General features: G+C 45.6%; 204 protein-coding genes, 3 tRNA genes, 2 other RNA genes and 1 riboswitch (1 of these 210 cut by a window edge). Of the genes, 92 read left to right on the top strand and 117 right to left on the bottom strand.

Translation table 11 applies throughout. From position 1 onward, the window contains the following. The 5 genes from rnpB to E2R66_RS04935 form a co-directional block, all read right to left on the bottom strand. An RNA gene (rnpB, locus tag E2R66_RS04955) (RNase P RNA component class A) lies at window positions 1-171 on the bottom strand; it reaches 213 nt to the left of the window's first position. Window positions 172-293: 122 nt separating this feature from the next. Next, on the bottom strand, window positions 294-938 hold the full coding sequence (gene msrA / locus E2R66_RS04950) for a peptide-methionine (S)-S-oxide reductase MsrA (RefSeq protein ID WP_133227264.1): 645 nt from the start codon (window positions 936-938) through the stop codon (window positions 294-296). Between the two features lie 160 nt (window positions 939-1098). Continuing rightward, complete coding sequence (locus E2R66_RS04945; RefSeq protein WP_262710288.1) at window positions 1099-1332, bottom strand: DUF3820 family protein; 234 nt, start codon at window positions 1330-1332, stop codon at window positions 1099-1101. A 389-nt stretch (window positions 1333-1721) separates the two neighbouring features. After that, complete coding sequence (locus tag E2R66_RS04940; RefSeq protein ID WP_133227262.1) at window positions 1722-2645, bottom strand: hydroxypyruvate isomerase family protein; 924 nt, start codon at window positions 2643-2645, stop codon at window positions 1722-1724. Window positions 2646-2804: 159 nt separating this feature from the next. Beyond that, window positions 2805-3401, bottom strand: coding sequence for a C40 family peptidase (locus E2R66_RS04935; RefSeq protein ID WP_133227260.1), 597 nt, complete (start codon window positions 3399-3401; stop codon window positions 2805-2807). A 189-nt stretch (window positions 3402-3590) separates the two neighbouring features. Here E2R66_RS04935 and E2R66_RS04930 point away from each other — a divergent pair, with 189 nt between their 5' ends. Genes E2R66_RS04930 through E2R66_RS04920 form a run of 3 tightly spaced genes read left to right on the top strand, consistent with a single transcriptional unit; the run spans window position 3591 to window position 5545 of the window. Next, a complete protein-coding gene (locus E2R66_RS04930; protein WP_133227258.1) occupies window positions 3591-3920 on the top strand; it encodes an L-rhamnose mutarotase in 330 nt (109 codons plus the stop codon). Window positions 3921-3922: 2 nt separating this feature from the next. After that, a complete protein-coding gene (locus E2R66_RS04925) occupies window positions 3923-4759 on the top strand; it encodes an amidohydrolase family protein (protein WP_133227256.1) in 837 nt (278 codons plus the stop codon). 6 nt (window positions 4760-4765) lie between these two features. After that, complete coding sequence (locus tag E2R66_RS04920) at window positions 4766-5545, top strand: SDR family oxidoreductase (RefSeq protein ID WP_133227254.1); 780 nt, start codon at window positions 4766-4768, stop codon at window positions 5543-5545. Window positions 5546-5646: 101 nt separating this feature from the next. Here the strand turns inward: E2R66_RS04920 and E2R66_RS04915 are convergent, their stop codons facing one another. Then, a complete protein-coding gene (locus E2R66_RS04915) occupies window positions 5647-6132 on the bottom strand; it encodes a hypothetical protein (protein WP_133227252.1) in 486 nt (161 codons plus the stop codon). A gap of 1261 nt (window positions 6133-7393) precedes the next feature. Between E2R66_RS04915 and E2R66_RS04910 the strand changes: the two genes are divergently transcribed. Then, a complete protein-coding gene (locus tag E2R66_RS04910) occupies window positions 7394-10348 on the top strand; it encodes a TonB-dependent receptor (protein WP_133227250.1) in 2955 nt (984 codons plus the stop codon). Between the two features lie 122 nt (window positions 10349-10470). Here the strand turns inward: E2R66_RS04910 and E2R66_RS04905 are convergent, their stop codons facing one another. Both E2R66_RS04905 and E2R66_RS04900 read right to left on the bottom strand, forming a co-directional pair. Further along, on the bottom strand, window positions 10471-11043 hold the full coding sequence (locus E2R66_RS04905) for a peptidylprolyl isomerase (protein WP_133227248.1): 573 nt from the start codon (window positions 11041-11043) through the stop codon (window positions 10471-10473). 331 nt (window positions 11044-11374) lie between these two features. Beyond that, window positions 11375-12007 (bottom strand): 2'-5' RNA ligase family protein, encoded by a 633-nt coding sequence (locus E2R66_RS04900; protein ID WP_133227246.1) that lies wholly within the window; start codon window positions 12005-12007, stop codon window positions 11375-11377. Window positions 12008-12076: 69 nt separating this feature from the next. Here E2R66_RS04900 and dinB point away from each other — a divergent pair, with 69 nt between their 5' ends. The 3 genes from dinB (at window position 12077) to E2R66_RS04885 (ending at window position 14770) form a co-directional block, all read left to right on the top strand. After that, a complete protein-coding gene (gene dinB, locus E2R66_RS04895) occupies window positions 12077-13261 on the top strand; it encodes a DNA polymerase IV (RefSeq protein WP_133227244.1) in 1185 nt (394 codons plus the stop codon). Between the two features lie 158 nt (window positions 13262-13419). Further along, window positions 13420-13959, top strand: a complete 540-nt coding sequence (gene cysC, locus E2R66_RS04890) for an adenylyl-sulfate kinase (protein ID WP_133227242.1) — start codon at window positions 13420-13422, stop codon at window positions 13957-13959. Then, window positions 13949-14770: a sulfotransferase gene (locus E2R66_RS04885; protein WP_133227240.1), complete on the top strand. Its 822-nt coding sequence runs from the start codon at window positions 13949-13951 to the stop codon at window positions 14768-14770. Before cysC ends, E2R66_RS04885 begins: the two co-directional genes overlap by 11 nt. Window positions 14771-14818: 48 nt before the next feature. Here the strand turns inward: E2R66_RS04885 and E2R66_RS04880 are convergent, their stop codons facing one another. The 4 genes from E2R66_RS04880 to E2R66_RS04865 form a co-directional block, all read right to left on the bottom strand. Then, a complete protein-coding gene (locus E2R66_RS04880) occupies window positions 14819-15337 on the bottom strand; it encodes a GNAT family N-acetyltransferase (RefSeq protein WP_133227238.1) in 519 nt (172 codons plus the stop codon). Between the two features lie 110 nt (window positions 15338-15447). After that, window positions 15448-16038, bottom strand: coding sequence for a hypothetical protein (locus tag E2R66_RS04875; protein ID WP_133227236.1), 591 nt, complete (start codon window positions 16036-16038; stop codon window positions 15448-15450). After that, window positions 16025-16525, bottom strand: coding sequence for an RNA polymerase sigma factor (locus tag E2R66_RS04870; protein ID WP_133227234.1), 501 nt, complete (start codon window positions 16523-16525; stop codon window positions 16025-16027). The genes E2R66_RS04875 and E2R66_RS04870 overlap by 14 nt, the downstream gene beginning before the upstream one ends. A 53-nt stretch (window positions 16526-16578) precedes the next feature. Continuing rightward, complete coding sequence (locus E2R66_RS04865; protein WP_133227232.1) at window positions 16579-17106, bottom strand: hypothetical protein; 528 nt, start codon at window positions 17104-17106, stop codon at window positions 16579-16581. Window positions 17107-17163: 57 nt separating this feature from the next. Between E2R66_RS04865 and E2R66_RS04860 the strand changes: the two genes are divergently transcribed. From E2R66_RS04860 to E2R66_RS04830, 8 genes are all read left to right on the top strand, one after another. Then, window positions 17164-18537 (top strand): dicarboxylate/amino acid:cation symporter, encoded by a 1374-nt coding sequence (locus E2R66_RS04860; protein ID WP_133227230.1) that lies wholly within the window; start codon window positions 17164-17166, stop codon window positions 18535-18537. Between the two features lie 65 nt (window positions 18538-18602). Continuing rightward, the gene (locus E2R66_RS04855; RefSeq protein ID WP_133227228.1) at window positions 18603-19103 is read left to right on the top strand and encodes a hypothetical protein; all 501 of its coding nucleotides are present in this window, start codon (window positions 18603-18605) and stop codon (window positions 19101-19103) included. A gap of 274 nt (window positions 19104-19377) precedes the next feature. Continuing rightward, window positions 19378-19686, top strand: a complete 309-nt coding sequence (gene rplU / locus E2R66_RS04850) for a 50S ribosomal protein L21 (protein ID WP_133227226.1) — start codon at window positions 19378-19380, stop codon at window positions 19684-19686. A gap of 48 nt (window positions 19687-19734) precedes the next feature. Next, a complete protein-coding gene (gene rpmA / locus E2R66_RS04845) occupies window positions 19735-20136 on the top strand; it encodes a 50S ribosomal protein L27 (protein WP_133227224.1) in 402 nt (133 codons plus the stop codon). Window positions 20137-20279: 143 nt separating this feature from the next. Beyond that, the gene (locus tag E2R66_RS29235) at window positions 20280-20597 is read left to right on the top strand and encodes a DUF6922 domain-containing protein (RefSeq protein ID WP_133227222.1); all 318 of its coding nucleotides are present in this window, start codon (window positions 20280-20282) and stop codon (window positions 20595-20597) included. Then, a complete protein-coding gene (locus tag E2R66_RS04835) occupies window positions 20552-21001 on the top strand; it encodes a nucleotidyl transferase AbiEii/AbiGii toxin family protein (RefSeq protein WP_204985864.1) in 450 nt (149 codons plus the stop codon). The genes E2R66_RS29235 and E2R66_RS04835 overlap by 46 nt, the downstream gene beginning before the upstream one ends. After that, on the top strand, window positions 20995-21183 hold the full coding sequence (locus E2R66_RS28765; protein ID WP_204985863.1) for a hypothetical protein: 189 nt from the start codon (window positions 20995-20997) through the stop codon (window positions 21181-21183). Before E2R66_RS04835 ends, E2R66_RS28765 begins: the two co-directional genes overlap by 7 nt. 160 nt (window positions 21184-21343) lie before the next feature. Further along, window positions 21344-22273 carry a sugar phosphate isomerase/epimerase family protein gene (locus E2R66_RS04830; RefSeq protein WP_133227220.1) on the top strand — a complete coding sequence of 310 codons (930 nt, stop codon included), beginning with the start codon at window positions 21344-21346 and terminating at the stop codon, window positions 22271-22273. A gap of 102 nt (window positions 22274-22375) precedes the next feature. On the opposite strand, the gene E2R66_RS04825 is transcribed toward E2R66_RS04830, so the two are convergent. From E2R66_RS04825 to E2R66_RS04795, 8 genes are all read right to left on the bottom strand, one after another. Further along, on the bottom strand, window positions 22376-22648 hold the full coding sequence (locus E2R66_RS04825) for a hypothetical protein (protein WP_133227218.1): 273 nt from the start codon (window positions 22646-22648) through the stop codon (window positions 22376-22378). A gap of 4 nt (window positions 22649-22652) precedes the next feature. Continuing rightward, window positions 22653-23156, bottom strand: coding sequence for a DUF4251 domain-containing protein (locus tag E2R66_RS04820; RefSeq protein WP_133227216.1), 504 nt, complete (start codon window positions 23154-23156; stop codon window positions 22653-22655). A gap of 10 nt (window positions 23157-23166) precedes the next feature. After that, window positions 23167-23319: a hypothetical protein gene (locus E2R66_RS28275; protein ID WP_158288335.1), complete on the bottom strand. Its 153-nt coding sequence runs from the start codon at window positions 23317-23319 to the stop codon at window positions 23167-23169. A gap of 148 nt (window positions 23320-23467) precedes the next feature. Further along, window positions 23468-25351: a molecular chaperone HtpG gene (gene htpG, locus E2R66_RS04815; protein ID WP_133227214.1), complete on the bottom strand. Its 1884-nt coding sequence runs from the start codon at window positions 25349-25351 to the stop codon at window positions 23468-23470. A 305-nt stretch (window positions 25352-25656) separates the two neighbouring features. Then, window positions 25657-27351, bottom strand: a complete 1695-nt coding sequence (locus E2R66_RS04810; protein WP_133227212.1) for a DUF262 domain-containing protein — start codon at window positions 27349-27351, stop codon at window positions 25657-25659. Between the two features lie 57 nt (window positions 27352-27408). Continuing rightward, entirely contained in the window at window positions 27409-27999 is a 591-nt protein-coding gene (locus E2R66_RS04805) for an NADPH-dependent FMN reductase (RefSeq protein WP_133227210.1), read from the bottom strand. Window positions 28000-28112: 113 nt separating this feature from the next. After that, window positions 28113-29492, bottom strand: coding sequence for a sensor histidine kinase (locus E2R66_RS04800; RefSeq protein WP_133227208.1), 1380 nt, complete (start codon window positions 29490-29492; stop codon window positions 28113-28115). Beyond that, a complete protein-coding gene (locus E2R66_RS04795; RefSeq protein WP_133227206.1) occupies window positions 29482-30840 on the bottom strand; it encodes a sigma-54-dependent transcriptional regulator in 1359 nt (452 codons plus the stop codon). The genes E2R66_RS04800 and E2R66_RS04795 overlap by 11 nt, the downstream gene beginning before the upstream one ends. 313 nt (window positions 30841-31153) lie before the next feature. Here E2R66_RS04795 and E2R66_RS04790 point away from each other — a divergent pair, with 313 nt between their 5' ends. The 12 genes from E2R66_RS04790 to E2R66_RS04735 all read left to right on the top strand — a co-directional run bounded on the left by E2R66_RS04790 (window position 31154) and on the right by E2R66_RS04735 (window position 57306). Then, on the top strand, window positions 31154-32413 hold the full coding sequence (locus E2R66_RS04790; protein ID WP_133227204.1) for an efflux RND transporter periplasmic adaptor subunit: 1260 nt from the start codon (window positions 31154-31156) through the stop codon (window positions 32411-32413). 168 nt (window positions 32414-32581) lie between these two features. Then, window positions 32582-33259, top strand: a complete 678-nt coding sequence (locus E2R66_RS04785) for an ABC transporter ATP-binding protein (RefSeq protein ID WP_133227202.1) — start codon at window positions 32582-32584, stop codon at window positions 33257-33259. Between the two features lie 247 nt (window positions 33260-33506). Beyond that, window positions 33507-35864, top strand: coding sequence for an ABC transporter permease (locus E2R66_RS04780; RefSeq protein WP_133227200.1), 2358 nt, complete (start codon window positions 33507-33509; stop codon window positions 35862-35864). Window positions 35865-35954: 90 nt separating this feature from the next. Next, window positions 35955-38384, top strand: a complete 2430-nt coding sequence (locus E2R66_RS04775) for an ABC transporter permease (protein WP_133227198.1) — start codon at window positions 35955-35957, stop codon at window positions 38382-38384. 119 nt (window positions 38385-38503) lie between these two features. Beyond that, a complete protein-coding gene (locus E2R66_RS04770; protein ID WP_133227196.1) occupies window positions 38504-40900 on the top strand; it encodes an ABC transporter permease in 2397 nt (798 codons plus the stop codon). A gap of 115 nt (window positions 40901-41015) precedes the next feature. After that, complete coding sequence (locus E2R66_RS04765; RefSeq protein WP_133227194.1) at window positions 41016-43370, top strand: ABC transporter permease; 2355 nt, start codon at window positions 41016-41018, stop codon at window positions 43368-43370. Window positions 43371-43524: 154 nt separating this feature from the next. Next, on the top strand, window positions 43525-45918 hold the full coding sequence (locus E2R66_RS04760; protein ID WP_133227192.1) for an ABC transporter permease: 2394 nt from the start codon (window positions 43525-43527) through the stop codon (window positions 45916-45918). Window positions 45919-45986: 68 nt separating this feature from the next. Then, window positions 45987-48407, top strand: a complete 2421-nt coding sequence (locus tag E2R66_RS04755) for an ABC transporter permease (protein ID WP_133227190.1) — start codon at window positions 45987-45989, stop codon at window positions 48405-48407. A gap of 122 nt (window positions 48408-48529) precedes the next feature. Next, the gene (locus tag E2R66_RS04750; RefSeq protein WP_133227188.1) at window positions 48530-50935 is read left to right on the top strand and encodes an ABC transporter permease; all 2406 of its coding nucleotides are present in this window, start codon (window positions 48530-48532) and stop codon (window positions 50933-50935) included. Window positions 50936-51202: 267 nt separating this feature from the next. Continuing rightward, on the top strand, window positions 51203-53593 hold the full coding sequence (locus E2R66_RS04745; RefSeq protein ID WP_133227186.1) for an ABC transporter permease: 2391 nt from the start codon (window positions 51203-51205) through the stop codon (window positions 53591-53593). Window positions 53594-53762: 169 nt separating this feature from the next. Further along, on the top strand, window positions 53763-54782 hold the full coding sequence (locus E2R66_RS04740) for a DUF4097 family beta strand repeat-containing protein (protein ID WP_133227184.1): 1020 nt from the start codon (window positions 53763-53765) through the stop codon (window positions 54780-54782). A 154-nt stretch (window positions 54783-54936) separates the two neighbouring features. Then, window positions 54937-57306, top strand: coding sequence for an ABC transporter permease (locus tag E2R66_RS04735; RefSeq protein WP_133227182.1), 2370 nt, complete (start codon window positions 54937-54939; stop codon window positions 57304-57306). An 87-nt stretch (window positions 57307-57393) separates the two neighbouring features. Here E2R66_RS04735 and E2R66_RS04730 read toward each other — a convergent pair whose 3' ends face one another. Next, on the bottom strand, window positions 57394-57609 hold the full coding sequence (locus tag E2R66_RS04730; RefSeq protein WP_133227180.1) for a hypothetical protein: 216 nt from the start codon (window positions 57607-57609) through the stop codon (window positions 57394-57396). Between the two features lie 232 nt (window positions 57610-57841). On the opposite strand from E2R66_RS04730, the gene E2R66_RS04725 reads away from it, so the two are divergent. The 8 genes from E2R66_RS04725 to E2R66_RS04690 all read left to right on the top strand — a co-directional run bounded on the left by E2R66_RS04725 (window position 57842) and on the right by E2R66_RS04690 (window position 73043). Beyond that, a complete protein-coding gene (locus E2R66_RS04725) occupies window positions 57842-60259 on the top strand; it encodes an ABC transporter permease (RefSeq protein WP_133227178.1) in 2418 nt (805 codons plus the stop codon). A 177-nt stretch (window positions 60260-60436) separates the two neighbouring features. Then, on the top strand, window positions 60437-62860 hold the full coding sequence (locus tag E2R66_RS04720) for an ABC transporter permease (protein WP_133227176.1): 2424 nt from the start codon (window positions 60437-60439) through the stop codon (window positions 62858-62860). Window positions 62861-63181: 321 nt separating this feature from the next. Continuing rightward, window positions 63182-65551, top strand: coding sequence for an ABC transporter permease (locus tag E2R66_RS04715; RefSeq protein ID WP_133227174.1), 2370 nt, complete (start codon window positions 63182-63184; stop codon window positions 65549-65551). A gap of 129 nt (window positions 65552-65680) precedes the next feature. Continuing rightward, window positions 65681-68155 carry an ABC transporter permease gene (locus E2R66_RS04710; protein ID WP_133227172.1) on the top strand — a complete coding sequence of 825 codons (2475 nt, stop codon included), beginning with the start codon at window positions 65681-65683 and terminating at the stop codon, window positions 68153-68155. Window positions 68156-68358: 203 nt separating this feature from the next. After that, window positions 68359-70725 (top strand): ABC transporter permease, encoded by a 2367-nt coding sequence (locus E2R66_RS04705; RefSeq protein ID WP_133227170.1) that lies wholly within the window; start codon window positions 68359-68361, stop codon window positions 70723-70725. Window positions 70726-70916: 191 nt separating this feature from the next. Beyond that, the gene (locus tag E2R66_RS04700; RefSeq protein ID WP_240049232.1) at window positions 70917-71762 is read left to right on the top strand and encodes a hypothetical protein; all 846 of its coding nucleotides are present in this window, start codon (window positions 70917-70919) and stop codon (window positions 71760-71762) included. Between the two features lie 298 nt (window positions 71763-72060). After that, window positions 72061-72531, top strand: coding sequence for a hypothetical protein (locus E2R66_RS04695; protein ID WP_133227168.1), 471 nt, complete (start codon window positions 72061-72063; stop codon window positions 72529-72531). 83 nt (window positions 72532-72614) lie between these two features. Then, entirely contained in the window at window positions 72615-73043 is a 429-nt protein-coding gene (locus tag E2R66_RS04690; protein ID WP_133227166.1) for a DUF1801 domain-containing protein, read from the top strand. 189 nt (window positions 73044-73232) lie between these two features. Here E2R66_RS04690 and E2R66_RS04685 read toward each other — a convergent pair whose 3' ends face one another. After that, window positions 73233-73709, bottom strand: coding sequence for a hypothetical protein (locus E2R66_RS04685; protein WP_133227164.1), 477 nt, complete (start codon window positions 73707-73709; stop codon window positions 73233-73235). Window positions 73710-73946: 237 nt separating this feature from the next. Here E2R66_RS04685 and E2R66_RS04680 point away from each other — a divergent pair, with 237 nt between their 5' ends. The 6 genes from E2R66_RS04680 (at window position 73947) to E2R66_RS04655 (ending at window position 79039) form a co-directional block, all read left to right on the top strand. Beyond that, window positions 73947-74375, top strand: a complete 429-nt coding sequence (locus E2R66_RS04680) for an OsmC family protein (RefSeq protein WP_133227162.1) — start codon at window positions 73947-73949, stop codon at window positions 74373-74375. A 21-nt stretch (window positions 74376-74396) separates the two neighbouring features. After that, window positions 74397-75578 (top strand): trans-sulfuration enzyme family protein, encoded by a 1182-nt coding sequence (locus tag E2R66_RS04675; protein ID WP_133227160.1) that lies wholly within the window; start codon window positions 74397-74399, stop codon window positions 75576-75578. A 7-nt stretch (window positions 75579-75585) separates the two neighbouring features. Beyond that, window positions 75586-76425, top strand: a complete 840-nt coding sequence (locus E2R66_RS04670) for a maleylpyruvate isomerase N-terminal domain-containing protein (RefSeq protein WP_133227158.1) — start codon at window positions 75586-75588, stop codon at window positions 76423-76425. Window positions 76426-76739: 314 nt separating this feature from the next. After that, a complete protein-coding gene (locus E2R66_RS04665; RefSeq protein ID WP_133227156.1) occupies window positions 76740-78107 on the top strand; it encodes an OmpA family protein in 1368 nt (455 codons plus the stop codon). A 193-nt stretch (window positions 78108-78300) separates the two neighbouring features. Beyond that, the gene (locus tag E2R66_RS04660; RefSeq protein WP_133227154.1) at window positions 78301-78480 is read left to right on the top strand and encodes a hypothetical protein; all 180 of its coding nucleotides are present in this window, start codon (window positions 78301-78303) and stop codon (window positions 78478-78480) included. A 31-nt stretch (window positions 78481-78511) separates the two neighbouring features. Next, entirely contained in the window at window positions 78512-79039 is a 528-nt protein-coding gene (locus tag E2R66_RS04655; protein ID WP_133227152.1) for a PRC-barrel domain-containing protein, read from the top strand. Between the two features lie 57 nt (window positions 79040-79096). Here the strand turns inward: E2R66_RS04655 and E2R66_RS04650 are convergent, their stop codons facing one another. Both E2R66_RS04650 and E2R66_RS29090 read right to left on the bottom strand, forming a co-directional pair. After that, window positions 79097-79420 carry a hypothetical protein gene (locus E2R66_RS04650; protein ID WP_133227150.1) on the bottom strand — a complete coding sequence of 108 codons (324 nt, stop codon included), beginning with the start codon at window positions 79418-79420 and terminating at the stop codon, window positions 79097-79099. A 5-nt stretch (window positions 79421-79425) separates the two neighbouring features. After that, the gene (locus E2R66_RS29090; RefSeq protein WP_262710286.1) at window positions 79426-79554 is read right to left on the bottom strand and encodes a hypothetical protein; all 129 of its coding nucleotides are present in this window, start codon (window positions 79552-79554) and stop codon (window positions 79426-79428) included. 211 nt (window positions 79555-79765) lie between these two features. On the opposite strand from E2R66_RS29090, the gene E2R66_RS04645 reads away from it, so the two are divergent. The 5 genes from E2R66_RS04645 to E2R66_RS04625 all read left to right on the top strand — a co-directional run bounded on the left by E2R66_RS04645 (window position 79766) and on the right by E2R66_RS04625 (window position 84323). After that, window positions 79766-79960 (top strand): cold-shock protein, encoded by a 195-nt coding sequence (locus E2R66_RS04645; RefSeq protein ID WP_067193409.1) that lies wholly within the window; start codon window positions 79766-79768, stop codon window positions 79958-79960. Between the two features lie 259 nt (window positions 79961-80219). Then, window positions 80220-81575: a magnesium transporter gene (gene mgtE, locus E2R66_RS04640; protein ID WP_133227148.1), complete on the top strand. Its 1356-nt coding sequence runs from the start codon at window positions 80220-80222 to the stop codon at window positions 81573-81575. A gap of 66 nt (window positions 81576-81641) precedes the next feature. Further along, window positions 81642-82019, top strand: a complete 378-nt coding sequence (locus E2R66_RS04635) for a GxxExxY protein (RefSeq protein WP_133227146.1) — start codon at window positions 81642-81644, stop codon at window positions 82017-82019. 159 nt (window positions 82020-82178) lie between these two features. After that, on the top strand, window positions 82179-83195 hold the full coding sequence (bioB, locus tag E2R66_RS04630) for a biotin synthase BioB (RefSeq protein ID WP_133227144.1): 1017 nt from the start codon (window positions 82179-82181) through the stop codon (window positions 83193-83195). 231 nt (window positions 83196-83426) lie between these two features. Next, window positions 83427-84323, top strand: a complete 897-nt coding sequence (locus E2R66_RS04625; RefSeq protein WP_133227142.1) for an SAM hydrolase/SAM-dependent halogenase family protein — start codon at window positions 83427-83429, stop codon at window positions 84321-84323. 51 nt (window positions 84324-84374) lie between these two features. Here E2R66_RS04625 and E2R66_RS04620 read toward each other — a convergent pair whose 3' ends face one another. The 3 genes from E2R66_RS04620 to argB form a co-directional block, all read right to left on the bottom strand. Then, the gene (locus E2R66_RS04620) at window positions 84375-85574 is read right to left on the bottom strand and encodes an MFS transporter (RefSeq protein ID WP_133227140.1); all 1200 of its coding nucleotides are present in this window, start codon (window positions 85572-85574) and stop codon (window positions 84375-84377) included. Between the two features lie 153 nt (window positions 85575-85727). Beyond that, entirely contained in the window at window positions 85728-86543 is an 816-nt protein-coding gene (gene proC, locus E2R66_RS04615; protein WP_133227138.1) for a pyrroline-5-carboxylate reductase, read from the bottom strand. A 1-nt stretch (window position 86544) separates the two neighbouring features. After that, window positions 86545-87336: an acetylglutamate kinase gene (argB, locus tag E2R66_RS04610; protein WP_133227527.1), complete on the bottom strand. Its 792-nt coding sequence runs from the start codon at window positions 87334-87336 to the stop codon at window positions 86545-86547. Window positions 87337-87826: 490 nt separating this feature from the next. Between argB and E2R66_RS04605 the strand changes: the two genes are divergently transcribed. The 4 genes from E2R66_RS04605 (at window position 87827) to E2R66_RS04590 (ending at window position 93220) form a co-directional block, all read left to right on the top strand. Continuing rightward, complete coding sequence (locus E2R66_RS04605; RefSeq protein WP_133227136.1) at window positions 87827-88195, top strand: BlaI/MecI/CopY family transcriptional regulator; 369 nt, start codon at window positions 87827-87829, stop codon at window positions 88193-88195. Beyond that, complete coding sequence (locus tag E2R66_RS04600) at window positions 88192-90393, top strand: M56 family metallopeptidase (protein ID WP_133227134.1); 2202 nt, start codon at window positions 88192-88194, stop codon at window positions 90391-90393. Before E2R66_RS04605 ends, E2R66_RS04600 begins: the two co-directional genes overlap by 4 nt. Before the next feature lie 253 nt (window positions 90394-90646). Next, window positions 90647-91945 (top strand): NAD(P)/FAD-dependent oxidoreductase, encoded by a 1299-nt coding sequence (locus E2R66_RS04595; protein ID WP_133227132.1) that lies wholly within the window; start codon window positions 90647-90649, stop codon window positions 91943-91945. 33 nt (window positions 91946-91978) lie between these two features. Then, window positions 91979-93220 (top strand): cation:proton antiporter, encoded by a 1242-nt coding sequence (locus tag E2R66_RS04590; RefSeq protein ID WP_133227130.1) that lies wholly within the window; start codon window positions 91979-91981, stop codon window positions 93218-93220. A gap of 210 nt (window positions 93221-93430) precedes the next feature. On the opposite strand, the gene E2R66_RS04585 is transcribed toward E2R66_RS04590, so the two are convergent. From E2R66_RS04585 to ffs, 9 genes are all read right to left on the bottom strand, one after another. Further along, on the bottom strand, window positions 93431-94042 hold the full coding sequence (locus tag E2R66_RS04585) for an FMN-binding negative transcriptional regulator (protein WP_133227128.1): 612 nt from the start codon (window positions 94040-94042) through the stop codon (window positions 93431-93433). 51 nt (window positions 94043-94093) lie between these two features. Continuing rightward, window positions 94094-95041 carry a Rossmann-fold NAD(P)-binding domain-containing protein gene (locus E2R66_RS04580; protein WP_133227126.1) on the bottom strand — a complete coding sequence of 316 codons (948 nt, stop codon included), beginning with the start codon at window positions 95039-95041 and terminating at the stop codon, window positions 94094-94096. Between the two features lie 94 nt (window positions 95042-95135). Continuing rightward, window positions 95136-96266, bottom strand: a complete 1131-nt coding sequence (locus tag E2R66_RS04575) for an aspartate aminotransferase family protein (RefSeq protein WP_133227124.1) — start codon at window positions 96264-96266, stop codon at window positions 95136-95138. Between the two features lie 72 nt (window positions 96267-96338). Then, on the bottom strand, window positions 96339-97406 hold the full coding sequence (gene argC, locus E2R66_RS04570) for an N-acetyl-gamma-glutamyl-phosphate reductase (RefSeq protein ID WP_133227122.1): 1068 nt from the start codon (window positions 97404-97406) through the stop codon (window positions 96339-96341). 43 nt (window positions 97407-97449) lie between these two features. Further along, window positions 97450-97860, bottom strand: a complete 411-nt coding sequence (locus E2R66_RS04565) for a cupin domain-containing protein (protein WP_133227120.1) — start codon at window positions 97858-97860, stop codon at window positions 97450-97452. A gap of 17 nt (window positions 97861-97877) precedes the next feature. Next, entirely contained in the window at window positions 97878-99098 is a 1221-nt protein-coding gene (gene argG, locus E2R66_RS04560; protein ID WP_133227118.1) for an argininosuccinate synthase, read from the bottom strand. 91 nt (window positions 99099-99189) lie between these two features. Beyond that, window positions 99190-99843 carry a GNAT family N-acetyltransferase gene (locus E2R66_RS04555; protein ID WP_133227116.1) on the bottom strand — a complete coding sequence of 218 codons (654 nt, stop codon included), beginning with the start codon at window positions 99841-99843 and terminating at the stop codon, window positions 99190-99192. Window positions 99844-100272: 429 nt separating this feature from the next. After that, a complete protein-coding gene (locus tag E2R66_RS04550) occupies window positions 100273-101229 on the bottom strand; it encodes a YpdA family putative bacillithiol disulfide reductase (protein WP_133227114.1) in 957 nt (318 codons plus the stop codon). Window positions 101230-101369: 140 nt separating this feature from the next. Further along, an RNA gene (gene ffs / locus E2R66_RS04545) (signal recognition particle sRNA small type) lies at window positions 101370-101468 on the bottom strand. Between the two features lie 351 nt (window positions 101469-101819). On the opposite strand from ffs, the gene E2R66_RS04540 reads away from it, so the two are divergent. Beyond that, on the top strand, window positions 101820-103733 hold the full coding sequence (locus tag E2R66_RS04540; RefSeq protein ID WP_133227112.1) for a hypothetical protein: 1914 nt from the start codon (window positions 101820-101822) through the stop codon (window positions 103731-103733). A gap of 110 nt (window positions 103734-103843) precedes the next feature. Here the strand turns inward: E2R66_RS04540 and E2R66_RS04535 are convergent, their stop codons facing one another. Genes E2R66_RS04535 through E2R66_RS04510 form a run of 6 tightly spaced genes read right to left on the bottom strand, consistent with a single transcriptional unit; the run spans window position 103844 to window position 107567 of the window. Further along, complete coding sequence (locus tag E2R66_RS04535) at window positions 103844-104776, bottom strand: CAP domain-containing protein (RefSeq protein WP_133227110.1); 933 nt, start codon at window positions 104774-104776, stop codon at window positions 103844-103846. A gap of 44 nt (window positions 104777-104820) precedes the next feature. After that, window positions 104821-105021, bottom strand: coding sequence for a YdeI/OmpD-associated family protein (locus tag E2R66_RS04530; RefSeq protein WP_133227108.1), 201 nt, complete (start codon window positions 105019-105021; stop codon window positions 104821-104823). A 24-nt stretch (window positions 105022-105045) separates the two neighbouring features. Next, entirely contained in the window at window positions 105046-106113 is a 1068-nt protein-coding gene (locus E2R66_RS04525) for a serine hydrolase domain-containing protein (protein ID WP_133227106.1), read from the bottom strand. A 50-nt stretch (window positions 106114-106163) separates the two neighbouring features. Further along, window positions 106164-106574 carry a hypothetical protein gene (locus E2R66_RS04520; RefSeq protein WP_133227104.1) on the bottom strand — a complete coding sequence of 137 codons (411 nt, stop codon included), beginning with the start codon at window positions 106572-106574 and terminating at the stop codon, window positions 106164-106166. A gap of 17 nt (window positions 106575-106591) precedes the next feature. Further along, window positions 106592-107335 (bottom strand): hypothetical protein, encoded by a 744-nt coding sequence (locus E2R66_RS04515; protein WP_133227102.1) that lies wholly within the window; start codon window positions 107333-107335, stop codon window positions 106592-106594. A 40-nt stretch (window positions 107336-107375) separates the two neighbouring features. Next, a complete protein-coding gene (locus E2R66_RS04510) occupies window positions 107376-107567 on the bottom strand; it encodes a hypothetical protein (protein ID WP_133227100.1) in 192 nt (63 codons plus the stop codon). Window positions 107568-107798: 231 nt separating this feature from the next. Here E2R66_RS04510 and E2R66_RS04505 point away from each other — a divergent pair, with 231 nt between their 5' ends. Both E2R66_RS04505 and E2R66_RS04500 read left to right on the top strand, forming a co-directional pair. Next, window positions 107799-109085 (top strand): putative DNA modification/repair radical SAM protein, encoded by a 1287-nt coding sequence (locus tag E2R66_RS04505; RefSeq protein ID WP_240049231.1) that lies wholly within the window; start codon window positions 107799-107801, stop codon window positions 109083-109085. Window positions 109086-109087: 2 nt separating this feature from the next. Next, window positions 109088-109852 (top strand): TIGR03915 family putative DNA repair protein, encoded by a 765-nt coding sequence (locus E2R66_RS04500; RefSeq protein WP_133227098.1) that lies wholly within the window; start codon window positions 109088-109090, stop codon window positions 109850-109852. 956 nt (window positions 109853-110808) lie between these two features. Here E2R66_RS04500 and E2R66_RS04495 read toward each other — a convergent pair. From E2R66_RS04495 to E2R66_RS04480, 4 genes are all read right to left on the bottom strand, one after another. Next, window positions 110809-110881: transfer RNA gene (locus tag E2R66_RS04495), tRNA-Gly, on the bottom strand. A 53-nt stretch (window positions 110882-110934) separates the two neighbouring features. Then, window positions 110935-111019, bottom strand: a tRNA-Leu gene (locus tag E2R66_RS04490). Window positions 111020-111087: 68 nt separating this feature from the next. Beyond that, window positions 111088-111160: transfer RNA gene (locus E2R66_RS04485), tRNA-Gly, on the bottom strand. A 123-nt stretch (window positions 111161-111283) separates the two neighbouring features. Then, the gene (locus E2R66_RS04480) at window positions 111284-111766 is read right to left on the bottom strand and encodes a regulatory protein RecX (protein ID WP_133227096.1); all 483 of its coding nucleotides are present in this window, start codon (window positions 111764-111766) and stop codon (window positions 111284-111286) included. Between the two features lie 57 nt (window positions 111767-111823). Between E2R66_RS04480 and E2R66_RS04475 the strand changes: the two genes are divergently transcribed. Further along, complete coding sequence (locus E2R66_RS04475) at window positions 111824-114289, top strand: bifunctional UDP-N-acetylmuramoyl-tripeptide:D-alanyl-D-alanine ligase/alanine racemase (RefSeq protein WP_133227094.1); 2466 nt, start codon at window positions 111824-111826, stop codon at window positions 114287-114289. Window positions 114290-114303: 14 nt separating this feature from the next. Further along, a complete protein-coding gene (locus E2R66_RS04470) occupies window positions 114304-114897 on the top strand; it encodes a DUF502 domain-containing protein (RefSeq protein ID WP_133227092.1) in 594 nt (197 codons plus the stop codon). Here E2R66_RS04470 and E2R66_RS04465 read toward each other — a convergent pair. The 4 genes from E2R66_RS04465 to E2R66_RS04450 all read right to left on the bottom strand — a co-directional run bounded on the left by E2R66_RS04465 (window position 114881) and on the right by E2R66_RS04450 (window position 120024). Next, window positions 114881-116152, bottom strand: coding sequence for a TCR/Tet family MFS transporter (locus tag E2R66_RS04465; RefSeq protein WP_133227090.1), 1272 nt, complete (start codon window positions 116150-116152; stop codon window positions 114881-114883). The two genes, E2R66_RS04470 and E2R66_RS04465, sit on opposite strands and share 17 nt — an antisense overlap. A gap of 54 nt (window positions 116153-116206) precedes the next feature. Next, window positions 116207-117469: a TCR/Tet family MFS transporter gene (locus E2R66_RS04460; protein WP_133227088.1), complete on the bottom strand. Its 1263-nt coding sequence runs from the start codon at window positions 117467-117469 to the stop codon at window positions 116207-116209. Window positions 117470-117690: 221 nt separating this feature from the next. Beyond that, window positions 117691-118398, bottom strand: a complete 708-nt coding sequence (locus E2R66_RS04455; protein ID WP_133227086.1) for an LOG family protein — start codon at window positions 118396-118398, stop codon at window positions 117691-117693. Window positions 118399-118524: 126 nt separating this feature from the next. Continuing rightward, a complete protein-coding gene (locus E2R66_RS04450; RefSeq protein WP_133227084.1) occupies window positions 118525-120024 on the bottom strand; it encodes a sodium:solute symporter in 1500 nt (499 codons plus the stop codon). A gap of 476 nt (window positions 120025-120500) precedes the next feature. On the opposite strand from E2R66_RS04450, the gene kynU reads away from it, so the two are divergent. Genes kynU through E2R66_RS04435 form a run of 3 tightly spaced genes read left to right on the top strand, consistent with a single transcriptional unit; the run spans window position 120501 to window position 123561 of the window. Then, window positions 120501-121790, top strand: a complete 1290-nt coding sequence (kynU, locus tag E2R66_RS04445) for a kynureninase (RefSeq protein ID WP_240049230.1) — start codon at window positions 120501-120503, stop codon at window positions 121788-121790. Between the two features lie 6 nt (window positions 121791-121796). Next, window positions 121797-122651 carry a bestrophin family protein gene (locus tag E2R66_RS04440; protein WP_133227082.1) on the top strand — a complete coding sequence of 285 codons (855 nt, stop codon included), beginning with the start codon at window positions 121797-121799 and terminating at the stop codon, window positions 122649-122651. 7 nt (window positions 122652-122658) lie between these two features. Then, window positions 122659-123561: a histone deacetylase family protein gene (locus E2R66_RS04435; RefSeq protein ID WP_133227080.1), complete on the top strand. Its 903-nt coding sequence runs from the start codon at window positions 122659-122661 to the stop codon at window positions 123559-123561. On the opposite strand, the gene E2R66_RS04430 is transcribed toward E2R66_RS04435, so the two are convergent. The 4 genes from E2R66_RS04430 to E2R66_RS04415 form a co-directional block, all read right to left on the bottom strand. Continuing rightward, window positions 123558-124925, bottom strand: coding sequence for an MATE family efflux transporter (locus E2R66_RS04430; protein WP_133227078.1), 1368 nt, complete (start codon window positions 124923-124925; stop codon window positions 123558-123560). The two genes, E2R66_RS04435 and E2R66_RS04430, sit on opposite strands and share 4 nt — an antisense overlap. Window positions 124926-125126: 201 nt before the next feature. Next, complete coding sequence (locus tag E2R66_RS04425) at window positions 125127-125750, bottom strand: AlbA family DNA-binding domain-containing protein (RefSeq protein ID WP_133227076.1); 624 nt, start codon at window positions 125748-125750, stop codon at window positions 125127-125129. A gap of 11 nt (window positions 125751-125761) precedes the next feature. After that, window positions 125762-126202, bottom strand: coding sequence for a GNAT family N-acetyltransferase (locus tag E2R66_RS04420; protein WP_133227074.1), 441 nt, complete (start codon window positions 126200-126202; stop codon window positions 125762-125764). Between the two features lie 14 nt (window positions 126203-126216). Next, a complete protein-coding gene (locus tag E2R66_RS04415; RefSeq protein WP_317130761.1) occupies window positions 126217-126663 on the bottom strand; it encodes a DUF4442 domain-containing protein in 447 nt (148 codons plus the stop codon). A gap of 245 nt (window positions 126664-126908) precedes the next feature. Between E2R66_RS04415 and E2R66_RS28270 the strand changes: the two genes are divergently transcribed. Then, window positions 126909-127076 (top strand): hypothetical protein, encoded by a 168-nt coding sequence (locus E2R66_RS28270; protein WP_158288334.1) that lies wholly within the window; start codon window positions 126909-126911, stop codon window positions 127074-127076. Between the two features lie 70 nt (window positions 127077-127146). Here the strand turns inward: E2R66_RS28270 and E2R66_RS04410 are convergent, their stop codons facing one another. The 15 genes from E2R66_RS04410 to E2R66_RS04340 all read right to left on the bottom strand — a co-directional run bounded on the left by E2R66_RS04410 (window position 127147) and on the right by E2R66_RS04340 (window position 142274). Next, on the bottom strand, window positions 127147-127941 hold the full coding sequence (locus E2R66_RS04410) for an SDR family NAD(P)-dependent oxidoreductase (protein ID WP_133227070.1): 795 nt from the start codon (window positions 127939-127941) through the stop codon (window positions 127147-127149). Between the two features lie 243 nt (window positions 127942-128184). Then, window positions 128185-129435, bottom strand: coding sequence for a tetratricopeptide repeat protein (locus tag E2R66_RS04405; protein ID WP_133227068.1), 1251 nt, complete (start codon window positions 129433-129435; stop codon window positions 128185-128187). A 70-nt stretch (window positions 129436-129505) separates the two neighbouring features. Beyond that, a complete protein-coding gene (locus E2R66_RS04400) occupies window positions 129506-130615 on the bottom strand; it encodes a tetratricopeptide repeat protein (protein WP_133227066.1) in 1110 nt (369 codons plus the stop codon). A 5-nt stretch (window positions 130616-130620) separates the two neighbouring features. Beyond that, window positions 130621-133245 (bottom strand): DNA gyrase subunit A, encoded by a 2625-nt coding sequence (gyrA, locus tag E2R66_RS04395; RefSeq protein ID WP_133227064.1) that lies wholly within the window; start codon window positions 133243-133245, stop codon window positions 130621-130623. Window positions 133246-133408: 163 nt separating this feature from the next. Further along, the gene (locus tag E2R66_RS04390) at window positions 133409-133816 is read right to left on the bottom strand and encodes a hypothetical protein (protein WP_133227062.1); all 408 of its coding nucleotides are present in this window, start codon (window positions 133814-133816) and stop codon (window positions 133409-133411) included. Between the two features lie 274 nt (window positions 133817-134090). Then, the gene (hemF, locus tag E2R66_RS04385; protein WP_133227060.1) at window positions 134091-134999 is read right to left on the bottom strand and encodes an oxygen-dependent coproporphyrinogen oxidase; all 909 of its coding nucleotides are present in this window, start codon (window positions 134997-134999) and stop codon (window positions 134091-134093) included. Window positions 135000-135093: 94 nt separating this feature from the next. Next, entirely contained in the window at window positions 135094-136338 is a 1245-nt protein-coding gene (locus tag E2R66_RS04380; protein WP_133227058.1) for an MFS transporter, read from the bottom strand. A 124-nt stretch (window positions 136339-136462) separates the two neighbouring features. After that, window positions 136463-136660, bottom strand: a complete 198-nt coding sequence (locus E2R66_RS04375; RefSeq protein ID WP_133227056.1) for a cold-shock protein — start codon at window positions 136658-136660, stop codon at window positions 136463-136465. A 238-nt stretch (window positions 136661-136898) separates the two neighbouring features. Beyond that, on the bottom strand, window positions 136899-137378 hold the full coding sequence (locus E2R66_RS04370; RefSeq protein ID WP_133227054.1) for a hypothetical protein: 480 nt from the start codon (window positions 137376-137378) through the stop codon (window positions 136899-136901). Between the two features lie 290 nt (window positions 137379-137668). Next, on the bottom strand, window positions 137669-138478 hold the full coding sequence (locus E2R66_RS04365; RefSeq protein WP_133227052.1) for an SDR family oxidoreductase: 810 nt from the start codon (window positions 138476-138478) through the stop codon (window positions 137669-137671). A gap of 59 nt (window positions 138479-138537) precedes the next feature. Further along, window positions 138538-138921, bottom strand: coding sequence for a hypothetical protein (locus tag E2R66_RS04360; RefSeq protein WP_133227050.1), 384 nt, complete (start codon window positions 138919-138921; stop codon window positions 138538-138540). A 55-nt stretch (window positions 138922-138976) separates the two neighbouring features. Beyond that, the gene (locus E2R66_RS04355; protein WP_133227048.1) at window positions 138977-139720 is read right to left on the bottom strand and encodes a menaquinone biosynthetic enzyme MqnA/MqnD family protein; all 744 of its coding nucleotides are present in this window, start codon (window positions 139718-139720) and stop codon (window positions 138977-138979) included. Beyond that, a complete protein-coding gene (locus E2R66_RS04350) occupies window positions 139713-140345 on the bottom strand; it encodes a histidine phosphatase family protein (protein ID WP_133227046.1) in 633 nt (210 codons plus the stop codon). Before E2R66_RS04350 ends, E2R66_RS04355 begins: the two co-directional genes overlap by 8 nt. Before the next feature lie 84 nt (window positions 140346-140429). Then, on the bottom strand, window positions 140430-141623 hold the full coding sequence (mqnE, locus tag E2R66_RS04345; protein WP_133227044.1) for an aminofutalosine synthase MqnE: 1194 nt from the start codon (window positions 141621-141623) through the stop codon (window positions 140430-140432). 126 nt (window positions 141624-141749) lie between these two features. After that, on the bottom strand, window positions 141750-142274 hold the full coding sequence (locus E2R66_RS04340; protein WP_133227042.1) for a hypothetical protein: 525 nt from the start codon (window positions 142272-142274) through the stop codon (window positions 141750-141752). A gap of 99 nt (window positions 142275-142373) precedes the next feature. On the opposite strand from E2R66_RS04340, the gene E2R66_RS04335 reads away from it, so the two are divergent. Next, complete coding sequence (locus E2R66_RS04335; protein WP_133227040.1) at window positions 142374-143489, top strand: trans-sulfuration enzyme family protein; 1116 nt, start codon at window positions 142374-142376, stop codon at window positions 143487-143489. Window positions 143490-143674: 185 nt separating this feature from the next. Here E2R66_RS04335 and E2R66_RS04330 read toward each other — a convergent pair whose 3' ends face one another. Further along, window positions 143675-144085, bottom strand: a complete 411-nt coding sequence (locus tag E2R66_RS04330; RefSeq protein ID WP_133227038.1) for a hypothetical protein — start codon at window positions 144083-144085, stop codon at window positions 143675-143677. Window positions 144086-144259: 174 nt separating this feature from the next. After that, window positions 144260-144370: riboswitch (SAM riboswitch) on the top strand. 234 nt (window positions 144371-144604) lie between these two features. Between E2R66_RS04330 and E2R66_RS04325 the strand changes: the two genes are divergently transcribed. The 3 genes from E2R66_RS04325 (at window position 144605) to E2R66_RS04315 (ending at window position 148274) form a co-directional block, all read left to right on the top strand. Then, entirely contained in the window at window positions 144605-145918 is a 1314-nt protein-coding gene (locus tag E2R66_RS04325) for an O-acetylhomoserine aminocarboxypropyltransferase/cysteine synthase family protein (protein WP_133227036.1), read from the top strand. Between the two features lie 83 nt (window positions 145919-146001). Beyond that, complete coding sequence (locus tag E2R66_RS04320) at window positions 146002-147057, top strand: homoserine O-acetyltransferase family protein (RefSeq protein WP_133227034.1); 1056 nt, start codon at window positions 146002-146004, stop codon at window positions 147055-147057. Beyond that, complete coding sequence (locus E2R66_RS04315) at window positions 147057-148274, top strand: homoserine dehydrogenase (RefSeq protein WP_133227032.1); 1218 nt, start codon at window positions 147057-147059, stop codon at window positions 148272-148274. The genes E2R66_RS04320 and E2R66_RS04315 overlap by 1 nt, the downstream gene beginning before the upstream one ends. Window positions 148275-148364: 90 nt before the next feature. Here E2R66_RS04315 and E2R66_RS04310 read toward each other — a convergent pair whose 3' ends face one another. From E2R66_RS04310 to E2R66_RS04300, 3 genes are read right to left on the bottom strand one after another with little or no spacing between them, the layout of a single operon-like run. After that, the gene (locus tag E2R66_RS04310) at window positions 148365-149930 is read right to left on the bottom strand and encodes a dihydrolipoamide acetyltransferase family protein (protein ID WP_133227030.1); all 1566 of its coding nucleotides are present in this window, start codon (window positions 149928-149930) and stop codon (window positions 148365-148367) included. 43 nt (window positions 149931-149973) lie between these two features. Further along, window positions 149974-151221, bottom strand: a complete 1248-nt coding sequence (locus E2R66_RS04305) for a competence/damage-inducible protein A (RefSeq protein WP_133227028.1) — start codon at window positions 151219-151221, stop codon at window positions 149974-149976. 1 nt (window position 151222) lies between these two features. Beyond that, window positions 151223-153937 (bottom strand): putative LPS assembly protein LptD, encoded by a 2715-nt coding sequence (locus tag E2R66_RS04300; protein WP_133227026.1) that lies wholly within the window; start codon window positions 153935-153937, stop codon window positions 151223-151225. 52 nt (window positions 153938-153989) lie between these two features. Here E2R66_RS04300 and E2R66_RS04295 point away from each other — a divergent pair, with 52 nt between their 5' ends. Then, window positions 153990-154910, top strand: a complete 921-nt coding sequence (locus E2R66_RS04295) for an N-acetylmuramoyl-L-alanine amidase family protein (RefSeq protein ID WP_133227024.1) — start codon at window positions 153990-153992, stop codon at window positions 154908-154910. A 15-nt stretch (window positions 154911-154925) separates the two neighbouring features. Continuing rightward, on the top strand, window positions 154926-155873 hold the full coding sequence (locus E2R66_RS04290; protein ID WP_133227022.1) for an MlaD family protein: 948 nt from the start codon (window positions 154926-154928) through the stop codon (window positions 155871-155873). Between the two features lie 62 nt (window positions 155874-155935). On the opposite strand, the gene E2R66_RS04285 is transcribed toward E2R66_RS04290, so the two are convergent. The 11 genes from E2R66_RS04285 to E2R66_RS04235 all read right to left on the bottom strand — a co-directional run bounded on the left by E2R66_RS04285 (window position 155936) and on the right by E2R66_RS04235 (window position 167457). Next, window positions 155936-156997 (bottom strand): HesA/MoeB/ThiF family protein, encoded by a 1062-nt coding sequence (locus E2R66_RS04285; RefSeq protein ID WP_133227020.1) that lies wholly within the window; start codon window positions 156995-156997, stop codon window positions 155936-155938. Beyond that, a complete protein-coding gene (locus E2R66_RS28660) occupies window positions 156987-158162 on the bottom strand; it encodes an NTP transferase domain-containing protein (protein ID WP_204985861.1) in 1176 nt (391 codons plus the stop codon). The genes E2R66_RS04285 and E2R66_RS28660 overlap by 11 nt, the downstream gene beginning before the upstream one ends. Beyond that, window positions 158143-158622, bottom strand: a complete 480-nt coding sequence (gene moaC / locus E2R66_RS04275; RefSeq protein ID WP_394347169.1) for a cyclic pyranopterin monophosphate synthase MoaC — start codon at window positions 158620-158622, stop codon at window positions 158143-158145. The genes E2R66_RS28660 and moaC overlap by 20 nt, the downstream gene beginning before the upstream one ends. A 102-nt stretch (window positions 158623-158724) precedes the next feature. Beyond that, a complete protein-coding gene (locus E2R66_RS04270; protein WP_133227018.1) occupies window positions 158725-159918 on the bottom strand; it encodes a molybdopterin molybdotransferase MoeA in 1194 nt (397 codons plus the stop codon). An 11-nt stretch (window positions 159919-159929) separates the two neighbouring features. Further along, window positions 159930-160919, bottom strand: coding sequence for a GTP 3',8-cyclase MoaA (gene moaA / locus E2R66_RS04265; protein ID WP_133227016.1), 990 nt, complete (start codon window positions 160917-160919; stop codon window positions 159930-159932). A 231-nt stretch (window positions 160920-161150) separates the two neighbouring features. Beyond that, on the bottom strand, window positions 161151-162329 hold the full coding sequence (locus E2R66_RS04260; RefSeq protein WP_133227014.1) for an aldose epimerase family protein: 1179 nt from the start codon (window positions 162327-162329) through the stop codon (window positions 161151-161153). Between the two features lie 23 nt (window positions 162330-162352). Then, window positions 162353-163414: a glycoside hydrolase family 43 protein gene (locus tag E2R66_RS04255; RefSeq protein ID WP_204985860.1), complete on the bottom strand. Its 1062-nt coding sequence runs from the start codon at window positions 163412-163414 to the stop codon at window positions 162353-162355. A gap of 1 nt (window position 163415) precedes the next feature. Then, window positions 163416-164267 carry an HAD-IIA family hydrolase gene (locus tag E2R66_RS04250; RefSeq protein WP_133227012.1) on the bottom strand — a complete coding sequence of 284 codons (852 nt, stop codon included), beginning with the start codon at window positions 164265-164267 and terminating at the stop codon, window positions 163416-163418. Between the two features lie 231 nt (window positions 164268-164498). Continuing rightward, a complete protein-coding gene (locus tag E2R66_RS04245) occupies window positions 164499-165536 on the bottom strand; it encodes an aminoglycoside phosphotransferase/kinase family protein (RefSeq protein WP_133227010.1) in 1038 nt (345 codons plus the stop codon). Between the two features lie 108 nt (window positions 165537-165644). Next, window positions 165645-166046: a GxxExxY protein gene (locus tag E2R66_RS04240; protein WP_133227008.1), complete on the bottom strand. Its 402-nt coding sequence runs from the start codon at window positions 166044-166046 to the stop codon at window positions 165645-165647. 52 nt (window positions 166047-166098) lie between these two features. Beyond that, complete coding sequence (locus tag E2R66_RS04235; protein WP_133227006.1) at window positions 166099-167457, bottom strand: glutamine synthetase family protein; 1359 nt, start codon at window positions 167455-167457, stop codon at window positions 166099-166101. 165 nt (window positions 167458-167622) lie between these two features. Here E2R66_RS04235 and E2R66_RS04230 point away from each other — a divergent pair, with 165 nt between their 5' ends. After that, window positions 167623-168036 carry a gamma-glutamylcyclotransferase family protein gene (locus E2R66_RS04230; RefSeq protein ID WP_133227004.1) on the top strand — a complete coding sequence of 138 codons (414 nt, stop codon included), beginning with the start codon at window positions 167623-167625 and terminating at the stop codon, window positions 168034-168036. Window positions 168037-168071: 35 nt separating this feature from the next. Here the strand turns inward: E2R66_RS04230 and E2R66_RS04225 are convergent, their stop codons facing one another. Continuing rightward, complete coding sequence (locus E2R66_RS04225) at window positions 168072-169082, bottom strand: glutamine synthetase beta-grasp domain-containing protein (RefSeq protein WP_133227002.1); 1011 nt, start codon at window positions 169080-169082, stop codon at window positions 168072-168074. 277 nt (window positions 169083-169359) lie between these two features. Then, complete coding sequence (locus E2R66_RS04220) at window positions 169360-169881, bottom strand: hypothetical protein (RefSeq protein ID WP_133227000.1); 522 nt, start codon at window positions 169879-169881, stop codon at window positions 169360-169362. Between the two features lie 277 nt (window positions 169882-170158). On the opposite strand from E2R66_RS04220, the gene E2R66_RS04215 reads away from it, so the two are divergent. Then, window positions 170159-171667 carry a malate:quinone oxidoreductase gene (locus E2R66_RS04215; RefSeq protein ID WP_262710291.1) on the top strand — a complete coding sequence of 503 codons (1509 nt, stop codon included), beginning with the start codon at window positions 170159-170161 and terminating at the stop codon, window positions 171665-171667. A 25-nt stretch (window positions 171668-171692) separates the two neighbouring features. Here the strand turns inward: E2R66_RS04215 and E2R66_RS04210 are convergent, their stop codons facing one another. The 4 genes from E2R66_RS04210 to E2R66_RS04195 all read right to left on the bottom strand — a co-directional run bounded on the left by E2R66_RS04210 (window position 171693) and on the right by E2R66_RS04195 (window position 176339). Continuing rightward, window positions 171693-171932: an energy transducer TonB gene (locus E2R66_RS04210; protein ID WP_262710290.1), complete on the bottom strand. Its 240-nt coding sequence runs from the start codon at window positions 171930-171932 to the stop codon at window positions 171693-171695. Window positions 171933-171940: 8 nt separating this feature from the next. Beyond that, complete coding sequence (locus tag E2R66_RS04205; RefSeq protein WP_133226994.1) at window positions 171941-172654, bottom strand: toxin-antitoxin system YwqK family antitoxin; 714 nt, start codon at window positions 172652-172654, stop codon at window positions 171941-171943. Beyond that, the gene (locus E2R66_RS04200; protein ID WP_133226992.1) at window positions 172647-173612 is read right to left on the bottom strand and encodes an energy transducer TonB; all 966 of its coding nucleotides are present in this window, start codon (window positions 173610-173612) and stop codon (window positions 172647-172649) included. Before E2R66_RS04200 ends, E2R66_RS04205 begins: the two co-directional genes overlap by 8 nt. 123 nt (window positions 173613-173735) lie before the next feature. Continuing rightward, entirely contained in the window at window positions 173736-176339 is a 2604-nt protein-coding gene (locus E2R66_RS04195; protein WP_204985859.1) for a M1 family metallopeptidase, read from the bottom strand. 158 nt (window positions 176340-176497) lie between these two features. On the opposite strand from E2R66_RS04195, the gene E2R66_RS04190 reads away from it, so the two are divergent. The 6 genes from E2R66_RS04190 (at window position 176498) to rseP (ending at window position 183318) form a co-directional block, all read left to right on the top strand. Then, window positions 176498-177448, top strand: a complete 951-nt coding sequence (locus tag E2R66_RS04190; protein ID WP_133226990.1) for a glycosyltransferase family 2 protein — start codon at window positions 176498-176500, stop codon at window positions 177446-177448. 108 nt (window positions 177449-177556) lie between these two features. Then, the gene (locus tag E2R66_RS04185) at window positions 177557-178525 is read left to right on the top strand and encodes a glycosyltransferase (RefSeq protein WP_133226988.1); all 969 of its coding nucleotides are present in this window, start codon (window positions 177557-177559) and stop codon (window positions 178523-178525) included. Window positions 178526-178534: 9 nt separating this feature from the next. Continuing rightward, window positions 178535-179236 (top strand): hypothetical protein, encoded by a 702-nt coding sequence (locus E2R66_RS04180; protein ID WP_133226986.1) that lies wholly within the window; start codon window positions 178535-178537, stop codon window positions 179234-179236. Window positions 179237-179238: 2 nt separating this feature from the next. Further along, window positions 179239-180741: a GH3 auxin-responsive promoter family protein gene (locus E2R66_RS04175; RefSeq protein WP_133226984.1), complete on the top strand. Its 1503-nt coding sequence runs from the start codon at window positions 179239-179241 to the stop codon at window positions 180739-180741. Window positions 180742-180780: 39 nt separating this feature from the next. Beyond that, window positions 180781-181977, top strand: coding sequence for a 1-deoxy-D-xylulose-5-phosphate reductoisomerase (locus E2R66_RS04170; protein WP_240049229.1), 1197 nt, complete (start codon window positions 180781-180783; stop codon window positions 181975-181977). Between the two features lie 6 nt (window positions 181978-181983). Continuing rightward, entirely contained in the window at window positions 181984-183318 is a 1335-nt protein-coding gene (rseP, locus tag E2R66_RS04165; RefSeq protein WP_133226982.1) for an RIP metalloprotease RseP, read from the top strand. A gap of 130 nt (window positions 183319-183448) precedes the next feature. On the opposite strand, the gene E2R66_RS04160 is transcribed toward rseP, so the two are convergent. The 8 genes from E2R66_RS04160 to E2R66_RS04125 form a co-directional block, all read right to left on the bottom strand. Then, entirely contained in the window at window positions 183449-183838 is a 390-nt protein-coding gene (locus E2R66_RS04160) for a VOC family protein (RefSeq protein WP_133226980.1), read from the bottom strand. Window positions 183839-183847: 9 nt separating this feature from the next. Further along, window positions 183848-184387, bottom strand: a complete 540-nt coding sequence (locus E2R66_RS04155; protein ID WP_133226978.1) for a DUF4199 domain-containing protein — start codon at window positions 184385-184387, stop codon at window positions 183848-183850. Between the two features lie 118 nt (window positions 184388-184505). Beyond that, complete coding sequence (locus tag E2R66_RS04150; RefSeq protein WP_133226976.1) at window positions 184506-184970, bottom strand: helix-turn-helix transcriptional regulator; 465 nt, start codon at window positions 184968-184970, stop codon at window positions 184506-184508. Window positions 184971-185047: 77 nt separating this feature from the next. Continuing rightward, the gene (locus E2R66_RS04145; protein ID WP_133226974.1) at window positions 185048-186202 is read right to left on the bottom strand and encodes an acyltransferase family protein; all 1155 of its coding nucleotides are present in this window, start codon (window positions 186200-186202) and stop codon (window positions 185048-185050) included. Continuing rightward, entirely contained in the window at window positions 186202-186774 is a 573-nt protein-coding gene (locus tag E2R66_RS04140; protein ID WP_133226972.1) for a hypothetical protein, read from the bottom strand. Before E2R66_RS04140 ends, E2R66_RS04145 begins: the two co-directional genes overlap by 1 nt. 1 nt (window position 186775) lies before the next feature. Beyond that, on the bottom strand, window positions 186776-187111 hold the full coding sequence (locus E2R66_RS04135; protein WP_133226970.1) for an STAS domain-containing protein: 336 nt from the start codon (window positions 187109-187111) through the stop codon (window positions 186776-186778). Continuing rightward, window positions 187108-188244 carry a fused response regulator/phosphatase gene (locus E2R66_RS04130; RefSeq protein WP_133226968.1) on the bottom strand — a complete coding sequence of 379 codons (1137 nt, stop codon included), beginning with the start codon at window positions 188242-188244 and terminating at the stop codon, window positions 187108-187110. Before E2R66_RS04130 ends, E2R66_RS04135 begins: the two co-directional genes overlap by 4 nt. Before the next feature lie 9 nt (window positions 188245-188253). Beyond that, on the bottom strand, window positions 188254-188754 hold the full coding sequence (locus tag E2R66_RS04125; protein WP_133226966.1) for a hypothetical protein: 501 nt from the start codon (window positions 188752-188754) through the stop codon (window positions 188254-188256). A 71-nt stretch (window positions 188755-188825) separates the two neighbouring features. Here E2R66_RS04125 and E2R66_RS04120 point away from each other — a divergent pair, with 71 nt between their 5' ends. Together E2R66_RS04120 and E2R66_RS04115 are read left to right on the top strand one after the other, a co-directional pair. Then, window positions 188826-189749 carry a glycosyltransferase family 2 protein gene (locus E2R66_RS04120; RefSeq protein WP_133226964.1) on the top strand — a complete coding sequence of 308 codons (924 nt, stop codon included), beginning with the start codon at window positions 188826-188828 and terminating at the stop codon, window positions 189747-189749. Next, window positions 189746-190921 (top strand): glycosyltransferase family 2 protein, encoded by a 1176-nt coding sequence (locus E2R66_RS04115; protein WP_133226962.1) that lies wholly within the window; start codon window positions 189746-189748, stop codon window positions 190919-190921. The genes E2R66_RS04120 and E2R66_RS04115 overlap by 4 nt, the downstream gene beginning before the upstream one ends. A 108-nt stretch (window positions 190922-191029) precedes the next feature. Here the strand turns inward: E2R66_RS04115 and E2R66_RS04110 are convergent, their stop codons facing one another. From E2R66_RS04110 to E2R66_RS04070, 9 genes are all read right to left on the bottom strand, one after another. Continuing rightward, entirely contained in the window at window positions 191030-192073 is a 1044-nt protein-coding gene (locus tag E2R66_RS04110) for an adenylate/guanylate cyclase domain-containing protein (RefSeq protein ID WP_204985857.1), read from the bottom strand. 2 nt (window positions 192074-192075) lie between these two features. After that, window positions 192076-192456, bottom strand: coding sequence for a response regulator (locus E2R66_RS04105; protein ID WP_133226958.1), 381 nt, complete (start codon window positions 192454-192456; stop codon window positions 192076-192078). Between the two features lie 22 nt (window positions 192457-192478). Next, complete coding sequence (locus E2R66_RS04100; RefSeq protein ID WP_133226956.1) at window positions 192479-194656, bottom strand: sensor histidine kinase; 2178 nt, start codon at window positions 194654-194656, stop codon at window positions 192479-192481. 15 nt (window positions 194657-194671) lie between these two features. Continuing rightward, window positions 194672-195976 carry a sensor histidine kinase gene (locus tag E2R66_RS04095; protein WP_133226954.1) on the bottom strand — a complete coding sequence of 435 codons (1305 nt, stop codon included), beginning with the start codon at window positions 195974-195976 and terminating at the stop codon, window positions 194672-194674. Between the two features lie 155 nt (window positions 195977-196131). Further along, window positions 196132-196698, bottom strand: a complete 567-nt coding sequence (locus tag E2R66_RS04090; protein ID WP_133226952.1) for a Crp/Fnr family transcriptional regulator — start codon at window positions 196696-196698, stop codon at window positions 196132-196134. A gap of 115 nt (window positions 196699-196813) precedes the next feature. Further along, the gene (locus E2R66_RS04085; protein WP_133226950.1) at window positions 196814-197761 is read right to left on the bottom strand and encodes a hypothetical protein; all 948 of its coding nucleotides are present in this window, start codon (window positions 197759-197761) and stop codon (window positions 196814-196816) included. A 1-nt stretch (window position 197762) separates the two neighbouring features. Further along, window positions 197763-199223, bottom strand: a complete 1461-nt coding sequence (locus E2R66_RS04080) for an MBOAT family O-acyltransferase (protein ID WP_133226948.1) — start codon at window positions 199221-199223, stop codon at window positions 197763-197765. A gap of 168 nt (window positions 199224-199391) precedes the next feature. After that, window positions 199392-200624: an RNA polymerase sigma factor gene (locus tag E2R66_RS04075; protein ID WP_133226946.1), complete on the bottom strand. Its 1233-nt coding sequence runs from the start codon at window positions 200622-200624 to the stop codon at window positions 199392-199394. Window positions 200625-200778: 154 nt separating this feature from the next. Then, window positions 200779-201129, bottom strand: a complete 351-nt coding sequence (locus E2R66_RS04070; protein ID WP_133226944.1) for a YciI family protein — start codon at window positions 201127-201129, stop codon at window positions 200779-200781. A gap of 545 nt (window positions 201130-201674) precedes the next feature. Here E2R66_RS04070 and E2R66_RS04065 point away from each other — a divergent pair. The 5 genes from E2R66_RS04065 to E2R66_RS04045 all read left to right on the top strand — a co-directional run bounded on the left by E2R66_RS04065 (window position 201675) and on the right by E2R66_RS04045 (window position 207171). After that, window positions 201675-202913: a glycosyltransferase family 87 protein gene (locus E2R66_RS04065; RefSeq protein ID WP_133226942.1), complete on the top strand. Its 1239-nt coding sequence runs from the start codon at window positions 201675-201677 to the stop codon at window positions 202911-202913. A gap of 194 nt (window positions 202914-203107) precedes the next feature. Continuing rightward, entirely contained in the window at window positions 203108-204502 is a 1395-nt protein-coding gene (locus tag E2R66_RS04060; protein WP_133226940.1) for an arginine decarboxylase, read from the top strand. A 289-nt stretch (window positions 204503-204791) separates the two neighbouring features. Then, on the top strand, window positions 204792-205505 hold the full coding sequence (locus tag E2R66_RS04055) for a hypothetical protein (protein WP_133226938.1): 714 nt from the start codon (window positions 204792-204794) through the stop codon (window positions 205503-205505). A gap of 3 nt (window positions 205506-205508) precedes the next feature. After that, window positions 205509-206081 carry a Crp/Fnr family transcriptional regulator gene (locus E2R66_RS04050; protein WP_133226936.1) on the top strand — a complete coding sequence of 191 codons (573 nt, stop codon included), beginning with the start codon at window positions 205509-205511 and terminating at the stop codon, window positions 206079-206081. Window positions 206082-206133: 52 nt separating this feature from the next. Next, window positions 206134-207171: an alpha/beta hydrolase family protein gene (locus E2R66_RS04045; protein ID WP_133226934.1), complete on the top strand. Its 1038-nt coding sequence runs from the start codon at window positions 206134-206136 to the stop codon at window positions 207169-207171. A 473-nt stretch (window positions 207172-207644) separates the two neighbouring features. On the opposite strand, the gene E2R66_RS04040 is transcribed toward E2R66_RS04045, so the two are convergent. Beyond that, entirely contained in the window at window positions 207645-208577 is a 933-nt protein-coding gene (locus tag E2R66_RS04040; RefSeq protein ID WP_133226932.1) for an AraC family transcriptional regulator, read from the bottom strand. A 159-nt stretch (window positions 208578-208736) separates the two neighbouring features. Between E2R66_RS04040 and E2R66_RS04035 the strand changes: the two genes are divergently transcribed. Both E2R66_RS04035 and E2R66_RS04030 read left to right on the top strand, forming a co-directional pair. Further along, complete coding sequence (locus tag E2R66_RS04035; protein ID WP_133226930.1) at window positions 208737-210239, top strand: aldehyde dehydrogenase family protein; 1503 nt, start codon at window positions 208737-208739, stop codon at window positions 210237-210239. A gap of 125 nt (window positions 210240-210364) precedes the next feature. Further along, window positions 210365-210739, top strand: a complete 375-nt coding sequence (locus tag E2R66_RS04030) for a DUF779 domain-containing protein (protein WP_133226928.1) — start codon at window positions 210365-210367, stop codon at window positions 210737-210739. An 85-nt stretch (window positions 210740-210824) separates the two neighbouring features. Here E2R66_RS04030 and E2R66_RS04025 read toward each other — a convergent pair whose 3' ends face one another. The 3 genes from E2R66_RS04025 to E2R66_RS04015 all read right to left on the bottom strand — a co-directional run bounded on the left by E2R66_RS04025 (window position 210825) and on the right by E2R66_RS04015 (window position 214253). Next, window positions 210825-211520, bottom strand: a complete 696-nt coding sequence (locus E2R66_RS04025) for a sulfite oxidase-like oxidoreductase (RefSeq protein WP_133226926.1) — start codon at window positions 211518-211520, stop codon at window positions 210825-210827. Window positions 211521-211579: 59 nt separating this feature from the next. Then, on the bottom strand, window positions 211580-212935 hold the full coding sequence (locus E2R66_RS04020; protein WP_133226924.1) for an APC family permease: 1356 nt from the start codon (window positions 212933-212935) through the stop codon (window positions 211580-211582). A 163-nt stretch (window positions 212936-213098) separates the two neighbouring features. Further along, window positions 213099-214253 carry a hypothetical protein gene (locus E2R66_RS04015; RefSeq protein ID WP_133226922.1) on the bottom strand — a complete coding sequence of 385 codons (1155 nt, stop codon included), beginning with the start codon at window positions 214251-214253 and terminating at the stop codon, window positions 213099-213101. Between the two features lie 845 nt (window positions 214254-215098). Between E2R66_RS04015 and E2R66_RS04010 the strand changes: the two genes are divergently transcribed. The 4 genes from E2R66_RS04010 to E2R66_RS03995 all read left to right on the top strand — a co-directional run bounded on the left by E2R66_RS04010 (window position 215099) and on the right by E2R66_RS03995 (window position 216742). Further along, window positions 215099-215521: a secondary thiamine-phosphate synthase enzyme YjbQ gene (locus E2R66_RS04010; RefSeq protein WP_133226920.1), complete on the top strand. Its 423-nt coding sequence runs from the start codon at window positions 215099-215101 to the stop codon at window positions 215519-215521. Between the two features lie 89 nt (window positions 215522-215610). Further along, window positions 215611-216018, top strand: coding sequence for a pentapeptide repeat-containing protein (locus E2R66_RS04005; RefSeq protein WP_133226918.1), 408 nt, complete (start codon window positions 215611-215613; stop codon window positions 216016-216018). A 56-nt stretch (window positions 216019-216074) separates the two neighbouring features. Beyond that, window positions 216075-216320, top strand: coding sequence for a MoaD/ThiS family protein (locus tag E2R66_RS04000; protein WP_204985856.1), 246 nt, complete (start codon window positions 216075-216077; stop codon window positions 216318-216320). A 2-nt stretch (window positions 216321-216322) separates the two neighbouring features. Further along, window positions 216323-216742 carry a molybdenum cofactor biosynthesis protein MoaE gene (locus E2R66_RS03995; RefSeq protein ID WP_133226916.1) on the top strand — a complete coding sequence of 140 codons (420 nt, stop codon included), beginning with the start codon at window positions 216323-216325 and terminating at the stop codon, window positions 216740-216742. A gap of 130 nt (window positions 216743-216872) precedes the next feature. Here E2R66_RS03995 and E2R66_RS03990 read toward each other — a convergent pair whose 3' ends face one another. The 4 genes from E2R66_RS03990 to E2R66_RS03975 all read right to left on the bottom strand — a co-directional run bounded on the left by E2R66_RS03990 (window position 216873) and on the right by E2R66_RS03975 (window position 220308). Beyond that, complete coding sequence (locus E2R66_RS03990; RefSeq protein WP_133226914.1) at window positions 216873-217790, bottom strand: ribonuclease Z; 918 nt, start codon at window positions 217788-217790, stop codon at window positions 216873-216875. Window positions 217791-217808: 18 nt separating this feature from the next. After that, the gene (locus E2R66_RS03985; RefSeq protein WP_133226912.1) at window positions 217809-218186 is read right to left on the bottom strand and encodes an STAS domain-containing protein; all 378 of its coding nucleotides are present in this window, start codon (window positions 218184-218186) and stop codon (window positions 217809-217811) included. Between the two features lie 53 nt (window positions 218187-218239). Next, on the bottom strand, window positions 218240-219184 hold the full coding sequence (locus E2R66_RS03980; protein WP_133226910.1) for a phosphoribosylaminoimidazolesuccinocarboxamide synthase: 945 nt from the start codon (window positions 219182-219184) through the stop codon (window positions 218240-218242). A gap of 158 nt (window positions 219185-219342) precedes the next feature. Further along, window positions 219343-220308, bottom strand: coding sequence for a PhoH family protein (locus E2R66_RS03975; protein WP_133226908.1), 966 nt, complete (start codon window positions 220306-220308; stop codon window positions 219343-219345). Window positions 220309-220410: 102 nt separating this feature from the next. Here E2R66_RS03975 and E2R66_RS03970 point away from each other — a divergent pair, with 102 nt between their 5' ends. After that, window positions 220411-221187 carry an SAM hydrolase/SAM-dependent halogenase family protein gene (locus tag E2R66_RS03970; RefSeq protein ID WP_133226906.1) on the top strand — a complete coding sequence of 259 codons (777 nt, stop codon included), beginning with the start codon at window positions 220411-220413 and terminating at the stop codon, window positions 221185-221187. 35 nt (window positions 221188-221222) lie between these two features. Here E2R66_RS03970 and E2R66_RS03965 read toward each other — a convergent pair whose 3' ends face one another. Next, a complete protein-coding gene (locus E2R66_RS03965) occupies window positions 221223-222059 on the bottom strand; it encodes a hypothetical protein (RefSeq protein ID WP_133226904.1) in 837 nt (278 codons plus the stop codon). Between the two features lie 160 nt (window positions 222060-222219). Here E2R66_RS03965 and E2R66_RS03960 point away from each other — a divergent pair, with 160 nt between their 5' ends. Both E2R66_RS03960 and E2R66_RS03955 read left to right on the top strand, forming a co-directional pair. Next, window positions 222220-224046: an ABC transporter ATP-binding protein gene (locus E2R66_RS03960; protein WP_133226902.1), complete on the top strand. Its 1827-nt coding sequence runs from the start codon at window positions 222220-222222 to the stop codon at window positions 224044-224046. A 141-nt stretch (window positions 224047-224187) separates the two neighbouring features. Continuing rightward, window positions 224188-225585, top strand: a complete 1398-nt coding sequence (locus E2R66_RS03955; RefSeq protein WP_133226900.1) for an MBL fold metallo-hydrolase — start codon at window positions 224188-224190, stop codon at window positions 225583-225585. A gap of 106 nt (window positions 225586-225691) precedes the next feature. On the opposite strand, the gene E2R66_RS03950 is transcribed toward E2R66_RS03955, so the two are convergent. Then, complete coding sequence (locus E2R66_RS03950; protein ID WP_133226898.1) at window positions 225692-226408, bottom strand: tRNA1(Val) (adenine(37)-N6)-methyltransferase; 717 nt, start codon at window positions 226406-226408, stop codon at window positions 225692-225694. A 96-nt stretch (window positions 226409-226504) separates the two neighbouring features. Here E2R66_RS03950 and pbpC point away from each other — a divergent pair, with 96 nt between their 5' ends. From pbpC to E2R66_RS03935, 3 genes are all read left to right on the top strand, one after another. Next, the gene (gene pbpC / locus E2R66_RS03945) at window positions 226505-228904 is read left to right on the top strand and encodes a penicillin-binding protein 1C (RefSeq protein WP_133226896.1); all 2400 of its coding nucleotides are present in this window, start codon (window positions 226505-226507) and stop codon (window positions 228902-228904) included. Window positions 228905-229242: 338 nt separating this feature from the next. After that, window positions 229243-229950: a 3'-5' exonuclease gene (locus tag E2R66_RS03940; protein WP_133226894.1), complete on the top strand. Its 708-nt coding sequence runs from the start codon at window positions 229243-229245 to the stop codon at window positions 229948-229950. 47 nt (window positions 229951-229997) lie between these two features. Then, window positions 229998-230591, top strand: coding sequence for a hypothetical protein (locus E2R66_RS03935; RefSeq protein WP_134737903.1), 594 nt, complete (start codon window positions 229998-230000; stop codon window positions 230589-230591). Window positions 230592-230686 lie beyond the last annotated feature (95 nt).

The following is a 230686-nucleotide window of genomic DNA, read 5'->3' as shown; positions in this document are numbered from 1 at the left end:
CTCTTACCTCACGTTTTCACCCTTACCCCGAATAAATTCGCGGCGGTATATTCTCTGTGGCACTTGCTGTCGCCCGCTGTGGGCGCCTTCCCGTTAGGAAGCAGGATGCTCTATGTTGCCCGGACTTTCCTCCGCCCGCTAAGCGCAGGCAGCGATAGGACGTTTTGCGGGGGTAAAGATACTGATTATGATTTCACCGATGAGAATTGATTACACCGATTTATGTGCAGATATGCGAATGATTTATGCCTTTACATTTTTTATCTGAAATATGCACATTTGAAATCTGCACATTATTTCGCAAACTCCGGTTTCAAATACGCTTTCATCGCTTTGCGCATCTTCATCACCTTGGGTTCTGAAACGGAGCCGATGTAAGGGTTTTCCTTGTGGATGCGGTAATAACCCTGGTGGTATTTTTCGGCCGGGTAGAATACCTTAAACGGCACCACCTGTGTAACAATTGGGTTTGAATAGTGGCCGGTTGCATTTACCTTCTTAATAATTGCGTCGATAGTTTCCTTTTCACCCGCTGTGCGATAAAATGCGATGGAACGGTAATCAGTACCTTCATCGGGTCCCTGGCGGTTAAGCGTAGTTGGGTCGTGTGAGTATAAGAATGCTTCCACCAGTGTAGCATAGCTGATTACCTTAGGGTCGTAGTACACCTGTACGGTTTCGGCATGGTTGGTTGTGCGGCTGCTAACCTCTTCGTAAGTAGGGTTAACTGTATTGCCACCAGCATAGCCGGATACCGTTTTGCTTACGCCTTTCAGTTCGCTCATGTTTTCCTGCATGGCCCAAAAGCAGCCTCCGCCAAATGTGGCAACAGCTTCACCAGGTGCCGGTTTTGGTAACACCGCCATGCCTTTTGGCTGGCCGTTTGCGCATCCCAGGAATAATACCACCGATGCTACATATAATGCTAATTTTTTCATGTGTTGTTTTTTACCTCTTTAGTAGTAATAAACGTAAAATCCTTACTAAACGGTTAGAGATTAGTGGCCGGAGAATAGAGATTAGGTATGTTATGACAAACTACTGACTTCTCAAAGGAGGAACTAAAGATTAAAAAAACATTCCCCCTCTTATCTTTAATCATCTCTTACCAGCCTTTATCATCCAAAGTAACTTATCCAGTCCGTTCAGTTTAATCTCGTAGGTAGTGCTCATCAGCATGCCCAGTTTGCCCGGTGGGAAGCCTTTTCGCTGCATCCACTCCAGGTAGCTGATGGGGATGTCGCATATCAGTGTATCCTTATACTTGCCAAAAGGCATCTTGGTCTTTACAATATCCACAAGTACTTGCGGGTTGGCTTCTATGTTTTCCACAGCGTAAAAATAGGGAAATTAGCTTCCGATATCGATTTTGTTTACGGTTGAAAAAGCCTAATGATGGGTGTGTGCTTTTAGCCAATCCTCATTCAGAGCTTTCGACGTATAATTCCAAATTAAATCTTTGACTTGCGATAGTTTCCTTCTGATGTAGATTACATCTTCTTCTTTTCGGTATGAAACAGTATAATGCGCTAACACCCGAGCCAAATTTTTATAAAACACCCCATTTACTTCTGTATTTATTAAACCTCTTTGGTCATCATATTTTAATGGCGCGAACTGCACATAAGAGTTTTCGTAATAGAAAATACAAGCGCTTATAATGGCCACTAATGTAACGGAAAAGATAATTCTCGTCCTCACCCGGATTAAGTTATGGATGTTTACATAAAATTATCTGCTTCGCGATAGGCTTTTATCAGGGCAAGCTCTCCGTCTTTACCAGGGCCAGCGGTGCCATGCTCCATACCCATTACCCCGCGGTAACCTTTATTGTAAATATGTTTGAAGATGTTCTTGTAGTTCATCTCGCCGGTGCCGGGTTCTTTACGGCCGGGGTTATCGCCAATTTGATAATAGCCAATTTCGTCTATAACCAAATCAAGCGTGGGGATGATATTGCCCTGGTTGCGTTGCACGTGATACATATCGTACAATAGTTTGCAGCTTGGGCTACCTACTGCTTTGCAAATGGCGTAGGCCTGGTCGGGCGTACGCAGGAACAGGTCGGGGTTATCGCTCAGGGGTTCCAGCACCATGATGATACCATGTGGCTCCAAAATCGCTGTGCCCTTTTTAAGGGCCTCTATCACATGCCCGGTTTGCACGCCGATGGGCAGCTTGCGGTCGAAATCGCCGGGCACTACTGTAACCAGTTTGCTGTTGATGCGTTTGGCAACTTCTACCGCCTGTCTGCACGATTTGATGAAGTTATCCACATGCTCCTGCTTTCCCGATGCCAGCATATTGCCATCGTTGCTTAGCCCCGGCTGCACAAAAACACCCATTGCCATGCCTAATTTGGCCAACGTATCGCCAATTTTCTGCTGCTGCTCAACCGGGCGACCGCTCATGCCGTTGTCTTCTATAGCTCGGAAGCCTTGGTCGTAAGCAAATTTTATCTGCTCCACAAAATCGTCGCCCGCATGGTTCTTGAACATGCCATCGTGGATGCCATAATTCAGATTAAAGGTTTTACCTGCGGCGGACGGTTTAACTTTTGGAGCAGCAGCCGCGTTTAATAGGCCTCCGCCTAACAAGGCGCTGCCGGCCAATACCGAGCTTTGTACGAAATTCCTGCGTTTCATAAGGGTTTATTTTGGAGCAGCAAGATAGGGGAAAAGGTGACACGATTTTAGGATTTAAGGATTTTTTAGGAGATAAAACGCCCGGGTTTGGGAATCTAAATCAAGACATCAAATCATGTTAATCCTAAAATCCTGCGAATCATGGTTCAGACAGACGACCTACCGCTCAAATACCCTCACCGTTTTTACGTACCGGCCCTGGTAATAGCTATTCAGCTCAGTTTCGGTTACGCCAAGGTTATTATGGCCGGATGTGGAGTGGATAAACCGCAGCGTTTGCCGTGGCTCTTTCAGGATGATACCCATATGGCCTACCACGCGTATGGTGCTATCGGTACCGGTGAAGAGTACCAGGTCGCCGGTTTGGGCATCTTTCAAGTCAATCTGACGGTGCATATAGGTAAAGGCTTCCGAAGTGCGCGGTACCGCTATGCCGAAGTGGTTAAAAACGTAAGTAATAAAACCCGAACAATCGAAACCTTCAGCAGGATCTACGGAAGCGTATTTATAAGGCACGCCCGTTAGGCTACGGGCAAAGGTAGCCAGTTCCAGCGGCGTAGTTTGCCCGGTTACTACTCTGGTGATGTATCCGGCACTGTCCGCTGTTGGCAATGGAAGCGTGCCTTGCTGTGTCACAGCCACCTTGTCGCCGTTGCTGGTTATTACATATGTAGGCTCTTTTGGGCCATTACAGGCAAGCGTACATAACACCATCAGGCCGTATAAAGCGTTCCATTTCACGTCTATACTACACAAAACCAGTGTTTTAGTTTTAAATAGGTTAGCTGGGTGCCTTCTTAGGTGTTTTTTAGGAGGATGTTCGGCGTATTGTATTTAAGCATTCGCGCATATCGCTTAATTTACCTGTCACTACAACATTTTTTCATAATTAGCTTGCCGATGCTGCGATATTTTTCTTTACTTGCGTGCCAATTATCAACCGCTATGGAACGCTATTGCCTCACCCTGGATTTACAGGACGACCCCACGCTAATTGCCGAATACGAAGCCTGGCACCAAAACGTATGGCCCGAAATATTGGAAAGCATCACCGATAGTGGCATAGCGCACATGCAGATATACCGCTACGCCAATCGCCTTTTTATGATTATGGAGGTGAATGATGGCTTCAGTTTTGAGGCCAAAGGCGCAGCAGATGTCGCCAACGCTAAGGTACAGGAATGGGAAACCCTGATGTGGAAATACCAAAAGCCCTTGCCCGGCTCCAAACCCGGCGAAAAGTGGATGCTGATGGAGAAGATTTTCGATTTATAAGTATGCAAAAGATAGATTCGCACCAGCACTTTTGGCAGTATAATCCCGTAAAGGATGCCTGGATAACCAACGATATGGCGGTAATACAGCGTGATTTTTATCCGGAGGACTCAGAACCCCTGTTGGCTGCTTATAGCATGGATGGCTGTATAGCCGTACAGGCAAGCCAAAGCGAAGCAGAAACCGATTTTTTGCTTGAGCTGGCAAGCCAAAACCCATTCATAAAAGGCGTAGTTGGCTGGATAGACCTGCAAGCCGATAACCTGGAAGAGCGGCTACAGCACTACAAGCAATACCCGGCACTAAAAGGCTTCAGGCATGTTTTACAAGCCGAAGCAGGGGAGTTTATGCTGGGCGATAATTTCATGCGGGGTATAGCTATGTTGCAGAGCCACGGGTTTACTTACGATGTATTGATAACCCATAATCAGTTGAGTCATGCTTTGCAACTGGTAGCGGCATTTCCCCAACAACCGTTCGTGATAGACCATTTGGCAAAACCCGCTATCAAACAAGGGGAAATTGCGCAATGGGAAGCCGGTATCCGGGCTATTGCTGCGCATCAGCATGTTTATTGCAAGGTGTCGGGATTTTGTACTGAGGCCGATTGGGCCAACTGGCAAACCGAAGACATCAAAACTTACTTGGATGTAGTGTTTGATGCTTTCGGGACGGAAAGGCTTATGTTTGGTTCCGACTGGCCGGTTTGCCTGCTGGCTGGTGGCTACGGCAAAACGGTGCAAGTATTGGAGCAATACCTTGCGGCGTTCCCCGAGGCGGAGCAGGCGCAGTTCTGGGGAGGCAATGCCGCCAAATTTTACCAATTCGATATCAACTAACAGATAATGGATTTACAACTCAAAGATAAAGTAGTTATAGTTACCGGCGGCGCGCGCGGTATTGGCAAGGGTATAGCGCTATCGCTGGCAAAGGAAGGAGCCCTTGTGTTCATCATCAGCCGTACCGAAGCGGAGAACCTGAACACAGTAAACGAAATTGTGGCAGCAGGTGGTAAGGCTTTGCACACAGTTGCCGAACTTACTGATCCGAAGGCTTGCGCTCAAGCCGTTGAGGCAGTTGTAGCGCAATGCGGTCGCATAGATGGCCTGGTGAACAACGCAGGGGAAAATGATGGCGTAAGCTTACTTAGCGGCAATTATGAGCGCTTTATGCATTCGCTGCACAAAAACCTGGTGCATTATTACCTGGTGGCCCACCACGCGCTGCCCGAGCTTATTAAAACACAGGGAAGCATTGTAAACATTACCTCCAAAGTAGCTGATACGGGGCAGGGGGGGACGTCTGCCTATGCTGCATCTAACGGCGCGCGCAACGCTTTAACCCGAGAGTGGGCGGTAGAGCTGTTGCCGCACAATATCCGGGTGAACGCCGTAGCGGTAGCCGAATGCTATACGCCGCTTTACGACCGCTGGATAAAAACCCTGCCCAATCCCGAAGAAAAACTGGCATCTATTACAGCTAAAATCCCCCTTGGTAAGCGTATGACTACTGTAGAAGAATTGGGCAATGCGGTAGCGTTTCTGCTATCCCCGGTATCCAGCCATACTACAGGGCAAATTATGTACGTAGATGGCGGCTACACGCATTTAGATAGGTCGATTTAAATAAGGAAGTCTTTTTAAATTGACAATTAAAGCTCATACAACTTTTCAAAAGTTGTATAAGCCTCCAAATCTTCGCGGCAATCCTTTTCCAGATTACGTAATTACTTCACTTTCACCTTTTGGTTTTCGTACCAATACCTGGTCAGCACAATGGGTAACGCAACAAAGACTATAAGGATGGCTGCACCGATAGCAAAGCCTTTGAACGTAAATCTATGGAAGTCGATATTTATTTTGCTGAGCGGCAGCACCAGTAAATTCATTATCAGCCAAATTACGATTCCGTAAATAAAAGCAATCAGTCCGGCGTTTTTACGCAAGGCTGCTATCTTGTTGTAAAGGATAAAAAACAGCCATGTGAAAATACCTGCTATGAGGTAATGAATAGCCAGTCCCAGCAGGACAGTGCCGTTACCGCCACCAAAGGAGGCCTGGAGACCAATAGCCGCAGCGGCAATATAATGGAAGACTGATGCGGCCTGCCCGTGGGCGAGTATAAATACAGCGGCGAGCGCATCCAGCGTTCCGGCTATAAGGGCCGCCAGAATGCCTGTCAGCAATAAGTTTGGTGATTTTTTGTTTAGCATTTTACAGGGGATAAGGTTATGGCAGTAAATATGCACATAAGCTTTTAATTGCTCGGCACTCAAATTCGTACAAGATGGTACAATGATAAAAATAGCTTGATTGGTAATATTATTCGATCGATATCGGATGAGAGGGAACTCTTTCAAAAACTCGACAGAACACAAACCAGCACACAAAAAACAACAAAAGCCCCCTCACACTCGCTGTTTGGGGGCTTTAACCTAAACCTTATCACAATGATGGCAGACGCCATCAGTAATAGATAAGCCGAATGTATTAAATAGTATTCAATATTACCAAGTGTTTTGTTAAGGTTATATGAAATTTAACATATTCGTTGTGTGTTTTTTCTTATCAGTTACAAATGATTTCTTATTACTGGTTTGTGATCGATGTCATGAATTTTCTGTTGCCACATACATGTTGTAACGTTTTTTTGATGCCATAAGCAGGGGATGCATCTTGCCTGGTCTGTATCTACTCATAACATACCGGATATCATCAAACTTCAATCACTTTTAAAAAAAAATATATGTTTTTTTTAAAAGATATATATAGTATAATATTTAGTTGTTTCGACACGTGGATATGTCGTAGAAATTTCGGAAGCAGCTTCATTCAAGGTTGAAATTCCATCGGCAATCAGCGGTAGATTTAACTTATAACGTTGCGCATCTTATTCCGATTGTTTGGACGGATTTGTACGCAGCCCTTTGCAACGGAAAATTCCAGTGTCACCTTAGTTATCGATACGCCTCGTGTATTTTCGGCAGGTCTCAGTAATAATTGTAAACAGTGCACAAAACTTTTACGACAGCTTATTCCGTAACTGTAATTTATATGTTATGGTTAAAGTCGTATGTAACGATTTGGATTATTTGCATTTGGTGAAGGGAAAGCGTTGGGCGAGGGGAATCTGCGACCTGGTTATACAGGAAAATGACGTGCCATGATTCAGCTATAACCGATAACGTGTGCCGCTCATTCATAAATAAACCCGTGTAGGAGCATATCAAGACCAGAATTGATTGGATTTTAAGTTTGTTTTATCCCCAAAACAAACTTTTTATGTAAAATATTTTGCAGGCAAAATATAATTTATATGTTTGTCGACATATTCTATAGACAATGTATTATTTGAATACGCCAGAATTAGTTAAAACCTTTAAAATGCAGTGCCTTGCTGCATGCTGTTGTTGTTAATGCAGATTAATCAACAAGTTATTGAAATTCATTTTTAAACTTCTTAAACCTGACTACATGAAAATTTCTACAAATTTTATAAAACTTATTGTGCTTGTCCTGCTTCTTGTCCCGGCGGTGGCATCGGCACAACTCAACGGTAGCTATATCTTAAGCGGTAAAGTAAACGACGATCACGGCTTGCCGTTGGCAGGCACAACCGTTACTATAAAAGGAACTACTAATGCCGCGGTTACCGATACCACAGGTAAATTCTCGCTGACCACAAGCGCCAAATTGCCATTTACCCTGGTGTTTACAGCAGTAGGCTATCAACCGCAGGAATTCTATATCAAAAACGCCAGTAGCGCTGTTAACATACAGCTAACAACGCAATCGCTGCTGATAAACGAGGTGGTGGTAACGGCATCGCGCAGGGAAGAAAAACTGCTGCGCTCGCCGGTGGCTATTGATAAGCTCAGCATCAATGCACTTAAACAATCGCCCGGCCCAAGCTTTTACGATGCGCTGGAAAACGTAAAAGGTGTGCAGGTTACTACAACCAGTATCACCCTTAAGGTGCCGAACACACGAGGTTTCAACAGCCCGAACAACTTTAGGTTTATGCAACTGGCAGATGGCGTGGATATGCAATCGGCCACTTTGGGCGTGCCGCTGGGCAATGCCATTGGCCCAACCGAACTGGATATTGCCAGCATAGAAATAACCCCCGGTGCGGCAGCCGCGCTATATGGTACTAACGCCATCAACGGTTTATCTAACTTGTTCACTAAAGACCCATTCAAATATCAAGGCCTTAGCTATTATCACCGTAGCGGCGTAAACCACGTGGGCGATAACCTTGGCTCGAGTGCTATAACCGAGGATGCCATTAGGTTCGCAAAAGCGTTCAATAACAAATTTGCATTTAAACTGAATGCAAGTTACCTGAAAGGTAAGGACTGGCAATCGAATACCCAGCAAGATCAAAACCCTACCAACCTTAAAACCGCAAATCCTGCTTACCCCGAACTAACCGGTGCCAGCAACGCAGCCTATGATGGATGGAACAAATACGGCGATGATGCCCTTGCAGGTAGTAATACCGTATCTATAAAGGGCATTACCGTAGATGGCGTAGCCCGCCCGGCCTTAACCGTTGCCCGTACTGGTTATAACGAGGTAGACCTGGTGAAGCCCGATGTAACTAACCTGAAACTGGATGGTACGCTTGCTTATAAGCTTACCCCCAACACAACTTTATCGTACACCTACCGCTACGGCAGGATGGACGGCGTTTTTCAACGCGGTAATAAAATATCCCTTAACGGCGCTACCGTACAGAACCATAAGCTGGAGCTGAAAGGCAAGGATTTCCTTGTACGTGGGTACGAATCGATAGAAAACACAGGTAACTCGTTCAACGTAAAACCGCTTGCGGATAACCTCGACCTCAACCACGCCAGCAATTCGGCCTGGGGAACCTCTTTCAAAAACGCGCTTACAGCATACGCCACCGCAAACGGTGGGCTGAAATCTACCAACCTCGCAGCAGCCGAGCAATTTGCCCGCGCAGCAGCAGACAAGGGTAGGGTAGAGCCGGGTACGCCCGAGTTTGATGCCCTGCGTAAAACAATCATAGGCATCAACAACTGGGATTTTAAATCGAGCCTGATACCTGATGCCCCTGCAACAGGCGGCGCGGCCCTCATTCAGAAAAGCCACATGTTTAACGGCGAAGCACAATGGGATTTGACCAGTAAAGTAAAATTTGTAGACCTTTTGGTTGGTGGTGACGTGCGCGTGTACCAGATAATTCCTGATGGTAATAACTTTGTTGACTTTACCCGCCCAATTGCCGATCGTAATAAGCCACTTGCCGATGGCAGCTTTGGCGATAACGTAACGTATAAAAAATACGGTGCATTCACACAGGTTACCAAAACCTTCTTCGAAGAAAAGCTGAAGCTGTTCGGTTCGGTACGCTGGGACTACAATCCATACTTCGACCCTAAGTTTACCCCACGTTTGGCCGCGGTTTACTCGCCAAACCAAAACCATAACTTCAGGTTCACTTTCCAGAACGGGTATCGTTTCCCGTCGTTATTCGAAGCATTATCTTACGTAAACAATGGTCGTGTTAAACGCGTGGGCAGCTTGCCATTCATCAATGATGGCTTAGGTTACCTGGAGAACAGCTACACCCAACAATCGGTAGTGGCCTTTAATAACGCCGTAAAAGCAGCATCTACCACTGGCGATGATGCTACCGCCTTAGCCAACCGCAACTTGTTGCAAGTGGCTAACCTGCCTAAGGCACGCCCTGAACAAATCACTTCATTCGAGGTGGGTTATAAGGGGATATTTGCAGATAACAAAGTGTTCCTGGATGTGGATGCTTACACTAACCGTTATGATGGTTTCCTGGGCCAGGTGCAGGTGTTTGTGCCAAATGGCGTAAAGGTAGGTAGCGATGCTGCCGTATTGGCTATGCTGGATATCAACCGCGATCCTACTACCGCTACCAGCACCAACGCTGCCAGCCAGGGCCAGGCCCGTTATAGAGTTTACACTAACGCCAAAAATATCTACAACAACTACGGTTCGTCGTTGGGGCTCACTTATAACTTTTACAAACGTTACACCGTATCGGGCAACGCCAGCTTTAATAAGCTGAAGGCGCAGAGCAGCTCGGATATATTCGTTACCGGTTTCAATACGCCAAAATGGTCGGGCAATTTATCGTTCGGCAACCGTGAGGTAATCAATAACTTCGGTTTTAATATCGTTTACAAATGGCAGCAATCGTTCCTGTGGGAGAGCCCGCTGGTAACCGGTACGGTGCCATCTATCCACACGTTCGATGCTCAGGTAACCCTGCGTGTACCGGCGTATTACGCTACCTTCAAAATAGGCGCGACTGACATTTTCAACAAACGTTACATTCAGTACGCAGGCGGCCCAACCATTGGCGGCATATATTATGCTTCGGTTACGCTTGACGGCTTGCTGAGCGGAAATGCAAACAAATAAAACAGCACGAAGATCAAGAGCTACGGCCTTTTGATCCAAATAGGAGCTTTTTAGGTTTAATTTAGTTTTGAAGAGGCCGGCCCGCAAGGGGACGGCCTCTTTCTATTTGGTATGGAGCCGTTTTATTCGGCCCGATTTATGGCAAGGATTTTTATAGGCTTTATCAGGTATTGCGCATTGTCTTTTTGAGCCTGGATCATTTTTACCACCGCCATACCCGCGGTTACTTTGCCAAAGGCGGCGAAACCCTGTCCGTCCGGGTTGCGGGCACCGCCATAATCTAATGCGGGTTGATTACCAATGCAGATAAAAAACTCGCTAGTGGCAGAATTCGGGCCGCTACGCGCCATAGAAAGCGTACCGTTTTGATGCAGCAAGCCCGTTTGTTGAGTGGTTTCAATTTTGATACTGTCCAACGCGAGCGTATCCGGCACGTTGCCTCCTTGTATAACCTGTATCTTCACTTTGCGGTCGGTTTCGTTAGCGGGGGTACATACCCTGAAAAAGCTGCTTCCGTTGTACGAATGCTTATCTACATACCGCATAAAGTTGGCTACGGTTATAGGTGCTTTATCCGGGTAGAGTTCAATGGCTATATCGCCAAGCGATGTTTTGATAACGCAATGGATGGGTGCCTGGGCAAAGCAGGCGACGGAAAATGTAAGTGCAGCACACAAGAGTAGTAGTTTTCGCATATATTAAATAGAAAGATCAGGGCATATGATGACCAGGGGGTTTTAGGGTGGCGCAAATATACGATTTGAAGCGATTGCTTGGAGGGGTGCTGAGGTCGCTTAAAATAATAAGTTCTGGTAGTTTTACCGATTTTCAACCGTGCAAAAAAGGTTTACAAAGGTTTACAGAAATCAGAAAAATATCGTTTTAAAAATTTGATAATCAATATTTAAAAAAATAATTGGGTTTACACTTTTAAGGCGCTGGTTGCTGATATATTAGTTTCATAAATAGATTTCAAACCAACAAAGGCAGGAACTCTTTTTGATCCATGGCAATGGTTTATCGGTTTCAAAATAATTTTACCTGCTTCCTTGCCGCTATTTCTGCTTTAGCCTGCTGATGCTCTTTCCAGGTGCGTTTGCCGGCCATGCCTACTGTGTTTTTAAAAGGGATGGTTTTATACGCCTCCCATTTGCCGGTGGCGGTACCGAAGGTTTCGCGTTGCAGTGTCTTTAGTTCGTGTATCCAGAAAGGCTCCAACAGCTTTTTGTGATGGAAGTGAGGCCACAGTTTTTTGAAATCAGTCTCGGGTATGTTGCGTACTACCGGTATGTGGGGTACCACTGCCTTTTTGATGTTAAGGGTTTTACGCAGCAAGCCGAACCAGCTCTCCATTGCGGGCGTGCTGCGGATGTATGCATAGATGGTGTTTTTGCTATGCAGGTGTTCGAAGTATTTAAAGCCATCCATATGCAGCAGCACGGGCGGCATAGCTTGCAGGGCGCCTTGTATGCGCTCTAATGCGGTATCTATCATATAGGGCTTCTGCCGCTCTAATTGGTTAAGGGTAATATGGGCTGGGGAGTTCATACTGCCAAAATCGCCAATGTGCTTTACCGATGCTTTTTTATAGCGCGCTATCTCCTGCCTGATATGCTCAGGCGGCGTAAAGAGGAAGAGATAGTCGGAATAGCCGGTCATGCGTACATTATTATAATGCAAATTTGCTAATTATTTTAGTATTTTAAACTAAAAATTCCATATTTGTATATGGTTGCACAACGGCATATCGTACACATCGATTTGGATTCGTTCTTCGTTTCCGTAGAGCGTAAGTTCAACCCGGCGCTCATCGGCAAGCCGGTTATCATTGGCGGCTCGGCGGATAGGGGCGTGGTAGCTTCCTGTAGTTACGAGGCGCGTGCATTTGGCGTACATTCGGCCATGCCCACGCGGCAGGCGCTTAAGCTTTGCCCGGATGCAATCGTTATCCATGGTACTTACGGGCGTTATTCAGAAGCCTCCAGGCAGGTTACCAATATCATCCATCAATCGGTGCCGATATATCAAAAGACATCAGTCGACGAATTCTATATTGACCTTAGCGGCATGGAGCGCTTCCATAACCCTTATCAAATAGCTACCGAGCTACGGCAGCGTGTGATCCGCGAGACAGGCTTGCCAATTTCTTTCGGTATGGCGTCTGGCCGCGCGGTTGCCAAAATGGCCACCAACCAGGCCAAACCCAATGGACAGTTATGGGTTAAGGCAGGCGAGGAGCAAGCCTTTTTGGCGCCGCTCAACATCCGCAAGATACCCGGCCTGGGCGAACATACCTGCCAAAAGCTTTACCAGTATGGTGTCGAAAAAATAGGCGACTTGCAAAAGGTGAACATCAAGTTCCTGGAGGCGGTGTTCGGAAAGGCGGGTACTTCTATTTATCATAAGGCCCATGGTATAGATGACAGCGAGATAGTTGCGGGCACGGGCCGCAAATCCATCTCGACAGAAACTACTTACCATAATGATGTAAAAGATGTACGCACGCTAGAGAACACGCTGGTAAGCATGACAGAGGAACTTGCAGGCAAGCTACGCCGCGAAAACAAAGTAAGCAGTTGTCTGGCCATAAAGCTGCGTTATGCAAACTTTGAAACGCATACCCTGCAGCAAAAAATTCCCTTGACGGCAGCTGAGCATATCCTCATCCCGGGCATCAAAAACCTGCTCAAAAAAGCCTGGAACCAGTATCGCCCCATCCGATTGATCGGCGTGCGCCTGAGCGACCTGTGCACCGGAAGCTACCAGATAAACCTGTTCGAAGATAACGAAGAACGCATACGCTTGTACCAGGCTATGGATAACATCAACCTCAGGTTTGGCGATAAAACGGTTTGTAGGGCGGCGGGGATGGAGATTGGGACGAGGACGTTCAATCCGTTTATGAAAGGTTGAACTATCGCCTTTGTCGGGACATTTTGTGCATTAGCCGATTCATGAGATGCAATCCGTCTACTTTGATAGAATTTAGTTTTTGGTAATCGGAATAAGGCAATTGCTGCCAAAGCTTGCCAAACGATTTTGCTTTTAAATTAACATCAACCTTCTATCAAATGATCATACTCCTTTGTGGCCTGTCTGGGGCCGGTAAAACCACTTTGGCGCGAAATATCAAGCGTAAACTAGACACCAGCGCCACCCGCGCCGAAATTATCGATGGTGACGAATACCGCAGTAATTTATTTAAAGAACTAAGCTTCACCCGGCAAGACAGATTTGAAAATATCCGCAGACTGGGCTTTATTGCAGGTAAATTCAGTAAGCATGGTATTGTTACCATCATCAGTGCAATTAATCCTTACGCACAAGTAAGAAACGAACTTTTGGAATGCTACCCCGAAGCATACACTGTTTATGTAGACTGCCCGATAAATGTGCTTATCAGTCGTGATACCAAAGGACTTTACACAAAAGCACTACTGCCGGATGAACATCCTGACAAAATCAGTAATCTGACAGGTATAAATGATCAATTCGACGTGCCGCACAACCCTGACCTTTATATTAATACTCATCTGAACAGTGTGGAAGAGTGCAGCAACATCCTTTATGATTTCATTATAAACGCAAAAAAGCCGGTTTATGAGCACTAACACTTTAATTATTGCTGGCATGCATCGGTCCGGCACGTCGTTAATAAGCCAGTGGCTAAATAAGTGCGGACTGAACCTTGGCCACACGCTGCTTGGTGCATCGGACAGTAATCTCGACGGGCATTTTGAGGACGTTGATTTTTATCGCTTTCATGTAGATGCTTTAACGGCCAACAACCTTTTGCAAACAGGGTTTATTACGGAGCCGGTAAAGTCGCTCACGGATTACCAAAAGGAAAAGTTGAAGCGAATCATCGATTTTAAGAACCATATTAGTGAGCAATGGGGGTGGAAAGATCCCCGGACTTGCCTTTTCCTTTCGCATTACCGCGAGTTAATGCCCAATGCTTACTATCTCAATATCGTGCGCGACTATAAATCTACCGTTAGCTCGATGCTTCACCGCGATTTCAAGGGATACGAAGCGAAGTATATGAAACGTGCATGGCTATACAAACAGATCTGGCTAAAAATACGAAGGCCACGACAACGGCTGAAGTTCTACCGCGAGCATGCCGATCTTTATCTGGAGGTTTGGTTGAGGTATAACGAGGAAATTTTAAAGAATATCCAAACTTTACCCACCGACCGTTTTATGGTTGTAGATTACCGCAATCTTTTTGAACACGATACAGAGGTGTTCGATACTTTGAAGCACCATTGGCATTTCGACATTACTTATTGCGAATTTAAAAAAGTATTTAAAGAAAATCTGCTAAGCCACGTAACGAATGTTGATGTTTATATTACTGATAAAAATCTGATAAAAAAAGCGCTAAAGTTGGAAGGACTGCTGAGGCGGTACATTTGAGTGACGGGTGTTTAGGTTGCAAAAAGTTACACGCTTATTTGCACGTCGTCAAAGTTCCTTTTTCATTAACAAATCCGTCTGCTCATCACTACCCAGCATAAACTTATGTTTACCGAATATGCTAAAACCTTTGCTTTCGTAAAAACGGATCGCTCCCGCGTTATGTTCCCATACGCCCAACCATAAGTAGCTATGTTTGACGCATATAGCCGTTTTAACGGCAAAATCAATCAGTTGCTTGCCTATTTGCTGGCCCTGATATGCTGTTAAAACGTAAATACGCTCCACCTCCAAAGCATCAGCGTCCTTAATTTCGGTTTGGGCCAGCTTGTAATTTAGTTTGATATAGCCTGCGGGCAAGCCCGCTACCATGGCATAATAAAAGTGGGAATCGGGGTTGCTTAATTGCGTTTCGAAGCTGGGCAAAGTAAATGCCCTTTCAGCAAAGGCATCCATATCTGCCGGGCTATTCAGGTGCGCAAAGGCATCAAAAAAGGTGCGGCGGCTTAGCTCCAGTAAGCGGGTGACATCATTGGGTTGTACGCGCTGTATATCAATAAAAGGCATAAGTATTGGCTGTTCTCAATTAATCGCGAAGATAACCTCCAACGCCGATTATCCAATACCAAAAGAGCTTCATCTGCACATCTGAAATTTGCACATCTGCATATCCGGGCTCAATCAAACTGGTTCTGCAAGCGTACCAGCCTATCAATCATTAAGTTCAGTTTTTCCTGTTCACTGGCAAATATACGGGCCTTGAGGTAAAACGTACAGAACAATAACCAGGCTGCGGTTAGGCCATAAGCACAACACTTGAACATGCGAGATGCGCTTTGCAGCACTTCGTAAAAGTAAAGGCTGAGGCCGATACTGAGCAGCAACACATATAGGTAATACATCCAGCCGTAGATAGTGGCACGGCTTCTTTGGTATTCCTTTAAGCTTTCCAGGTAGGCCGTTGGGTTTATGGTAAAATCCTGTTTATTAATGAGGCGGTAATCCCGTATCATCATCAGCACATAAATAACCATGGTAGATAAAATAACGATTATCCCTGCATAAGTTATCCACGATTGGAAAACGAAGAAAAGCATCACCATAGCAATGCCCACTAAGGCCAATAGCATGCCCGTTATGCTCCAGAATAAATTGGTAGTGAGGCTCTTCATTCCCTTTTTCACCTGCTTCAACACCTCGTCTACCGCAGCCGGTTCCAGTTTTGGCTGTCCCTGCCAAACCATCAATAAATGATCAAAGTCTTTCATAATGGTTGTATAATTCTGTTAATTTTTGTTTAATACGATATATCTTCACTCTTAAATTCCCTTCTGATATGCCCGAAACATCAGCTATTTCGGGGTAGGGTACTTCATCAAGTACCAGTGTTATAATAATCCTTTCCGATTCCTCAAGCTTAGATATACACTTGTACAGCAAAGCAACTTGTTCGTTCTTTTCAGAGAACTCCTCCCGTTTATTTTCGGCAATTTGTGGGGTTAGCTCGTCCTTGGCCTGCCTTTTTTCCGATCGCAGGTAGGTTAAGCAAGTATTCACCGCAATGCGGTAGATCCAGGTTGATATCAGGGCCTGGTTACGAAACTTGTGCAGGTTTTGCCAAACCTTTAGAAAGGTTTCCTGTAGCAGGTCGTTAGCGGCATCATCGTCGCCGGTGTAACCATAGCACAAATGGAAAATCTTCTTCGAATTGGCTTCATATACTTTCCTGAAAGCTTCTTCTTTATTATCGGCCACTTGTTAATAGTTTTAGTAGATTTTACGTGTTTGACAAAACTAAGGGGTAAATGTTACAACAGGTAACTTTTTTTATTCAACCACGGCAGTTTGCTATCTGCATCCTCCAAAAGGGCGTTGTAATCCTGGCTGTAATCAAACTGCAAATCTTCGTGCAGCTTGCCTATGGCTGTTTTCAATTTATCCAACTGGCGGGTGAGTATCAAGCGGATGGGTTTATGTGACGTTAGGCGGACCACATATTGTAGATAGTTTTGACAAAAGTTTAGCAACAGCTCAATCTCGGCCGGCTTGGCACCGATGAATTTAGTGTATTTGCTCAGCATCTTCAATATCTTACGCAGCGCCTTGGCTGCAAAGTATGCCTGAGCGGGTAATTGGCTAAACATAAAGCCTGCCTCGGCTTTTATGCTCTCTACAAAATCCTGCTCGTTATGCGCATCAAAGAGGAGGTAAGCCAGCAGTTCTTTGTTCTCTTTTTTATAGCGGATGAGGCGCAGGGCCAATTCGGCAAGCTGCTCCTGTGGCAGGTGCTGTAATTCTTTCTTTATCTGTTGTAATCCGTAGGTTGGGATGCTCATATTAAACTTTCTGCAACATAGTAAATTTCGTAGTTTAGCGGCACTCATCTTAATTAAATGCAAAAAAACAAACTCACCCTGTATATTTTTATAGCACTTGTACTGGGTGTTATAGCCGGTTATATTTACAATGCTACGGTAATAAACGCCATTAATACCAAAATGAGCGCCGCCGAGGCACAGATAAAATCTATCGATCTGCGGATAGCCGCCATCAAAGATACTACCACTGCCGATTTCAAGGCGCTAAAAATACAACGCACAGAGCAGGCAAAAGTTCGCAAAGAAAGCGATACCGCAAGAGAAGACAAGCTGGTTGGCTTTACCGTTTTGAGCGATATATTCCTGCGACTGATTAAGATGATCGTAGCCCCGTTGGTGTTTACTACGCTGGTAGTTGGCGTTGCCAAGGTTGGCGACATCAAAGCAGTGGGCCGAATAGGGGGCAAAACCCTGCTTTGGTTTTTGAGCGCTACGCTGGTGTCGCTGGCATTGGGTATGCTACTGGTAAATTTTTTTAAACCCGGCGAAGCCATGTATTTGCCTTTGCCCGATAGTCATTTGAGCACCGGCATCCAAAAAACGGCACTTTCGCTGCGCGATTTTATCGGTCATGTGTTCCCCAAAAGTTTTATAGAGGCTATGGCCAATAACGAGATATTGCAAATTGTGGTGTTCTCACTGTTTTTCGGCGTAGCTACCGCCGCAATCGGCGAAAAAGGCGAAGTGGTCATAAAAGCATTGGATGCTATTGCCCATGTGATATTAAAGATAACCGGCTATGTGATGCAGCTGGCGCCATTGGCCGTGTTTGGAGCCATTACCGCTATTATTGCCAAGCAAGGTTTAGGCATCCTGTCTACCTATGCCATATTCATTGGTGAGTTTTATTTTTCGTTACTGATCCTTTGGTTGGTAATCGTATTAGCAGGTTTTGCGGTGCTGCAGAAACGTGCTTTTAACCTCGTTGCCCGTATAAAGGATGCGATGCTCATCGCCTTCAGTACTTCTACCAGTGAGGCCGCATATCCTAAGGTGCTATTAGAATTGGAACGTTTCGGTTGTAATAACAAGATCGTAAGCTTCGTGCTGCCGCTGGGGTATTCTTTTAACCTCGATGGTTCTATGATGTACATGACCTTTGCCTCGCTTTTCCTGGCGCAATCGTACGGCATACACCTGGCTTTTAGTCAGCAATTATCCATGCTGCTGGTGCTGATGCTCACCAGCAAAGGTATCGCCGGCGTGCCGCGTGCATCGTTGGTGGTTATAGCGGGCACTATTTCTTTATTTAACATACCTGAAGCTGGTTTGGCTTTGTTGATTGGTATAGATCCCTTACTGGATATGGGCCGCTCGGCTACTAACGTTTTGGGTAATGCCATGGCAACTGCCGTTGTGAGCAAATGGGAAGGGGAGCTAAAAGATTAGATTTGTGTGTGGTTTATTGAAAATAAAATAGGCAACTTTGCCCGCTTAATTATTTATCCTCACTAATGAACTCGCTGAAGTCTAAAAAAATATTTCTCGTCCTGAGCGTTACCGTGCCGTTTATGCTGTATTGCTTTTACTATTATGGCATGATGGTGAGCAACGCTCCCTATAGGTTTGCAGATTTTCAATCAATACAATTTCAATTTGGTTATAAAGATAGCTTGTTGAATAAATATGATTCTAAAACAGGCGATTACCAGTATTTGAACCGCAAAGGCTCGTTAGTAAAAATGCATTTGCACTTAACTAACGATGATTTGCTTGATTTGCACAGGAATGCTGCAGACCTGGGATTTTGGAACTTCCCCGCAAACGAAACTGTTAATGATAGTAAAGTACGCGCACCACGTTATATTATCATTTTTAACTACAAGCAAAAAAGTAAGAAAGTAGTTTTTGATGCCAACTACGACGGGCCTGAAAAACTGGTAGATGCCAACCAACGCTTGATAAAAAAATTACAAAAGACGCTCTTGGAAGCAGAACAGCGGCAGAAAAAATAATGAGTTACCACGAATTTTACGAATTAAGGAGGATTTTCACAAATCTACGTGGAGATCATTGTTTGTAATACATTAGTAAAACCTGTTCAGTTTCTTTTCTAAGAATTAGTGAAATCTCGTTCAATTCGAATAAATTCGTGTTCACTTATTAAAATTCGTGCAATTCGGCTCAATTAGGATAATTGGTGTTAACTCAATTGTAGTCAGTTATTGTTTTTTCTAAATATAAACCCTATATTTGCACCTCAAAATTTAAAATAATAATTAATCAACAATGTACGCAATAGTAAGTATAGCCGGGCAACAATTTAAAGTTGCGAAAGACCAGCAAATCTTTGTACACCGTTTACAGGGAGATGAAGGCGCTAGTATTGAATTTGACAATGTGTTGTTAGCAGAAAACGAAGGTAGCTTTAAATTAGGTTCAGACCTTAAAGGCGCTAAAGTATCGGCTAAGATCGTGTCTCATTTAAAAGGTGATAAAGTAATCATTTTCAAAAAGAAAAGAAGAAAAGGTTACCAGAAAAGAAATGGCCACCGCCAGCAGTTTACCAAGATAGAGATCACCGGTATCACATTATAATTAAATTTTAACCGAGCCGGTAAATCGACTCACAAAAAAAATTAAAAAATGGCACACAAAAAAGGGGCCGGTAGTTCAAGAAACGGCCGCGAATCACATAGCAAGCGTTTAGGTATCAAAATTTTTGGTGGCCAGCCTGCAATTGCTGGTAACATCATCGTTCGTCAGCGTGGTACCAAGCACAACCCAGGTTTAAATGTTGGTATTGGTAAAGACCATACCTTATTTGCTTTAACCGCAGGCCACGTAGTATTCAAAAAGAAAGCAGATAACCGTTCTTACGTTTCTGTTATCCCTTTCGAAGCTATACCTGTAGCTGAAGATTTAGCACCTGTAGCTGCTGCACCTGTTGCAGAGGTAGAGGTTGCCGAAGAAGCACCAAAAGCAAAGAAAGCACCAAAAGCTAAAAAAGAAGAAGCTGTAGATGCTGAAGAAGCATCAGCCGAGTAATCAAGCTTAGTAAAGTATAATATTAGGAGCCCTGTATCGTGAGATATGGGGCTTTTTTATTGGGTAGCGCCCAGGGAAAGATGTACTTCATTGCCTTTACGACACATTTTTCGTATTTTTGATTAAAACCAAGCATTGGCAAAATGTATTTCGATGCATATATAAATCATCCCGAAGCAATTATTAATCCCGCACTTTTGTGGGAGTATGATGTTGCTAAAATAGATTATCAAAGCATGCGAGCCGTAATAGTGCAGCGTGTTATAGAAAGAGGTTGGCCCAACGATTGGTACGCAATGCTCAACTTGTATGGTATTGAAGGAGTAAAGGATACTATAAAAACCCTCCCTTATTTAAATGATAAAGATATGTGCTTTGTCAGCAATCAGTTTAATATCCCTTTATCTTTGTTGAAATGCTACGAAAAGAAACAGTCAACCAGGCCACACTGGAACTCCTGAACATTTTAATGGTGGATAATAAGCTGGACGCTTTTTTTTTAGTAGGCGGAACTGCACTTTCATTGCAAATTGGTCATCGTATTAGTATCGACCTTGATTTATTTTCTACCGCATCATTTGATGAAAATACGCTCTTAGAGTACCTCCAAAACAATTATTCTTTTCAATTAGATTACCAATCAAACAATACGCTGAAAGGCGTGATACGGGGTGTAAAAGTAGATTTTATAACTCACGCTTACCCATTGGTGCTACCTTTGATAGTCGACGAAGATGTGCGAATGGCTGGGCCTGAAGACATTGCCGCCATGAAGCTGAATGCAATTGCCAGCAATGGAACACGTTTGAAAGACTTTATAGATATTGCGTTTTATCACCATCCCTTAGCCTCGCGCAAATGGTAGATGCGTATGAACATAAATACTCATCCCGAAATCCGGTGATGCTGATAAAAGCATTGGTTTATCATAACGACATTAATTTTGACGAGCCTATCCAAATGATCAGCGTGAGCTACTCCTGGAAATGGGTAAAGGAGCGTTTGTTATTGATGACCAACAACCCGGAAAAGACTTTTTCGCGATAATTTTGGCTTAAGTAGTAAGGAGCCATTATGGTTTTTAACTACTCACTATTCACCACGCTCTACTCACTATATTTCGATTGCGTATAAAAGACACAATAATATTTTTTTATTCAATTTAATTGATTTAGATTTACTTACCAACTAAACAAAACCAATTAAGATGAATTCAAACAGGCGCAATTTCTTAAAAAGCACAGGTACGCTTGTGCTTGGCGGCATAGCCTTATCGGGCAAGGCAGCATCTCTCTTAAACTTTAAAAGCCGGCACGCAGTAGGCATACAGCTGTTCACGTTCTTCAACGTGATGGATGCCGACGTTAAAGGCACGTTATCCAAAATTTCGGCGGTAGGGTACAAGGAGATCGAATCGGCTTTCAGCAAAAAAGGTGGTTACTATGGTCTTAAGCCAAAAGAATTTAAAGCGATGGTAAATGGCGAAGGCTTAGCCTGGAAAAGCCACCATGTGCTGGGTGCTCCTTTCAAACTTCCTCCGGGTGCAAAAATGCCTACCATGCCCGATGGTAAACCCATGACACTGCCACCCATGCTGAATCTGCGCGACAATATGCAGCAACTGGTAGACGAAGCCGCAGAAGGCGGCGTAAAGTACCTGGTATGCGCAAGCACGCCTATTACTTCGCTTGATGAAATAAAACTTTCTATTGAAACACTAAACAAGAGCGCAGAATTGGCCACTAAAGCCGGTTTGCAGTTTTGCTACCATAACCACGATGCGGAGTTCCATGAGGTGGAGGGCAAGGTGCCTTACGACCTGTTTTTGGCCGAAACCAACGCTAAGTACTTGAAGTTCGAGCTGGATTTGGCCTGGGCTATTAAAGGCGGCAAAAACCCGGTTGAAATGTTTGCACAGCACCCGGGCCGTTTCCCGCTATGGCACGTGAAAGATTTAGACGCGGCGCGTGAAGAGATACTGCCGGTTGGCAGCGGTACTATCGATTTCAAGCCCATATTCGCGGCAGCAAAATCAGCAGGTATGCAGCATTTCTTTGTAGAGCACGATATGCCTAAAGACCCATTTGCCAGCATGGCCAGCAGCTTTAGCTACCTGAGTAAGAACCTGATTGCTTAACTGCATCACTTAACGTCGATACCTTCACGAAGCAATCCCTAAAGGGTGCTTTAATTCGCAAATATTAAGCCCTTCTCCCGAAAAGAGAAGGGCTTAATATTTCTATCGTAAGTAGTCCTGCACGAATTTATCGTTGCTGATGGTGCTGATGATGAGGCTTAATATTTTCCTGGCCGGAGCATCTTCCGCAACTAATGATGAGTTATCCTCCAGCTTATCCAGGTAACTTATCGCCTGTGCTTCGTCGTCGAACAACAATATAATATCGCCGTTGATTTCGATATCCGTACCATTCGGTGGATGAGGAATTCCGTAGGTTTCGAATGTTTCCTGCGTTATTTTTTCTTCCCCCGCCGGGATGTCTATTCTGATCATGGTTTTATATTTTGGGTTTGGGCACTTCTTTTATATAGCCCGTAAAACGAATCATTTGCCGGTTTACGCTTTGCACCGTTAGGCCTGCGCCGCCGTTTGCCGATACATCCAGTATCATCTGTTGGGTGTTTTTAGTGTCTTTTGGTTTGATGTATACATAATACCCGCCGTTCTTTCGTTCCTCCAACTTATAATCGAATCTGGTAGACGTGAACTGTATGCCGGCATCTGCACTGTTGTTATAAGCCGCGTTGAAATAAACTACGCCAAAATAGGGCAGGTAGGCCACCAAGGTATCCGGCGTTATCTTCAAATCGTAATCGCTGGTGAGGTATTGCTGTGCGCCGCCCATAGGCAGCATGAATTCGGCTTTGAATAGATAATTCTTCGATTGTATAAGCTGTTTTACTTCCGCCAGCTTTTCGGCTTTCTTATCTTGTGCCAGTCCTGTTTGCGTAAATGATGCAATAATTGCCAGGCTGATGCATATTTTGATTAAAGTTTTCATCGCTAATCAATTATGGTATAAATGTAACGCTTGTTTGTTGTATAACGGTATAGTTGTCAATAAGTTTAAATACCATAGCCACACCGGGTAATTTAGACTTCCCTGATGCCCGTTGGTTTAAGCCCGCCGGGCCGTACACCTTTAGTTTGATTGTTCTTCTCATCGTTTTCCTTTTTTATAAGCAGGATGCACAGGGAGAGTAGATTCCATAAGCAAACCGGAAAACAATTTTACGGGCAACAAAAAAAGCCGTCCTTTTTGAGGACGGCTAAGTGCTTTTCAAAAACTGCCCCTTCTGGGGGTTGGGGGGCTTAAATAAGGCTTACGCTCCTGTTCACAAACTCGGTCAGCTCTGCGCCGGTTAATAAACCTTGCGATAGCAAAGCCAAATCGAACGCCTGTTTAGCCAATTGTGCTTGCACATCGGTATTCTCGTCGGCCAATATTTTAGCTATCAGCTTGTGGTTTCCGTTTACAATAACGTTGTAATTATCGGGCATGCTGCCGTAGAAACTCATACCGCCGCCCATGGCTGCCATATCTTTCATACGGCGCATAAACTCGTCCATGGTAACGGTCACCGGCAACTCATCCGGGCTAAGACTTTCCAGTTTCACCTTGTAAGCGGGTTTGTTGATGGCCTTATCAAATATCTCCTGTACTTTGGTCGATTGCTCCTCGGTTAGTACCGATTCAGGGTTCTCGTCCTTCTTAATCAGTTTATCAGCAACATCGGCATCAACACGTTTTAATTGTGTTTTCTCCAGTTTCTGCTCTAACTGACTGATGAAGTGCGTATCGATAGGCGAGTTCATCACCATTACATCGTATCCTTTTTTGGTGGCCGACTGGATGAACGCGTCCTGTTTCTCCGGGTCGTTGGTGTATATGTACACTACCTGGCCGTCTTTATCGGTTTGGGTAGCTTCCACTTTGTCCCTGTACTCTGCAAGAGTGAAGTTCTCTTTCTTGGTATTGGTTACCAACACGTAGTCCTTCGCCTTATCGTAGAATTTATCTTCGCTAATCATACCGTACTTCACAAACAGGCCAATATCGCCCCATTTTTCCTCGAAGCCTTTGCGGTCTGCTTTAAATAAGTCTGAAAGTTTGTCAGCAACCTTTTTGGTGATATAGGTATTAATTTTCTTAACCGCACTATCAGCCTGTAAGAAGCTACGCGATACGTTCAGCGGGATATCCGGCGAATCGATAACACCGTGCAGCAGCATTAAAAACTCAGGAACGATATCTTTCACCTCATCGGTAATGAATACCTGGCGGCTGAACAATTTGATCTTGTTCTTGGTGATTTCGAAATCGTTCTTCAGCTTAGGGAAATACAATACGCCGGTCAGGTTGAACGGATAATCCACATTCAAGTGTATCCAGAATAGTGGGTCTTCGCTGTATGGATAAAGCTCTTTGTAAAACTTCAGGTAATCCTCATCCTTCAGCTCGCTTGGGGATTTTGTCCAGATAGGGGTGGTATCGTTGATGATGTTATCCATTTCAACCGATTTGTATTTCGGTTTGCCTTCTTCATCCTCGCCGTCTTCTTCTTCCTGTGTGGTTGTGCCGAATTTGATAGGTACCGGCAGGAACTTAGCGTATTTATCCAATATTCCCTGCAATTTGTGTTTATCCAGGAATTCTTCGCTTTCGGCATTGATGTGCAGGGTAATTTCGGTACCACGTTCAGCAAGACTACCTTCGCTAATCTCGAATTCGGTGCTGCCGTCGCAGGTCCAGCGGGCGGGTTCAGCGCCTTCCTGGTAGCTTAGGGTTTCAATGTCTACACGGTCGGCCACCATAAATGCCGAGTAAAAACCAAGCCCGAAACGGCCGATGATCTCGTTAGCATCTTTAGCTTCCTTGAATTTCTCAACGAATTCGGTCGCGCCAGAGAAGGCAATCTGGTTGATGTATTTTTTTATTTCTTCGGCCGTCATCCCCAAACCGTTATCAGATATGGTGATGGTCTTTTTGTCTGCATCAAAAGCTACTTCCACACGCAGGTTGCCCAGTTCGCCGTTGTACTGCCCTAATGACGCTAAACGTTTTATTTTTTGCGTAGCATCCACGGCGTTAGAAACCAGCTCGCGCAGGAATATCTCGTTATCAGAGTATAAAAACTTCTTGATGATAGGGAAAATGTTTTCGGTGTGTATCGAAATAGATCCTTTTTCTTGCATTGTTTTATGATTTTAGAATTACAGTATAGTTTACGATAGGGGTTTAACAACAGCCGTTCCAAAACCAGCAGGAGTGACGAATTGGCAGAGGATGCGGATGTGCAAAACCACTACGTCTAACTGGTAAAGCAACAACTGTGCTGCTATGTGCCTGTAGCCCCGCTTTCCCTCCAAGCTGCTGATAGAAGCAGCTTGGAGGGAAAGCGGGGCTAGTTAAGTTCTGTTCGTCAGTTTTCGGGAGTACGATTTTACAGAGCTGATTGATGAGTAAAGTTGGTAGAAGTTGAAAATTAATGTCAATATTTTCAAATTTTCCAAACAGTAGTCGCAATTTTAGCTAACTGTCCTTGCCTATGTTTAACGGTGTTGGATGTCCAGGTATCGAAATCAATTTTCTTAGTTATTGTATATTGGCTCGTGGCATAAATCAGCTTTTTATGATTGAAATCTTCATTTGCTGCATCTTTATTATTTTTTGAAGGCTCTAATAAAGTTAAATTTCCTAATAAATAAATATTACGTTGGTACTCATCTTCGGTAAATTCATCATGCCAAATTTCAGGGTAACTTTCAGGAAGAACATGTTCAATAGTGCCGGCATCTGTTTCAAAGTCATAGGAATGGCCACCTTCCTGGCTTTCCAACTTGTACAATGTGTAACGCAATATTTTTTTGTCGGCACTGTTACTTGTCCTAAATTGCTTTATCTGGAAGTAATTTTTAAAGTCCTCATCATTTAAGTACAATAATTTTATGTCGTTTAGGGCCGACTGGTATGTTGCTTGTTCATTTCTAAATAAATTGATGGAAGCTCTGCTGTAAATTTTTTCCATTTCGTTAGTTTGCAACTTGGCGATCACGTTGTAACGGTATGCAATGGCAACTATTGAAAAAATCAATCTTTTAAACTCGGCATCTGGAAGTTTTTCAAATGCAACCATGGCCAATGGCTTCCATTGAGTTACTCTGAAGATCTTTAGGGCGTTAATACAGTTTCGTATTTCTTTATCAAAAATCCATAATTCATCGTCAGGTGCTCCTAAGGCCACGTAGGTGTATGCGTACTTTTCTAAATGATCCAACAGGTCAAAAACATCAGAATTTGTTTTAACATATTGCTTTACGACTTTAAATAGCGATTCCTTTGTCACCATTTGCCTTGTTGCCTGCAAATAATACCTTAAGAACACGGGAAAATCTTTAAGACCAATGGCATCGATTATTTTTTTCCACTGACCTTTAACTTGGCTTAAGTCGGTAGGGCTCTTGGCAACTAATGAAAACAAGAAATTTTTAAGTAAATCTGTTGAAGTAAGATCTACACCTCTTGAATTTAAGGTTTCAAATACTGTGTACGCATTCAGTTCATCTTCCACGGTTATTTGGATGAACATTAAAAGGTCACCTATCACTTTATTGAGGCTGTTGGCTAGATTTTCACCTGTTTCGGATTTAAAATCTCTATCAATACTCTTTTGAAAAAACACATAGGCATCCCACATTAACCTTTCGGAATCTGAAAGTTTATTAACGTTGATTGGCGACTTGAACGTTAACAATCGTTGCTGATAAAAACCGTCATTATTTTCATTGAGAAAAATTTTGCTTGAATATCTTAAAGAAGCCGGATCTTTTTGTCCGATATATTGCTTCATCAAAATATCTACGCGTTCTTTATTTGCATCAATATCGATACCGTCTTCTGATAACTTTTGAATCCGAGCGATAAAAGCCAGCGTTAAGATACTAAGTGTAGTGAAGCGTTGCTGACCGTCGATAATTAGATATTGCTTTGATCCAACATTTTGTAAAACAACCGATCCCATGTAATGAGGGTTCCCGGTTTCCTTAACTATTGATATATCATTCCACAAATCTTCCCAGTTATCTTGACCCCATGAATAATCTCTTTGGAACTGAGGCACGCGATAGATTTTCCCATTACCCAAAACCTCGTTCAAATTAACGGTTTTAGTGTCTAATAAATTAGCTGATGCCATAGAACAAATTTGGGAATAATTTTTATATCTAAAACAGCAAAATCAAGGCTTATTTTACTACGATAGCTTTTCATATATTTTCGCCAACTCCTCTACAACCTTTCTGATTTGCTCCTTCGTGCCGCTATCCGTAATCACCCCATCCCCATTAATTTTCGACCTGATAAATTGCACCAGCAACGTAGCCTCCGGGGTGAGTTTTGCGGACAATGCCCCCAATATCAGCTGCATTGCCGCGTGACAAGCCTCGCCGCCGAGTGAAGCGGTAATAAGGGAAACGGGTTTATCAACAAAACTACTGCTGCCCACCAGCCAGTCCAGCGCGTTTTTGAGCTGACCGGGTACACCAAAAGCATACTCGGGCGTGCAGATGATGATGGCATCGGCCATAGCGAGGTGGTTCCTTAATTCGGCGACTGCTTCAGGAGGGTGTTCGTTATCTAAACCCGGGTCGAAAGGAGGGATGGAGGCGAGGCTGTCGTAAATGAAGTAGTTGACATCGGCAGGCAACAGGTCGCCAATGTGATTGAGTATAGCATGATTAGAGGAGCCTGACCGCAGGCTACCCGATATGGCGAAGATGTTTGCCCCCCGCCCCCCTGAAGGGGGAGTAGGAGTTGGGCTGGTTTTATTTTCGATAGAATTCATGCTATTATACTCGCTAATCAAATGTTCCCCCTTCAGGGGGCGGAGGCGTCTGGCTAATCAAAAGTTCCCCCTTCAGGGGACGGAGGGGGCTGGCTAATCAAAAAGTTCCCCCTTCAGGGGGCGGAGGGGGCCGTTACCGGCGGGCTTAGCGTCAATAAAAACGACGAACCTTTTCCCTCTGTAGATTGCACTTGTATGTTCCCTTTGTGCAGTAGCATTATCTGCTTGCAAAGGCTAAGGCCTATGCCGCTGCCTGTTTTGCGGGTACTGAAGAAGGGGATGAAAATTTTATCCAGCAATTCGGGCGGCATACCTACACCGTTGTCCATCACTTTTACAATAATTTTGTTGCTGCCTTGTACTTCGGCGGCAAGGGTAATGCGCGGTTCGGGGCGGTCTTTTACAGCTTCAATGGCGTTTACCAGCAGGTTTATCATCACCTGGTCGAGCAGGTTGATGTCGGCCTCTATGGCCAGTGCTGGGTCGCGCAGGATGATATCCAGTTCGATGTGTTTCTTCTCTAAAGTAGGGCGCATCAGGCTGTTGAGGTTCTCGAACATGTTGCGCACCAGTATCTTATTCAAATCGAGCCGGGTTATCTTGTTCAGGCTACGGTAGCTTTCGGTAAACTTAAGCAGGCCTTCGCTGCGGCGTTTGATGGTATCTATGCCCAATTCAATATCTTCCAAATCCGATGCATCTATACCACCGGTAATCTCGGGGCTCTTCAGACGGTTCTTCAGCGTATCGGCAAGGGAGGAGATCGGCGCAACCGAGTTCATAATTTCGTGCGTCATTACATTCAGCAATTTGCTCCATGCCTTCGATTCCGTTTCGTCCAAGGCCTCGCTCACGTTTTGGAAAGCCACCAGTTTATACATTTTATTGTCGCTGCGCATGATACTGGCCGATACCAGCATTTTTACTTGCTGCTGGTTGCGCGTAACGCTGAACACCTGCGCATCGCCGGGCTTAAGGCCGATGATGTTGTTGTACAATTCGGGTTCGCGTTTCTCCAGCGAGTGGATGGTTTTTAAATACGGCACGCCAATGAGGTTTTTGAATGCCTCGTTTATCCAGCCCGTTTCGCCCGTTTCCTGCTCGTAGCTCATCAGGCCGGTATCTACTAGCTCCAGTATCTTTTGCAGGTAATGGTATTGCGTTTCGCGTTCGCGGCTGATGAGCTTAAAGGTGGTGTTGATTTCGTTGAAGCCCTTGCGCAGCGGCTTTAGCTCGTTTGGCGCACGGCGAACATCGAAATGACGGCTAAAATCACGGTAGTGGATAGATTCTACGAATTGGTTCACCTCATCCTGCGCTTTGCGCTGGAAACGTATCAGATCGAGCACCGAGAACACCACCATGGGGATGGTAAGCACGCCATAGATATAGTTAGCCCTGCCCGCTACAACCACCATAGCGGTAGCCGTAATAGCAATGAAGAGAAAAATCACCCGCAGCACAAGCCGCCATTCGTAACGGTTAAATGTCATACTTGCTCAGTCTGCGGTAAAGGGCGGTGCGTGTTAAACCCAGTTCTTTTGCGGCGCGGGTGATGTTGCCGTTGTGTTTTTCTATCACGCGGAGGATGGCATTTTTTTCCATGGCACTCAGCGGGATGTTGCTATCATCTTCCGTGAGGGTTTCGCCGGGGGTTTCCAGTATCGAGAATATGAGGTCGTCGGCACGCAAAATGTGATCGTCGGCCATAATTACCGCACGCTCTATGGTGTATTGCAGCTCGCGCACATTGCCGGGGAAATTGTACGATCTTAGCTTATTTAATGCCGTATTGTCGAAATCTACGCTCGGTTTCAGGTATTTGGTGGCGTACAGTTTGGCAAAATGGCGTGCCAGTATCACAATATCCTCTGCACGGCGGCGCAGGGGCGGCATGTTTATCTCAACGGTGTTGATACGGTAAATCAAATCCTTGCGGAACTTGTTCTCGTTAGCCAATTCGGAAAGAGGTACGTTGGTAGCGCAGATCAGACGGATATTGATATCGATAGCCTTGTTGGTGCCTAAACGCGTTACCTGCCTGTTTTGCAGTATGGTGAGCAGCTTGGCCTGTTGCTGCAAACTGATGTTGCCAATCTCATCCAGGAAAAGGGTACCGCCCTCGGCTTCTTCAAAACGGCCCATACGGTCTTCCCGGGCATCGGTATAAGCGCCTTTTTTATGGCCGAATAGCTCGCTCTCGAAAAGGCTATCCGTCAAAGCGCCTACGTCTACCTTCACGAAGGGCTTATCAGCACGCAGCGAACGCTCGTGAATGGCTTTGGCCATTAAGTCTTTACCTGTGCCGTTCTCGCCCAGTATCAAAATATTGGCATCGGTAGGGGCGATCTTGTTTACTTTATGGAAGATATCCTCCATTACTTCTGATTCACCAAGTATCGACGTACCCGCGCTACTTTTGCCCGATGGCTTACCGGCTTTGCTGGTACCTTCTTTCTTATCCAGCAGGTCCTTTATGGTCTCTATCAGTTTCTCGTTATGCCATGGCTTCACCACAAAATCGTTCGCACCTTCTTTAAGCGAACGCACCGCCAAATCAATATCCCCGTAAGCAGTGATCATGATAACGCATACGTTGGGCTTCCATTCCTTTATCTTGCGCAACCAGTAGATGCCTTCGTTTCCCGTATTTATGGCGCTGTTGAAGTTCATATCCAGCAGTACCAAATCAACCTGGTTGCGTTGCAGCAGCCAATTAAGGTTCTCGGGGTTTTTTTCGGTAATTATTTCCTGGGTTTCGGTCTTAAGCAATAACTTAACAGCGGTTAGTACATCTGGGTCGTCGTCAACAATTAAAACGGTCGCTTTTTTTAATATCATGTCAGTTCGGTAGTTGGATGGTTCGTTAGTTTATTTGTACGTAAGTGTACGCATAAAATGCACCATGCAATTTAGTATTTGCACGTTAAATATCATACCATTTATAGTATAATAGCTATGGTGTTGATAATCAACCATGAACTATAAACAGGCAACTGTACACTCAAAAAAAGCATTGTATCAATACCGAACACTTGCTGTAACAATAGCGTACGGTGTAATTTAGCTAAATGGCGTTAATTAACTGAAATACAGTATATTAATTTGTGGCACATGTTTTTGTATCTATCAACAAAATATTAAGAATTATACAGTGGACAGAGTAATACAAAAAAAAGCGTGGGGTACCAAAAAAATTGCAACTATTGCAGGTATCACAGGAGCCGTACTATTTGGCGCATACTTAATAGTTGGCGCAGCATCGGGGAAAAGGAAACTGAACGTTGATACCGAACGCATCACCGTTAGTGAGGTTAAGAAAGGCCCTTTCCAGGATTTTATACCCGTTAATGGTGTAGTAATGCCTTATACCACCATTTACCTGGATGCAGTAGAAGGTGGCCGCGTAGAAGAGAAATACGTTGAAGACGGTGCCAACCTGAAAAAAGGCGACCCGATACTGAAACTGGCCAACACCGACCTGGAACTGAACCTGGCCAACCAGGAAACACAAGTGTACGCAGCCCAAACACAGATGCAGATATCGCACAATAGTGCTCAGCAAAATACCATTACCAAGCTTAACCAGATGGCCGATGTAGATAATGCTTTTAAAGAAGCTGAACGCGTTTATCTGCTGGATAAGAAACTGTACGATCAGAAAGCCATTGGTCTACAGGAATTCCGCGCTGCGGAAAATGGTTACAACTACCAGGTGAGACGCAAAAAACTAACCACCCAAATTTTAAAGCAGGACACTGCTTTAACCCGCCAGGAAGATGTACAGGCACGTGAGCAATACGCCCACATGAAAAATACGCTTGAGCTAATGCGCAAGAAAGTAGCCGATCTTACTGTGCGTGCGCCTATAGACGGGCAGCTTACTTCTATGGATGCCGAAGTTGGCCAGAACAAGAACAAAGGCGAGCACCTTGGGCAGATAGATGCGCAGAACGGCTTTAAAGTGAGGGTTGATGTAGAAGAACATTACCTGAGCCGTATTTATAATGGCCTGATGGGCGATTTCTCTTTCGCCGGAAAAACTTATAAGCTGGTGATAAAGAAAGTGTTTACGCAAATTGTAAGCGGTCGTTTCCAGGTAGATATGCAATTTGTAGGTGAAGTGCCAAAAGGCATACGCAAAGGCCAAACCCTACAGATACGCCTTGCCCTTAGCGACGAAACTACCGCTATATTGGTACCTAAAGGCGGCTTTTACCAGCAAACCGGTGGCAACTGGATATTTAAAGTGGCCGAAGACGGAAAGAGCGCGTACAAGGTTGATATACGTATAGATAGGCAAAACCCCGATTATTACGAGGTATTGCAAGGCTTAAAACCGGGCGATAAGGTAATAACATCAAGCTACGAGAATTACGACGGGATACAGGAACTGGTGCTAAAGAAACCATAAGTGCATCTCACTAGGTGTCGCCTTTAATTTAGCGGTGTCACAAGTGGGAGAGGACTGCGGACGGACGGACAGCAGATGAATAAGACAACAACAAAAAAATATACATCACAATTAAAAATCAAAATAGCCCTTCCGCTTTAGCTGGCGGGAGGGTTTAAGGGAGGCCAAATGATAAAAATTACAAATCTTGAGAAATTTTACCGCACGGAAGAGGTAGAAACCATCGCATTGAACAAATTATCAATGGAAGTGAATACCGGCGAGTTTGTGGCCATCATGGGCCCATCGGGTTGCGGCAAGTCGACTTTATTGAATATCCTGGGTATGCTTGATGACCCGGATGCAGGCAGCTACGTATTCAACGGCGTGGAAATTGCCCACTTCAACGAACGTAAACGTGCAGATTTGCGCAAGCACAACATCGGTTTCGTGTTCCAGAGTTTCAACCTGATCGACGAGCTTACCGTGTTCGAAAACGTGGAACTTCCGTTAATCTATACCGGCGTAAGCAGTGCCGACCGCGTAAAACGCGTAGAGGAAGTGCTGGATAAGATGCAGATTATGCACCGCCGCAACCACTACCCACAGCAGTTATCGGGCGGTCAGCAACAGCGTGTAGCTATTGCGCGTGCAGTTGTTAATAAACCTAAATTAATTCTTGCGGATGAGCCTACCGGTAACCTGGATAGCAGCAACGGTAACGATGTAATGGAACTTTTGACTGATCTAAACGAGCAGGGCACAACCATCATCATGGTTACGCACTCGGAGCACGATGCCCGCTACAGCCACCGTATTATCCGCCTGTTAGACGGCCAAACCGTGATGGAAAACATCATGGTATAAACCTCCCGCGAGGGAAACCTTTTTTGTTCAGTATATAGTTAAGTGTGCCTCCGGCTACGCCCACCGCCAATGCAATTTGGTGGTGGGAGGGCTTGAGTTTTGTCAATTTTTTTGTGAGTGGTGAGTTGTGAATGGTGAGTAGTTAAGAGTTTTAATCGGTGAAATCACTCTCCATCGGTGTAATCGGTAAAATAAAATCGTTGAAAATCGCCCTCTTCGGTGAAATCATAAATTAATCGGTGTAATCATGCTAAAGAATTATCTGAAAATAACCTGGCGTAACTTGTTAAAAAACAAGGGATTTACTGCAATTAATATTGCCGGTTTGGCAATTGGGATGGCTAGTGCCGCCCTTATTTTGTTTTGGGTGCAAAACGAGGTAAGCTACGACCAGTTCCATCAGGATAAAGACCGCCTTTACCAAATGTACAACCGCTCGGTTTTTGATGGTAAACTATGGTGTTGGGGCACTACACCGAAAATTATGCGCAGTGCGCTTAAGCAGGATTACCCGCAGATAGAGCAAGTGGCGCGCACCAATAAATGTAATTTCCTATTCACGCTTGGCGAAAAGCACCTTACGCTGGCCGGTAATTATACCGATCCTGATTTCCTGACGATGTTCAGTTTTCCGCTTATAAAGGGCAACCCCAAAACAGCGCTGAACGACATGAAAAATATTATCCTCACCGAGAAAACCGCTAAAAAGCTGTTTGGTGATGAGGACGTAATGGGCAAAACCATTAAGATAGATAGCGTTGATTATTTTACCGTAACCGGTATTATGAAAGACCTGCCCAATAACACCCAGTTTGATTTTGAATACCTGATGCCATGGACATATATGGAGAAAGTAGACAAACAAGTTGAGAAGAACTGGGGTAACAATTCGGTACAGACCTGGGCGCTCTTAAAACCGGGCATAACCGAAGCCGCCATCAATGCTCAGGTAAAAGACATTACGCGCAAGAATTCTGAAATAAAAGATATTGATGTATTTATGCACCCTGCCACCAAATGGCATTTGTACTCCAAGTTTGAGAATGGTAAAATAGTGGGTGGCCGTATAGAAACCATTAGGCTGTTTAGTATTATAGCAGGACTTATATTGCTGATAGCCTGTATCAACTTCATGAACCTGAGCACCGCCCGAAGCGAGAAACGCGCTAAAGAGGTGGGCATTCGCAAAGTTGTTGGGGCATTAAAAGGCAGCCTTATTGCACAGTTCCTTGGCGAAAGTATTATGATTGCTTTTTTCGCGGGCATATTGGCGCTTATCATCGTTCAGCTATCCCTTTCGGGCTTCAATAATCTTACGGATAAGCATTTAATTATTCCTTATGACAGCCCCGTATTCTGGCTGATATCATTGTCATTTATACTGTTCACAGGCGTTTTATCCGGCAGTTATCCAGCGTTGTACCTTTCTTCATTTGTCCCGGTAAAAGTATTAAAAGGGACTTTTAAAGAGCCCAATGCCGTTTTTTCTCCACGCAAAATTTTGGTTGTGTTGCAGTTTATGTGTGCTATAGTATTTATCATTTCGACTATAATTATTAAAGAGCAATTAGAGTACGCGCAAAACCGTGATACCGGCTACAAAAAGAACAACCTGGTGTACACCTTCATGACGGGTAACATTGAAAAAAATTACAGGCTTATCCGCAACGAATTGTTAACCAGTGGCGCAGCTGTTGCGGTAAGCAAAACCAGCGCGCCTATGACCGAAGGGTGGAGCGACACTTGGGATTACACCTGGCAGGGTAAACAGGAGGGCGCAAAAATAGACTTCAATATGTATAACACCGATGGCTCATTCACCAAAACAATGGGTCTGAAGGTTATAGAAGGTCGGGATATCGACGCTGAAAAGTACCCCTCAGATTCGCTTGCCGTTTTGCTGAACGAGGCATCGGTAAAAATAATGGGCTTTAAGCACCCAGTCGGCCAAATAGTAGTCAACAACGGTACCAAACTAACTGTAGTGGGCGTGGTGAAAGATTTTATATTGCAGTCGCCCTATGAGCCTGTGAGGCCGATGATTATACAAGGCCCAAAATCGTGGTTCGCTGTTATCCATTATAAGCTCAATGAAAAAAACACTACCGCAAAAAACCTGCAACTTGCCGAGGCGGTGTTCAAGAAATTCAACTCCGAATACCCTTTCGACTACCATTTTGTGGATGACGAGTATGCCTTGAAATTTAAAGACGAGCAACGCACAGGTACATTGGCTACACTTTTTGCAGGACTAACCATATTTATCTCCTGCTTGGGCTTATTTGGCCTGGCCACGTATATGGCGCAAAACCGCATCAAAGAAATTGGCGTTCGCAAAGTGCTTGGCGCATCGGTATTTGGTGTTAGTTCTATGCTATCTAAAGATTTTTTAAAACTGGTTGGCATCGCATTTTTAATAGCTACGCCGTTGGCCTGGTGGGGTATGTACACGTGGCTGCAGGGATATACCTACCGGGTGCCTATCAGCATATGGGTATTTGTAACCGCTGCGGCAGTAACTGTTATCATTTCAATTATAACGGTAAGCTTCCAGGCGATAAAAGCCGCGCTGGCAAACCCCGTGAAAAGTTTGAGAAGCGAGTAGAATAAGAGACAAGAGTAAAGAGCCAAGAATCAGGATAGAATCGGTGCAATCGGTGTAATCAAAATAAGAAATCGGTGTAATCATAAAATCATGTTCAGGAATTATATAAAAACCGCATTCCGTAGCCTCTTGAAAAACAAGGGCTTTACGGCTATAAATATATTAGGGCTGGCCCTTGGCTTAGGCGCCTGCCTGCTTATTGTATTTTACGTGGCCGATGAACTGAGCTACGACCGTTATAACACCAAAAGCGAGCGCATATTCCGGGTAAATGCCGATTTGAAACTGGGTGAAAACCGCAAGGATTACGCCGTAGTGATGCCGCCACTGGCAAAAACCATCGTTGCGGAATTCCCCTACGTGGAGGATGCAGTTCGCCTGAAAAACGCCTACACCATGCATGTTAAAAAAGGCGATTTGAACATGATTGAAAACAAGGTGGCCTTTGCCGATCCTTCGTTATTCAACGTGTTTACCCTGCCTATGATAAATGGCGACGCTAAAACTGCCCTTGCCGAACCCAATTCGGTAGTATTAACCGAGAGCACCGCCAAAAGGTATTTCGATAAAACGGATGTAGTGGGCAAGACGATGGTTATTAACGACAACCAGAATTTTAAGGTTACCGGGGTAATAAAGGATGTGCCCCAAAACTCGCACTTCAACTTCGATTTCTTTTTATCAATGTCTACCTGGGCCGATAGCCGTTCTAACGCCTGGCTACGTAACGACTATAGTACTTATGTATTGCTTAAGGATGCCACGGATGCTAAAAAGCTTGCCGGCTCTTTGGATGGCTTTTTGTTGAAAATGAGCGGCGACCAAATGAAAAGCGAAATTGGCATGAGCTACGCCGATTTTGAAAAGAGCGGCAGCTACTTTCGCCTCAATCTTACTTCGCTTACGGATATCCACCTGAAATCGAAACGCATTGGCGAGCTGGGCGTAAACGGCACCGTGCAATACGTGTATATATTTTCGGCTATAGCCATATTTATATTGCTGATAGCCTGCATAAATTTCATGAACCTTTCTACCGCGCGCTCATCAAACCGCGCCCGCGAGGTAGGGGTGCGCAAGGTTTTAGGTTCGCCGCGCAAATACCTCATTGCGCAGTTCCTTTCAGAATCTATTATGATTACTTTCTTTGCCACCGTTATCGCCTTGGTGGCAGCAATAGCCGTGTTGCCTTTGTTTAACCAATTGGCCGGGAAAGATATAGCCATAACCACTGCAACGCTGTTTTGGTTAATACCTGTATCAGTCTTAATTGTGTTGGTCGTTGGTTCGCTGGCTGGCTCTTACCCGGCGTTTTTTCTATCAGCATTCCAACCTATCGATGTGTTGAAAGGCAAATTGTCTGCAGGTTTTAAAGGCGGAGGACTACGTAGCTTTCTGGTGGTTTTCCAGTTCGGGATATCTGTATTCCTTATTATCGGCACATTGGTTATCAAAAATCAACTCAACTATATACAGACTATAAACCTTGGTTTCGATCGTAACCAGGTGCTGGTTATCCAGAACGCTTATGAGCTTAACCAATCAACCAAAACGTTTAAGGAAGAGCTGAAGCAGTTACCAGGTGTCACCAGTGCCACCATGACGGGTTTCTTGCCGGTATCGGTAAACAGGAGAAGTACGTCTATTTATTTTAAAGATGCTACGCTCGATCAAAAAAAATCCATCTTCCCGCAAAGCTGGGAGGTAGATGCCGATTGGATACCTACCCTGGGCATGAAAATGGTCGAAGGCCGCAACTTCTCTAAGGACAGGCTGAGCGATTCGGGCGCTGTAATCATCAACGAGGCGGCCGCCGAATTCCTTGGTTACAAAAACGCTTTCGGACAAACGCTCTACAACTCCCTCGGCGGGAAAGTTGAGTTAACCAATACAAAAAAATACGAAGTGATTGGTGTGATGAAGGATTTTCACTTCAGCTCCCTGCACGAGAAAATAGAACCCGTTATCATCCGGCTTGCCGAAAATAACGGCGCGGTTAGCCTGAGGGTAAACACCAAAGATTTGCCTGCGCTGATGTCGCAAATTAAATCCAAGTGGGCAACATTCTCGCCCGTGCAAATGAATTTCTCCTTTATGGATCAGGATTTCGATGCGTCGTACCGCTCCGAGCAGCAAGTCGGCACCATCTTTATCATATTCACTACGCTGGCTATCATCATAGCTTGCCTGGGCTTGTTTGGCCTTGCGGCTTATGCAGCCGAGCAACGCACTAAAGAGATCGGCATACGCAAGGTGCTGGGTGCAGATGTAAGTGCCATAGTGGCCATGCTTTCCAAAGATTTTGTAAAGTTGGTTGCGATATCCATTGTGGTTGCCTCGCCCTTGGCCTGGTATTGCATGAACCTGTGGCTGCAAGATTTTGTTTACCGGATAGAGGTGCAATGGTGGGTAGTAGCAGTAGCCGGCTTGTCGGCCATCGTAATTGCAGTTGCCACTGTAAGTTTCCAGTCGCTAAAAGCGGCGCTGGCAAACCCGGTGGATAGTTTGAAGAATGAATAAAAGGGTAGAGTAAATTCTAAAGCCTAAAATCTAAATTCTAAAAAGGAAAAAAGCGATTAATCAGAGCTATTCTGTGCAATCGGTGAAATCAGCGTTAATCGGTGTAATCATAAAAAATCATGATAAGAAATTATTTAAAAACAGCCTGGCGCAATATCCTGGGGAACAAGTTTTACGCCTCTATTAACGTTGCCGGCCTTACGGTTGGCCTGGTGGTGGGTATGTTTATGCTGCTTTGGGTGCAAGATGAATTGAGCTACGATAAGTTCAACTCCAAAGCCGATAATATCTACAAAATAGACATCGTTGGCGGTACGGGTATCAGCAAGCAGATATTCAATAATATCATTGCACCCGTTGCAACGTTCGCCAAAAATGAGGTACCGCAGGTGCAGGATGCCGTGCGCATCATGCCTGTGGGCAATGCGCCGTTCCGTTATAAGGATAAGGTTTTCTACGAGGATAATTTTGCTTTTGCGGATCCATCGTATTTCACGGTTTTCGATTTTAACCTGATAAAAGGAGATAAACGCAACCCTTTTCCGGATAATAACTCCGTTGTAATCACCGAAGAGATGGCAGCGAAATACTTCGGCACCGAAGATCCAATTGGCAAGGTTGTAACCCTTGGGCAGGACGAGCAGTTAAAAGTAACGGGCGTTATACCCAACTACCCCGAAAACTCCAGCTTTAAATACCGCATATTGATGCCTTTGTCGAGGTTTAACGATTTGGCTTATATCAAAAACAAAAAGACGTACGATAACAAAACCTTTATTTCATCCATAGATGCAGACTGGAGCATGTTCGGTTTTCAAACCTATCTGCTGTTGAAGCCGGGTACTAAGGTTGATGTGACTGCTTTAGAGAAGAAATTACAGGCCATACACGAGCGTAACAAGCCAGAAGATGCCCCCGTGCCATACTTAACGCAACCCTTGTTAAAAATGCACCTGTACCAGGCCGATGGCACCGACGGCGGCTTTTCTACCGTGCGCACATTCGGCATAGTAGCGCTGATGATTTTGGTTATTGCCTGCATCAACTACGTTAACCTTTCTACTGCGCGCAGTATGCTGCGCGCCAAAGAGGTAAGCATGCGCAAAATAATAGGAGCGGGTAAGTTGCAGCTGTTTATCCAGTTTATGGCCGAAACCACGCTGCTGTTTGCTATAGCAGCCATATTCGCCTTCGCACTGATGTTTGTGCTGTTGCCATATTATAACCAGTTTTCGGGCAAGGAACTGTCGCTTGGCTTATCCAATTACAATATATGGGCCTGTATCGGTCTAACACTGCTGGGCACGCTTACAGCATCAAGCATTTACCCTTCTTTACTGCTCTCGTCGTTCGAACCGCTGAAGGCGCTTAAGGGGCGTGTTACCATAGGTATAGGCAATGCCGCTTTCCGCCGGGTGTTGGTGGTACTGCAATTTTCGGTATCTATAGTGCTTATCATTGGTACGCTGATTATCGGCGGGCAATTGAAGTACATCAGAGAGAAAAACCTTGGCTACGATAAAGAGAACGTACTGTCTTTCAGCATGCGCAACGGTATGATACCGCATTATGACGTTATCAAGAACGAACTACAAAAGAACCCTGCCGTATTGGGCGTTACCCGCGCCGGCCGCGACATCATTACGGGCGGCAGCTCTACCGGCGATAACGATTGGGACGGCAAACCAGCCAACTCCAACATGTGGTTCAACCAGGTGTACGCGGATAAGGACCTGATTGGTTTCTTTAAAATGAATATCAAAGAAGGCGCGGGCTTTACCGGCGCAGTGGCTGATTCGTCGCACTTTATCATTAACGAAACCGCTGTGAAGGAGATGGGCCTCACCAACCCTATTGGCAAACGCCTTCGTGTGCAAACCGTAAACGGCACCATCATTGGCGTGGTGAAAGATTTTCATTTCACAACAATACACCATAAGATAGAGCCCGCCGTGTTCCAATACAAGCCTAATGATTGCTGGAAAGTTTATATCAAAACCACCGGCGCCGGTGCGCAAAGCGCCATTGCATCTGCGCTGGCTGTATGGAAGCAATACAACAACGACGTGCCTTTCAACTACACCTTCCTCGACGACAGCTTTAAGAAATTATATACCGACGACCAGCGCACCGGCTCCTTGTTTAATATTTTCTCGGCCATCGCTATCGTTATCTCCTGCCTCGGGCTATTTGGCCTGGCTACTTATTCGGCGCAGGTAAAAACCAGGGAAATAGGTATCCGTAAGGTATTGGGCGCTAGCGTAAGCCGAATCATCGGCCTGCTGGCTACCGAGTTTATGGTGCTCATCGTAATTGCCATCGTTATTGCTGTGCCGGTTGGTTGGTACGCCATGAACGCCTGGCTGCAGGATTTTGCCTACAAGGTGAACATCACCTGGGTAGTATTCGTGCTTGCCGGCGGCGGCGCTACTTTGATAGCATTGGCAACCATCAGCATACAATCGGTAAAAGCTGCGATAGCCAACCCGGTAAAGAGTTTAAAAAATGGAGAATAGAGGCTAGTGGGTAGAGTTTAGAGACAAGAGGTCAAGAGCCAGGAATCAAGAAAAAATCAGTGAAATCGCCCTAATCGGTGAAATCAAAATAAAATCGGTGTAATCGCAAAAAATCATGATAAAGAATTATTTCAAAATCGCCTGGCGGAACCTTATCCGGAACAAGGGGTTCTCGCTCACCAACATCCTGGGGCTTACCATCGGGATGATTTGCACCATCTTCATCTTTTTATGGGTGAAGGATGAGGTAGCCTATGATAAGTTCCACCAGAACCACGATAATATTTACCAGGTAATGGCCACGCGCGATTTTAAGCCGACCATCTTTACCGACCCAAACATGGCATTTCCGCTGGCGAAGGGGCTGGAAGGTGGTAATCCGCAGGTGTTGCGTACCGTAGTTACCACCCATCAGGAGTCGCATTTATTTGAGTATAATAACACAAAACTTAAAAAGAATTCGTACCAGGTGGGCGAACAGTTTTTTAACATTTTTAGCTTCAAATTTATAAAAGGTCAACCTGCCTCCGTGCTTGGAGACCCGAGATCAATCGCTATTACCGAGTCGGCAGCCAAAGCATTTTTTGGCAACGATGATCCGATAAATAAAGTTTTAAAAGTTGATAACCTGGAAAACTACAAAGTGATGGCCGTTTTGGCCGACCCTCCGGGTAACTCTACCTTCAAGTTCGATTTCATCGCGCCTTTCGATAACACTTCGGAGTTTTATAAAAACCGGATGAAGGAGTGGAACAACTCTTCGCACTCCGTATTTATTCAAACTATACCAAACGCCAATATGGCAAAGGTAGACAAGTTTGTAAACGGTGTAAAGCATTTACATTCGCCGGGCGATAAGATCAGTACCTACTGGACCTTCCCGCTGAACAAGTGGCACCTGTACAGCGAGTTCAAAGAAGGCAAGAACGTAGGCGGCATGATCGAATACGTGCGCATGTTTACCGTTATTGCTATTATTATATTGCTGATTGCTTGCGTAAACTTCATGAACCTTTCTACCGCACGGTCGGAGAAACGTGCAAAAGAGGTAGGTATCCGCAAAACATTGGGCTCTGATAGGAGGCAACTGCTTACGCAATTCTTCTTCGAATCTATCATATTGGCGCTCATTGCATTCGTGCTGGCAGTAGGCTTTGTTTTTATATTGATGCCGTCGTTCAACCTGCTCGTGAGCAAATCCTTGCACCTCAGTATCATCGATCCGCTCTTCCTTATTGGAGCCCTTATCATCATCCTGTTTACCGGCGTTGTTGCAGGCAGCTACCCTGCATTGTACCTTTCATCGTTTAACCCGGTAAAGGTGCTAAAAGGCACTTTCGCGGCGGGTAAAAGCGCAGTGTTGCCACGCCGGATATTAGTGGTGGGGCAATTCGTGATGTCGATACTGCTGATATCTGCTACCATCATCGTTTACCAGCAAATACAGCACATTAAAGATAAGAGCATCGGTTACAACCCCAATAACCTCATCATGGTACCTTCATCAAGCGATATTGATAAGAATTACGCAGCCCTGAAGCAGGATTTGGAGAATACCGGCCTGGTGGCATCTACTACGCGCACCTCATCGCCCATTACCGAGATTTGGTGGAAATCGGGCTCGCCGGATTATGATGGCAAAGCAGCCAATGGCGATATCATTTTCTCTGGCCTGCAAGCCGATGTGGATTTTACCAAGACACTGGGTATTAAAGTATTGCAGGGACGCGATTTTAATAATACGCCGGGCGACACTTCGGTAATGTTGTTGAATAAAGCCGCTGTGGTGGCCATGAAGTTGAAGAATCCGATAGGGATGGTGATGAAATATGGCCGTAAATTCACCGTTGCGGGTGTTATAGATAACGTGGTAATGGCATCGCCGTACGACCCTGTTGAGCCGCTGATGATCTACTACGATGGCAAAAGCTCGAGCATGGTGAACGTGCGCCTTAAAAATGGCGTGCAGCCGCAGGCGGGCGTAAAGGCAATGGAAACCATCTTCAAAAAATATAATCCGCAGAATATCTTCGAATACCAGTTTGTGGACCAGGAGTTCGGCAAGAAATTTCTTACAGAGGAACTAATTAGCCGCATCACCAACATTTTTGCAGGGCTGGCCATCTTTATCTGTTGTATTGGTTTGGCCGGCTTGGCATCTTTTACCATAGAGAAACGCTTTCGCGAGATAGGGGTGCGCAAAGTAATGGGCGCATCGGTACAGCAACTGCTGATGCTGATTGCCACCGAATTCTTGAAACTGGTTGCGGTTGCCTTCGTAATTGCAGTACCCTTAACATGGTACCTCATGAGCAACTGGCTGAAGAAATACACTTACCATATTGACGTGAACGCCTGGGTGTTTGCATCGGTAGGGGTTTTGATATTGCTGCTTACTATGGTGGTAGTGAGCCTCAACACCATGAAAGCCGCACTGGCCAACCCGGTGAAGAGTCTTCGTTCCGAATGATGTGCAGATTTGCAAATTTCAGATGTGCAGATAAGGGAGATTCTAAAGCCTAAAATCTAAACTCTAAAAAGAAAAATAATCGGTAAAATCTGAGTGAATCAGTGAAATCGGTGCTTAAAATAATCGGTGTAATCAACGTTAAATCAGTGTAATCATGTTAAAGAACTACATCAAAATTGCCTTACGCAACCTTACCAAGCAAAAAATGTACAGCCTCATCAATATAGGCGGCCTGGCTATTGGGCTTGCCGTTTGCATGACGATACTGATGTACGTTTCGCATGAGATGAGCTACGATAGTTTCCACAAAAATGGCGACAAAACCTTCGGCATACACGCTACCCTCAAGATAGGCGGCAACCAAATGAACATGGCTTATATGAGCTATGCTACCGGCCCCATTGCCAAACAAAGCCAGCCTGGTGTAGATGGCTATATGCGTACTATGAAGTATTTTAAACCGCTGGTGGTGAACAACCCGGCATCGCCCGAGCAAAAATTTACTGAGCAGGATTTGCTGTTCGCTGATGCTAATTTCTTCGATTTCTTTTCGTTTAAGCTTAAATCCGGCAGTAAGGAAGATGTGTTGACCAGGCCATATTCGGTAGTGCTGTCGCAAGCTATGGCCGATAAATACTTCGGCACCGAAAATCCCGTTGGCAAAACCATCACGATAAAAACTGATAGCACTTATACGTACCAGGTTACCGGAGTGGCCGAGAACAGCCCTTCTAACTCATCTATCAAATACAATTTCATCGCCTCGGGCCAAAGTCTTATCGCTATGAAAGAAGGCAAAAAATACACCAGCGACCAGGGTGTAGGCCCCGGCTCGTTTGATGTGTACCTTACGCTGAAGGACGCGACGGATACCGCCAAAGTGAAAGGCGGGCTGGAGCAATTAGCCAAAAGCAATAAGAATTTCGACGATATAAAATTCAGCCTTTCGCCGCTGGCAGATATGCACCTCAAAAGCAACTTCGACGATTCGTCTAACACTAAATACTTAAAGATTTTCCCGTTGGTTGCTGTGCTGATACTGCTGTTGGCACTGGTAAACTACATGAGCCTATCTACCGCCCGCGCCACGTTACGGGCTAAGGAGGTTGGAGTGCGCAAGGTATCTGGCGCCAGCCGCAAAACCATTGCCATGCAGTTTTATGTGGAGTCGGGTATATTTACGTTGTTCTCCTTTATTTTAGGCTATGTGCTTTGCTACGCCTTTAAGCCATGGTTTACCAACACGCTGGAATTGCAGATTGACAATTCCTTTTTATACAGCCCATTGGTGATTGGATTATTCCTATCGTTGTTTGCTTTAACGGCTTTAATTGCAGGGAGTTATCCGTCTTTAGTGTTGTCGGCTTTTAAGCCCATTGTCACGCTTAAAGGTAAGATGAGTAAACAAACCGGTGGCGTTGCCGTGCGTAAAGTGTTCACTACACTGCAGTTCGCCATATCGGTTGGCTTGATCATCTGCGGCATCATCATAGATAGACAACTGTATTACTTCCGCCATGCAGATACCGGCATGGATAGGGAAAACATCGTAATGATACCGGTTGGCAACGGCTTCGGCAATAACTATGCGGCTTTTAAACAGGATATAAACTCGCTGGCGGGCATAGCCAGTACGGCAACCTCGCGCTACGCCATGTTTAAAGGTTATGATATGAATTTTATCAATGGTAAAACCAAGGAGGAGAGCGTAGCATTAGCTGCTTTATCTGTTGATAACCATTATATTAAAACCCTTAATTTAGAGTGGAAGATACCACCAATAACAGAGGAAAGCACCACAGGCATAAACAAAGTAGTGATTAATGAGGAAGCCATAGATAAGCTTCACCTGAAAGCCAATCCTGTGGGTACCTACATCCAATCGGGCGACCAAAAGTTTGAGATAGCAGGCGTGCTGAAGAACTTTAATTTCAGTTCGATGCAGTCTACTATTCAACCCCTTGGGCTTTTTATAGCGCCAGATACGACCAAATACTGGGCAATGTTCGGCTGTAGCCTTTTCGCCAAAATAAAACCGAACACTAATTTGCCAAGCTTGCTGGATAAAATGCAGAGGAGCTACAAAAAATACGATGGCGGTACTCCGTTCAGCTACACCTTTATGGATGATGCCTTTAACGAGCAATACAAAGCCGAGGACAGGCTATCGTCCATCTTCAGCATTTTCACCTGCATCACTGTTGTGCTGGCCACCATGGGGCTGTTTGGGCTTACCGCTTTTACCATAGAGCAGCGCAACAAAGAAATCGGCATCCGTAAGATATTAGGCGCAAGCCTCAGCACCATAGCCTCGTTGCTATCCATAGATTTTATAAAGCTTGTGGTAATATCCGCAGTTATAGCCTCGCCTGTAGCCTGGTGGGCCATGCACAACTGGCTGCAGAATTTTGCCTATCGCATAGATATCCCATTTTGGGTATTTGCAGTGGCGGGTGTAATTGCAGTATTTACGGCGGTAGTAACCATTAGCTATCACGCCTTAAGAGCGGCGGTTGCTAACCCGGTAAAGAGTTTGCGTTCCGAATAGAAGCCAGACTATAAGAATCAAGAAGAAATCAGTCAACGGAATCATTTAATCATTAAAATCAGCGGTCCATGATAAGAAACTATTTAAGAAGCGCCCTGCGCAATATTACCCGGCACAAGTTTATCTCGTTCATCAACATATTCGGCCTAACGGTGGGGCTTACCTGCTGCCTGCTTATTTTAACCTATATCATCAACGAGAACAGTTATGATAAGTATAACGCCAATGCCGATGATACCTACCGCGTAACCCGCACCTTCTACTCGCAGCCCGGGGTAGAGAGCCTGCACCTAAGTGCTGTTGCGCCGCCGTTTGGGACGCTGCTGCAAAGTGCATTCCCCGATATCAAAAGGGTAACACGGGTGGTTTTTAGTGGTACAACCGCCTTACATTATAAAGAAAAACTGTTCAACGAAAAAGGCACCGCTGTAGCCGATGAAAACTTCTTTGATGTTTTTGATGTGTCAGTTACAAAGGGCAATAAACGCACCGCCTTAGCCGACCCGTATTGCGTTATGCTCACCGAGGATATCGCAAAGAAGTACTTCGGCAGAGAGGAACCCATTGGCAAGACTGTGCGGCTGGACGATAATAAGCACGAGTTTAAAGTAACAGGCATTTTTAAGCCTTTCCCTGCAAATGCCCACATGCATCCCGAAATATTGATTTCATTCAATACGTTAAAAGATGGCTTTTATGGTGATCTTAACCTGGTGGATAACTTTGGAAGCAATTTTATCTACACGTACCTGCTCTTCCCTAAGGGTTATAATACTGCACAAATCGAATCGCAATTGCCCGCGTTTCTGGATAAATATGTAAACCTTGGTGGTACGGTAAAAACGCATTTGCAAACTAAAATTGAGTTCCAAAAACTGACGGACATACACCTGCGCTCGCATCTCGACGACGAGATAGAACAGAACGGCGACATCAAACGGGTGTATATCTTTTCGGCGATAGCTTTATTTATCCTTCTGATAGCCTGCATCAACTACATGAACCTGGCCACGGCGCGCTCGGTTTTGCGTGCCAAGGAAATTGGTATACGCAAGGTGATTGGTGCCCAACGCAGCGAAATTATTTCCCAGTTTTTGAGTGAGTCGGTATTGATTACCTATGTTGCTTTGGTTTTGGCTATTGCATTAACTGTAGTTTCGCTACCATTCATCAATCAGGTGTCGGGGCTCGGTTTATCCATCAATAGCTTGTTGCAGCTAAAGGTATTGCTGCCTGTTTTGGCCTTGCCTTTTGTTATCGGCCTAATCAGCGGTATATATCCGGCTTTGTTCATGTCGTCCTTTATACCTGCCAAAGTATTAAAGGGGATGCTTAAGGTGGGCAGCGGCAATATCTCATTCAGGCAGGTGCTGGTTGTGCTTCAGTTTTCGATCTCGATAATTCTGATTGTAGCTACGGCTGTTGTGTTCCAGCAATTGCAGTATATCCAAAATAAGGCGCTTGGCTTTAATAAGGATAATATCATCACCATGAATTATGAGCGTAGCTTAACACCACAGTACGCCGCGTTCAGGGAGGATTTGATAAAAACGGGTTTGGTGAGCGAAATCGGCCGTTCGTCGCGCATTCCGTCCGGCAGGTTGTTGGATATGCAGGGCGCATCGTTAATGGATGGCAGCACTGCACAACCTATAAAGTTCGACCTGAAATATATCCAGGCAGATTACGGCTTTATACCGGCTTTTACCATGAAGATGGCGGCAGGCCGTAACTTCTCTGAAGCGTTTCCTACAGATACCAATAATTCCATCATCAACGAGTCTGCTGTAAAAGCCTTCGGCTGGAAGACCGCCAATGAGGCCATTGGTAAAAACCTCAATTACGGTGGTGCCAAAGGCAAAGTAATAGGGGTGGTTAAAGATTTCCACTTCGAGTCCCTGCATCAAAAAATCATTCCTTTGTTGTTCCAGTTGCCTGCGCAAAATGGCAATTACTACCGCATGTCCATCAAAATAAGCGGTGCTAACCCAAAGCTATCCATTGCTACTGTGGAGGGAATATGGCACAAATACCTGCCGGAAACCCCCTTCGATTATACCTTTTTGGATGAACGCTTCGGCAAGCTTTACAATAGCGAGCAGCAGCAGGGCAGCTTGTTTACTGTATTCTCGTTCATTGCTATATTTATTGCATGCCTTGGCTTGTTCGGCTTGTCGGCATTCACCATTACGCAGCGTGTTAAAGAAATTGGCGTGCGCAAAGTATTGGGGGCCACCGTTCCACAGATCGTAGGCGTATTATCGCGCGATTTTTTAAAACTGGTTATCGTAGCCGCCGTAATAGCATTGCCAATAGCCTGGTATGCGATGGACAAGTGGCTGCTCGATTTCGAGTTTCACATCAACATCAGTTGGTGGGTATTAGCCATGGCAGGGGTGGTAGCGCTTATCGTAGCGTTCGTAACCATCAGCTTTCAATCGGTAAAAGCCGCGCTGGCAAATCCGGTGAAAAGTTTACGATCGGAGTAGTCGATAGACCATAGTCAATAGTCCAATGCTGTGAAGGGGGGGACAAATATTCTCTGCGTTACTATGGACTATCGACTATGGACTAATCAATCGGTGTAATCAAAAAACAAATCAGTGTAATCATGTATAAGATTTACTTCAAAACAGCCTGGCGCAACCTGCGCAGCCACAAGGCAACCAGCATCATCAATATAAGCGGCCTCGCCGTTGGCATGGCTGCCGCCGTGTTGATTTTTATTTGGGTGCAGAATGAGTTTAATTTCGACACCAACCAGCCGGAGGAAGCAAATATCTACCGGATAAAAAGCTACCTGGCCGTAGACAAAACCAGCACGTGGATATGGGAGAATTCGCCCTATATTTTGGGTGATGCCATGAAGCGCGAATTGCCCGAGGTGGAAGATGTTGCCCGCATATCACCGAATACCTACCGTGCGGTTTACCTGAACGTGAACGGCGAGTTCTTCCCCGAAAAAGCTATGGCATACGTCGACAATCACTGGTTCGACGTATTTAAATACGATTTCATCAGCGGCGGTTCCAAAGCTTTCGTCCGCAATCCATTCAGCATTATCCTCAGCGAAAGCAAGGCAAAAAAATATTTCAACAAACAGGATGCTGTTGGCAAAACCATACGGATAGATTCCGTTGACTACCAGGTGCAGGGTGTGGTAAAAGATAACCCGGCAAATTCCAGCTTTGCATTTGATGTATTGATACCCGTAGCCGCCAAACAAAGTAATAAAAGCGAAAAGGATAACGACCTGGATTGGGGCAACTTCAACTACATGACTTTTGTGAAATTGCACCCCGGCGCTAAGTTGGCACCGCTTTCGCAAAAGATAAAAGAGATACTGCACAAAAACCGTAAGGAAGATAATCTGAAGATAGGGCTAACTCCGCTGGCCGCGCTCCATTTCGAAGACGATCTGCAAAACTCGCAATTAGCGCATGGCGATAAAAAGGTGGTGTACGTTTTTGTTGCCCTTGGCATATTGCTGTTGGTTATCGCCTGCATCAATTATGTAAACCTTACTACGGCCCGCGCAAGTCTACGCGCTAAGGAAGTAAGCGTAAAAAAAATAGTAGGGGCGGGACGGTTGCAATTGTTTATGCAGTTTATCGCCGAATCGGGCCTGGTAAGTTCGCTTTCGCTCATCCTTACCATCGTTATCATCTGGTTGGCTTTGCCCGCTTTTAATCAGTTTACCGGGCGCAACTTCGTGTTGTCGTTCGGCTCGGGTTATATCGGGCTGATATTACTGGGCACTTTGCTGGTGGCTGTAATACTGAATAGCATTTACCCGGCCTTGTTGCTTTCGTCCTTTAAACCCATGAGTATTTTTAGGGGCACCAGCGTGTTGCATCTTAAAGATACCTCGCTGCGTAAAGGCCTGGTAGTGGTACAGTTTACCTTTTCCATATTCCTCATCATCGGCGTTATCACTATTTACCGGCAATTGAAGTTTATCAATTCGCAAAACCCGGGTTACAAACGCGAGCAGGTGCTTACCATATCGCTGCCCATCAGTACGTTTTATAAGTACAAAGGCGATGCACGTGAAGCATTGTGCGGGAGCGTTAAACAGGCCTTATTATCGCAATCGGGCGTTAACGCAGTCTCGCTCATGGGTACGCATTCTATACAGGACAACCAAAATCTTTCATCGGGCGGTACTGATTGGGACGGAAGGGCTAAAGATTTCGATCCATCTATTGCCTTTTTTAATATCGACCCTGATTACGCCAAAATTGTAAAAGTTAATTTACTGGAGGGCCGCTGGTTTATGCCGGGCAACCTTGCCGATAAACGCAACGCCATTTTGAATGAAACCGCCGCCAGGGAGCTGAATTTGCATAAGCCATACGTTGGCCAGCGTTTCGTTTCGCGCGGCGATACGGGGCAGGTTATAGGCGTAGTGAAGGATTTCAATTTCAAGAGCATGCACGAAAAAATCGCTCCCGCAATATTCAAGAACCACCAGGATTATGTAAACACTTTTTTAATTGGCATAGCACCCGGCAAGCAAGCCGACGCGATTAAAAAGATACAGGCAGTTTGGGGCCAGTATTTTAACAACGAGCCGCTGGAATATACTTTCCTTGATCAGGAATTCGACAGGTTGTATAAAAACGATACCAAGTCATCAGGCCTCATGTCGGTATTCGCTATCGTGGCTATCCTCATATCTTCGTTAGGCTTGTTTGGGCTGGCGGCTTTTACAGCCGAGCAGCGCGGTAAAGAAATAGGCATTCGCAAGGTGTTGGGTGCAACCGTATCAGGCCTGGTTGCACTATTGTCTAAAGATTTTATCCTGCTGGTAATAGGCGCATTGGTAATTGCTGCTCCGCTTGCCGGCTGGCTGATGAGCAAATGGCTCAATGATTTTGCTTATCGCATAGATATGACCTGGTGGATATACGCAACGGCCGGCATCATTGCAGTATCTATAGCCTTTGTCACCATCAGCTTTCAGGCCATAAAAGCCGCCATGGCCAACCCGGTGAAGAGTTTGCGAAGCGAATAGTTCGAGTTAGAGTCAAGATGTAAGAGTCAAGAGTCAAGATATAAGAACGAAAGCCAAGGCAATTTTCTTATTTCTTGACTCTTGATGCTAGCGGTCTTGGCTCTTGATTCTTACCTCTTGTTTCTCTTACTACCTGTATCATTACCGAACACTGCATTGTAACACATGCGTACAGCGTATAATTGCAATGATATCATAACATACTTATAAACAGCGTTTTGTGTGTTTGGTATATCTTTTACTATAGTTATACCAAACAACCACATTATGCTTAGGAATTACTTTACCATTGCCTGGAGGAATCTGAAGAAGCACAAAGCTTTTTCGTTCATCAATATATTTGGTCTTGCCGTTGGTATCGCGGCATTCTGGCTGATTGCTTTGTACGTAACCGATGAGTTGAGCTACGACCGCTACAACACTAAAGCCAACTGCATCTTCCGCGTTACGCAGCATGCTACCTGGAGCGGCGGTAAGTTTGATTTTGCTATAACCTCGGCTCCTTATGCACCTGCTTTGAAATCAGATTTCGCGCAGGTAGAGCAGGCCATCAGGATAGACCCGGAGGGCGGCGGCAAGATTACCGTCGGAAATAAAACTGTTAACGAGGGCGGTATGCTATTTACCGATGCTGCTATTTTTAAGGTATTCAGCTATCAATTCCTACAGGGCGATGCGGAAACGGCGCTGAGTAAACCTCAAAGCATTGTACTTACCGAAACTTTGGCCAAAACCCTCTTCGGCGATGCTGAATCGGCAATGAATAATACGGTTACTATCGAAGGTCAGCCAGCCTTTGTTACTGGCATTATTGCCGATGTACCTGTTAATTCGCACTTTACTTTCAAAGCCCTGCGCGCTTTGCCCGAAGGCTTCACCAGCGCCTGGGACGATTCGAGCGTTTACACCTACGTGTTGTTGAAAGATGCGGAGGGGAAAAATGCCATCGAAGCGGCAAGTGGTACTTTCTTTAAAAAATATTTGAAAAAACAGATGGGCGAATTGAAGTTCAACCTCGAACTGCAGCCGCTTACTTCCATTCACCTGCACTCTAACTTAGGTTACGAATTGGGCAGCAATGGCAATATCGTTTACATCTACGTGTTCAGCATCGCCGCATTACTTATACTTATCATAGCGGTTATTAATTACGTAAACCTGGCTACCGCGCGCTCCTCTATCCGCATCAAAGAAATCGGCGTGCGTAAAGTAATCGGATCCGATAGGGGGCAACTGATCACGATGTTCTTTGCAGAATCTATCCTGCTAACGTTTATCGCCACCCTTATCGCCGCGGCTATTATTCAGTTTACGCTGCCATATTTCAACCAGCTATCGGGTAAATCGCTATTGCTGATGCAATTTGGTACCTTTCAAACGGTTGCCATATTCGCCGGGTTCTCTTTATTTACCGGTATTTTAAGCGGCATTTACCCGGCCATGTTCCTCTCGGGCTTCGGCACCATCAATGCCATGAAGGGCCAGTTGGGCAACCAAATGGCAACTATTTTCTTCCGCAAATCATTGGTGGTGTTCCAGTTCGTCATTACCATCGTGATGATCGTAGGTTCCTGCATTATTTATCAGCAACTGAGCTACGCTATGAATAAAGATCTGGGTTTTAACAAGGCCCAAACGCTTACATTTCATATCCATAGCCAACAGGTGAGGGCAAAGACAGAGGCCTTAAGGCAGCAGCTGATGCAGAACCCCAATATAGAGGACGTAGCTACTGCAGGCAACCCTATTGGCAACAATAACCTTAACAGCGGGAGTTTTACTACCGCACCCGACGGAAAATCGGCGTCCGAATCTTTCATCGTACAAAGGCTGACTATCGATGAAGAGTTTATCCCGGCCATGCAGATCAAAATGGATAAGGGCCGTAATTTTTCTAAGGACATAACCAGCGACGTTAATGAGAGCATCGTGGTAAACCAAACGCTTGTAAACAGGTTGGGTTGGAAAAATGCAATCGGCAAACGCGTGCAAGTGGGCGAAGACGACCAGCACAAACCCATCATGCGCACCATAGTAGGCATAGCGAAAGATTTCAACACTTACTCGCTCCAGCATAAAATATTGCCGCTGGTAATGAGTTTGCCGCACGATGCTAATGATAAAGATAACCTGTATGTGCGCGTGGGCAAAAACAATATCAAAGCCTCGCTGGCGTATATAGCCAAAGTTTACGCCGATTTCGACATCGAAGAAAAGCCTGAGTTCCATTTCCTTGATCAAAATTTTGCCGCTCAGTATCAAACCGAGCAAAAGCAAGGCAGCATACTGCTAATATTTACGGTGCTCGCCATCAGCATAGCCTGCCTGGGCTTGTTTGGCCTGGTAACTTTTACTGCCGAGCAACGCATCAAAGAGATAGGCATACGCAAAGTGCTGGGTGCCAGTGTCGGTAGTATCGTAAGCTTATTAAGCACCGATCTGATGAAGCTGGTGCTGGTAGCTACCCTAATAGCCTGCCCCATAGCGTATTTTGCTATGAGCCGCTGGCTGCAGGATTTTGAATATAAGATAACTATCAACTGGTGGGTTTTCATATTGGCAGGCGGCGGCGCATGCCTGGTAGCATTGGCAACTATCAGCATACAATCCATAAAAGCAGCTGTAACCACCCCGATAAAGAGTTTGAAGAGCGAATAGGGCGGAGGCAGAGGCAAGAATCAAGACGACAAGAAACAAGAGAAAAGATAATAAGAAGCAAGAAAGCACTGCAAATTTCTAAGTCTTGACTCTTGATTCTTAAAATCTTTTGTCTAATTCCGTGCAACTATTTAACGTCAATAACCATCTATTATTAAAACTAAACATTATGAAAAAATATCTCATCCTTTTGCTACTGGCATCACCGGCTTATCTGGCCTCTGCACAGGACTACAAAACGCCTTATCTCACCAAATCTCTGGTGGCAGATAATGTAAAAACCGTGTTTGTTAACACCAGCGGTGGTAGTATTTCTGTAAAAGGCGGCGAAGAGCCACGTATAGAAGTGTATATCACAGGCAACAACAACCGTGACCTAAGCAAAGACGAAATAAAAAAACGCCTGGAAGAAGATTACTCGCTGGACATCAGCGTTCACGACGGTGAATTGCACGCAACAGCCAAACAAAAACACAATATTAACAACTGGCGCAAAAGCCTCAGCATTGGCTTCAGGGTGTATGTGAACAAGGCAACATCAACCAACCTTAATACCAGCGGTGGCAGCATTAGCATAGCTAATCTAACCGGAAATCAAAATTTCGAAACCAGCGGTGGTAGCCTGAGCATCAACGGTGTTGCCGGCCTTATAAAAGGCGAAACCAGCGGCGGTAGTATTAGCGTGGCCAACTCCAGCAAGGATATCGACCTGCAAACCAGTGGCGGCAGCATTACCGCAAGCAACTGCCAGGGCCACCTTAAACTGGAAACCAGCGGCGGATCTTTAAAACTGCAGGACCTTAAAGGCTACGTAAAAGCCGAAACCAGCGGCGGCAGCGTAAGCGGCAACAATATAGATGGCGAACTGATTGCAGGCACCAGCGGCGGCAGCGTGAATCTAATGGCTGTAGCCGGCAGCGTAAACGCTACAACAAGCGCGGGCAGCATACATGTACAGATGACGCGGGTTGATAAATACGTAAAAATAGATGGAGACTCGGGTCATATCGACCTGCAGTTACCTGGCAAACAAGGTTATAATCTGGATGTGCGCGGTGACCGGGTTAGCATGGCCAGCACAGGCACATTCGAAGGCCAGAAAGATAAAGAGCACGTTGTAGGCAAAGTAAACGGTGGCGGTTCGTCCGTTGAAGTGCGCGGCGACGGAAGCGTTAATGTAAGCTACTAAGTTTTCTAAATCAGAATTTACAGAATTTTAAGATTTTCAGAATAAAAGGCTTGTTGGTGGTTAATTTCTAACTTCCCGTGGCGTAGAATTCTGTCAATTCTAAAATTCTGTCAATTCTGATTTGACTTGTCCTGAAACCCTTATTCAGACTTATATGTTTAAAAATTATCTCAAAATTGCGTGGAGAAGCATTGTAAAGCACAAGGGCTTTTCATTTTTAAATGCCGGTGGGTTAGCACTGGGCATAGCAAGTTGTTTGCTGCTGGTACTTTATGTGGTTTACCACCTCAATTACGATAAGCAATTCAAGAATATAGAGAACATATACATGGTGGAAAATAATCAGCCCGGCGACGGCAAGACCTATACCTTTGCCGCAACGCCGGGCCAGGCAGCGGCAGCTATCAAGGCAGAAATACCTGAGGTGCAACGCTCGGTGAGGGTAATCAGTTACACCGCCGAGGGTTTGCTGAGTTATAAAGATAACAATTTTAAAAAGAAGGGCCTTTTTGCTGATAATGGCTTCTTTAATATTTTCTCCTATAAATTCATCGAGGGGAGCCCTGCGAGGGCACTTACAACGCCCAATTCCATTGTGATAACGCAATCGCTGGCCACCACGCTGTTCGGCAAGGAAGATCCGATGAACAAAATAGTGAAGCGCAACAACCAGTTGCCTTTAACGGTTACCGGCGTTATAGAAGATGTAGCCTCCAACGCCACGTTCCAGTTTGAATTTGTAATGCCCTGGGCGATGTTCGAAGATGCCAACCCATGGGCAAAAAATTCGGGATGGGGCAGTAATTACGCGCGTACGGTGGTGCAACTGAAAAGTCCGGAAGGCTTGACTCACGCCAATAGCATTATGAAAGGGATGGTGGGCCGCCATAATGATGGCAACAAGAATGTACTATTTTTGTACCCGTTCGCCAAGTTGCACCTATACTCTAAATTCGAAGATGGTAAAAACGTAGGTGGTATGATCAGCCAGATACACCTGTTTGTCACTCTGGCAATTTGCATATTGCTCATTGCATGCGTAAACTTCATGAACCTTTCTACCGCACGGTCGGAAGAGCGGGCAAAAGAAGTAGGCATCCGCAAGGCTATCGGCTCGGGAAGGGGGGCGCTCATCAGCCAGTTTATTACTGAGTCGGTTATACTGTCGATGCTATCTACCGTGGCTGCGGTTGTCATCGTAATCCTCAGCCTGCCATATTTCAACGATTTGCTGGGGATAAAACTCGCGTTGCCTTACAAAGAAGGCTACGCCTGGCTTTTCATCATCGGCACTGGCATATTAAGCGGGGTTATTGCGGGCAGTTACCCGGCCTTTTACCTTTCTTCTTTCGAACCCATCAAGGTGCTGAAGGGTGTATTTAAAGGCGGCACATCGGCATTACCCTTGCGTAAGATACTGGTGGTGCTGCAGTTTTCTTTGGCCGTATTCCTTATAACGGCCACTATTGTCATCTACAGGCAGATAAAGTATGTACAAAGCAACGCGGTCGGTTTCGAGAAGAATAACCTCGTGGAAATTCCCATAGAAGGTGACCTGCAAAAGAACGCGCAGGTTTTCATCAACGACCTGAAGAGTAGCGGGGCGGCAACCAACGCTACCATGTTCTCGCAAAGCATCACCGAATCGGGCAGTAATACCTGGGGCATCAGCTGGCCCGGCAAACGCGACGACCAGCAAATACTATTCGATATTTTTCAGGCCGGCGACGATTTTACCAAAACCGCAGGCGTAAAGCTGTTGCAGGGCCGCGAATTTTCTGAAGGCAATGCAGCTGATACAGCGGGTAGCACCGTAATGATCAACGAAAGCGCCGCCAAACTGATCGACGCGAAAAACCCGGTAGGCATGCAGATCAAATATGGCGACAGGCCTCTGACTGTAGTAGGCGTTTATAAAGATTTTGTTTGGGGTTCGCCCTATGAAAAAACCCGGCCCATGATCACCCAATACACCGGTAAAAATGGTGTGGTGATTGGTTTGCGCCTGAACCCGGCCCATAGCATTACTGCCAATATAGATGCCATAACCAAATCGCTGAAGACGGTAAACCCCTTTTTTCCGCCAACTATCAATTTCGTGGATAGCGATTTCGAGCTGAAGTTCCAAAACGAAAAGCTGATGGCAACGCTGGCAAATCTTTTCGGCGGTCTGGCCATCGTTATTTCATGTCTTGGCTTATTTGGTCTTGCTGCTTATGCCGCCGAACAAAGAGTTAAAGAAATAGGCGTGCGCAAGGTACTGGGCGCAACGGTGTTCAACCTTACCACATTGCTATCAAAAGACTTTTTGATACTGGTTGCCGTAGCCATAGCCGTGGCAACACCGGTGTCTATATGGGGCATGGGCAAGTGGCTACAGAATTACGAAACCCGCATTACCCTAAGCTGGTGGATGTTTGCCGCAGCTGCGCTGATAACCGTAATTATAGCCCTTACAACCGTAAGTTATCAGGCGGTAAAAGCGGCATTGGCCAACCCGGTGAAGAGCTTGAGGAGCGAGTAGGGGAAGAGGTTAGAGATTATTTAATCCGAGGTTAGTTCTTAGTTGGACTAACCTTTTTTTATTGCCAGAAGGATAGCCAACGATACCTTACCATTTATCAGCTTTTGCCCTTAATTGATCTACCGTTAAAAATTCTCCACGCTTTATTTCGGCATCTCCAAGTTCCAGGTCTTCATTGTACTCTTCAATAGTCTGGCGTTTTTCTTGTGTATCGAACCCGATATGCATTAATTTTAGGGAGTTGATCAGCCATTCTTTTTTGGTGGCATCCTTTATCTTATCAAGATCTATCACAATTTCCATATCATCCTATTTTATTACGAATTTACTTATAATCAACCAAACAAACAAAGAAGTGAGACATTGCTACCTAAATGGCTTCTTGCGTTTTACTGTATCATTTCCGAACAACCACTGTTACGCAGGCGAACACCACACCAATGTGACTTTCTTTATAGCAAATTGATATTCAATTATTTATCTATTTGGTATCCTTTTTAGGATTTAGGCCTTAGATTTAGCATTTACCCGCAGTATGATAAAGAATTATTTGACCATCGCCTGGAGAAGCCTTACCAAAAACAAGGTTTTCTCTTTCATTAATATATTCGGCCTGGCTGTTGGCCTGGCTTGCTGTATGCTCATCAGCGCATACATTTACCAGGAAGTTACCTACGATACCTATCCCACCAAGGCAAAAAACATTTACCGGGTTGGCCTGCATCTAACCGAAAATGGCGGCGTAACCGATTTTGCGCTGGTAGATGAAGCTGTAGGGCAGGGCATAAAAAACAACGTGGCTGGCGTACTGGCCTCTGCCCGCATCAGCGGTAGAGGATCGGTTTATGTAAAGTACAATGAAAAGCTTTTTAAGGAAGAGCATTTTAGCGTCGCCGACTCCAACTTTCTTGCGATGTTTTCGCTCCCGCTGATACAGGGCGATGACCACAATGCATTGATAGAGCCTAACAGCGTGGTTATTACCAGCCAGGTTGCAAAGAAATACTTTGGCGGCGAGCAAGCGATTGGAAAAACCATCACCCTGCAAGGCGAGCGCGATTTAAAAGTTACCGGCGTTATAGATGCTATTCCAGCCAATTCGCATTTTCATTTTGATGCTTTTATAAGCAAGTCTACTTATCCCGCAAAACGCGAAACATGGAGCAATATCAGCTCATACACCTATCTTTTGCTGAACGATGGCGCCGACCCTAAAAAAATAGAAGCGCAGTTCCCTGCTTTAACCCTAAAATATGCTGCGCCCGAAATTCAGCACGATATGGGTGTCAGCCTCGCCGAGGCGCAAAAATCGGTAAACACATTTCGCTTCTTTTTAATGCCGCTTACCGATATACACCTCCATTCGGCTACCAAGTTCGAGATAGAACCAAACGGCGATATCCAGTACGTGTATATTTTCAGCGCGCTTGCGGCTTTCATATTATTGCTGGCCTGCATCAATTTCATGAATCTTTCAACCGCCAATTCGGTAAAGCGTGCCAAAGAGGTGGGCATCCGCAAGGTGTTGGGTTCGTTAAAAAGCTCGTTGGTTTCTCAGTTCCTAACCGAATCGATGGTGATTACCGCTATGGCAATGGCCATAGGCCTTGCGCTGGTGTACTTCGCCCTGCCATATTTCAATAACCTGGCGGGCAAGCAATTCCAGATCGATTTATTTCTCAGCAAAACATCAATTGCTGCGGAGATTTTGCTGGTGCTGTTTGTTGGCGTGTTGGCTGGTATCTATCCCGCGTTCTTCCTTTCGTCATTCAAGGTTTTGAGTGTTTTAAAAGGTAATACCTCTGCGGGGCCGACTAAGCGTAATTTCCTGCGCAGCGGTTTGGTAGTGTTTCAGTTTTTTATTTCCACTTCGCTCATCATCGCTACTTTGGTGGTGTACCGCCAACTGGGCTACATGCAGAATATTAAGCTCGGTTACGATAAAGAGCAGGTTTTGGTTATAAACGACGCATACGCGCTCGGCAATAATATAGATGCTTTTAAACAACAATTGCTGCGCGACCCACGCGTTACCCATGCCACCATAACCGGCAGCGTGCCCGGCAGCAGCAATATGGATGGCACCCAGATATACGCCAAAGAATTTAGCGATAAACAGGAACACAAAGAAATACACACCAACATCTACCACGTAGAAGATAGTTATCTCACCACGCTTGGCATAAAAATGGCTTTAGGGCGCAACTTTTCGTCAACAGAGCCGGCAGATTCATCGGCAGTGGTGGTCAACGAGGCGTTGGTGCGCGATCTGGGCTGGGCCAATACCGATCCGATAGGTAAAACCATCGTACGATCGGGCCAGCGTGAGTTTAAAGTAGTGGGCGTGGTAAAAGACTTTCACTACAAATCGGCCAAAGAAAAAATCGGACCGCTGATGTTTATCCCCGGCCGCAGCAATATGCTGATGGCAGTAAAAGTACACTCCGCAGATGTATCCGGTGTTTTAATAGATATTAAGAAGCAGTGGGATCAATATCGCGCAACTGCGCCTTTCAGCTACTCTTTTTTAGATGAGCAATACGCTGCGCTTTATGGTTCGGAGCAGCGCACGGGCCAAATATTTACCTCTTTTGCTATTATAGCAGTAATTATTGCCAGCCTCGGTTTATTCGGCCTGGCAGCCTTCAGCATAAGGCAGAGGGTAAAAGAAATCGGCATACGCAAGGTGTTGGGCGCGTCATCGGGCACTATAACAGGCATGCTATCGGCAGAGTTTTTAAAGCTGGTAGGTATTGCCATAGTGCTATCGGTACCTGTAACCTGGTACGCCATGCATAAATGGCTGCAGGATTTTGCTTACCGTATAGATATATCGTGGTGGGTGTTTGCCCTGGCGGGCCTGATAGCCATAGTGGTAGCATTTGCAACGGTGAGTTTCCAGTCGGTAAAAGCTGCTTTGGCCAACCCGGTAAAAAGTTTAAAAAACGAGTAACCTGGGTTGTGAAAATGTAGTCATAAATGGGTGCCATTTATTTCGATTGCCGCGATAGGGGTAAATGGTTTGATGGTTGTATTGTTTATAAGATTTGAGACTGAGACAACAAGGATCAAATACAAAGAATCAGTGTAATCGGTGAAATCAATTTAAAATCGGTGTAATAAAATTATCATGTTTAAAAACTACGTTAAAACGGCTTTCAGGAGCCTGATGAAGAACAAGGGCTTCACCGCCATCAATATATTGGGGCTTGCCCTGGGGCTTTGCGTTTGCATGCTTATTGTGTTTTACGTCATCGACGAAGCGGGCTATGACACTTATAACACCAAAGCCGCCAGGATATATCGCGTAAACAATGATATCAAATTCGGTGGCAAAACAAGCCAGTATGCCGTATCGCCGGCACCGCTGGCCCAAACCATGCTGAATGATTTCCCCGAGGTAGCGGGCGTTGTGCGTTTTAGGGGCCGCGGAGGCAATAAGGTAAAAAAAGACGGACAGAACGTGCAAGAAGACCGCATGACCTATGCCGATTCCACCACCTTCAATGTGTTTACCCTGCCAATGATTCAAGGTGACTCCAAAACGGCGCTTGTTGAACCCCGCAGCGTAGTGATAAACGAAACGATAGCCAAAAAGTATTTTAACTCGACGGATGTGGTGGGCAAAACGTTGATGTTTAATGACACCATCCCTTACAAGGTGACAGGTGTAATTAAAGATATACCACGTCAATCGCACTTCAACTTCGATTTTTTCCTGGCGATGAGTGGGTTGGACGAAAGCAAGGAAAACGCCTGGTTGAGCAATAATTTTACTACCTATCTTTTGTTAAAAGACGGTGCAGACCCGCAGGCCATTGAGGCCAAATTCCCGGCCTTTGTAGAGAAATACGTAGGCGGGCAGCTGGCACCTGCCGTGCACATGAGTTATAAGGATTTTGAAAAGGATGGCAATTACTTTAAGCTTAAATTAATTGCCCTGAGGGATATACACCTGCGTTCTAATGTGCAGGACGAGATGGGAGCTAACGGCAACATCCAGTTTGTTTATATATTTTCGGCCGTCGCTATTTTTATTTTGCTGATAGCCTGCGTAAACTTCATGAATCTTTCTACCGCCCGCTCATCAAACCGCGCCCGCGAGGTAGGGGTGCGTAAGGTACTGGGTTCGGCGCGGAGTTCGCTTATTGCGCAGTTTCTTTCAGAATCGGTTTTGGTTACGTTTGCCGCTACCTTAATAGCCCTTGCTGGCGCCTGGCTGCTTTTGCCGGTATTCAATCAAATGGCCGACAAGCAATTGACCTTTACCCTGCAAACCTTTGTTTGGTTATTGCCAGCATTATTGCTGGTAGTTGTTGTTATCGGTTGCCTCGCAGGTTCTTACCCGGCGTTTTTCTTGTCGGCTTTCCAGCCTGTAGATGTTTTGAAAGGTAAGCTGTCTACCGGGTTTAAGGGTAGCCGCCTGCGTAGCTTTTTGGTCGTGTTTCAATTCGGTATTTCTATATTCCTGATTATCGGCACGCTCGTTATTTATCATCAACTAAATTATATACAGTCTAAAGATTTAGGTTATAACCGCGAACAAGTGCTTATGGTGTATAATACTGATGTGCTGGATAAACAAGCTAGGGTGTTTAAAGAAGAAATAAAGCGCATGCCAGGCGTAAAAAATGCAACACTTACCGGTTTTACCCCTACAGGAGGATGGCGCAATAATACCACCATGTTCCAATCGCCTACGCTGGATACCAAACACGCAGTTTCTACCGGTGTTTGGGAGATTGATGAAGATTACATCAACACCTTGGGAATGAAGCTGAAATACGGACGCAACTTTTCGGCAGAGATGAAAACGGACTCTTCGGCGGTGATACTGAACGAAGCTGCCGTAAAGATACTGGGTTATAAAAATGCATTGGACCAGGAGCTGTATATGCCGACGGATAACATGGCCAAGCATCTGAAGAAGCTGCATGTAGTAGGTTTCATAAGGGATTTTAATTTCAGCTCGCTGCGCGAGAATATCTCGCCGCTGGCCTTCCTGCTCAACCAAAATACCGGTGCCCTTAGCGTGAGCGTTAAGCCGGCCAGCGCAGCGACTATATTGGCGCAAATAAAAGAAAAATGGAAGACGTTTTCGCCAAACCAGCAGTTTAATTACTCGTATATGGACGATGATTTCGAGAACGCTTACCGCACCGAGCAGCGGATGGGCACCATTTCTATCGCGCTTACATCCATTGCCATACTGATTGCCTGTTTGGGTCTTTTCGGGCTTGCTGCTTACGCAGCAGAGCAGCGTACTAAAGAGATAGGAATCCGCAAGGTGCTGGGTGCCAACGTAGGTATTATCGTAAGCATGTTATCTAAAGATTTCATCAAATTGGTGTTTATAGCTATTGTGATCGCATCCCCATTTGCCTGGTACCTAATGCATTTGTGGCTTAAGGGATTTGCCTATCAGGATGGTATAAAATGGTGGGTAATTGCTCTGGCCGGCGGCAGCGCGGTACTTATCGCATTCATCACTATCAGTTTCCAATCTATAAAAGCCGCGCTGGCAAACCCGGTTACGAGTTTGAAGAATGAATGATGGTGAGTAGTGAGTGGAGAATGGTGAGCGGTTGAATAGTTAATAGTAAACCTTATAAGAAAGTGGTGAGTGGATTTGGCCTCCTCATCACTTTTTGTGTTTTGTAAAACCATTGACTGCCCTCTACTCACCATTCACCAAAATAACTGTATCATATCCGTACAATAGCTGTTACACATACGTACAGTGTACAGGTTGATTAACTCGAATATAGAATTGATAATCAGCTATTTAAAAGTTTGGTACTGGATTTAAAGTAAACGTCTGGATTTAATACTTCAATTTTAGAATTTAGGCTTTCGATTTTAGAATTTACACCTTATGATCAGGAATTACTTAAAAATTGCTTTTCGCAATCTATTTAAAAACAAGCTATATAGCCTTATCAATATCGGCGGTTTGGGCCTGGGTATGGCCGTAAGTTTTATGCTGCTGCTATATGTTTACAATGAATTTACGTTTGATAAGTTCTACCCGAATGATGACCGCATATACTCGGTTTTGCGCAACCAACCTGCCGATGGTGAGATACAAACCAGCGGTTCGATATCGTCGCCAGTGGCAGGAGCTATGCTGAACGATTTACCCGAAATAGAGCAAGCTGCCCGCACCAACTGGCACGACGATCATCTTTTTAAGTATGGTGAAAAATCGATCAATATCCCTATGCTATCTGCCGATCCATCAATACTGGATATCTTCAGCTATGAATTTGTACGTGGCAATAAAAATACCGCATTTAAAGAACTTTCATCAATCGTATTGACCGAGAAAGGTGCGAAAACCATTTTCGGGAACGAGGACCCGATGGGCAAGACCGTTAAAATAGACAATTCCCGCAGCGTTACCGTTACCGGTGTTATCAAGGATCTTCCGCCCAATTCCTCGCGAAAATTTCAGGCACTAGGCTCGTGGGCGATGTTGGAGGCTGATTCGCCATGGATGAAAACCAATACTAACTGGGGAAATTTCTCGTTGCGGACTTATGTGCTGGTTAAAGAAGGCGCAAACATGCCGCGTCTTAATGCAAAACTGGCGGGCCTGATCCATAAATACAACCCCGAAGACAAAGAGAACAAATTGATATTATCGCAATTCTCGCGCGGGCACCTGTACGGTGAGTTCAAAAATGGCGTGAGCGTCGGGGGGCAAATCGCCTATGTGAGGTTGTTCCTGGTACTGGCCATAGGCATATTACTTATTGCGTGTATCAATTTCATGAACTTGTCTACTGCACGGTCGGAGAATCGTGCCCGCGAGGTTGGGGTGCGCAAAGTGGTAGGGGCAAGCCGCGTTTCGCTCGTTTGGCAGTTTATGGGCGAGTCGCTGTTGATGTCATTTATCTCTTTTATGGTGGCGTTGCTGATTATGCATGTGTCTATCGGTTTCTTCAACGGGATGACGCATAAGAATCTGTCTATCCCATACGGCCTCAGTTACTTCTGGATTGCCGGGCTTGGCGTAACGCTGATAACCGGTATCATATCCGGAAGCTATCCTTCCCTGTTCCTGTCATCCTTCCGGCCTGTGAAGGTGCTTAAAGGCATCAACAATGCGGGCAAGGCAACGCTAAGGCCTCGGCAGGTGCTGGTTACGCTACAATTTGTTTTTGCCACAGGGCTTATCCTGTCTACCATACTTATCTACAAACAGCTTAACTACATCAAAAATCTCCCTACAGGGTATAACAAGGATGGCTTGGTTGAGATTTCGCAGGTTGGCAAAATATACGACCAGTTCGAGAGCTTCCGTAACGATGCCATAGCATCTGGCGCGGTTACCGAGGCATCCAGCACATCAAACACCATTACCACCGACGGTGGCTCGTCATGGGGAATCAAATGGCCCGGGCAATTACCGGGCGAGGAGAAACTCCCCATCAGCCAAATGGTTACCACTTATCATTTTACCAAAACATTCGATGTAAAGGTATTAGAAGGCCGCGATTTCGACATCGGTCGCCCTTCAGATTCAACCGCCATTATGCTAAACGAATCGGCAGTGAAACTCATGCGCCTTAAAGAACCTTTAGGCACCATCGTTTTTTGGCAGGGTGCTAACCGCACGGTAGTAGGCGTAGTGAAAGATTTTATCTGGGGCAGAGCGTCCGAACCCATAAAACCGGCGATCATCGGTTTTATGAAGGGTTGGGCGGGCACCGCCAGCTTAAGGCTCAATAAAAACATGTCGGTATCCAACGCTTTAGCCAAACTGGAAACGGTTTACAAAAAGTACAATGCCGAGTATCCCTTCGATTACAAATTTGTGGATGAACTGTACGACGAGAAATTCAGCAACGAACAATTGCTGGGCAAACTTACCAACTCGTTCACGGTGTTGGCCATCGTCATATCCTGCCTCGGCCTGTTCGGGCTGGCATCATTCTCTGCCGAACAGCGCCGCAAGGAAATCGGTATCCGCAAGGTATTGGGCGCTTCAACCCGCAACTTGTGGTTCAATTTATCTAAAGAATTTGTGGTGCTGGTAGCCATAGGTTTTGTGGTGGGCGCGGCATTCAGCGTGTATTTTATGGGGCAATGGCTGCAAAACTACACCTACCGCACAGGCATGAGTGTATGGGTTTTTGCGGCAACCATCTTCATTAGCCTTGCGGTAACGTTAGTAACTGTAAGCTGGCAAGCTATCAAGGCAGCGGTAACCAATCCGGTAAAGAATTTGAGGAGCGAATAGGCCCCACCCAACCCTCCCCGGAAGGGAGGGCTTCAAAAAAGTCTCCCCATCCGGGGGAGATTTAGAGGGGGCTGAATCTTAGATCGGTGACAAAATAATCAGTGTAATCAATAAATAATCGGTGTAATCATGTTCAAAAACTATTTCAAAATCGCATTAAGGGGGTTCCGCAGGCATAAGCTGTTTACCTTCATCAACATTGTAGGCTTATCAATAGGTATCAGCGCAGCACTGGTGATATACCTAATCGTGCATTTTGATTTTACCTTTGATAAATTTCATAAAGATAGCGACCGGATATACCGCGTTACCACCGATTATTCCTTTTCGGGAGAGGTTGGGCATAATGGCGGGGTAACCATGGCCCTCGCTCCGGCCCTTAACACAGAAGCCACCGGTATCGAGCAGGTAGCTCCGTTTTATCTTTATTGGGAGGTAAACGTACAGGTGCCAAACGGCTCTAACACCGATAGTAAATTCAAGAAACAGGGCGGTGTTATATTTGCCGATGAGCATTATTTCGAGCTATTTGATCATACATGGCTGGCGGGCAATAAAAAAAATGCGCTCAAAGAGCCTAATACGGTGGTGCTTACAACAAAACAAGCCAAAATATACTTCCCTAAGCTGCAGTATGCGAATATGCTGGGCAAGCAGGTTATTTACGACGATTCGCTAAAAACAACAGTAACCGGTATCATAGAACCGTTTACACAAAACACCGATTTTAAAGCGCACGATTATATATCATTTATTACCGGCACCACCGACCACTACATCAAAGGCAATTTCGAAACGGCGGAATGGGGTAACACCAATTCGGCATCGCAGCTGTTCATCAAACTTTTACCAACAGCGTCGCCTGCCGTAATAGAAAAGCAACTGAACGCCATGCTCACTAAGCATAACCCACCCAAGCCCGAAGATAGGGGTAACACACAAGGCTTGCACCTGCAACCCATCAGCGATATCCATTTCGACCAGGTGTACGGAGGTTTTGATGGCGTACGCACCGCCAGCAAAACAACATTATATGGCTTGTTGGTTATCGCTGCCTTCCTGCTGATATTAGGCTGCATCAACTTTATTAACCTCACTACTGCGCAGGCCTCGCAACGCGCTAAAGAAATAGGTATCCGCAAAACCATGGGCAGCAGGCGCGGCCAGCTGATTATGCAGTTTTTAAGCGAAACGTTTTTGATAACGTTTTTCGCTGTTATTATTTCGGTTGGCCTGGCACCGGTTATACTGAAACTTTTTGCCGATTTTGTGCCGGAAGGGATCACTGTAAATATACTTGCTCAGCCCGATCTGGTGGTGTTTTTGATACTACTTACGCTGTTGGTGAGCGGTCTATCAGGCTTTTACCCCGCGCTTGTTTTATCGGGCTATAAACCGGTTACGGTGCTTAAAAACCAGTCGGCAACCAATAGCAGCAAATCGCGTAATGCCTGGCTGCGCAAATCCTTAACGGTTACGCAGTTTGTTATAGCCCAGTTTTTTATCATGGCTACCCTGTTGGTAAGTAAGCAGATATACTACGCTTTGCATAAAGACCTTGGCTTTAAAAAGGATGCCATCGTAAACATCAGCACGCCGTTTAAAAGCATCAATACCGATAAACAGCAGGTATTCATGAATAAGATACGCAGCATCCCGCAGATTGAATTGATGAGTATTGGCGGCGCTCCTCCATCATCGGGCAGTACAAACTCCACCACCGTTACTTATAAGGATGGAAAAAAAGAGATTAAAACCGATCTGCAGCAGAAGTTTGCCGACGAGAACTACCTGAACGTTTACAAGATAAAACTGTTAGCAGGGCGCAACCTTAGGCCAACGGATACGGTAGGTGCAGGCAATATCATCATCAATAACACTTACGCCAGAATTTTGGGGTTCCGTAACCCAAATGATGCTATTGGCAAGCAGTTAGGATATAATGGCAAACAGAAAACGATCATTGGGGTAGTGGCAGATTTCTACCAGAAATCGTTACATGCCCCTATCAAACCAATTGCCATTTTACAGCCAAAAAGTAATAAGTGGAACAACCGTACCTTCCACATAGCGTTAAAACCACAAACTGCCGGCGGTACCGAGTGGAAAACTGCCATTGCCAGCTTCGAAAGTATTTGGAAGGAAGTTTACCCCGAGGACGATTTTGAGTACAATTTTTTCGATGATAACATCGCCAAGTTTTATACCGCCGAGCAGCACACTTCGCAATTGCTTACCTGGGCAACAGGCTTATCTATTTTCATCAGCTGCCTTGGTCTGCTTGGTTTGGCTATTTATACCACCACCCAGCGCACTAAAGAAATTGGCGTACGTAAAGTGCTGGGCGCGTCGGTTGCGCAAATAGTTACTTTGCTGTCAACCGAACTGATCTGGCTCATCGTTTTGGCATTCGTGCTGGTAACGCCTTTGGCTTACTATGCCATGCAGAAATGGATGGAGGATTTTGCCGACCGTACCACCATCAGTTGGTGGATATTTGCCCTTAGCGGCGGTGGAATGCTGGTAGCGGCGTTGTTTACGTTGAGCTTCCAAACTATTAAGGCTGCCATAGCTAACCCGGTAAGGAGTTTGAGGAGCGAGTGAAGAAGTCCATAGTCGATAGTCCATAGTCTATATTAGCAGGGAAAGTGCAGCTGCTGTGGACTATGGGCCATCGAGTCTGGCCTAAAAAATAGGTTAAATCTGAGTCAATCGGTGAAATCGGTGCCTGCCAAACCGTTAACTAATGTTAAATGCTTAGGAAAACATCTTCATAGTGCTGATATTGTAGCTGATTACAAAAGCCTATGATAAAGAGTTACTTAAAGATAGCCTGGCGCGGTATTGCTAACAATAAAACTTCCTTCATCATCAATGTAGGCGGCCTTGCCATGGGTATGGCGGTTAGCTTTATGCTGCTGCTGTATGTTTATAACGAATACAATTTTGATAAGTTCCACGCCAATGGTGAGCGCCTTTACCAGGTGTTTAAAAATCAGCCATCTAACGGCGAAATAAGAACAAAAACATTTACACAACAATTGCTCGCGGGCGTTTTGAAGAACGATTTCCCCGAGGTGGAGAACGTAGCTCGTATCAACGAATCTAAGGATGCGCTGATTAGTTTCAAGGATAAAGGCTTAAAAGCAAATACCATTGCGGCCGACCCGGCTTTGTTCGATCTATTTACCTTTCAATTTGTTTGGGGCGATAGGCAAACCGCGCTTGCCGACCCTGCCGGAATCATCCTGTCAGAGGCTACCGCGCTTGCAGTATTTGGCAACCGCAACCCGGTAGGAGAGATGGTACAATATGAAAATCAGTTCCCGATGAAAGTAAGTGCGGTTATTAAGGATAACCCACAAAATTCCAGCTTTACCTTTAAGGCCATTATCCCATGGGAAGCATTTTTAAGCCAAAACCCTTGGTTAAAAGGAGAGGGCTGGGACAATTACGCTTATTTTACCTATGTGCGGTTAAGGCCCGGCGTATCACCTGATGTAGTAAATGCAAAAATCAGGAACCTGATAGGGCAGCACTTTCCTAAGGATGAAGAGGTAAAACTTTTTATATTCCCGTTTACCAAGCTGCATTTATATGGTGAATTTAAAAACGGTGTAAATACCGGCGGCAGTATTGAGTATGTGCGGCTTTTCCTTTTCCTGGCCATAGGGATATTGCTGATTGCCTGTATCAATTTCATGAATCTCTCAACCGCCCGGTCAGAACGGAGGGCTAGAGAAGTAGGCATTCGTAAAGCGATAGGTGCAAGGCGCGGTGCGCTGATAAAGCAATTTATGGGCGAATCATTATTGATGGCTTTTGTGGCATTCCTGCTTTCGCTCGTATTAATTATAGCATTGCTGCCTGTTTTCAACAATCTGATCAACATTAATTTGGACCTGCCATACACTAATCCCATAGCCTGGTGTATTGCTTTGGCGGCTACTGTTATTACTGGCGTTGTAGCGGGCTGTTATCCGGCGCTGTTCCTTTCCTCTTTCAACCCGGTTAAAGTATTGAAAGGGCAAACGATAAGTACAGGCTCTACTATCAACCCGCGGCGGGTGCTGGTGGTAATACAGTTTACCTTTGCAACCTGCTTAATTATCTTCAGCACTTTTGTTTACCGGCAAATAGGTTTCATAAAAAATCGCCCTGTTGGGTACAAACGCGATGGTATGGTTGAAATAGCGGCTGATGGCAGGATGTACGACCAGTTCGACCTCTTTCGCCGCGACGCGCTTGCATCAGGCGCAATTACGGATGCTGCGTTGATATCAGACCCTATAACTAATGTAACCGGCGCTACCTGGAATAATACCTGGCCCGGGCAATTACCCGGCGAGAGCAGCATCTCTATCGATTGCCTTGCCGCTACTTATCACTTTATCGATACTTATCAACTGAATTTACTGGAAGGTCGCGATTTTGCAACAGACCGCCCAGCAGATTCGACGGCTGTTATACTGAACCAGGCGGCAGTAAAGCTGATGCGTTTAAAAGAGCCGATAGGGCAGCAAATAACATGGATGGGCGGTAAACGCACGGTTATAGGCGTGGTTAAAAACTTTGTGCTGGCATCGCCTTATGAACCTGTTAAGCCTGTTATTATTGGTTTTATGAAGGGCTGGGCAACCAGTATAGGCTTGCGGCTAAATCCAACTATGCCTGTATCGCGAAGCTTAGCGATTTTGCAACGCGTATACAAAAAATATAATCCCTCGTACCCCTTTGAATATAAGTTTACCGACGAAAGCTTCAGCATTAAATTCCGCAATGAGAAGCTTTTGGGTACTATGGCGGTATTGTTTACCTGTTTGGCTATCATGTTATCGGCACTTGGTTTATTCGGGCTCGCCGCGTTCTCTGCCGAGCGCAGGCGTAAGGAGATCAGCATCCGCAAAGTATTGGGAGCTGGCACCGGTGCGCTTTGGTTGAAGCTGTCGCAGGAGTTTGTGGTGTTGGTGTTGATATCATCTATTATCGGCTCACTTATAAGTTGGTATAACATTAGCCGATGGCTCTCAAAATATACTTATCACGCAAGCATCAGTGTTTGGGTGTTCGTAGCAACACTGGTGCTTAGCATGGTTATCTGCTTAGCTGTAGTAAGCTATCAATCGATAAAAGCGGCTTTAGCAAACCCCGTAAAGGCTTTGCGGAGCGAGTAGGGTTAGTTAAAGGTTCGTAGTTGATGGTGAATTGACCGGCGTTTTTTGCTCTGCCATTATAAAAAACGTATTTTTTTTTCTTATCGATGTAACTATTCGGGTGCTTATATGATCAATGTGTTAAAAGATTTTTGGGGCGTATTTGCCGCACGGCTTTTTACATATTTTTATCCTGAAATTTATCATCAATCATGAAAAACATCTTACCTAAAATTACTTACTTAACGCTTTTATTCCTTTTCACAGCAATAGCTTATTGCTCGGCCCAAACCGATACCTTGTACCTTAACAACCAGAAACTGGCCTGCTCGGTAAAAGAGATCACCCCAGATGCGGTGAAATACACCTATCCGGGCGAGGATTTGATCAATACCGTTTATAAGAATACCATTCAGAAAATTGTATTCAAAAGCGGCCGAGTGCAGGTTTTTGCCGAGGCGACTTCCTACAAAGCACTGGCCGGCGTGATGGACTACGACAAAGTAACCGTTACTTCCGTTGAAGGCGAGGTTAGGGGCCTATATAAATTGGGCGAGGTAAACTCGAAAGCCAAAGGAACCACCGTATTTTCTAATCAGGAGCGCGTAAAAGAGCGCGCTTTCAAAAAACTGAAGATAATGGCAGCTATTTTCGGTGGAAATATCGTTTACCTGGCCAACCAACGTACCGAGGGCAACAAATTCGGTGGCGAGTATGGCGGTAGCTCTACTGCCGAAACCAACCTTACCGGCATTGCGTACTCTAACATCCTGCCCGATTTTGATGCCTTCCAGAAAGCAATCGGCACCAAAAAGGACTTCGTAACCACTATGCAGTATAAACTTTGGGCCAGCGATACCGATGTTTCTCAGGATGTAGTTAATAAAACATTCCAGATATTTAGCATTACCAACGAAAACGGCATCGTGTATATAGAAGCCCAATTGCAGGGCGAAAAGAACATTACAAAATTCCAACTGGCGTACTTTACCGGTGATAGTTTCAGCATAGCCTATAAAAACAAAGGCACGGCCTATAATTACCAGATTAAAATTTAAGGTAGCGGGCCGTTGGTCGCCCAAAAGTAACGGTTTGAAGTATCATCGTAGGTGTGCAAAATACTTATTTGCATGGTTGCGATGATGCTTTCTTAGAGCGTTTCTGCAATTGTCACGTAAACCTTTATCCGAATTTTCACGCGATAGTATAAACTCATTTCAGGTCTGAGCCACTGTCGCGAAGCAAACCCGCTGCATTAATCGATTCAGAAACCAGTGGCGCGATAAATAATTACTGCAAAATAAAATACCCTGTTGCGAAATGGGCTGCGTTTGCGTAATAAATAAAAACAATGCTATGAAACCAACCGTCGTTATTCGTTATTGCCTGCTGCTGGTCGTGGTCGTACTGGTTATGAGTTCCTGTAAGAAATCCGGGAGTACGCCGGCCAACCTTATAGGTACCTGGAACGAACCCGCAAACCCGGCAGGTTATAGCCGCAGTGTATCCTTCGCGGCGGATGGAAATTTTACTGCCATGTTCATCAGTTCTCCACGTCCTAACGGGGCCGGCGGAGTATATGCGGGAAACATCACAATCTACAAGGGAACGTTTTCTGTAAAGCGCGATAGCTTAATTACCCATATCAGTACCATGTCGGCACAGGAGGATGCCGGTACCGCGGTGGTTACGCCTTCGACCCAAAAACTTTTCGAATACGCTACTTATAAGGTAAATAATAATCAACTCACTATCAATTACACCACGTACCCCGCAGATGCGCCGATGCCTACCCAGGTAAATTATACAAGGGCAGTCTCTAATTAGTACTTTATTAAGTTTGGAGTTTTGAAATCTGACCCACTTACATCTTTGATTAAAAGCTGATAATAAATACATTAGCCTTTTATATGAAAAGCGCCAAACCTAAAACCGATGTACTGGCTGATACGCCCGGCGTTGATGCCCTGATGCGAACGCTGGACCATCCGCTTAAAGATGTTTTACAGTCGCTTCGCCAGGTGATACTGGCTGCAGATAGCCGTGTAGGCGAACATGTGAAATGGAACGCGCCAAGCTTTCTTTACATAGGTGATATGCCCCCATTTAACCCCAAGGAATACAAGCGGTATATCATCGTATCCAACTTCTTTAGAAAAGACTGCATCCGGTTGGTGTTTCCAAGTGGGGCAAAAGTTAATGATACCAGCGGCTTTTTGGAGGGCGACTATGCCGACGGCCGCCGCCTTGCCAATTTCTATAACCTGGAAGATGTGGTGGCAAAAAAGAGTACACTGCAGCAAATCATCAGTGAATGGCTTAGTTTGCTGGAAAATTGACGTCTACTTTTTCCTTTTATCCGAGCAGGCTTTATAGATTAAACGGTAGTTGCGTTGCTTAAAATTACCCTCGGCAAGCTTGAAACAGGCTACAGCCCGGCTCAATAAAAGGTTAATTTGATGAATGATTAGTAAAGACTTGATACAATATAGTTTTGCCCTGGAGTTTACCAAATTTCAATATCGGCGCTAATTATACGCCGTTATGGCCTTGTCAGATACGATCTGTATATCATACACCCTGCGCAGCGGGTTATACGGCACGGCATCATTCACCATTACATAAATACTTCCCAAGTCTTTTACGGTGTATGCTTGTATGTCGGCTGTGCTGGTAGTTTTGTTGAGGTAGTCGGCTATGGAGTTGTATATCAGGTTGTACTGCTGCAGTTCGTTGGTTTCTATTTCAATGAACAATCGCCTGCCATCTACGCGCAAACTTACATTACTGTAAGTACCGCCCGGGATAGCCAGGGTGTATTTACGTGTGTTTTTCTTAAGGTTTTTTTCGGCGAGCGTGTAGCCTTTGGATGTGAAAAAGGTATCTGCCCTGTTGATGTTGTTATGCAGCAGGTAGCTAAGGTCATCGTACGATACCAGGTTGCTTTGGGCAAAGCACGTAAAACAAAAAAACAAGGCTACCGCCGATATGAAAAATTTCTTCATGATGTATTGAATGAACACGAATTTTTCTAATTCAAACGAATGTCACGAATTAAAACTACAAACTCTATTTATCACAGTAAAATTACCAATAGGCGAGCGCTTGGTATAAATTTGTTCTTAATTCGTTCAATTCGTGTTCACTCAATCCATCAAGCAAATGTAATTCCTGCATAAAAACACCACATCAATAGTATTCGTGTCATATCATTATTACCTTAGCAAAATTATTTTAACACCATGCCTACTATAAAATTAGCCCGCATAAGCGGCGAATACGGTTTTGAGGCCCATGACGAATATGGCCACACCGTGCGGATGGACAGCAGCCCCGAAAGCGGTGGCGAAAACTTTGGCGTACGCCCGATGCAAATGTTGCTGATGGGACTGGGCGGATGCTCAGCCATAGACGTAATTGCCATCCTGCGCAAGCAGCGCCAGAATGTTGTGGATTATGAGATGGTGATTAGCGGAGAACGCGAAGCCGGCAAAGAACCATCGCTTTGGCAAACCATCAATTTAGAATTTCATTTATACGGCGAGGTTGATGAAGAAAAGGCCAATAAAGCCGTTGAACTGTCGCTTGGCAAATACTGTTCGGTAGCCGCAACACTTTATAAGGCCGATGCCGATATCAAATGGCAAGTGTTTGTACACCCTGCTAAATAATTCATATTCTTTACTACGATAATGTCACAAGAACTAGACCCGATAACCAGGGCCATACGCATACGCGCCCCAAAAACATTACAGAACGAGCATTCATCGCCGTTATATTTAACCAGCAGTTTTACTTTCAGCGAGGCTGAAACGATGCGCGCTGCGTTTGCTGACGAGAACGATGAAAATATTTACAGCCGTTTTAGCAACCCAACGGTTGACGAATTTGTGGCCAAGATGTGCGCCCTGGAAGGTTGCGACGATGGCTTTGCAACGTCAACGGGCATGAGCGCTATATTTAGTACCTTTATGGGCTTACTGCAAAGCGGCGACCACCTGCTGTGCTGCAGCTCCGTTTTCGGCAGCACCTTTACCATCGTAAATAAATACCTGCCAAGGTATGGCATCACCTGCACGCTCGTACCGGCAAATGATAAGGAAGCCTGGGAGGCAGCCGTGCAGCCAAATACCAAAATGCTGTATCTGGAAACACCTACCAATCCTCAATTAGAGGTAATAGACCTGGAGTGGGCCGGTCAGTTTACAAAAAAACACAAGCTAATTTTCAATGTAGATAATTGCTTTGCAACGCCATTACTGCAACGCCCCGTTGATTTTGGTGCGGATATCATTGTACATTCCGCCACCAAATGGATAGACGGACAGGGTAGGGTACTTGGCGGCGTAATTGTTGGCCGTAAAGACTTGATTAAAGAAATTTATATGTTTTGCCGCAATACAGGACCGGCCATGTCGCCGTTTAATGCCTGGGTATTGAGCAAGAGTTTGGAAACCCTGGATGTACGCATGGAACGCCACTGCGCAAACGCTCTTAAGATTGCCAAAACGCTGCAAAGCAACCCCAACGTTAGCTGGGTTAAGTATCCGTTTTTAGAAGGTCACCCGCAGTACGAAATTGCCAAAAAGCAAATGAAAGCAGGTGGCGGCGTATTATGCTTCGAAATAAAAGGTGGTGTGGAAGCCGGTCGTAGGTTTTTAAATTCACTTGAACTGCTTTCGATGACGGCCAACCTGGGCGATAGCCGTAGCATTGCATCGCATCCGGCAAGCACTACGCATAGTAAACTAACCGATGCGGAACGTGCTTCGGTAGGAATTACGCCGGGACTAATACGCATATCTGCCGGTTTGGAAAAAGCCGAAGACGTTATAAACGACATTGTGCAGGCTTTAGAAAAAAGCCTGGCTTAAATTAACTATGGAGCAAGCAATTCCAATACAAACCTTGCATCTGTTCCCGGTGCTGGATAAATTGTTGTTAGAATTGCTTGCCTCTTTATCTCCCGAAGAATGGCACATGCCTACCGTTGCCAGTTTATGGAACGTGAAAGATGTTGCCGCACACCTGCTTGATGGTAATGTACGCGCCATTGCCGCTTTAAACGGTTACCAAAACAACGAGCCTCCTCCGCAAATAGACACGTACCAGGATTTAGTTGCTTACTTAAACGAGCTGAACGCCGCTTGGGTGAAGGCCATGAAAAGGGTAAGCCCGGAGTTGTTAATAGCGCAGCTGGAAAATACAGGTAAACAATACATCCAATACCTGCACACGCTACCGCCCTTTGCGTCGGCCATGTATTCGGTTGCCTGGGCAGGGGAGGACACCTCGCTCAACTGGTTCCACATCGCACGCGAATACACCGAAAAATGGCACCATCAGCAGCAGATACGTGATGCGGTTGGCAGATCGGGCTTGATGACCAAAGAACTTTTTTACCCGGCTGTAGCCACTTTTATGTATGCCTTGCCGCATACCTACCGCAATACCTTTGCTGACGAAGGTACGGTGCTTAAGATTACCGTTACCGGCGATGCAGGCGGCGAATGGTATTTAATGCGCCTTACCGACAAATGGGTGCTGAGGCAAGATTTGCAAGTTTATCAAACCCAGGCATCCGTTATACTCGCCCCGGATACCGCGTGGAAGCTTTTTACCAAAGCCATAACGCCGGATGCTGCCCACGCAGTTACAATTATCAAAGGTGATACAGAGCTTGCAGTGCCCTTGTTCCGGATGCTGGCGGTAATGGCTTGATAACCGTTGCACAGCGTTTGGCCGGTGCATATCGGGATTTAAATTCTCAGTAATTTTAGTAATTCCCCTAAAACTGTATAGTTTTTACTTCACAAGTGGTGTTGGCTTAATTTATACGATGAAAAATTTCGTTTTCATGTATACTAAATTGTGGTCTACTAATCTGCTATTGTATAACATATTAGCTAAATGATTTAGTATCTTTTGCCGGGCGTGCTTTAAGCAAATCGTCTTTATTTCATGTTGGCACTGATATTGGATACCGCAGTGCAAGCCTGTTGTATATTATAACAGGCGATACAAAATCTTACAACATGAAAACAAATTTAAGAAAAGCTTCAATGCTGCTTACCGGCCTAATGGTTGGTAGTAAATTATTTGCCCAGACTCCCGATTCTATTTCAACAAAAAATTATGTACAGCCATTTTCTGGAGGCGGCGCGTTCCGCACCTGGTCTATCGGTATCAATGGCGGCGTTTTAACGCCATATACCATCTTTGGTACTAACGGTAAACAAGACTTTACAACCCCACAAGCAGAATTTGGTTACGGTGGCTACATCAAAAAACAAATATTGCCTTCATTTGGCCTCCAGGCCGATTTCCTTGCCGGTAAAGTTAAAGGTAAAGATGCCCAGCCAAATGGCACAGGCTTAAGCAGCTTTCAAACAAAGATGCAATGGTCTGCTGCTTTAAGTGGTAACCTTACACTTGCGAACATTAACTGGCGCCACCAAAAAGGCGCAATACAGCCGTATGTTACCTTTGGTGGTGGTGTAATTAACTACAAACCGGTTTTAACTAACACTGCAGGCGCATCGGCAAATTTCAAAGCTAATGACGAAAGTATCCGCGAGTTTTTTATCCCGGTTGGTGCTGGTTTGAAATTTAACCTGGGTAGCGGCGTAAATCTGGATATGGGTTACTCTGTTAATTTTGTAGCGAGCGATAACTTCGATGGCTATAACTTTGGCGGCGGTAGCGATAAATTCTCTTACGGGCACATTGGTTTAGAATTTGCTTTGGGTAGAAGCTCAAAACCGCAAATGGCTACACACAACCCGGTTAGCAGCATGCGTACCGAATATTTGTTGCAAGACAAACAAACCAGGGACCAGTTGCAGATGCAGATAGACGCAGAAAAAGCTGCTAACGCTAAATTACGTAGCGATTTGGATGCAACCAATGCAAACCTTGCTAAATTTACAGTAGATAGCGATGGTGACGGTGTTGCCGATTTCTACGACAAATGCCCTAACACACCTGCTGGTCAAAAAGTAGATGGCGCTGGCTGTCCGTTGGCTAAGCCAGAAGTTAAGGTTTACGTAACAGAAGAAGACAAACGCGTTGTTAAAGATGCTATCAAAAATCTGGAATTTGATTTGGGTAAAGCCACCATCCGCGCAAAATCGTTTCCTAGTTTAGATAGGGTTGCTAAATTATTAACTGATAAAAATTTCAGCTTGAAATTAGCCGGCCATACAGATAACACCGGTTCTGATGCTTTAAACTTAAGGTTATCAAAAGACCGTGCAGAGGCTATCAAAGCATACCTGGTAAGCCAGGGTGCAAACGCATCGCGTATTGAAGCTACAGGTTACGGTGAAAGTCAGCCAATTTCCAGCAACAAAACCGCTGCGGGCCGTCAGGAAAACCGTAGGGTTGAGTTTACATTATACTAGTAGTAAGTTAAGGATCAGAACTTTTCAAAGTCGAGATTCGAGACGATAATAACAGCAGCCCCGGCCATTTGGTCGGGGCTGCTTTGCTTTTTAGGTTTTGGGTAAATACAAATACGTTAAAGCCAAAATCTAAATTTTTAAAACCAAATCCATCGCTGATGCTTTTAACAATAAGCTATTCAAATATTTCAATATGGCGCAACTAAATGTTCAACGCAAAAAAAAGAGCTCTACCTGGATATGGGTTATCCTGTTTATTCTGGCAGTGGGTGTAATATTGATGCTTTACAGCGGATATAACAAAAGTTACCGGCCAACAGAACTAAAAACCACACCGACAGATACCGCCATAAAAGATACGTCGGTACATTAATAAACGTGTTTTACCTATAATATTATACCGCATGGCATCCGCAGATAAAACATATAATTACAGTAAACTGGAAGAACTTAGCGAAAGCTGCTACGAAATTGCCGACGGGCAGCCCGACATACAAGGCTGGGACGTGAGGGATTCTGCAGGCAATAAGATAGGCGAAGTAGACGAACTCCTGTTCGACCCGCAGGCGCGCAAGGTGCGTTACATCATAATGCATATGGGGAATAATGATATAGGCCTGGAAGATGGCCGGGTGTTCCTACCCATAAGCCTTGCTGTTTTTCAGGAGGATAAAGATAACGTGGTGATGCCCGGTATTACCAAAGCACAACTGTTGGCTTTGCCCTTATACGAGAAGGGTAGGGCGATAACGGAAGAGGTAGATGAACAATTGGATAACGTATTTGCCACGCCAGATACACCTACACCAAAAACTGAAGCCCCAATTGAAGATAGGCAGCCTTACCAAACCAAATTTTATGGAAAGCAGCAGAAGCCGGGCGCAGATGTAACGGTAAGCCAGAGCTATTTGGACGAACCAGAGAAAAATTAATAGTCTCAAGTCGGTAGTCTTGAGTATTTGACTTAAGACTATCGACTTAGGACTTAACTAGGTACGCGGCCTTTTCAAATTATAGGCAACCAGGTAATTCAAATTATCGGTAACTACGGTGCGCTTGTCAAGCGACTGCTCGTCGCGGCTGAAGCTTTGGTTAAGTCGCGATTTGATCAGGTGAAACACCTCTAATACTGCTTCGGGCAGCATTTTGGTAGCAATGGTAGGGTAGTACGTTTTTTGCAGACGGGTTTTCTCTACATCGCCCACCAGGCTAAACTCCCAAACGTCATCGGCTTTAAAGCCATGTTCCCTTGCGGTGTTCATTAGGTCGTACATGTAAAGGCGGGTTTGGTTTTCTATTGTCTTTTCGTCCATGCTGATTATTTTTTCTTAGAGGTAAGGTCGGCAGAAGAAGTTGTTTTGCCCGACTGGTATGAGGATACTTTTTTGTTTACGTTAACGCTTTTTTCTTTCTTGACTTCCTTAACCTGTTTCTTGTCTTTACTCATGATGTTTGGTATGATAGATTAACTGAAATAAAAAACCGCCTCGCCATAGGCGCAGCAGGTGTTTTAGGGATGTATTGTGGTAATGGCTTAAATGTACCCTTTATTTATTGAAAATGAGGTTGTTTTTTAATTAAATTGAAGTAAAAGTTTAAATAAAAAATTAATGCCGTATATTATAACTACCTTGCACACTTATTAAAACAATATTATAATGTCAAAAGAAGGAACTGTAAAGTTTTTCAACGTAACGAAAGGCTTTGGCTTCATATCACAAACTGATAACAGGAGCGACGTTTTTGTACACTCAACTGGTTTAATTGATACTATCCGTGAAAACGATAGTGTTACATTCGACGTAGAAGAAGGCAAAAAAGGTTTAACAGCGGTAAATGTAAAAGTAGTTTAACAAAATCACTATAAAATTTAATCGTAAGCATCTGCTGTTATGGCAGATGCTTTTTTTTGTCTAAAAACTGCGGCCTTCAATATTCAGCTACCGTGGGGTAATGCCTAAACTTTAATGCAGAAATCTCTTTACCAAATGTGTAGATGGTGTGGGGGCTGTAAAGCCACGGGTGGGCGGTGTTTTGGTGGCTGTTAAAAAACGCATTCTAATTCAATAATCATACCCGCTCTTTGCCCAAAAAAACCTAATTTGCATGCATATGCAATCTTTTGAAATCGATAAATCCGACCTGCTGCGCTTTAAAACGGCGCTCGAGGGAGATGATGCTGGTTTAGAGGCGCTTCTGAACGAGTACCATGCCTCCGAGATTGCTATCCTTTTCGAAAGATTGCCGCAAGAGGCCAAAGAGCGCATCATCAATTTACTGCCTGCTGATATTGCCTCGGAAGTGCTCTCGGAGATGACAGAGGAATCGCATCCGGAGGATTTGCTGCTCAACATGCACCCCGACAAACGATCGGACATTGTAGAGGAGCTGGATTATGACGATGCAACAGACATTATCTCGCAGCTGGAGGAGCACGAGCAGCACGAGATTTTACAGGATATAGACCAGGAAGACGCGACAAATATACGCGCACTTTTAAAATATGACGAGGATACCGCCGGCGGTATCATGAACTCCGAGATTATCAAGGTGAACATTAACCTCGATAAAAAAGATGCGCTCGACGAGATTATCCGCCAGTCGGAAGAGATGGAGGAGTTTTATACCATTTACGTGGTTGATGACGCCGATATATTGCAGGGCATCCTCTCTATAAAATCCATCATTAAAGCCCGGCACGACGCCCGGGTGCGCGATTTGGTGGTGACAGATTTCGTGTACGTAAAAGCCGAACTTGACCAGGAAGACGTAGCGGGCCTCATTTCGCAGTATAACCTAACCACCATCCCCGTAGTAGATGATAACATGAAGCTGCTGGGTCGGGTTACGGTAGATGATATCATCGACGTAATGGAGCAGGAGAGCACCGAAGACATCCTGAAAATTGCCGGTGTATCTGAAGATGAGGAACTGAGTGGTAACTGGAAAGAAGCCGTAAAAAGCCGCCTGCCCTGGCTGGTAATAAACCTGGGTACGGCGTACCTTGCTGCATCCATTATCAGGCGTTTTGGTACCACGGTAGCGCAATTGCCGCAGATTGCGGCTTACATGACTATTATTGCCGGCATGGGCGGAAACGCCGCAACGCAATCGCTTGCGGTAACCGTGCGCAGGATATCGTTAAGCGACCTGAGCGACGCACAGGCCTACAACACCGTGCTGAAAGAGTTTTTGGTGGGTTTGCTCAACGGCGCGGCCAACGGTCTGATCGTATTCGCCATAGCCATGTTCTACGATGCCGACCCCAAGCTTGGCCTGGTTTTATTTTTGGCCATGACAGGTAATTTAGTGATAGCCGGGCTCACCGGAGCCAGCATCCCGCTGGTATTGAAAAGGGTAGGGATAGACCCGGCGGTGGCCTCGTCTATCATCATCACCACCTTTACCGATTGTGCAGGCTTTTTGCTTCCGCTTTGGCTGGCAAGCCACTTTTTGTTGCAACATTAGGGCCGGGTTATTTTATTGAAAATGTTTCTCGCAAAGGCGCGAAGGCGCAAAGATTGAAATCAAAATATGCACGAAAACGAATTAGCGAAGATAATCGTCAATACAGTATTTGACATGCATAAAGAACTTGGCCCGGGCTTATTGGAATCAGTTTATGAAGAAATATTGTATTTCGAATTGGTAAGTAAAGGATTAACAGTAGAACGCCAGAAAGGGATAACTGTATTGTGGAAAGAGCTGAAAATGGACATAGGATTTAGGGCGGATTTGATAGTTGAAAATAAGGTAATTGTTGAATTGAAATCCGTGAGTAATTTGTCTCCTGTGCATTCTAAGCAAGTTTTAACCTATTTGCGATTATCAGGCTGCAAACTCGGGCTTTTAATAAATTTTAATGAGCTATTGATTAAAGACGGAATAAGCAGGATTGTAAACAACCTTTGAAAATCTTAATTCTTTGCGTCTTAGCGCCTTTGCGTGAGCTAAAACTCTAAAAAAGTAATCAATCTAACCCTTTGCGCCTTAGCGCCTTTGCGTGAAATAAAACTTAAAGCATCCATAATAGTAAATAAACTTTAATATTTGCATCAAATACCGATACCAATGACTGAAGTAAGACATAACTGGACACAGGAAGAAATAGCCGAAATATACCATTCACCATTGCTGGACCTGGTTTACCGGGCCGCAAGCATCCATCGCGAAAATAAAGACTACGCCGAAGTGCAGATTAGTTCGCTCATCTCCATCAAAACAGGCGGTTGCCCCGAGGATTGCGCGTATTGTCCGCAGGCTGCGCGTTATAATACGGGGGTTGATGTGCACGCCATTATGCCGAAAGAAGAAGTATTGGCTGCCGCGCAGAAAGCCAAAAATGGTGGCGCAAGCCGCCTGTGTATGGGTGCTGCCTGGCGGGAGGTACGCGATAACCGCGACTTTGACAAGGTGCTGGAAATGGTGCAAGCCGTAAACTCGCTGGATATGGAAGTTTGCTGCACACTGGGCATGCTTACCGAATCGCAGGCGCAGAAGCTGGCGGATGCGGGTCTTTATGCATACAACCACAATCTGGATACATCGGAAGATGATTATAAACGCATCATCACCACCCGTACTTACGACGATCGCCTGCAAACCTTAGAGCACGTTCGCAAGGCGAAGATCTCCGTATGCAGCGGCGGTATCATCGGCCTGGGCGAAACCGAAGCCGACAGGATATCGATGCTGAAAACCTTATCTAACATGCCTAAGCATCCGGAGTCGGTGCCCATCAACGCGCTGGTGCCGGTAAAAGGTACACCATTGGCCGATCAGCCGCGTGTTTCGGTTTGGGATATGGTAAGAATGATAGCTACCGCTCGCATCGTAATGCCGAAAACGGTGGTGAGGCTTTCCGCAGGCCGTACCGAAATGAGCACGCTGGAACAGGCTTTCTGTTTTATGGCAGGTGCAAACTCCATATTCGCAGGTGAAAAATTGCTGACTACGCCAAACCCATCTTTCGATGAAGATATGGCGATGTTCGAGTTGCTGGGCTTAACGCCTCGCAAGGCATTCAAGAATGGCAGGCCGAATGTTTCCAAGGAAATACGCGAGATGAGCATCAACGAGGTAATATAAGCCACTCTGCTTTACTTCGATACATCCAAAACTCAACTGCCATAATAATCCCTTCAAAAAGGAATCTTATGGCAGTTGAGTAATTCCCCCTAACAGATCGAACGGCTTGCAGACTCCCCTTACTTTTCCCCAACTGATCGTAGTCGGTGGGCGATTATATGTGTACGTGTCGGCGTGAAAACATTCATCTTTTGATTGCTTTTTTTAACTTAGATAAATGCAATTACTAAAATGAAAACTGCCACTTACCTTGCCATCGTCCTGTTGCTTACGTTCGCCCGCGCTTCAGCCCAAAACAACATCGTCGTCCTCCAAACTGATTTTGGTTTAAAGGATGGAGCGGTTTCGGCGATGAAAGGCGTGGCTATGGGTGTATCGCCGGGATTGAAAATCTTCGACCTTACGCACGAGATACCCAATTACAATATATGGGAGGCATCTTATCGCCTGTTCCAAACTATCAGCTACTGGCCCAAAGGAACGGTGTTCGTTTCGGTGGTAGACCCCGGCGTAGGCACTTCGCGTAAATCTGTAGTGATGAAAACAAAGACCGGGCAGTTCATCGTTACGCCGGATAATGGCACGCTCACACACGTAGCCGAAGCGTTTGGTGTGGCCGAAATCCGCGAGATAGATGAAGCCGTTAACCGCCGCAAGGCATCGGGTAAATCGTACACCTTCCATGGTCGCGATGTTTATGTTTACACCGCCGCGCGTTTAGCCGCCGGCGTAATTACTTACCAGCAGGTGGGCAAAGCCCTTCCGAATAAAGTGGTTGCGATGCCTTACCAGCATGCTACCTATACCGATGGTGTATTGAAAGGCACCATTGATGTACTCGATGTTCAGTACGGTAACATATGGACGGATATCAACGACGACCTGGTAGCCAAGCTGAACCTCAAATATGGTGACGTGCTGCATTTTAAAATATTCAATAAAGGATTGCCCGTTTACGAGGGCGATGCTCCTTACAGCAAAACCTTTGGCGACGTGCCCGAGGGCAAACCGCTGGCTTACCTCAATAGCCTGCTGCAGTTATCCTTTGCGCTGAATATGGGCAGCTTTGCCGATATCTACAAAATAGGCAGCGGAAGCGACTGGAGCGTGGAGGTGGGGAAGCGTTGAAAGGTTGAAAGGTTGAAAAGTCGAAAGTTGGAGGGTTTAAAATTTAAAACGCTAACCCAGCACCTCCACCTCTATAGCCTCTTCTTTCTTAACCGGCTCCTTCCGCAGATACATATAGGCAAAGGCAACAACCGTCACAGCTGCCGTGGCATAGATAATATACGGCACCTGGGTAATCACGTCCTGGTAGTACCAGCCTGCAATCAAAGCGCCTAATCCGATACCAGCCTCCAATGAGATGTACATGGTGGCAACGGCTTTGCCGCGATGGTCGGGTTGGCTCATATCTATCGTCCAGGCGTTGAGCGCAGGCGAGAGGATGCCTTGGGCTATGCCATAGAAAACTGCGCCCAGCATCAGGCCCGCAACTGTTTGCGCATAGGCCACAATTACCAGCGCTAATACCAGCAATATCAGTCCGGTTTTAATAACCACCAGCCTACCGTATTTGTCAGACACCTTTCCCGCTACAAACCTTATCACAAGCGATGCGATGGTAAATACCATAAAAAACAAACCTTTGTTGGCTATGCCCAGGTGGTGGCTCCAATCGGGAATAAGGGTAAGGATAGCGCCATACGACATGTAGGATAGCAGCGTGACGATTGCCGCAGGCAAAACTTCTACGGCAATAATATCCTTACGGGCTATTTTTAACATACCCAGGTTAAAGGGTTCGCGGTCCTTCAGGGTTTCGCGCATGTTCATCAGAATCACTATGGACATGAGCGCGAAGAACGAAGAGGTATAAAACAAGGTGTTGAGCGAGTGCGACATGCGGATAGCGCTGCCAATGGCCGGACCGACAGCCATACCGGTACTAAACAACAGGCCGTGAATGCCCAATGCTTCGCCCCAGCGTTCGCGGGGCACGATATCCGCCACATAAGCGGCGGTAGCCGTTGGCTTAAACCCGGTTGAAAAACCGTGCAGCAGCCTCAGGAACAAAAAACCGGAAACCGAGCTTAATACCGGATATAAAAAGCCGCATATGAAACAAACTATCGAGCCCACAGCCATCACCGGCACGCGGCCAAGTTTATCGGTAAGCCTGCCGCTGAATGGGCGCGAAATGCCTGCGGTAAGCGTAAACAAGGCAATGATGAGCCCTTTATGTTCGCCGCCGCCCATGCTACTAAGGTAGGCAGGCAGCTCGGGTATCAGCATATTGTAACTCGCCGAAAATAGCAGCGAGCTTAAACAAACCAGCGCAAAGTGGATATTGTAGATCGGATTTGCGGGTTTGGTCATTAGCAATTGTAAAATATAAGGACCGCAATTTAAAATTTATGGTTTAAAAAGCGCCCAGATAAAAGGAATTTGGATTGAAGAGTAAGGAAGCAAGAATCAAGAAAAGATGATGCGAAGTCTTGTCTCTTGACTCTTGATTTCTTGCATCTCTTTTTACTCGCTCTTATAAAGCACCCCTGCTTTTTCCGCAGATGTTTTAATGCCTTTGATCATTGCGGAGCTAAAACCGTTGTGTTCCATCTCGTTTAATCCGGCTATGGTGCAACCTTTTGGCGAGGTTACTTTATCAATTTCCTGTTCGGGGTGCGAGGCTAGTTGTAGCAGTAGGTCGGCGGCACCTTTGGCGGTTTGGGCTGCCATTTTCAGCGCATCGTGTGCGTGGAAACCTATTTCGGTACCACCCTGAGATGCCGCGCGGATAGAGCGCAGAAAAAAGGCGATGCCGCAGGCGCAAAGCGCCGTGGCGCTGGTCATCAGTTCCTCGTTTATCTGTATGGTAACGCCGACCGTGTCGAACAAAGATTTCACCAGGCTCACATTCGCATCAGATGCCGTATCGGTGGCGATACAGGTCATGCTGTGGCCTATGGCTATGGCGGTGTTGGGCATGGCGCGTATTACCTGCACATCTAAAGCCAGCTGCTTGCGTATATCTGCACAGCTCACGCCCGATACTACAGAAATAAGCAGGTGCTTAGCGTCACTCACTGCCGGTTGTATCTCGTCTAAAAGTTTATTCAGTTGCTGCGGCAAAATAGCCAGTACTACAATGTCGGCTTGTTTTACAGCTTCGGCGTTGTTGGCCGTTACGTTATAGCCTTCTGCTGCCAGGGCGGCAAGTGCAGCCGTATTGCGGCGGGTAAGGGTAATTTGTTGGGGGGCAAATATGCCTGCTTTTACCAATCCTTTAGCTAAAGCTAAACCAATGTTACCGCTGCCTAATATGGCAATATGTTGTTGTGTGCTCATGTTATTTGCTTAAACGTGTACCGAAACCTTTTTTGTTTTTGAGTTGGCCCAAATCATCGGAATGGCCTATGATAACGGCTTTTACGCCCATGCCTATAGCGTTGAACGCATTATCCAGTTTGGGTAGCATGCCGCTGTGTATTATTTTTTCTGCTTTCAGTTTCTCGTAGCGCTCCGGGTCAATGTCCCTAATCAGCGAATCGTCGTCATTAACGTCCATCAAAACGCCTTTCTTCTCGAAGCTGTATATCAGCGTGGTTTCGTAAAGGGCAGATAAAGCCACCGCCAGTGCAGAAGCGATGGTATCCGCATTGGTATTCAGCATCTGGCCCTCACCATCGTGCGTTAACGCGCAAAAAACGGGAGTGAAGCCGCTATCCAGCAGTTTGGCAATGTTGCCCGGGTTGATAGATGCCTCATGTAAATCGCCCACGAAACCGTAATCTATGGTTTTAACCGGGCGTTTTTTGGCTCGGATGAAATCGCCGTCGGCACCTGTAAGGCCTATGGCGTTGGTGCCGTAGCGTTGTAGTTGGGCAACGATGTTCTTATTGATCAAACCGCCATAAACCATAGTAACGATGCGGAGGGTATCGATATCGGTAATGCGCCGGCCATCAACCATCTGCGCCTCTATGCCCATACTTTCGCCAATTTGAGTGGCTACTTTGCCGCCGCCGTGTATCAGTATCTTGTAGCCTTCCAGTGCGGTAAAATCCTTCAGGAAACGGTGCAGGTTCTCCGAGTTATCGATAACGTTTCCGCCTATTTTGATGATGTGCAGGGCTTGCATGATATAATAGATAAGTCCGATGGCAATTATAGGGATTTTTTGGGACAGGGGAGGCGATTTTGCAGCAAAACTCATAGTTCAAGAAATTAACCACGGAGCGCGCAGAGAAGGCACAGAGAAAAACACAGAGCTTATAATATGATGTAGAGTTTCTGTCTGAAATGGATTTTGCAAACGCTTATTCAGTTTGCAGGGAATTTTTTGGGTAGGCTAATTAATTGCAGCCTGATAATTTAACTACAGACCGCTCATAGTTACCACAGAGAAAAACACAGAGCCAATTATATTCTATAAAGCTTCTGCCTAAAATGAATCTTGCAAACGCTTACTACAAATTGCAAGGCTCTGTGAACCCCTGCGCCTTCTCTGTGTTCTCTGCGGTTAAAAATAATGCGCTTATAATCAATTATATACGTATTATAACTGCAAATCCAATTACATAACGTAAAATATAGTTGTAAAACTGAAAACTAAGTTATATATTTGGTTTATGGAAGAGTTAACCCGTACCGAAGAACGCGTAATGCAAATTTTATGGAAGCTGAAGAAGGCTTTTGTAAAAGATATTATTGATGCTTTGCCCGAGGATCCTAAGCCACCTTACAACACCATATCATCGGTAGTGCGCCTGCTGGAGAAGAAAGGCTATGTGGCGTACAAAGCCTATGGTAAAACCTATGAGTACTTTCCGGCCATCAGCAAGGCCGACTACCGGAAGGAGTCGTTCAAAAAAATGTTCACCGGTTATTTCGATAATTCGGTGGAAAGCCTCCTATCCTTCATGGTAAAAGAGGAGAAACTAAGCGACCAGGATATTCAAAAAATTCAGGAAATGATTGATAAAAACACTAAAAAATGAAAGCATTCATCTACCTGCTGCAGGTATCGGCTTGTACCGGTATCTTCTATTCGTTCTACTTCCTGTTTTTAAGGAGGCTGACCTTCTTTACGCTTAACCGCTGGTACCTGCTGGCAACTTTGCTGTTCAGCCTGGTTATCCCCTTATTAACTTTTACTGTAGATACGGTTGCGCCGTCGCCGGTTATGGAACCAATTATCTACGTGCAGGATATGCAACGGATAACGCAGCCAGGTATGCAAATGACATTGGCGGGCGAAACATCTCCGCCACCCTTCGATTGGATGGCCGCGCTTAAAATGGGTTATATGGTAGTGGCAGGCTTATCCATAGCACACCTCATTTTTACACTTGCTGTATTCCTGTTACAACGTAACAAAAAGGAGTTAATGCATATAGGTAAGGTGAGGGTGCTGAGGGGGGGCAAAAAGTTAGGTAACAGTTCCTTCCTGAATGTGATTTTCGTTAACGACGAGGAGTTATTGCCCGATGAACTCCGGCAAATTATCGCACACGAATTGCTCCATGTAAAACTCCTGCACTCCGCCGATAGGATTTTGGCACGCGTGGTGCAGGTCGCGCTCTGGTTTAACCCCTTTGTGTACCTCTACATCCGTTCGATAGAAGAGAACCACGAGTTTGAAGTGGACCGTATAGCCGCGGGCGAGGACGAAAAGGGCATTTATGCGCAGCTCTTGTTCAAACTCGCTGTTTCGGGCCAGAGCTACCTGTTCCACGGCTTCAGTAAAGTGCCGCTAAAAAAGCGCATTACCATGTTATTTAACAAACCAACCTCAAATATGAAAAAGATAATTTACCTGCTTATTTTGCCTATAGTGCTCATAAGCTGCCTGGCTTTTGCCAACCTGCGTTCCGACGTGAAATTAAGCATAGTGGACGACCTGAGCTCATTAGGGAAGCACCCACTGGTACTTATTGATGGGAAGGCATATCATGATGATATACTTTACAAAATAGGCGGCAAATGCGTATTGGGCATAAACACTTTTAACCCGCCGGTGGTAAAGCGCGAATATGAAAAGTACGGCGATAATATAAAGGACGGGGTAGTGGTCATCAGTACCAAAAACCACCAGATTACCTATCAAACAGCTATCGAACGGGAAAACCTCGCGAAAAAGGCAGCAGTGCCCGCTATGCAGTTTTACGCCAGGTTAAGGCTTAAAAAAGAGGATGGAGGCAGCTTTGATAAGTGCATGGTACGTTTACCGTCTGGTGGTCGGGTAACAACCGATCTTGAAACCGATGAGCCTATCGTATTTATTGCCGATGGCAAGGTTTTTACAGAGCAGGAAATTAGCAAAGTAGAAGACTACGTAAAAACTCATAGGATTTACAGCTGGACGGCAGGCGAAAATTACAAGGGTAAAGCCGATCGAGATATTAGTGCCTATGCCAATTATTTCGGTTTCCAAAGCAGTACAGGCGATACCACTATTGGCCTAAAACAATACCGCCAGAAGGTGTACCATAATGGCAAACGAGAATTGCCAAATACCAAGGCTTTTGAGGACTATAAAAACTCTGCTAAGGGAAAACATGACCTGGCCGCATCACAAAAGGTAACGGATAAAGCGCTTACTTTCAAAGTTGTGGGCAGGGTTGATACCACTTATCAGAATGCCTTTGCCGGCCATCTTAAAGGCTATAAGGTAATGCTGGGAAATGATGAATATGTGTTGCAAGCGGGAGGGAAGTTTAGTGCCCTTGCAGGGTTGATACAACCTGGCGACGAAGTAGAAATTAAAGCCTTCATGTGCCTCTACGGCAACAACTCTCCTTTAATCATATCGCCCGAAACCATCAGCAAGGGCGGTAAGGTTATCTATCAGGCCGAAAAGATAGAACCCGCTAAATATGCGTTCCTGTACGAAGCCAATAAAGTGCGGTTTACCGATGGTACCATAAGCGACGTGCAAAAATACCCTAACGGGAATTGGAAAAGCGCAGTGGTACAAGTAGCCGGAGGTTACCGTATAAAATTCAACCTTAAACCATCGGCACCGGTGGTGAAGGGCATAGCCGCAGGCGACCGCGTATGGCTTCGTTTTGTGCACGAAGTAAAAACTGGTAAGATGGAGTACACCGTTAACGACTGGGTGTCCTTGAGCAACAACGTGCGCGATTACGGCGTGAAAAACCCTGAGTATTTTTATAAGTTTTATGAGAAGGTGTAAATGTGGCAAAGTCATTTTAACCACAAAGGACACAAAGACTAGCACACTTATTTACACAAAGGGCACAAAGTTTTCGAACGCTGCCTATAAAACCTTTGTGTTCTTTGTGGTTCTCTCTTTGTGCCCTTTGTGGTTAAATTAAACACGCAACGCATTAAAACTATTGCAATAAAAAACACATTTTCCTATTATCCTGTTTAGCTAAGCAAATACCGGCGGTATAATTATTAATTTGCTGCCCTTATACATAGCTATGGATAATAACAAACAAGCAAAGCCCCGGGTACTTATCATAGGCGGCGGTTTTGCAGGCATACAGTTGGCCAAAAATTTGAAACACGCCCCTGTTGACGTGCTATTGCTCGATAAACATAACTACCATACCTTTCAGCCGCTACTCTATCAGGTAGCTACGGGGGCTCTCGAGGGCGATTCGATAGGTTTCCCCATCCGCAGGATATTTGGCAGGCAAAAGAATTTCACCTTCCACCTGGCCGAGGTGCAAAAGATAGATGCCGCCGCCAAGGTGGTAACCGCCAATATTGGTGATATCCATTACGATTACCTGGTGATCGCTACGGGTGCCAATACCAACTATTTCGGTAACAAGGAACTGGAGCACTACACACTGCCCATGAAGAACATTGCCGAAGCCTTGAACGTGCGCAGCCTGATTATCCAGAACCTGGAGAAAGCCTTGGTCACCTTCGATGCTGTCGAACGAGAGGCGCTGCTCACCTTCGTAGTAGTAGGTGGCGGGCCGACGGGTGTAGAGCTCGCCGGTGCCATAGCCGAGTTGCGGAAATATGTGCTTTGCAAGGACTATCCCGGCCTTTGCCGCGACGATATGAAAGTGTACCTGGTGGAGGGCAAGGACAGGGTACTTGGTGCCATGTCTGAACAAGCATCTGTAAAGGCTAAAAAATTCCTTACAGACATGGGCATTTCCATTTATAACGGTGTGCACGTTTCAAGTTATGACGGCGATACCCTGAAGATAGATAACGGTGTAGATATAAAAACCCGTAACGTATTCTGGGCCGCCGGCGTGCGCGGCGAAATGCCGGAGGGCCTGTTGCCGGATGCCATTGCCAAAGGTGGCCGCATACTAGCCGATGAGATAAACAGGGTGAAAGGTTATGATAACGTCTTCGCCATTGGCGACGTTTCTTTGGTGGTTAGCGAGGCCAATCCAAACGGCTTCCCCGGTGTAGCACAGGTTGCACTACAGCAGGGTAAGCGGCTGGCCAAGAACTTGGTATGCATCATCAACAACCAACCTACTACGCCCTTTAGATACAATGATTTGGGTACCATGGCCACCGTTGGCCGCAACAAAGCTGTGGCCGATTTAAAGCACCTTCACTTCCAGGGCTTCTTCGCCTGGATACTTTGGATGTTCGTTCACCTGCTTTCGCTGGCGGGTTTCAGCAATAAATCCATTGTGTTTTTCAATTGGGCAGTGAACTATTTTACGCGTAACAGCGACAACAGGCTGGTGATTCACGCATTCGATACCAAAACGATGATGACTGACCCCGCTGCCAAATAAAACTATTTGAGGCCATGCAGGTTAAGCTTTTATATGCATCTGTTCCTCATTATTGCGCTGCTGGTCATGGTAAGTGCTTTGTACTCTTACATCAATGCACGGTTCTTAAAACTGCCGGGCACCATCGGTATTATGGCACTGGCTATCATCGGCTCTATATTGACCATTGCCGTAGATAACCTGGACCCCGGAGTTGCGCGTTATCTTACCCTGTTGGCCAAGAACATCAATTTTTCTACCACGGTGCTCAATATCATGTTGGGTTTTCTGTTGTTTGCCAGTGCATTTAATTTAAATGCACATAAGCTGAAGCGCGAAATGCGGCCGGTGCTGATATTAAGCACGGTTGGCGTTATTCTTTCTACGGCCATCTTCGGCACGATGCTTTATTATATCGCAGGTGTTATAGACGTGAAGATACCTTATGTTTACTGCCTGCTTTTCGGCGCGTTGGTATCGCCTACCGATCCGGTGGCAGTAGGGGCCATTATCCGCGGTTCTAAGTTGCCATCTAACCTGGAGACGATCATATCGGGGGAATCGCTATTTAATGACGGCATTGGGCTTGTATTGTTCATCACCCTGTTGGAGATTACGCGTACCGGCACCGATAATATCGATTTTGCCAAAGCGGCGCTCCTTTTTGTACAGGAGGTGTTTGGTGGCATTGCGCTTGGAGCCGTGACCGGCTTTTTGGCTCACCGCTTGATGTTATCTATCAAAGATTTCCAAACAATTGTTTTGGTATCCCTGGGCCTGGTGATGCTCAATTCCGTAGTAGCCGAATGGCTGCATCTTTCTATACCCTTATCTGTTGTTACGGCGGGGCTGCTTGCGGGAGGGCGTTCTATTAATGCCGATAACAAAGAGCATTCGCATGAAGCGCTGGAGAAATTTTGGGAGCTTATAGATGAGATGCTGAATACGATGCTTATCGTGATGATAGGCCTGCAGATGGTGAACTTGCCCTATATCAAGAATTATTACCTCACCGGCGCAATCGGTATCGTTATCATCCTTGTTGCTCGCTGGCTCAGTATTGCACTTCCGTTAACCTTCTTAAGGCGTTCATTGAATGTGAGTTATAGCAATGTAAATATCCTGACCTGGGCAGGAGTGAGGGGCGGCATTACCATCGCTTTGGCCTTAGCCCTGCCCGCATCTCCCTATCGGCATTTTATCCTTTCGGGCAGTTATTTTATCGTGATATTCTCCATTATTGTACAGGGATTGACGCTTAACAGGGTGATAAATGCATCGTATAAGGGGAAGTGAGTAGTGGCAGTAGCACTAGCAGTGACAAGTAGATGGTATTAGTAAGTGATAAGAGTGAAGAGTAACAATAGCAGACCTAAGCTAACCACCGCGTCATTGCGAGGCACGAAGCAATCTCTACGCGGGAAGATTCACCATGCAATTCGCCCTGCTCATCGGGGGATTGCTTCGTGCCTCGCAATGACCTTAGGAAAATAAGCTCGATAAAAGCTAACATTTCAAATCTCTCATATAAGCCGCAATCTCCACTTCATTCTTGTCTGCCGAAACGCTTAAAGCTCGGATGATATTCTCCCTTTCCACCTCGCTGCGGTTTTGGCTCAGTTTCTTTTTGCCTTGCAAGTCATCTACAACAATTTCAAACGCAACGATACCGTTCATCATCTTAAACTTATAATCATCAAGTAGTTGCGCCCATTGCTTTAAGTAATCGGCTTCATAAAAACCGATCATTTTTTCCAGCAGTTTAGCTACTTCGGCTTTGTCGTCTATCAGGCTTGCTTTGCCGTATGCATGCACGGCAAGATAGTTCCAGGTGGGTACGTTCAGTTCTTTTTCGTAATTGGAGGGAGAGATGTACGCATGTGGCTCGTTGAATATCACCAGGGATGTTTCATTAAACACAGCTACCGATTGGGGGTTGGCTTTGGCAAAATGGGAGATAAGCACCAGTGCATCGCCCCGTTGCTCCACGATGAAAGGCAGGTGCGTAGCCTCGGGCACGCCGTTGTTATTCGTAATTATGGTAGCGAAGCTGTACTTCTGCATGAAAGCAATAGCTTCCTGATGGTCTGATAATTGGAAGTGCTTTGGCGTGTACATTAAGATAGAATCAAGATTAAAAGAGCCAAGAAAAGAAGAGATTGCGTGTCGCTACAATGCTTCCAAGATCTGCTTCAACACAGCCTGCGCTGCCCATACGCGGTTACCTGCTTCGTGTATCACTACAGAGCTGTCGCTATCCAATACCTCCGATGAAAGCTCCAAATCGCGCCTTACGGGCAAGCAGTGCATTACTTTGGCTTTTGGGGCGTCTTTGAGTTTATCCAGCGTAAGCATCCAGTCTTCGTTGCCGGGCAGTATTTTGCCATAAGGCTCGTAGGCCGACCAGTTTTTTACATAGATAAAATCTGCATCCTTCAATGCCTCCTCCTGGTTGTGGGTGATGGTTGCGCCGTTGGTGAATTCTTCAGAAAGCTCATATCCGGCCGGCTGGGCGATGGTAAAATCTACGTCGCCCTTGCACATCCATTCGGCAAAAGAATTCGGCACAGCCTGTGGCAAGGGCTTTATATGCGGTGCCCAGGTTAATACTACCTTGGGGCGCGCATTTGTTTTCAGTTCTTCAATAGTCACCAAATCGGCAAGGCTTTGCAGGGGATGGCGCGTAGCAGATTCCAGGCTCACTATGGGTACTTTGCAAAACTCTACAAACTTGTTGAATATCAACTCACTATAATCTTCTTCGCGGTTCTTTAAACCCGGAAAGGAGCGTACGCCGATGATATCGGAATATTCGCCCATAACCGCGGCAGCCTCACGGATGTGCTCTACAGTGGTGCCGTTCATCACCACACCGTCGTTCAGTTCCAACGCCCAGCCTTCTTTATCAATATTGAGCACAATAACGTTCATACCCAAATTCTGTCCGGCCTTTTGGGTGCTGATACGGGTACGCAGGCTTGGGTTTAAAAAAACGAGGCAAAGGGTTTTATTTTCGCCCAGGTGTTTGTGTGCAAAAGGATTTTGTTTCAGTTGTAATGCTTCGGCAACAAGTGCCTGTACATCGGTAACATCGTTAACAGCAGTAAATAGTTTCATGGTTTTGCCTCGTTTAGCCAGCCTCATTAGCCTCACCCTAAATCCCTCTCCAAAGGAGAGGGACTTGAAGAAAGACTTTTTGTGATTTTATATTTTATGAATTTTTCAGTGTCGTAGCAAATGCTTCCAGGAACCTATCGGCATAAGCTTTTGTTAAGTTAAGTGCCGGTAAAAGCCTTACTACGTTTGGTTTAGCTTCGCCGGTAAATATCTGGTGTTTAAATAGTAAGTCTTTTTTGACATTTGCTAATTCGGCAGGTAAGTCGATGCCTATCATTAATCCACGGCCACGAACTTCTTTTACCTTTTCGAATCTTTTCAGTTCTTCAATCAGGTATCCGCCCACTTCGGTGGCGTTCTGCATCAGGTTATCTTGTTCGATGATTTCTAATACGGATAATGCAGCGGCACAAGCCAGGTGGTTACCGCCAAAGGTGGTACCCAGTTCGCCGTACCATGGTTTTATTTTTGGCGATATACTGATAGCGCCCACCGGGAAGCCATTGCCCATGCCTTTTGCCATGGAGTAGATATCGGCATTGATACCTGCAAAATCGTGCGCATAGAATTTGCCTGTACGGCCGTAACCGCACTGCACGCTATCCGCAATAAATACTGCGTTATGCTCATCGCAAAGTGTGCGTATCTTCTGCAGGAAGGGCAGCGGCGCAACCTGTATGCCGCCCACACCTTGTATGCCTTCGATGATAACGGATGAAATCTCGTTTGCGGCAAATGCCTGCTCCAACGCTGTTTCATCTGCCCATGGCAGGAAAATGGCATTGTCGGTTTCGTTTACTGGTGCAACAATTTTTGGGTTATCGGTAACGGCAACTGCCAATGAGGTACGCCCGTGGAAAGCATTCTTGAAGGCGATAACTTTCTTTTTGCCATTGTAGAACGAGGCGAGCTTTAACGCGTTCTCGTTTGCCTCGGCACCCGAGTTGCAGAGGAAAAGCTGGTAATCTTCCTTGCCCGAAATCTGTCCCAGTTTTTCTGCCAGTTGCTTCTGCAGAGGGATCTCGATAGAGTTGGAGTAAAAGCCAATCTGGTGCAACTGGTCCTCCAAACGCTTTACATAATGCGGGTGGGTATGGCCGATGGATATAACAGCATGGCCTCCGTAGAGGTCGAGGTACTCGGTGCCTTTGTCGTCATAAACAAGGCTTCCGATGCCTTTAACAATATTTATTGGGTTGATGGGATATACGTCGAATAAATTCATTTTTTAAAAGATAATTAAAGAAAAACACAGAAAAACCTCCGAAAATTAACGGTACTTAAAACGGCGACGGGCTTAAAAACCAATCGCCTTAAGTCGTAATCCTGCGCGCTCATCCAGGCCAAACATCAGGTTCATATTTTGAACCGCCTGCCCGGAGGCGCCTTTAAGTAAATTATCCATAATGCTGATAATGAATATTTTATTATCATGTTTCTTTACCTGCACAAAGCATTTGTTGGTATTGATGATTTGTTTCAGGTCGATATCCTTGCTGGTTACATGGGTGAAAGCGTGCCCGGCGTAATACTCTTTATATAATTGCAAAGCATCTGCCTCTGATAGGTCGCTTTCGGTGTAAATGGAAGCGATGATACCCCGCGTGAAATCTCCACGGTAAGGTACAAAATTAATTGCCCCCCAGCCACCTGAAGGGGGAGTAAAAGCACTTGCAGCCTGATTAAGCGATTGCCCTATTTCATTTAAATGCTGGTGGCTAAAAGCTTTATATACAGACAGGTTGTCATTCCTCCAGGTGAAGTGCGTTGTAGGCGATAAGCTTTGCCCCGCACCCGTTGAACCGGTAGTAGCGGTAATGTGCACCTCGTTTGTAAGCAAGCCTTTGGATGCCAAAGGCAGCAAGCCCAACTGCAAACAGGTTGCAAAACAACCTGGGTTGGCAATGTTATCTGCCGATTTGATAGCCTCGCGGTTCAACTCCGGCAAGCCGTAGACAAAGTTCTTAGTCTTAAGGCTTGAGTTTTGAGTGAGCCGGAAATCCTGGCTCAGGTCGATCACTTTAATGCTATCCGGAATCTCGTTAGCCTCTAAAAATTTCCTGGCATCGCCATGACCAACACAAAGGAACAGGACGTCTATTGCGTTAGAAAGCTCCGAAGCGAATTGCAGGTCGGTATCGCCAAACAGGTCGGTATGCACATCATAAACATGCTTACCTGCACTGCTGGTGCTGTGCACAAACACTATGTCCACAAAGGGGTGGTTGATAAGTATCCGTAGCATTTCGCCGCCGGTATAGCCTGCACCGCCAATAATGCCAACCCTCACTCTGGCACCAGCCCCCCGGCCCCCTGAAGGGGGAGTCGAAGTTTCTATATTTTCTTTTGTATTTTGATCACTCATGTTATTCAGTTTTAGTTCCCCCTTCAGGGGGTTAGGGGCTGGGCTACAGGTTCACCCGATCATTTTTTGTAGATGGTGTGGAGTACAAAATAAATTCCAGGTCGTTGCTTTCTTTATTGGCGATAAAGTGCTTTTGCCCAGGCTTGATTTCGATGCCCTGTTCGGGTTTTAAAACGCAGGTTTCCCCGTCGATAGTGAATGTTGCCCGCCCTTTCAATATAAAAAAGAACTGGGAAGCCACATTGTGGTAGTGCAAAGCTTCGGCTGTGTCTGGCGGCATCAACTCCTGTTTAATGGACAATGCGTCGGTATCCACATAATTCCAGCCATAGCAGTCATCCCCCCAGCGGTAGTGGCTTATACATTCGCTCCGCGAGAAAATAAAGGGCTCAGCCCCCCGACCCCCTGAAGGGGGAGTTGGAATGCCTGTATTGTGGTTGGAATTATCGTTCATAGTTTATTGAGCTTTGCTTACTCCGCTCCCCCTTCAGGGGGCTGGGGGGCTGCGTTTACTTTATGGTAAATCATCACCTGGTTACCGAAAATCTTAGAGAAGCCTTTAACATCTTCACCACTCCAGGTGTTGTTCATTTCGCCGTAGCTGCCAAACTTGTTCGACATCAGGTCGTGATCCGACTCAATACCCACTACCTGGAAACGGTAAGGGTTCAGCTGTACAAACACTTTACCGCTAACCTGTTTCTGCGTATCAGTAAGGAATGCTTCGATGTTGCGCATGATCGGGTCGTGGAACTGCCCTTCGTGCAACCAGTTGCCGTAGAACATCGATAGCTGATCTTTCCACGATAGCTGCCACTTGGTTAAGGCATGTTTTTCTAAAGTGTGGTGCGCTTTAATGATCACCATGGGCGCAGCAGCTTCGAAACCAACTCTGCCTTTAATACCGATGATCGTATCGCCCACATGAATATCCCTACCAACACCATATGGTTGCGCTATCGCCTGTAAGGCTTGGATTGCTTTTGTAGGATGATCGTATTTTTGATCGTCTATAGCAACCAGTTCGCCTTTTTCAAAAGTAAGGGTGATATCGCGGGTGCCGGTTTCGGTAACCTGTGTCGGCCATGCATCTTCGGGTAGGCCCAAATTAGATGTTAAAGTTTCTTTACCACCTACAGATGTGCCCCAAATACCTTTGTTGATAGAGTATTTCGCTTTCTCGAAGTTCATTTCCACACCATGTTTCTTCAGGTATTCTATTTCCGCTTCACGGCTCAGCTTCAAATCGCGGATAGGGGTGATGATCTGCACATCGGGTACGAGGATATTGAAGATCATATCAAAACGCACCTGGTCGTTACCGGCACCGGTACTACCGTGGGCAACATATTCGGCCCCAATTTCTTTGGCGTAGTTGGCTATAGCAGTAGCCTGGCTCACACGCTCGGCACTCACCGACAGCGGGTAGGTATTATTCTTCAATACGTTGCCGTATATCAAAAAGCGCACGCAGGTGTTGTAGAAGTTTTCAGTCTCATCAACCACGTGATGGCTAGTTACACCCATCTGGTAAGCACGTTCTTCAACGCCTTTTAGTTCTTCATCGCTGAAACCGCCGGTGTTTACAATTACGGAATGTACCTCGTAACCCAGATCGCGGGTTAAATAAATGCAGCAAAATGAGGTGTCTAAACCGCCGCTGTATGCTAAAACTACTTTTTTCTTTGCCATTTTTTATTGTTGTGAGAGACGCAAAGTATTGCTTCTCTACGTTTAAGTTATCTATTGTACAGAGACGCTATATTTTGTGTCTCCGGGTATTTTAATTGAATACTACAATATGCTCAAGCCTTTTCTTTATCGCAGCCTCAATCCGCTCCAGCAAAGTTGCTTTATGCGTTATCTTCTTCATCTTTTCCTCGTATTGTTTCTGCACTTCGGCGGGGTCGAATAGCATGGCGGTGCACATACAGTTCTTGCGGCCCTTGGCTGTCAGAATATCGAAGTTTACGCAACTGGTACAGCCCTTCCAAAAGTTCTCGTCTTGTGTAAGTTCCGAATACGTTACCGGCTCATAGCCCAATTCCGAGTTTATCTTCATTACGGCTAGACCTGTAGTTAAGCCGAATATCTTTGAATCGGGATATTTTTGGCGCGAAAGCTGGAATATCTTATGTTTTATAGCTTTGGCTAAGCCGGCTTTGCGGTAAATAGGGTTAACGATGAGGCCCGAGTTGGCCACGAAATCGCCATGGCTCCAGGTTTCTATATAGCAGAAACCCGCCCAGGTGCCGTCTTTATGCAGGGCTATTACGGCCTTGCCTTCCAGCATCTTGTTGGCCACATACTCGGGCGAGCGCTGGGCAATACCGGTACCACGCGCCTTTGCCGATTCTGCCATCTCATCGCATATCAAAGGGGCAAAGTCGGCGTGTTGTGCCGATGCTACCTGTATATCAAAATCTTGTATGGTCATTATAATAGAAAAATTACCGTTAAATTATTGGCCTTCGGGCCGTAAATAATTAGAGGGGTTTTGGGTTGAAGAAGATTAAAAGCTTCTTTGGACTGGGTGAGGGGCTATAGCCCAATTCACACACGGGGCATGAAAACCCGTCGTCGGCTGGGGGAGAAGAACAAAACAAATGAAACCAAAACAACAGCTACAGGAGCGAATATTGCTCTGTTAACAGTCGTATTTAAGTTTTTTTGATTCATTTCGATCAAAGATTTTATTCCTTTTAAAATTTGTGCAAAGTATTGCATAATAATTTACATATGCAAGGGAAAAGTGTTGATTGGTTGTAAATGGTTAAAAAAGTTAGAAAAGTTGTTAGTCCGTAATGTTAGGCGTATAAATAACATTTTTAACTTTTTTTTAACCTCTTCAACCTTTCTAACCCTTTTAACTTCTGCTAACTATATCCCCAATAATCATCTCCGCGTGTATGCGAGAGTTTTCTATGAACCACAGGTGGGTATCCAATCCTCCGCAAACTACGCCGGCCAGGTATATACCGGGCAGGTTAGTTTCCATAGTATCAGGGTTGTACTGCGGGATGAATTTATCTTCGGTAAGGTTGATGCCCAGTTTGGCGAGGAAATCGAAATTGGGTTTATAGCCCGTCATGGCCATTACGAAATCGTTGGGGATGGTAATCAAGCCTTCGGGAGTTTGGATGTCTACTTCAGTCTCGCGTACAGCAGCCAGGCTTGAGTTAAAATGGGCGGTGATGCTGCCTTCTTTGATTCGGTTGATAATATCCGGCCTCACCCAGTATTTTACCCTGCTACTTACGTCATCGCCGCGGATAATCAGCGTAACATGCGCGCCTTTTCGGTAGGTTTCTAACGCAACATCTATTGCCGAGTTGCTGCTGCCCACTACCACCACGTTTTGCATGGCGTAGTAGTGTGGGTCTTTATAGTAGTGTTTTACTTTTGGCAAATCCTCGCCAGGGATATCCAGCTTAACGGGAATATCATAAAACCCGGTGCTTAAGATAATCCTTTTTGCCTGGTAGGTTTGCTTATTGCTGGTGATGCTGTAGCCATTTTCGCCGACCTTTACATCGGTAATTTCTTCGAACAGATTTATCGGTAACTTATTATCCAACGCTACGCGGCGATAATACTCCAATGCCTCGTTACGGTTAGGCTGCTTGTTTACGCTGATAAAAGGCACGCCACCAATCTCCAGCCGCTCGCTGGTAGAGAAGAAAGTCATGGTAGCGGGGTAGTTGTATAGCGAATTTACAAGGCAGCCTTTTTCTACAATAACGAAGCTGAGGCCTGCCTTTTGCGCTGCCAGTCCGCAAGCCAAGCCGATTGGACCGGCACCGATGATAAATATATCGAGCATGTGGCGAAGATAAATAAACAAGTGGGCAAAGGGGAATCAATATCGAATAATGAATTTCGAATGATGAATTTCGACCTTGTATTCAAGATCCAAATTCATTATTCGGCGTTCGATATTGCTAAAAAAGTTTATTGCACAAAAAAGGGTAAGCTACTTTTATCGCGCCGCTCAACTCTCTACCCTTGCTGCGTTCCCGCCCTGGGGGAGTTCAAGAGGAGCTGGCCGTAAAAGACTTACCCCGGCGCAAAGATAGAAAAACCATGCGTTTGTGGTTAACAAATTGTTAAAAAAGCGGGATTTGTCAATTAGATGTTGATTGTCAGCGGCTTTAATTTTAGCGTTATCGTGTTTATCAATTCAAAAGGTCAAAATACAGGTTGGTGTGGGATAGTTGATAGCATTGGTATAGCCTATGTGCCTGATTTGATACCGGTCGTTGCCTAAATTAAATGCTTTTATGTTAAAATAGCATTGACTGCGCCATCTCCAATTACCGTATTTTAGGCATCTGTAAAAACATTCCATTGATGAATAATCGTCCCATTTACCCCTGTGCATGCCTGGCGTTGCTATCTGTCTTATTGCTATGTATGCTTACTCCTAACCGTGCAGTCGCCCAGGCTGAGGTACAGCCCTGGGGCAATATCACCGGGATACGCAGCCATGGCCAGTTATACGCTTTCGAGAGTAGCCTGCGGGTTATCAGCGCCAATGGTAAAAAGATAGCCGCAACGGCAAAGGAAATGCAATCTCCAACGTACAACCGCCGGGCCGGGAGTCAAATCGTACTTACCCGCATCGATAGCTTGTTCTTCGGGCAAACGGTTACGGAGGATGGTACCGGGAAAATAAAAGTGGCTTTACAGGTTATCGCTAAAAAGGATACTACACTTACAGGTGTGTTCTTTTGCCTTACGCTGCCTGCAGCAGAATATGGCCTGAGTAAACAGATGCTATCGGGGGTAAAAGAAGATTCGGTTAGGAGCGATGCCGCCGCCGTGGCCAATAGTTTTGTAAACAAACGGGTAAAATCCGTGGAGTTTGGGGCGGCAACCCGCAAGCTTAAGCTAAGCTTCGATTCGGCGGAGTTGATTTTAGTGCGTAAAGATTCGCTTGGTAACCTACAGTTGTACCTTCCGCTGGCATTAAATGCCGTAGGCAGAGGCGATATCATTGAAAAAACTTTCAGCATAAAAGTAAGCGGCGATATCGATAATCTGCCCGTTGAGCTTGCCGTAAATACCGCGCAGCCCGGGCGGGAATTTGCGGGACTTGGCGGCAACTTCCGACTGCAAAACCCTAAAACCGACCCGCAGGTTATTGACTATAGCTTACAAAATCTTCGCGTGGCTTGGGGCCGGGTAGAGATGCCCTGGCGCTTTTGGCAACCCGATAAGGATGCAGACCCTATTGCTGCCGCTAATGATGGTAAACTGAACCCCTTTGTTTTGAAATCTATGCAGATGGCACAGCGGTTAGACAGCATGGGCGTGCCGGTAATCCTATCGGCTTGGTCGGCACCAAATTGGGCTATCGTGGGTCCGCCAAAGCTCAGGCCCGGCCCAGACGGCATATGGGGTAACCCACTAGACCATAGCCGCGATCAAGCCATCTACAAGTCCATCACCGATTATATCCTGTACGTAAAGGCCAAATATGGGTTCGAGTACAAGCTATTCTCGTTCAACGAATCAGATCTGGGCATAAACATACGCCTTACGGGCGAGGAGCATCGCGATTTTATAAAAGGATTGGGCGCCTACATGGCTTCCAAAGGCCTGCAGACCAAGCTGTTGCTGGGCGATAACTCCGACGCAAACACGTATAGTTTTATTTACCCCGCCATTGCCGACCCGGCTACTCGTCCGTACATTGGCGCCATTTCTTTTCACTCGTGGCGAGGATGGGATAACGAGACTTTGGGTAAATGGGCCGATGCCGCCACCAAAACCAACTTGCCGCTTATCGTTGGCGAGGGTAGCATTGATGCCGCTGCATGGAACTACCCCGATATTTTTCAGGAACAAACCTACGCGCTGGAAGAAATTAACTTATACGTGCGCCTGCTGGCGATTTGCCAGCCCGAATCGATACTGCAATGGCAGTTAACGGCTGATTACTCGCCATTGATAGGTGGCGGAATCTTCGGTAACAAGGAGCCATTGCATCCTGGCCAGCGTTTTTGGAATTTAAAACAGTTGGCCAATACGCCCGCAGGTTTGCAGTCCATGCCTGTCAGCGTAAGCCGACCGGGGATATCTGCTGCGGCACTGGGGGATAATAGCAAGGGCATTTATACAATACATCTGGTAAACAACGGCAGTACGCGCCAGGTAAGCCTTATTGGCCTGCCAGCTAAAGTAACCAAACTACGGTATTTCATTACCAAGCGCAAAACCAACCGCAAAACCAACCTGAAAGAAGCGCACGCCTTGGAATTAAAAGACGGCGCATTCAAATTCAAACTGCCAGCGGTAAGTTACGTGAGTTTGATAAGTGAGTAAGGGCGGATGTGCAGATTATAGATTTCAGAGTTGCAAATAATTAACGACGGAAACCTGTTGTAAGCCGGTATATGCAAATCTGTAATCTAAAATCTGCACATTCCCAAGTCCTACTTAACCAGCTTAAAGCTGTACTTGTAGCTTAGGGTTTGGCCATCTGCCTGTATATTTTTAATGTTCACGTTGTAATTGATGTTGTCTTTCAGTCCCTCTGTTTTCCATTGGATGGAGTTAGGTAAGCCTTCACTGTCGTTATCGTAGCTGATGGAAGAAACCCGCAATTGCTGTCCGTTGTCAGTTGTTACTTCAATAACTGCGGTGTTATATTTTATATAAGAGTTGTTCCATTCATTAAGCCTATCGTAAAGAGCCGAAAAACTTAAATAGCCATTTTTAAGGAAAAGTGCCGTAGGGTAATCTGCGTATGGGTAGCCAACATATTCCACGTTTAAATATCGAATATCGGCCACCTCATCGTTGATTACTTTAAGTGATGCCGCCGACACAAAACCATAGTTGGATTTCTTGGGTTTGCCGTCTACCCGGCCATAGGCCACATATTTCAGAAAAGGATCCAACAGCCACCGGCGGTGACCGATAGTCTGGCTATATTCTTCGGTAAGCCAGCGGTCCACATTTTTGTCGTCGCTAAAATCTCTAACCTGGGTGCTTAAGCTAATACCCAGATTACTGTTACCACTTCCAATTGCGCCATTTGACGTATAACATGCAAAGCTTGCATCGGGCGAATGGTCGAGCACAGCATTTGCCGCGTTGATAAGAGCCGACTGCTGCACCAGTTCGTCGCCAGCGGTATTATAACTAACTGGCGGTAGCTTATGCAGGCCACGGATATAGTTTACCCTGGCCAACGCGGCCTGTTTGCTGCTTTTGTTAAGACTACCGGCCTGGCAGTTTTGTATATCGGGGGATACTACGTAGTATTTATCATAACTGAAATTGGCAACGGTATCCTTTTTACAACTGATTGCCAGTGCAAAAAATAGTACAAGCCATAATTCTTTCAGGAGTGGTTTCTTCATTTTGCTGCTGCAATGCAAACATGCTAAGTTTTTAGCGCTTTTCGCTAGTCGCGAAGCATTATCATGGCTTTGCAGGCCCGCACTTTGCGGGTTTCTCCGTGCCTGGCCGAAACTACCAAATCGCTGTAGCTTTGTTTATATGATTTTGACAAGGCTTCGAAAAATGAATTGGCTTCGGGCTCCTGGTCAAGCTGTGCCTGTAGTTCGGCTGGCGTGCCTTCAATGTGTTCGCCTTTTTTCAGCATGGAGTAAACATAGCAATATCAGCTTTACTTCAAGGCTTCCTCCAATAAGCCTACCAACGCTTTATACCTTTCGCCGCGGCCATCGTTCTTGATATAATAGCATAGCAAAAAGGCCGTATAATGCCCCTTATTATCCACCATCGGGAAACTGCCAAAAAGGCCTGGGCTGCTTACTACGTTTGGCCCCATTACCCATTCGCCGTAACCATAGCCCATGCTGCCTGCTTCGGCGGGTGAGTAACCTATTGTTACCGCCGAGGTTACACGGTTTATCTGCATCTCGGCAATGCTCGCTTCGCTCAGGATGCGTTTGCCTTTATAAACACCTTTGTTCAGTATCATCGCCAAAAAGTTGGTATAATCATTGGCGCTACTGTTTGCACCTCCGGCGGGCAGGGCAACCTTGCTGGTGCCGAAATCGCTACTCTTCATTTCCAGCGGGCCTGCAATTCGCTCGGCAAAAAGTGTGTGGAAATCCTTCCCGCTTATTTTCTCGATGATGGCGCCGGCAATCTGCAAACCGGCGTTACTGTAATGGAACACGGTGCCGGGTTTACCTTCCATTTGTAAGGCGGCAATATCGGCAATGGCATCGTCCATAGTGTTAACGTTGCGCATCTCTTGCAGGCTTTCTTTCAACGATGGTGCTTTGATACCCGTAGTATGCGACAGGCACTGGCTCACAGTAATATTGCCCTTGCCATGCTGCGAAAGTACCGGCAGGTATTTGCCAACGGTATCGGTAAGTTTTATTTTGCCCTCGTCCACAAAAGTCATCACTAGTGCCGCACTGAGCCATTTGCTGCAGCTGGCAATGGGTATTTTGGTATTGGCATCATAATCATCCAGGTTGGCGGTTTTGTTTTGCTTGCGGGCAATGAATTTATTTACCATCTTTTGCCTGCGCGATAAATCGTTTACGGCCTTATTATAAACTACTTTGCCATCTTTATAAACCACCAGCACGCTGCGGCCACCCATGGCGGGGGTGTTATCATTTAGCCAGGCATCCAGCTTATCAAAGTTTTGCTGCGCATTTGCGCTGCCTGCTAAAAGGAGCAGGGCCGCGACGAAAATGAAGTATTTTTTCATGGTTGTTTTTTGTTTGAACCTTTTGTCAATTGTCATCACAGGGTGGTTGCTCAATTGCCCATAATGGCTTTTTTTACGGCGGCCATTTTATTTTTCACTATTTGCTGGTAGGCATCGTACTGCCCGGTACTTAAGACAGCTTTTAGTTTGGCATCTTTCTCTTGCATAATAGAGCGGGCCTTCATGCCTTTGCTTAGCCGACTATCGTCTGAATTGAAAAGTGGCTGCATTTTTTTAGCGTACTCCAGATTAAGCTGACTAACCTGCCGGTACTGCGCATCGGTAAGTTTCAAGTCCTTTTTCATCATGTTGGTTTGCCAGTCGGCCCGTTGCTTCGGGGTCGATTTTTTGATGGCTGCAGCATCCATTTGCTGGGCCCATACAGGGGCAGAGGACAGTATGGTTAAAAACAGCAGGATAAGGGTCACTCCGTATCCTGCCTTTGTTTTCGTATTTTTCATAGGTGCAATTTAATATTTTACCAGCTAACGGCGTAAGTAGTGCCGCTTGCGAACACAATATTGGCCTTTTTGCTTCCCAAGAAGGTAATGGTAGCGCTATAGCTAAAGGTTTCGCCGGTTGAGGCTGTACCGGTTACCTTAACCGTGCCGGTACCTGATGTAATCTGTTGGGTAGCCTTGCTTACTTTTACATCAGTAGTAATGATGTTTACGGTGCTGCTAAAGCTGCGGTTTTTGCGCACTTTTGATTGCTGCGTGCCTTTGCGTGTGTAGGTTTGGTTTACCACGTATTCGCTGCTGCCAAGTTCAAGCCCGGTTACGGTAAATGCGCCGGTTGAGTTGTCGTCAGACGACATCCTGGGGCCCGAGTAAGTGCTGCCTCCCGTAAAAGTAAAATCGAGTTTTGAGGGGATGCTACCTACGCCGCAGGTAAGGAGGCGATGCCAGCTAAGGTTGTAGCTGTAAGTGCGTGTTGCCGTGCTGCCTGTGCCGGTGATGGTGCTATCCTTTGCTACGCCGCATTTTGCGCTGCTGCTGTTGGTTAGTGCAATGGTTGTGGCCGCTGTAGTTTGCAGGGCAAGGCCGCCGCTGGCAGGGTCAACTGCTTGTACCATAACTTCGGCGGCCTCGTCTTCAGTAACGGCATTGCCGGCGGTACTGTCTTTTTTGCAGGAAGATAAAGCCATGGCGATGCTAAGCGCCGTTATAGAGAATAGTTTAGCAGCACGGCTGCCGAATGCGGTAATTTGATTTGTTTTCATGATGCTTATGTTGTGTTTTTGGGATTTTGATGATATTGCGTTAGTGAACGATTACGACCCGTCTGCGCACCGGTCGCACTATCAAAGGCCTGGTTACTAATACCGGCCTTGCGACGGCAGGGCGTGTTAACACTACTACGCGTTGGCGCGGATGCCTTACCACGATGGGGGTTTGCGCCTGGGCTACTATGGCCGAAATAGTTATCGCCAGGCTCAAGAGGATTTTTTTCATATCGGATGTTTTTTGTTTGTTGATGCTAATTTGAGCTGAATTACCTTTCATCGTTCAACCAAAATAGGTGAAGCTGAAAAATCGGGTGGCGAAGTGATTGCAGGCCAACGGTTTTTATATTTAAACTACTAAAAAGCAGCTTGAAAATTGAAATAACAGCAGATTATTATGCTTCTGCTGTACGCCATATTCCTAAATAATTTAAGAATTAATCCCTTTATCCTTAAATTAATGCTAATTATATTAGTATTTTTGACTGATATGAATGAGGAGAGGATAACGGAGAAGTTGAATATTTTAGCTGATGCAGCCAAGTACGATGTATCATGCGCCAGCAGCGGCAGCAAGCGCAAAAACGAGAATAAAGGCCTGGGTAACGCTAGCAACGGCATCTGCCATTCGTACACCGAAGACGGGCGGTGCGTATCGCTATTGAAGATATTGCTCACCAATCACTGCATTTTCGATTGCGCTTATTGTGTATCGCGCAAAAACAATGATATCAAACGTGCCGCCTTTACCGTGCAGGAGGTGGTAGACCTCACCATCAACTTTTACCGCAGGAATTATATTGAAGGTCTGTTCCTAAGTTCGGGTATTTTTAAGGACGCCGATTATACGATGGAGCGGTTGGTGCGCGTGGCTAAAAAATTGCGTACCGAACATAATTTCAATGGGTATATCCACCTGAAATCTATCCCCGGTGCCAGCGATGAAATCATGAACGAGGCCGGCCTGTATGCCGACCGCCTCAGCGTAAATCTGGAACTGCCAACCGAAGCGGGACTTAAATTGCTGGCCCCAGATAAAAACCAGCAGGACATGATCAAACCTATGGGGTATTTAAAGAATGCCATCATTAAACATACCGAAGAAAAGAAGCTATTTAAAAAAGCGCCGCATTTTGCACCCGCAGGGCAAAGCACGCAAATGATTATCGGCGCCACGCCCGAGGATGACAACGAGGTGCTGCATTCAGCCAACTACTTTTATAAGCAATTTAAGCTGAAGCGCGTTTATTATTCTGGCTATGTGCCGGTACTGGCTGATAAGCTGTTGCCTGCCCTGGGTACCGCAGTGCCAATGGTTCGCGAGAACCGCCTTTATCAGGCCGATTGGCTGATGCGCTTTTATGGCTTTCAGGTAAACGAGATCGTCAATAACGCCCAGCCTCACCTCGATCTGGATATCGACCCGAAACTGGCCTGGGCCATACGCAACATGCAGGCTTTTCCGGTGGATATTAACAAAGCCGATTTGCAAATAATCCTCCGGGTGCCGGGCATCGGGGTGCAATCGGCACAAAAAATAACCAGTGGTCGTAAGTTCGGTAAACTTAATTGGGAGCATCTGAAGAAGATGGGTGTTAGCCTAAACCGTGCAAAGTATTTTATCACCTGCGACAGCAACCAGTTTGAGCGGCGCGATCTTACAGGCGAAAACATCAAGCAGTTTATATTGGCCACTTCGCAAAGCAAGTATCTTAAGCATGCACAAAACCAATTAAACCTGTTTTGAGCATGACCGCTACCGCGCTGATTTACGATGGTACGTTTGAGGGACTGCTATGTGCTGCATTTGAAGTTTATGCCTTCAAATTACAAGGCGTAAAATTGCACGCTGGCAATTGCTATAGCAGCGCTTTTTTTGAGGATGTAATTTCAGTTATTACCGATGAAAAGCGTGCTTCAAGGGTATTGAAAGGCTTGAGGGAACGCTTATCGCCGATGGGGATACAGCGTTTGTATACTGCTCATCTGGCCGGTATAGCAGGGGAGGACCATAACCTACTGGGTTATATCCGCCATGTTTTCGATTCCGCCGTTAATATAGAAGAAGATTACGGTAACAAATACGTAGTGCGTGTATCGGAACTGGTGCGCATGATGCGGCGCGAGAAGCATAGGATGGAGGCCTTCGTTCGCTTTCAGCAACTGGGCGATGGCACGTACTACGCAGCTGTGGAACCCGATTTTAACGTGCTCCCCCTGCTCATCCGACACTTTAAAAGCCGTTATGCCGATCAGAAATGGATTATCTATGATATTAAACGCAAATATGGGCTATATTACGACCTGCACGATACGCAATTCATCGAAATGGATTTTGCCGACGCTAACATGCCGGGCAACGTAATTGCCGCTTTCAGTGAGGAAGAGGGTATTTACCAGCAACTGTGGAAATGCTATTTCCACAGCGTAAACATCGCTTCGCGCAAAAATACGCGCCTCCACGTGCGCCATATTCCCAAAAGATATTGGAAGCATTTAACCGAAAAAATTTAAATTTCCCATTTTCATGCGTTTTCCAGATAAGTGACAAACCATCGGAAATGCGAATTGTGGTACTTAGATGTTGATAATGCCAAAAGTCCTGTATGTGAGCTAACTACTTAATCAATTCATTATCAATATTGCGTAAGTGTTAATAACCTTTCAATTTATGTTAATAAGCTGTTGGTAAGAAAAACAAAAAAATATTGCAAAAAGCTTGACAGATATACCTTAAACTGCCGATATTGTAAATATCAAGAACGACGTACTTTGACAGCCTTACAGGATTACAGAAACTAAATCGGGCGAACCTTCGGGGGAGCTAAAGATTAGGGAAGTGCCTGGGTCACATGAAGAAGAAAGAAGCGAAAGCAACACTGCTTCGGAAGTGATTAAAAAGGGGTATTACGGGTTTTGCCACACTTTACGGAGAACGGTAAACGAGGTAATGGTCCCGAAGCAATCAGCGTTAGCAAACAATGGTAAATCTTGGTTCTCTAGGGATAAAGATACATCAACGTTGCACGGATAACGACAGCGTCGACTTCCCCTCGGGAGGATGGCGAGTTCAAAGGTCCGCAAGTATGCCCTAACCGGAATTCCGCAAGGAATAATGGATAGATCAGCGCTACAGGCGGCATTGAATGAGAGGCCTCCGCAAGGAGACTGACAAGTCAGCATCAGGTGCCAACATTTGAGTCATCAGCATTCGCAGGAATATTGATACATCAGCGTTAGCAATTAACAAAGAGGAGAGCGGGTCGGTTAAATTTACACAAAACTTGGTGCCCACGGACGGCCACGGCCAAACGAGGGTTAGGAAACGGAAGTCAATTCGCAAGAGTAGGCTTCCGTTTTCCTGTTTAAGGGCATTTTTCTCAGATACAGCGGGATAGTAGTTCAGACTGATCCGAGTTTGGGTGGTACCTAAACAAAAAATCCCGCCCAGGTTAGGGGAGGGATTTTAGAGCGAAAGACGAGATTCGAACTCGCGACCCCGACCTTGGCAAGGTCGTGCTCTACCAACTGAGCTACTTTCGCGTTGGTATTCATTTTTAACAAAAAAACCGATACGGGCTTGTATCAGTCTTTTGTACTCAGAGCGGGAATCGAACCCGCACTCCGTTTACGGGAACAGGATTTTAAGTCCTGCGTGTCTACCAGTTCCACCATCTGAGCAGGCTTTTTGCCGGTTGTATCCGTACAAACTTCCTAACAATAAATCCCTTCGGGCGGGAAGGGATTTGAGCGAAAGACGAGATTCGAACTCGCGACCCCGACCTTGGCAAGGTCGTGCTCTACCAACTGAGCTACTTTCGCATTGGTATTTTTCCTTTAAACTAAGCTTTGATTTTTCGTCGCTGCCTATCTCGTTTGCGGGAGTGCAAATATAGACAGAATTGCACGTTCTGCAAGGAAAAATTCAACTTTTTTGAAAGTTTTTCATAACTCGCTGTTTTTCAAAACCTCTGCCGCAAGCTCAGTTTCAAAACCGCGACTAAAGGCATACTGTTGCAATTTATAGAGCTTTTTTTGGGCGTTTGGCTCAGCAACAGTACCTGCTTTCTTTTCCAACAGGCGGGTAAGCGTATCCATATAATCATTAAGGTTGATGCCTTGCAAGGCCTTTTTAATAAGTACAGGCGATACATTCTTTTGCTTGAGCCCTTGTTTTATTTTGATACGGCCCCAGCCTTTCTGGTTGAATTTGCCACGCGTGTAGGCATGCGCAAAACGCTCCTCGTTCAGGTAATTCTCTTCTATTAACCGGCCAATGATGTTTTCTACCGCAGTGGTATAAAGCCCCCATTCGTACAGTTTATCGCGCACTTCCTGCTGCGAGCGTTCCTGGTAAGCGCAATAATGCTCGGCCTTTTTCAGGCCTGCGGTTTCGTCGGTTATCTTTGCTTTTTTTGGGGCATCCATCAAAACCAAAATTCGTTAAAATTCTTCTATTCATAGAAATATAAGCAAATTCGTACCATGCAAAATAGTTATGCTATCAGCCAGATTAAGGCAATCATCGGGGCAGCGGGCGAAGTAGTTGAGGATAACCACGTCAGCGTTTTGCTTACAGACAGCCGACGCATCACCAATCCTTCGTCGTCGCTGTTTTTTGCCCTGAGCGACAGGCGCAACGGCCACGAGTTCGTTGCGGACGCCTACACCGCCGGCGTGCGCAATTTTGTAGTGCAGCAGCAACAAGATGTAGTGATGCCCGATGCTAGTTTCCTGCTTGTAGATAATGCCCTTGAAGCTTTGCAAAAGCTGGCTGCGCATCATCGTAACGAATTCGATTTACCGGTAATAGGTATTACGGGCAGCAATGGCAAAACCATCGTAAAGGAATGGCTATACCAATTACTTTGCCCCGAGAAAAATATCGTGCGGAATCCCAAAAGCTACAACTCGCAAATAGGCGTGCCGCTTTCAGTATGGCAGATAAGCGAGTCGCACAACCTCGGCATTTTTGAGGCGGGCATATCTACCACCGGCGAAATGGAACGCCTGGAGGCCATAATTAAGCCATCCGTAGGTATATTGACACATATGGGCACCGCGCATGATGAAGGCTTTGCATCGCCTGCCGAAAAGCTTAAGGAAAAGCTTCAGTTATTTAAAAGCTGTAGCCTGCTGATATACAATTACGAAGTACTACTCGATTACCAAAACGAGCTGAAAGCGCCAGAGCGTTTCACATGGAGCCGTAAATTCCGACAGGCCGATTTGTATGTTTTTAGTGAGACAACGATTGCCGGCAAGTACTACCTGCGAGCCACCTTCAAAGGAAAGGAAATAGAATGCCTGATACCTTTCAGAGATGAGGCCTCGATAGAAAACGCTATCACCTGCTGGGCTACCATGTTGGCCATGGGCTATAGTCCCGCCGATGCCGACGACCGCATAGAACGCCTTAATGCCGTTAGTATGCGGTTAGAACTAAAACAGGGCCTGAACGATTGCTCCATTATCGACGATTCGTACAACTCGGATATCCAGTCGCTGGAGATTGCTTTGAATTTCCTGGGGCAGCAAAACCAGCATTATAAAAAAACGGTTATCCTTTCGGATATCTACCAATCGGGCCTGCAAAAAGACGACCTGTATAAACAGGTGGCCCAGTTGATAAAAGATAAAAGGATAGAGCGTTTTATTGGTGTAGGGACGGACATTATAGCATACAAAAAGTACTTTAACATGTACGAAACGCATTTTTATGCTGATACCGCTGCATTGCTCCATGATTTAGGGAGCCTCCATTTTCGCGAGGAAACCATCCTGATAAAAGGCTCGCGCAGTTTCGAGTTCGAGCGGATAAGCCGTGCGCTGGGCCAAAAGGCGCACGAAACTGTGCTGGAGATAAACCTGAATACTTTATTGGGGAACTTGAATTATTATAAAGCCAAGCTAAAGCCCGGCGTAAAAGTAATGGCCATGGTAAAAGCATTTTCGTACGGTAGCGGTACTTTCGAGGTGGCCAATATGCTGCAATACAATAAGGTAGATTACCTGGCCGTAGCTTATACCGACGAAGGGATAGCCTTGCGGGAGGGCGGTATCTCGCTACCCATCGTAGTGCTTAACCCCGAACCGCTGGCCTATGATAAACTCACCGCTTACAAACTGGAACCCGAAATATACAGTTTTACTTTACTGGACGATTTCATAAAGTACGCGCAGGAGAACGACATTGTAAACTACCCAATCCATATCAAAATAGACACCGGCATGCATCGCCTGGGTTTTGAGGATTACGAGGTGGAAACTCTTTGCGACTTGCTGGAGGTAAACAAGTACGTAAAAGTAAAATCTATATTCTCGCACCTGGCAGCCAGTGACAATGAGCAGCACGATTTGTTTACCCTGAAGCAGATCAGCATTTTTGAGAAAGCCTACAAACAAATTGAAGAGGCGATAGGGTACATGGCAATGAAGCACATCAGCAATACATCGGGCATTACCCGCTGGCCAACCGCGCAGTACGACATGGTGCGCCTGGGCATTGGCCTCTACGGTGTTGATGCCGCCGTGCCTGCAGATGATGCCGGGCTAAGACCCGTAGCTACGCTTAAAACCACGGTATCGCAGGTGAAGAAAGTGCCGGCTAATGACACTATCGGCTATAATCGCAATGGCAGCCTTAAAAAAGACGGAATGATTGCAACTGTGCGTATTGGCTACGCCGATGGCTACCTGCGGGCATTTGGCAATGGGGTTGGGCGTATGCTGGTGAACGGTGTACTGGTGCCCACCGTTGGCAACGTGTCTATGGATATGTGCATGCTTGATATCAGCGAGGTTGCAGGTGATGTGCGCGAGGGCGACGAAGTAATCATTTTTGACGAGCAGCAGCGCATAGAGCAACTTGCCAACCAAATAGGTACCATCCCCTATGAAATTTTAACAAATATTTCACAACGGGTAAAACGGGTGTACTTTTACGAATAGCTTATATTTGCCGCATGAAAAGGTTATTCAGCGCCCTGTTAAACTATTTCGTTAAAGGTTTATTGATCGTTGTGCCTTTGGGCGCGGCATTTTTTCTGGTTTTTTGGGCCGTATCTAAAGTAGATAACTTACTAAACCTTAGTGGGGAACTTTGGGTAGATAAAGCCGGCAAACCCATCTATATTCCTGGTTTGGGTATCCTCAACGTATTGGTTATCATTCTGGTAGCGGGCATATTAGTTACCAATGTTATAACCGACCCGATAAAGAACTGGTTCCGGCGCTGGCTCAACCGCTTGCCCATATTCAAATTCCTTTACTCGTCTATCAAAGATCTTACAGAGGCATTTGTAGGGGAGGAAAAGAAGTTCAATGAACCGGTTTTAGTGGAAGTGAACGAGTTCGGCCTCAAAAAAATTGGTTTCCTGGTACAGAAGGACATGGCTTCAATAGGCTTGCCGGGCGAAGTTGCAGTTTATTTCCCCTGGTCTTATTCTTTCGCCGGTCAGGTCGTTATCGTTTCTGCCGAAAAAGTGAAGCCTATCGATAAGAGCGCAGGCGACATTATGAAATTCGTTATCTCCGGCGGCGTTAGCGGGTTGGAATGATAGCTTTCTGCGCTAGTAGCTTGGGGTCTTTCTTCTTGAAACTCCTGATGGTTAAAATGATGGCCAATCCCATCATGATAGCACCCAACAAAAACGGCGCTCCCGGAAAATAAACCTTGGATTCGTTGGTGGTGAAATGATGGAAGATGCTGGTCATCATCAGCGGGCCTATAATGGTAGTCAGACTAACTAAACTTGTTAATGCGCCCTGTAGTTCTCCCTGTTCTTTTGGCGAAACGTGTTCTGATATAAAGCCTTGCATAGCCGTGCCACCTATGCCACCTATACAATAGGGTATCATGAATGCGTACATCAGCCATGGAGTATTATTAAAAGAGATGAGTATCAACCCTATTCCATAGCAGGCAATGCCGGCCAATATATTTTTTCTCAGTCCGAATTTTGGTATCGTCCATCTTACCAGCCCGCCCTGTACGCCAACAATAAGCAAGCCTAAGAAAATCCCGAGTGCGCCGATGCTGGTTTCCGTCCACTTAAATTTTTCTACTACATAAAACGGAAGTACGCTTTCTACTGCCTTTTGGCCTATGTACACAATGGTATAGGCGGTTATTAAAGTACTTACAGCCATCGAATGATTCTTGAGGCTTAACAAGGAACCAATCGGGTTAGCGCGTTTAATTTGGAACTGGCGGCGGTTGTTAACGTCGAGCGACTCGGGCAGAACGAAGAAGCCATATATGGCATTGATAAATGCAAGCCCCGCTGCAACAAAAAATGGTAGCCTGATAAATATACCGCCTAAAAACCCGCCGAGCCCTATCCCCAAAATAAAACCCAGGCCGGTAGCCGCACCTATTAAGCCGAAGTTCGCCGCGCGTTTATCGCCGGTACTTACATCTGATATGTAGGCTGTTGCCGTGGTTGTGCTTGCACCCGCTACCCCGGCAATAAAACGCCCGATAAACAGCCAGAAGATGGTAGGTGCAAAGCCCATAAAAAGGTAATCTATCCCGAAACCGAGGAGGCTGAATAATAATACCGGGCGGCGACCGTAACGGTCGCTCAGATTGCCAAGGATGGGCGCACATACAAACTGCATGGTAGCATACGTAAACGTAAGCCAACCACTGTATTGGCTGGCCATACTCACGCCTACATGACCTAAATTTTCGAGCAAGGTTGGGAGTATGGGGATGATGATACCCAAGCCCATGGTATCAATAAGTACGGTAACAAAGATGAACCCTAATGCGCCGCGCCCTTTGTTCGGCTTCTCCTGTATATCTGCCATGTGTGTATTGCTTAAAACAGATAAATTGCGAAAAGTTTTATCAGCATATGATAATTAATGGGCCGCAACGTCAATTGGTGCGGTATTTTTGCTTTCACGGGCTCTTCTAAAGCTTAAAACAGCCAGCATGGTGCTTAAAAACATGAGCACGCCGCCTGCAAAAAATGCTGCCCCAGGGAAATGGATAGGTGCACTTTTGCTTGTGAAAAATGAGAATAAATTAGTCATCATCAGCGGGCCTACTATTGAGGTTACGCTCATCAAGCTGGTTAAACCACCTTGTAATTCGCCCTGTTCATTTGATGGTATTTGTCCGCTGATGAGTCCTTGTAAAGCAGGCCCGGCTATACCACCAAGGCAGTATATCGCCAAAATGGCGAACATCATCCAACTTTGGCTTGCGAAGGCAAAAAGGAACAACCCCAAAGTGTACAGGAGTAAACCGTAAATAATACTTTTCTTTTGGCCCAATTTGGGAATGGTTACACGGATAAGTAAACCCTGCACCAGCCCCGACAATACGCCCACCAGCCCGAGCGAATAGCCAACGATTGACTCTGTCCAATGGAAACGTTGCATGGTGAAAAAAGTCCAGGTGCTTTGTACAGCATGTGCCGCAAGGTATATGAGTATGAGCGACGCGATAAGACCGCTAACTGATGGGTACTTTTTAAGTTGCATCAACGAGCCAACAGGATTAGCCCTGCCCCATTCAAAAGGGCGGCGGTTAGCTTTATCCAACGACTCGGGAAGCACGAAATAACCGTAAGCGGCATTGATCAATGCCAGCGTACCTGCAGTGAGGAAAGGTAGTTTAGTACTGTATTGCCCCAATACGCCGCCCAATACAGGGCCTATGATAAAACCAAGGCCGAAGGCTGCGCCAATAATACCGAAGTTTTGTGCGCGCTTTTCTGGCGGACTAACATCTGCGATATAAGCCGAGGCGGTTGTAAAGCTAGCGCCGGTGATGCCGGCGATTATGCGGCCCACAAACAGCAACCAGATATTCGGCGCAAAGGCGAGGAAGAAATAATCGATAGCAAAACCCAGCAACGAGCCGAGCAATATTGGCCTGCGACCGTATTTATCGCTGAGGTTACCCAACACAGGTGCAAACAAGAATTGCATCACCGAGTATGCAAACAACAACCAGCCGCTCCATCGGGCAGCCGCACTTAAATCGCCATGGATAAGGTGTTCGATCAGTTTGGGGAATACCGGTATAATGATACCAAAACCGGTGATATCGATAAGCAGCGTAACAAAAATAAAGCCTAAGGCTGCAGGTTTCTTGGTTTGGGCTGAAGCGTCCATACCGTAAAGATGTGAAATTAACACGAATTGCACGAATTAATTCGAATTTCACAAATTGAGGACGAACTAATTAACGCTGATTTTACCACAAAGAACACAAAGAATTGCATATTGGTTTGCGCAAAGGGCACAAAGCTATGCGCGCTTATTTTTTTAAATCTTTGTGCTCTTTGTGTTTTTTTCTTTGTGCCCTTTGTGGTAAAATAGCCACGAAACCTATTTTAAAAGTTCGGTTTCAGCACATACTTATCGTAGAACCTGAAGATATGCTCGGCGGCTTCTTCGGCGGTATCTACCACGCGGTACAGGTTAAGGTCGTCGGCGCTGATGTTGTGCTCTTCGGCCAGCATGCGCTCTTCCACCCACTTGAACAGGCCGCCCCAGTAGTCCTTGCCCACAAAAACGATAGGGAAGCGGGCTATCTTGCCGGTTTGTATCAGCGTAATGGCCTCGAACGATTCGTCCATAGTGCCAAAGCCGCCGGGCAGTATGATGAAACCCTGCGAATATTTCATGAACATCACCTTGCGGATAAAGAAGTAGTCGAACTCCAGAATCTTGTCCCTGTCGATGTAGCGGTTGTGGAACTGCTCAAAGGGCAGTTCTATATTCAAGCCTACCGATTTACCACCGGCTTCATAAGCGCCTTTGTTGGCTGCCTCCATAATGCCGGGGCCGCCGCCGGATATTACGCCGTAGCCACGCTCGGTAAGCAGGCGGGCAGTATCTTCGGCCAATTTGTAGAATTTGTTGTCGTTTTTTGTACGTGCCGATCCGAAGATGGATACGCAAGGGCCTATTTTGGCCAATTTTTCAAAGCCATCTACGAATTCGGCCATGATCTTGAATATCTGCCAGGAATCGGTAACCTTTATTTCCTGCCAGTTCTTGTTCTCGAATGCTTGTCTTATTTTATCCTCACTTGTCATAACTATAATTTAATACGGAAAGCAGCATTTATTAACAATCAAACTTGCCCTCCAAAATTTTGGAAAGTTCGAAAGTTAGCAAATGGTTTTGATAGTACAATACACAGGCGCATTAGTTTTGATTGCTTAAACTTCGGCAAGCTGAGCCGAAGGCGATACAGCCTTCCGGCTCGAAGTCAGCCACAGCCCCAGGAAGGTAATCAACCCGTTCACGATGATGAGTTCATTATCGAAAACGTAACCGCCCAATAGTTCTTTGCTCTCGGTACTCAGGAAGAAGCAAATGGCCGGGGATACCAAACAAATAAAAGGCACCAGCTTATCTTTCACCTGCCGGCTGCTTACAAATAAACCGAAAGAATACAAGCCAAGCAATGGCCCGTAAGTATAGGATGCCACCTTGAATATCGCGCCGACCACGGCATCGTTGTTGATAGCGTTGAAGATGATGATAGTTAGGAACATCAAACCCGAAAAGGCGATGTGTACCCAATGGCGGGCGGCTATGTTCTTTTTGCTGTTCACGTCGGCTTTTTTGTTGAAGTTCAGAAAATCTACGCAAAAGGAGGTGGTAAGCGCCGTAAGGGCCGAGTCTGTTGTGGCGAAGGTTGCCGCGGTGAGGCCCAGCATAAAAACCATTCCGGGTATTATGCCCAGGTATTTAAGTGCAATGGTGGGGTAGAGGTAATCGGTTTTTTCTACGGTAATGCCGTATTTAGCCGCATAGATATAGAGCAATGCGCCAACGCTCAAAAAGAAAATATTGATCACCACGAACACAGCCGTAAAGCTGAACATATTCTTTTGCGCCTCTTTGATGTTTTTAAGGCTGAGGTTCTTCTGCATCAGGTCCTGATCAAGGCCCGTCATGCCGATGGTGATAAACACGCCGCCCAGAAATTGCTTGGTAAGGTGGAACTTGCTACCCACAAAATCGGTAAGGAAGAATATTTTGGAGTAGCTACTGTTTTTGATGGCTTCAACGGCTTCGAATAAGTTGTAATTCAGGCTGCGGCAGATAAAGAAAATCGACAGAAAAACAGAGGAAACCAGGAAGAAAGTCTGCAGACTATCGGTAATGATGATGGTTTTTAATCCGCCTTTAAAGGTATAGCTCCAGATGAGTAGCAGGGATATGAGCACAGTAACCGCGAATGGAATGTTATAGCTGTCGAAGATGAATTTTTGGAGCACTATAACCACCAGGTATAGCCGGAACGACGAGCCGATAGTACGGCTAAGGAGGAAAATCCCCGCAGCAGTTTTATAGCTCCAGATGCCCAGCGCGCTTTCGATATAGCTGTAAATAGAGGTGAGCTTCATGCGATAGTAAAGGGGCAGCAACACCGTAGCGATGATGATGAAGCCCACTGCATTGCCCAGCACGAACTGGAAATAAGCAAACTGGTCGCCGCTGGCGGCGCCTACCTTGCCGGGCACAGAGATGAACGTCACACCGCTAAGGGCGGTGCCAATCATCCCGAAGGCTACCAGATACCATTTGGAGTTGCGGTTGGCCACAAAAAAGGCATCGTTGCTGGAAGCATTTTTGGAGGTGAAATGCGATATCACCAGCAACACCAAAAAGTAACCTATGATAAATGTGAGCAATATTGCAGGAGCCATAGCTTATTCTGTTTTTTTCGAATGTAGGTGTTTTAAGGCATATCAAGCAAATTATTGATTTAGGTTTGGTGGCTGTTCGCAAGTACTTGCTATCATTTTGTAGCAAACTCATCAAGAATTAGTGTTTCAAAAGTGTTTCAATTCTTCCCGAAAAAGTGTTTCACTCATTTTCTAATTTTTTCATAAATATCACAAAAAAAGTTATTTATGTAGTTTATATAAACTAAAAAGTTGTTTCACCGTTTTTTGTCTAAAAAAATTAATAAATTGATAATCAATAACTTGTAAAGAAAAAAGATTTTTAGGGTGTTTCACTCGCTAAGCGAAACACTTTCATAGATGCAGTCGACCCGTATCGCCTTTTTGAGAGATTGCGGTTATAGGTGTATATCGCTTCGTCTCCGGGAAAATTCGGCTTTATTTCTTGTAATAAGGTCAATTGGTTTAATTCGTGTTTATCTTTTCATTATTATTGGATGATGATTTACCAGAACACACAGGCGTATGCCGCGCAGCTCGACGAAAAAGACGAATTGAGGAAGTTTCGTCAACAGTTCCTCATCCCCAGACATCATGGTGCCGATGCGGTGTATCTCTGCGGTAACTCATTAGGGCTGCAACCACGGGCGGCTAAGCAGTATATCCAAACACAGCTCAATGCCTGGGAAGACAACGCTGTTGAGGGCTGGTTTATGGGCAACGACCCATGGCTAAGCTATCATAAGCAACTCATCCCCACACTTGCAGGCATTTTGGGCGCGAATGCTGCGGAGGTTACCGTGATGAATTCGCTTACCGTAAATCTTCACCTATTGCTGGTAAGTTTCTATAAACCAACAACCAAACGATATAAGATCTTGATGGAAGCAGGTGCTTTCCCCTCAGATCAGTACGCCATAGAAAGCCAGGTAAAGTTTCATGGCTTCAAGCAGGAGGATGCCGTTATAGAAGTTGCGCCGCGCGAGGGAGAGCTTACTTTGCGTACCGAAGACATCCTTAAACAGATTGAAGCTAACGCCGATGAGCTGGCGTTGGTGATGTTCAGCGGGATCAATTACTACACGGGCCAGTTTTTCGATGTCGACGCCATTACCAAAGCCGCACATCAGGCAGGTGCCTATGCCGGGTTCGATCTGGCGCATGCCGCAGGCAACGTGCCGCTGCAATTGCACCAATGGGGTGCCGATTTTGCGAGCTGGTGTTCGTACAAATACATGAACTCCGGTCCGGGTGGCATCAGCGGGGCATTTGTGCACGAAAAGCATCATACAGATGCCACACTCAACCGCTTTGCCGGCTGGTGGGGCTACCGGCTGGATAAACGCTTCCTGATGGCCCCCGGCTTTCAGCCCGAAGTGGGTGCAGAGGGCTGGAATGTGAGCACCGCGCCCATTTTACTGTTGGCCCTGCACAAAGCCTCGCTGGATATATTTGAGCAGGCAGGCGGACTGCAAATGCTCCGCGCTAAAAGTGAGGCACTTACGGGATATCTCGAATTCTTAATACACGATATTAACCAAAGGGTGGGCTATGAAGCGTATCGCATCATCACCCCTAAAAATAAAAACGAACGCGGCTGCCAGCTTTCGGTTGTATGTACCAGCCATGCCAAGGCCACTTTCAATTACCTTGCAGATAATGGCGTGATAGGCGATTGGCGCGAACCCGACGTGATACGACTGAGCCCCGTGCCGCTTTATAACACTTTTACCGATGTACACCTCGCTGCAGAGCGCCTTTTTGAAGCCCTCACAGCTATTAAATAATACCAGATGATATACTACAACCCCAAGCAATGGTTTTCGCTCATATTCCGTTTTAGCAGGGCCGATACGCTGCGCGAGCTTTTTCCATTGATGGTTTGCGTGAGCCTTTATGCCGGCGCGGTTACCTTTTTACTGATAGATTTTTGGCACCTGCCCGAAACCAACATCCTGCACAAGGTTATCTACATTCATCAAACCATCGGTTTTGTATTTTCGTTGTTGCTGGCTTTCCGCATCAACTCTGCTTACGACCGCTGGTGGGAGGGCCGAAAAATCTGGGGCAGCATGGTGAACAACAGCCGCAACCTGGCCATTAAGCTAAGGCACCTGGTTAATGAAGATGAGTTTGCGTTTTTCAGGTTTGCTATACCGTTCTACTCGCGCAGTCTGCGCGACCACCTCCGCGATATGTACAGGGCCGAAGAGCAAAGCCATATTCGTATCGACCCCAAAAAACATGTACCCAACCAGGTAGCATCCGCCATCATTGCCGAAGTTTACCGGCTAAACAAAGCCGGGCAAATAAACCCGGAGCAATTGATAAGTATAACCGCCGAAATCACCTCATTTACAGACAATTGTGGGGCCTGCGAACGTATCAAGAAAACACCAATACCGTTCTCTTACAGCGTATTCATCAAAAAGTTCATCTTTACCTATATCATGACGCTGCCATTCGCCTGGGCCTTCGACCTCAAGTACTTCATCATGCCTATCATCGGGTTTATCCTCTTCGTATTCGCCAGTATCGAGCTCATCGCCGAAGAAATAGAAGACCCCTTCGGTTTCGATGCCAACGACCTGCCGATAGACAGCATCTGCGAAAACATCGATAAACATGTAGGCGAAATATTCGCCTAAACACACCATGCTCAGGATAGCTTATAGTGCTTTATACGCGCACCCTTTGCCGCCCGGGCATAGGTTCCCTATGCTGAAGTACGAGTTGATACCCGCGCAGCTTTTGCATGAGGGCCTGATAGGCGAGGAGGACCTCTTCGTGCCAGCTATTTTGGATGAGCCAACCTTATTGCTTACCCACGATAAGGCGTATTGGGAACAGCTTCGGGATCTAAGCCTTCCGCCTAAAGAGCAACGCCGCATCGGTTTTCCGTTGAGTGCCCAACTGGTTGAGCGTGAGTTGCGAATAGCCCAGGGAACTATCGACGGATGCCATTATGCCATTGAGCATGGTATTGCCTTTAACGTAGCGGGGGGAACGCACCATGCCGGCAGCAATTGGGGAGAAGGTTTTTGCATGTTGAACGATCAGGCTATAGCTGCTAATTATTTACTATCCAGTGGTTTATGCAAATCTATCTTAATCGTTGATTTAGACGTACACCAGGGCAATGGCACCGCGCAAATATTTCAAAATGAGCCGCGTGTATTTACATTTTCGATGCATGGTGAGAAAAATTTCCCTTTCCGAAAAGAACGCTCCGATTTAGATATTGGGTTAGATGACGGGATAGGCGACGAGGAATACCTCGCCATCCTGAAAGATACCATACCGGGCTTAATAGCGCAGCAGCGACCAGATTTTATTTTCTACCTCTCAGGCGTAGATGTTTTGGGATCTGATAAATTAGGCAAGCTTGCATTAAGCAAAGCCGGATGCAAAGCGCGCGACCGCATTGTATTAACCGAATGCAAAGATCGTGGTATCCCGGTGCAGGTGAGCATGGGCGGTGGTTACTCGCCTGATATTAAGGATATCGTGGATGCACATTGCAATACGTTTAGGGTAGCGGATGAATTGTATTGCTAGTCTATCACCACGGTAAGCTTGTTCCGCTTGCTGATGACCTGGAAACGCAGGAACAGCATCACCGAGGCCGACATCAAACCGCAAACCAGCCCGTACCAAACCCCGGTAACGCCCAGGCCAAGGTGTATGCCCAACAGATAACCAATAGGCAGGCCAATAACCCAATACGATACGAAGGTAATAACAGTGGGGATATTTACATCGCCTATGCCGCGGAGCACGCCCAGACCAACTACCTGCGTACCATCAAACAACTGGAAGAAGGCAGCAACGATAAGTAGCTGTTCTGCAATGGCTATAACACTTCTATCTGTAGTATAAATGTACGGTAACACATGGTTGAACAGCGTAAATATGATGGCTGTGCAACTCATAAACACGATAACGATGTGGTAGTTGGAGATGGCTGAAAGCCGTAGGTTATGATGATCGCCTGAGCCGAAATAATTACCCGACCGGATAGCCGCCGCTGATGATATGCCGCTGGCCATCATATACGTAATCGCCGCCAAACTGATAGCTACCTGGTGCGCCGCCTGCGGTATGGGGCCAATCATGCCAATTAATATAGCCGCAGCGCCAAAGGCGCTCACCTCGAAGGTATACTGTAATGCTACTGGTGCGCCTATTTTTAGTATCTGTAGGCCGCGTATGCGATCCACGTTCCGAACGGTAAAGTCGTGCAGGTATTTGCGGAAGATTGGGGAGCGAAGTACATAAAAAGCCATTACAATCGCCATAACCGATCGATCTATAAGCGTGCTAAAGCCAACGCCCCGGATGCCCATAGGAGGGATGCCAAACAAACCTTTAACGAAGGTAATACCCAGGCAAATATTGAGCACGTTACCCCAAATAGAAACCATCATGGCCTGTTTGGTGAAACCAAGCCCTTCGGCAAATTGCTTAAAGGTGCTGAAAACCATGAGGGGGATTAGGGAGAGGCTCAGCAAGAACAGGAATGGTTTAGCCTGCGCAACCACCTCGGGCGATTGGTGCAGCTTATCTATAAAGGCCAAAACGCCGAAATAAATTGCGGCAAATAAAACGACGGCAGCAATTATATTTAACAATAAACTATTGGAGAGGAGTTTGCTGCATTCCTTATAGTCGCCGCGGCCATTGTTTTGCGCAATAAGCGGGGTAACGCCATAACTAATGCCGATGCCTATCACCAAGGGAACCAAAAATAGGCTGCTCACCAACGATACAGCTGCCAAAGCGGTAGTGCCGGCAAAATGCCCAACGATAACAGAATCCGAAACCTGCACCAGCGTATGGCCCAACTGTGATATAACCACGGGTATTGCCAGCCTTAGGCTGTCTTTATAGTAGTGTTTGTATTTGAGGTAGGTAGTTTTCATTACTAATGGGCTGCAAAAGTAATGAGTTTATTGATGCCGAGTGCTAAAATTAGCGAGAAGTTGGCATGGGATAATATCCCTCAACCGTCATGGAACTTGTTTCGGCACCCCACGCGGCGGGCCGCATCATGCAGGGTACATTAGCATCGTGATAACTTTTATGATGGGGTTCTGAAACAAGTTCAGAATGACGCTGAAGAGTTAACTCGCTGTATAAAACTCTTCCTTTTCCGTAGTGTGAACGCGTATAACGCCTGTGAGCACCAAGCTTACCAATATGCGCTGCGCGCGTCGGCGGCCTATATTGAGCAATTCGCAAAATTGCTTTACATTGATGCGTTCGGTTTTATCCAGGTGCTCCAGCAGGGCTTTTTCTTTGGAGGTATATTCCAGCAGCACGCCTTCATTGCTGGATGATTGCTTCAGCACCTCTACTACTATTTTACTCGCCAGCACGCTTTTATCCTTCACGCGGATGTACACCCACCATTTGCCGTCTTCGGCGAGGGCGTAGTGCGGCTTATCTTTACTTTCAGGGATATCTACCACCAATACCAGCTTATCGTCCCAGTAAATCTCTTCAAATATCGGCTCAAGGGCCGGTCGGCTATAAAAATGAGCCGCTTTGGTTATCATGTAGCGTTCTTCATCTTCGGCTTTTACGCCCTTGATGGTACCATCATCCAGCACTCCGATGAGCAGCCTGCCGCCCACATTATTTGCGAAGGATACCATGGTTTTAGCAATCTTTTCGCAACTGGTGATGGTTTTCTTAAAATCGAGCGATACGCCTTCCCCCTCAAAAATCTGTCGTTTTAAATTCATGTCCCGGTATATTAATCCGCTTTGTAAGGCGTATGTATCTGCATCCAGTTTTCGGGGTTGTTTATCCGCGAAAAGCCAAACTGGCTGTAAAGACCTTGTGCGTCAGCCGTGGCCAGGCTCCACCTGCGCAGGCCTTGCAATTCGGGGTGCGCCAACAGCGTTTGTACCATCCATTTAGATAAACCTATGCTGCGGTGTGCCTCCAGCACATAAACGTCGCAGAGGTAAGCAAACGTGGCCTTATCCGTTATCACACGCGCCAGGCCAACCTGCGCGCCATAGTGGTACAACCCAAAGCACATCGAGTTTTCCAGTGCGGTCTTAAGCTTTTCTACGGGCATCCCTTTTGCCCAATACGATGTGTTAAGATAACCATATATCGCATCAAAATCAAGCTTTTCTTTATCTGTCGAAATTTCGTATCCCTTTTGTAGGAAAGCGGTATCGTTCATAAAAACAGGCATAACTATATCAGGGTTTTAGGCAGGTCAAGGTCGCGTATGTAAACTTCGTTCATTAGCGTGGCGCAAACCTCGCCGGCTTTGTTAAATATCTCCACCGGGAAAACCTTTTCGAATTTTCCCGTAACCATCAACGTTTCAAAAGCTTCCGCAATATCTGCTTCGCTTAATTTTATTTCGAAAAACAAATTGGTAAGTCCCGGTTTCAGGAAATCAATTTTAGATGATTTAGACCATATTGCCAAACGTTTTTTGCCATCCCTGTTCAATATTTGATGGAATAGCACGGGGTAAAACGGGTCGGCGGCAGCAAATATCGTCCCACCGAAGATAGATCCATTATAGTTTTTATTAAGCAGGCTTTTGGCGATTTTCACCCGCACGCCAGTGAAGCCTTTATCGATACCGATGACCCATATCCGCTGAAAAAGGAGGGGAGGGTAGAAGCGCATTACCCATTTTAATGTATTTTCTGATAGCAACATCTGCGTTAAATATCAGAAAAATATCGGGCAATAGAGCGGCGTGCGCCAAGAATTTTATTGCTTTAAATATATCTTTAATTTCTTTCTAAGAAATTTCAATAAAACAACTTGTCGGGTAAACGGTTATATCGTACAACAAACTTTTAGTTTAACATACAAAAATGAAATCTATTATGAAAAAGCAAATCTTAAGTTTCGCGTTAGTCGCGACGATGATAGGCGCAATTGCAACGGGTTGCAGTTCTGCCAAAGAAACCAGTGGTTCGGACACCACGGGAACCAAATCAGATACATCTGCTACCATGAGCACACCGACAAGCGATACCACGATGAAAAGTGATACCGGTAGATCTGACACTACCAAACGTACGCCGCAATAAGCTTAGCGGTAAACATAAAAGACGCCCGGCAAATGCTGTCCGGGCGTTTTTAATTTATTTAGCTTACGCTTTAAAAAGCTGTTTTGATTACACCGCCATCAACCCGTAACGTTGCGCCATTGGTTGCCGCGGACAATGGGCTGGCTATATAAGCCACCATATTGGCAATTTCTTCGGTAGTGATAAAACGCTTAAGCAGCGATGTGCCGCGCATATTGGTAAAGAATTCTTTCTCCATTTCTGCATCGGTATAACCTTGCTCGCGGGCCACAGCTTTAATAAATTCGCTTGCGCCCTCGGATGCAGTTGGGCCGGGCAATACCGTGTTTACGGTTACACCGGTGTTTACGGTAAGCTCGGCCAGGCCGCGTGCTACCGAGATTTGGGCTGTTTTGGTCATTCCGTAATGTATCATCTCTGCCGGGATTTGCACGCCCGATTCGCTGGATATAAAGATAATTCGCCCCCAATTTTTCGCCAGCATTTTATCGAAATAAGCTCTGGACAAACGCACGCCGCTCAGCACGTTCACTTCGAAGAATTTGAACCATTCTTCGTCCGGGATATCCTTAAATGCTTTCGGGTCGAAGATACCTACGTTATTTACCAGGATATCAACCTCGGGCAATTGGTTTATTAAGTTATCAACCTGCTTTACTTCAGCAAAATCTGCTGCTATGCCTGTGATGTTGGTGTTGCCGGTTTCCTTAATTAATTTGGCTATCGTTGCCTTTACGCGGTCGTCACTACGACCGTTTACAATTACCTGTGCACCTTCGGCAGCAAATAATTTTGCTATGGCGTAACCAATGCCTGCCGTTGACCCGGTAACCAAGGCGATTTTGTCTTTTAATTTTAAATCCATAATGGTAATGTTTTAATGAATCAAGTGCAGAGAATTAGCCCGATGATATTCTAATAATCGTTACAATATGGTGCTTTACTGACATAAAAGAACTAATCCACATTCCTACCTTCTCCTATCATAATAATTTCCAATAATTAATATTATGTTAAATAGTATATTTTAAATTCTGCATTACCAATTCCCTATAACGCAAAAAAGCCACCCCTTCCGAGATGGCTATCTATATGACTTTATAACAAATTACTCTTTAATAGCATCCATTATTTTTGAATACTTGTCTACGTTAGCCTGGTCTTTTTTACCACGGTAGTAAGTGATCAGGTTTGCTAAAGCATCGCGAGAGTTTGGCTTCAAATCTACGGCCTTTTGCAGGAAAGGCTTGGCAGCATCAAATTGCGTGCTTGCTTTAGCCATTAGCGCATCATATTGTTTTTGCGCTGCTGCGGTACCCGGCAAGTTGTTTGCCGTGTTAAATGAGTCGATTGCAGGTGTCAATAAAATGTAGCCCAGGTTAAGGTTGGCTTCAAAATAATTCGGATCTATCTCCAACGCTTTTTTGTACATTTCTCCCGCCTTACCATAGTCTTCGGTTGCTTTTGCTTTTAGAGCAGTTTTTCCGGCGGCATCTTTGGTACCTTTAACTTTGCCATAAGCCACATCGCCTGATTGTGAATATACTAAGCCAGCGTAATAATACAAATCTTTGTTTTTAGGGTCGTTGGCGATAGCAGCATTAATCTTATCCAACACCTGCTGAGATTTTCCGCTTTGCAGGGCTATCTCTATCTCCTTTTTGCGCAATGTAGCGCTATTTGGGTATTTAACAAGCCCTTCTGAAATAGCTTTCAACGCACCTGTAGTATCTTTGCTAACCAGGTACATGCCTGATAACTCATCATATATGCGCTCCCCCTGCGAGTATTTGGTAGTAACCAGTTTGCTATAGTTGGTAATGGCTGCAGGGTAATTTTTTGAGTTGTACGCGGCAAGGCCAGTGTAATAAATAGCAGTAGTATCTTCGGGCAATATGCTGCGATAGTAATCAAAAGCCTTGTAAGCCACGTCATATTGCGCAGCCTGATAGGCATTAACGCCTGCAGTTAGCTGGTATTGGGCTAATGCCAGGCTGCCTTCGCTTATGATTTTAGCATATTCATTCTTCGTATCCAGTTCCTTAGCTTTCTTCAGGGCCTCTTCGGCATTACCAAACAAAGTTGTGGCGGTAGCCGGAGTTTTTTCCTGAACGGCCAGGTTGGCATAGATGGCACCTTTCAAGGCATAAGCTTGCGGCCAGGTTGCTGTTTTAGGGTTGGCGATGGCTTTGTCTATAGATGCCTGCGCATTAGCAAGGGCAGTTGTTGCAAGGGTACCTTGTTTAATGAGCTGAAACTTATCAAACTCGCTTTGTGCGTTATTTACATCGCCTTTTTGGGCAAACGCAGTTACCGAAATAAGGCCCAGTAGGCCCGCTATCAAAAATTTAATTTTCATTTTAAATAGTTTTTGTATTTAAGTTGCTGGATAGCAGCAGATAAATGCGCTACAATCCAAGTTTAGTTGGTTACTTTACTTGCTGTAATTGATTGGTTACCCTCCCCAGTTGGGTATCGTTGCCGGTTTTTTTGTAGGCCAATTGCAAAAGGGTTAAACTGTTCTTATCTCGTGGTGCCATTTCGTTGGCTTTCTCGAGCCATAAGATAGCACTGGTGATATTCTTATCGTCGGCGTTGTTTCCTTCTGTACTTTTTTTGAAGTACAACAAGCCCAGGTTAAAAACCGGCTCATAAGCCGAACCGTTCAATTCTATGGCCCTAAGATATAAAGATTCTGCTTTATCGTACTGATTTAATTGATCGTAGCAGTTTGCTGCCACGAATGCGATATCGGCACTATTGGGGTTATTGTCTATCAAAGCGCCCAACAGAGGTTCTAACGATTTATAGTCTTTTTTGTTGTTGTAGATGTTCGCTTCGTCTTGTAGTAGTTGCTTATCTCCCGGCTGTTGCCTGCGGCCTTTTTTCAGCACTTGTATAGCCTTTGCCGTATCGCCCATGGATTTGTAGATAGACGATGCAATCGCTATATACTCTACACGGCTGCTATCGGCATTGATAAGGTTGCTGTAATTTTTTGCAGCTTCTGCAAGGTTGCCCTGCTTACCGTTGGCGTAGGCTATGTAGGTATTTACAGGCCTGAATGCCGGCGCATATGCCTTCGCTTGTTGGAAAGCTGCTGATGCCTTTACGAAATCGTTATTGTTGCCGGCCTGGAAACCGCGACGTATATAGGCATCGGCCAGGCACCTCCTGGCGTAATCAAGCTCGGGCACAAATTTAAAGGCTTTCTGTTTTGCTGATAGCTTATCGAATAAGGCTGCGGTCTGATCAAGGAATGGTTCGGGCTGGTTAAGCTTATTTAGCGAATCGGTATTTAATATGCTCGCGTTAACGATAAGGCGATACATATTCTTTTCCAGGTCACTCGAATCTGAGCGGGTGACAACCAGGCTATCTGCCGATTTTTTGGCTCTGGCTAAATAAGTCAGGTCGTTTTTTTGCTTGTAAAAAGCAAGGTTGTTTACCACTGCCTTTAATGCTTCTGATTGCCCAAAAGCTAAAGATGTAGTAAACAACCCTAAAACCAGTAATATAAGCCTACGGTTATGCTGCATAAGTATTATTCTGTTTTGTCGTCTGCCTCAGGCTCCTCTCCTGCTGCATCGGTATTGTCAGTTGGTTCAGTGCTTGTAGTTTCAGTAGCCGGTGCATCAGTTGATGGAACGGCATCGGCACCAGCTTCAGCAACTATAGCCGAATTATCCAGTTCCTCGTCCTCATCGTGATCTACTTTTGCTACCGAAGCAATCTCATCGTTGCCTTTAAGCGTAATCAGCTTCACCCCTTGCGTTGCGCGCCCCATGGTACGCAGTTCGCCAATAGCGATGCGGATAACTACACCCGACTTATTGATGATCATCAGATCTTCTTTATCAGTAACACCTTTTATGGCAACAAGTTTCCCCGTTTTTTCGGTAACGTTAAGGGTTTTTACACCCTTGCCGCCACGGTTGGTTACACGGTAATCGTCGATATCGGTACGTTTGCCGTAGCCTCTTTCAGATACTACTAATACGGTAGTTTCTTTATCGTCGATGGCTATCATACCAACTACTTCGTCGTTATCGCTGTCTAAGCTGATACCGCGTACACCTGTAGCTGTACGACCCATCGGCCTAACTGTAGATTCGTTAAAGCGGATGGCACGGCCCGATTGCAACGCCATAACAATTTCGCTGCTGCCGGTGGTCAAAGTTGCCTCTAAAAGTGAGTCGCCTTCGTTGATGTTGATGGCGTTGATGCCATTTGCACGCGGTCGAGAGTATGCCTCTAAAGATGTTTTTTTGATAACACCTTTTTTGGTACACATGATAATGAAGTTGTTCTCCAGGTAGTCTTTATCCTTGAGTGTTTTAAGCTTGATGTAAGCCTTGATTTTCTCTTCCTTAGGGATGTTGATGATATTCTGGATGGCGCGGCCTTTAGAGGTACGCGTACCTTCTGGTATTTCGAATACACGTAACCAGAAACACTGGCCGCTCTCGGTAAAGAACAGCATGTAGTTGTGGTTAGATGCAATGAACAGGTGCTCAATAAAGTCGGCATCGCGGCTGTTACTGCCTATGCTGCCTTTACCACCCCTGCCCTGCCTGCGGTACTCGGTAAGTGAAGTACGTTTGATATAGCCTTCGCGCGAAATGGTGATTACCACATCCTCATCTTCGATGAAGTCTTCGGTCTGCATTTCTGCCGACGAGTGTACCATTTCGGTTTTGCGCTCGTCGCCGTATTTGGCTTTGATATCTAAAAGTTCGTCTTTGATGATCTGCATACGCAAACCTTCATCAGCCAGGATAGATTTCAAATAGTCGATAGTCTTCATTAAGGCATCGTACTCATCTTTTATCTTATCACGCTCCAGGCCGGTTAAACGCCTCAAGGTCATGTCCAAAATGGCGCGTGCCTGTATATCACTTAAAGCAAAGTTGGCCATCAAACCTTCGCGGGCTTCATCGGGCGTGGATGAGGCACGTATCAGGCGGATAACTTCCTCGATATGATCGAGCGCTATTAATAAGCCTTCTAAAATATGTGCGCGTTTCTCAGCTTCGGCCAGTTCGTACTTGGTGCGGCGGATAACTACCTCGTGCCTGTGCTCCACAAAATGATGGATCAGGTCCTTCAGATTCAGCATCATCGGCCTGCCATGTACCAGCGCGATATTATTTACGCTGAACGATGTTTGCAACGCGGTGTATTTGTAAAGATTGTTGAGCACGATAGCCGCATTGGCATCGCGTTTTATCTCGTACACCACCCGTATGCCTTCGCGGTTACTTTCGTCGCGAATAGCGGTGATGCCTTCAATTTTCTTCTCGTTTACCAGTTCGGCGGTGCGCTCAATCATGAGCGCTTTGTTTACCTGGTAAGGCACTTCGCTAACGATGATACGTTCGCGTTCGCCATTATAGGTTTCTATCTCCGCACGTGCGCGAATAACCACACGGCCACGGCCTGTTTCCAGCGCCTGGCGGGGTCCTTCGAAGCCGTAGATGATACCACCTGTAGGGAAATCGGGACCTTTAACATAGGACATTAGTTCCGATATTTCAATGCTGCGGTTATCTATCAGCGCTATGGTAGCATCAACAATTTCGGATAGGTTGTGCGGGGCCATGTTGGTGGCCATACCTACCGCAATACCGCTTGCGCCGTTCACCAAAAGGTTTGGGAATTTTGCAGGCAATACGGTTGGTTCATGCAACGAATCGTCAAAGTTTAGCTGGAAATCGATGGTGTCTTTGTTGATATCGGCCAGCATCTCTTCGGCAATCTTCTCTAAGCGTGCCTCGGTATAACGCATTGCTGCAGGCTGGTCACCGTCTATAGAACCGTAGTTGCCTTGCCCCTCTACAAACGGGTATCGCAGGCTCCAGTCCTGTGCCATACGCACCATGGCATCGTACACAGATGTATCACCATGCGGGTGGTATTTACCCAGCACCTCGCCCACTATGCGGGCCGATTTTTTATAGGGCTTATTATTGTATAAACCCAGATCTAACATACCATACAATACGCGCCTATGTACCGGTTTTAAACCATCGCGCACATCGGGCAGGGCCCTTGATACGATTACCGACATTGAATAATCAATGTAGGCAGATCGCATTTCTTCATCAATATTTATCGAAATTATTCTGTCTTCTTGGTGCGGATTATCGTTTTCTGTCTCTTCGGCCATTTGTTTTTCTTAGTGGAAAATATAATCAGTATCTGTACGTAAAATTGGTTTTTTTATACGACCTGCGAAGTTAAGAATTTATATGGCAACGAGGCAATTTTTTACTAACATTCGCCCCTTTTTTTGTACGTTTTAAGGGTAAAAAACCAGTTATGATCGAAGTTTAGCGGCTTACTTTTTTCCAGTATTCCTGCACCGTGGTGCCATTAGGCAGAGTGCCCCTGAAGGTGAGCGTATCGTGACTGATGCGGTACTTATAAAACATGGTTTTGTTGAGCGTTTTGGATGGTTCGCGGCTATAAGTTTGTATTTCCAGGCAGGTGCTATCATTGGGTAAAGCATATTTGCCCTGTTCGTACACGATGGTATCCTGCCCGGGTTCAATAAACGTGGCTTCGTATTCCGCATCGTTATAGCGGCGTTGCAGTTTGTATTCTTTTGAGGCTGCTTCGGCTTTGTTGTTGTAGATGCCACCTGCGTATTCATAGGTGCCTTCCAGTGAGTTGACAGCAGACGCTCCGAGCAATCCGAGTGGGCAAATCAGAAAAGCAAATTTTCTTAACGTTAACATTGTATAGTAAGAAGCATTGAACGAAAGGACATAAACAAAAGTATCAAAGAAAGAGATATCAAAATTGCGTAGGAGTTTCTTGCCGAAAAAGCGTCATCGAGATAAGCTTTGTATGCCCGAACAATCATCGCAATGCAAAAAACACCAAACATAAGGCACGAAGCCAGCAAAAGGTCAAATACGATTCCCTTATCCTTGGAAAACAATAATGCGGAGTACATTAACACCGAGTACAGGAGCAATACCAGGCAATTGATCCGTAGTGTTGGAACATCTATACCCAATTTATTCCCTTTTTAAGTAAAGATAATGTCCTTTCTTCTTCGCTGCCCGGTTGTGCGTGGTAATCATATACCCATTTAGCAGTTGGCGGCAGGCTCATCAGTATCGATTCGATACGACCGTTTGTTTCCAGCCCGAAGCGTGTACCGGCATCGTACACCAGGTTGAATTCGGTATATCGGCTGCGGCGCTGGTATTGCCATTGCTGTTGCTCGGGTGTAAATTCTTTGTAGCGGTTACGGTTCACCAGTTCGGTGTAAGTTGGGATAAATGAGCGACCAAGTACTTTGGAGAACTCAAATATCATCTCCCAGTTCATCTCTTCGTTGGCAGTGAGCCTATCGTAAAAGATACCGCCGATGCCGCGTGTTTCGTCGCGGTGTTTGATGAAGAAGTAATCATCGGCCCAGGTTTTAAAGCGGTGGTAAAATTCATCGCTGAAGTGGTCGCACACGTCTTTAATTTGCTGGTGGAAGAAACGCGCATCCTCATCTACCACATAATGTGGGGTAAGATCTATGCCGCCGCCGAACCAGTGCACTGGTGTTTCGCCGGTATTAGTAGGCATCTCGAAGTACCGGATATTCATGTGGATGATGGGTACCAGCGGATGGTTAGGATGTATCACGATGGATACGCCTGTGGCGAAGAAATCCTCCTGCTCCACATTAAGAGCCTTTTTCATGGTATGAGGCAGTTTGCCATGCACGGCAGAGAAATTAACGCCCCCCTTTTCGAATATATTGCCGTTTTGGATTATCCGGGTACGGCCGCCGCCGCCGCCATCGCGTTCCCAAACCTCTTCCTCAAATTTGGCCTGCCCATCGGTTGCTTCCAGGGCCGCACAAATCTCGTCCTGTATCTCGCGGTAACCGGCAGCTATTTGTTCTTTACTAATCATCGGCACAAATGTAGTGAATGGTTGATTATGTTGATTAGTGAATGCTTGTTTAAAGCGACGTGATGATAGTATCACCAATCACCGTTATCACCCACTAACTGATTCCTGCTTCTTCTTCGATATAATTTAAATCTTTGCCAAAGGTTTCCTGTAACTGGCTTAAAGAAAATAAGGCAATAACGGTTAAGATAGCCATCATGATATATCCGGCTGTTATCATACCATAGGAGGACTTGAAGGCGTTGAATGCCATAGTAATAGGAATCAGCGAGCCACGGACGAAATTGGGCACTGTAGTAGTAACCGTAGCACGGATGTTGGTGCCGAATTGCTCGGCTGCAATGGTAACGAATGTTGCCCAGTAGCCAACCGTGCAGCCCATAAAGAAGCAGATCCAAACAAATCTATCGTGTGTAATGCCTTCTGAACGAAGGTAAACAAAAGCGCTCACCAGCGACAGCAACAGGAAGACCATCATGGTAAGCTTGCGCGAGCGCGTAATCTGCGCCAACAAACCTGCAAATATATCGCCTATGGCAATACCAATGTAGGTGTAAAGCACACCTTCGCCGGCACTTAATACTTCTTTAGATTTTAAGGCTACACCGAATTCAGGAGAGAAGGTTACCAATACGCCTACTACGTACCATAGAGGAGCCCCGATCAATATGCAATACAAATATTTTTTAAAACGTTTAAAATCGGTAAAAAGGATGAAGAAATTACCTTTTGATACTTTACTTTCCTGCACGCTTTTAAACATACCCGATTCGAAGGTACCCAACCGGAGCAATAGCAATACTATGCCCAAACCACCACCTACTTTGTAGGCTGTTTGCCAGCCATATTTTGCAACCGCGTAGGCTGCTGCAGCACCAAACAAGCCAATAACCGCAACAATCATGGTACCATAGCCGCGTTTTTCTTTGCTCAGTGTTTCTGATACAAGGGTTATACCAGCCCCCAGCTCCCCTGCCAGGCCAATACCGGCAATAAAACGGATAAGCGCATAGGAATTTACGTCGTAAGCGTAAGCATTTGCAAAATTGGCTATAGAGTACAGCAAAATTGAGCCGAAAAGTACTTTAATACGCCCCAGCTTATCGCCTATGATACCCCAAAGCAAACCGCCCAGCAATAAGCCAAACATCTGCACATTGATGATGAATTGCCCTTTGCTAAGCATATCGGCACTGGCAACGCCAAGATCGTGCAGGCTGTCTTTGCGTACGATGGAAAATACCAACAGGTCATATATATCAACAAAGTAACCAAGCGAGGCAACAAGCACCAGTATAATGGCGTTTTTGGTAAGTTTTGCGGGTGCGGCGGCAGTCATTATTAATTAATGGTTTTAAAATGGTTGGCTAATGTAGATAAAGCGCAGATTGTTGCCTAATTTTTTGCACAAAAAAACCCCCGCGTTTATGGCAGAGGTTGGTATATCTTCTCAGAGGCGTTGCTTACACTTTCTTTACATTCACTGCTTGCAGGCCTTTACGGCCGTCTTCAACTTCGTACTCAACGTTGTCGTTGTCCTTTATGGCGTTAACGCCGCCTTGTACATCCTTAAAATGTACGAAAAGGTCCTTCCCCTCTTCGGTGACAATAAAGCCGTAGCCTTTCTGGGTGTTAAACCATTTTACTTTTCCAGTTTTCATAATATTAGTATAATCGAATTAAAATTTGGTTAGCGATCAGTAAGTAATTCAACTGGTTATAAACAAAGCTTAATAATCAATTATAGAATGTACAACTATCTTTTCAAATATATAAAATTATTAATAACCAAATAAAATTATTTAAGCAAGTTAAAAAAACGTAAAAGTTTGGTTAAAACAACAATAGCCACCCAAATTGGGCGGCTATTGTTCTGTAGGCGATATAGGGGGCCTGTAATTATTTTATGGTTTTGAAGAAGTAAACACCGGCACCTGGAGTTACACGTACCAATACTTCTTTATCATCTTTAGAAAGGTCTACGAAGTAAACGGTGTTATCGAAGCTGCTATCGTCGCCGGTTTCTAATTTGATCACTTCTTTAGCGAAGTAGCCTTCGTATTTAACAGCGATTTCCTTTTTAGCGCGGTCTGGCAATGCTTTAAATTGAACGTTTTGGGTTACGCCGATCAACTCGCCGCGCAGGTTGTAGAAAGCTGACATTTTAACATCATCTAAAGTGAAAGTTACTTTTTGGAAAGTAGTGCTTACTTTCCAGCTTACGTTCTCAGCACGGGCGTAATCGTTGTTGAACCTTGAGATGGCAGCGTAAGTTACGTTTTCGGTACCGTCATCAGTTTTGATTGCGCTGGTAGCAGCATATATGTTAGTGGTGAACAAGCTAGCAGCGATGGCAAGGGTTACAAATATCTTTTTCATGGCTTTTAAATTTTATATTTTTTAATTGTTTTATTTCTTATTTACATAACAAAAGTACACTACTGTTGAATATATTCCAAATAATAGGCATTTTTTATGATAATTCGATAATATACAGATCAAAAATATAAAAATTTCAAAAACAGGGCGTATACTTAGTGTATAATTGACATTATCTCAATAAAAACGCAGTATACTTATTGTAAAAAGTACACTAAGTGTTTTTTAGATAGGAAAATACATGTGTTTGTGACATTTATTTGACAAAAACAGCGTTTTAAAGCTAAAAATCAGCCATTATCGGCAAAGCCCGGGTACAGGGACATGCCACCGTCTACAAAAATGGTGGTGCCTGTGATGTAATCTGAATCATCTGATGCCAGCCAGGCGGCTAATTTTCCTACATCTGCGGGCTGCCCTATCCTATTATAAGGTATCAGCTCCAAAAGTTTATCCATAGCCTCCGGCGTTTCCCAGGCTGGCTTGTTTATTGGCGTTTGAATGGCACCCGGCGCAATACCTGCCACCCTTATCCTATGCGGTGCCAATTCCTGCGCAATACTTTTCATAAACATACTAATACCGCCCTTGCTAGCCGCATAATTTACATGACCGGCCCAGGGGATAATCTCGTGTACACTGCTCATGCAGATGATCTTACCTGCCGCCACGCTCCGTTTCTCCACCACTCCCCTTTTGATGAATTCCTTCGCAGCCTCGCGCGAGCAGAGGAACTGCCCCGTAAGGTTGATATTGATAACAGTGTTCCATTGCTCCAAAGTCATATCCACAAACTTCGCATCCTTTTGCAGGCCGGCATTGTTCACCAATATATCTACGGTGCCGTATTTTTTTATCGCTGCGGCAAACATGGCTTTTACTTCATTTTCTTTGCTTACATCGCATTGGTAGGCGAATGCTTTGCCACCGGCATCTTTAATCGTATTAACCACCTCATCGGCAGCATCCTGGTTATGTGCATAGTTGATGAGTACTTTTGCGCCTGCTTCTGCCAATGCAATGGCTACGGCTTTGCCAATGCCACTATCGGCACCGGTCACGATAGCGGATTGGTTTTTTAGTTTTTGTGGTGTTTTCATGGTGATGTATTCAGTAGGAATAATAAAAATACATCAAATATGGTTTGGTGAAATATGAATTAAGTATTCTTCAGCAAAGCCTCCAATTTATTTATGACAGAATTGTTATGTATTTTGGTGAGCCAGCTTTTGTTGATATAGGTTCGGAAGTTAGCCCAGGCGTGGTTTGTGATCTCTTCTTTCTTTAAAACCGAAACGATAAACGCTAAATGGTTTTTATTCCACGCCCAAACAACCTCGTTCCCAATTTCTACTTTATTTGTTAAGCTGAATTTTTTTGTTTCTTCCCAAAGCACCGTCATACGTTTAAGGCAGTGGATGCAATTAAATTCCCAAATTCTAGAACTATAATCAATATCAAGGAAATGTTCAACAGTAACGGGAGCTTCAGAATGAATCAACAAAGCTGATTTTGTGCAGGATGAGCAAACTACTTCTATCACCCTTGGATAGCTGAAATGATCGTATCGAACGTGTGTGCTTCCGCTTCGCAACACTTTACAAAGCTTTTATATAATCCAAAAACAAATAAAGCGCTTTCTTTTTATCCTCCGTTAGGTCAAAATCGAGGCGGTGCATCAGGTAGTCTTCCAGGTCGAAGTCGGCACGGTGGGGTAATTCTTTCAGCAATTCTGTACGATGCGCCAAGCCGTGACGCAAGGCGTTGTTAAAGTCCTTGATAAAATCTTCGGGAATGGGCTTGTTGGCTATCCACGCTGCGAATACGAAAGGAAGGCCGGTGAATTTTTGCCACTCTGCGGATAAATCGTAAACAAAGGGGTATTTATCGGCTTTGCCGAAGGTGCGGTCGCCAATTTGCACAAACGCGGTATAGGTGTCAGCTGAGGTTCCGTAATCTTCGGCGTTTGTCACCAATTCCGGCGCTATCTGCCAAAAGTTTTTAAGCAACACGCGGGCGAGGTTGTTAGAGCTGCGCGATTGCGGATCCAATTGGATGGTTCTAACATCTTTAATATCGCAATTGCTGAAAATGAACACGGAGTTTACCGCGCCAACGGCACCAATACAATAAGCAGAAATAATTTCCCATTGTGGCAGGCTTAAGGTAGCAGCTACGGGTATCAGCCCAATGTCGGCCTTATCATCTATCAGTTTCTGGGCGCAGTCTGCTGGCATATTCAAGCTTAAATCGATATCGTTGATGATGGCAGAGTGCTGTAATCCGTATAAAAAGGGCTTGGTATTCGTATAACTAACGGCGGAGATCCTGATCTTATTCACTTAAATGTTCTGTAGTTTTTAGATGCGCGGCGTTATTGAAATCTACGATTTCGAATTTGCTGCCATCATAAATCAATTTATAAAGCACCAGGTTTTGGTGCGGAAAAGTGTCCATTTCTGTTAACGGCTTTTCGGTAAGGAGGCAAAGTAACAGGCGCATAGCACGACCATGCATGCATATCAATACGGTTTTTTCTTCGGGGTGGCTCATGATTACGTCCATGGCCTCCAGCTGACGCAATTTTACTTCGTTAGGGCTTTCGCCACCTTCAAATTTCACATCAAGATTGCCGGCAACCCAGTCGCGCATTACGTGCAGGAACTCGGCCTTCAGCTCCGGCGAAGCCGCTTGGCCTTCGTGTATGCCCCAGGCCAACTCATCCAAACCCGAGAGTTTCTCAAAGGGCAAGCCGGTATCTATAAAAGGCTGCACGCTTTGTTGCGTACGCTTTAGGGCCGATACGTATATTTTATCGAAAGGCACATCGCCATAGGCTGCAAAAAACTGACGTGCCTGCAGGCGGCCTTCCTCATTGAGGTCGGTATCCTTACCCCGGCCCTGTATAATGCCCGCCTTGTTCAGGTCGGTTTGGCCGTGGCGTACGATGTATAGTGTTTTATTCATTGAGTTATTGGGGCATTGGGTTATTAAGTCATCGGTTGTTGAGCCACTAAAACAATGACTCAATTACCCAATGACTCAATGACCCTAATTTATCACCGGCAGTTTGTAGTATTTCGGCTTTTCGGTTTCCTCAAACTGATAATCATTATAATCCGTTACCACGTTATACAATGTATCGCGCTCTATCGGATACCGACCGGCGTGTTTTATCAAATCTACCAGTTGTTTGGTGCTCATGGCCGGGTGTTGTTCTTCGGCGCCTGCCATGCTGTATATCTTTGTAGTATCGTCCAGCGTGCCATCGATATCATCTACCCCAAAATTGAGGGATAGCTGCGCTGTGGTGCGGCTTATCATGGCCCAGTATGCCTTTATATGGTCGAAGTTATCCAGGTAGATGCGTGAGATAGCGTAGTTGCGCAAATCTTCCACAACGGTAGTCTCGGGCACGTTGCTCATCTGGTTGTCCTGATTGCGGAATTTCAACGGGATAAAGGTTTGGAAGCCCCCCGTACGATCCTGCAATTGGCGCAGGCGTTCCATATGATCTACCCTGTGCCAGTATTTTTCTATGTGGCCGTAAAGCATGGTAGCGTTGGAGCGCATGCCAATTTTGTGCCATTCCTCGTGTATGGCCAGCCATTGGTCGCCGGTACACTTGTCTTTGGCAATGAGGTCGCGCACTTCAGGATGGAAAATCTCTGCACCACCGCCAGGTATGGACTCCAGTCCCGCATCCTTCATCAGCTGCATGCCGGTTGCGTAATCTATCTTAGCTTTCTTGAAGATATAATGGTATTCTACAGGGGTAAGTGCCTTCACGTGCAATTCGGGCCGGTGCTGTTTTATACGCGTGAATAGTTCGCTGTAAAAAGCAACGTCGTACTGCGGCAGTACCCCACCTACAATATGCACCTCGGTAACGGGCTGACCATCGTATTTGCATACGATATCCATCATTTCGTCCATCGTGTACTCCCAGCCCTCGCTGCGCTGTTTCAGCAGGCGCGAGTAAGAGCAGAATTTACAATCGTACACACAAAGGTTGGTGGGCTCGATGTGGAAATTACGGTTAAAATAGGTTTTGTCGCCGTGTTTCTGTTCGCGTATGTAGTTGGCGAGTATGCCCAGGTAGCCAAGTTCGGCTTTCTCGTATAGCAGCACGCCTTCATCAAAAGTGATTCGCTGGTTATCAAGTACTTTTTGGGCTATAGCCTTAAGTTCGGGTAAAAGCTGCGGGTTATTTAGCAGTATCCTGAAATTTTCTGATACTTCCATTTTTAGAGGAATAGTTTAAACAAAGGTAGTAAAATACAGCAATTTTATAAGCGCAGTATTTAGCTACGGGTGTTCAAACATCTAAAATGACGCTGGGTTTACAAGATGAGCCTTTAGCTAAGAATACTATTTTATTTCTTTTACGTAAACCTTAATATCCCTTACGTATATGCCGTTGAGGCAATCGTCCAGGCAACCTTTCCGTGAGTAACCCGCCAGGGAGATAAGGCCGTTATTATCAGTGTTGAAAACAATATCGTTTTCATTTTTATCCACGTTTAGCCATTCGTTTTTTGCCTTGGCGTACACCTGATCCAGCGTGAGTCCCTCAAAGCCATCAGTATGGGTATTGAGTGTGCTGCCGCTTTCTGCCCATTTCGCCAGCGTGTCTGGCGCATTAGGCACCACCGTTGGGCGTATAAAGAAAAAATCACGGGCAACCAGCTTGCCGTTCTGTATGGTGATTTTAGATTCGGCGTAGCTGCCCGTCCAAGAGCCGTTGTAAGTTACGTAACTATATGAATTGTTAGACGATTTTTTGAATGATAAATATGCGGAGTAGCTATTCTCGTATTGCGGGTCTACGGTCTCTTTTTTGCAGGCAGATAAGCCGATGGCTACGATAAAAAGGATAAAGGATAGGTACCTCATTAGCTTCATTTTAAAAACATTACGCAGGTGATTTTAAATATGCTACAGTAAATACCGAAAATTTCCTTTTATTTTGAGCCAAACAGCTCCACGCAAACCATGAAAATAGAAACCATAGCTATACACGCAGGCAACCATACCGATGAATCGTCAAAAGCTGTTGTGCAGCCCATCGTAATGGCCACCACGTTCGAGCGCGGAGAGGATGGCGGCTATCCCGGCGGACACATCTACAGCCGGTCATCCAACCCCAACCGTGTATCATTAGAAAAAGTACTGGCGAGATTGGAGGGTGGCGAAGACGCCGCCGCGTTTTCATCGGGAAATGCAGCGGGCATGTCGGTTTTCCAGTCGCTGCAGCCGGGTAGCCATATCATCGCACCAGATGATATGTACCATGGCCTGCGTAACCAGTTGAAGCAATTGTTTGCCGGCATTCTGGAGTTCGATTTTGTCGACGTGAACGATAGCGAGGTGCTAAAGGCACATATTAAACCTAATACCAAAGTTATCTGGCTGGAGACGCCCTCCAACCCGCTTTTAAAGGTTACGGATATTAAGGCAGTTGTTGCAATAGCGGCAGCATACGCTATAAAAGTTGTGTGCGATAATACCTTCGCTACGCCGCTGTGCCAGCAGCCACTGGCTTTGGGTGCCGATATGGTGATGCACTCCAGTACCAAATACTTTGGCGGTCATAGCGATTTGATGGGTGGCGCGCTTGTTACCGCCAAGAAAGACGAATGGTGGGAAAAGATACGTAGTGTGCAAACCATGGGCGGTGCAGTGCCCTCTCCTATGGACTGCTATTACCTCACCCGCAGCATAAAAACGCTGCCTTACCGCGTTCGCGGGCATGTGAAAAATGCGCAGTTGCTGGCCGAATACCTGGACAATCATGATAAAGTAGAGAAAGTGTTATACCCTGGTTTGCAATCGCACCCGCAATATGCGGTAGCTAAAGCGCAGATGACCGGCTTCGGCGCGGTACTCTCCTTTTTGCTTAAAGATGGCGAGGCAGAGGCAAAGCGCGTAATCAACGCCCTGAAATTATTCACCCGTGCCACCAGCCTCGGCGGCGTAGAAAGCCTGATAGAACATCGCGCATCGGTAGAAGGGCCGGATACCAAAACGCCGTTTAATTTATTGCGCGTATCCGTGGGGTTAGAGCATATAGATGATTTGATTGCGGATATGGAGCAGGCGTTGGGGTAAGGGTGTTCCACTTTGGGTGCGGAACACTTTATTTTCACTTAATTTTGATTATCAGCGTTTTACGGTTTTTCATGGAACACTCCGGAACATTCCTGTTATTTAAATAATCAATGTAATTTATTTATTACCAATTATTTAGACCAATACAATTGTCAGTCATTAAAATTGATATACCCAGTCTTATGTCAATCCCACCAAACACTATATCCGATACTTCCATCTTTCAAAGACGGGATATTTGATGGCTTGCTATATATCAACCCTTTGTAAACTTCATCGGGCTTTAATGGTGCAAATTTCTCCTCAATTTCTTCAAGTGTATAATCGCCTGCTATGTATACTGTGTCGGTATAAAACCAGTCACCATCTTCTATATCAGCTATTCTTACATAAATAATATCAGTCCTGCTGTCTTTGGTTATTGTTTCAAGGGTATCCCGGAATTCGTTGAGCGATGGCGGATCAGGGAAAATATTACAGCCAATTGAACCATCGTCATCGTTTCCATCAAAAAACTCTGCCACACTCACAAATACTTCTTTTTCGGGGAAGCCGCATGCCTTAATTTTGTTTAATAGATTATCTCGTTTATCCATAGTCGCCAGTTTTTAATTGATGTTGAAGTTATTCTTTAAACATCACCTTTGACGCTTTCGACATTTTATAAAATTAAAATTAAAATATAATTTGCATATTAAAACGGCATTCCCCTATATTTGCCCACGTTAATCGGTAGAGATACCTTAATCAATTCCCCTCAAAAGGATTTTGGTTTATAAAGAAGCGGCGAGAGATCAGGCTCGAAAACCCGCTGGCAACCCTCCAAATAGGAGAAGGTGCCAATTCCTGTCCCGGAAAAAGAATACCGGGGGATATAAATTTTTAATCATGAAAAGTACAATTTACGTAGCTCAGCAAAACATCCAGCAATCCCAATCGGGACCATCTTCTGCATACAACCAAATTATTGGCGGTATTTGCATGTGTTGCTGCTGCTAAATCCGTAACACGTTCCCCCTTTTATTTACCGGAAGCACGCGTGATACCTTAAAGGATATGCTTATCCTGTCGTAATTAAATATTTTTCATACCAAACTCTTTAAAATCTACAGATTATGTCAAACTTAAAATTCGAAACCTTACAACTGCATGCAGGCCAGGAGGCCGACCCTACCACAGGCGCACGTGCAGTACCCTTGTACCAAACTACTTCATACGTTTTCAATAGTGCCGAGCATGGTGCAAACCTGTTTGCCTTAAAGGAATTTGGCAATATATACACCCGATTGATGAACCCCACTACCGATGTGTTTGAAAAGCGCATCGCAGCTTTAGAGGGTGGCGTAGCAGCTCTGGCGACAGCATCTGGCCAGGCGGCACAGTTTATTGCCTTGAATAATATCCTGCAGGCAGGTGATAACTTCGTTACTTCTCCGTACCTGTATGGCGGCACCTACAATCAGTTCAAAGTGGCTTTTAAACGTTTAGGTATAGATGCCCGTTTTGCTGCCGACGATACGGCAGAAAGCATAGAGCCGCTTATCGACGATAAAACCAAAGCCATTTATGTAGAGACTATCGGTAACCCCGGTTTTAACATCCCCGATTTCGAAAAATTAGCGGCACTGGCCAATAAGCACGAGTTGCCGCTCATCGTAGATAACACCTTCGCAGCAGGCGGCTATCTGTTCCGCCCCTTGCAACATGGCGCGCACGTAGTGGTAGAATCAACCACCAAATGGATAAATGGTCATGGTACCAGCATTGGCGGCGCTATTATAGATGGCGGCAACTATAACTGGGGCAATGGCAAATACCCGCAATTTACCGAGCCATCCGAAGGTTACCATGGTTTGGTTTTTGCCGATGTATTCGGTGTTAACGGGCCGTTCGGCAATATCCAGTTCATTATCCGCGCCCGCGTGGAGGGGTTGCGCGATTTCGGTCCATCCCAATCGCCGTTCAATTCGTGGTTAAATATACAGGGCTTAGAAACACTTTCCCTGCGCGTACAGCGCCATGTTGATAATGCACTGGAACTGGCTAAATGGTTGGAGGCCCAGCCGCAGGTTGCCAAAGTTAACTATCCTGGTCTGGAATCGTCGCCGCAGCACACACTTGCCAAAAAATACCTCAAGAATGGTTTCGGCGCGGTGCTATCTTTTGAGCTTAAGGGCGACAAGGAGCTGGCCTCGGCAGTGATTGACAACCTTAAACTGGTAAGCCACCTGGCCAACGTGGGCGATGCCAAAACGCTGATTATACAACCATCAGCAACTACGCACCAGCAATTGAGCGATGCCGAGCAGCTTTCTGCCGGTGTTACCCCAGCCCTGCTGCGCGTTGCCGTTGGCATTGAACATATTGATGATATTAAAGCCGACTTTGAACAGGCATTTGCTAAAGTAGCAGCGCTGGAGCTGGCTTAAGTTTTTCTTTTTTAGTTTTTTTAGTGGTGTTGCCGGGGAGTGGTTGGTTAACAACCGCTCCCGAAGCAACAAAAAGTACAGAGATGAGTTTAGAAAGTTTTACCTACACTGGTGTATTCGAACTGGAGAGCGGCAGTAAAATAAGGGACCTGCAAATAGGTTACAATACCTACGGCACCCTTAATAAAAACCGCGATAATGTAGTTTGGGTATGCCATGCACTTACCGCAAATTCTGATGTTTTCGATTGGTGGAAAGGCCTCTTCGGTGAGCATGATTATTTTAACCCCGATGAGCATTTTGTTATCTGCGCCAATATTATCTGCTCACCTTACGGCACTTCCAATCCGTTAAGCATTAACCCTAACACCGGTCTGCCTTATTACCTGGCATTTCCCGAAATTACCATCCGTGATATGGTTAAGGCGCACAAGCTATTGGCCGACCACCTCGAAATAGAACACATAGAGTTGTTACTAGGCGGCTCCTTAGGCGGCCAGCAGGCTTTGGAGTGGAGCATTACCGAACCGGCGCGCATCAAAAACCTTATCCTTATTGCTACCAACGCACGCCACTCACCATGGGGCATTGCCTTCAACGAATCGCAACGGCTGGCCATCAGGGCCGACCGTACCTTCTACGCCAACGCTCCCGATGGTGGCAGTAAGGGGCTGCTAGCTGCACGCAGCATAGCGCTTTTATCTTACCGTGGGTATAAAACTTACGATATTACCCAACAGGAGGAAGATAACGCCCATACCGATAACTTCAGGGCATCTAGTTACCAGGCTTACCAGGGCCAGAAACTGGTAAACAGGTTCAATGCCTATAGCTACTGGTACTTAACCAAAGTGATGGATTCGCACAACGTAGGCCGTGGACGTGGCGGGGTAGATAAAGCCCTGAGCCTGATCAAAGCCCGTACGTTGGTTATCGGCATCAAATCTGATGTATTGTTCCCTATTGAGGAGCAGCAATACCTGTTCAGACATATCCCAAAATCGGCCTTCGCAGAGTTGGATTCCTTTTACGGACACGACGGCTTTTTAATAGAAACACAAGACTTGACTAAAATAATCACGTCCTTTTTTAAGACGGATGTTAAAGGAAAAATAATAGAACTGCAAAAAATCGCTTAATGAGTAAGAAACTAAATATTGGCCTCTTCGGTTTCGGAGTGGTGGGCCAGGGACTATATGACATCATCCGTACCAAGAACCTTAACCTCGAAATAAAGAAAATAGCCATCAAGAATCCCGGCAAGCAACGCAGCCTGCCAGGGGAACTGTTCACTACGGATAGAGACGAGATACTAAACAACCCTGAGATAAATACTATCGTAGAGCTGATAAACGATACCGAAGCCGCATTCGAAATTGTATCGCGCGCTTTGGCTTCGGGTAAAAATGTGGTATCAGCCAGCAAAAAAATGATTGCCACCCACCTGCACGAACTGATTGCGCTGCAGGAAAAGCATGGCACGTCGCTATTGTACGAGGGTGCTGTTTGCGGTAGCATCCCCATCATACGCAACCTGGAGGAGTATTACGATAACGAATTACTGCATTCTATCAGCGGTATATTCAACGGATCGAGCAACTATATCCTATCCAAAGGCTTTTTAGAGAACCTGGATTATGACACGGCATTGAAGCAGGCGCAAGACCTGGGCTTCGCCGAAACAGACCCAACGATGGACGTTGGCGGCTACGATGCTAAATTCAAGCTGGTTATTGCCGCTGCGCATGCTTATGGCGTTATAGTGGATCCGGCTGAAGTGCTGAACATAGGTATACAAAACCTGAGTGCCAAAGATTTGCAATACGCCCGCGAAAAACAACTTAAGATAAAGCTGGTACCCGTGGCCAAAGAACTGGATGCCCGCAATGTGGCGATGTTTGTGCTGCCGAAATTTGTGAACGAAACCGAGTTTTTATATAACGTGGAGTACGAATACAACGGTGTAACCGTGCAGGCAGCCTTTGCCGACCAGCAATTTTTCTTTGGAAAAGGCGCAGGCGGCCACCCAACCGGCTCGGCAGTTTTATCAGATATTGCGGCCCTGCGTTATGATTATGGCTACGAATATAAAAAAGCCAAAGAAATTAAAGACCTGCAGTTTACCAATAATATTGAGTTGAATATTTATCTGCGTTACGAGGATGAAGCGCTGGTTGAAGCCTTAGGCTTTGAGTATATACAGGAACGTTATTACTCGGGCAGCTATAAATTTGTTATCGGAAAAATAAATCTCCAAAAACTAATCGACAACCAACAACGTATATCTGATAACAAGGCATTCGTAGCCTTTGCCGATCAGCTAACGGGGGTCAGTTTAGCCCCGGCAAAATCTTGATGCCGCCGGAGTTTTTAGTAGATTCTCTGGCACAAAACACAGAAGGCCCGTAAGGGCCTTTTGTGTTTTGTAGAAATCACATTTAATTAACTATATAGTACGGCTTATATCCCAGTTTTCAAGGTAGTCGGCCACCTTACGTACAAACGTTCCTCCCAATGCGCCATCAACTACCCTATGGTCGTAAGATAACGACAGGAACATCATGTGCCTTATGGCAATGGCATCTCCCTGCGGAGTTTCAACAACGGCCGGTTTCTTTTTGATGGCGCCAACGGCCAATATAGCTACCTGCGGCTGGTTAATGATTGGCGTACCCATCACGTTGCCAAACGAACCTACGTTGGTGATGGTGAAAGTTCCATCCTTCACGTCATCGGGCAGTAATTTGCCTATGCGTGCACGGTGAGCCAGATCGTTTACAGATTTGGCTATACCCAGCAGGCTCAATTCGTCGGCACGTTTAATAACCGGTACGATGAGGTTGCCATTTGGCAAAGCAGTAGCCATGCTAATGTTGATATTCTTCTTTTTGATGATCTGCGTACCCACTACCGATACGTTGATCATCGGCAGCGCGATGATGGCTTTGATAACCGCCTCAATGAATATCGGTGTAAAGGTAAGTTTCTGTCCTTCGCGTTTCTCGAATGGTCCTTTTACTTGTTCGCGCCAGTTTACCAGTTCGGTAACATCGGCTTCCACAAATGAAGTTACATGCGGCGAAGTATGCTTACTGTAAACCATATGGTCGGCAATAAGCCTGCGCATACGGTCCATTTCTATAATTTCGTCACCGCCGGATACTGATACAGCCGGTTTCGGTGCAGCTTTAGGTGTTTCTGGCGTTGCTTTTGTTGCTTCTGCAGCAACCGGTTCGGGTTGTGGCTTAGGAGCAGGTGTTTCTGTTTGCGGAGCTACCGATGTTTCAGGTTCTTGCTCTGGTGCCTGTACTGGTTCTACAACCGGTGCAGGTGGCGGCGTATATGGCGCAGGGATAGCTGCCGTATAGGTAATAGACGGCTCCTGGGGTATTATCGGTTCGGTGTGTACAGTATGTACCGGTGCTTCATACTTCGGCCTGTTTTTGATATAATCCAGTAGGTCATCCTTGGTTAAACGGCCATCTATACCTGTACCGGGTATGTGGTCCAGCTCGTCGTTACCAATGGCTTCCTGTACTGCAATGCTTTTTACCAGAGGCGAATAAAAACGATTATCGAATTTTACACTGCCCGCCGCAGCTTGGCGTTGCTGCAACTGGCTAATGCCCGGGATATCCTGAACAGGCACTATAACCGCTGCGGGCACGGGTGGAACAGGCCCAGCTTCTGGTGCTTGCGCAACAGGCGCAGGCGGCGGTATATTTTCTACAATGGGTGCAGGCGGCGGAGCTGGTGCTTCCACCTTTTCGGGCTCGGTTTCTATAACTGCAATTACAGAACCTACCTGTACTACGTCGTTTTCTTTGTAAAGTTGTTCTATTAATTTGCCCGAAACAGGCGAAGGAACTTCAGAATCTACTTTGTCGGTGGCTATTTCCATCACGGCCTCGTCAATCTCGATGTAATCTCCCGGGTTTTTAGTCCATTTAATTACCGTTGCTTCCGCAACGCTCTCCCCCATCTTAGGCAGTAACAGCTGGTATTTGGCCATACAATATATAGTTTGGTTTGCACAAATTTATTGATTTTGCCGATCATTTTTCTACTTCTTTAAGTAAATTAATCAACATAAAAAACGCCCATACGGCACTCCTTTCGATGTTTTGGAGGCGTTTATTACCAAATGTGAATTTCTTTGTTACGGTTTTATTTGCATTTGCCGCCGCAATCCATACGGTACCTACAGGTTTTTCGTTGCTCCCGCCATCCGGCCCGGCAATGCCTGTTACGGCCACTGCGTAGTCTGATTTAAAGTTGCGTACCGCGCCTTCAACCATCTCTTTTACGGTTTCGCCACTCACAGCACCATATAGTTGCAGCGTTTCCGATTGTACCCCAAGCACGCTTTCTTTTAATTGATTTGAGTATGATACCACTCCGCCTAAAAACACCTGCGATGATCCGGCGTGCTGGGTAATCAGATGCGAGATAAAGCCTCCGGTGCAGCTTTCTGCTACGGATAAGGTGAGCCCATGTTGTGCCATAAAATTTAGTACGGCTTTTTCCAGCGGGATATCTTCTTCGGCAACCACGGCATGTTTTACGCGCTCGATAATTTTAGCGGCATAACTATCCACTTCGGTTTGTAGTAGTGCTGCATCGTCGCCATCGGCACTTAAGCGCAGGCGCACCTGCCCAAGCTTAGGTAAGTAAGCCAATTTAATATGCGCGGGTAAAGAATCCTCTATATCAGCAATCTTCTCTGCCAGGAAAGATTCGCCCTCGCCTGCGGTTAGAATGGTTTTGTGAATAATAACCGGTAGCTTAAACTTAGCTTGCAGTTTGGGTATGACCTCTTCCTCTACCATGTACTTCATCTCGAAGGGCACACCCGGCATCGAAACATATATCTTGCCGTCCACTTCAAACCACATACCTGGTGCCGTACCATTCTTATTTTGTATTACCTCGCAATTGGCAGGTACTTCAGCCTGCCGGCGGTTTACTTCCAGCAGGGGGCGGTTATATTTTTTGAAGATGTTACTTACGTTTTCCAGGGCAGCATAGTTCAATACCATCCCCACGTTGAAGTAGTCGGCCAGGGTTTTCTTGGTAATATCGTCTTTGGTTGGCCCCAGCCCGCCGGTTATCAGGATAATATCGGCGCGGGTGGCTGCTTCGGCAAGCGCAGCCAGGATATGCTCACTATCGTCTGATACGGATGAGATCTGCTTTATCCTAATGCCCGCCTGGTTCAGCTTTTCGGCCATCCATGCCGAGTTGGTGTCAACAATTTGCCCTATCAGTATCTCGTCGCCAATGGTTATTATTTCTGCCAGCATCTTAGTTAAATGATTGGTTGTTGGTATAATCGTTACGCTTGCTCAGCTTCAGATCCTGCAAAATAGAGGCTTTTACTTTAAGCGTTACGTTGTACGATTTATAAAAGCCAAAAGGCAGCCATTGTATGGATAGATCCCAGCAATGCAAGTCGCGATATATAGCAAACGAGGTCGCGCTGCTTAGCTGCCTCGCTTTTAAATCGTAGTTGGTGTTGTACTGTATCTTCCAATTACGGGTGATGCTCACGTCGCCACTGAGCATAACCGTATTGCTGGAGCTGCTGCTGATAATATTATTCTGGTAGCTAAAACTGTAATTGATAGATAGGTTCCAGGGAACGTTAAAATCGATATAAGCACCCGGATCGCTGTTGATCAAGGCGAGGCGTTGCGATTGGTCGGGCGTCATGGCGGCGAGGGTGCCGTTTACGTTCTGCTGTGGTTTGGGATGAAAGGTAGCCGGGTTGAGGCTGGCACTCATTGACAGGCTGAAATTTTGCAGCAGCGGGAACTTACCTTCGCTGAAGCTTAAGCGGTTAACACGGCGTACATAATTGCGTACCTCCCCGTTTGAGATCGAATCGCGGATAAGGGTTAAGTAAGGATCGAAGTTACCGCTGAAGTTGATGTTGACCTTTTGATTGAGGATGGAGGTATGGCCGGATAAACTGATGTTAGACAGTTTTAATGAATCTGCCGCGAAGTTGTAGAACGTTGAAAGAGAAAGTCCCTGCAAGATGGGTATTTTACGCGGCACGCCCGATGTATCGGTACTTTTGGGTTTCAACTTAGCTTCGATAGTATTATCGAGCGAGAAACCGATACCAGCCTGCTTGCCTGCTGATGGCCCCGGGTAAGCCGACTGTTCAAAGATGGAATACTGCTGCGAAGTGTAAGGATAAGGCACACTGGCGGCACTTACCGCAGTACGGTAGTAGCCATAGCTTGGGTCGCCAAAATCGGGCCGGTAGCTGAAGCTTATCTGCGGCGTGGTGGTAGTACGTATGGCTGTTAAGCTGCCTTTTTTAAAGTAAATTGTGCTATAAACTTTGGTAGATACGCCTGCGTTTAAATTGTATTCGCCGGAGCGTGCAAAGCCGGCAACGGTATCTGTAATAGGCAGCAACTGCCCACTGATACTCCCCCTATCGAACCTTTTTCGAATAGTTTGGAAATTCCAGCGTTCGGTATAGGTACCGCCGGTGTTAAACTGAAAATATTTAAGCACATTGAGGTTCAAAGAAATCGGTACGGTATGCATCATACCGTTCTGCAGCTTTTTAGTTAGTGTGTTTTTAGTAAATAGTTCAGATTCTGGTATGCTGTTTAGTTTGTTGGTACCTACCAGGCTGTAACCTACGTTTATCTTCTGGTACCATTTTTGTTCGCCCACGCGATCAGCCGGATCGAACGGACTGATGGTAGACATGTTGAAGCTAAATGTGGGCAGCTCCAAGGTCACCGTTTTTTTCGTAAGATCTTGTGAGTGGCCCAAACTTACGTTTAAGTTGAAAGGCGTACCGGCCCAGGTGCGGCCGTAGTTGATACTTGATCGCAGGTTGTTTTGGGTAAGCGATTGCAGGTTGTAGTTCTTTTGCCCCGGGCTGTTTTGGTAAAAGCTAGATGTACCGGCGTTTACAGAAGCACTGAACGTAGTACCAGGATTTGCGTTAGGGTCTTGCGAGTGCGACCAGGTAATATTAAAATCCTTACGCGGAGGATCGCCTACCAGCCCGTAATTGTGCGAGCCGTAGCTTAACGTTACGTTGCCGCCGTACTTGTATCTTTTAAGATAGCGCGAATTGGCACTCAATTCATACGAACCTTTAGAATACAGCGAACCCATAAAAGTTACATCGATATTATCATTGATGCCTACATAATAGCCCAGGTTGCGCAGGTAGAAACCCAGTTTCTGGTCTTCGCCAAAGGTGGGCAATATTACGCCCGAGGAACGGGTATTTGGTTTTGGGAAAAAGCCGAATGGGATAGCAAAGGGCAAGGGTACACCCTCAACCTCCAGATAAGCAGGGCCCGATATAATTCGCTTTTTTTGCCCGATGCCCTTTGTGATTACGATACCGAAATGCGTATCAGGGAAAGGCAGCGAACAGGTGCTGAAAATTACATTGCGATAAGCGACCTCATCGTACGGAAGCACTTTTGCCTGCCCACCGGATATGAAATTGCCATCCTGCTCGGTGGCGGGGTTCCATATCTTGCCTTTTTTGGTATCGTAGTTAAACAGCAGCGAATCTGATTCTACCGGCTTCTCGTCTTTAGATTTGGAGATGGGCCTCCCCTCGCCATAGCGCCTTTTTGGGTCGATACGGCCACGGGCAAATATCAGGTGGTTTTTTTCGTCGATACGAATGTAATCGGCATCCAGTTCAAAATCTTCGTAAACCACTTTAGCCCTCCCCCACAGGTACGAAAGCTTGTTCTTCCTATCGGTGTAAGACGAATCTTCGGCTGTCGCCTTGATGATGGATTTAAGCCCCGACCCTTTCACCGTGGTATCGCGTTGTGCCACGGCATTGTTATTTTTAGCGTTCGCGGCAGGTTTTTTTAGCTTCAACAGCTTGCGATCGCGTACAGAATCAAGTTTAATAATGGTATCTTTAGCAAGTGTTTTGCCGTAAGCGTTGCTTGCCTTAGCAGCAAAGCTCACTATTACCATAAGTGCAAACAGAAAAAAAGGGGCAACTAATTTCAAAATAGATTATGAATAGTATTTTTGCAGGTACAGTTAACAGCGTTCAAACATAATGAAAAATAAAATATTGAACAGGTTCAAAAAATTGATTCCCGGCTTAGGGCTTTTATTATTATGCTTATCGTTGTTTTCATTAAAGTCGGCGGCTTCCATAAAAAAAGATACTATCGCCACTAGTTTCAAGCTAAAAACCATTATCATAGATGCAGGCCATGGCGTTAAGGCTGATGGCGCACCTGCCGGGCATTATTCGCGTGGTGCCGATGGTACTTTTTCTTCGGAAAGAAATGTAACGCTTGCTATTGCGCTTAAATTGCAAAAGGCGATAGAAAAAGAATTGGCTGAAGTAAAAGCGGTTTTAACCCGCAGCACGCCCGATGACGTATCGTGGGAAAGGCGGGCGCAAATAGCCAATGAAAATAAGGGACAATTATTTATCTCGCTGCATTGCAACTCCCTGGCCGACCGCGTGGTACGCGAGCGCATAGGCACCAAAAAGAAAAAACCCGTCTATCGCAGCGTTAGGGTGGCAAACAGATCTGGCAAGGGCGTGCTGTTGCTGATATATGGTTTGCACCGCTCGCGCGAAGAGGAGAAAGCTATACAAAACAACCAGGTAGAAGACGATGCCGAGCTTAACAGTGAAGCGCTGGACCCCGACGATCCTACCGTTATTATCCTTACTAACGAGTATAAGCGGAAATTCCGTAAGCAAAGTGTAAGTATCGCAAACTTTATCAACGATGAATTTGTTCAGAATGACGGAAGGCGCACCGAAGGCTTACGCGAGCAAGGTCTATACTTACTTTGCCATAGCGCTATGCCATCGGTGTTGATAGAAACCGGTTACATCAATAATATTGAAGAAGAACAGTACCTGAATTCTGAAGACGGACAAAACGAAATAGTAGATTCGATAGTTCGCGCCATTAAAAATTACAAGAACCAAATGGAACTAACGATAACAAACTAAAAAACACTATCTACCTTGAAAATATCTAACGAAACAAAAATTGGCGCCCTTACGGCGGTATCTATCACTATATTAATACTTTGCTATAGCTTTCTAAAAGGGAACGATGTTTTCTCTGGCTCGAATAAATTTTATGCCGTTTACCGCAGTGTGGAGGGCTTAACCGTATCCAAACCCGTATTGGTAAACGGTTTCCAGATAGGGCGCGTATCAAAGATGCAGTTCTCTGATAAAGACGGCCGTACCACCGTAGAATTTAAAATAAACAGCGAGTATGATGTGCCCGACAATACCCTTGCAAGGCTGGAAAGCACCGATTTGCTTGGCGGTAAGGCTATTGTTTTCGAGCTGGGCAATCATACCGTGTTGGCCCAAAGCGGCGATACGCTGCGTGCTGACATACAGGGCAGCCTGGCCGAGAGCCTGCAGCCTATACAACGCAAAGCCGAAGTATTGATTACTAAGGTTGATTCGGCTATGGGGGCCATCAATCATATCCTGAACCCAGATTTTCAAAAAAACGTAGACCGCAGCTTTGCCAGCATTGCTAATTCTTTAGAAACGCTGGAAGCTACAACCAAAAAGATTGATGCACTGGTAGGCGCGCAAAGCGGCCATATAGATGCCATCATGGCCAATGCCGAAGCTACATCGGGAAATTTGAAAGCGAGTACAGTGCATTTGGATGGTATAGCAAGCAACTTCAAAAAATTCAGTAGCGACCTTGCAGAATCCAACATTAAGCAAACTATGGATAACGCTAACAAGGCAGTAGCCGACCTGCAATCGGTATTGGCTAAGGTTAACAGTACGCAAGGATCACTCGGATTGTTGATGAACGATACGAAACTGTACGATAACCTTAATAATGCTTCCAAAAACCTGGATAATCTGATGATTGATTTGAAAGCGCACCCAAGCAGGTACGTACACTTTTCTGTTTTCGGAAAGAAGGGGAATTAGGGACTTGGAGAGTGGTTGTTAGTGAGTGGAGAATAGTTTTGAGTTTGAGTATTTCGGGAAACCTACTCTCCTATTTCCGCCCAGTTGGATAGGCCTCCTTGGAGCGATACGGCATTGATATCCGGTTTTAGTTTGTTTACCAGCTTCACGGCTTCGGCGCTGCGTTTGCCCGTGGCACAATAAAATACTACTGTTTTACCTGTCTGTAGCACGTGTATTTCATCTTGCAACTCATCAAGCGGGATATGATCGCCGCCTATATCATATAAGTCGCGTTCCTGAAGCGTTCGTACATCTATCAGTTGTATCTCGTTATTTTTTAGTTGTTTTTGCAACTCAGCAGCAGTAAAGGTTGATGGCTCAATGGTTTGCTGTAATACCCTGATGTCCGTTTTGGTGGTAACTCCTATTTTGATGATGCGGCTCTGCATGCTTAATGCATCAAAAACAAGCACTTTGCCTATGAGCGGTTCTTCCGTTTGGGTGATGACCTTAATTACCTCGTTGGCCTGCATGCTGCCAATGATCCCCGCTAAAGTTGGAATAACGCCACCTACCGAGCAATTGGGTATCTGGGTGGCATCAACCTGGGGATATAGGTCGCGATAGTTGGGGCTGCGGGTGCCATCTGCATTGGGCATATTCCAAACAGCTACCTGGCCTTCATACTGGTAAATAGCGCCGTAAACCAGCGGTTTGCAGCCCAGTACGCAAGCATCGTTGATGAGGAAACGCGTGTCGAAGTTATCTGTGCAATCTACTATAAAGTCATAATTTTTAATCACTTGCACAATGTTTAGTGAAGTAATTTTATCGGTATGCGGCACTATTGTTAACCCCGGATTTTGCCTCAGGAGGCGTTCGCAGGCGATGAGGGCCTTTTGCTTGCCCACGTCTTCTGCATCATACAATATCTGCCGGTGTAGGTTGCCCGTTGATATAGTATCATAATCCGCAATGCCTAGCGTCCCTATGCCTGCCGCAGCCAAATATTGCCCAACCGGGCAACCCAAACCACCTGCGCCGATAATGAGCACTTTTGCTTGTTGCAGCCGCTGTTGAGCTGCTTCGCCGAAACCGGGCAGCGCTATCTGGCAGCTGTATCGTTGCAGATCAGGGTTCATCGGTTTTGGCAAATTGGTTGTGTATGATGCGTTTCGCCCTGTCCATTTCCTCTGGCGTGTTTACATTGCTGAGAACCGCAGCATCAGGCACACGCAATAAGTGGATGTCTGAATTGATCAGCACCTTGCGGGGGCAGGAATATCCTTGCGACAAGAATTGAAGTAAAGCTGGATATGCTTTTGGCTCCCAAATAGTTATTAATGGCTCGGGAAAGCCCGTAGCATCGCTGTAATAAGCTGTGGCCAGATGCTGCGTACTGCGGTTATCAATTAAATGCTTCAAAACAGTATCGTCGATAAGCGGCATATCGCAGGCTATTACCAGCCAGGCCGTATCCGGATTGTGCCGGAATGCCGAGAGTATTGCACCATAAGGCCCAAGTCCCGTGAAGGTATCTGTCAAAGTTGAATACGCTCCTGCAATTTTGTTTTGCTGCTGCTCATCGCGGCAGGAGATAAAAACCTCCTGGCTGAAGCCTTTCAGCATATCGGCCATGTAATAGCGTTGTTCTTTACCATGCCAGTTCATTGTACCCTTGTCAACGCCCATGCGTTCGCTTTTCCCGCCGGCCAGTACCAAGCCATTCAACACTGGCTTAGCTTGCTGTAATTTGTTCTGGAAAAACCTGATGATCTGCTCCTTATCGCTGTTTATCCTGAACGTGGGCAACTCGCTCCAGTTAGGCGCAACTTCTTTCACAAAGTCGAATATCTCGTCGGCATTATCAGCCAGCAGTATCATTTGGATATTGGTTAGCTGTGCCGCTCTTTTCTGTAAGGATGCTTTTTTGTTAGCATCTATTATCACTACCTGCGCCTTTGCCTGCTGATGGTTGCCGTTTACCAGCACCATATCCATTTGCGCAAACAGTTGGCGCTGCGTAAATAGCGTTAAATGCTCTTTGTAATTCAGCTGACTGAAATTTATCTGGTCGGTAAATTCTAATGCCGCGCCAACGGTTAGTCGGCCTTGCAGCTGTATATCATCGTGCGAAGTATCTGCATAGGCACACTGATATTTTGGCGAGAGGGCTTCGATTATGGTGTCGGCCACCACTTTTATCACGGTACACGGCCCGCCTACTATAGCCCATTCGTTTCGCGCAAAATTACCCATTGCCGGGCGGGTAATGGCCGTATGCTTTTTATGTTCTTTTAAAATCACGCTTACCTCCTGTTTTTGATATGAGTTTAGTTTCCTTAATCACAATATCGTGGCTTAAGGCCTTGCACATATCGTACACGGTTAAAGCCGCTACGGATGCGCCGACTAGCGCCTCCATCTCGATACCCGTTTTTGCGGTGATGCTGGCTGTGCAGTTGATAACTACTTCATCTTCCTCGTTTAAACTGATGTTAATCATGCAGTTATCCATTCCAAGCGGATGGCAAAGCGGTATCAGATCGCCGGTTTTTTTGGCGGCCATAATGCCTGCAATAATAGCCGTTTGGAACACCGCTCCTTTTTTAGACTGCAATTCGCCATCGGCTAAAAGCTGCAATACTTCCGGCGGCAGCGCCACGATGCTTTGGGCAGTAGCTGTGCGGTGCGTAACCTGCTTTGCCGATACATCAACCATGGTTGGATTACCCTGCTTATCTAAATGAGTTATTTTTGATTCCACCGATTATGTTTTAACACCGATTAAAATGATTTTATTGATTTCACCGATTATTTTTTTATTCCACCGATTTAAACGATTTCACCGATTATTTTTTGGTGCCGATTAAAATTTCCAAACACGAAAAATTTCTCCCGTCTTAAATTCGCTATGTTCCAGAGGCAGTTCAATAAAGGCATCTGTATCGGCTAAGTTAGCAAAATCACCCGAGCCATTGCCCTCAACCGGCGTGGCTATCAGCTGTGCGTTTTGGTTAAAGTTAAGCGTTACCTGTAAAAAGTATTGCAATGGCGGTGTAAAGTTAAAATCCCGAGCCAGCGCTGCATAAACCGGCGGCGTGGGCAGTAAACCCAGCGTTGCGTTTAGCCACAGCAGGAAGTACCGGTGCAGGCACATAAATGTGGCTACAGGGTTGCCCGGGAAAGCAAATACCAGTACGCCGCTTTGATGCCTGCCGAACCAAAAAGGCTTGCCCGGGCGTTGTGATACCTTGTGGAATAGCTTCTCAACCTGCAATTCGTCCAGGGCTTTCGGCACATAATCGAACTTGCCCATGCTTACGCCGCCGCTCAGCAATATCACGTCGTAATTTTGGATGCTGTGCGCCAACTGTTTCCGGGTTATTGCAGGGTCATCGGGGATATGCAAAATATCCGCATGTATGGCATGCTTGGTCAATACCGCTTTTACGGTATAGTTATTGGAGCGGCGTATTTGGTATGGTGTTGGCGTATCGGCAACATCAACCAGCTCATCGCCAGAGGAAATAATCATTACCCGCGGGAGTTTTTTTGCCTGCAAATGTGCCGCACCTACCGAAGCAGCCAGGCTGATAATTGCCGGCGTAACTTTTTGGCCTGCGGCAGCAACTACGTCCCCCTCTTGTTTATCACGGCCCTTGAGGTGGACGTTCTGTCCTTTTTTTACGGTATCTACTGTAATAGTGGCCTGCCCGTTGCGTATCTCAAGACATTCATAAGGTATAACCGTGTCTACCGAGGCATGCAGAGCCGCGCCGGTCATTATTTCGATGCAAAGGCCCTTGTCTTCTATACTGATAGGTTCATCGCCGGCAGCCTGGGTAGCTTTGATATGGAAGTTATTCATACCCTCTTCTACAGCCTGATGATTAATGGCGATGCCATCCATGGTAGCACGGTTAAATGGCGGCAAATCCCGGTCGGCTTTTAAATCGACGGCTAATACTCTTCCAAGCGCCAGCTCAAAAGGAACCGTTTCGGTACCGTAATCTTGGGTTTGCGCCAGTACGAATTTTTCTGCCTGTTGTACTGTGGTCATCTGCTTGTTTTTTAGCCGCCAATGGTTGCCATTGATTCATGGAAATCGGGGTTATCCTTTCGTTTTTGTTCGGCAACCCAGCCGTCTTTCTCACGATGATTAAAGGCTGTGTATAAGGCACCTACGATGGTAGTATTACTTTTACCATCGCGCATTAAGTCTTTGATATTCAACACGCCATCGTCGTATAGGCAATTTTTTAAAGTACCCTGTGGCGTTATCCTTACGCGGTTGCAGGTGCCGCAAAAAGTACGCGAATAAGCTGCGATAATGCCAATGCCGCCTTTATGACCGGGGACGTGGTAATTAGAGGCTGTGGCGTATAATGGGTCTGGCGCTTTCTGGATATCGGGATAAACGTTGCGTATCTCATCAAATATCCGCACATAATCCCACAGCACCCCGCTATAGTCGTGACCGTCGCCGTTGAAAGGCATTTCTTCGATAAAGCGGACACTTACCGGTAGCTCTTTGGTTAGTTGCACCAGCGGGATGATATCCTGTGTGTTGCGGCCGGCCATTACCACGGTGTTTATCTTCACTTCTATATCGTGCTTTAGCAATTCATCTAAAGTTTGCATTACGGCCGCAAATTCATCGCGGCGGGTGATGGCGAAAAAACGGCCGGCATCTAATGTATCCAGGCTAAGGTTTACCGAACGCACACCTATGGCTTTTAAAGCCGGAACGTGTTGAGCGGTCAGCACGCCGTTTGTGGTTATGCTGAGTTCTTTTAGTCCGGTGAGTTTAGAGAGTGCTGTAAGTAGCTGCATGATATCCTTACGCACGAATGGCTCTCCGCCCGTGATGCGTATCTTATCGATGCCCATCTTTACCAGCAATTCGCAGGCGCGCAGCATTTCTTCATAGGTCATCAGTTCGGCGCGGCTAAGCCATTCAAGGCCTTCCTCGGGCATGCAATAAAAGCAACGCAGGTTGCACTTATCGGTTACTGCCAGGCGCAGGTAACTAATTCTTCTTCCGTGATTATCTAGTAGCAAGTATTGATGGTATTAAAATTTAACAGTAGTACCAAGGCAATAGTTTGGGAGGTAGGGCACAAATATAATAAAGAACATGAATCGCGCTGATACGAATGAAATTAATGACACGAATTCTACGAATTTCAATAACAAGAATGCCACGAGTTTCTATCAGCAATTATGCTTCTAAAAATTCGTGGCATTCGCCCAAATCGGTGAAAATTCGTGTCTATTAAATTCCTGCTTATTTTATTTTACAGAGAACTTATAGATAGTTTGGGTTTTGTAAACCGCACCAGGTTTCAACACGGTAGTGGGAAAGCTTGGCTCGTTGGGCGAATCGGGGAAGTGTTGGGTTTCCATGGCAAAGGCTGTGCGGTGCGCGTCGGGTGTACCACCTTTCAGGCTGTTGCTGCCATTCATAAAATTGCCGGTGTAAAACTGCATGCCGGGCTCTTCTGTAAACACCTCCATCTTGATGCCGCTTTTGTCGCCAACAACCGTTGCGATTGGCGTGCTGATGTCGTGCTTGTTCAGCACGTAGTTATGATCGTAACCTTTGCCATCTTTCAGTTGGATATTGTCCTGCTCTATCCTTTCGCCAATTGCGGTTGCCGTTGTAAAATCGAACGGTGTACCTTTAACAGGCTCTATTTTCCCGGTTGGTATCAGCGTGCTATCTACCGGGGTGTAGTTATCAGCATCTATCTGCACCAAATGGTTCAGCGCAATGCCGCTACCCTGCCCGTTCAGATTAAAATAGGCGTGGTTGGTAAGGTTTACCGGGGTTGCTTTATCTGTAGTAGCCTCGTAGCTTATCTTCAGGGCGTTATCATCAGTAAGGGTATAAATTACTTTCACATTAAGGTTACCGGGGAAGCCTTCTTCCATGTCCTTAGAAAGGTAAGTAAACTCAACCGTCGCGCTGTCTATCTGTTTGGCATCCCATACCATGGCATCGAAACCTTTTTTGCCGCCATGTAAAGTGTTTGGCCCATTGTTGGTAAACAATTTGTATTCCTTGCCATCCAGCGTGAATGTGCCTTTTGCCAGGCGGTTACCATAGCGGCCAATAATGGCACCATAGTACGCTGAAGCGGCGCGTTGAAATCCCTCCAGATCATCGAAACCTAAAACCACATCGGTTAGTTTACCGTCTTTATCAGGTACCAGCAGACTTATTAAATGCGCGCCGTAGTTGGTAAGCGCGGCTTCTGCGCCTTTTTTATTCTTGAGTACAAATAATTCGGTTTTCTTCCCGTCTATCGTTCTTTCGAATGCGGAAGCTTCGGGTAATTTGACTGCGAGGGCGGTAGATGTGGTGTCGGCCATAGTATTGCTTTTAGGGGCAGATTGGTTACAGGCGGCTAAGATAGCGCTGCCAGCAATTGCCAGTGCCAAAATCGGTTTTTTTAAGGTGTTTTGCATAATTTTTATAAAAATTGGTCGGTTTATTTTCTTTGCGATGGCACGGCCATCGGTATTCCGGTACGTTGGGGTATACCGAAGTTTGGCGTACCATCTGCATTCCAGCTGAATTTCTGCATGCGTGGCGAACGAAAGCTACCACAACCCTGCCCCGGCATAGCGTTAGCGTGGTAGATGATCCAATCCTCCTTACCATCGGGTGATTTAAAGAACGAATTATGCCCGGGTGCATAAACGCCGTTTGCTTCCGATTTTTTGAACACGGGCTGTGCCGATTTCGCCCAGGATTCCGAGTCGAGCAAATCAGCATCGGCAGATGCCGTCAGCATGCCTAGGGCGTAAAAATCAGTCCAACAACCGCTTGCCGAATATATCAGGAACAGTTTTTTGCCATGCGCCAATATCTCGGGACCTTCGTTCACGTTTACATGTGGAGGGTTCGCGGCATCGTGCAGGTCGCCGTTCTTTTCCCAATCGTAAAGCGGGCTTGATATCTTAACCCGTTTGCCTTCTACCGTGTAAGGGTTCTTTAACTTTGCAATGTAAATATCCTGCTGGCCGTTTTCGTCGCCTTCCCAGCCGGCCCAAATCAAATACAATTTCCCCTTATGTTCGAATACCGAGCCGTCAATGGCCCATTTGTCGCTGTCGTCGTTAAGCTTACCTTTAAATACCCATGTGCCTTGCAAAGGGTCTGGCGAAGAATTTTCCAATACATATAGCCGGTGATGGTTGTTGTTGCAATCGTCGGCGGCGTAATAAAGGTACCACTTATGGTTTAGGTAATGGAGTTCGGGTGCCCAAAGCTCTTTTGAGTAAGGCGTGTTGGGCTCGGGTACCCAAACAGTTTTTTTTTCGGCTTTTGCCATTTCGCCCAGATTTTTGGTTTTCCATATCACCAAACTGTTTTGGGTAGAATTGGTGTAATAGTAATATCCGTCCTGGTAAATTACCCATGGGTCGGCACCCGAGGGCAGCAAGGGATTAGTAAAAGTACCGGACGGCTGGCTTTGGGCAAACATAGTCTGCCTCGCCGTTAAGGCAAAAAACAATGCAAAAAGTAATTTTATCCAGGTTGTTCTCATACTATCTTATCACAGCCGAATCGCAAATGTAGGTGGGTACTATGCCCGTGGAGGTCATGCGGGTTTGTGCATCGGCAGGCAGCGTATTGCCCGATAATACCAAAACTGTATCCAGCCCAAATTTGTTTCCGCCTAAAATATCCGTCTGTAGGGTGTCGCCTACCATCACAATTTCTTTTTTGCTGATGGGGCGGTACTCACGTATCAAATCATAAGCGAACATAAACATCTGCGAATCGGGCTTGCCGAAACGGATGAATTTCTTGCCTACTATCGTCTCCACCATAGCTGCAATACCGCCTATGGCAACTGCAATTTCGTTTACGTTTACCGGGTAGGCAAAATCGGTATTGGCTACGATGGCGGGTATGGTGCGCCTTCGCAGCAGATTTACGGTTTTGTTTAAATCATTGCACCAGTCAAAGCCCTCATCATCCAAAAACACCAATGCGTTCACTTTATCAAAGTTCTCTGCCGTTATCTGGCTCACGGGCAGGGTGTGCAGGCCTTCGCTTTCGATATAATGCGCCGAATCATCGGTACCTAAATACGCTACAATACCTTCATCAACTTTCAGGTCGAGGAACTCTTTAGTAAGCATTCCTGATGAAATGATCCTATCCGAAGTAATGGCGTGCAACCCTTTCTTATGATACGATTCGGCCAATTGGGCCGGACTGCGCGAAGCATCGTTGGTAACAATATAATACTCCTTGCCGCTTTCTTCCAGGTATTCAAACGTGCGCTCTATACCCGGCACCAGGCCACCATAGTTTTTGAGCACACCAAACGCATCGAAAAAAACCACCTCGTAATTATCTATTATCTCCCGGAAATCCTCTATTAGCCTCATTATAATCGGTTGTAAATGTTAAAAGAAAGTTCTGAAAATCGGTAGCACCAAGTAACAGTTGATAGGTATTGGAGAAGAATTGAGAGGAGTTGGGGAAGGTTGATTAAAGTTAGAAAGGTTAGAGAAGTTAAAAAGGTTGCATTACACTGATTATTTTAAAATGCCTGTAACCTTAGTTAATATTTTTAACTTTTCTAACCCTTTTAACTTTTCTAACTTCTTTAACCTTTCTCAACCCAGCTTCAGCGCTTCAATTATTTTTTCTGCATCAAAATCGCGGTCTACCGACGGCAGGTAAACATCAAAAGCTTCAGACTGTAGTTTTTTCGCGTATTGCTCATTAAAAAAGTGTTTACCGTCTTTTATCACGTAATTGAGGATGAAAAAGCGGTAAGCTTCTTTCATAAACCTAATCTCGTCGGCTGTTAGCGGATAAACTTTGTGGTACTCTTTTAAAAACGTGATAAATCTGTCTTCCATCATTGGCCCTATCACGTAGCTGAATACCGTGCGGTCGCCAACATCAGATACCACCCTGCTGAAGAAATAAAAATCCAGCACGCGGTAGCTCATCCTGAACCAGTCGTAATCCCAGCGTGAATATAGGTCATAATTAGGCGCGACGGAAAAGTTTCCGATGTTCCAGTCGATAAAAACCGGGATAATATCGAACGAGTGCATGTTGTATTTAGATCGGTTGCGCAGGAACAAATCGCAATGATATTTCAAGAAATCTACCTGCATAGCCGAACCGAAATCGCGTTCGTTAGTCTCCAGTTGCTGTTGCAGCGAATAGATATCCGTGCGCAGTGTTTTTGATGATTTTGGCAAAACGTTCTTTACCCTACAGCATGCTTTGTGGAATTTACCTAATTGCTGACCAAGCTTTTTGATCAGGTTATCATCCAGCCGCTTGGGCAACCTGTTCTGGATGCGCGTTGGGTTGTAAAACACCACCCAGGCATCTTCTTTACCGTGCTTATAGTGGTATATGTAAACGCGGTTGTTCTTCAGTAGCGACTTCGCAAGCAAATTCTCGAAAGGATATAACAAGTTGTTGCTCAGCGCATGGATGATACGGTGATCTTCTTTAAAATGTTCGAATTTACCGAATAACGATAATTTGGCGATGATGATATCCTCGTCATCGAAAGTAACACGGAAAACATGATTGGTTGACACCATGGCGCTGATATCTTCAACGCTTTTGATGGTTTTGGAGGCGTCATAGCCCTCCCACGCTTTTTTTATAATGATAGAAAAGTCCACTTGTGGTTATAATTGGTTTGCATAGTTATGCATTTTTACGATTTTAGTAACAAAATTTTTCTGTTGTGGTTTTTTTAACCACAGAGGGCGCGGAGGTTCCGCAGAGTTTCACAGAGACCTGTCAATTGGAGAAGGAGGGCTATTAATAATGCGTTTAATACCATCTTTCAGTTTAATTACTTTGAAATTTATTAGTAGGCCTAATTGATAATTACCAAGCTTTAAATAAGTTAGCGTTTGTGCTAAATGTATATCATTCAGTTGTTCTACACATTTTGTTTCGATGACAATTTTATTTTCAACCAAAAGGTCGAGCCGGTAACCACATTCTAATTTAACCTCTTCAAATATTAACGGCATAGGCTTTTCTTTTTCCACCATTAATCCCATTTTGAATAGCTTATAAAAGAGGCATTCCTTGTAAGCGCTTTCCAGCAAGCCAGGCCCTAATGCACTATGCACTTCCATCGCAGCTCCAATAATCTTACCTGTCAACTCGTTATCCGACATACAAATCTCTGTGTTACTCTGCGAATCCTCCGCGCACTCTGTGGTTAAAAAACTAAATTATTTCGAAATACCTCTTCAACTCCCAATCACTAACACTCTTGGCATACTGCCTATGCTCCCAGAAGCGGGTTTGGGTGAAGTGTTCCACAAAACCGGCACCGAAGAGTTCTTTGGCTATGGGGGAGTTTTGCATGGCTGTAGCTGAATCGAACAGGTTGGTATGCAGGCTGCCGTTGCTTTTATCCTGGTAGCCATTGCCCACGGTTGGGGCGATATCCAGCTTCAATTTGTTTTTGATGCCGTAAATACCTGATGCCAGGGCGGCGGCTATGGCCAGGTAAGGATTGGTATCTGAGCCCGGGATGCGGGTCTCGAGTCGGGTATAGCCAACTGAGGTATTGATAACACGGAGTGCGGTGGTGCGATTATCTACTCCCCAGGTAATAGTGGTTGGTGCCCACGCCCCTTCTACAAGGCGTTTATAACTGTTGATGGTGGGCGCATACATAGGCAGCAGGTGCGGCATGCAATAGAGCTGACCGGCAAGGTATTGCTTATGCAGTTCGCTCATCTTATGCTGATCGGTGCCATCGTAAAACAGGTTTTCACTCTGGTCGTCGCTCCAGAGGCTTTGGTGGATGTGCCCACTACAGCCGGGTAGGTTTTGGTTCCATTTGGCCATAAAGGTGGCGGTAATGCCATGCTTGCTGGCAATTTCTTTCACTGCTGTCTTAAATAGTACGGCCTTATCCGCTGCCTGCAAGGCTTCGCAATGCTCAATGGCAGCTTCGTAAACGCCGGGGCCGGTTTCGGTATGTAAACCTTCTATGGGGATGTTAAATTGAGTAAGCAGGTTAAACAGGTCATAATAAAAATCGCCGTTTTGCGAGGTGCGGAGTATAGAATAACCAAACATGCCCGGCGTTAAGGCCTCCATATTGGCGAAGCCTTTATTTTGCAGACTTTGCGGCGTTTCTTTAAAGTTGAACCACTCAAACTCCTGAGCGAACTCGGCATGGTAACCCATCGCTTTGCAGTCGGCAACGATATTTTTGAGCAAACTGCGCGGGTCGGCCGGTACTGTGTTTCCGTGCGGGCCGCTATAATCGGCCAAAAAGAATGGGATATTATCCTGCCAGGGAATGTTGCGCAAAGTACCCAGGTCTATATAACAAAGTTTATCGGGATAACCGGTGTGCCAGCCGGTAAGCTCAACATTATCGTAGCAGGTATCGTTACTATCCCAGCCGAAAACCACATCGCAAAAGCCATAGCCGGTTTTTAGGCCATCGAGGAATTTCTTTACGCTGATAACCTTGCCGCGCAAAACACCGTCGACATCGGCAAAAGCGAATTTGATTTTGGTTATATTGTTTTCTTTGATGTAGGTTGTTACCTGTTCCTGGTTCATGATGGCTTAGTATAAAATGGCAATTTAAGCAAGATAAATATAATATGACGGATGTTGCATAGCAGCCGCCTACAGTATTAGGGGTTGCAAAGATAATACGATAAACCAATCCGCATTCGTATTATTTTGCGCAAACCAAACAAGGCAATTTTGCTACCTTTAAACATGCCAACCCATCTGTTGTTTGTTTACGGCACTTTATTGCAAAAGGATAACGAATTTGGCATTTATCTTAAAAAACACTGCGCTTTTTTGAGTGCAGGCAAAATAAAAGGGCGGCTGTACGATATTGGCGAATATCCCGGCTTGATGTTCGACGCCGCGGGTTATTTTATTCATGGCAACATTTATAGTGTAGATACCGACGATGTATTGCAGGTACTTGATGCTTACGAAGGAGTTGGGCCGCTTGAAGATCAACCCAATTTATACCAGCGGATAAATTGCCCTATCGTTACAAATGATGGCGATAAGAATGCTTGGGTGTATGTATATAACTTACCCGTTGAGGGATCACCGGAGATTACCTCGGGCAATTATCTGGAATATATAGGGCAAAAAAAATCCCCCGGTAGTTAAGCGGGGGATATAAGATCAGTTAATAAAAAGGGGTATTATAATTTTGCTGATTTAACAGTTTTGATGATTACAGCAGCAACTTTGTATGGATCTGCAGCCGAGTTAGGGCGACGATCTTCCAGGTAACCGCTCCAATCGTGATCAACTGTGTAAAGTGGGATACGGATAGAAGCACCGCGGTCAGAAACACCGTAGCTGAAATCGGTAATAGAAGCAGTTTCGTGTTTGCCGGTTAAACGCAAGTGGTTATCAGCACCATATACAGCAACGCACTCAGCAACCGCAGGGCGGAATGCCTCGCAAATAGCGGTAAAAGTTTCTTTGCTGTTTGCAGTACGTAAAGTTGTGTTAGAGAAGTTGGCGTGCATACCAGAACCGTTCCAGTCTAAAGTACCCAATGGTTTGCAATGGTAGTTGATTGATACGCCGAACTTTTCGCCGATACGCTCTAGTAAATAACGGGCAACCCAAATTTGATCGCCGGCTTCTTTAGCGCCTTTTGCAAATATCTGGAACTCCCACTGACCGGCAGCAACCTCAGCGTTGATACCTTCAACGTTTAAGCCCGCATCTAAACAAGCATCTAAGTGCTCTTCTACAATGTCGCGACCGAAAGCATTGTTAGCACCTACCGAGCAATAGTAAGGACCCTGTGGACCTGGGTAGCCACCTGCCGGGAAACCAAGTGGTTTATTGGTTGCAGGATCCCAAAGGAAGTACTCCTGCTCAAAGCCAAACCAAAAATCGTTGTCATCATCCTGGATAAGTGCACGGCCATTAGATTCATGAGCAACGCCTTTTGAATCCAATACTTCGCACATTACCAGGTACGCATCTTTACGTTGCGGATCAGGGCATGTAAATACAGGTTTTAAAACGCAATCAGATGAACCACCTGGTGCCTGCTCGGTTGATGAACCGTCAAAGCTCCAGTTATCCAAATCTTCAACTTTACCGCTGAAAGATTTAACAATTTTAGTTTTGCTACGTAAGCTTTGTGTCGGTTTGTACCCATCCAGCCAGATGTACTCAAGTTTTGTTGCCATTTTTAATGAATTTTGTAATTTTAAGTTTAAATTATAGTTCTCGTTGAGCTTTCACTATGTTCTACAATGCGAATTTAATTCATTTTTACAAATATCATAGCGTTTTTTATAAAAATTATAAAAATTTACAATAAATGGCTTTATAAATTCATAAATCAATTAAATAACTATCAATTCTATGGTAATAGATAAGTAATTGATATAAAACAAAAGAACGCGCAATAATTTACTATGCGCGCATAATTAAAATTAATTGCTGCCTACCTGCAAAGGGTGGCTATTTACCCGAAACAACTCCCCAGTAGCAACCATTTCTAATCTTTTTCAGCAAAATGGTATCTGTTTTTAGTTCGATGGGCGTGTTTTTAGCCAACAAATAGAGTTTTGCCACGCTATTATCGTAAATATAAGTAGCCACCCGGTGCTGGGCCGGTATTTTGTCTATTACATCTACCCGTAAAGCATTAGTTGCCTTTGCTTGGTTTATGTCCTCACCCCCAATTTGCAGGTTTTTTACATAGTTTACAACGAATTTGATGTCTTTTTCGGTCTTTACAACCTTTTTGTAATTTTCATCTGCTTTTACAGCAGTAATGAGGCACTTTACACAGGGCTCGGCAATAGTAGCATTGCCGTAGTTTTTATCAGGGTTGTTTATCACACTGTCTTTCTTACCGTTGAGCGTAATTGCAGTTTTGCTTAGCGTATTAGATACCGGCTTGGGTTTACTGGTATTGTTGTTGCATGCGGCAACAAGCGCTATAGCAAATACGGATAATATGAATATGTTCCTGGCCATGGTTGGGTATGATTATAGTACATTATACAAGTGGCAAACCCTTTTGTGTGGAACAAGGCCAATACAAGCCTAACAAACTAAATTTTAAAATAGCTGTTTAAACCTTTTTATGACAGTTTTTTGGGCAAAATTTACTAAAATTGCCTGATTTATGGCGAATTCACCGTAACACGCACTATTGCCGCTCACCCTGGCAAGTGGTTTGGCTTTTTCGTCATCTACAGGCATAAATTTTCATCTTTCAAATAAATAATTGAGTGTATCTTTAACACATTCAATACTAACAATGAGCAAGGGCAATACAGTTTCAGATTCAACGGTTGATGTAGTTTTGATTGGCGCAGGTATTATGAGCGCTACACTTGGGGTAATGCTGAAAGAACTGCAGCCCGATTTGTCGATAGAAATTTTCGAAAGGCTGGATACCATTGCTGCCGAAAGTTCTGATGCCATGAACAATGCGGGCACAGGTCATTCTGCCTTTTGTGAGCTCAATTACACACCGCAGAAGAAAGACGGTAGCGTATCTGCCGAGAAAGCCGTGCAGATTGCCGAGCAATTTGAGATAACGAAAGAATTTTGGGCTCACCTGGTAGATAAGAAATTCGTTGGTAAACCCCAGGATTTTATCAGTAAAACACCGCATATCAGCTTTGTTTGGGGTGCCGATAATGTAGATTATCTAAAGAAACGTTTCGATGCCATGGCGAAGCATCATTTTTTTAAGGATATGCTATACTCCGAAAACCACGCGGAACTAAAAAAATGGATGCCGTTGGTGATTGAAGGCCGCGATGCCGGACAAAAAATTGCAGGCACTTATATGGATATAGGTACAGATGTAAATTTCGGTGCACTTACCTGCACTTTATTTAGTTGGCTGGAGCAGCAGCCTAACGTAAGTCTGGCCCTGAATCACGACGTAGACGATATCAAACGCGATAAGGATAACACCTGGCGCCTTAAAGTTACCGATAAAGCCAGCGGACAAAAGCGCAGGCTGAACGCCAAATTCGTATTCGTAGGTGCGGGTGGCGGTGCTTTACCCCTGCTGCAAAAATCGGGCATTGCCGAGAGCAAGGGCTTCGGCGGCTTCCCCGTAAGCGGGCAATGGCTGGTATGTAATAACCCGGCCGTAGTGGCAAAGCATAATTCCAAGGTTTATGGCAAGGCATCGGTAGGCGCGCCGCCTATGAGCGTACCGCATTTGGATACCCGTATGATCGGGGGCAAAAAAGCCTTGCTTTTTGGTCCTTACGCAGGTTTCTCTACACGCTTCCTCAAGAAAGGCTCGCTGTTGGATTTGTTCGGTTCTATAAAACTCAATAACTTATTACCACTGCTTGCCGTGGGCCGCGACAACTGGGATCTCACCAAATATCTTATAGGCCAGGTGCTGCAATCACCAACCGACCGACTAAACGCTCTTAAAGAATACTTCCCCGAGGCCGATGCTAAGGATTGGGAATTGGAGGTTGCCGGTCAACGCGTGCAGGTGATCAAAAAAGATGCTAAAAATACAGGCGTGCTCCAATTTGGCACCGAGGTAGTTACTGCGGCAGATGGCAGCATATCTGCCCTGCTGGGTGCTTCACCGGGTGCATCAACATCTGTACCTATTATGATAGAACTGATAGAGCGTTGCTTTAAAGACAAATTAAAAACCCCCGAGTGGCAGGCCAAGCTGAAGCAGATGATACCCTCCTACGGGCAATCACTTACTAACGACGAAGCATTGGCCGACGCAACGCGAGCGCGTACGAGCAAGTTGTTAGGGTTGGCTTAGGTAAAACCTTTGGATCTAATTTCGATTATTTCCCAAGGCTAAACGCTATGGGCACCGAATATTGCACACGTACCGGCTTTCCTTTTTGCATGCCCGGCAACCATGGTGGGCATGCCTTTATGGCCCGGATGGCTTCTTCGTCGCAACTGCTACCGATGCCGCGCAGCACTTTTATATTGCTTAGAGTGCCGTCTTTTTCTACCACAAAAGTAATGATAATGCGCCCTTGCACCTTGGCATTAAAAGCCGCAACAGGGTAACGAATAACGCGCGCTAAGTAACGTGCGAAGCCTCCCTCTCCCCCGGGAACTGCGGCTGCACATCTACAGATGTGTACACATCGGGCATGGACATATCAAAATCTGGGCCTGATATCAGCTTGACATTTTGATAAACTGCTTTTTCGGTTTTCCCATCGTTTATAGTGCCCATCCATTCTCCATCCTCGTGCCCATTTTTAACAGGCCCTTGTGCTACATATTCGAAATCGGCACTGGTTTTTATCCAGGTACCATTACCCTCTTCTGTCAGCACCTTGCCGGTAGAGTCGGAACATTGTTTAAGGATTGGGCCATTGGCGGTATAATCTATTACCGAATATAACTTACCGTTAGGGAAATAGCTGAGGCATTCGCCGGTAAGGTTGCCGTTATCATAGGTGCGGATGTACTTGCGGTGGCCGTTATGAAAGTATTCGATATATGGGCCCTGCAAGCCATTCTCTATATATGGCGAGTTGATATAAGTATGGGCCATAGCTTTGCGTCTGCCATCTTTAAATACATCATTCACGGTAATGAGGCCTTTATCAACCGTACTATCAGGCGGTAATAAAATCCTTACAAAATCGGCTGCCTCCTTGCTTTCGGCCATCTTGCCATTATTGTACATATAATACGCCGCGGTATCCCGTTTTTGAGCCTGCGCTGCCATGCCTATGCAAAGGCAAAGGCAAAAAAACAAGTTAATAAAAGCTCTCTTAGTCATTGGATAAGGCAAATGCTATGGGTACAGAAAACTGAACACGTACGGGCCTGCCGTTTTGAATCCCTGGCCGCCACGCAGGCGATAACTTCATTACACGAAGCGCTTCTTTACTCAAACTTTCGTCTGGCGAACGCAAGACCTTAATGTCCGTTAAGTGGCCATTAGCCTCTACCACAAAAGTTAAAATTACACGGCCCGTTATTTTATGTTCGCGTGCGTAATCGGGGTATCTTAAGGTGTAGCTTAGGAATTGACCAAACGCAGAATCGCCGCCGCCAAAACTGGGCTGTTGTTCAACTGCCTGAAATATCTGCCGAACATGCAATTGCTCGTTGGGCAAGCGCATTCCATTTTTATTCTGAATTTTATAGGTGGCTGTGTCGCCTGCAAATCTTTGTATCCAAATACCGTCTTCTTTTCCGTTAACAACAGCACCGGTAAATGTTTCCAAATCATCAAATGGGTTCATGTTTACCCAGCTACCGTTTCCATTATCCGCAAGCAATTTACCTGTTGAATCGAGGCAGGTTTTCAGGAATGCTTCACCACTATCATAGCTTATTACTCTGTAAAGTTTTCCGTTAGCGTAATAAGCGCTGTCGTTACCCACCTGCTTACCTTTTATGTATTGTTTTACTAACTTTTTTCGGCCACTCTTGTAATATTCAGTATATACTCCGTTGGCACCAGGCTCAAAATTCCTTTCACCACTGTATGATTTTGCCAGCAAACGAAGCGTTCCGTCGGGGTAGTAATCCTGTATTTCGTACATACCCGAATCAACTTTAATTATAAGTCGCAGAAATTCTGCAGTGGCTTGGTTCAGAGCCATATCATATTGGTTACGCATATAGTAAGCTGTTGAATCGTGCCGCACAGCATCTTTTTTCGATTTTTGAGCTATCGCAGCTAAACTCAGCAGGCAACTAAATAGCAGTATAGGTAAAGTTTTTATCATTCGATAAGGGCAATGGTTACATGAATTAAATATAGCAAATGTATACTAATTCATAAAACGCGTATAAAAAAAACGGCCCCTAAGCATTGCCGGGGCCGTTTGCATTTCATAAAAGACTATTGCCTATTTAAAATCGTCGCTTGTCAAGCCGCTGTTTACCGTAGCGCCGGTTACTTTAAATTCGGTGGCTACACCACCAATAGCGGTTTTTTCGGTATATGGTATTTTTACGCCGGTTACAATGGTTTGGTAATTACTGTACACCGATGGGCTGCTGCCCGCCCCATCATTAACGCGTTTGATTTTAAAGCCGGTTTTTGGGTCGTAATATTGCCTTGCACGTACGCCTTCGGGGTTAGTTACCGTAATAAGGTAGGTTAGTTGCCCATCAACCACCTGCATTACGGGTGCCAGTTCAAGTTTATAACCTGTTTTATCGTAATCCAGCTCCGGGAATATGCGGTAGCGGTTGCGGATCTTCGGATTTTCTTCCTTACTTACCACCGCTGGGTTATTGAATTGTTTCAGCTTTACACTATCGCCGTTGATAACGATATTAGATAACACGAAGTTGTTATATGCCGGCGCAATGATATTCAGGTTGAACTTATCTGCCCCCTTGTATTTAGCAGTCATCTTGATATCCACCCCCTGGAACACACCGTCGGCTTTAACGGTAAGGTCGGTAATGTCCTTCAGTTTGCCTTCTCCGCCAACCGCGCTGATATAAGCATTGATAACATCTTTTGCCGTAACACCATTGGCAACCAGTTTGCCGCTCAGTGCATTATTATCAGGATTCACGTCAGGCAGTTCGTGGTCGGGGTCAAGAATAACGTACGAAATCTTCGAGGTGGATTTGTATGGGAATGTCCACGTGCCACCGCGCTGCCAAATTTCGGCTGGTAGCTTTACTGTTCCGCTTTTGCCGTTCTCTTCCATAATGAAAGCAGTTACCGGCAGCGCCATTTCGCCCAGGTTCTCTATGGTTATCAAAGAGCCTTTCGCAGCATCGTTATCGGTATAGTTTATTTCTTTTACAGCCTGGTCGAGCTTCCAGGTTTGCAGAAACCACTCGTTCCAAAACCAGCTAAGGTCCTCTCCTGCTGCGTTATCCATGCTGTGGAAGAAATCCCATGGCGTAGGGTGTTTAAAAGCCCAACGTTTGATATAGGTTTTAAATGCATAATCGAAGCGTTCTTCGCCCAGTATCTGTTCGCGCAGTATCATTAGCCCTTGTGCTGGTTTCTCGTAGGCAGCGTTGCCCAGGTAATCGCCCTGTATCACATCAGGCGTGTTCATGATGGCATCGGCATTATCGCTGAATATGTAAGATGCGCCACCCTGCACATCGTCTTTAGTGTAGTACTCACCTTTGTTGAATACCTTGGTATCCACCTTATTGATAAAGGTATTAAAGCCTTCGTCCATCCAGGCGTACTTGCGCTCGTTAGAGCCTACGATCATAGGGAACCAATTGTGGCCAAACTCGTGGTTGGTAACATCCCAAAGACCGCCGCCCTGGCTTTCGTGGCTACAAAATACAATGCCGGGGTACTCCATGCCACTTACCGGGCCGCCTACGTTGGTAGCCACCGGGTAAGTGTACTCAAACCATTTGCCTGAATACAGTTCTATAGATGCCTTAACATATTCGGTAGAGCGGCCATAAGCGCCTACGCCACCGCTGGCAATAGGGTAAACCGATTGCGCCAGTGCTTTTTTGCCATTAGACAGGTTGATGCGCGCAGCATCCCACACAAAAGCCTTGGATGCTGCCCAGGCCACGTCGCGTGAGTTTTTGCAAAAGAAATGCCAGGTGAGCGATGGCTTTTTAACATAGGCATTGCCAGCCAAAACTTCGGCCGAATCTTTTATCATTACCGTTTTATCGCTGGCTTTTGCCTGCGCAAGGCGTTTTAAAGCCGTTGGGGTAAGCACCTCCGTTGGGTTAATCAACTCGCCCGAACCCACCAGCACCAGGCTGGCCGGCGCAGTAATGGTATAATCGAAGTTGCCGTACTCCAGGTAAAACTCCGATGAGCCTAAGTAAGGGATGGTGTTCCAGCCGCTGATATCGTCGTAAACCTCCATGCGGGGGTACCATTGCGCAATATCATATATCCATCCCTGCGGGGTTTTCAGGCGGCCTGTGCGGTCGGTACCGTACTCGGATATATCGTAGGCATAATCAATTTTTATCTGTAGTTTGGCGCCGTTTGCCCTAAGGGTATCTTTAAGGCGTATCTGCATACGGGTATCGTTTACGATGTAATTGGCTTTCTCGCTTTTATTGCTGCTGCTAAGCGTTACCGCTTTTATTTCATAGCCTTTGGTAAAGCCGGTATTGGCAAAACGCCCACCGCCAACAACCGATGTAGCCTGCCCGCGCGAATCTTCGCGGTAGATATTCTGATCTGCTTGCAGCCATAAAAAGTTAAGGGCATCGGGGCTGTTATTGGTATAAGTAATGGTTACACTGCCCGTGAGGCGGTGTTTTAGGGTGTCGAGGGTTACGTCGATCTTATAATCGGCGCGGTTTTGCCAATATTTTGCGCCTGGTGCGCCAGAGGCTGAACGGAAGAGGGTGCTCCTATCCGGGTAAAACAAAGGGCTAAACACCTTGTGCTGATCGTACTTAGGTGCAGGTTTATCGGTGTTTTGCGCTTTTGCGCCTATAGCGCAAAGCATCAGGAGCAGGCCGAGGGCCTTTTGATAACTTTTCATTTTTAAGCAGTATGATTTAAAGGCTAATATATTGTTTTTTAACAAACGGGCACGTTATTATATAAACATGGCGTTAAATCCATGCCTATTTTTTATATTTTTGCACTAATGCAGTCATGCCACCAACAGGCATAACCGCTTTTTTCTTTTCCAAATAAATGGATATATCAGTTGTAGTACCGTTGTATGATGAAGTAGAATCGTTGCCCGAGCTTACCTCATGGATAAGTAAGGTGATGGCCGAGAACCGCTATTCGTACGAGATAATTTTAGTTGACGACGGCAGCAAGGATGGGTCGTGGGAGATGATTTTGAAGCTAAAGGAGGGCAATCCGCATATCCGTGGCATTAAATTCAGGCGCAATTACGGTAAATCGGCCGCACTGAATACCGGCTTCGAAGCTACAAAAGGCGATGTGGTTATAACCATGGATGCCGATTTGCAGGATAGCCCGGACGAAATTCCCGGCCTTTACCGCCGCATTACCGAAGATAAATACGATCTGGTATCGGGCTGGAAAGCCAAACGGTACGACCCTTTGAGCAAAACCATCCCCACCAAGCTTTTCAACGCGGCCACGCGCAAAATGAGCGGGATTGATAACCTGCACGATTTTAATTGCGGGCTTAAAGCCTACCGCAAGGCGGTGATAAAAAATATAGAAGTGTACGGCGAAATGCACCGTTACATACCAGTGCTGGCCAAATGGGCTGGGTTCACCAAAATTGGGGAGCAGGTAGTGGAGCACCGTGCACGTAAATACGGCAAAACCAAATTCGGTATGAGCCGCTTTGTTAACGGTTTCCTGGATTTGTTATCAATATTCTTTGTAGGCAAATTTGGTAAGCGACCGATGCATTTTTTCGGGATGATGGGCACGATTAGTTTTTTGACGGGCTTTATTATGGCAATATGGATAAGCAGCGAAAAACTTTATCTTATTGCACACGGACTTCACTATCGCGACATTACCGATAACCCTTTGTTTTATATAGCAATTGTGGCCATTATATTGGGCTCGCAACTGTTTTTAACAGGTTTCGTTGCCGAACTGGTATCCCGCAACGCGCCGGAACGCAACAAGTATCAAATTGAGGATACAGTGTAAATGTGCAGATGTGCAAATGACCGTCACGTTTAATACAAAAATTAATTCATCAGAGTAATTTATATCCATCTGCATATTTGCACATCCGCATATCTGCACATCTAACATATGTTTTTTTCCATTATCATCCCTTTATATAACCGCCCGCAGGAGATCGACGAATTGCTCGGTACGCTTACCCTGCAAACTTATAAGGCGTTTGAGGTACTGGTTATTGAGGATGGATCAACCCAAAAAGCGGGGGAAATAGTAGAGAAATACGCCGGTATGTTGGATATTCGATACTTCGAAAAACCCAATGAGGGCCAGGGCTTTACCCGCAACTACGGCTTCGAGCGGGCTAAGGGCGATTACTTTATCGTATTTGATTCGGACTGTTTGATACCAGTAGATTACCTGCAAATCGTCAACGATTCGCTGGAGACTAATTGGCTTGACGCTTACGGCGGGCCCGATGGTGCGCACGATTCGTTCACGCCCATTCAAAAAGCCATTAGCTACAGCATGACCTCCCCTTTCACCACCGGCGGCATTCGTGGCAATAAAAAAGGCATCGGGCAGTTTCATCCGCGCAGCTTCAATATGGGCATATCGCGTAAGGTGTGGGAAAGCGCAGGCGGTTTTATCATCACCCGCCTGGGCGAAGATATCGAATACAGCATTCGCATCCATTCGTTAGGCTATAAAATAGGCCTCATCCCCGAAGCTATCGTATATCATAAAAGACGCACAAGCTTTCTGAAATTTTATAAGCAGCTGCACTTTTTTGGCCGTGCAAGGATAAACGTGTACAAGTTTTTTCCCGATCAGCTAAAGGCCGTGCACTTCTTCCCGGCGATATTTACGCTGGGTTTATTATTCACGATTATAGCAAATTTATCAGGCTGGTTTATAGCTATTTTGTGTAATGTTATAGTAGCGCTTATTATTTTGTTGATATTTTTTCATGCCTTGTGGCAAAACAAATCACCAAAAATCGCATTTTTGAGCATTATTGCTGCCTTCACGCAACTGACTGCCTACGGGTTAGGATTTATACAGGATTATTGGAAGCGGGTTGTGTTAAAAAGATTTTAAGAACGTAGTATGTACCATCCATTTTCAGTTGCCGAGACCCTGAAATCCGCTTGGGATTTCCTGGTAAAAAACCTGGCAACCATCGTTGTTTATTCCATAATATCTTTGCTGGTGATGGGCATCTTCGGGTTTGCGGTTTACGTTTTTCGCGATGATTCTTTGATAGGTGTTTCCGGGGTATTTATATTGCTCATCATCATCAGTTACAATTTTCTGGCATTCAATAAGTTGATATTTAAGTTAATGGATAATGCCTACCATGAGATAAATATAAGCGAAATAATTCCAACCGTTAAAATGGTGGCCAGCTACCTTACCTTGCTACTTACCATGAGTGCGCTTACCGTTTTCCTGAGCAAGATGATTGAGAAAATGGACGAAAGCCTTTTTCAATATGTTTTGGGTATAGCGGTGGGTTATGTATCGCAGTTTTTCCTGCTTTTTTACTTTCCTTTATGCACCTGCTTTATAGTGGACGACCAATCGGGGCCTTTCGAATCTATATCACAAAGCTTTAAGCTTATCAAGGGGAATATCATTAAATATTTCATGTTGTTTGTTGTAGTAGAGGCACTTATCGTTATCGCTTCTTTCACCATCGTAGGTTTTGTTCTGATAATTCCTATCGTAAATATTATTCTGGCCATGACCTACCGAAAATTGGTTTATAGTCATCAGGATATTGACGATGATATTGCCGAAACCAATTAATTATGTGCCTGAAAGCAGTATTGAGTAAGGCATATGCCTTTTTTGTAAACCGGCAGCTGAACAATATCCGTCAAAATGCGCTGGCGCTTCAACAGAAAACCTTTACCGACTTAATACACGCCGCTAAAGACACCGCCTTTGGTAAAGATCATTGGTTCTCTGCGATAGATAATTACGAAGATTTTAAGAAGCAGGTTCCCATACGCGATTACGAGGACCTGCGGCCCTACATAGAACGCGTAACACATGGTGAAGCAGATGTGCTGTGGCCCGGCAAACCGGCTTACCTGGCCAAAACTTCGGGCACCACATCCGGCGTAAAATATATCCCCATCTCCAAAGAAAGCATGCCGCAGCATATCAAGGCAGCACGCAATGCATTGCTCAGCTACATCCACGAGACAGGCAAAGCCGGTTTTGTAGATGGCAAAATGATTTTCCTGCAGGGAAGCCCGGTGCTAAGCGAAAAGGAAGGGATCGCCGTAGGACGTTTATCGGGCATAGTGGCGCACCACGTACCGCAATATTTGCAAAAGAACCGCATGCCCTCTTACGAAACCAATTGTATAGAAGACTGGGAGCAAAAAGTTGATGCTATTGTAAAAGAAACTTTGAACGAGGATATGCGCCTGATATCGGGCATACCGCCATGGTGCCAAATGTACTTCGACCGACTTTCGGTAGCATCAGGCGGCAAAAAGGTGAAAGACATCTTCCCTAATTTTAAGCTATTCGTACACGGGGGCGTAAATTACGAACCCTATCGCGCCCGTATGGAAGAAGTGATTGGTGATAAAATAGATTCTATCGAAACTTACCCGGCATCGGAGGGTTTCATCGCTTTCCAGGATTTGCAGCGCGAAAAAGGCCTGCTGCTGATGGTGGATGCCGGTATTTTCTACGAGTTTATCCCTAGCGACGAGTACTTTAACGATAACCCAACCCGCATCAACCTTAAAGATGTGGAACTGGAGCGTAACTACGCCCTTATCTTGAATACAAGCGCCGGGCTTTGGGGCTATAGTTTGGGCGATACCATCAAATTCGTATCGAAGAACCCGTACAAAATTGTGGTGACGGGCCGCATTAAACATTATATATCCGCCTTTGGCGAACATGTGATAGGCGAAGAGGTGGAGCAAGCGCTAATGAGCGTAGCGGCAGCCGAAGGCGTAGACGTGATAGAGTTTACCGTTGCACCCCAGGTAACGCCAAAAGCTGGCGAACTACCTTACCATGAATGGTTTATAGAATTTGGAAACGAACCTAAGGATATAAGTGCTTTTGCTTTGAAAGTTGACGCCGCCCTGCAGAAGAAAAATATTTACTATTTCGACCTTATTGAGGGTAACATTTTGCAGCCATTGATCGTCAATAAGCTAAAAAAAGATACCTTTATAAACTACATGCGCAGCCAGGGAAAGCTTGGCGGGCAAAACAAGGTACCAAGGCTATCAAACGACAGGAAGATAGCGGATGAGTTAGTTTCATATATAAAGGAATAAAACCACCCGTCATTACAACGGGTAGCTAAATAACAATTATTGAGTACTCCAATTAAAAACATTGCCATACTTGGCTCTACCGGTAGCATAGGCACGCAAACGCTGGACGTTATTAAAGATAACCCCGGTCTTTTCCGTGCTTTTATGATAACAGGATTTACCAATTCCTATTTGCTGATACAGCAAGCCATAGCGTTCGTACCGGAATACGTCATCATTTGCAACGAAGAGAAATACGCGGAGGTAAAGGCCGCGCTGTCTCATTTGCCTATTAAGGTTTTGGGCGGATACGAGGCCATAAAAGATATGGTTACCCATCAGGATATCGATATCGTACTTACGGCTATGGTTGGTTTTGCCGGGCTGGAGCCTACAATCAATGCCATAAAGGCCGGCAAAGATATCGCCCTGGCCAACAAAGAAACGCTGGTAGTAGCCGGCGAACTCATTACCGAACTGGCGAAAGAACATAATGTAAAGATATTACCGGTTGATAGCGAACACTCGGCTATATTCCAATGCCTGGTGGGTGAAGAGAACAACCCGATAGAGAAGATTATCCTTACCGCATCCGGGGGGCCCTTCCGTGGTAAAACAACCGAGTTTTTGGCGGGGGTTACCCGTGAACATGCCCTTAAACACCCCAATTGGGTAATGGGCGCCAAAATCACCATCGATTCGGCATCTTTAATGAACAAAGGGCTAGAAGTTATAGAAGCCAAATGGTTGTTTGGCTTAGAGGCGGAGCAGATTGACGTTATCGTACACCCGCAATCTATCGTCCACTCGCTGGTGCAATTCGAAGATGGCTCCATAAAAGCGCAGATGGGCCTGCCCGATATGAAACTACCCATACAGTACGCCCTCTCCTACCCAAACCGCGTCAAAAACAATTTCAAGCGGTTCGACTTTGTGAACTACCCCAATCTTACGTTTGAGAAAGCGGATATGGACACCTTTCGTAACCTGAAGATGGCCTACGAGGCGCTGAACCGCAAGGGGAACATGCCCTGCATTGTGAATGCGGCCAATGAGGTAGCGGTAGCGGCTTTCCTAAAAAACGAAGTCGGATTTTTGGCCATGAGCGATATCATAGAAACCTGCATGGCCAGGATAGCGTATGTAGCACAACCCACACTTGCCGACTATTTGAATACCGATAAAGAAACACGCATATTTGCGCAAAATTTAATCATGCAAATGCCGTTAAAGGCATACGATTTTAACGAGAAATAACAACGAATGGATATATTGATTATGGTGGGCCAATTAATACTTGGTCTTTCGATTTTAGTGATACTGCACGAATTTGGGCATTTTATAGCGGCCCGCGCTTTCGGGATAAGAGTTGAGAAGTTTTACCTGTTCTTTGATGCATGGAATTTTAGCCTGTTTAAATTTAACTATAAGGGCGTTGAATACGGTATAGGTTGGCTGCCACTTGGCGGTTACGTAAAAATAGCGGGGATGATTGATGAATCGATGGATACCGACCAATTGGCTGGTCCGCCGCAGCCTCACGAGTTCCGCTCAAAACCGGCCTGGCAACGCCTCATCGTAATGCTTGGCGGTATTATCGTAAACATTTTCGTGGGTATATTTATTTTCTGGATGTTGGTGGTAAAATATGGCGAGACCTATACACCCAATGCCAATGCCAGATATGGTATAGTGCCGGGCGTTATTGGCCAGAAAATAGGTTTGCGGGCGGGTGATAAAATCCCGACCATAAACGGCAAAACGGTAGAGCGTTTCGACGACTTAAGCAACTCTAAAGTGTTGCTGGATAATACTGTATTGAACGTTGAACGTGGCAGCGAGCATCTCGATATCAAAGTGCCTTCCACAATTCTGAACGATTTATCTGACGATGGTATTGAAGATTTCATCAGCCGTGCGCCACGTAGCAAGTTCAGCGTAGATTCTGTTTTTGGCGATTCGAAAAAGGCGGGATTACAAAAGGGCGATAGCATTGTAGCTGTAAACGGCAAAAACGTACAGTTCTTTGATGAGTTCCAGGCATTATTGCAAGCGAACAAAAATAAGCAGGTACAGCTTTCGGTAAAGAGGAGCGACACCACCGTTGCCTTAACCGCCAAAGTTGACAGTACCGGGCGGATTGGTTTTTACCGCCCCAAAAAGGAAGTATTGGGTAACCTGGTTACTACCAAATATAGTTTTTTTGCCTCATTGCCAATTGGCGCCGCAAAGGCATGGGATATGTTCGCAAGTAATGCAAAGGGAATCAAGAAAATATTCTCGGGACAGGTTAAAGCCACTAAAGCAGTATCGAGCCCAATACGCATAGCGCAGATGTTTGGCAGCACTATTGATTGGATCCGCTTCTGGACACTAGTAGGCTTCCTCTCGATGGTATTGGCGCTAACCAACCTGTTGCCTATACCGGGTTTGGATGGTGGGCATACGGTGTTTCTACTCATAGAGATGATAAAAGGTAAACCACTAAGCGATAAATTTTTAGAACGTGCGCAGATCGTTGGGTTCGTATTGCTGATATCTTTAATGGTATTCGCCTTCGGCAACGATATCTTCAGGATATTTACCAAGCATAAATAGACATTTGCTCATTGTTAATTTAACCACAGCATTAGCAGTGAAGGCACATAGGCCGCAGAGATATAACTTTGCGGCCTTTGTATTTACTAATACACAGATACTTTGAGTGCTTGCGGTTAAATAGAAAACCCTACCCCGGCATCTGATATATCTGTATCAAATTACCGCAGGTGTCGTAAAACGAAGCGATAATGAAAGGTGCATCAAAATCGGGATGCGTTTTAAACTCAACGCCCAGCGACTTTAAGCGCTCGTACTCGCTTTTCATATCGCTAACATTAAACATGGTATAAGGTATCCCCTGCGCCAAGAGCGCGGCTTTAAAAGTTTTGGAAGCCGGGTTTTCGTCGGGCTCTAAAACCAGCTCCACGCCTTCGGGTGCCTCGGGCGATACAACAGACAACCACCGGAATTTCCCCATCGGGATGTCTTGCTTTTTGATGAAGCCTAATTTTTCGGTGTAGAATTGCAGGGCCTTCTCCTGGTCGTCTACTAAAATACTGGTTAAGGTAATTTTCATAAAGTATAATTATGCTGATGCCAAAGTATCTGTGTTTGTTTTCCTTTTCAAAATCAATGCGGTAATGGCCGAAACGATAAGCCCCACAGGGAAAATCTCCATGTAAGTGTACCCCGCAAATATGAACGGGTTATTGTAGGATACAGCAATGTCCTTATAATATTCGGTTTTTTCGGCAATTACGGCAGCACTGGCGTGGCTGGCACGTAGTGCTTGTATTTCTTTAGCGGTAAACCTGTCCATAAAATCGGGCATGTAAAAATGGTATTCTACTGCCCATGCAATTACATACATGGTAGAGCAGATGAGGCTGATGAGCAGACCAATTTTGAATGCTTTACCAAAGCTGATAACGCCGCCATCGTACTTATCCCGCTGGTTCTTTACGGCTACAAATATCAGCGAGAAAGCCAACAGCATGGCCGAATAGCCCACTACCATGCTGCCGCCCGAGTGCCCCGGCTGGTAACAGTAAGCCATACTGCCTGTCATAAAAACGGATATCAACAAGCCGCTTATCAATCCAAATACCCATACGTTCTTTTTCATGTGTTTTATGTTTTAAAGTTTATGGTTCAAAGGTGTATGTTCGGCTTGTCTTTCCCCTCATACTTTAGGGTGATTTTGGCAAAGGTGCCTGTTTTCATACCAAAGTACTATCCCAATTTTAGTGTATCAGGCTAAGCCGTTTGGCTTTTTCTATGGCTTGCGTGCGCCTTTCCACTTCCAGTTTCTCAAATACTTTAGATGAATGCGTTTTGATGGTATTGAGCGATACAAAAAGCTTTTCGGCAATCTGCTGGTTGCTTAGGCCTTCGGCCATCAGTTCAAGTACCTCCAGCTCGCGGCGGCTCATGCCTGTTTTGGCTAAGGCATTTTCATCGAACACGAATTCTCTGGTATTGATGATAACCTGTTTTTCTATCGTGATCACTTTAGGTTTGCTCAGTTTGAGGGCCAGCCAAATACCCAGGCCGGTAAAAATAAAAGCCACGATACCGGCGTAAATTTCAAAGGCGTGATCGAGGATAATAAACTGCCACTCCAGCCATTTCATTAACAGCAGCAAGGCCGCAAGCGACACGCCGTGGAGGATAACGGAACGATTTCTGGCCCAGAAGCTTATTGACATACGTTTTTGCATTCGTAATTTAAAAGTATGAAAAAGCAGGAAATTTACCGGAAAGATGCCGAAGAATTTATGATCGCTCAGTTTTGAATGGCCGGTTTGCTTTGCGTCACTTTTTGAAAGCGCGACTTTATCCGCAAAAAGTACCGCTCGAAACCGTAGTAAGAAATAGATGCGAGCGCAATCACCAGAACAAACGTGCCGGTATAGATGACGATGTTTTGCCACAAGAGACTTGCAGTTGGCAGGTAATTTTTTACAATATACAGCATCAGGAACAAGGGATATTTGTGTAGTAGATAAATACCGTAGGAGATTTTGCCAAAATACACCATGTATTTGTTGCCGAGGATAAGCTTGCTGCTATCCGGCTCGCATAAGCCTACCATCAGCAGGGCAGCTAAAAGCGCTATCAACAAATCGCCCTGCCCTATTTCTCGCTTGAGGAAAAAGTAGATGAACACTGCTAAACTTAGCAGCAAAGCTATCTGCAAATATCTATTGAACAGCAGGTTGAACCAATGCTGCAAGGCAAATGAAAAACTTTGATGTTTGGTGTTGTAGTACAATACCGCCACAATGGCACCAACCATCATATTATCAAAGCGGGTAAAGTAAAGAAACTGGTTCAGTTCGCCCATGAAATCGCTGTGCAAGCGATAGTGCCGCACTACCAAATTGATCGCCACCAGCACCACTAAAATCCCCAGCAAGGTATAAAGGATATGCTCCGTTTTCTTCCGCCGGAAAATGTGGGGATGGAAAAGGTAAAACTGCTCCTCTACGCCAATAGACCATATAGGGTCGAATATATAAGGCAGTAATTTAAGGCAGAACGCCAGGTTCGGCAACAGGAAAATACTCAGCAAAAGGGCCTTTGGCGAACCCTGTGCAGGGTAAATGAAAAACCCGATGATAATGACCAGGAAATACAGCGGCCATATACGCAACACGCGCCGTATATAAAAATGCTTGAAAGATACGTTGCCAAAACCACGCCTTTCTTCCAATAATAAATAGCTGATGAGGAAACCGCTCAGTGTAAAGAAAAGCGTTACCCCCACCTTGCCCAGGTTCTTAAAATCCACCCAATCGGTATTTTGTAGGCCTTGCAAGCCCTTATGGAGTTGTATATGCGATAGCACCACCATCAGTGCGGCTATAGCCCTCAGCCCATCCAAATTGGCGAAGTAGACATATGCTTTTTTGGATGCCTGAGGTGCTGTATCGCCCATTAAACAGTGTGTTTTTTTGTTTGCAGACCAACCGCAAGCGTGGCCGTAAAATTATTAGTGCAGGTTGCTATATCAAATTCATATTCAAATGCCTGGCATGCCCGGGTTATGATCATCAGGCCAAAATGCTCGGGCAGGTTGCGTATCTCCCCGGCATTCGGTTTTATGTTTTCTTCTATAAAAAACCTAACGCGGCGGCTGTTTGCCAGGCTGCCTTTCAGGTTGCAAATACCATCGCCATAAATGGTGATACTGCGCCCGCCCTGATGTACACCCGGCAAAGGCCATTGATAAAGTGCGCCCTCACTTCTTATAACCAATGCTTCCCCAATATCGCTTTTTTTGATGATAACTTTGTCTTCTGCGGCAATTACTTCTAATGTGCACTCGGCTGCACCGCCGTGTTTAATGGCATTGGTCAGCAGTTCTATCAGCACCATCCTGGCCTTTTGCGCAGTTTCCTCGTCTATGGCTACCTCATTTTCGATGTGGCCCAGTATCTCCATGGTTAGCGGATAAAGCTGTTCCGCCTTGTTGCCGAAAACAAATTTGGATGTTTCCACTACTGGCATGTTAATGGTTTTGCAGTGCTTCAGCCGCGGTTGCATATATTTTAAACGCCTTATCCAGCCGTATCAGTTGAAAAAGCCCCAGTACATCTTTGTTTAGTCCGCATACGACAATCTCGGCTTTGTTGGTAATCGCGTGTTTAAGCGCCGATACCAACGCGCCCAAAAAAGAGCTGTCTACATAAACTACCTTTTCCAAATCTACCACTACGTATTTGGCACCGCCATCTATTAGGGCAAGCAGCTCTGCCTTAAAAGTATCGGCTACCGTTAGGTTGGCTTCTTTAATTTCTACGCGTGCTGTTACGGCATCTGCGTGCAATTGGGTCTTTAATATCATCCTGCTGTTTTTTGTAAAAATATTAAGCTGCAATCATCAACCTGGTTATTTGCTTTATCGGCCAGGAACGTGCTTTTCTTGAATTCGTCAAAAGGCATCCCCAAATAGGGCGATACCGCCGCCTCGAAAGCTGCATAATCCGTCTTTTTGCCACTGGGCGTTTCGGTATCTATCAGGCCATCGGTAAAAATAAAAAGCTGGTCGCCAATACCGGGCGTTATTGCTATCTCATCGAAATCGCCGTCGGGCATCAGCCCCAGCAACATCCCGGCCGAACGCACTTGCGATACTTGCTTGTCCTTAGCGTTATAATAAAGCAATGGCAAATCTCCCGCGCCGGAGTATTTCAGCGTTCTCTCTTCATTATCCAGCAAAACCAGCGATAAGCTCGAAAGCACATCGCTTACCACCGGGTCGTGGTACACTACGGAGTTTATTTTTTGCAGGATGCTCCTGGTAGAGAAGTTTCCCTCGGCAATGCAAATGCGCACCGCTGCACGTATATAGCTCAAAAAACCGAACGAGAAATACCAGGCTCCCCACTTCTTACCCATCACATCACCCAACACAATGAAGGTGTACCGACTATCTATCGCTATAAAATCTATAAAATCTCCGCCCGGATAATTCTGGAAAGGCTTATGCCAGAAATCCGCTTCAAAACCCTTCATCATCGGTAAGGTCTTGGGTACCGAATGCAAGTTAAGCGACATGGCAGCCTTGCTCAGTTCTTTAAGCGTACGTTCATGCTGCTCGCGCACGGTGTTCAAAAAGTTATTTATCTTGCTCACCACCACGGCCACCGGCGTATCTTTCAGTATATAATCTACAGCATCCAGATTTATACCTTGCAGCATTAGCTGGTTATCTACCTCGCTGGTAAGGAACATGAATGGAATGTCTTTATATGCTGTGTGGGCCAATAGTTGCTGGCGAAACAGGAAACCATCCACATCCGGCATATGGTAATCAGACAGGATGATATCCGGTAACTGCTGTTGCAGCAACTGTATTGCCTGCTGCGCAGATGCTGCCTTCATACACTCGAAGCCCTCTTTGCTCAGCGCGCGGCCCATCATCTCCAGCACCAAAGGGTTATCATCAACCAATAATATTTTTTTGGATACAGGCATCTGTTAGGTTTAAGCGCCCGGCTTTTTAATAACCGTGCTGAGGAACAAATATATGCCTGTAAATACAATAAGCAAAGATATGATATCCATTATGGTTACGCCATCGTTTGGGTTAAAGTAGAATACCGTGAACATTTCGAAATAAGGCGGCGCGGGCATAATAATCATGGCCATGCCTAAGGTTATCATGATAACGCCGATGATTACGACGACCATTTTTTTTAAACGCTCGCGGGTGATGAACTTTTTGGTAACATTGCTATCCAACTGATGCTGCGATAGCAGGTATTCGAAACTATTGAGCAGTTGCAGCCTGTCCTGGTTGGTATCTATTTCCTTAAAAGCCTCTATCTTTTTGGGCAGCGATGCGGCATCGAAAGCATTGATTACTTTTTGCTGTATGGCCTTCATACGGTCGGCATCCATCCCGCCTTTGCGCAGCAAAAGCATCAATTCCTCTGCCTTGGCATCAAGCAGGTCCGTATCGTTTGTGAGTTGTTTATCGTCCAAAGTGAATTTTCCTTATAAAATGCCTAACTTTTGCTAATATTATAGCGTAAAACACACAACAAAACAATTGCATGAAAAGGGTTTCCGTAGTTACCATCAATTTCAACCAGGATAAGATAACAGAAGAGCTGTTAGATTCTATCGCCGAAACCAACACCTACGAAAACTTAGAGGTAATAGTGGTGGATAACGGCAGCACTGTAAACCCCGTGCCCAAATGGGCACCCAAATACCCCAACGTTAAATTTATACGCTCAGAAGCCAATTTGGGTTTCTCCGGCGGCAATAATATCGGCATAAAACCGGCAACCGGCGATTATTATTTTTTGGTGAACAATGATACCGAATTTTCGCCCGGCCTGGTGCAGAAACTGGTAGACGTACTGGATACGCACCCCGAAGTAGGCATTATATCCCCCAAGCTGGTTTACGATTTCGACCGGAGCCTGATCCAGTACATGGGTTTTACCCAGGTAGATTATTATACCTGCCGTAACCAGGCCATTGGTAAAGGTGAAAAAGACACCGGCCAATATGATAATTTTTTAGGCCAAACCGGTTACTGCCATGGCGGCGCTATGATGGTAAAACGCGAAACCTGCGAAAAAGCCGGATTGATGGCCGATAACTTCTTCATTTATTACGAAGAGGTAGATTGGGGAGAGCGCATCAACAAATCGGGCTACCAGGCCTGGGTGCACGGCGGCGCGGTAATTTATCACAAGGAATCGATGACGGTGGGTAAAAACAGCCCTTTTAAAGAATACTTTATGAACCGTAACCGCATCCTTTTCATCCGCCATAACGCACCTGCTTTTAAGGCGTTTGTATTCTATATTTATTTCGTGCTGATGGTGGTACCACGCAATATCATCACCTATATAAAAGATAAGCGATATAATTTCATCGGCATACTTTTCCGCGCGGTGTGGTGGAACATCACGCACAAAAAAACCAGTACCGAATTAGGCTACACTATCAATAAAGTTTCATGAAAATTGCATTCTGGCTCAGTATTTTCATTGCCTTCTACACCTTTGTTGGGTATGGTATACTGCTGTTTATCATCATCAAGATAAAACGAGCGGTAAAAGGCCGTAAAACACCAACCGACACCGCCGACGAACTACTTCCGTATTGTACCCTGGTGGTTGCAGCTTATAACGAGGAGCATTTCATTAGCCAAAAGATTGAAAACAGTCTGGCGCTGAATTATCCCGCAGGTAAACTGAAGCTTGTTTTCGTTACGGACGGTTCATCTGACCGTACTGCCGAAATCATAAGCCAGTACCCACAGATACAACTTTTGCATCGGCCCGAACGCGCCGGTAAAATTGCCGCTGTGCATCGCGCCATGGAATATGTGGATACCGAAGCGGTGGTTTTTACCGATGCCAATACCTTTTTGAACTCCGAAGCCATCAGAAAGATATGCCGGCACTATGCAGACCCGACCGTGGGCAGCGTTGCCGGCGAAAAACGCGTGCAGATTGACGCTAATGCCGACGCCAGCGCTGCAGGTGAAGGCTTTTACTGGAAATACGAATCGGCCCTGAAAAAGTGGGATTCGGAACTGTACTCGGTGGTGGGTGCTGCGGGTGAATTATTCAGTGTAAGGCGCAGCCTGTACCAGGATGTGCCGCCCGATACCGTTTTAGATGATTTTATGATATCGATGCTGATAGCCGCCAAAGGTTACCGCATTATTTACGAACCGGAGGCCTACGCGCTGGAAACCGCATCTGAAAACGTTGCCGAGGAACTGAAACGCAAAATACGTATAGCCGCAGGTGGCATGCAATCTATACTAAGGTTGAAGCCTCTCCTATTCTCTTTAAAATATCCTCTGCTATCGTTTCAGTACGTGAGCCATCGCGTATTGAGGTGGACGGTGACACCCTTCTTTTTGATACTGGCCCTTATTACCAACTTTGCCCTCGCCTTTGCCGGGCAAGGCTTCATATACCAGCTTTTATTTGCGGGGCAGGTATTTTTCTACTTGCTGGCATTCCTTGGTTTTATGATGGAGAAACGCCATATCCGTGTAAAGGCACTGTTTGTTCCCTATTACTTCTGCGTAATGAACTATGCGGTTTTGGCGGGCATCATCCGCTATTTCACCAAAAAACAAAGTTCGGTTTGGGAGAAAGCGCAACGGAAGATGTAGTGGAGATAAGCGGCACGTTATCCCACAAATCCGCAGGATAATATTACTGAATTTTGGGTATCTATGATTCCAAAATTCAGTAATTCATTATTGGGTACTCTTTAACCCCTATTCCAATACTTCGTAAATGGTAACCGCTTTGGCTTTGTTCTTGAGGTTTACTTCGCCTATTTTTTCGCAGCTGAACGATTCCTTGGCTTTATGGAAAGTTTCTTCGGAGATGATGATCTGGCCCGCTTTTGCAGCCGATTGCAGGCGCTGCGCCAAATTTACGGCATCGCCTATAACGGTATAATCCAGTCGCTTTAACGAAGCCGAGCCGATATTGCCCGATATCACCTCGCCCGAATTGATGCCAATGGCAATCTGTGGCCGGTATTCTTTATCGCCTGCGTGCACAGCAGCCATGCCGGCAATATGGGCGCGGGCGGCAAGCGCGGCATCAATGGCCCTATCCAAATGGTAATTACCACGAAAAACAGCCATTACGGCATCGCCCATAAATTTATCTACGTGGCCGCCCTGGGCTACTATTTCTTTTACAATATGATCGAACAGGTTATTGATGAGCGTTACCACAGTATTAGCCGGTACATTCTCTGTAATGGCGGTAAAGCCACACACATCCACAAACATAATGGTGGCATCGATGGTTTCGTTCTTTAGCAGGCTGCTTTCAAACTCCTTATGCGTCATGAAGTTGAGTACGTTCTCATCCACATACATCTTCAGGATGTTGTTCTCTTTGATGGCCTTGATGGTTTCCTGCAGTTGTTTCACATGGAGAATGGTTTTTTCCATCGTAAGGTCCAGGTCTTCAAAATCTACCGGCTTAGTTACAAAATCGAAGGCACCGCGGTTCATGGCCACACGTATATTTTGCATATCGCCATAGGCCGATACCACTACCGCCTTTACCATTGGGTTTGCCTCGGGCAAACGGCTTAGCAGGGTAAGCCCATCCATTACGGGCATATTGATATCGCTGAGGATAATATCCAGATCGGGATGCTCCTTTACTCTTTCCAGGGCCTCTTCGCCGTTTTGCGCGAATACAAATTCATAGATATTCTCCCTTATCTTTTTCCTGAACTTTTGTTTTACCAGTAGTTCCAGGTCTGCCTCATCGTCAACTACTAATATTTTGGCCATTATTACTCGGTATAGGTTTTTAGTTTTTCTTTTAACAGGTTAAAATCCAACGGTTTGGTTAAAAAGTCGTTAGCACCTTTTTCCATCGCCTGGCGGTGGTTCTCTTCGTCGCCATAGGCCGTTATCATCATTACCACCGGCGGTGGCGGACTGTGAAAATCCTCGCGGATGTGGCCCAGCAATTCAATGCCACTCATACCTGGCATATTGATATCACTAAGAATAAGCACCACTTCAGACTGCTTCTGATGCAGGTAATTCAATGCCTCCTCGCCCGACTGGGCAAAGTTGAATTCTATTTCGTTGTTTTTTATCTCTTTACGGAAACGTTGTAAAAAAAGCGGCTGAACGTCCGCCTCATCGTCTACTACCAATATTTTCATAAGCTGTGTAAATATACCTCTTTTAAGTTGTAGCCGGGATGGAAATTGTAAATTCCGTGTACTCCCCCTCTTTACTTTCTATCTCAATTTTGCCGCCATGTGCTTTCACAATGATATCGTAACTGAGCGACAACCCCAGTCCCGTGCCTTCGCCGGTTGGCTTGGTGGTGAAGAAAGGTTGCAGTATTTTATCTTTTATATTATCCGGTATACCGATACCGTTATCGCGGACGATGGCCCCCCAGCCACCTAAAGGTGGAGTAAAAGTTTTTGTCGTGATTGTTGGCTTATAATCCGGGCCGGCAGTTTTTTGCTTTTGTTGCACGGCGTAGAAAGCGTTGGTGAACAGGTTAAGCAACACCCTGCCAATATCCTGCGGCACAACATTTACCAGGGGCAGGTTTTGATCAAAATCCGTTATCAATTCGGCGTTGAAAGTTTTATCCCTCGCTCTTAGTCCGTGGTAGGCCAGGCGCAAGTACTCGTCTGCCAGTTTATTCATATCAGCAAGTTCTTTTGCGCCGCCTGTAGCACGGCTATGCTGCAGCATGCCTTTTACGATGCCATCGGCACGCTTGCCGTGATGGTTTATTTTTTGCAGATTTTGGGTAAGATCGCCCGCTATGTCTTTTACATCATCAATGTTCCCAGCCTCTACTTCTTCCACCAATTCTTCCAGCAGTTCTATGCTCACTTCAGAAAAGTTGTTGACGAAGTTAAGCGGGTTTTGTATCTCATGGGCTATGCCGGCCGTTAGTTCGCCCAGCGAGGCCATTTTTTCGGATTGGATGAGTTGGGTTTGGGTTTGCTTCAAATCTGTTAACGACTGGTGCAATTCGGCTGTACGTTCTGTTACCTGCTGCTCCAATTCAACTTTCTGCGAGGCAATGAGTTCCAGCCGCTCGGCCTCGTGCTCGCGGGCCTGAACTTCGCGTTCCAAAGCTTCCTGCAACACCTGCTTTTGCAGGGTTTGGAAGCGTTGTATCATCTTCCAAAGAAATATCACCACCAGCCAGTAAAAGAAAAACAGGGTGATATCGCCGCCATGTGTATACAAAAACATGACAAAGCCGCTTTTAGTAGAGGCTATCCGGTACACTACATCTGCAACGATATATACAATGCCGATGAACAGGAAAGGCAGTGCGGTTATAAGCTTAAACACCTTCTCCTGCCGGCTTTTAAACAGGCTGAACGATAATATGATGAATGAGTTTATCAGAAACAATGCAGATATGCTGGCTATTAGTATAGAAAGCCCAACGTTCCCTACTGTCCAGTTGGTTAACACCGGTATAGCCGCACCAAAAATACCATAGCTGAGGTAATTACTGAATTTATACCATCGCGGATAAAGGGAGGGCGCATCGTAAAATACCGAGAGAAACCGCCATAAGAAAAAGCCGCAAAACAATGCAGGCAACGTATTATACCGAATAAGCACCGGTATTTCTTTCAAAAAGATATCGTAAATAGGCATATTGCCGGCCAGCAGCACGTAAAAAAAGCCGAACAGGGCAAAATACAAGTAAAGTTTTTCGCGGCTTACCGTATAAAAAAACAGGTTTACCAACGCGGCAATGATCATTATACCACACAAAAAAGATAAGATGCTTACTTCCTTTAGCCGTTCTTCATAAAAATCTACCGCATCCTGTTGCTCATTTTTTAGTACCTTAAATGCAGGTGCGTCTGAAATATGTTTGTCAAATCTAAAGTCTATAAAATACCGTGTGTAAATGGCAAGTTTTGCACCCGGTTGCAAGGTAAAGACGGCCTGGTCGAAACGCTTCAGACCAGAGCGCTGCGACCAGGGCACAGCATCACCTATTATTTTATGAATAACTGCTCCTGCACTATCTACGGCGTAAACATCCATACGGGATACCGATGCGGGGACGGCAATACTTAAGGTTTTGTTTAACGTATTCTTTAAGACGAACGTGCGCCAGTAAACATTGATGCGAAAATCGCTTATAACGTAGCCTTCCTTTTTAACGGGCTGAAACTTCATTGCCCTCACCTGTTCGAAAGTAAGTTTGGCAGAAGAGTCTGCAAGCATACGGTAGTATTGCACATCATTACTGGTAAAATGGGCAGTATCCGTTTTAATCAAATAAACCTCGGGCAAGTTAGTTTGCGCACGTATACCCAAACCATAAAAAATAAAAAGCAGGCACAACAGGTAAGGTTTTCTCATATGTAAAGCAAGTATTTAAAGCGGCAATCTGATGATAAAGGTGGTGCACTCTCCCTCAAGCGATTCGATATCTATTTGCCCTCCATGCGCTTTCACAATGATATCATAACTTAACGACAGGCCAAGCCCGGTACCTTCGCCGGTTGGTTTTGTGGTGAAGAAAGGTTGCAATATTTTGTCTTTTATTTCATCCGGAATACCGATACCGTTATCCTTTACCCTTATTTCAATCTCACCGTCTTTTGTTTCGGTACTTACCTCAACGGTTGGTTTAAAGCCTGCTGCGCCGGCTTTTTGTTTTTGCTGTACGGCGTAAAACGCGTTATTGAACATATTCAGCAACACCCGGCCCACATCCTGCGGAACAACCTTGATCAAAGGTAGGCTTGTATCGAAGTGCGTTACTAACTCTGCATTGAAACTTTTGTCCTTTGCGCGCAAGCCATGGTAGGCTAGGCGCAGGTACTCATCGGCCAGATTGTTGAGGTTGGTAGGTTCCTGCACGTCGCTGCTGGCGCGGCTATGTTGTAGCATTCCTTTTACGATACCATCTGCGCGTTTGCCGTGGTGGCGTATCTTTTCCAGGTTTTGTTTGATGTCATTAGCGATGGCCATGGCTTCTTCGGTATCGCCTTTGGCCAGTTCCTCTCCCATTTCGTCTATCAGTTCCATGCTTACCTCGCTAAAGTTATTCACAAAGTTGAGCGGGTTCTGTATCTCGTGCGCTATGCCGGCAGTTAGTTCGCCCAGGGAGGCCAATTTCTCTGATTGTATCAGTTGTTGTTGGGTGGTTTGCAGTAGCTTCACGGCTTCCTGTAGTTCGTCTTTTTGTTTGGTTAGTTCGGCGGTACGCTCGGCAACAAGTTTATCTAAAATAATATTTTGCTGGTTTATTGCCCTAAACTCTTCTTCCTGTTTCTTTGAACTTGCCCAGCGCGCAAAGATCCAGGAGAATGCGAGCAGCAATATGATGGTGAAAGCCGAATCGTGGTTATCTGCAAACGTTGGCGAAAAGAGCTCAATAACACCCTCTAAAAAGGCCACTATCACCAAAGGGTAATGCGCTTCTATATAAGAGCGCATCATTTTAAAATCTTCTTCCCGGGTTAAATAGATCATTAAGCCAAGCAGCACGGCATCTCCAACGAGCAAATTATAAGGCGAATCAATCTTATCGGCCACTATGACAAACAACACCCAAATAAATACACTGGCCAAATTGATCATCATGATCCACTTGGCTTTTAGCGGTGTAAATTTGATTACTTTACGTACACGCGTTATCAATAAAAACGCTGCGAAAAAGAGAAAGAAATGCATGTTTTAGAAGGTGGATTATTTATTGCATTAAAGATAATATTTTATGCAAAAGATTGCGCACTATAGCGCATAAATTGGTGGATTGGATTTCAATTACTAATTAGATAACCCGTGCCTATTCGTTCAGTTAATCCGAAGCAAGAAAGCGCAGCAGCTTAGCGTATCCCCTTCCTTATACGGCTTAACGACGTTGGCGTAACGCCAATGAACGATGCCAGGTATTTTTGTGGTATCTTTTGCAGGTACGGCGGCTTGGCCATTAAATCGAGGTAGCGTTTCTCGGCACTATCGCGCTGCAGGGCGGTAAAGCGGTCGATAAGGTTAAGCACAGCATCCTCCCAAAACTTGCGCATCATTTCCTGCATGGTGGGGAATTGCGTATATAATGTTTCCAGCTCCGCCTTGGGCAGGTACCAGATGGTACTATCTTCAATAGCCTGCAAGAAATAGTTAGATGGTTTATCGCTGATGAAACTGTAGATATCAATGGCCGAAGAATCGGGGAAAGCAAACCATACGGATATCTCTACATCATCGTCTACATAATATAAGCGCAGGCACCCCTCCTGCACAAACACCAAGTCCTGGCAAACAGTGCCTTCGCGCAGCAGGAAATCATTCTTGGCAACCTTGCGCTCCTTAAACCGGCTTACAATATCGCTCAGTTCGGCCTCTGGAAAGGTAGCATAGCTGCTGATATAATTTTTGAGTTCGACGGTCATGTTGGCGTTAAGCGATAGACCGCTAATTTCAAAAAAAAAATGATACCAGCCGCCAAATACTGCAATTTGTTATCGTATGGAAAGCGCCTGTTTAAAAGTGAAAACAAGTACCTGTTTACTTTACCTTTACGATACCTTTTTCCTTTAGCAAATCCAGTATCTTTTGGGTACGTATCTTTTTACCGGCGGGTACGAGGTGGTATTCGGTGTCGTAAAAAAGACTATCCGGGAAAACTGAATCTTCTGGCTTATTCAGCCTCGGGATATGCATCCCTTCGTTATATTCGTTTGCTATAATGCTAACCACATGTTTCTTTGGCTTATAGGCAAGCTCATCCAGCGAAGGGAACAAGAAATAAACCTTTATTTTGCGTTCGTCGGCAAAGGACTTGAAGCTGTTAAGCGGGGCAATATCAGGGTTAGGTATATGGTTAAGCTCAAATTTTTGCAGGAAATCGTGCGAGGGGTGCGGATCGAAATTGCGCACCACATCGCCATTCTCGTTAAACGAACTACGCGAGTAAACTACGTTCTTGGGGAATTCGCGCAACTTACGGTTGGTTAAATGCGAGAACGTGATAAAGAAGTTATGCTGGAAATCTGAAACAAAAAAATCGTTGATGCGCTGACTGATAGTATGTTTGAAAAAGTTGCTCGCAGGCGGGTATATACGTGCGGCCTCTTGCTTAAATTTATAACTCCCCTCTTCAGATAAGTTGTATTCAACGGATACGATTACGATATCATTCGGCCTGGCAACGTAGCGCGCCTGGTTTAATATAAAATCGAGACCGAGGCTACCGTTAATTCCCATGTTTACTACAGGTAAGCCGGTGGCCTGCTCTATCATCTTGCTATCGATACCGAAGGCGATGCTAGACCCGCCACAGAAAATAATGCGGGGCGATTTGGTTTTATCGGCGTAAGCATGCTTATCTACAATGGCACCTATGTACCCGTCATTGCCCGTGGCCTTAGCCGGGAAATAATTCCTGTTCATGCCGAATACCAGCAAGGTAAGCAGCACTATAAAAACGATTATATTCAGGATAAACTTCTTCATATCAAAACTGAAAATAAACAAATTGCTGCGGTATGCCCGTAAGATACAGGGTTGATAACACTATAGTAAGATAAAACGCCCAGCGTAAGGGCCTCGGCCATTTTTCGCCGGTATGCTCTATGGCAAACAAGCTCTCGCGACCAAGCCACTCGGCAACCATAAATAGGGTAACTACCACCAGTAGGGCTAAAATGTTCACCGAAGCACCCATTAGCATCTCGCCCGTTGGGATTACGAAAAACGATTTGGTGAAAATGCCGCCAATGAAGCTGAAAGCATGCGCCATATCCGCCGAACGGAAAACGGCCAGCGCAAGCGTAGTAAGCATAAAAGTGACCAGCATTTTAAAGGTATCGCTAAGGCTTGGCAGCAAACGCCCCTGTGCAACTGTATCCAGGTGATTGCGATTGCTTTTGATTAATATGGATGGAATGATATAAAGCGCATTTAAGGCCCCCCAGATGATATAGGTCCAGGCGGCGCCATGCCACAGGCCACTCATTACGAAAATGATAATCGTGTTGCGCACCCTTTTCCAGGTGTTTACTTTGCTGCCGCCCAAGGGTATGTACAGGTAATCTTTAAACCACGACGATAATGAGATATGCCATCGGCGCCAAAATTCGGCAATATCGCGCGAGAAGAATGGGAAAGCAAAGTTGCGCAAAAGCTCGATACCGAACAGTCTGGCTACGCCCAGGGCAATATCTGAATAGCCAGAGAAATCGCAGTATATTTGTATGCTGAACAAAACAGCACCCAGCAGCAGCACACTACCCGGGTAATGGCCCGAATTGTTGAATATCATATTGGCGTATTCGGCACAGTTATCGGCAATGGCCACTTTCTTGAAGTACCCCCATAATATTTGTCGCATGCCGTTTACCGCCTGCTGGTAACTGAACCGGCGCGGTTTTTCTATTTGCGGCAGCAGGTGGGTTGCCCGCTCTATGGGGCCCGCCACCAGCAACGGGAAAAAGCTCACGAACACAGAGTAATCTACAAAGTTATCGGTAGGCTTGGTGCGCCCGTTATGTATATCGAAAACGTAAGAAAGCCCGTGGAACGTATAGAATGAGATACCTACCGGCAATATCACATCCAATGTATTGAATGATGCCGTTACGCCTACTGCCGACAAGCTGTGGGCAAGGCTATCTACAAAAAAGTTGTAGTATTTAAACACGCCCAAAAGCCCCAGGTTTACCCCTACGCTTAGGTAGAGCCAAAATTTCTTACTGGCGGGCTTTACCGCGCGGTAAATGCGCTGCCCTGTGTAAAAATCAAGGAAAGTGGAGAAAATAAGCAAGAACAGGAAGCGGTAATCCCAGCAGGAATAAAAGAAATAGCTTGCGGCAAGCAGCAGTAAATTTTGCGCCTTGAGGTTTTTATTGGTAACAAACCAATAAAGTACAAAAACTATGGGCAAAAACAGCGCGAAGCCTAGGGAATTGAAAAGCATACGATCAATCGATAAGATAAGGGGGGCGCCTTGTAATCGCTGCAAGATAGTACTTTTAGCTAAAAATTACAATGGTTGCAGTAACGTATCCAAAAAATCGATTAATTGACATTGTAAACCCCATTTATCTACAGATAATCGCATTTTACGAAAAGCCAAAATATCGGCCTATGTTTTTATCCCTGCAATCTTCCTCTCCATCACTTCTCTATCCGCTTTCGATTTTGCTAACTTCAGCGCAATGTTTAGATGCTCCACCGCTTTGCTATTATCCACATCTATATACAATTCGCCCAGCAGCGAGTGATACAAATGGTTGCCGCTTAGGCCCAGTTTCTCGGCTTCTGCTATAGCTTCCTGTTTACCGTTGGCTTTGGCTAGCGCATAGGTGCGGTTGAGTGCCGCCATGGGTGAGTACTGAATAATCAGTAACTGATTATAAAACTGCAATATGCTTTCCCATTTTTCGACACTATCGGCTTTGATGGTGTGCCAGTAGGCTATGCCAGCCTCCAGATGGTATTTACTGATGGTACCTCCCTCCCAGCTCAACTGCATAAAATATTTTCCTTGCTTTACCAGGTCGGTATCCCAAAGGTTCTCGTCCTGGTCGTCATAGAGCACCGTTTCGCCATTTTGGCCTAGTCGCGCTTCAAACCGCGAGGCGTGGAAGCTCATAAGTGCCAGGAGGGCGTGTACTGGGGGCTTGTTGGTTGCCCTGTCGCCGGTGAGTAAGTGGGTGAGTCGGATGGCTTCCAATGATACATCCTTCCGCATGGTTATGTCGCGGGCCTGCGAATAGTATCCCTCATTAAAAAGCAGGTAAAGTGTAGCCAGAACGGTATCCAGTCGCTGGTTTATCTCGGTTTCGCCGGGCAGTTCGATTTTTATGTTTAGTTCGCGCAGTTTCTCTTTGGCCCTGTGGAGCCTTTTGTTGATGGTTTCTTTGTTGCTTAGGAAGGCCGCTGCTATTTCATCTATGCCAAAGCCGCAAAGTATGCGCAGCGAGAGGCCTATCTGCGCCTCGGGCGGTATGGCAGGATGGCAAATGGCAAACATCATCTGCAGCTGGCTATCTTTGATATTCTGGTCGGACAGGTCAATATCGGGCTCCTGCAATTCCGATGTTGAAAGCTGCATTTGCTGCACGATTTTGTTATGATAAAGCGTATCGCGCTTAAGGCGATCTTTGGCTTTGTTTTTGGCCACCGTGTACAGCCAGGCTACCGGGTTTTCGGGCAGGCCGCGCAGGCCCCACAGTTCTGAGGCGTGCAGGAAGGTGTCGCTGGCAATATCTTCAGCTACCTCTATCTTATCTATGCCGAAAAGCTTGCACAATACCGCCGTTATTTTGCGGTACTCGGTGCGGAACAGGTGTGGTATGAGTTCTTGTTGTTGCATAGGTAATATTAGAATCAGAATTTACAGAATTTTAGAATTAACAGAATATAAATAAAGGCACTTGGGAGAAAATTAATCGTAAGGCCGTTACTATCTGCATCCTGCAATTTTGAAATTCTGTGATTCTGATTCAGACAAATCCCGGTTCAGACGATTACGATACCATGATCACGCCAATCTCACGTACCTCTACGCTGCCTCCCACCAAAAAAATGGGGCAGCCTTTGGCAATTTCTGTAGCCTCTTCAATGGTTTCGGTTTTGATGATAGAGTAACCCGCAATGGCTTCCTTTATTTCCATATAGGGGCCATCGGTCACCACATGGCCGGGTTTTACTACCCGCGCTTCGGCATTGAGGCGGTTGCCGCGGTCTGTCAGTTTGTTTTGGGCGGCTACGCTGCCTATCCAGTCCATCCATTTTTTGGTCATTGCCTGCATTTCTTCGGGAGATGAGGTTGGTACGGGCGAAAAGTTGCTCCGGTAAACAAGAAGGAAATCTTTCATGATGCTTTTAGTTTTATGTTTAAAAACCCAATGACGATTGGCAATGCCGTTATTGGACAAACGTTTCCTAAATATCCAGTTTTTTCACAGCACACCAGGCTCTAGAATTTACAAATTTTTATGTAAGTAGAACGAAATGCGCCGATTCTATTTTATGCTGGTTCGCTTAGCACTAGCGAAACCCTGATGTAGGTCATCTTTTTATCTATGCTGGTAGCCATGATTTTCGAAAAACTGCTGGAGAAATATGGCGTTAACAAGGGCAAGGCCCTTTGTTAAACTTTGTTAAATATCCACCCCACAAATATTCATAGGAAAATATTTTCGTTTCAGCTAAAATCAAAACGAATTATCAATATTCTGAAATCAGCACAAAAACTTCTGGCTGCGGCGTTTACCGTTGCATTATTGTTCATCGGCGTAAACAGCTTCGCACAAAGCACGCCGAAAGGAAAATTCCGTTTTGGCATTGATGGACTTAACTAATATGAAACACGGCTATAGTTATGCTCATAAAAATTTATCCTCGCCGTTAAAATAATGCTATGGTTATTAATAGATACTTTAAAATTGCCCTGATTGTCGCCGCTATTTTCTATGCATATACAAGTGCACGTAACGCGCATGATTTTGAGGTATTTGTAGATGCCGGCAGTAAAATAATTCAAGGCAAAAACATTTATACGCCACCTTTTGCACAAGATCTCCAATACTACTATAGCCCGTTGTGTGCATTATTATTAGCGCCGTTTTCGGGCCTTCCTATCATCATTTCTCAACTTTTATGGATTGGGTTCTCCTACTTTTTACTTTATCGGATTTGGATACTGGTTATCGTTTATTTTGATACGTCACAACTTTCTAAAAAACAGATGCAGCTATGGTTCATCATATCCTTGTTCCTGTCCCTTCGTTTTATCTTAGTTGATATTGGTTATGTTCAAATGACTATTTTTATATTATGGGCTACGTTAGAAAGTATTCAATTGATCAGGCGCGATCGGTATATCCTTGGCTCAGCATTACTTGCCCTAGCCATCAACATAAAACTATTGCCTTTAGCCTTTGTATTTTATTTATTATATCGCAATAAGGTAAAAGCAGCGGTTTCATGCTGCGTATTTTATTTGGTTTTTCTTTTTTTACCCGCGTTGTATTTAGGGTGGCAACGAAATTTAGATTTAATACACAACTGGTTTACCCTCATTAATCCGGGAAATAAAGAATGGACCATTGAAGCAGAAGATGGGCCCAATAGCCTGGTTGCGCTGATACCTGTTTACTTAATGGATACCACGGGAGTGTTAACCTTTAAGAGAAACTTCGTAAATCTTCCATTCCATCAGGTTTCGTTAATTTTAAATGTGGTAAGGCTATTTTTTGTCCTGCTAACTTTTGCGTTTTTGAGAACTTTTCCTTTTAAGGCTGTAAAAAGCACCATTCGCCAATTTTGGGAAATGAGTTATATTTTCATTGCCGTGCCGTTATTATACCCTCACCAACAGCAATATGCATTTGTTTATATTATCCCTGCATTGGTGTATTTGTCGTATTACGTTATGATCAATTGGAATATGATTAAACAAAAAGTGAGTATCCCTTTATGGATAGTCATTTTCGTGATAGGCGTGAATTTTTCGCCACTTATTGGCCGGGATGTTATATCAGGGTATGCCTTTGAAGTGCTGTTATACGTCCGTATACTTCCTGTAGCCACCATTCTGTTAATTCCCATCTTATGGATTTGCAGGCCAAAAGATGAATTAAAAACAGCCGATCAATAAGCGGTTTTGAATAAGCGCCGATACCATTCCTCCGACAACAAAATATCACCCCCCGTACGCTTCGATACTTTTACTAAACAAATCCCTAACCTTATCTTAACCTACACAAACAAATTACAATCCACCCATAAAATACCCTAACATTTTCGAAAAAAATCCGTTTTAAAATTACATTTTTGCCAAAATTTTAATAGATGCAGAGTTACCAGGAATTTCTTGACTTAAGCGTTGGGTTCCCTCAGGATGGTTTCGAGATCATAGAGGACGAACTTTACTTTCAAGACCTTAATTTAATGGAGATGATTGAAACGTATGGCACCCCCCTACGCTTCACTTATTTGCCCATGATCACTAAAAAGATACAGCAGGCCAAACTACTTTTCCAGCAGGCAATCATTAAAAATGATTACCGCGGCAGCTATAAATATTGCTATTGCACCAAAAGCTCACACTTTAAGCACATTGTAGAAGAAGCGCTGAAGAACGGGATCCACCTGGAGACCTCATCGGCCTTTGATATGCCAATGATAGATGCGCTGGAGAAAAAAGGCGCGCTAAATAAGGACGTAACCGTGATTTGCAACGGCTTCAAAACCTTCCAGTACAAGCAGTACATCATAGATATGTTGCACGATGGCTTCACCAATATTATCCCAGTGCTGGATAATAAAGAAGAGTTCAACCTGTACGATGACGAGATTGACATAGCCACCCCCTGCAACCTGGGCATCCGCATAGCTGCCGAGGAGCAGCCCGATTCGCAGTTCTACACCTCGCGCCTGGGTGTGCGTATGGAGGATGTGATTGATTTTTATCACAACAAAATTGAGGATAACCCCAACTTCCAGGTAAAACTGCTGCACTTTTTCATCAACTCGGGCATATCTGATACCCCATACTACTGGAACGAGCTGGAGAAATACGTTACGCTGTATTGCAAATTTAAAAAGGTAAACCCTGCTTTGGATACGCTGGATATTGGCGGCGGTATGCCTTTCAAAGATTCGCTGGTGTTCGATTTCGATTACGAGTACATGATCAATGAGATCGTGAGCCGTATAAAAGAGATCTGTGCCGAGCACGATACCATGGAGCCGGATATCATTACCGAATTTGGCAAGTACACCGTGGCAGAAGCTTCGGGCATTTTATATAAAGTATTGGGCCGCAAGCAGCAGAACGACCGCGAACGCTGGCTGATGCTGGATGGCAGCTTTATTACCAACCTGCCCGATGTTTGGGCATTGAACCAAAAGTACATCCTGTTGCCGGTTAACAACTGGGATAGCGAGTACGAACGTGTAAACCTCGGCGGTATCACTTGCGACGGGCAGGACTACTACAACCAGGAAGCGCATATGAACAGTGTATTTATGCCGAAGACCCGTAAGGTGCAATACCTGGGCTTCTTTAACACCGGCGCCTATCAGGAAGTACTGAGCGGCTACGGCGGCATACACCATTGCCTGTTGCCATCGCCCAAGCATGTGATCATTCGCCGCAACCGCGACGAAACCTTCAACTTCGAGGTTTTCGGCGAGGAGCAAAACAGCAAGCAGGTATTGAAGATACTGGGCTACACCACCTAAGCAATAGTTTTCTTTCTAACATAAGTAAAAGCACTGCCGTAAGGTGGTGCTTTTTTATTGACACGAATTTTTGCTAATTTATTCGAATTGCACGAATTAAGAGCCATTGAACAGCTAAAGTGCTTTCCTTGCACCGAACCCAACGAAGCCCCCAAAAATCGGCATAAGCCTATTCCGTCCACTTGCTAAAGAAGGGCACCTACCCCGCGTTATATGTCGTACTGATAAATTGTGTTTACCTGCATTGATTATTTGCCGGTATAATTATATTTAGGCAAAAGAATAATTGATGAAAACTCACCAAAGCCTAACCTTACTAGCGGTATTTATCCTGTTGACTATCAGCTTAAAAGCGCAACCACCAGCCTTTCGGGCAGACCTGAACCGTATGTTCGCAAACCAATACTTGCAAACGCAGATGCAAATTCAGATGCAGATGAACATGGCAATGATGGGCAGGTATTACGATTACATCCCCGATAACTTTAAATACGACTTTAAGGTAAGGTTGAAAGATAGTACCACAAAAGAGGTTTACTCAAAGATTTATCTGGATACGATACGCCACCAAAACTACCTGCTGTTTGAGGACAAAAAACTACCCAAAAAAGATTCGCTGCGCAAGCAACGCATTTACCCCGGGGAAACCATCAGTATTTCCAGAGATGGTATAGTACCTTTTAATAAATTAACCTACACGGCAAACGGTATAGCAAAAGACAGCTGCTGGATGTTTAAAGTAATTGGGGGCGCAAGAATCAATGTATTCTCCTTTTTGAGCGCACGCGAGGGTGGCGATTTTTCGCATGTAACCGTAGTTGCCATCCAAAAAGGCGATGGCCCCATTGTTAAACTTAGTGCCGAAAATGTAACCGCTATGGTAGCAGGCGATGATGATGCTTTAAAGGCAATTGAAAAGAAAAACTACCTAAAGGCAATAAAAATTTATAATAAGAATTTCCTAAAGGCAAATAAAACGACAGAAGGAGGAGCCCGGCAGTAACACATGTACACCCAGCTGAAACAATTTCTTGCCCGCAATATGGCTGCTGATGAAGCCACGCTGGATGCGTTTTGCCAAAAATTCAGATTGAAGAAAACCGGGCGGAACGAGTTGCTGCTTTCGGTCGGTGAGGTTTGTCCGTACATCTATTTTGTTAATTCAGGTTGCCTGCGCATTTATATGATGGATTTGAACGGTAAAGAGTCTACCCGTTTTTTGGTGACAGAAGGGCGTTTCGGCACGGCGTTCCCCAGCTTTACCTTGCAGGAGCCCTCGGTGGCTTATATCCAAAGCATTGAACCAACCGAAGTGCTCTACATCAACCATAAAGATTTTAAAGCCCTGCTGGATGAGGTACCCGGTTGGGAGCGTGTTTACCGCATTAACCTGGAGCGGGATTATATCGCGTCTATCAAACGCATCGAGAGCCTGATTACCATGGACGCCACGCAGCGCTACAAGCAGCTGATGGAAACCAGCCCCGCGCTTATCCAAAGGTTACCAAATAGAATCATTGCCGATTACCTGGGCATTTCGCAGGAAACCCTAAGCCGACTGAAATCGAAAAAAAGTTAATTATTTGACATTTGTCAAATTTGATCCGGATGCTTATCGCTTGCTTTGCTTTATGAAACATCCAGCCTTGTTTAAACAAGTCATTGCCATTGTAACAGTTCTGTTACCCCTGGTCGTAACTGCGCAAATAAAAATTGGCCAGCGCACCATCAGGTATAATGATACCACCCGGCAACGCCCGCTGGTTACCGAGGTATGGTACCCTACCGATGATAGTCGCGAACCTTTCGTTATCCCCCACTACCCTTTTGTACATATCTCTACTATCCGCGATGCCAAACTCCCGCGGGGCAAGCACCCGCTCATCATGCTGTCGCACGGCACAGGTGGCGGCCGCATTACGCTGGAGTGGCTCGCCGATGCCCTGGTGCAAAAAGGCTTTATCGTAGCATCGGTAGACCATTGGGGCAATACCTACGATAACAAGATAGCCATCAACTTTGTAACCCCATGGCAGCGGCCACAGGATATCATCTTCGTGCTGACGGGCTTATTGAATGATAAAGATTTCGGCAGCGTAATAGATGCCGACCGAATCGGCGCGGCGGGTTTTTCTATAGGCGGTTATACGGTTATTGCCCTTGCCGGCGGCAAGCTAGATCTCAACGCGCTCGACAAATTCACCAATACGCCGGAGGGCAAGAAAGAGATAACCCTGCCCGAGTTTCCTAACCTGGCCGAGCAGATAGACGAAAAGGCGGTGGCAGCATCATTCCGTAACAGTCCAGATTTAATGGATAAGCGTATCAAAGCCTTCTTCGCCATTTGCCCCGCAGTGGGCCAGGGTTTTATCAGCAAACAGCAACTGAAACGCGTAACCGCACCTATGTACATCGTAGGTGCACAAAGTGACAGCATCGCCCCGGTAAAGACCAACGCAAAAACTTACCATAAATTGATGCCTAAAAGCAAGCTCCTCATCATCCCAGGCAAAACCGGCCACTATGTATTCCTCAATGAAGGCTCGGCAGAAATGAAGCCTACCGGCGGGATTTATTTCAATGATGACGCAACAGTAGACCGCAAGGCCATCCATCAGCAGGTTGGGGATTTGGCCGCGAAGTTTTTTGCTGGGGTGTTGAAGTATTGAGTATAAGTGGGTGATTACCGGTGCGGCCATAACCCCATCGTCCTTGCGAGTCGCAGCGGTGGCCTAAGAGCTGGGGCGACGTGGCCAACCGACCGAAGGGAGCTCATTAATTCCTTTAAAAACGGTAATGTGGTCAAAAATAGTTGGTGCTGCTTTCACATAAATTCCTATAGATTCTTTAATAAACAAAAAAAACACGCTTACTGAGAGATATCGGTCATATTGTTTGTGGCTATTCCTTTCAATGGCTAAGAAAACTTATCTTAAAAAAGCCAATTGAAATCGCTTTCAATTGGCTTGATACATTTGATTGATAATCAATACAGATACAGAGGTTTCACCAACTATTTTTGACCACATTATCTTAAAAACAATAAAATACATTAATAATCATCGGCAAGCAGAGCCGCTCTGCTTGTTGGACCTGCGTACCGATGGTTGCCACGCTTCGCTTATAATGACAATGGGGAGAATTAATTCAACGCCGTTAGCTTCACCCTCAACTTATATTGGCTCGGTGTTATCCCCTCCACTTTATGGAAAGCACGGCTAAAATAATTGAGGTTATTAAAACCTGCTTTAAAACAGGCTTCTGAGATGCTGTTGTATGGATTATTCATCAGCTGTTTGGCAAATTGCAGGCGCTCTTTAATGATATAATCTACCGGTGATATACCCATTTCGTGCTTAAAGGCGCGGAAAAAACTCGCTTTGCTCATAAAGGCCATGCGGCATAGGGCATCTATGCTGAGCTTGCTGGTCAGGTTATTTTTGATGTACTCCAGCACGTAGGCAAAGCGGTTGCCGGCAGCAAGTTCGTGGGCGCTATCCTTCACCTCGTGAAAATTCTGCATCTGCATAATGCGGATGAGGAGTTCTTTGAGCGTGAGGTTGGCCAGCACATCTTTGGTTAGCGCATCGCCGGTACTGATGCGGATGAGCTTGTTGATGAGCTGCGCCAGCTCGTAATTATTGAAGAAGTGGAACTGATTGTAATTGAGCTGCCAGGCGCGGCTATCCTCGCGGGGGTAGTTCTGGTTTAAAAAATCAAGCGTATCCAATATCTCCTGCTGATTGATGGCCAGGGCCGTGCATTGCGATGGCTGGCTGGCAGATGCCTCAGGGAAATCGATGGTCATGGTGATGTTGGGCGGTACAATTACCGTTTCGCCGGGCAGGTAGTCAAAACCGGGCTTGTCAAATAAATGCATCACCTTTTTACCCCGCAGCATGCTGGTAATCACCAGGTCGCTAAAAGTTAAAGGCACAAGTTCGCTGCGCTGAAAGGTTTCAAAAACATTCAGTTCGCAATGGTTCATGGTATAGGCCTTGCGGTTTTCTACCAGCGTATGCAGTTCTTTTCCGTTAGACAGGCTCAGCGGAGACAGCAAATTCCTGTTGGGCATTAGCTTATAAATTGGTAATTAAAAGTAAGGCTATTTAAACATACGTGCAACCACTAAAAATATTTTGACATCATTGTGCTATCAATTGATAGCATCGTGCAAATGCCCAAGGCTTTGCCCGCATACCTTAGCCCTACCAATTAAAACAAAAAACATTTTATGAGCACAAATGCTAAACCATCCTTTAAGGATAAGTACGACAATTTTATTGGCGGTAAATTCGTGCCGCCCGTCAAAGGCGAATATTTCGATAATGTGTCGCCTATAGATGGCAAGGTGTTTACACAAGCTGCCCGCTCTACCAAAGAGGATATCGAGCTGGCCTTAGATGCCGCGCACGAGGCTTTCAAAACCTGGGGAAAAACATCTGCCGCCTACCGCGCATCAATATTAAACAAGGTTGCCGATGTAATAGAAGCCAATTTAGATTACCTGGCCGTGGTAGAAGCTATTGACAATGGCAAAGCCATCCGCGAAACCAAAAACGCAGATCTGCCGCTGGTGATAGACCATTTTCGCTACTTTGCAGGCGTTATCCGTGCGGAAGAAGGTGGCATATCTGAACACGATGAGTTTACCGTATCCATTGTTCTTAGTGAACCGCTTGGCGTAGTGGGGCAGATCATCCCCTGGAACTTCCCGCTGCTGATGGCCACCTGGAAAATTGCCCCTGCCCTTGCCGCCGGCAACTGCTGCGTGGTAAAACCGGCTGAGCAAACCCCAACATCTATTATGATTTTGATGGATTTGATCAAAGACATCCTGCCTGCAGGCGTGCTCAACATCGTTACCGGCTTCGGTCCGGAAGCGGGTAAACCGTTGGCGCAATCGCCGCGCATTGCCAAAGTATCCTTTACCGGCGAAACCACTACCGGCCGTTTAATTATGCAGTATGCATCAGAAAACCTTATCCCCGTTACCATGGAGCTGGGCGGTAAATCGCCCAACATCTTCCTGGAATCGGTTGCCGATAAAGACGATGAGTTTTTTGATAAAGCCATAGAAGGTGCCGTATTATTCGCCTTGAACCAGGGCGAAGTTTGTACCTGCCCCTCGAGGATTTTGGTGCACGAAAATATCTACGATAAATTCATGTCGAGGGTAATCGAACGCACCAACGCCATCAAAATGGGCGACCCCTTAGATGACAGCACCATGATGGGTGCCCAGGCCAGTAACGATCAGTACGAGAAAATACAATCGTACCTCAAAATAGGTAAAGAAGAAGGTGCCGAAGTACTTTGCGGTGGCGAGGTAAAAAACCTTGACGGCGAATTGAGCGGAGGATACTATATACAGCCTACCCTGTTCAAGGGCCATAACAAAATGCGCATTTTCCAGGAGGAGATATTTGGGCCGGTTGCCTGCGTTACCACTTTTAAAACTACCGAAGAAGCCATTGCCATTGCCAACGATACCATGTACGGTTTAGGTGCCGGCGTGTGGACCCGCGACGCACACGAAATTTACCAGGTACCTCGCGCGATACAGGCCGGGCGGGTGTGGGTGAACAACTACCACGCCTACCCTGCCCATGCGCCATTTGGTGGTTACAAAAAATCCGGCTTCGGTCGCGAAAACCATAAAATGATGCTGGATCATTATCGCCAAACCAAAAATATGCTCATCTCTTATAACAAAAACAAGCTCGGATTTTTTTAAAATGAGCGACTCTACGCCTTTTTACGAAAACCAAAGAAAAGCACCGATTTTTTAAAGATTTTTAACGGTTTTCTACGGTAATTTTAAGCCCGGTACTAACTATTAGTTTATCTGAAAAACGCAACATGATTAAAAGAGTATTGGTATCGCCCGAAGCCTCCGTGCTCATTGCCGACCTGAAAAATCGCTTTGGCGAGTTGATGTTTCACCAGAGCGGTGGCTGTTGCGATGGTTCATCGCCCATGTGTTTCGAAAAAGGCGACTTTAAACTTGGCGCTGCCGACGTGAAATTGGGCGAGATTGATGGTTGCGAATTTTGGATGAGTAAGGACCAGTTTGAATATTGGCAGCACACCCAACTAATGGTAACTATCACCAAAGGCAGAGGCTCCAGTTTCTCCATAGAGATACCCACAGGGAATAGGTTTCTAATACAGTCGCGCCTGTTTGCAGATTCGGAACTATCAGATTTAGAGATGGTTGAATTTATTAAAGACTAAAGGTTTATACAGGTTTATTTTGGTCGGGAGCCCGGTTTGCGAAAGCGCCGGGCTTTTTAATGCGGTTGTTTTGCCGTAACCTTTATCATTCGCTGTATCTGTCGTTACGCCAGGGGTATGCGGTATTTGAATAGCCTCTGTCCTCCCAAAAAACCGGTTTATCCTCGGTCAGGAATTCGATTCGCTTTATCCATTTCGAGCCTTTCCATGCATACAGTTGCGGTGTTATCATGCGCAGGGGGCCACCATGCTCAATCGGCAAAGGCTGCCCTTCAAATGTATGCACCAGCAATACATCGGGCTTAAGTGCCTCTTCCAGAGATATATTGGTGGTGTACGTATCATAGCCATAACACATGATATGGGTAGCGGTATCTTTGGGGTGTACCAATGCGGCAATGTCCAGCAAGCTAATGCCTTTCCAATGCATATCCAGTTTGCTCCAGGTGGTAACACAGTGAAAATCTGAGGTATCTTTAGTTTGGGGTAGCTCCATCAGCTCTTTCCAGCTTAAACGAACGGGGTTATCTACCGCGCCATCGATAGTTAATCGCCATCGATCCAAAGGTATATTAGGCTGGTACCCAAGGTCAAGCACCGGCCATTTTATGGTTGCTGTTTGCCCTATGGGGATGCTGGGCATGCCATGCCGGTTGAGTTTGCCTGAGCCTTTTGGTGCATCGTCTGCAACAGAAGGTGTAAGCTTCATTTTCTCCTCAAACCTCGCTTTCAATTTCATGCGCGATTCAACGATCCTGTTAAGTTTATCTTCATTTTCCATAGGGATAGTATTATCTACAGCTAAAAATACGTATAAACTGTATAGAAGTTAAAAACTGCCTAACCAGGTTGTGATGCAGCCTGTTCAAACGGCCATTCCTTATTCACTTTAGCCTTTATGAAATACGCCATAGTACCGGTGGCAATGGCTACCAGGCCGCCCAGTACCATGTGGAGGCCGGTTGATACCAATATGCCTAACCATATGACTATGGCAAGGTAAACGGGCAGCGGGAACAAGGGCATCTTATAAGGAAATTGCTGCGTTTTACGGGCCTTTCGCAATAGCAACAGCCCAACGGCTTGCGCGATGAATTGCGTGAGGATACGCATAGCCAGTATGGCGTGTATTACATCTACCAGTTTCAGCTGCAAGCTGAACAGGAACGCTATACCACCCAGCACGAGCAACGATACATAGGGGAAGTTTTTGGTGGGATGCAATTTAGCGAATACTTTAAAAAACGCGCCATCGGCGGCGGCGGCATAAGGAATTCGGCTATAACCCAGCGTAGCCGAAAATACCGAAGAGAAAGCCACTAACAATATGAGACAGGTAACCACTTTGGCAGCGGTAGTACCCATTAGTAATTGCATAAAATCGCTTACAACAAACTTGCTGCCCATCGCCTGTTGCCAGGGTATAACGCTTACTACACTTACATTCATCAGCATGTATAAAACGGCAATACCGGCTATGGATAAAAACATGCTTCGCGGTATGTTGCGGGTTGGGTTGACAATTTCGCCGCCCAGATGGCAAACATTATAATAGCCCAGGTAACTGTAAACGCTTTTTACGCTGGCAAAGCCAATTGCCGCCACGAAACCATAATTAAGGTTGATACCATCGTTTATGTGCGCTATAGGATGCAGGAAATTACCATGCACCACGCCGCCGAAGATTATCCACAACATCGTAACCAGCACCCCTACCCAAAGAACTACGCTTATTTTGCCAATGGCTTCTATTTTACGGTAAAGCAGTATTACGATGCATATCACCACCCCTCCGCTCATCAATTTACTTTGAATAGCAGATAACGGCAACAGGTAAGAAAAGTATTCCGCGAAGCCTATGGCGGCCGAGGCTATAACCAGCGGCGCCTGTATCATGGTTTGCCAGACGAACAAAAAGCTCATCAATTTGCCCAGCTTGGTTTTACCGTAAGTTTCTTTAAGAAAGTTGTAAGATCCGCCTGCCATTGGGAAAGCGGCGCCAAGTTCGCTCCAAACCATGGCATCAACAAACGAGAGCAGCGAACCCGCTAGCCAGGCGTATAAAAACCAAGGGCCGTTCATGGTGGCGATAACCATAGGCAGGGTAATAAAGGGCCCTATACCTACCATATCCGTCATGTTGATGGCTGTTGCCTGCGCCAGGCCCAGGCGGCGTACGAGTGATTTTTCAGCCATGCAATATATCTATCGCAAAAATAAATTTATTCAACCAAGCGGTGTAATTTATTGGGTCAGTGGTTTGTAAAGGTTAAAATGGCGACCCATTAATTTTGAGGGGGGAGTTTTACGTAGGGTTACAAAAACTCCGGGTTTGTGCTAGGGGCTATAAATTAAGCACCTAATTGCAGGCGATGCCCTCCATCGTGAACTTTTTAACCTTCACTGCCACAACAGGCGCTTTATCCACCCGCCCCTTCAGTGCAAAAATAGCAATATAGCGTGGCTCTATCCCCAGCTCTTTCACCGCGAGCTCTTTAAAGGCTGCGTTAGCCGCTGCCCCGCCGGCGTAAAGCAGGCGATAATTGTTGCCATGTCTTTCTATCCGGATGGCGGTTTTCCTTAAGTTGTTCAATACACCGGGTGTTCGGGTAACGCTATCCACTGTCAACACGGTGCTATGCACAAACTCTTCGGGCTTACCATCGTTACCGGGGGTTGCTATGGCTTGCACCAAAATTTCGGCAGGTTTTGTAAAACCACCAAAAAAATCGTTAAAAGCCAGGGAAATACGCATACTGGGGCTATTGAGCGTAGTATCGTTCAGTAACAATAAACCAGCCTGTTGCCATTCGCCACCCGGGATAAAATCTTCTATCTGCAACTCGGCAACAAAACAACCAAGCGGCAAAGGCCGTATCAGCAGGTTCTTTATCAACGGTTTTGCAGTGCTATCGGTCCAATTATCACCTGGTAGGGTAAAAAGAGTGAGTGCCTTTGGGGAATCGATCCGCCGGGCCCAATACCTTTCGTCCTTATTAATCACTTGCCAATTGCGGTTCAGCAGGGCATTCTCGCCCAGGTCCTCAAAATTTTCGGTAAAGGTTACGAGGGTATTGCGCTCATACCAGGTGTATCCGGCCAATAAAAGTACTAATGCTGCTAATACCGGCCTTATCCACCCCAGATTGCGTGGTTTAATAATGGGGGATATGGCCTTAGCCAAATGTTTCTCGCGATATAAAAACCAGTATGGGTGGTGAGCTTCGGTTTTCTTACGGTCAATTTCATTGGTGTAGGGTGCCTTCAGCACATAGCGGGCAAGCGTATCCAGCGATGCAACGGAGGGGTTTTCTTTTTCCTTTTTATTTAACACGAAAATGGAATAATTCTTCAGCGTGCGCCATCCGACGATGAGGCCGGTACAATCCAGCAGTTGCTGCTGAAAGAGCTTACCCTCGGTTTCTGTAAGGGGTTGGTCAAGCGAAACGCCAAAGCATCGGGAATGCGCCTCGCGGTATAACAGCGAAAACACAGCTAATTCAGGTTCTTCCATATCACAATTGGTGGCAGCAAATATACAATTCCCTTAGATTTCCGCTTAGTTACCGCACAAAATAGTTGCGATCCGCTAGTTTTGTTTCATGCAATATCGTATTCATTAACAATACGTGAAGAAGAAATCTTTACGTATCTTAATTTTTCTGCATTTGCCTGTTTTTACCGCAGCCCGGCAGTTGCAATTGCATTAGGACGCACGCCACACGCTGGTCTCCGCCGTAACGAAAAAAATACCCTCCCCTGTATTTCGAGTACTTTAAAACGCCGGATACGGGTAAAAGCGTAATTAGGCCCGGCTCCTTCCTGCTCAAACTGCAAGCCGATTTCGCAGGCCAGCGGGGTAACATGGGCAAGTACTACATGCAGATTTCGCAGGAGCTACGGTTTTGGCGGCCAAAGGTATTTATCAATCTGTAGTACAGCGGCGGATTGGGCATTACCACGCCGCGGCAATACAGCTATTACATTTCTAACACTTATTCAATTGGTGTGAGCTATCCATTCCAGATAGGCAATGCTTACCTCCTATTTGTTAAGTGATAGGCGAAAGGGCATCTCTCTCGGGGTGCCTTAATAATAATGATTTTAGTGATTTTGACCGGCTGTTTTTTTGTAAATGTAAAAGCCCGCGCTTCCGCAACGGGCTTGGCTTTTATAAGATCAGTATAATAGCACTAAATATTTTGGGTCTCAATAGATAATTTGTAATGTATATAATATCTATAGATTATATATACATTACAAATGTAATATATACTGCCTCGGCAAGCAAGCTATTTTTTGTTTTTTTGCTGATATTGCCTGCCATGAACTTGTTTTAAGAAGCAGTGTTAATTTAAGATGAAAATATATCAGCAAAGTCTGCACCTGAGGCCGTATCGCCGGGGCTTCCATATCATTACATCCGAAGTAGTTAATGCCATGCCGCAACTTGCCGAATTCAAAACCGGAATATGCCAGGTGTTTATTCAGCATACTTCGGCATCGCTGAGTATCAACGAAAACGCCGACCCAACCGTTCGGCAGGATTTTGAGATGTATTTCAACAAGGCCGTACCCGAGGACGACCCCGATTACCGGCACGACGACGAAGGCAGCGACGATATGCCCGCCCATCTTAAAGCATCCATGCTGGGCTGTTCGGTAACTATACCCATCCGCAACGGGCGGCTGGCTCTAGGTACCTGGCAGGGAATCTACTTATGCGAGCACCGTAACCATGGCGGGCAACGCAGCCTGATAATAACTGCTTGGGGCGAATAAGGGCAGGGCGCAAAACGCCTGTCTATTGTCGCAACCGCACCTTACACAATACTGTATATTGCAGATATTTGTGTTAAAACAACAGTAAAATGCAAACCCTGGATATTATAAACGACGCAAAAAAACTTAACGTAGAAGAAGCAAATCTAAGTGGCTCTACCATCAGGATGGCTTGCCTTAATAACCTAATGATGGAAGATGTATCGGCAACAGGAGTGAAAATAACCAACGCCAACCTGAGCGATCTGGAGATAGAGGGAGCACAATTAGGCGGGGCATTCATACACAACATAGGCATGCCCCCCAAAGACCACCCCTATTATGACCCTACTGCGAAACAACGCCCCTTAAGGTTTGAGGACAGCGACCTCAACGGCAGCACCATCAGCAATTGTGACTTAAGCAACGTAGCGATCAGCGATTGTGAAACGCGTGGTATGACAATTAACGGTATATTGGTTAATGATTTACTGGCTGCATACCGGGGCGGGAAATAAATATTCTGTTCGATAGATTGTGATTGAATAAGGTCGGATAATCGCATATTTGTAAGGTGATAAAAATAGAGATACTGGCATTCGGCATAGCTAAAGATATCTTTGGTGCGAGTACACTAAATGTGGACCTGTCCGACGATTCCAGCGCGGGCGATTTGAAAGCCCGGCTAGAGCAGACCTATCCCCGCCTGAAGCAGCTGGCCAGTTATATGGTTGCCGTAAATAACGAATACGCGCAAGACACCCTACCGCTGACGGAAAGAGACGAAATAGCCATAATACCACCAGTAAGCGGAGGATAACTATGGATACGCAAGTAAAAATCCTCTCCGAGCCTCTGGACGTCGGCGCCTGTATCGATTGGGTAATGTCGCCGCAATCCGGCGGGATCGATGTTTTTATAGGCACCGTTCGCAATGCTACCAAAGGAAGGCCTGTATTGAAGCTGGAATTCGAAGCCTATATACCTATGGCAATCAGCGAGATAAATAAAATTATTCAACAAACGCTTGAACTATGGCCGGTACAGAAAGTACTGGTGCATCACCGTATCGGCGTATTGCAAGTGGGTGAAGTACCTGTAATTATTGCCGTATCTGCAGCGCATCGCGATGCCGCTTTCGAGGCCTGCCGCTACATTATAGATACACTTAAGCAGACGGTCCCCATCTGGAAAAAAGAGTTTTTTGAGGACGGTGAAGTATGGGTAGCCGCGCATCCTTGAGGAGGTTGAGAGAAGTTGAATAAAGTTAGAAAGGTTGAAAAGGTTAAAAGGGTTGGAGATAACCATTCGCAACAAACATTTCCCATTCTCTAATCGCCATTATCTACTCACTATCCACGGCACACCAGCCTTACTCCGAAATAACGAATGTTTTCCCCTCTATGGCCAGCTCGGTATTGGGGAACACGCTTTGGGCTTCGTCCAGCAGTTCGTTAAGGGTTTTGTAACGTGCCGAAAAATGCCCGATAATTAATTTGCCTGCATTCGTTTTCAATGCTACTTCTGCCGCCTGTAGCGCGGTTGTATGGTGGGTTATAGCGGCCCTATCCAGCATATCATTCAAAAAGGTAGCCTCATGGTATAGCAAATCAGAATAAGCTATCTGCGCAAAATACCTGGGGTTATACAGTGTATCTGAGCAATAGGCGTATGATTTGGGCGCATCAGAATCTATAGTGAGCGTATCGTTTTTGTAGATGGTCCCATCCGGCGCCTCGTAATCGCGGCCTTTTTTTAACGAAGTGTAATAAGGTACCGGTATACCAAGCTCCTCCACTTTCTCTTTAATGAGCTTACGCTGCCGTTTCTTCTGCCTGAACAGGAAGCCCGTGGTAGTGATGCGGTGATCCAACGGTATGGTTTCCACGGTAACATCCTGGTTATCCAGTATTACCATCGGTTTCTCGTCGCTTGTAAAAACGTATTCCAGCGGGTAGTGTAACGTGGTCTCCGAGTACTTAAGCTGCAGATCGATAATTTCTTTAAGTGCGGGCGGGCAAAAAAGCTTTACAGGCTTTTTGCGGCCATTGAGATGCATGGACGATAACAGACCCACCAGCCCGAGGTAATGATCACCATGCAGGTGACTGATAAAAATATAATCAATCCTGCTGGCCTTTACGTCGAAACGCAGCATCTGCTGCTGCGTACCTTCGGCGCAATCAACCAGGTACAACTTCTCATTGATATTAAGTACCTGCGCCGTGGGGTTACGGTTAAATATGGGAGTTGCAGAGCTGCTGCCCAGTATTGTTACTTCGAATTTCATACCGGGTGGGCCAAAAAATTACCTGATTTCTCTTTTCAATTCCTTCTCTATCTCTTCCATAAAAATAAGGTCAATAGCTTCCTCGCAGGTAGGCACTACAGAAAGTACGTTATCTAGTTGCGAAATGGTGACCAAACGGGCAACAGCATCGTTAAGACCCGCCAAAATGAAAGAGCCGTTTGCATTTTTGCACAGGCGGTGGCCAACCAATAAGCTACTTAAGCCCGATGAATCGGCAAATTTTACCTGCGATAGATCCAGCACAATATTACGCTGACCCTCAGTATTGATCATTATCAGTTCTGATTTAAGCTGCGGCGTAATCAGCGAGTTAAGTTTTGATTCGTTAAGCTTAATAAGGATATATTTCTCGTGCTTATCAACCGTATATTTCATTTTGGGATATTTAAAAAGCTAAGATATAATTTATTTATGTTTAATTAAAAAAATTACAGCCCGGCCAGCGCGGTATTAATGTGCCGTTCTACCCTTTGCAAAACATCCTCATCGCCCGGCTTTTCGAATGCTTCGCCGGTAATCTGCTGATACAGTTCGATATACCTTTCAGAGATGGATAGTACTATCTCGCGGGTCATTTCGGGCACTACCTGTCCATCTTTACCCTGGAAGCCGTTCTCTATCAGCCACCTGCGCACAAATTCTTTGGAGAGTTGTTTTTGCGGCTCGTTGTTGGCCTGGCGTTCGTGGTAGCCATCACTATAAAAATAGCGCGATGAATCGGGCGTGTGTATTTCGTCTATCAGGTAAATGGTATCGCCTATTTTGCCAAACTCGTACTTGGTATCGACCAATATAAGCCCCTGCCCTGCCGCAATCTCGGTACCGCGGGCAAAAAGTTGACGAGTGTAATTCTCCAGTTGAACGTAATCGGCTTCGCTAACGATACCGCGTGCCAAAATATCTTCTCGCGAGATGTCCTCATCGTGCCCTACTGATGCTTTGGTGGTCGGGGTGATGATAGGCTCGGGCAGGATGTCGTTTTCCTTAAGGCCCTCAGGCAAGCTTACACCGCATACCTGTCGTTTGCCCAAGGCGTATTCACGCGCGGCATGGCCGGCCAAATAGCCGCGTATCACCATCTCTACCTTAAAAGGCTCGCATATGCGGCCAATGGTAACGCTGGGGTCGGGTACGCTTACTACCCAATTGGGCACAATATCGGCAGTAGCCTTTAAAAATTTGGCAGCGATTTGATTAAGCACCTGCCCTTTATATGGGATGGGCTCGGGCAATACTACGTCGAATGCTGAAATCCTGTCGGTAACAACCATGGCCAGGTATTTATCGGCAATGGTATATACATCGCGCACCTTGCCTTTATAAAAGGCGGTTTGCCCTTCGAAATTGAAATGTGTTTCTTTTATAGCGTCCATTGTTAGAATCAAGATTGTGAGAGTCAAGAATCAAGACAAAAACATCTTATCTCTTGGTTCCTGGTTTCTTATCTATATTTAAGATTGTTCGAGTCGAAAATCAAGACACAGGAACGATTAATTTCTTGTCTCTTGATTCTTGACTTCTTGCCTCTATGTTATTGTATATCCCCGTAAGCTTCCAGTATCCTGCGTACCAGTTTGTGCCTTACTACGTCCTCTCCGCTCAGGTAAACGATGTCGATACCCTTGATGTCGGTAAGGATGCGCAGGGCAGTGTACAGGCCCGATTGCTGTTTTTTGGGCAAATCTATCTGCGTTACGTCGCCGGTTACGATGAATTTGGCCGATGGCCCCATACGGGTCAGGAACATCTTTAGCTGCATATCGGTAGCGTTCTGCGCCTCATCCAATATCACGAAGCAGTTATCCAGTGTACGACCACGCATAAATGCCAGCGGGGCAATCTCTATGGTGCGGTTCTCCAGGTAAAGTTTCAGCTTTTCGGCGGGTATCATATCGTCCAGCGCATCGTAAAGCGGGCGCAGGTACGGGTCGATTTTTTCTTTCAGATCACCCGGCAAAAAGCCAAGGTTCTCTCCTGCCTCTACAGCCGGACGTGTTAGGATAATGCGTTTTATCTCTTTGTTTTTGAGCGCACGTACAGCCAGGGCAACCGCGGTATAGGTTTTGCCGGTGCCTGCGGGGCCGATAGCAAAAAGGATATCGTTCTTGCCGATACCATCAACCATGCGGTGCTGATTGGTAGTGCGGGCACGTACCATTACACCATTCGGACCAAAAACCAATACCTCGCCGCTGGCAAATTTATCTGCTGCAGCAGGCTCGCCGGTTGATGATGCGGGTTTAGGCTTAGCACCCAAAATGCGCTCCACATCAATTGTGTTAAGGCTTTCGTATTTCTCCAGGTGCTGCACCAGCCGGTCAAACTTATCCTGGAACAGTGCCAGTTCGGCTTCATCGCCCAAAACCTTTACATCGCTGCCGCGCGCAACTATTTTAAGCTTAGGATATTGCTTCTTGAGTATCTCGAAATGATCGTTATTCGGGCCCCACAAAACAGCGGGGTTTACATGTTCAATAGATAGTTTTAGCTCGTTCAATACTAATTGATTTTTTCGATGGCAGATTTTTATGAATTAAAAATTGAATATTTGCACCTTTAAATGCTCACACAAGATTAGCAATAAATATTTATAAAATTAATGGCGATTATAACTTTAACTACCGATCTGGGCGATAAAGATATTTATCAGGCTGCCCTTAAAGGTAGTATTTTAAAGTTGTTGCCAACAGTAAACATTGTAGATATTACCAACAATGTGTCGGCTTTCAACGTGCAACAGGCGGCATTTATCCTCAAAAACAGCTTCTACTATTTCCCCGATAACACGGTGCACCTCATTGGTATCGATACCGTTTACAACAACGCCACCCGGTACCTGGCTGTGCGCTATAAGAACCACTTTTTTGTGGGGGCCGATAACGGCATCTTTTCTTTGATGTTTGATGCTGAGCCACAAGAGATTGTAGAGATCAACATTATGCAGGACCTTAAATTCCTGCATTTCCCACTTGCGGATATCTTTGTAAAAGCTGCCTGCCACCTTGCAAAAGGCGGCCAACTGGCCGAAATTGGTTTGCCGGTAAGCGATGTGGAAAACAAAACCAACCTGCACCCGGTTATCGACAATAATTTGATACGCGGTGTGGTGATCTATATCGATTCGTTCCAGAACGTAATTACCAACATCACCAAGGAATTCTTCAACCGCGTGCAGCAAGGGCGCCGTTTCGTTTTGTCCTTCAAGCGCAACGAAACCATTACCCACCTCAGCTGGCATTATAACGAAGTACCCGAAGGCGAAAAGCTTTGCCTCTTCGGCATCAGCGACCACCTGGAGATTGCGATAAACAAAGGTAACGCCAGCGGATTGTTGGGTTTGAATGTTGGGGATAGCGTGATTATTGAGTTTAGGTAAAAGTTATTTTCACGCAAAGGCGCAAAGAGCAGATTTCAAAAGCTGTAGTGAATAAATATTTTGCCGTCATAATCCTCCAATTTGTTTTGTAGTTCTACTATATCAGAGAATAAATATTCGGCTACGTAATAATGGCTGGCAGTGGGGCTTCGTCTGTAATGGAGTTCCGTTGCTTCAACGAGGTCTTCAGTAATATTCTCTTCTCTTATTTCTGACAATGCCATCTCTGCTGCGGTTTCGTATTTATCGAGCCCCTTATAATTTCTTATAAAACTATTGCCGTCACCATAATGTCGCTTTGGGGAATATGGATACTTCTCATCCAAATATACTTTTCTCAATACCGCCAGCAAATACTGTAAGTAATTCCTGTGGAATTTGTTTGTCAGTAAAGAATATTCTCCATCATAGGTTTTAGGCTCTTCTACATTGTTAAAGTAGGCGTAAGAGTCGATTTGATTCATATACACCCAACATACGTCTTTTTCATGCAGATAGAATATCAGTTCGAAACCATAGTATGATAACTTCGCAACAAATTCATCTTCACTTAAGCAACCCAAGTCTTCTACAATCCATATCCAATTTAAAATGATACCTAAATAAGCTGATGTTCCTAAATTTTCAATATCGGCCAACGCATTAAGTATCGTAGATAAGTCCAAGGATTGACGAAAATCATCGTAGTAATCTCCTTTATAGTGCTCACTATTATTAACTTCTTCCTGCAAAGCCCCCAAATGTCGATAAAAGGGTGGGGATTTTCTAATGTCTGTTAAGGCAATGGTCAAATTGCCCCGCAATTTTTCGGGGTTCAGTTTATATGTATAGCAATCAGCTCCCATTGATTTATAACGAAGAAGCAATTTCATAAAATTAATTAGCATCCAAAGCCTCTTTTTCTTTGCGCCTCCGCGCCTTTGCGTGAAATAAAACTACCCCACTCCTCACAGTTGCGTCAATTTTGACCTTGCTCACTTTTTATCATTAATAAACCCTTAGTTTTGCAGGTTGATAATCATAAACTGATACATGGCAAGAGGACAATTAAATAGTGGCAGCAAAGCTGAAGCTGAATTACCTAAAGCGAAGATAAACAAGCAAAGCTTGCAAAATGTGGGCAAACTGCTTAGCTATATAAAACCTTACAGGGCAAAATTTATAGCCGGGATGTTTTTCCTTTTTATTTCCAGCTTGGTGGCACTTGCATTTCCTGCAATTCTTGGTGCCCTTATTGATGCGGCACACGGAACTTTTAAATATAATTTTTTGCCAAAAAGTTTAAATGCGATAGGCATTGCTGGTTTTTGCTTGTTGTTTACGCAGGCTGTTGTTTCATTCTTTAGAGTTGTATGGTTTGTACAGGTAGCAGAGCGATCTCTCGCTGATATAAGGCGAGACACCTATTTTAAAATGATTACGTTGCCAATGAATTTCTTTGCCAATAGGCGCGTTGGAGAACTTAATAGTCGTATTTCGGCCGATTTATCGCAAATACAGGATACCTTAACCACAACCTTTGCCGAAATAATCAGGCAGTCAGTATTAATGGTTGGAAGCGTTGTTTTACTTGCGGTAGTGTCTATCAAACTAACTTTTGCAGTGTTGGCTATACTACCATTTATGGTGGCCTTCGCGGTGATATTTGGTAAATATATCCGTAATCTATCCAGGATGGCACAAGATAAATTGGCAGAATCAAATACAATAGTTGAAGAAACTTTACAAGGAATTGCTAACGTAAAAGCTTTTGTGAACGAAGCCTTTGAAGCTGGCCGTTATGATAAAAATCTAAGGGAAGTTGTTCAAATTGCAGTAAGGGGTGCAAAATTCAGAGGGATTTTCGCATCATTTATAGTGTTCTGCCTTTTCGGAATGTTCGTAGGGGTAATATGGTACGGCTCGATATTGGTAAGTGAACATAAAATGGATGTAGGTCAGCTTACAACTTTTATCTTGTACTCTATTTTTGCTGGTGCGGCAATGGGCAGTTTCCCTGATTTGTATGCCAATTTACAAAAGGCAGTGGGGGCGAGCGAACGCGTTTTAGAAATATTAGCCGAAAAGGGGGAAGATATCTCTATCATCAATAACAATAATGCCATCAAAGAAAAAATACAGGGCAATCTCTCCTTCTCCAACGTACAATTCGCCTACCCCTCCCGGTCCGAGCTTACCGTTTTGGATAGTATCTCGTTCGACGCGGCGGCAGGCCAAAAAGTGGCTATTGTAGGGCCGAGCGGTTCGGGTAAATCTACCATGGCGGCATTGATATTGCAGTTCTACCATCCGCAAAGCGGCACCATATTGTTTGATGGCCGCCCGGCTGATGAATTTGCTTTGACCGATATACGCAACCAGGTGGCTATTGTGCCGCAGGATGTATTGCTGTTCGGTGGTACCATTATGGAAAATATCGCTTACGGCAAGCTGAACGCCAGCAATGAGGAAATTATACAGGCCGCCAAACGCGCCAATGCCGATCAGTTCATCACTTCCTTCCCCGAGGCATATGAAACGGTTGTTGGCGAACGCGGCGTAAAACTATCGGGGGGGCAGCGCCAAAGGATAGCCATTGCACGTGCATTGTTAAAAAATCCTGCTATATTGATCCTCGATGAGGCAACCTCTTCATTAGACTCCGAATCGGAGCGTTTGGTGCAGGAAGCTTTGGAAGAACTGATGAAAGGCCGCACGTCTATCATCATTGCCCACCGCCTCTCCACCATCCGCGAAGCGGATAAGATCATCGTGTTGGAGAAAGGGCATATCATCGAAAGCGGCACCCACCAGGAGTTGGTAGCCAATGAACAGGGCCTTTACAGATACCTAAGCCAGTTGCAATACGAAGTGCAGTAGAAGGAGTCCATAGTCTATGGTCGATAGTCCATAGCAGAAAATTTGGGAACCGCGATAAACGAGAATCTACGGTCGATTGCCATACAAAAATTCGAATTCCGGCTATGGACAATGGTTCATGGTCTATTGACTAAAAGAAAAATGAAACTAATTATACACGGGGCGGCCCGGCAGGTAACCGGCAGCATGCATTTATTGCAGGTTGGCCAATATAAGATACTGATTGATTGCGGACTGGATTACGAGAAGGATCATAATATACAGGTGAACGAAGACTTCGGCTTCGATCCGGAAAAAATAGATGTAGTGGTACTCACCCACGCGCATATCGATCACTCGGGCAATTTGCCTACACTGGTGCGTATGGGTTTCAGCGGGCAGATATTATGCACACCCCCCACTGCCGACCTCACCGAACTGCTGTTGATAGACTCCGTAAACATATTCCTTAGCAAGGCCGATAAGGGCCGTCGTAACCGCAAGCGGCACAAACATGGCAGCAGCGGCCCGCAGCCGTTGTACCTGCAAAAACATGTGATGGATACGGTGGAGCGCTTTGTAACCATTGGCTATAACCGTCCGTTTCGCATCAACGGGGAAATAGAGCTTACCTTTATACCCGCGGGGCATCTGTTAGGTGCTGCAGCTGCCGTTTTTAGGGTGACTGAAGATGGCGTGGAGAAGTCCATTGCCTTTACCGGCGATATCGGCCGCAAAAACTACCCGGTGTTAAACGACCCCGAACCATTGCCACAAGTCGATTACATTGTAAGCGAAGCCACCTATGGCGGGCGCATGCATACCAAGGATAAATCGGTAGAAGAAACACTGGTAGAAACTATCGATAAGGTGTGTATCAAAGAACAGGGACGGCTCATTATCCCGGCATTCAGTATCGGGCGTACGCAGTCGCTGGTTTTTGCATTGAACAAGATTTTCAGCAGCGGATTGTTGCCGCCGGTGGCCATCTTCGTGGATAGTCCTATGGCATCACGCGCTACGGAGATATTTCGAAAGCACCATAGCCAGGTAAACCCCGAGGCACAGGAATTCTACAACCGCCTGGGCGATGAGTTCGATTTCGATAACCTTACCTATGTGGAAACACTGAAAGACAGCCGGCAGGTATCTAATTACTACGAACCCTGCATCATCATTTCTTCGGCGGGCATGCTGGAGGGGGGCCGTATACAGGACCACCTGTTCTATAACATCCAAAATTACTACTGCACCATCCTGTTCATAGGCTACTGTGCCAAAGGCACTTTAGGCTACCGCCTGCTACGTGGCGACCCTATCGTTCATATTAAAGACCGCGACCTGGCCGTTTACGCCACCATCAAAAAAACAGACGTACTAAGCGCCCACGGCGACCACGAAGATTTGCTGAATAACATTATGCAGCAGGACGTTGACCACCTAAAAGGCGTGTTTTTGGTGCATGGCGAACAAGTGAGTATGCAGGCATTAGCCGATGCATTGGAGCCGGAGGGCTATAAGGTAACGATACCGGAGAAGGGTGTGAGCTACGAGTTGTAGAATATCTGAATCAGAATTTTCAGAATAATAATAATAATGTAGCAGATAAATAGCGTAATATTTCGTCTTCAAATCATGTTCATTCTAAAATTCTGAAAATTCTGATTCAGACAAATATCGTCAAAAAACCCCTCAAGGCGTTTTGATATTCCTCCGAATATACCTTCGGCGCATCATAAATAACGTATTCGTCTTCCACCGCTATTTGCCTGTGTCTGCCAATGGTAAGCAATTTGCGGTGTGGTACGGATTCGGAGAAGGATTTGATGCTGAGGGTGCTTTGTACTTGTAAATCATTTTCCGGCAATAGCAACTTCACCAGGTCAGCCGTTTCCAATGGCAATATCAAGGCACATACACCATCCGGACTGAGATGTGTAGCCACGCATTTTATCAGTCTTTCAAAAAAAGCATCATCGGTATGCCGTGCCAGATTCTTTTTAGCTCCGGGCGACATTAGCGAGTTTAAAAAGAAGGGCGGGTTGCTTATGATAAGGTCGTACAAAACAACAGGATAGCTTTCGAAATACGCTTCAAATCCCGAAGCAAACAAACTCAACCGATGGGCAAATTTGGCTGCCTTAAAATTCGCGCTGGCAGTTTGTGCGGCAACGGTATCTATCTCCACAGCATCTACCCTTGCATCGTTATATCGCTGCGCCAGCATGAGGGCAATAACTCCCGTGCCGGTACCGATATCCAATATGGTTTTTGGCTCATTTGCAGCAGCTAATGCCCCGAGCAAAACGCCATCGGTGTTTACCTTCATGGCGCAGCCGGCCTGATCTACGTCGAACTGCTTAAATTTAAATATATCTGCCAATTTGAATTAGGGTAGCGTTTAATTAAATAGCATGCCGCCATTTTGTTATCGATAATTTAGCTATTTTCAGGCTGGATTTTAAACGCCCGGCTTTTAATGCAATTCTCTGTACAGTACGTCAAACATCAATTCAAAAAGCCAAAAGTAATTATTATAACGGCCATTTTACTGGCTTTAGCCATCTGGTTTGCGCTTTGCCTGCCTAGTCCGCTCTTCAACTCCCCTACCTCCTACGTAATTGATGATGATGCCGGCCAACTGCTTGGTGCATCCATTGCCGCGGATGGGCAGTGGCGCTTCCCCTATAACGATAGCGTTCCCGAAAAATTCAAGCAGTGCATCATCGCCTTTGAAGATAAGCGTTTCCTGCATCACCCCGGCTTTGATGCATTGGCGTTTAGTCGTGCCATTCGCCAAAATATCCGCACCGGCAGGGTTACCAGTGGGGGCAGTACACTCACCATGCAGGTGATGCGCCTGGCCACACGGCACAAACGGACTGTTCTCAATAAAATAGGCGAGATATTCATGGCCCTACGGCTTGAGCTTGGCTACAGCAAAAACGAAATACTGGCCATGTATGCCAGCAATGCACCATTTGGCAGTAACGTTATCGGGCTGGATGCTGCCTCCTGGCGGTATTTCGGTCGCGGGCCGGATAAACTCTCCTGGGGCGAGATGGCCGCGTTGGCCGTATTGCCCAATTCCCCGTCTTTAGTACATCCCGGCAAAAATAGGCTTACCCTGTTAAAGAAACGCAACCTGTTGCTGAACAGGCTCTACAAGCAGGGCATCATAGACAGCACGACCGCCAAACTTGCCGAGTTTGAGCCCGTGCCGGATAAGCCTGTAGCCCTGCCGCAGCTGGCCCCTCACCTGCTGCAACGCTTCAAGGCAGATTCGCGCAACCGCCCACAGGCACTTACCCGCATCACTACCACCATTAAAACAAACCTGCAGCAGCAGGTAGCCGGCATTATTGAGCAGCACCATCAGGCTTTAAAAGGGAACGATATCAATAATATTGCCGCCATTGTTTTGGATGTGGAGACGGGCGCAACGCTGGCCTACGCGGGCAATATAGCTCACCGCGACGCCCCCGAAATGGAGAGCGATGTGGATGTCATCAACGCGCCGCGTAGTCCCGGCAGCACGCTTAAGCCCCTGCTGTATGCCTCCATGTTGCACGATGGCCTCATACTGCCCAACAGCCTGATACCCGATGTGCCTACCCAAATATCCGGCTACCATCCCGAGAATTTCGACCTGAGTTATGATGGTGCGGTACCTGCTGCAAATGCCCTATCGCGTTCGCTTAATGTGCCTGCTGTGAAGATGCTGCAACAATATAAGTACGAACGTTTTTACGATATGCTCAAAAAAGCCGGCGTTACTACGCTGAAGCAGCCTGCCGACCACTACGGCCTTTCGCTAATATTAGGCGGCGGCGAAAACACCCTTTGGGAACTTGCGGGCATGTATGCCGGTATGGCCCGCGTGGTAAACCATTACCATAAATATGGCGGCAAATACGATGCTACTGATTATAACCCGCCTGTTTATAAATTGCCTGGTAAAGAAGAGCCCATGCTGGAGAAAAACGGCTTGCTGGATGCCGGTTCGCTGTACTATACGCTACAGGCCATGGAAGAGGTGATGCGCCCAGGCGAAGAAATGCTCTGGCAGCAGTTTAGCTCTACACAGCGAATCGCATGGAAAACGGGTACCAGCTTTGGTTTCCGCGATGGTTGGGCTATCGGTATAACGCCCAAATATGTAGTGGGCGTTTGGGTGGGCAATACCGACGGCGAGGGGCGTCCTGGGCTAACGGGCATCAATACCGCTGCCCCTGCCCTGTTCGAGATATTCCGCCTGCTACCAGCCACGCGCGATTGGTTTGCCATGCCCACGGGCGAGATGGTAAAGATCAGCATATGCAAGCAAAGCGGTTACCGCGCCGGGCAGTACTGCAACGATACAGAGGAGCAATTGGTACCCAAAACAGGCCTCAAGGCACCAGCCTGCCCATGGCATAGGCTGGTGCATCTATCGCCCGACGAAAAATATCAGGTTACCGGCAATTGCGAATTGCCGGAATCCATCGTCAACAAAAGCTGGTTCGTACTGCCACCATCTATCGAATATTATTACAAGGCCAAAAACTACCAGTATCATGTGCTGCCGCCTTTTAAGCCAGGGTGTGGCGATGCCGATTATGGCAACCCGATGGAATTGATTTACCCTAAAGAAAACGCTAAGATATATGTACCGCTGGAGGCCGATGGCAAACGCGGCCGCGTTGTATTCAATGCCGCGCACCGGCAGCCGGGCATCAAAATATTCTGGCACCTGGATGATAAGTACGCGGGCGAAACAACCGCTTTCCACCAGGTGGCGCTGAACCCGTCGGCAGGGAAGCACAAATTGACATTGGTGGATGCATCGGGCAATACGTTAAGTGCTTACTTTGAAGTGCTGGATAAGAATAAAAAATAAGACGATTTACATGACGCTAATAGCACTAATTGAATCGAATTCCTCGAATTTTTAGATTTTTCAGGTCTGTGAAAATTGTCCTTAATTAATGCTATTCAGGTTAACTCAACTAAACTCTAAGTGTTCCACTTAAATTGCCTTATAAGCCGTCAAAAAAAATAAAAGACAACACATGATATTAATAATCAGATATTTAATGCAAATTAGTACGACACAATTTGTCGTAGCGCTTCTTGAATGAATGTTGTGGAACACTTTTTTGCGATATAAATGGAAGAATATTGTTAAAATGAAATCACCATCATCTATTTTTAGATGCTAATTCTTTAATAAAAACGATGCTTGAACAATACGACCTGGGTAACCTGATGGTTCTGGATATTGAAACCGTGCCGCAATACCCTACCTATGCCGAAGTGCCCGAACATTTCCGGGAACTATGGGACGCGAAAACGCAGTACCAAAGAAAAGAAGCTACGCCGGATGAATTTTACGACCGTGCCGGTATCTGGGCCGAATTCGGTAAGATCATCTGCATTTCCGTTGGGATTTTCCTGAACGGGAAAAAGGCGGGGCTGCGCGTAAAATCTTTCGCCGGGCACGAGGAAAAAGAACTGCTGATGGATTTCAGCAAGATGTTGAGCAGCCAGCCGCCAAGCATTATACTTTGCGCACATAACGGTAAGGAATTCGATTTCCCCTACATCTGCCGCCGCATGCTGATTAATGGCGTTCCCTTCCCGCCGCATTTGCAGATAGCCGGGAAAAAGCCATGGGAAATAAACCATTTGGATACCATGGAGCTTTGGAAATTCGGCGATTATAAAAATTACACCTCGTTAAGCCTGCTTACCGCCATCTTCGATATCCCCACCCCCAAAGACGATATCGACGGTAGCCAGGTGGGCCATGTTTATTGGGTAGAAGACGACCTCCCCCGCATTTGCACCTATTGCCAAAAGGACGTTGTAGCCACCGCACAGCTGATCAGGCGTTACCGTGGAGAGGCGCTGATAGCGGAAGATTGTATTACGATTGTGGGATGAAACGCAGCTCCATCAATAGCATAAACTGTTTTGTATGGCTCCCCATAATGGCTGTGCTATTTACAGCTTGCAACACAGGTGCGAAACGCGGCAAGGATTTGTCCGAAAAAGACTTACAATACATCCGCAAACTCGGCTTGCTGGATAAGGACGAAAACATTATCCAGTTTGATGCGCAAGGTGCTACCTTGTGGTACAGCGTTAAGCAAGGAGGTAGTTTTTTCAGCGATAAACGTGTAGCCGGTTATTGGGTAGCGCAAGACGAAAGGCAAAAAACAAAAGTGGATTACGCCTTTTATAAAGACATAGACAGCATTGCCCTCAAAGACCGTTCCACCGCCCTTACTTACGCATCATACCTAACTGTATTTAAGCACGACGGTACAAAATTCCGGGCTTACATAAATGGAAATAAGCAAAAAGTGGAATACTTTTATAAAAGTGCGTTGGGGGAGTGGATGAAACATAGAGCCATAAGGCCAGATGCGTCTGCCCCTGTGGTCAACAGGTCTAAACAAATAGATGTTAATACTAGACAAATGATGATGACCGGAAAAATGGATACAACCATTTATGGCAATCAAATTATCTATCCTTTTAAAGACACTTCCTACAAATGCGAATCAAGAGTTAAATATTAGGTAAATAAAGGCAGCGGCAATTTTGCCAAAGACATGTACAAGCAAGCCCTTTGTTGACCTTACTTTGTTGGCTCTCTGGATGTCGGTTTTTTCGA

Source organism: Mucilaginibacter psychrotolerans (assembly GCF_004519315.1).
In the GTDB taxonomy this organism is placed as follows: Bacteria; Bacteroidota; Bacteroidia; order Sphingobacteriales; family Sphingobacteriaceae; genus Mucilaginibacter; species Mucilaginibacter psychrotolerans.
Note: the sequence above shows the minus strand (reverse complement) of the source record. Positions and strands in the feature narration are given on the sequence as shown.

Excerpts from the sequence above, each read along its gene's own strand:
- msrA (WP_133227264.1), bottom strand. The coding sequence starts at position 938 with ATGAAAAAATTAGCATTATATGTAGCATCGGTGGTATTATTCCTGGGA.
- E2R66_RS04940 (WP_133227262.1), bottom strand. The coding sequence starts at position 2,645 with ATGAAACGCAGGAATTTCGTACAAAGCTCGGTATTGGCCGGCAGCGCC.
- E2R66_RS04930 (WP_133227258.1), top strand. The coding sequence starts at position 3,591 with ATGGAACGCTATTGCCTCACCCTGGATTTACAGGACGACCCCACGCTA.
- E2R66_RS04925 (WP_133227256.1), top strand. The coding sequence starts at position 3,923 with ATGCAAAAGATAGATTCGCACCAGCACTTTTGGCAGTATAATCCCGTA.
- E2R66_RS04920 (WP_133227254.1), top strand. The coding sequence starts at position 4,766 with ATGGATTTACAACTCAAAGATAAAGTAGTTATAGTTACCGGCGGCGCG.
- E2R66_RS04915 (WP_133227252.1), bottom strand. The coding sequence starts at position 6,132 with ATGCTAAACAAAAAATCACCAAACTTATTGCTGACAGGCATTCTGGCG.
- E2R66_RS04910 (WP_133227250.1), top strand. The coding sequence starts at position 7,394 with ATGAAAATTTCTACAAATTTTATAAAACTTATTGTGCTTGTCCTGCTT.
- E2R66_RS04905 (WP_133227248.1), bottom strand. The coding sequence starts at position 11,043 with ATGCGAAAACTACTACTCTTGTGTGCTGCACTTACATTTTCCGTCGCC.
- E2R66_RS04900 (WP_133227246.1), bottom strand. The coding sequence starts at position 12,007 with ATGACCGGCTATTCCGACTATCTCTTCCTCTTTACGCCGCCTGAGCAT.
- dinB (WP_133227244.1), top strand. The coding sequence starts at position 12,077 with ATGGTTGCACAACGGCATATCGTACACATCGATTTGGATTCGTTCTTC.
- cysC (WP_133227242.1), top strand. The coding sequence starts at position 13,420 with ATGATCATACTCCTTTGTGGCCTGTCTGGGGCCGGTAAAACCACTTTG.
- E2R66_RS04885 (WP_133227240.1), top strand. The coding sequence starts at position 13,949 with ATGAGCACTAACACTTTAATTATTGCTGGCATGCATCGGTCCGGCACG.
- E2R66_RS04880 (WP_133227238.1), bottom strand. The coding sequence starts at position 15,337 with ATGCCTTTTATTGATATACAGCGCGTACAACCCAATGATGTCACCCGC.
- E2R66_RS04875 (WP_133227236.1), bottom strand. The coding sequence starts at position 16,038 with ATGAAAGACTTTGATCATTTATTGATGGTTTGGCAGGGACAGCCAAAA.
- E2R66_RS04865 (WP_133227232.1), bottom strand. The coding sequence starts at position 17,106 with ATGAGCATCCCAACCTACGGATTACAACAGATAAAGAAAGAATTACAG.
- E2R66_RS04860 (WP_133227230.1), top strand. The coding sequence starts at position 17,164 with ATGCAAAAAAACAAACTCACCCTGTATATTTTTATAGCACTTGTACTG.
- E2R66_RS04855 (WP_133227228.1), top strand. The coding sequence starts at position 18,603 with ATGAACTCGCTGAAGTCTAAAAAAATATTTCTCGTCCTGAGCGTTACC.
- rplU (WP_133227226.1), top strand. The coding sequence starts at position 19,378 with ATGTACGCAATAGTAAGTATAGCCGGGCAACAATTTAAAGTTGCGAAA.
- rpmA (WP_133227224.1), top strand. The coding sequence starts at position 19,735 with ATGGCACACAAAAAAGGGGCCGGTAGTTCAAGAAACGGCCGCGAATCA.
- E2R66_RS29235 (WP_133227222.1), top strand. The coding sequence starts at position 20,280 with ATGTATTTCGATGCATATATAAATCATCCCGAAGCAATTATTAATCCC.
- E2R66_RS04835 (WP_204985864.1), top strand. The coding sequence starts at position 20,552 with ATGCTACGAAAAGAAACAGTCAACCAGGCCACACTGGAACTCCTGAAC.
- E2R66_RS28765 (WP_204985863.1), top strand. The coding sequence starts at position 20,995 with ATGGTAGATGCGTATGAACATAAATACTCATCCCGAAATCCGGTGATG.
- E2R66_RS04830 (WP_133227220.1), top strand. The coding sequence starts at position 21,344 with ATGAATTCAAACAGGCGCAATTTCTTAAAAAGCACAGGTACGCTTGTG.
- E2R66_RS04825 (WP_133227218.1), bottom strand. The coding sequence starts at position 22,648 with ATGATCAGAATAGACATCCCGGCGGGGGAAGAAAAAATAACGCAGGAA.
- E2R66_RS04820 (WP_133227216.1), bottom strand. The coding sequence starts at position 23,156 with ATGAAAACTTTAATCAAAATATGCATCAGCCTGGCAATTATTGCATCA.
- E2R66_RS28275 (WP_158288335.1), bottom strand. The coding sequence starts at position 23,319 with ATGAGAAGAACAATCAAACTAAAGGTGTACGGCCCGGCGGGCTTAAAC.
- htpG (WP_133227214.1), bottom strand. The coding sequence starts at position 25,351 with ATGCAAGAAAAAGGATCTATTTCGATACACACCGAAAACATTTTCCCT.
- E2R66_RS04810 (WP_133227212.1), bottom strand. The coding sequence starts at position 27,351 with ATGGCATCAGCTAATTTATTAGACACTAAAACCGTTAATTTGAACGAG.
- E2R66_RS04805 (WP_133227210.1), bottom strand. The coding sequence starts at position 27,999 with ATGAATTCTATCGAAAATAAAACCAGCCCAACTCCTACTCCCCCTTCA.
- E2R66_RS04800 (WP_133227208.1), bottom strand. The coding sequence starts at position 29,492 with ATGACATTTAACCGTTACGAATGGCGGCTTGTGCTGCGGGTGATTTTT.
- E2R66_RS04795 (WP_133227206.1), bottom strand. The coding sequence starts at position 30,840 with ATGATATTAAAAAAAGCGACCGTTTTAATTGTTGACGACGACCCAGAT.
- E2R66_RS04785 (WP_133227202.1), top strand. The coding sequence starts at position 32,582 with ATGATAAAAATTACAAATCTTGAGAAATTTTACCGCACGGAAGAGGTA.
- E2R66_RS04780 (WP_133227200.1), top strand. The coding sequence starts at position 33,507 with ATGCTAAAGAATTATCTGAAAATAACCTGGCGTAACTTGTTAAAAAAC.
- E2R66_RS04775 (WP_133227198.1), top strand. The coding sequence starts at position 35,955 with ATGTTCAGGAATTATATAAAAACCGCATTCCGTAGCCTCTTGAAAAAC.
- E2R66_RS04770 (WP_133227196.1), top strand. The coding sequence starts at position 38,504 with ATGATAAGAAATTATTTAAAAACAGCCTGGCGCAATATCCTGGGGAAC.
- E2R66_RS04765 (WP_133227194.1), top strand. The coding sequence starts at position 41,016 with ATGATAAAGAATTATTTCAAAATCGCCTGGCGGAACCTTATCCGGAAC.
- E2R66_RS04760 (WP_133227192.1), top strand. The coding sequence starts at position 43,525 with ATGTTAAAGAACTACATCAAAATTGCCTTACGCAACCTTACCAAGCAA.
- E2R66_RS04755 (WP_133227190.1), top strand. The coding sequence starts at position 45,987 with ATGATAAGAAACTATTTAAGAAGCGCCCTGCGCAATATTACCCGGCAC.
- E2R66_RS04750 (WP_133227188.1), top strand. The coding sequence starts at position 48,530 with ATGTATAAGATTTACTTCAAAACAGCCTGGCGCAACCTGCGCAGCCAC.
- E2R66_RS04745 (WP_133227186.1), top strand. The coding sequence starts at position 51,203 with ATGCTTAGGAATTACTTTACCATTGCCTGGAGGAATCTGAAGAAGCAC.
- E2R66_RS04740 (WP_133227184.1), top strand. The coding sequence starts at position 53,763 with ATGAAAAAATATCTCATCCTTTTGCTACTGGCATCACCGGCTTATCTG.
- E2R66_RS04735 (WP_133227182.1), top strand. The coding sequence starts at position 54,937 with ATGTTTAAAAATTATCTCAAAATTGCGTGGAGAAGCATTGTAAAGCAC.
- E2R66_RS04730 (WP_133227180.1), bottom strand. The coding sequence starts at position 57,609 with ATGGAAATTGTGATAGATCTTGATAAGATAAAGGATGCCACCAAAAAA.
- E2R66_RS04725 (WP_133227178.1), top strand. The coding sequence starts at position 57,842 with ATGATAAAGAATTATTTGACCATCGCCTGGAGAAGCCTTACCAAAAAC.
- E2R66_RS04720 (WP_133227176.1), top strand. The coding sequence starts at position 60,437 with ATGTTTAAAAACTACGTTAAAACGGCTTTCAGGAGCCTGATGAAGAAC.
- E2R66_RS04715 (WP_133227174.1), top strand. The coding sequence starts at position 63,182 with ATGATCAGGAATTACTTAAAAATTGCTTTTCGCAATCTATTTAAAAAC.
- E2R66_RS04710 (WP_133227172.1), top strand. The coding sequence starts at position 65,681 with ATGTTCAAAAACTATTTCAAAATCGCATTAAGGGGGTTCCGCAGGCAT.
- E2R66_RS04705 (WP_133227170.1), top strand. The coding sequence starts at position 68,359 with ATGATAAAGAGTTACTTAAAGATAGCCTGGCGCGGTATTGCTAACAAT.
- E2R66_RS04700 (WP_240049232.1), top strand. The coding sequence starts at position 70,917 with ATGAAAAACATCTTACCTAAAATTACTTACTTAACGCTTTTATTCCTT.
- E2R66_RS04695 (WP_133227168.1), top strand. The coding sequence starts at position 72,061 with ATGAAACCAACCGTCGTTATTCGTTATTGCCTGCTGCTGGTCGTGGTC.
- E2R66_RS04690 (WP_133227166.1), top strand. The coding sequence starts at position 72,615 with ATGAAAAGCGCCAAACCTAAAACCGATGTACTGGCTGATACGCCCGGC.
- E2R66_RS04685 (WP_133227164.1), bottom strand. The coding sequence starts at position 73,709 with ATGAAGAAATTTTTCATATCGGCGGTAGCCTTGTTTTTTTGTTTTACG.
- E2R66_RS04680 (WP_133227162.1), top strand. The coding sequence starts at position 73,947 with ATGCCTACTATAAAATTAGCCCGCATAAGCGGCGAATACGGTTTTGAG.
- E2R66_RS04675 (WP_133227160.1), top strand. The coding sequence starts at position 74,397 with ATGTCACAAGAACTAGACCCGATAACCAGGGCCATACGCATACGCGCC.
- E2R66_RS04670 (WP_133227158.1), top strand. The coding sequence starts at position 75,586 with ATGGAGCAAGCAATTCCAATACAAACCTTGCATCTGTTCCCGGTGCTG.
- E2R66_RS04665 (WP_133227156.1), top strand. The coding sequence starts at position 76,740 with ATGAAAACAAATTTAAGAAAAGCTTCAATGCTGCTTACCGGCCTAATG.
- E2R66_RS04660 (WP_133227154.1), top strand. The coding sequence starts at position 78,301 with ATGGCGCAACTAAATGTTCAACGCAAAAAAAAGAGCTCTACCTGGATA.
- E2R66_RS04655 (WP_133227152.1), top strand. The coding sequence starts at position 78,512 with ATGGCATCCGCAGATAAAACATATAATTACAGTAAACTGGAAGAACTT.
- E2R66_RS04650 (WP_133227150.1), bottom strand. The coding sequence starts at position 79,420 with ATGGACGAAAAGACAATAGAAAACCAAACCCGCCTTTACATGTACGAC.
- E2R66_RS29090 (WP_262710286.1), bottom strand. The coding sequence starts at position 79,554 with ATGAGTAAAGACAAGAAACAGGTTAAGGAAGTCAAGAAAGAAAAAAGC.
- E2R66_RS04645 (WP_067193409.1), top strand. The coding sequence starts at position 79,766 with ATGTCAAAAGAAGGAACTGTAAAGTTTTTCAACGTAACGAAAGGCTTT.
- mgtE (WP_133227148.1), top strand. The coding sequence starts at position 80,220 with ATGCAATCTTTTGAAATCGATAAATCCGACCTGCTGCGCTTTAAAACG.
- E2R66_RS04635 (WP_133227146.1), top strand. The coding sequence starts at position 81,642 with ATGCACGAAAACGAATTAGCGAAGATAATCGTCAATACAGTATTTGAC.
- bioB (WP_133227144.1), top strand. The coding sequence starts at position 82,179 with ATGACTGAAGTAAGACATAACTGGACACAGGAAGAAATAGCCGAAATA.
- E2R66_RS04625 (WP_133227142.1), top strand. The coding sequence starts at position 83,427 with ATGAAAACTGCCACTTACCTTGCCATCGTCCTGTTGCTTACGTTCGCC.
- E2R66_RS04620 (WP_133227140.1), bottom strand. The coding sequence starts at position 85,574 with ATGACCAAACCCGCAAATCCGATCTACAATATCCACTTTGCGCTGGTT.
- proC (WP_133227138.1), bottom strand. The coding sequence starts at position 86,543 with ATGAGCACACAACAACATATTGCCATATTAGGCAGCGGTAACATTGGT.
- argB (WP_133227527.1), bottom strand. The coding sequence starts at position 87,336 with ATGCAAGCCCTGCACATCATCAAAATAGGCGGAAACGTTATCGATAAC.
- E2R66_RS04605 (WP_133227136.1), top strand. The coding sequence starts at position 87,827 with ATGGAAGAGTTAACCCGTACCGAAGAACGCGTAATGCAAATTTTATGG.
- E2R66_RS04600 (WP_133227134.1), top strand. The coding sequence starts at position 88,192 with ATGAAAGCATTCATCTACCTGCTGCAGGTATCGGCTTGTACCGGTATC.
- E2R66_RS04595 (WP_133227132.1), top strand. The coding sequence starts at position 90,647 with ATGGATAATAACAAACAAGCAAAGCCCCGGGTACTTATCATAGGCGGC.
- E2R66_RS04590 (WP_133227130.1), top strand. The coding sequence starts at position 91,979 with ATGCATCTGTTCCTCATTATTGCGCTGCTGGTCATGGTAAGTGCTTTG.
- E2R66_RS04585 (WP_133227128.1), bottom strand. The coding sequence starts at position 94,042 with ATGTACACGCCAAAGCACTTCCAATTATCAGACCATCAGGAAGCTATT.
- E2R66_RS04580 (WP_133227126.1), bottom strand. The coding sequence starts at position 95,041 with ATGAAACTATTTACTGCTGTTAACGATGTTACCGATGTACAGGCACTT.
- E2R66_RS04575 (WP_133227124.1), bottom strand. The coding sequence starts at position 96,266 with ATGAATTTATTCGACGTATATCCCATCAACCCAATAAATATTGTTAAA.
- argC (WP_133227122.1), bottom strand. The coding sequence starts at position 97,406 with ATGAGTGATCAAAATACAAAAGAAAATATAGAAACTTCGACTCCCCCT.
- E2R66_RS04565 (WP_133227120.1), bottom strand. The coding sequence starts at position 97,860 with ATGAACGATAATTCCAACCACAATACAGGCATTCCAACTCCCCCTTCA.
- argG (WP_133227118.1), bottom strand. The coding sequence starts at position 99,098 with ATGGCAAAGAAAAAAGTAGTTTTAGCATACAGCGGCGGTTTAGACACC.
- E2R66_RS04555 (WP_133227116.1), bottom strand. The coding sequence starts at position 99,843 with ATGACCATACAAGATTTTGATATACAGGTAGCATCGGCACAACACGCC.
- E2R66_RS04550 (WP_133227114.1), bottom strand. The coding sequence starts at position 101,229 with ATGCTCGATATATTTATCATCGGTGCCGGTCCAATCGGCTTGGCTTGC.
- E2R66_RS04540 (WP_133227112.1), top strand. The coding sequence starts at position 101,820 with ATGCTTACTCCTAACCGTGCAGTCGCCCAGGCTGAGGTACAGCCCTGG.
- E2R66_RS04535 (WP_133227110.1), bottom strand. The coding sequence starts at position 104,776 with ATGAAGAAACCACTCCTGAAAGAATTATGGCTTGTACTATTTTTTGCA.
- E2R66_RS04530 (WP_133227108.1), bottom strand. The coding sequence starts at position 105,021 with ATGCTGAAAAAAGGCGAACACATTGAAGGCACGCCAGCCGAACTACAG.
- E2R66_RS04525 (WP_133227106.1), bottom strand. The coding sequence starts at position 106,113 with ATGAAAAAATACTTCATTTTCGTCGCGGCCCTGCTCCTTTTAGCAGGC.
- E2R66_RS04520 (WP_133227104.1), bottom strand. The coding sequence starts at position 106,574 with ATGAAAAATACGAAAACAAAGGCAGGATACGGAGTGACCCTTATCCTG.
- E2R66_RS04515 (WP_133227102.1), bottom strand. The coding sequence starts at position 107,335 with ATGAAAACAAATCAAATTACCGCATTCGGCAGCCGTGCTGCTAAACTA.
- E2R66_RS04510 (WP_133227100.1), bottom strand. The coding sequence starts at position 107,567 with ATGAAAAAAATCCTCTTGAGCCTGGCGATAACTATTTCGGCCATAGTA.
- E2R66_RS04505 (WP_240049231.1), top strand. The coding sequence starts at position 107,799 with ATGCTAATTATATTAGTATTTTTGACTGATATGAATGAGGAGAGGATA.
- E2R66_RS04500 (WP_133227098.1), top strand. The coding sequence starts at position 109,088 with ATGACCGCTACCGCGCTGATTTACGATGGTACGTTTGAGGGACTGCTA.
- E2R66_RS04480 (WP_133227096.1), bottom strand. The coding sequence starts at position 111,766 with ATGGATGCCCCAAAAAAAGCAAAGATAACCGACGAAACCGCAGGCCTG.
- E2R66_RS04475 (WP_133227094.1), top strand. The coding sequence starts at position 111,824 with ATGCAAAATAGTTATGCTATCAGCCAGATTAAGGCAATCATCGGGGCA.
- E2R66_RS04470 (WP_133227092.1), top strand. The coding sequence starts at position 114,304 with ATGAAAAGGTTATTCAGCGCCCTGTTAAACTATTTCGTTAAAGGTTTA.
- E2R66_RS04465 (WP_133227090.1), bottom strand. The coding sequence starts at position 116,152 with ATGGCAGATATACAGGAGAAGCCGAACAAAGGGCGCGGCGCATTAGGG.
- E2R66_RS04460 (WP_133227088.1), bottom strand. The coding sequence starts at position 117,469 with ATGGACGCTTCAGCCCAAACCAAGAAACCTGCAGCCTTAGGCTTTATT.
- E2R66_RS04455 (WP_133227086.1), bottom strand. The coding sequence starts at position 118,398 with ATGACAAGTGAGGATAAAATAAGACAAGCATTCGAGAACAAGAACTGG.
- E2R66_RS04450 (WP_133227084.1), bottom strand. The coding sequence starts at position 120,024 with ATGGCTCCTGCAATATTGCTCACATTTATCATAGGTTACTTTTTGGTG.
- kynU (WP_240049230.1), top strand. The coding sequence starts at position 120,501 with ATGATGATTTACCAGAACACACAGGCGTATGCCGCGCAGCTCGACGAA.
- E2R66_RS04440 (WP_133227082.1), top strand. The coding sequence starts at position 121,797 with ATGATATACTACAACCCCAAGCAATGGTTTTCGCTCATATTCCGTTTT.
- E2R66_RS04435 (WP_133227080.1), top strand. The coding sequence starts at position 122,659 with ATGCTCAGGATAGCTTATAGTGCTTTATACGCGCACCCTTTGCCGCCC.
- E2R66_RS04430 (WP_133227078.1), bottom strand. The coding sequence starts at position 124,925 with ATGAAAACTACCTACCTCAAATACAAACACTACTATAAAGACAGCCTA.
- E2R66_RS04425 (WP_133227076.1), bottom strand. The coding sequence starts at position 125,750 with ATGAATTTAAAACGACAGATTTTTGAGGGGGAAGGCGTATCGCTCGAT.
- E2R66_RS04420 (WP_133227074.1), bottom strand. The coding sequence starts at position 126,202 with ATGAACGATACCGCTTTCCTACAAAAGGGATACGAAATTTCGACAGAT.
- E2R66_RS04415 (WP_317130761.1), bottom strand. The coding sequence starts at position 126,663 with ATGCGCTTCTACCCTCCCCTCCTTTTTCAGCGGATATGGGTCATCGGT.
- E2R66_RS28270 (WP_158288334.1), top strand. The coding sequence starts at position 126,909 with ATGATAGGCGCAATTGCAACGGGTTGCAGTTCTGCCAAAGAAACCAGT.
- E2R66_RS04410 (WP_133227070.1), bottom strand. The coding sequence starts at position 127,941 with ATGGATTTAAAATTAAAAGACAAAATCGCCTTGGTTACCGGGTCAACG.
- E2R66_RS04405 (WP_133227068.1), bottom strand. The coding sequence starts at position 129,435 with ATGAAAATTAAATTTTTGATAGCGGGCCTACTGGGCCTTATTTCGGTA.
- E2R66_RS04400 (WP_133227066.1), bottom strand. The coding sequence starts at position 130,615 with ATGCAGCATAACCGTAGGCTTATATTACTGGTTTTAGGGTTGTTTACT.
- gyrA (WP_133227064.1), bottom strand. The coding sequence starts at position 133,245 with ATGGCCGAAGAGACAGAAAACGATAATCCGCACCAAGAAGACAGAATA.
- E2R66_RS04390 (WP_133227062.1), bottom strand. The coding sequence starts at position 133,816 with ATGTTAACGTTAAGAAAATTTGCTTTTCTGATTTGCCCACTCGGATTG.
- hemF (WP_133227060.1), bottom strand. The coding sequence starts at position 134,999 with ATGATTAGTAAAGAACAAATAGCTGCCGGTTACCGCGAGATACAGGAC.
- E2R66_RS04380 (WP_133227058.1), bottom strand. The coding sequence starts at position 136,338 with ATGACTGCCGCCGCACCCGCAAAACTTACCAAAAACGCCATTATACTG.
- E2R66_RS04375 (WP_133227056.1), bottom strand. The coding sequence starts at position 136,660 with ATGAAAACTGGAAAAGTAAAATGGTTTAACACCCAGAAAGGCTACGGC.
- E2R66_RS04370 (WP_133227054.1), bottom strand. The coding sequence starts at position 137,378 with ATGAAAAAGATATTTGTAACCCTTGCCATCGCTGCTAGCTTGTTCACC.
- E2R66_RS04365 (WP_133227052.1), bottom strand. The coding sequence starts at position 138,478 with ATGAAAACACCACAAAAACTAAAAAACCAATCCGCTATCGTGACCGGT.
- E2R66_RS04350 (WP_133227046.1), bottom strand. The coding sequence starts at position 140,345 with ATGAATAAAACACTATACATCGTACGCCACGGCCAAACCGACCTGAAC.
- mqnE (WP_133227044.1), bottom strand. The coding sequence starts at position 141,623 with ATGGAAGTATCAGAAAATTTCAGGATACTGCTAAATAACCCGCAGCTT.
- E2R66_RS04340 (WP_133227042.1), bottom strand. The coding sequence starts at position 142,274 with ATGAGGTACCTATCCTTTATCCTTTTTATCGTAGCCATCGGCTTATCT.
- E2R66_RS04335 (WP_133227040.1), top strand. The coding sequence starts at position 142,374 with ATGAAAATAGAAACCATAGCTATACACGCAGGCAACCATACCGATGAA.
- E2R66_RS04330 (WP_133227038.1), bottom strand. The coding sequence starts at position 144,085 with ATGGATAAACGAGATAATCTATTAAACAAAATTAAGGCATGCGGCTTC.
- E2R66_RS04325 (WP_133227036.1), top strand. The coding sequence starts at position 144,605 with ATGTCAAACTTAAAATTCGAAACCTTACAACTGCATGCAGGCCAGGAG.
- E2R66_RS04320 (WP_133227034.1), top strand. The coding sequence starts at position 146,002 with ATGAGTTTAGAAAGTTTTACCTACACTGGTGTATTCGAACTGGAGAGC.
- E2R66_RS04315 (WP_133227032.1), top strand. The coding sequence starts at position 147,057 with ATGAGTAAGAAACTAAATATTGGCCTCTTCGGTTTCGGAGTGGTGGGC.
- E2R66_RS04310 (WP_133227030.1), bottom strand. The coding sequence starts at position 149,930 with ATGGCCAAATACCAGCTGTTACTGCCTAAGATGGGGGAGAGCGTTGCG.
- E2R66_RS04305 (WP_133227028.1), bottom strand. The coding sequence starts at position 151,221 with ATGCTGGCAGAAATAATAACCATTGGCGACGAGATACTGATAGGGCAA.
- E2R66_RS04295 (WP_133227024.1), top strand. The coding sequence starts at position 153,990 with ATGAAAAATAAAATATTGAACAGGTTCAAAAAATTGATTCCCGGCTTA.
- E2R66_RS04285 (WP_133227020.1), bottom strand. The coding sequence starts at position 156,997 with ATGAACCCTGATCTGCAACGATACAGCTGCCAGATAGCGCTGCCCGGT.
- E2R66_RS04270 (WP_133227018.1), bottom strand. The coding sequence starts at position 159,918 with ATGACCACAGTACAACAGGCAGAAAAATTCGTACTGGCGCAAACCCAA.
- E2R66_RS04260 (WP_133227014.1), bottom strand. The coding sequence starts at position 162,329 with ATGCAAAACACCTTAAAAAAACCGATTTTGGCACTGGCAATTGCTGGC.
- E2R66_RS04255 (WP_204985860.1), bottom strand. The coding sequence starts at position 163,414 with ATGAGAACAACCTGGATAAAATTACTTTTTGCATTGTTTTTTGCCTTA.
- E2R66_RS04250 (WP_133227012.1), bottom strand. The coding sequence starts at position 164,267 with ATGAGGCTAATAGAGGATTTCCGGGAGATAATAGATAATTACGAGGTG.
- E2R66_RS04240 (WP_133227008.1), bottom strand. The coding sequence starts at position 166,046 with ATGTCGGATAACGAGTTGACAGGTAAGATTATTGGAGCTGCGATGGAA.
- E2R66_RS04235 (WP_133227006.1), bottom strand. The coding sequence starts at position 167,457 with ATGAACCAGGAACAGGTAACAACCTACATCAAAGAAAACAATATAACC.
- E2R66_RS04230 (WP_133227004.1), top strand. The coding sequence starts at position 167,623 with ATGCCAACCCATCTGTTGTTTGTTTACGGCACTTTATTGCAAAAGGAT.
- E2R66_RS04225 (WP_133227002.1), bottom strand. The coding sequence starts at position 169,082 with ATGGCAACAAAACTTGAGTACATCTGGCTGGATGGGTACAAACCGACA.
- E2R66_RS04220 (WP_133227000.1), bottom strand. The coding sequence starts at position 169,881 with ATGGCCAGGAACATATTCATATTATCCGTATTTGCTATAGCGCTTGTT.
- E2R66_RS04205 (WP_133226994.1), bottom strand. The coding sequence starts at position 172,654 with ATGACTAAGAGAGCTTTTATTAACTTGTTTTTTTGCCTTTGCCTTTGC.
- E2R66_RS04200 (WP_133226992.1), bottom strand. The coding sequence starts at position 173,612 with ATGATAAAAACTTTACCTATACTGCTATTTAGTTGCCTGCTGAGTTTA.
- E2R66_RS04195 (WP_204985859.1), bottom strand. The coding sequence starts at position 176,339 with ATGAAAAGTTATCAAAAGGCCCTCGGCCTGCTCCTGATGCTTTGCGCT.
- E2R66_RS04190 (WP_133226990.1), top strand. The coding sequence starts at position 176,498 with ATGGATATATCAGTTGTAGTACCGTTGTATGATGAAGTAGAATCGTTG.
- E2R66_RS04185 (WP_133226988.1), top strand. The coding sequence starts at position 177,557 with ATGTTTTTTTCCATTATCATCCCTTTATATAACCGCCCGCAGGAGATC.
- E2R66_RS04180 (WP_133226986.1), top strand. The coding sequence starts at position 178,535 with ATGTACCATCCATTTTCAGTTGCCGAGACCCTGAAATCCGCTTGGGAT.
- E2R66_RS04175 (WP_133226984.1), top strand. The coding sequence starts at position 179,239 with ATGTGCCTGAAAGCAGTATTGAGTAAGGCATATGCCTTTTTTGTAAAC.
- rseP (WP_133226982.1), top strand. The coding sequence starts at position 181,984 with ATGGATATATTGATTATGGTGGGCCAATTAATACTTGGTCTTTCGATT.
- E2R66_RS04160 (WP_133226980.1), bottom strand. The coding sequence starts at position 183,838 with ATGAAAATTACCTTAACCAGTATTTTAGTAGACGACCAGGAGAAGGCC.
- E2R66_RS04155 (WP_133226978.1), bottom strand. The coding sequence starts at position 184,387 with ATGAAAAAGAACGTATGGGTATTTGGATTGATAAGCGGCTTGTTGATA.
- E2R66_RS04150 (WP_133226976.1), bottom strand. The coding sequence starts at position 184,970 with ATGTCAATAAGCTTCTGGGCCAGAAATCGTTCCGTTATCCTCCACGGC.
- E2R66_RS04145 (WP_133226974.1), bottom strand. The coding sequence starts at position 186,202 with ATGGGCGATACAGCACCTCAGGCATCCAAAAAAGCATATGTCTACTTC.
- E2R66_RS04140 (WP_133226972.1), bottom strand. The coding sequence starts at position 186,774 with ATGCCAGTAGTGGAAACATCCAAATTTGTTTTCGGCAACAAGGCGGAA.
- E2R66_RS04135 (WP_133226970.1), bottom strand. The coding sequence starts at position 187,111 with ATGATATTAAAGACCCAATTGCACGCAGATGCCGTAACAGCACGCGTA.
- E2R66_RS04130 (WP_133226968.1), bottom strand. The coding sequence starts at position 188,244 with ATGCCTGTATCCAAAAAAATATTATTGGTTGATGATAACCCTTTGGTG.
- E2R66_RS04120 (WP_133226964.1), top strand. The coding sequence starts at position 188,826 with ATGAAAAGGGTTTCCGTAGTTACCATCAATTTCAACCAGGATAAGATA.
- E2R66_RS04115 (WP_133226962.1), top strand. The coding sequence starts at position 189,746 with ATGAAAATTGCATTCTGGCTCAGTATTTTCATTGCCTTCTACACCTTT.
- E2R66_RS04110 (WP_204985857.1), bottom strand. The coding sequence starts at position 192,073 with ATGGCCAAAATATTAGTAGTTGACGATGAGGCAGACCTGGAACTACTG.
- E2R66_RS04105 (WP_133226958.1), bottom strand. The coding sequence starts at position 192,456 with ATGAAAATATTGGTAGTAGACGATGAGGCGGACGTTCAGCCGCTTTTT.
- E2R66_RS04100 (WP_133226956.1), bottom strand. The coding sequence starts at position 194,656 with ATGAGAAAACCTTACCTGTTGTGCCTGCTTTTTATTTTTTATGGTTTG.
- E2R66_RS04095 (WP_133226954.1), bottom strand. The coding sequence starts at position 195,976 with ATGCATTTCTTTCTCTTTTTCGCAGCGTTTTTATTGATAACGCGTGTA.
- E2R66_RS04090 (WP_133226952.1), bottom strand. The coding sequence starts at position 196,698 with ATGACCGTCGAACTCAAAAATTATATCAGCAGCTATGCTACCTTTCCA.
- E2R66_RS04085 (WP_133226950.1), bottom strand. The coding sequence starts at position 197,761 with ATGAAGAAGTTTATCCTGAATATAATCGTTTTTATAGTGCTGCTTACC.
- E2R66_RS04080 (WP_133226948.1), bottom strand. The coding sequence starts at position 199,223 with ATGCTTTTCAATTCCCTAGGCTTCGCGCTGTTTTTGCCCATAGTTTTT.
- E2R66_RS04075 (WP_133226946.1), bottom strand. The coding sequence starts at position 200,624 with ATGCAACAACAAGAACTCATACCACACCTGTTCCGCACCGAGTACCGC.
- E2R66_RS04070 (WP_133226944.1), bottom strand. The coding sequence starts at position 201,129 with ATGAAAGATTTCCTTCTTGTTTACCGGAGCAACTTTTCGCCCGTACCA.
- E2R66_RS04065 (WP_133226942.1), top strand. The coding sequence starts at position 201,675 with ATGGTTATTAATAGATACTTTAAAATTGCCCTGATTGTCGCCGCTATT.
- E2R66_RS04060 (WP_133226940.1), top strand. The coding sequence starts at position 203,108 with ATGCAGAGTTACCAGGAATTTCTTGACTTAAGCGTTGGGTTCCCTCAG.
- E2R66_RS04055 (WP_133226938.1), top strand. The coding sequence starts at position 204,792 with ATGAAAACTCACCAAAGCCTAACCTTACTAGCGGTATTTATCCTGTTG.
- E2R66_RS04050 (WP_133226936.1), top strand. The coding sequence starts at position 205,509 with ATGTACACCCAGCTGAAACAATTTCTTGCCCGCAATATGGCTGCTGAT.
- E2R66_RS04045 (WP_133226934.1), top strand. The coding sequence starts at position 206,134 with ATGAAACATCCAGCCTTGTTTAAACAAGTCATTGCCATTGTAACAGTT.
- E2R66_RS04040 (WP_133226932.1), bottom strand. The coding sequence starts at position 208,577 with ATGCCCAACAGGAATTTGCTGTCTCCGCTGAGCCTGTCTAACGGAAAA.
- E2R66_RS04035 (WP_133226930.1), top strand. The coding sequence starts at position 208,737 with ATGAGCACAAATGCTAAACCATCCTTTAAGGATAAGTACGACAATTTT.
- E2R66_RS04030 (WP_133226928.1), top strand. The coding sequence starts at position 210,365 with ATGATTAAAAGAGTATTGGTATCGCCCGAAGCCTCCGTGCTCATTGCC.
- E2R66_RS04025 (WP_133226926.1), bottom strand. The coding sequence starts at position 211,520 with ATGGAAAATGAAGATAAACTTAACAGGATCGTTGAATCGCGCATGAAA.
- E2R66_RS04020 (WP_133226924.1), bottom strand. The coding sequence starts at position 212,935 with ATGGCTGAAAAATCACTCGTACGCCGCCTGGGCCTGGCGCAGGCAACA.
- E2R66_RS04015 (WP_133226922.1), bottom strand. The coding sequence starts at position 214,253 with ATGGAAGAACCTGAATTAGCTGTGTTTTCGCTGTTATACCGCGAGGCG.
- E2R66_RS04010 (WP_133226920.1), top strand. The coding sequence starts at position 215,099 with ATGAAAATATATCAGCAAAGTCTGCACCTGAGGCCGTATCGCCGGGGC.
- E2R66_RS04005 (WP_133226918.1), top strand. The coding sequence starts at position 215,611 with ATGCAAACCCTGGATATTATAAACGACGCAAAAAAACTTAACGTAGAA.
- E2R66_RS03995 (WP_133226916.1), top strand. The coding sequence starts at position 216,323 with ATGGATACGCAAGTAAAAATCCTCTCCGAGCCTCTGGACGTCGGCGCC.
- E2R66_RS03990 (WP_133226914.1), bottom strand. The coding sequence starts at position 217,790 with ATGAAATTCGAAGTAACAATACTGGGCAGCAGCTCTGCAACTCCCATA.
- E2R66_RS03985 (WP_133226912.1), bottom strand. The coding sequence starts at position 218,186 with ATGAAATATACGGTTGATAAGCACGAGAAATATATCCTTATTAAGCTT.
- E2R66_RS03980 (WP_133226910.1), bottom strand. The coding sequence starts at position 219,184 with ATGGACGCTATAAAAGAAACACATTTCAATTTCGAAGGGCAAACCGCC.
- E2R66_RS03970 (WP_133226906.1), top strand. The coding sequence starts at position 220,411 with ATGGCGATTATAACTTTAACTACCGATCTGGGCGATAAAGATATTTAT.
- E2R66_RS03965 (WP_133226904.1), bottom strand. The coding sequence starts at position 222,059 with ATGAAATTGCTTCTTCGTTATAAATCAATGGGAGCTGATTGCTATACA.
- E2R66_RS03960 (WP_133226902.1), top strand. The coding sequence starts at position 222,220 with ATGGCAAGAGGACAATTAAATAGTGGCAGCAAAGCTGAAGCTGAATTA.
- E2R66_RS03955 (WP_133226900.1), top strand. The coding sequence starts at position 224,188 with ATGAAACTAATTATACACGGGGCGGCCCGGCAGGTAACCGGCAGCATG.
- pbpC (WP_133226896.1), top strand. The coding sequence starts at position 226,505 with ATGCAATTCTCTGTACAGTACGTCAAACATCAATTCAAAAAGCCAAAA.
- E2R66_RS03940 (WP_133226894.1), top strand. The coding sequence starts at position 229,243 with ATGCTTGAACAATACGACCTGGGTAACCTGATGGTTCTGGATATTGAA.
- E2R66_RS03935 (WP_134737903.1), top strand. The coding sequence starts at position 229,998 with ATGGCTGTGCTATTTACAGCTTGCAACACAGGTGCGAAACGCGGCAAG.